Genomic DNA, 230,025 nt, shown 5'->3' on the forward strand with positions numbered 1-230,025 from the left:
CGAATCGGGACATTCCGGCCGTTACCAGCACGAACGCGCTGGCCAGCGCGTATCCGATCCAACTGTCCAATCGGATCAGCGCGATCATCAGCAGCACCATGCCGATCAGCTTGGTACGCGGATCCAACCGATGAATCACGGAATCGCGCCGAATAAATTGACCGATCAGCAGATTATCGGACATCGGCAGCTCTCCTCGATTTCCACGCCGCTTCCACGGCGCGCATAACGTCTTCTTCCCGGCAGCTCTTCGGTTCGATCTTCTGTCCGGACAGCTCTTCCGTGAGTCGAAGCAGTTGGATCGGTTCCGGAAGCGCCAGACCTGCCGATTCCAGAAGGTCGCTCCGGCGGAGGAACAGTTCGTCGGCGGAAAATTGCCCGATCAAACGTCCGGCGTGCATCAGCAGCACCTCGTCGGAATATTCCGCCACGTCCTCCATCCGATGCGAAATGAACAGAATGGAGCGCCGCCCGTCTCCTTCGCGCTGCCACGATTCGAGCAGCTTCATCAGCGACCGGCGACCGGCGGGGTCGAGCGCAGCGGTAGGTTCGTCCAGAATCAACAGCCGCGGTTCGGCGATCAGAACCGAGGCGATCGCCACTCGGCGCTTCTGCCCCCCGCTTAATCGCAGAGGCGACAGCGGCAGGAGTTCTTCGGACAATCCCACCACCGGCAGAATCCGTCGAATCGCCTCCGAGATCTCTTTGGCCGCAGCTCCGCGCATCCGCAGGGAAAACGACAATTCCCGTTCGACCGTCGTCTCGAAAATCTGGTGTTCGGGATATTGGAAAACGAAGCCGACGTCGGCGAGCGGCAGCAGCTCTCCTTTGCGATTGCGCGCAGCCGGCCGGCCGCCCACCCGATACTCCCCTTTGAATGTCGGAACAAGTCCTTTGAACAGCTTGGCGAGCGTCGATTTGCCTGCGCCGGTCTGTCCGATCAACGAAGTCCATTGCCCTTCTTTCAACGTGCAGCTGACGGAATGCAGCGCTTTGCGTCCCTTCCATGCAACTTCTGCGTCGTTTAACGTATACATCGGCGTCATGATGAGGTTGTCCATTGCGACCGCGCACGCTCCTTCCAATCGAAGACCGGGGTTCCCGTCCAGCCCAGCGCTTCATGCACGCGAACGGCAAACGGTTTTTCCAAGCCGTGCGCTTCCGGCAGGGAACTGCCGAACAAGGCCGCAGGCGTTCCGTCGAACGCGATCTGGCCTTGATCCAGCAGCAGTACCCGTTCGGCGGCCATCACTTCGTCCATATGATGAGTGATATGTACAATCGTCATCCCCTGCTTGTGCAGCGTCGTCATCAATTCCGTCATTCGGGCTCGTCCCTGCGGGTCCAACATCGAAGTCGCTTCGTCAAAAATGACCGCGCGGGGCCGCATGGCGAGCACGGCCGCGACAGCGGCCCGCTGCTTCTGGCCGCCGGACAGCTCGTGAGGAGCGGCGTCCGCATAGGCGGTCAAATCGACGTCAAGCAGCGCCTGCTTCACTCGCTCGCCGATCTGTTCGCGCGGAACCCAGATATTTTCAAGCCCGAAAATCATTTCGTCCGTTACCGTCTGCGTAATGAACTGGTCATCGGGGTTCTGAAAAATCAAACCGACCTGCCGCCGAATCGCGGGCAGATCGGCGTCGGCGGCGGGATTCAATCCGTTCACGCGAATGCTGCCCTCCCGAGGCTGCACAAGTCCGTTCATCAACCGGGCGAGCGTCGATTTTCCGCAGCCGTTGCGGCCGACGATACACACGAACTCGCCTTCGCTCACAGAAAAGTCGACGCCGCGCAGGATCGGCCGTTCCTTGCGATAATGAAAGCGAACGTTTTCGAATTCCAACATCTAGGCGCCCAGCACTTTCTCTTCTACCGGGCTGACCGCCCGCGCCTGCACGATGACGACGGCGGCCAATACCGCTTTGATCAGGTCGCCCGGCAGGAAGACCAGCGAACCGGTCAACCCTGCCCAGATCGGCGTGTTCGTGATCAGCGACATGACCGGAGCACCGATCAGGTTGACCAGGATCACGCCGAAAACGACGTTGACCGCGATCAGCTTCCACGTTTTGAGCGAAGGCCAGATTTTCTCCGCTCCCCAACCGATGCAGAAAGCGGCGATCGGCCAGCTGAAAATGTATCCGGCCGTCGGTCCCAGCAGCGGCGCGAGCCCGCCATAGCCGCCCGACAGGATCGGCAGCCCGAGCGCGACGAGAACGATGAACAGAATCAAGCTGATTGCGCCCGTCTTCTTGCCCAGAAATCCGCCCGCCAACATGACGCCGAGCGTCTGCAGCGTAATCGGCACGGGAATGAATCCGAGCGGAATCGGCGGAATCATGCCCAAGACCGCAATAAGCGCTGCAAACAGGGCTGCATATACCATTTCTTTTGTTTTCATTCGAATAACCTCCAGCATCATTCAAAATACGGCATATTGGGAAGAACTGCTTTTCCCTATGCTCGACCTCCCACAGTATAGCCTGCTCTCTGTTTATTGTAAACCATAAATAATTAAATTAGGTTAACAATAAAAGCGCATTAAGCGGCTTCTCTCCTGCTTATCGAAAGTCGAAAGGAAGCTCATGCTCCCCACGAAATAAATAAAGACCCTTCCATAGGCAAGGGTCTTGTACAGAGTATTGTTTTACCGCTTAACGCGGATTTAGAGTACGTCGGCCAACGTTATTCCAAAAAGTTTCTCATAAACAGCTGCACTCAGACAATCACCGGACTGTCGCGGTCTGCAGAAAGCTCCGGGTTTGCGGTTCGCGCGGGTTCGCGAAAAATTCCTGAGCCGGCGCTTTCTCGATAATCGTGCCGTCGTGCAGAAAGACTACCGTGTCGGCGACTTCCCGCGCGAAGTTCATTTCGTGGGTTACGACCACCATCGTCATGCCTTCTTCCGCCAGCTCCCGCATCGTTCGCAGCACTTCCTCGACCAGTTCGGGATCGAGCGCGGAAGTGGCTTCGTCGAAGAGCATGATGTCCGGCTTCATGGCCAGCGCGCGGGCGATCGCCACGCGCTGCTTCTGTCCGCCCGACAGCTTGCCCGGATAGACGTCGGCTTTTTCGTCAAGTCCGACTTTAAGCAGCAGCTCTTTGGCTTCGCGGATCGCCTGCTCTTTCGGTACTTTTTTGACCATGACCGGAGCTTCGATGACATTCTCCAGCACGGTCATATGCGGGAACAGATTGAAATGCTGGAACACCATGCCGACCTTCTCCCTGATCTTGTTGAGATCGTCGTTTTTCGGATCGACGGCTTTGCCTTCGATATAAATCTGTCCGCCGCTGCTTTCTTCCAGAAAATTCAGGCAGCGCAGCAGCGTGCTTTTACCGGAACCGCTGGCTCCGACCAGACAGACGACTTCGCTTTCTTCGACGGACAGGTCGATGCCTTTGAGTACCTTCAGCTCGCCGAACGATTTGGTTAACCCTTCGAGACGAATCATTTCTTTCATCGTTATTCCCCGCTTTCATCCAGTCTGGAAATGAAGATCGATCAACGCTCGCTGATCGCCATGCGGCGCTCTACCGCACGTACGGCAAGCGTCAGCAGGCCGACCAGAATGAGGTAATAGATCGCGACGATCATCAGATACGTCATTTCGTCGAAATTGTTCGAGCCCAGCGTGGTCGCGACGTTGAACAGTTCGTTCATCGAGATGAAAGCGGCGAGCGAAGAGTCTTTCAGCCCGATGATGAACTGGTTGCCGAGCGGCGGCAGCGCCCTGCGAAAAGCCTGCGGCAAAATGATGCGGCGCATGGCCAGCGAGCGCTTCATGCCGAGCGAAGTCGCGCCTTCCATCTGTCCTTTGTCGATCGATTGGATCGAGCCGCGGAAGATTTCCGCGATATAAGCGCCGTTGTGGAACGCCAGCGCCAACGAAGCCGCCCAGAAGTCCGGGATCAGGAAGAGCCCGCTGAGACCGAAGTACAGAATGAAGATCTGCACGATCAGCGGCGTTCCGCGGATCAGATAAATATAGGCGTCGGAGATCCACGCCAAGCCTTTGATTCTCGACAGCTTGAGCAGCGCGAAGAACAAGCCGATCACGATCCCGAGCAGGATCGAGACGACGGTCAACTCCAGCGTCAGCAGCATCGCGCGCGTCAATAAGCCGCTGCTGTCCGCAAACGTTCGGAAAAAGTCGGCAATTCCGTTCATGCAGGCACGTCCCTTCTGTCAGATATGACGATCACTTTGAAGCTGCGGCTTCCGGTTCGGTCGTGATGTCTTCCCCGAAATATTCTTCGCTGATTTTTTTCAACGTGCCGTCCGCCCGCAGTTTGTCGATCGCTTCATTGATTCGTTTCAACAGAACCGGATTGTCCGTCGGGACGACGACCGCCTGCTCGCTGCGTTCGATCAACTGCCGTTCTTCGACGGCGAAGCCTTCTTGGATCGTGGTGCGTCCGGTCACGAAATCGGTGATGACCGCGTCGTGGCGTCCGTCGGCCAGAGCTTGAAGCGCCGTTATGTCGCTGTCGTACGTCTTGACGTTGCCGGTATAGCGTTTGGCGATGTCGAGATAGCTCGTTCCTTTGGCGACGGCCACTTCCTTGCCCTTCAGATCGTCCGTGGTCTGAATCGGACTGTCGGGACGGGTGAAAATCTGAGGTCCCGAATAATAATACGGCGTGGAGAACAGAACATGCTTGGCCCGGAGATCGTTGATCGTCAAGCTGGCGACCGCCGCGTCGGCGCGTCCGTTCTTGACGCCTTCGACCAGACCGACCATCTTCATGCGCTTGGCTACCGGTTCGACTCCGAGTTCCTTCGCGATCGCGTTGCCGACCTCGATATCGAAGCCGGACATGGTGAGATCGTCGTTCAGGTAGCTGAACGGGCGAAATTCGCCGGAAGCGGTGAACACGAACTTGTCGTCGTTCAGCAGGCCCGTTCCGCCCCCGGACCGTTCGCTGCTGCCGCAGCCGGACAACGTCAGCGCCAGCAGCGCCGCCGCCAGAAGCAAAAGGCGTATTCTTCTTCCCTGAATGTGCATAGCCGCGTCTCCTTTCCTCGATGGGTCAAGTCTTACTTACCCAAACGCTCAAAAGGAACTCACCCGGCTTGTCAGCATTGCGGACCCGATCCTGCAGGTTCAAGGCGTCGCGTAACCGGGTAATTCGGATAGAGAAGCAATCGAATTCTTATCGAATAAAAATACGATTACCGACACCGGGGAGGCGGGAACGATGGCGAACGAAGGCAGACCTCAGGACACGGAATTCATGACGAGAGAAGAACGCGAAGAAGTCGGACGCCGTATCAATGAAGGATTCGCGAAGCATGAACGGACGGAGACCGCGGGAAGCGGCGAGATCGCGAGCGGCCCCATCGTCAAACGCTTGTCGGAAGAAGAGATTCGCCGCCGGGTGGGCGACGGGAATTTCGACGCCGCCAAAGACGACGGGCAGACTCCTTCGATCAATAGTTGACGAGATGAGGAAACAAAGATGCGCGAGGGCAGCGCATATCGATTTTTCCGACTGCTGCGTATCAAAAAAAAGCGGTTTTTCCGATAAGTCGGGAAAACCGCTTTTTTGATGGAAGCCGGGATTCGACGGCGCATGCTGACGATCTTCTTCTTTGTTCAACCGCCGATGTAAGACATATTGATCTTCTTGCGATTCTTCGCCGTCTGTTCCGTGCGTTCGTCCGAATAGCGATCGGCGCGACGTTCCCAGACGTCGACGATCGCGGAGCGGATCTCGTCGTCGCCCGCTCCGCCGCGCAGCAGTTCGCGCAGATCGAATCCGCTTGAAGCGAACAGGCAGGTATAGAAGATCCCGTTGGACGACAGGCGCGCCCTCGTGCAGGACGAGCAGAACGATTCGGAGACCGACGTGATAAACCCGACTTCCGTATCCGTTCCGCGGTAGCGATAACGGGAAGCGACTTCGCCGAAATAGTCGGGTTCGACGGCTTCCAATTCGTGCGCGGTTCGAAGCTGCTCGTAAATCTCTTTTTTGGTGACTACGCGTTTGAAGCTCCAGCCGTTATCGTTGCCCACGTCCATAAACTCGATAAAGCGCAGCGTGATGCCGCGTTCTTTGAAATAAGCCGCCATCGGCAGGATTTGCCCGTCGTTGGCTCCTTTTTGCACGACCATATTGACCTTGACTTCGAAGCCGACTTCGCGCGCCAGATCGATCTGCCGCAGAATCTGCGCCGAATCGATGCCCCGTCCGTTCAAACGGCCGAACAATTCGGGATCGAGCGCGTCGAGACTGACGTTCAGCCGCCGCAGCCCCGCCTCGTATAAGGGCTGCGCGTTGGCGCCGAGCAGCAGGCCGTTGGTCGTCAACCCGACGTCTTCTACGCCTTCGACTTTCAGTACGCGCGAGACGAGATCCGGCATGCCTCTGCGCAGAAGCGGTTCTCCTCCGGTCAGCCGAATCTTTTTGACGCCGATCGAAGCGAAAATGCCGGTCAGGCGTTCGATCTCTTCGAACGTCAGCAGCTCGTTTTTCGGCATGAAGGCATAGTCGTCGCCGAAGATCTCTTTAGGCATGCAGTAGGTGCAGCGGAAATTGCAGCGGTCGGTGACCGAGATGCGAAGATCGCGGATCGGCCGGCGAAGCCGGTCGGTCGGCGTCTGACGGCTGGTATTCATGGCTTCTCCTCCTCTCCTGCCGATTCCGCTTCAGTTCGCGTCCGGCGTATTGAAATTATCGAAAACGCGAAGGTCTTCGTCAATCCGCGAAGCATCCAGCCATACGGTGTTCAGCTTCGCCAGCAGTTTCATGACCGATAACCGATCGGCCGAGATCTCTTGTTCCAGAACGTCGGCCAATCCCGCTCGCCATACGCTAAGCAGCGGAACAAAAGCGTCTCCGGCGCGTACGGCTGCGACATCGGCTTCCGGACGAGTTTGCGCCAGTTCGGCCAGTCGCCGGATCGTGCGCGGTCCGACGCGCGGCATATCGCACGGCAGCACGAGATAACGTTCGGCGGGAATCCGGCGCATCACCGTGCAAATGCCGGCGAGCGGGCCTCGGCCCGAGACTTCGGGCAGATCGACCTGCACGTCGTACGCGCCGGGAAAACGTTCGGCCAAACTTGCGGCGGACGAGACCGTCACGAGGCGGCAGGCGGCGCTCAGCGCTTCGTAAGCCCGCTCGTGAAACAGTCGTCCTTCGTACCTTGCGAAAGCTTTCGGCGATCCGTAACGCCTCGATAAGCCGCCCGCCAGCAGGATGCCGACCGTCCGCTCGGACACGTCTTCGGGCTGCGCGTCGGCCTTCGTCATCCTCCGCTTACCGGAGGAATCAGCGCCGCGGTGTCGCCTGCTTGCAGTACGTCGCTCTCCGGCGCGTATTCCTCGTTGATCGCGACTCGGACGGCTTCCAAGGACAGGTGCGGATAGCGTTCGCCGACCCAAGCGATCAGCTCGGCGACCGTTTTGCCGTCGAGGTCGGCTTCCTCTTGCGCCGTGCCCGTCGCTTCGCGCAGGCCGGCAAAATACAGCAGCGTAATCATGGCTTCTCTCCTTGCGTGTCCGGTTTTTTGCGCTGATCGCCGATCCATTCCGTGCCGTCTTCCCAGATTTCTTTTTTCCACACGGGCACGCTCTCTTTGATTCGTTCGATCGCGTATTCGTTCGCTTCGTACGCGTCTTTGCGGTGCGGAGACGAGACCGCGATGACCACCGCGATCTCGCCGATCCGCAATTCTCCGATCCGATGCGCGATGGCCGTCCGCGTGCCCGGCCATTTCTGTTCGATCTCTTCGCCGATCCGCGCCAGCATCTTCTCGGCCATCGGCGCATAAGCTTCGTATGCCAGATATAACGTGCGAATGCCGCGCGTCCATTCGCGTACATGGCCGGTAAACAGCGTCACCGCTCCGGCTTCCGGACGCAGGACATAATCCGCGTAGCGCTGCGGATCGATCGGTTCGGTTACGATTTCATAAGGTTTCATCCGGTTCTCCTTTCAGCCAGCGGCCGAACCAATTTGCGATTCCGTCCGCGTCTTCTCTGTGCAGCAGGGTTAATGCGCCGAATCGGGAAACTTCCGCCCTTTGCGCTTGCAGATTTTTCAGTATCGATCTTAATTCTTCGTCTGGTACGATGATCAATCGAATGCCCGGCAGCCGAAGCAGTTCCGTCAGATCTTCTTCCGAGCGAAGCAGCACGATCTTGTCGTACGCCGCCTGCTTGAAGCCTTCGATCAACACGAGATCCGGCTCGGCGTAAGCTTCCGTCAATCGGATCAGCCGATCCAGTTCGCCTTCTTCGCGTCCGTCTTCTCGATCGACGTCGCTTCTGCCGCTCGGTTCTCGGCCTTGCAGCAGCAGAACGCCTCCGCCGACAACCAGCGAGCTGGCGGCTCCGGCCGCGAAGAACCGCGAAGCGTCGGTACCGCCCGGCGGCGGTTCGGGCGCGCCGCCGTGCCCGTGATGCTTGATCGCCGACGCCCGAAGCCCGCGTTCGGCTGCCAGATGCAGCAGGCGTTCGGTCAGCGTCGTTTTGCCGCTGTTCTTGAATCCGACCACCTGAAGCCGCTTCACGCTTCCCATACGGCGATGCCTTCTTCCATGCCGGGCAGCAGCACGTCCACTTCGTCGCCCGCCGCGAACCCGCGCGTTCCGCCGGGCAGCATGATCAAAGCATTGCCGCGGCCGATCGACGAGACCGCGTTCGACTTGTTGAATCCGGCCGGACGAACGGTCCGGCCGTCATAGACGGCGCGGATAAAGCGCGCGAACGGATTGGCTTTGCCGAAGTCTTCGCCGAGAACGGCGCGGGTGCGCATCGGGTAGATCTTCTCCGCGCCCATCATCGCCAGCAGCGCGGGCCGCGCGAACAGTTCGAAGCCGGTGTAACAGGCGGAAGGATTGCCGGAAAGGCCGAACAGGCAGCGGCCGTCCAGCACGGCGACGGTCGTCACGCTGCCGGGCCGCATGGCGACCTTATTGAACAGCACCTCGGCCCCCAGCCGTTCGTAGACGGCCGGCAGCAGATCGAAATCGCCGACCGACACGCCGCCGGTCGTAATCAGGCAGTCCGTCTCGCCGAGCGCCAGCCGGACGGTGTCCAGCATGTCGTCGAGGCGATCGGCCGCCGCCGCGTACATCCGGCAGGGTACGCCCATCCGCCGCAGTTGGGCGGCGATCATGGGCCCGTTGCTGTTGCGGATCTTGCCGGGTTCGAGCGCCGCGCCGGGTTCCAAAAGTTCGGTTCCGGTCGCCAGAATGCCGACGACTGGCAGCTTCGCGACTTCGACTTCCCGATCGCCGAACGTCGCCAGCAAAGCGATCGTTCCGGGGTGGATCAGGCTGCCCTCGGGCAGGATTTCTTCGCCTTCGCGCATGTCTTCGCCGCGAAACGAGACGTTTTCGCCGGGAGCGAACGGTTTGCGGATGGTAAACGCCGCCGAAGGCGAGAGCGGCTGCGATTCCGCCTGTTCGGCTCCGGCGGTTCGGCCCGTAAACGTCCGGTTGTCCGCCGCGCGCAAAGCAGCTTCCGGAATCGACGTTTCCTGCGTCTGCTCCAGCATGACGACGGCGTCCGCGCCTTCCGGCAGCTTCGCGCCGGTCATGATGCGGACCGCTTCGCCCGGTCCGAGCGTGCGGGCCGATACCGCGCCCGCGCCGATATGGTCGATCACGGCGAAAGCGACACGGTTCTCGCCCGAAGCCGCGGCGGAATCTTCGGCGCGGATCGCGAAGCCGTCGTAAGGCGAGCGGTCGAACGCCGGCACGTCGTGGGCCGCGATCAACGGCTTCGCCAGAATGCGGCCGTAAGCTTGTTCGAGCGGCACGGACTCGCTGCCGAGCCGCCGGACTTCCGCCTGCACGCGCGCGATCGCTTCGCTTACGGAAATCGGAGTTCTGATTTCGACCATTGAATTTCACTCCTTTGCGCATGCTATACTGGGTTCATCTTGAACCGATGAAGGGATGATGGTTTTGACCGAATTGACTCATTTTAACGAACAGGGCCGCGCGCGCATGGTCGACGTTTCGGAGAAAAACGAAACGGTGCGTACCGCCCGCGCTTCGACTTCCGTCCGCGTCAACGAGACGATCTATCGCCAGATCCGCGAAGGCGGCAACCGCAAAGGCGACGTGCTCGCCGTCGCTCAGGTGGCCGGCATCATGGCCGCCAAGAACACGTCACAGATCATTCCGATGTGCCACCCGCTGATGCTCAGCGGCGTCGATATCGAATTCGAGTGGCAGGTCGACGAAGCGGCTTCTTCGTACGAGGTCTTCTTGTCCGCCACCGTGCGCACGAAAGGGCCGACCGGCGTCGAAATGGAAGCTTTGACGGCAGCCAGCGCCGCGGCGCTCACGATCTACGATATGTGCAAAGCGGCCGGTAAAGACATGGTGATCGGGCCGACGATGCTGATGGAGAAGACGGGCGGGAAGTCGGGCGATTATTCGAGATAAGAGCGCTAAGCGCTCTTTTTTGTGTGGTTAAGGAGATAGCGGCCGGTTATTTTCGGCCGCTGAATCCGAATCAGGATTCTTTCGCCGGTTGCTCACTACGCTCGCTAGTCCCGATGCTTCGTCAATTCATGGATCATATGCCGGATCTCCGGAAGGATGATCCGGCGCATGGCCAAGGTTACGGCGCCGGTCGAGCCGGGCAAGGCGAAGACGACTTTTTCTTTGGCCGTTCCCGCGGAGGCGCGGCTGAGTACGGCTTTGGTGCCGATGTCCTCGGCGTAGCTCAGGTAACGGAACAATTCGCCGAATCCGTCGATTTCTTTTTCGAACAGCGGACGCACGGCCTCCAGCGTCACGTCGCGCTGCGCGATGCCGGTTCCTCCGGTCGTGACGATCGCGTCGACTTCGGCATGCAGGAGCCAACCGCAGACCAGCGAAGCGATCGCTTCAAGGTCGTCCGTGCAGATCGTATATTCGGCGATTTCGATTCCGGCTTCCGTCGCCAGTTCGATGATTTTTTGACCGCTGCGATCGGTTTCTTTGGTTCGGGTATCGCTGACGGTCAGCACCGCCAATCGGATCGGCGGTTTGCTTGTTTTCTTTTCCGGCGTAGCGAATTCTTCGCTGCTCATTTGCGCATCTCTCCCTCCGTTCTCTTTTTACGGTCCGCGATCGGTTATCCGAACACTTTCCGGTGCAGGTTGCGCCCTTCTTCCACGCTTCCCGCGCCATGGATCAGCAGCCGGCCGTTCATAAACAGAATGAACCTCGCGCCCAGCGCATGAAACTCGACGAAATGCGGAGTTCGGCGGAACGGGCCGTCCAGACGCCGCGCGATGCGTTCCGCGTCATCCAGCGTGACCGGGCGCTCCCGGTCCGGCAGCACTTGAACCGTATCGCGTCCGCACAGCGCCGCGTAAGCGGAACGATTCGTACGGGCAAGCGCGGGATAAGACGGAGCGGCGCCGCAAGAGGGGCAGTCCGCCTGCCGGATACGGGCAATGCCGGTATCCAAGCGCGAGCCGTTCCATAGATCGAAATGATGAATCTTGGTCAGCAGGGCTTCGCGATTGCCGCTCAGCCATTTCAGAGCTTCCGCGCTTTGCATCGCGGCGGTCATCTGCACGGCGGGAGCGATAATTCCTGCCGTATCGCAAGTATCGTTGGCGGCGGGCAGCGTCGGCAGCAGGCAGCGAAAACAGGCCGAACGATCCGGCACGAACGGAAATACGCTGCCGGAAGAACCGACGCAGGCTCCGTAAATCCAAGGAATTCCCGCTTCGAGCGCGGCGTCGTTGATCAGCAGCCGCGTCTCGAAATTATCGGTCGCGTCCATGATCAACGAACATTTCGATGCCAAGTTCCGAATCAAAGCAGCGTCCAGATCGTCGAAGTACGTATGCAGGACCAGATCGGAACGGATCTTCAGCAGGCGCAGACGGGCCGCTTCGACCTTAGGGAGCATCTGCTCCGCGTCGCTCTCGGCGAACAACTGCTGACGCTGAAGATTGGACCATTCGACGTAATCCCGATCGACCAGATGCAGTTCGCCTACTCCGGCGCGGGTCAACGTCTCGGCGATCGCCGATCCGAGCGCTCCGCAGCCGATAATCGCGACCGAAGCTTCCGTAAGCCGCTGCTGTCCGTCTCCGCCGATCGGCCCGAATAACACTTGGCGGGAGTAACGCTCCCGAGAAGAGAGTTGCGGCGACGTATCGATAGAGCATTCCTCCTTGACTTGAATGAGAAGCCGCCCGGTGTTCCCGGGCGGCCGCAGCTTCCCGCCGGAACGAAGATCCGGATCGGGCGATTTCTCGATTATGACGAGCGGAAACGCCGAGTGCAGCAGGCGGAATCCCTCTTATTTGCGCATTTTCTTGGCTTGTTCTCCGGTGACCGCTCGGCCGCCGACGGACGATCTCAGCATCTGGTCTTGGTAATGCAGCCAGAACACCAATACGAGGCTGGCGAGCGCGACCTGCGACAGCAGCATGAAGCCGATCGAATATTGTCCGGTGGCCGCATGAATGGCCGCGAGCATGATCGGCGGGAAGAATCCGCCCAAGCCGCCCATCATGGACACGATGCCGTTGGCGATGCCGGCCTGCTTCTGGAAATAGAACGGAACCAGCTTGAAGATGATGCCGTTGCCCAGTCCGGCGCTGAACGCGATAGCCAGACAGCCGATCGTGTAAGGGCCGAGCGACGGAGAGAAGGCCAGCAGAATCGCGGCGATCGTATAGATCCCGAACGTGCCGGCGAGCAGCAGCAGCGGTTTGAAGCGGTCGGCCAACCATCCGCCTACCGGACGGAAAAACGTGGCGATCGCGATAAAGCCCGCGGTTCGCATTCCGGCGTCCACTTTTTCCAGACCGAAATTCGTCACCAAGAAGTTCGGCAGATAGACGGTGAACGCGACGAACGAACCGAACGTGATGAAGTAGAACAGCGAGATCATCCACAGCTTCTCGTTCTTGTAGATGCCTTTGATTTGTTCGACGATCGGAGTCTTCACTTTGGCTTCGCGTCGGTCGCCGAGCAGGAAGTTCAGTACGATGAAGACGGCGAGCAGGATCAGATAACATTTGACGGTGTTCTGCCAACCGAACTGCGTCGCCAGTACCGGAGCCGAGAACGTGCTGACCGCCGTACCGATGTTGCCCATGCCGTACATGCCGTTGACGAATCCGTGGCGTTCCGACGGATAATACTTCGGCAGCGAGGTCACGCCGACCGAGAATACCGCTCCCCCGATGCCCAAGAACAATCCGCCGATAATGAGCGCGGTCATGGATTGGGCTACGCTGATATAATACACGGGAAACAGCAGAAGCACAAAACTGATCAGGAAGACGAGTCTTGCTCCGATGATATTGGCGTAGTACCCGAGCGGAATTCGCAGCACCGAACCCAAGACGACCGGAATCGCCGTGACGATCGCCAGACGGTCCGCGGGAATCGCGATATCTTCTTTGATGAAAGGCATCAGCGAGGAGATGATGACCCATACCATGAATCCGACCGTAAGATTCAGGGTTTGAAGCGGCAGCTGTAGTTTTTTGATCATAAGACACGCACCTTTTCGACAGTTATCTTGGTCAACCTCTTACTGTCCCCATTGTATCGACCGGCCGAAAGCCGGAATATAGGGGAGTCCCCTGTCCCCTACGGGGGAAACCCTGAATATCGGGGTTCCGTCTTCTTTTGCGGACCGAAACGGTTTCCGACGCCAAAAAAACCTGCTTTCGCATAAGGCGAAAGCAGGTTTTATCGCATACAGAACGAAGTTTGTTCAAACTTTTGTCATCGGTTATCCGAGACATCGCGTTTTTTAGACGATCATCGTGTTCATCCGCTCGTACAGTTTCAGCATTTGTTTCGGCAGAATGCGGGCTTCCGCCATCGGGAACAATACCGTTTCTTCTTTCACCTGATTGACGGTTAGCACTTCGAATGCTTCTCCGGCATCCCGAGCGGCCAGACGGATCTCTTCCAGCGTCAGCTCTTGGGGATTTCCCTCCGTTCGGTGCAGAAAGTGCCCGATATACCCTTCGATCTCTCGATGTTCTTCCTGAATCCCTACCAAGGGACCTTGATCGAAGCCGATATATCCGCCTAGCGTAGGGAAAAAGTGTTCTTCTTCTTTATCCGTATGCTTTTTCAGCGGGATCAGGAACTGCTCAAGCTTCTCACGCAGCGTCCCCGTCAGAACGCGGGCCACGCGCAGATCCGCTTCTTCTTCCAACCGGAGCGCGATCGGATGCCATTCGCCGGCCAGATAAGACAGATAACGATGCTCGTTTTCAAGAAGCCGCATCGCGGGTTTTTCGAACGTCAGTTCCATTCGGTTCGTCCTTTCTCCGTCCGGTCGCGGCTCAGAAGTCGAGCAGCTTTTTGCGCAGCGCGTATTCGACGAGCTCCGGACGGTTTTTCAAATTCAACTTCTCCATGATCTTCGCTTTGTGCGCTTCGACCGTTTTGACGGAAATAAACAGCTTTTCCGCGACTTCCTTGTTCCCGTAACCTTTGGCGATCAACGGCAGAATCTCCAATTCGCGCTTCGACAGCAGTTCGAACGGGTCTTCGGAACCGGCCGACGATTTATCGTTTTTGATAAACTCGCGGACCAGCGACGTCGCCATCTTGGGATGGATATACGTACCGCCGGCATGAATGGTACGAATCGCCAGCAGCAGCTCTTCGTCCGGCGCATTCTTGAGCACGTAACCCGAAGCCCCGCTTTTGAGGATATGGAACAGATACTCTTCGTCGTCGTGCATGGTCAAGATCAGAATCTTCGTATCCGGATAATCTTCTTTGATTTTGCCGGTGGCGATCAGTCCGCTTTCTCCCGGCGGCATGCTCAGGTCCATGATCAGAATGTCCGGATGAGTGCGCGCGACCGCCGCGTAAGCTTCGATGCCGTCGGCCGCCGTCGCGATGACCTCCATGTCCGGTTGAAAGTTCAGAATCATGGAAAACCCGCTGCGCACGATCGCATGATCGTCCGCGATCACGATTTTCATCGGATTTCCTCCTTTGTGCGGGCGTGTCCGATCGGGACCCGGACTTCGACCCGAGTCCCTTGGCCCGGCTGCGATTCCACTCGGAACGCTCCGCCGGCCAACTCGGCTCTTTCTTTCATTCCGTAGAGCCCGAGTCCCGTTCCGATCGGCGACGCCCCTTTCTCGAAACCTTCTCCGAAATCTTCGACATCAAGCCCCAACGTATCGTCGCGATCGAACAAGCGGACAAGAACGGTATCCACTTGAGCGTATTTGAGCGCGTTCAGCACGGCCTCTTGGCAGATCCGGTAGATCACGGTCTCGATCTCGCTGTGATAGCGGCGCCGAGCTAGGTCCGACTCGAATTCCACGACCAGACCGTAGCTTTGTTCGATGCGTTTGAAATGCGAACGGAAAGCCGCTTCGAGACCGAAATCGTCGAGCGCGGCCGGACGCAAATCCACGGACAGGTTGCGGATATCGTCCAACAGACGGGTCATCGACGCTTCGGTCTGCCGCACCTTTTTCAGCACGGTCTCGTCTTCGGTCATATATTTGAGCACGCGAAGATCGACAACGGCGCTCATCAATTCCTGGGCCACGCTGTCGTGCAGTTCCCGGGACAGCCGCTTGCGTTCGTTCTCCTGCGCTTCGATGACGTGACGCATCATCTTACTCTGATACAGCTTCTCCTGCACGCGGAGCTGCGGCGTCAGGTCGCGCAGCATGAACACGCGCGTTCCGTTGTCGGGATCGACCGTATGGAAAGAACCGGAGAACGGCACCACGCCTTTGTTTTTGGTCTCCAGATAGACTTGGAAAGAAGATTGTTCTTCGGATACCGGCATTTGAAAATAACAATCCAAGCAGGTAAGCTGATCCGTATCGCTGGTGTAGCCGCGGCAGGTACCGCACAGCGCTTTTTCTTCGCCTTGATACAGCTTCATCAGCACGTCGTCGGACACGATCTCTTCGGCGGCCGGATTCATGGCGAGCGCGCGCCCGCTATTGTCGAAGAAAAAGATCGCTTCTTTGCTGTTTTCGAACAGTTTCGTCATCAATGGACTCATCGGTCCGATCTCGGGATGCGCGCTCATAACGAGGCTACCTCCCTGCCGTCCAGTTCGCCTATGCCATGTGCGGCCGTTTGCTTGAGTTCTTCCATCAGTTCCGGCGTCATCTGTCCGTCCCGACGGAATCCCGCGAGCAGCACGCCGGCCACGCGGGCTTCGTTCCATAACGGCACGGCGCCCAGACTCTCGAGGTTCTCCGATCGGATGATCGGGTAGTTGAACAGGCTCGGCGCTCCTATATACTCCTGCACAGAAGGGATGTAAAGCGGTTTGCCGGTCTTGAACACGATGCCCGCGATGCCTTTGCCGGATCGGAGCACAATGCGGCGAAACCGGTCGTTCCGGTTGCCCGCGGCGTATTTCCAGCGGATGACGTACTGCTGCTCGGCGGATTCCATCATCGCCAACGCAAGGAAGTCGTATCCGAACGTTTCGCGGATCGCATCGAGTTCCTTCTGATAATCGGTAGGACTCATCATTATCATCAATCTCCAATCTCTCAGCTAAAGCGGAAAAGCGGGCCCGGCACGTTGTGCTAACCCGCTTCCTTCGATGTCCGGCCGCGCCGCCCGTGTGTCCGCCGCGCCGGTTAGTTGGATCTGTGTCTTCTGTACAGAATATAACTTCTGCCGATATAATTCAACGGCACGCTCCATACGTGAACAAGGCGCGTGAAAGGCCAGAAAGCGAAGATCGCGAAGCCTGTCAGCGCATGGATTTTGAACGACGCCGGAACGTTATGCATCAGCGAAGCGTCCGGGCTGAACATGAACAATCCGCGGAACCAGACGGAAATGGTCTCCCGATAATCGAACTCCGGCTGTACGGCGTTGGTGAACAAAGTCGCATACATGCCCATGAACACGATAAACAGCAGCAGCACGTTGACGATCAGATCGGAAGCCGAGCTGAGCCTACGGACGTTGCGGATCGTGAAGCGGCGCGCCGTCAGCAGCAGCATGCCGATCAGCGTCATCGCGCCGAAGATTCCGCCGATGTAGACCGCGCCGATATGGTAGATATGGTCGTTCACGCCCATCGCGTGCAGCCAACCTTTGGGAATCAGCAGACCCGAGACGTGTCCGAAAAATACCGGAATAACCCCCAGATGGAACAGCAAACTGCCGAACATCAACTGTTTTTTCTCGATGAATTCGCTCGATTTCGCCGTCCAATTGAACTGATCGTGGCGATAGCGGAAGATATGCCCGACGATAAAGATCATCATGCAGGCGTACGGGAAGATTACCCATAGAAACTGATCGAACATATTCATGGATTCACGGTCTCCTGTTCTACGCAGGCCCGGAGGGTACGGCGAAGTCCCCGCACCAGATGGCGGTAAGGACTCTCCAGCTTCTCGAGCGCCTGCAGCAAATGATACGTGCCGTCTTCGAAGATCGCGAAGATCAACCGGAAATTCTCCGGCGCTTTGCGTTCTTTCATCCATTCGGCGGCATAGAGGAATTCGCACATCAGCGGCAGATAATCGGGCAGTTCGCCTTCCGGCATCTCCAGACCGAACATCTCGTACAGGACCTTGAGTCTAAGCAGCATCTGACCGCGTTCTTTGGCATCCTCGAATTTGAAGTACGTCATATACAGCGCGCAGTCTTTCTGAAAATCGAACGTCTCCGTATACTGCTCGCGGATTTCGTCGAGACTCAGCTCGTGCATGCGCGCCCAATAAGCTTGCACGTCCGCGAGCCCCGGATGATCCGGCGCGAACGATTCTTCCAGAAAAGACGGATGAAAGTCCGTCTTCTCCGGATACATGAGCTGGTTGGCGAAAAATCCGAAGGAAGCTTTGTAATCGTAGAGTTTCGCGACATCAATCACGCCAGATCCCCCCGTAGAAATTCTCTTCGTACATCTCCTTGCCCGTCTTCTCGACCGCTTCCGAATTCGGATCGATCGACGAGACGGCCGGGCCGCAGCCGTCGCAGCCTCCGCCCGTCGTGCTCATGCCGCCCAGCATATCGCCGAAACCGGCCGCGCCCTGCGCGCGATAAGGGTTGGCGTACCCTTCGCGGTGCGAAGTCGGCACGACGAAGCGATCTTCGTATTTGGCGATCGCCAGCAGCCGGTACATGCTTTCGGTCTGTCTGGCTGTCAGACCTACACGCTCCAGACGGGCATTATCGAATTCCTGTCCGGTCGTCTTGGCTCGCATATACGAACGCATCATGGCCATCCGCTGCAGCGCGCCTTTCACGGCTTCCGTGTCTCCGGCCGTCAGCATGTTCGCCAGATATTGGATCGGCGTCCGCATCTCTTCGATCGCCGGGAAGATCATGTCCGGATTCTCGATCGAATCTTTGCCTTCGAAATAGTTCATGATCGGGCTGAGCGGCGGTACGTACCAGACCATCGGCAGCGTCCGGTATTCCGGATGCAGCGGGAACGCCAGTTGATGTTCGATCGCCAGTTTATATACCGGCGAGTTCTGAGCGGCTTCGATCCAGTCTTCGGAGATTCCGTCTTTGCGCGCCTGCTCGATGATCGTCGGATCGCTCGGATCGAGGAACAGATCGCACTGCGCTTTGTACAAGTCCTGCTCGTTCGGCGTGGATGCCGCTTCGAGCACGCGGTCCGCGTCGTACAGCAGCACGCCGAGATAGCGGATACGGCCGGTGCAGGTCTCCGAGCAGACGGTCGGCAATCCCGCTTCGATCCGCGGGAAGCAGAACGTGCACTTCTCCGCTTTGTTGGTCTGCCAGTTGAAATAGACTTTCTTGTACGGGCAGCCGGTCATGCAGTACCGCCAGCCGCGGCAAGCTTCCTGATCGACGAGCACGATGCCGTCTTCTTCGCGTTTGTACATCGCGCCCGACGGGCACGAAGCGACGCAGCTCGGATTCAGGCAGTGTTCGCACAGACGCGGCAGATAGATCATGAACGATTTCTCGAAATTGAACTTGATTTCTTCTTCGATCTTCTGGATATTCGGGTCGAGCGGTCCGGTGACGTGCGCGCCGGCCAGATCGTCTTCCCAGTTCGGGCCCCATTCGAGATCCATTTTTTCTCCGGTGACGACGGAGTGGGCGCGGGCGACCGGCGAATGTTTCTGGTCTTTGGCGTTCGTCAGGTCTTCGTAGTTATAGGTCCACGGTTCGTAATAGTCTTTCATCTCCGGCATGTCCGGGTTATAGAAGATTTTTCCGAGCGCAACTTTGGACAGTTTGGTGCCGGATTTCAGTTCCAGTTTGCCTTTGCGAAGCTGCCAGCCGCCTTTGTACAATTCTTGGTCTTCCCAGCGTTTCGGATATCCGATGCCCGGTTTGGTCTCGACGTTGTTGAACCACATGTATTCCGCGCCTTTGCGGTTGGTCCACGTGGTCTTGCAGGTCACGCTGCACGTATGGCAGCCGATACATTTGTCGAGGTTCATGACCATCGCGATTTGCGCTTTAATTTTCAAGCCAGTTAACCTCCTTCATCTTGCGGACGGCGACGTAGACGTCGCGCTGATTGCCGATCGGCCCGTAATAATTGAAGCCGTAGCTGAGCTGCGCGTAACCGCCGACCATCTGCGTCGGCTTCAGGTGAATCCGCGTCGGCGCGTTGTGGCTGCCGCCGCGCGTATCCGTGATCTCGGAACCCGGAACTTGGATATGTTTGTCCTGCGCGTGATACATGAACATCGTGCCGCGCGGCATCCGGTGGCTGACGACGGCGCGGGCCGTAACGACGCCGTTGCGGTTGTAGACTTCGAGCCAATCGTTATCGTTGATCCCATGCGCTGCCGCGTCTTCGTTGTTGATCCAGACCGTCGGGCCGCCGCGGAACAGGGTCAGCATGTGCTGGTTATCCTGATAGGTCGAGTGAATATTCCATTTGCCGTGCGGCGTCAGATAACGCAGCACGAGCGTATCGATCCCGCCTTTGACTTCGCGGTCGCGCGGTCCGAAGACCATCGGCGGCAGCGTCGGTTTGTAGACCGGAAGCGCCTCGCCGTACTGCAGGAACACCTGATGGTCCAGATAGAAATGCTGACGTCCGGTCAGCGTGCGGAACGGCACGAGGCGTTCGATGTTCGTCGTGAACGGCGAATACCGGCGTCCCTTCTTGTTCGAGCCGCTGAATACCGGCGTCGGGATGACTTCCCGAGGCTGCGCGGTGATGCTCTGGAACGTGATCCGCTCCGCGGCGCGGTCGGCGGAGATGTCTTTCAATTCGACACCGTGGTCGTGTTCCGCGGATTCGTAAGCTTTCTGCGAGACGCGGCCGTTGGTCGCCGACGACAGATGCAGGATCGCGTCGGCGGCATGGCGGGCCGTATCCAGCTTCGGCAGCCCGTCCTTGATCGTGCCGTCGTCATAGACGCCGTTCAGCATTTTGAGTTCTTCGTATTCGTCGGCTACGGAGAAGCTGACGCCGTGCGCGCCGGTCTTGCCGACGGCAAGGTTCGGGCCGAGCGTGACGTATTTGTCGTGAATCTTCGTGTAGTCGCGTTCCACGATGCTGAAGTTCGGCATCGTCTTGCCCGGAACGCCTTCGATCTCGCCTTTGGACCAATCCTTAATCAAGCCCATCGGCTGCGAGATCTCGCCCATCGAGTCGTGGCCGAGCGGCGCGGTCACGAGGTCTTTGTAGACGCCCGGCAGGTACGTCTTGGCCATCTCGGAGAAGACTTCCGACAAACGGCGGTAAATGTCCCAGTCCGAACGCGATTCCCAGAGCGGATTGACCGCCGGGTTGAACGGATGCACGAACGGGTGCATGTCCGTCGACGACAAGTCGGTCTTCTCGTACCAAGTCGCGGCCGGGAGCACGATATCCGCGAACAGCGGCGTCGTCGTCATACGGAAGTCGAGCGCGACCAGCAGGTCCAGCTTGCCTTCGACGTCTTCGCGCCAGACGATCTCTTCCGGCTTGTCTTCTTCGTTCGGCTTCGCCAGCAGCGCGTCGGACGCGCCGAGCAGATGCTTCATGAAATACTCTTGGCCTTTGGCGGAGCTTGAGATCAAGTTGGACCGCCAGACGAACAGCGAACGCGGGAAGTTCTCGGGCGCGCCCGGATCTTCGACGGCGAACTTCGTCTGCCCGCTGCGAACCTGATCCGCGGCGTGCTTGACGATCTCTTCGTTGGTGCGTTTGCCTTCGCGCGCCGCTTCTTCGGCGAACAGCAGGCTGTTCTTGTTGAACTGCGGATAAGAAGGCAGCCAACCGAGACGCGCGGCCAGCACGTTATAGTCGGCCGGATGGCTGTACGTCACGTCGCCTCCGGTCGGCGATTTCAGCGATTCGGTGCTGCTTTCTTCATAGCGCCATTGATCGGTCGCGAAGTAGAAGAACGACGTCGCGTTCTGCAAACGTGCCGGTCCCTGCCAGTCTTTGGCGAAAGCCAGCGTCGACCAGCCTTCGATCGGACGGCATTTCTCTTGGCCTACGTAATGCGCCCAGCCCCCGCCGTTGACGCCCTGCGAAGCGGTCAGCACGACTAGGTTCAGGATCGAGCGATAAATGGTATCGCTGTTGAACCAGTGGTTGATGCCCGCGCCCATGATGATCATCGAACGTCCGCCGGTGTCGAGCGAGTTCTGCGCGAATTCGCGCGCGATCTGCGTGACGACGGAAGCTTTGACGCTGGTTATCTTCTCCTGCCAAGCCGGGGTATAGAACGATTCCGCGTCGTCGTAACCCGAAGCGTTCAGCGGGCTGTCGATGCGCGCGATACCATATTGGCTCATCATCAAGTCGTAGACCGTCGCGGCGTAACGCTCCGTGCCGTCGGCCAGCGTGATCTTTTTGGCCGGAATGACGCGTTTGAACGTGCCGTTGCCGCCGTTGTCGAAGTACGGAAACGCGATCTCGACCCATTCGCCGCCGTGATTCTCGACCGACATGGCCGGTTCGACCTTCGCGCCGTCTTCGCGTTCGAGGATCAGATTCCATTTCTTGCCCTGCTCCCAGCGCTGTCCGAGCGTACCGTTCGGTACGAGCATCTCGCCGGCCGCTTCGTCATAGATCACCGGCTTCCAATCGGCATGTTCGCCGGCGGCTTCCGAAGTAATGAGGTCGCTCGAACGCAGGAAACGTCCGCCTTTCCAGACGTCTTCGTGGGGATCGAGCAGGATCAGGAACGGCATGTCGGTGTACTGTTTGGCGTAGTCGATAAACATCGGCTCTTGACGCTTCTGATAGAACTCGTCCAAAATGACGTGCGTCATCGCCTGCGCCAGCGCGGCGTCCGTACCCGGATGCGGCGCCAGCCAGTTGTCGGCGAACTTCACGTTCTCCGCCAAGTCCGGCGCGACGGAGACGACCTTGGTCCCTTTGTAGCGGACTTCGGTCATGAAGTGGGCGTCCGGCGTCCGCGTCAGCGGAACGTTCGAGCCCCACATCATCAGATAAGCGGCGTTGTACCAGTCGGACGATTCCGGCACGTCCGTCTGCTCGCCCCAGATCTGCGGCGAAGCCGGAGGAAGGTCGGCGTACCAATCGTAGAAACTGAGCATTTCGCCGCCGAGCAGCGAGATGAAGCGCGCGCCCGACGCGTAGCTGACCATCGACATGGCGGGAATCGGCGTAAAGCCCGCGATGCGGTCCGGTCCGTATTTGCGGATCGTATAGATCAGTTGGGCCGAGATCAATTGCAGCGCGTCTTCCCAATTGACGCGGATATGGCCGCCTTTGCCGCGCGCTTTTTTGTATTCCATGGATTTGACCGGGTGCTCGACGATGCTTGCCCAAGCTTCGACCGGATCGCGATGTTCGCGCAGCGCCGCTTCCCACAGCCGCCAGAGTTTGCCGCGCATATACGGATATTTCACGCGCAGCGGACTGTATTCGTACCAAGAGAACGTCGCGCCCCGCGGACAGCCGCGCGGTTCGAACTCCGGCATATCGGCTCCGCAGGAGGGATAGTCGATCTGCTGGTTCTCCCAAGTGATGATGCCGTTCTTGACGAACACTTTCCAACTGCACGATCCGGTGCAGTTGACGCCGTGCGTCGTACGCACGACTTTATCGTGGGACCACCGCTGGCGGTACACATTTTCCCATTCCCTGTTCTTCTCTTCGAGGATCGACCAGTTGTCCGAATAACTCTCGACCGGTTTGAAGAAGTTAAGGCTGAATTTCTTTTTCGTCGGATTCTTCATCGGATGATCCACACTCCTTTTCGGTTACTTTTCATTATGGGAGACCGAAGGGGGCGCTTCCCATTAGGGAATGTCCTATAGCGGGAGGGGAAAACCCTAAACGGGAAAAAGCCCTTCTCGAAAGAGAAGGGCTGAGCGTGTTGCGGCTTGGTCAAAAATCGCATTCGTCCTCGATTCCGGTTAATTCCGCCCATCTGGCCGACAGCAGCTTGGCATAGTCCAGCGTATTCAAGCCGTAATGCCCGAGCGCGTAACCGTCGTTCACTTCAATCAGCAGCGTCCTTCCTTGATCCGTCAAGCCGATATCGATCGAATAGCCTTTCGGCGCGCTCTCGAACCGCTCGACCATCTCTTCCAGAACCGAAGCATCGAAATGCTGCCGCCAATCGCCCCGGTACGGCCGTACGTCCAGAATCCGTCCGTATCTCACGAAGCATCGCCATTCCGAGACGAAATTCACGATCTCCGAACAGAACACCTCCGGATCTTCGCCGTACGTTCCGCAGCCTACCAGATCCTTCGTGCCGCGCACGACGACGCCGGTGAACTTCTTGTCTTCGACCGGCTTGACGAATATCCCCCAACTGTCCGGGGCGTTCGCGACGGCGCTCAACTTCGTTATCCATACCTTACGCTCGAGATAAGCGGACAGCTCTTCCGGGTAATCGATCTCCGGGGTAACGATGCCGTGCCGAGCCAATACTCTGCGGATACCGTTGACGTAGCCGACCACAAGGTCTTCCGGCTTATGTTCCGTCAGTTCTTTCGTATGCCGGAAATAGCGGATCTCGAACCCGAGCTGCTTGAACCCGTCGTAAGCCGCGTAAAAATTAGGGTTGGCGATCTCGTCGTCGATGCCCTTTTTTATGTAAACGATCATGCTTGATTCTCCTTCCTGCCTGAAAAAGCACGGCTTCGAGCGGTCCGCAACCGAATCAAGATTCGCGGTCGTAAGAGATACCCGTCCGCTCAAGCAATTCGAACGTCAAACGTTCGGTTACCGCATCGGCCAAATCCGGCACTCTGACGGACAACCAGCGATGCAGCGGCGCGTCAAGGAAACCTTTGAACGCGGCCGCGGCCTGCTCGACGCCTTGCAGCAGTTCGTCGTACGAATAAACGATCGGCGGCTCCGAAGGTTCTTGCATGTTCGGTTCGGCCGTACCTTCCTTTTTCGAAAATTGAACTTTAGCGTTATTCGGCCACACATAGGCTTGATCGCCTTCGTAAGTGACCGTCGGCCACGGATCATGCCCCATCCAAGGACTGCGTTTGTGGCGCACTTCGAGCACGATCTCGGGGATTTGTTCGATGCCGCCGCAGCAGCCGGGAACCGCGCGCCGAATGCCGTTTTCGTAAAAAACGAACCCGCCTCCGACTGCGATCCCGTTATCGGGGTCCAAATTCAATAAACCTTCGAACGCTTTGCGCGGCGTGGACCGGTCTTCGATCTCGTCGTTGTTCAGCAGCACGGTCGCAAAAAACTCGGCTTCGCGCTCGCCGGACTGCGGACCGAGAACGACAAAGTCCGTTTCCTCGATCCGGTGTTCGATCCATTCCGGGCGTTCCAGATACGATTCCGCAAGCACCACAGGATAGATATGACGCATATCGGTTTCTCCTTTCGGTTATGCGATCCGCTTCAACCGCGCGAACGTTCAAGCAGCAGCCCGAATACTTCGTCCGGGTCCTGCTGCGTGCGATAAGCGAATCTCAGATCGCCGTAAGCCGCGCCGGGAAACAGTTCGAACAGCCGCGTACCCGAATCGATCAAATATTTCGCTTCCTCCCACTGCTGCGCGACCACGGCAAGCGGCTTCTGCTCCTTATACAACACCCAAGTCGCTTTGCCGCCGTAGATCGACGCTAGATAATACATCTTCCGAATTCGGTCGATCAGTTCGGGCAGATCGGCCGTATCCGCTATTTCCAAGTTGGCCGCGTTGGGCGCGGTGCAATCGTCTCCCATGCATACGCTGTCGCGTTCGAGTCTGATGATCATGACGGTCAGCCTCCTACTTATTAGTCGATCAATACGCCGCTCAGCCAGAATGTGCCTTGAATGATGCCGTCGACCGCAGGCTCCGTTTCCAGTAATTCCGGATCGGCTACCACGTCGAGGATGCCGCCGAGCGTCCGAACCTGCATAAATACGAAATCTTGGCCGCCGAGCGGATTGGCGATGACCTGCGACATCAAGATTCGGCCTGTGAAGAACGCTTCCGAGATTCGGGCTTCGTCTTCGAAGATCGTGCCGGGAATAAAAGATTCGGCCGCCATATGAGGTTCCGAATCCTGTGCCCGATCGTAAGCTTCTTCGCTTGCGAACAATTCGATATCATGCGCGAAAGCGGTAATCTGGAACGAACGGATCATGCCTTTTTCCAGCCGACCTTTGACGATTCGATAATTGGGGGTATCGAAAATAAAAGGAAAATGCCCGTTTTCGTAGTCGTCTTCGCTAGGATCGGCCCAACCTTGGATGCGTCCGTCCAAAAGGTACTTCGGATCGTCGATCAGCTCGAGAATCCCGACCCTGAACGAACTTCTTCCTTTGAAATGAGGGTTCACGCCCACGATGTTCCGGTCGCGATCCGCCTGCATATAGAGCTGAATGCCGAACGCGTCGTTGAACAGAATGTAATACCCTTCCGGCACTTCGGACGGAATGCCGCTTTGAAGCGCCGTATCGAGAAGCTGCTGGTAGTCTTCCTGATCTTGAACGACAAAACCGATATCGCTGAAATGACTCGCCAAATGAAATTCCTCCAGTCGGGTCGGTATGATTCGGAGCGAGAAAACGCAAACGTGACTCGCCAAGCTTCGCTTTCCTAATAACCGCTTTTGCGATTCCGTAATCTCGCTCTATTCCGAATCTGTGCAATCGAAAAAGCCCTTACGCTACCGCGTCCGGGCTTCTTCGCGTTCCGTTTCCTCCATCCGCCGGAAAAATTCGATCTTGTCGTCGATCTTGTTCAAGGATTCTTGCAGCTCCTTCATCTGCTCCACGACCCGCTCGCGGTACGTCTCCATAAACTCGCGCCGCGCGGACGCGCTCGAACCGCTTCCGTCGCGAGGGACGTTGAAATGTTTGATTTCCTGAACCGACAAGCCGATCCGCCGAAAATACGTGATGACATGAAACCAGACCACGTCCGAAGCCGAATACATCCGGTATCCGTTCTCGTCCCGCTCGATGCCGTCGATCAATCCTTCCTGTTCGTAATAACGCAGCGCATGCACGCTGAGTCCCGTCTCTTCCGCCACTTGTTTGCTTGTAAATGTCGTCTTCATGCTCGCATCATAACACGAAAAATTCGGGCTTGCTATAGAGCGAACTCTATAGTTTAGACTGCAAACGTGAAGAAAAAACAAAATTAACGAATCGGAGGAATAACAATGAAAGTATTCGTAACGGGAGCAACAGGATTTATCGGAACGGCGGTCGTACGCGAACTGCTGGGCGCCGGACATGAAGTCGTCGGGTTGGCGCGCTCCGACAAAGGCGCGGAGGCTTTGGAAGCCGCGGGCGCGCAGGCGCGCCGAGGAACGATCGAAGACTTGGAAGGCCTGCGCGAAGCCGCGCGGGAAGCGGACGGTGTCGTTCATCTGGCTTATATCCACGATTTCTCGGACCGGGAAAGCGCGGAACGCGCCGACCGGCTCGCCACGGACGCGATCGGCGAAGCGCTTGAAGGCACGGACAAGCCGTTCGTGCTGACGTCCGGCGTTCTGGTGCTGGAGCAAGGGCGCCTGAATACCGAATCGGATCCGGCGGTCGGCACCGGCCGCTATGCCGAAGCGGCGGTGAGCGAACTTGCCGCGCGCGGCATTCGCTCGTCGGTTGTTCGTCTCTCGCCGACGGTGCACGGCGAAGACGATCACGGCTTCGTCCGCGCGCTGGTTCAGATCGCGCGCGACAAAGGCTTCTCCGCTTACGTCGGAGAAGGCGCCAACCATTGGCCGGCCGTCCACCGGCTGGACGCGGCCCGGTTGTTCCGCTTGGCGCTGGAATCCGCGCCTGCGGGTTCGCCGCTGCACGGCACCGCCGAAGAAGGCGTACGCTTCCGCGAGATCGCCGAAGCGATCGGCCGCGGCCTGAACCTGCCGGTCCGCTCGATCGCGCCGGAAGAAGCGGGCGCGCACTTCGGCTGGTTGAACTTCGCCGCTTCCGGCGACTGCCGCGCTTCCAGCGCCCGAACGCAGGCGCTGCTCGGATGGAAGCCGGAGCATCCGAACCTGTTGGCCGACCTTGAGGCCGGTTATTACTTCAACGACTAAGTTGTCGTTCCGCTTCCGCAAAAGACCGTACCCGACGATATCGTCCGTCAGGTACGGCCTTTTTTTAATTCCTTTTGAAAAGTTATTCCTTTTGTAGCGGTTCCAAAGGGGAACCGAATCGGTTGGCCAGTTCTGCCTGTACAGCGGCGGCTTGTTCGAAGCTTACTGCCGGAGAAATGATTTTTATCGGCTGCAAATCGTTGTCCCCGCTCTTTTCCAACCATTGGTTCGTGGACTGAATGCTTATATTTCCGAAATCTTTGTCGAACCATATGATGCCCGGCATTTTGAGCTCCAAAGGTTGATTCGACGAATGATAAACCCAATTGGCCATGTTGATCCCGTTCTTTTTTTGAACGACATTCAAATCGAGCAGCGTATTCTCCTCCGTCGCTTTTATATCCTCGATCGTGAATTCTCCGGAAAACTTCGACGGTTTGAAAACGGGGCGTTCAAGCGTACCTACAATATTGATCGTAGTGTCTCTGATCGAACCGTCCTCCATCAAAATAGCGGCTTTTTGAACGCGTACGATTTCTTTGGGAAACGTATAAAAGCTGATAAAAGCGACGATCAGAATCAACCCGATCATCATACCGACTGTTTTTGTTTTCACGGCTGCCTCCGGATAAATGTTCTCTTCCGTCATTTACCCGCTGCGGCCGCCCCCGTCTCCCGTTCCCGCTTTTCCGCTCGCCATTCGTCGAACTGCCGCTGCACTTCGGCCTTGACCTCGTCGATCCCGGCCTGCTTCAGCTCGGCGTTGAATTTCGGCAGCTCGGTATCCACGTCGAGGCTGCCGGTCATCAGGCCCGGATAATATTTCTCCCAGACCATCGAGATATTTTCCCGCTGGATCGGCATATTCGACAGATCCGGCGTAAAGCCGAGCAGCGACGACTTGACCGCCAGCGCGTTCGATTCGCGGAACTGCTCCCATTTGTCGGCCGGTTCTCCGGCCATCGTATCCAAGATGAACCAGTTGCCCTGCGTATACTGGACTCCGGCGTAAGCGGGCGATCCCGCGTCTTTGCCGCTGTTCGAGACGATCGGGACGACTTGGCCGTTCGCGTCCAGCTCGTAATGCACGCCCTCGATCCCGTAATTGAACAGATTGCGGACTTCCGGATCGGTGTTGAGCAGATTGAGAAACTTCATGCATTCGACCGGATGCCGGGTATCGGCGTTGACGGCCATCAAGCCTCCGCGCACGGATTCGGTCGTGACGATCATCGGCGTGACCGCGTGGGCGACGACCGGATAACCGCGATCTTTGCTCCAACTGCTTTCCGACAACGGACCGCCTCCGGCCGCTTTCCAGAAGACGCGTACGCCGCGTTTCAAGCCTTGATTTTCCCGCAGCGCCGCGTCTTCGTTGATATAGCCCGCTTTGTAATACCGCCGAAGCGTGTCCAGCACTTTGCGCGCTTCCGGCGTTTCGAAGATGTTGACGATAGGCGCATCCGGGTTCCGGGACAATGCCATCAGCGGCAGCCGTTTGTCGGCCGCGTATTCGTATCCGTCGATCGCGAAAAAATTGTGCGAATCTTTGTTTAACTCCATCGGCTGATAAAAAGGTTCCCGCGTTCGGATCATCTTCAGCAGCGGCTCCAACGATTCAAGCGTGTTGTACCGGGAGATGTCGATGTCGTATTTGCGCACGAGTTCTTCCGGGTACATCCACTGTTCGCGCGTCGCCAGCTCTTTGTTCGTCGGAATCCCGTAGATGCCGCCGTCGCTCATGCGCGCGCCTTCCCAGAAGATCGGATCGACCGCGTCGAACGTTTCTTTGCCGACGCCCGAGAGGTAATCGTCCAGACGCAGCCAAGCTCCGCGCTGAATATAGGTCGTATACTCCGGCGCGAACGCGATATCGAAAGGCGTTCCCGCCGACACCATCGTATTCAGCCGGTTCTCGTACTCCTGCCAACCGATCTTGATATACGTAATCGTGATTCCGGCTTTTTTGCTCAACACTTCGTTGATCTTGTCGTTGACCTTCTTAAGATCTCGATCCGGTTCTCCGATCGTGTAATAGACGAGGTTCACGTTCGGCTTGCCCGATCCGCCGCCGCTCGCGCTCCCTCCCAGACCTAAGCATCCGCTCAAGATCAGCATCAACCCCGCGGCGAATCCCCGAACGAGCAGACGCCGAAACCTTGCGGAACGCTGCGGTGTTTGCGCCATCCTGCCGCCCTCCCCTCCACCGCTCATTTTCGGAGATCCGATGGCGACTTGCCGTAGAATCCGTGAAAATGCGTATAGAAATAACCCAGATTCGAATAGCCGACCGACTGCGCGATGCTGGCGATCTTCTCGTCCGTGGACAAGATCCGCTCTCTGGCGCGCTGCATCCGGTAAGCCATCAAGTATTCCGAGAATTTCATCTTCGTTTCTTTGAGAAAAATCTGACCCAAATACGTCCCGTTCATCCGAAATTGTTCGGCGACCAGCTTAAGCGTGATATTCTGCGCGTAATCGGCTTTGACCCGAAGCAGAATATGGTTGGTGAGCTTGGACATGCTGTCGTAGCGTACGCCCAGAACCGGGTCGAGATTGGCGTCGCTTGTGCCTTCGAGCGTGCCGTGAAGGTCTTCGACGATGATCTTCTCGACGACTTCCTGAAGCTTGGCGCGATTGACCGGCTTGAGCAGGTAGTCTTTGACCCCGCAGCGAATCGCTTCCCGGGCGTATTCGAATTCGTTGTAGCCGCTCATGATGATATATTTGGTCGGCAGCCCGAACGTGTTCAGTTTGCCGATCGCTTCGTACCCCAGATCTTTGCCGATGCAGATATCGAAGATCGCGATGTCCGGGTAGATCTCCACCGCTTTCGAGATGGCGCCTTCCGCCGTTTCGCTCGTCTCGATACGGCCGAAGCCGTATTTGGCCCAATCTAGCGTCCGCTTCATCCCTTCGAGAATTTGCGGTTCGTCATCCACAATCAGCAGTTTGTACATGGGATGCAGCCTCCTTCGGAATCAGAATGGACACTTTGACGCCGGCTTCTTCGTTGTTTTCCAGATCCAACGCGAACCCCTCGCCGTAGAAAAAATGCAGCCGCGTGTTGACGTTATGCAGACCGATGCTTCGGACCGGCGTATCTTCCCTATGCGACAGTGAGTTCCGAATCCCTTGCAAAAGTTCTTCGTCGATCCGGCGGCCGTTGTCGACGATCTCCAGATGGAAACTATTCTCCGAAGCCCATCCGCTGACCACGAGCAGATTGAACGGACTGGCCGAATCGAAGCCGTGCACGAAAAAGTTCTCCGCGAGCGGCTGCATCCAGAATTTCACCGTAGGCAGCTCCAGCAGCTCTTCGTCCACGTTGAACTGATGATAGAAACGGTCCGGATATTTGAACTCCATGATCTTCAGATACTCCCGCAGCAGCGCCAGTTCTTGGCCTAACGTGATGATATTGTCGTGCTTGACCATGTCCCGGTACAGCGCGCCCAGCGTGGCGATCGCGTCCGACGTCTCCACGTCGCTGTTGACCAACGCCCTCGCGCGGATCGCTTCCAGCGTATTGTAGAGGAAATGCGGATTGATCTGATTTTGTAGCGCTTTCATTTCCGTCTCCTGCTGTTTGAGCTTGAGCAAATATTCCGTACGGATATATTTGTCGAGCTGCCGGGCCATGTCTTCGAGTTCTCTCGCGATCATGCCGTATTCGTTGCGGCGGTAAGGCGCGGGCGTATCGGGCGTAAAGTCCGCGCTCTTCACCCGGCCGATCGAATGGATGATATGGTGCAGAAAACGCGCGTCGTCCCGCAGATTGTAGACGATCAGCGTCAATACGCTCGCCATGGCGGTCAAGACGATCAGAAATACCGCGAGCAGCGTGCCCAGACGTTCGCGGATCAGCGAGCCGAGATCGATCCAGCTGACGAAGCGGTAATCGAGCTTGGACGAAGCATAAGTCGAGAAAAAGACGCCGTTCAACCCGCCCGCAGACAGATAGCCTTGTTTGCGTCCGTCCGTAAGCACCCGCGCGACCAATCGGCGTTCGCCCTCGTCCGCGGAGAAGGCCGGATACGTGACGCCGGACGAATCCACGAGCGCCGCATGACGGATGCCGCCGCCGCGGAAGATCCGATCGCTGCCGACCAGAAACCGGAATTCGCCCAATTGGCGGGAAATGCGGTTGGGATCGGACAATTTTTTGCGGTAAACGAACCCTCGCTCGATCGATTCGCGGAACGCGGTATCGTTGTTGGGTAAGCCGAATTTGAAACTGGCGTTGCCGCTTTCGTCGAAACGGATCAGATTGCCGGTCTTGTCGGTATGCAGGCTGACCTGCACGATATCGCCTTGCCCGCCGCTGTACAGGAACGATTCCATATCGTCGGGAAAAGAAGCGAGCGGCTGATCGAACCGGCTGCGCTCCAACCGGCTCGACAGATAACCTTCGGCGCTGCTGCCGAGAAAACTCTGCACGTCGGTCATCAGTCCGTTGTTCGAATAGATCCGCTGCATGTAAGCTTCGATCCGGTCGGCGTCGTACTGTAAGCGGCTCTCCACGCCAGCAAAAGCGTTCGCCGACGCGCTCCGGGCGTTATCGACCCATTGATACAGCAGAATGGCGCAGGTCAGCAGGCCGATCGCCATGCCGATCAAGACGACGAATACCGTATACGCCATGAACTTGCCGCGATAAATCTTGATCTGCAAAAAGGACAACTCGGAAGACCCCCTCTGCCGCATTTTCTATAGCATCTCACGTCGACGGGAAATTACAATAGAAAAACTCGAACGGAAATCAAGTCCCGTTCGAGTCCCGAACCTTCGGTGGCCGTGCCGTTTCCGAAGATCCGTCATTGTCGCTTGTACGTCGGAAGCTGGGCCGGCCGCAGCGCTTATTTGAAATAAGCCGCGATCTGCTCCTGCGCCGCCTGCATGATCGCGTCCAGACCGGCCGCTTTCATCTCGGATTCGATCTTCGGCACGACCACTTCCGGATCGGAAGCGCCCGTTACCAATTCGGAGCGGTATTTATCCCATACGGCTTTGGTGTTGGCGACTTCCGTCGTCAGATTGCTGATATCGAGCGCGAAGCCCAACGTGGACGAAGGCGTCGCTTGTTCGTTCAGCTTGCGGACTTGTTCCCATTGATCTTCGGGAGCGCCTTTGGTCACGGCCAAGTTGAAGAACGTACCTTGCGTGTAAGCGGCGAGCGGCCAAGTATCGCTGGTGCGTTCGATGACTTTCTCGCCGTCCACGCTCTTGTAGTCGACGCCCAGTTCGCCGAAAGCGAGCATGTTGCGCAGCTTGGCGTCCGTGTTGACCAGTTGAAGATATTTGAGCGCTTCCGCCTTGTACTTCGAGTTCGCGGAGATCGCGTTCAGCGAGCCTTGAATGGTGCTCGTCGTATACAGCGGACCGAAGACCTGCTGCATATCGTATTTGGCGACGCCTTCGTTGATCTGATAGTTCGCTTCGGCTCCCGGGAAAGCTTGAGCGCTGAAGAACGGTCGCGCTTTCTCGGCTTCGCCGCGCGTAGGCGCATCCGGGTTGATAATGCCGTCTTTGTACCATTGATGAAGCTGCTTCAGATCGGCCATCATGTCCGGTTGATTCAACGTGAAGACCACTTTGCGCGATTGATCGTCGATCTTGACTCCGATCGGCGACAAGCCCAGCGTCAGGTCGTCGTAGCCGTTGAACAATCCGTTGAAGCCGTCGCTTTGCGTCAGGCCGAGCGGATAGAAGCTTTTGCCTTCGCCCGCTTTCATGTCGCGGAACGGTTTGTCCAGATCCGCCAGCTTCTTGATCGAGTTCAGATCGATCTTGTACTTCTGGACGTATTCGTCGTTGAAGACCCAATATTGCGTGAGCGACGAGTCTTTGTAGGTCGGAACGGAATAGATCTTGCCGCCGATCTTCGCGCCGTCCCAGACGGTCTCGGGAATCAGTTTATACAGGTCCGGCGTTTCGTTCTGAACCATGTCGGTCAGATCCGCGAAAGCGCCCATCGACACCTGCTGATTGTATTTGCCGCTGTTGGTGAACATGATGTCGAACGGTTCACCGGTATTGACGATCGTGTTGATCTTCGTGTCCCAATCCGCCCAGCTCGCGACTTTGAGATCGATCTTGACGCCGATCTTCTCGGCCGTGTACTCGTTCATCGCGGCGACCGCTTTGTCGAAGTTGTCGGGAATCTGCCCGCCGATCGTCCACCAGACCAGCGTCGGCACGTCGCCGGAAGCTTTGGTATCTTTGCTTGCCCCGTCCGTGGAAGCGGATTTCGAACCGTCCGTTCCTTGCGACGCGTTGTCGCCTCCGCCTCCGCAGGCCGCCAGCGAAGACGTCAGCATGACCGCCGCGCAGAGCGCGGACCACTTTTTCCAAGACTTTTGCATAACCTTCGTACCCCCTCGTTCATGTGTATGGAACGTAATCTATTCGTCGATGACCGAAAGCGCCCTCAGGAACGCGCGCGTTCGGGATCATCCTTTGATGGAACCTACCGTCAGTCCCGCGATAAAATACCGCTGGAAGAACGGGTAGGCGAAAGCGACCGGCACGACGATCAGGATCGCGACCGCCATGCGCGCCGTTTCTTTGGGCATCGTCGCAACCAGCGAAGCGTAGCTGATGCCCATGGTCGAAGCGTTTCTCGCCAGCGCGTCGACGTTGCTCATCAGATTGTTCAGCAGCGCTTGCAGCGAATAGAGATCTTGATCGTTGATATAGAGCATCGATTGGAACCAGTCGTTCCAATAGCCGAAGCAGAGGAACAATCCGATCGTCGCGAGAACCGGCAGCGAGATCGGCATGATGATCGAGAAGAAGATCCGCAGTTGGCTCGCGCCGTCGATCTCGGCCGATTCCACGATGCCGTCGGGAATCGTCGTACGGAAAAACGTTTTGCAGATGATGACGTTAAACGACGAGACCGCCAGCGGAAGGATCAGCGCCCAGACCGTGTCTTTGAGTCCGAGCAGATTCGCGTTGATGTAATAGCTGGACACCAGACCGCCGTTGAAGACCATCGGGATGAACACGACCCAAGTCAGAAAATTTTTGAGCTTGTAATTCGGCTGCGCCAGCACGTAGCCCATCGAAGCGGTGAGCAGCACTCCGATCACGGTTCCCAGCACGGTCACGAGGACCGAGACGCCGAAAGCCCGCAGAATGACGGTGCCCTGCTTCAGGATGAAGCCGTAAGCTTCGACCGAGAACATCGTCGGAAGCAGATGATAACCCGTCTCCCGGATCGAGTCTTCGCTGGAGAACGAGATGGACAAGATCACCACGATCGGAACGATGCAGACGAGCGCGAGCAGGATGAAGATCAGATGGAACAAGAGGTTCATGCCGGTGCTGATCCGGTTGTACCGGTCGAGACCGCTGCTCGTTTCGCTTTTTGCCGCTGCCATAGATTTCCCTCCTCTAGTGTTGACAAGGTACTACATCATCGCGCTCTCCGGATCGATGCGGCGCACGATCCAGTTCGCGAACAGAATGGTGATGCAGCCCATGACGGACTGGACGAAAGCGGCCGCGGAAGCCATGCCGACGGTAGCGGTCTTGAGCTGTTTGTACACCAGCACGTCCAGCGTCGTCGTGACGTTGAACAGCGAGTTCGAATCTCTCGGAACTTGATAGAATAACCCGAAGTCCGTATAGAAGATCCGTCCGACCGCCAGAATGAACATCATCACGATGACCAGTTTCATCATCGGCAGCGTGATATATTTGGTCTGCTGCCAGATCGAAGCCCCGTCGATGACGGCCGCTTCGTAATACGTGCTGTCGATGCCCGTGATGGTGGCGAGATACACGACCATGCCGTAGCCGATGCCTTTCCACACGTTCATGAAGATCAGGAAATACGGCCAATACTTCGGTTCCATGTACCAGTTGACCGATTCGGCACCCATCTGGTTGAGCATTTGGTTGGCGATCCCTTTGTCGAAACTCAGGAACGCCCAGATTACCGCCGACACGACGACCCATGAGAGGAAATAAGGCAGGAACATCATCGTTTGATACACTTTGCCGGCTCTGCGGTTATGCAGGCGTCCGATCATCAGCGCCAGCGTGACCGGGATCAGAATCCCCAGCAGGATGAAGACCAGATTGTACCCCAGCGTATTGCGGATCGTGACCCAAGCGTCGTTGGACTTGAACAGAAACTCGAAGTTCTTCCATCCGGCCCACGGACTGTTGAAGACGTTGCTCAAGAACCCGCCGGAGATCTTGAAGTTCTTGAACGCGATAATGATCCCGAACATCGGCAGGAAACAAAACAGGATGTACCAGACCGTGGTCGGCAGCGCCAGCAGCGTCAATTCGGTATCCTGCTTGTGCCAACGCGCGCTTCGCCGTTTCGGCTCCTCCTTTTTCATGTTCGCCCCGTCCCCCTTTGTATGATGTTTATCAGGCTGAATCCATCGTATTAGAAAACGCTTACATTTGAATAGATCAGAAACGTTAGACTTCAGTGCAGAAACGTTAGATCTCATCGCTTATCTCGCTTGAATAATAGGATTTCGCTTGGCGAAACCGTTCATTTCGGATTGGATCGGATCAATCGGATCGACCTTCGATTTCTAACGGAACGAGATGACGCTTAGCGGGCATTCGGAACGGTTTCCAGATTCTAACGGAACCAGATGACGCTTAGAAGGAAAAAAGGCTGATTTTCAGCTTGAAAGCCTCGGTCTTCCTACGAGGAAGACCGAGGCTTCTGAATAAGCTTATACGATTCGCGGACGTACATGCGCGAAGCTGCCGTCGGCGCCGGTTCAAGACGGCTGACGCCTTCCGGTCAGCAGCAGCAGCACGAACGAGATCGCCACGATCGCGATCGTCCATGCCCACGCCGCCTGCAGATGCCCGGAATCGACCGCGACGTAGATCGCGGTCGGGACGGTCTGGGTTCGGCCGGGAATATTCCCGGCGATCATCAGCGTCGCTCCGAATTCGCCCAAGCTGCGGGCGAAGCCCAGCACGTAGGCGGTCTTGAGCGACGGCAGGATCAGCGGCAGCGTGATATGCCGGAAGACCTGCCATTCGTCGGCGCCGATCGAGCGCCCCGCGTCTTCGAGATCGCGGTCGACGGCTTCGAAGCCGACCACCGTCGTCCGGTAGATCAGCGGGAACGCGACGACCACGGCCGCGACGACGGCGGCCCACCAAGAGAAGATGATCGGCGAATGAAAGATCCGCTCGATCAGAACGCCCAGCCAGCTGCGGCGGCCGAGCAGCATCAACAGCAGGAAGCCGACGACCGTCGGCGGCAGCACGAGCGGAAGCATGAAGATCGTTTCCAACACGGTCTTGCCGCGGAACGAAGCGCGCCGCGACATCAGCCAAGCGACGGCCGTGCCGAGCACGATCGCGATCACGCTTGCCAGCAGCGCGACTTGGAGCGAGAGGCGGATCGGCGGCCAATACTCGCTCCAACCGATATCCGCCAACGGAATCATGGGGTCTTCGCGGCGGAGAAGCCGTATCCGGTCAGGACTTTCAGGGCTTCCGGCGTTTGCAGGTAATCATAGAAAGCTTGGGCCGCCTCCTGATGTTGGGTCGCTTTGACGATGCCGATCGGGTAGTTGATCGCCGAGTAGCTTCCCGGATCGACGTCGAACGCGACTTTGACTTGATCCGACGTCATCGCGTCGGTCTTGTACACGAAGCCGGCGTCCGCATTGCCGGTTTCGGTGTATTGCAGGACCTGACGGACGTCTTTGCCCTGCACGAGTTTGCTTTGCAAAGAATCCCACAGACCGCTGTCCGTCAACGCTTCCTGCGCGTATTTCCCGGCCGGCACGCTCTCCGGAATCCCGACGGCGATATGTTTCACCTGATCGCCGGTCAGATCTTCCATCCTGCCGACCGAAGCGGAAGAATCGTTCGGCACGACCACGACGAGCGTATTGTTGAGCCAATTCCTCTCGTGCTTCGCTTCGATCAGGCCGCCGTCCAGCAGCGCCTGCATGTTCTTGGTCGACGCCGACAAGAACAGATCGGCCGGCGCGCCCTGCTCGATCTGCTGCTGAAGCGCGCCCGATGCGCCGAAATTGAATGCCAACGTTACGCCCGGATGGTCCGCTTCGTACGTTTTCTTGATGTCCGTCAGCGCATCCGTCAGACTCGCGGCGGCGGAGATCGTCAGCGTGACCGGCGTTTCTTCGGCCGAATCCGAGTTCGTGCCGTTCGCGGCCGGGTTCGTTTCTGCCGCATTTCGAGCCGCCTGTTCGGCCGGTTTGGCTCCGCAGGCCGACAAGATCAGGATCAGCGCGAGCAGCGGCAAGAGCAGAAAATTCGTTTTTTTCATGATCGTACTCCTTTTCTCTGCAATCCGATTTATCTACCATACACAATCTTCTTTCATTAGTCCACGCTCAGAAGTCGCGAAGAACGATCGGAAAATTCCCTGCGAAAGAAACGAAAACCGCTCAATCCGAGACGATCGCGCCGGGACACGTCCTTTCCCGAATGACGATGAGATAATAAACGGATTACGCGCGTAATCGTGCTCGGCGATGGCAGACTCATAAGGCAAAGCTCCTTTTTTCACAATCGAACGTTCACAAATAGGCGAGCAGGACGAACAGATACAGCATCACGGCGAATCCGATCTCGGCCACGCCGGTGTGTTTGACTGTCAGTTTCAGCTTCGGCAGCGCGATCGCGCGCAGCAGCAGCACGGCGAACGCGGCGGATAGCGGAACGCTCAGCCAAGCGGCGAACGGGATCAGCAGGACATGGTACGCGATCGAAGCTCGATAATAGCGAGGGTTCTTCTTCTCCCGGATGACCGTCTTCACGTACAGCGCGGTTCCGATAAAGTAAAGCCCCATCAGCAGAAACAGCCGCGTCGTCTGCGTCCAGTCGGCTTCTCTGCCCGCTCCGACGTATACGACCGGATAGATAAACGAGCAAAACAGCAAAATGGCGACGATATCGTTCAGCAGCGCGCGTTCGTTTTTGGCTTTGGCATACCGTGCCGGAATCGCGAATACGATCAGCAGCAGAGCACCGTAGCCGATCAGCTTCGGTTCGGACAGGGCGACGATCGCCGCGAGCGGAACGAGCATCAGGCCGTACAGCAGCGCTGGTTTGAGATAACGCTCCTTTTTGCCCGTCTTGATCCATTGCAGCACGGGAAAACTGAACAGATACATCGTGAGCCAACAGAGAAACAAAGGAATATGGACGAGCGCGGGTCCTACGGCGGACATCCCCAGCAAAAAAGGCAGCAGCAGCATAGCCCATGCGCCGTGCTGATTCGGAATATAGCGATTCATGGCAACTTCTCCTTCCGGCTGGCGCTCGCGCGCCGCTTTCCCTTACGGGTTTATTCTATAGAAGCCGTGAAGCGGCGACCAATCAGGGACTTCCCTGTTTCGCTTCGGGAAATGCCTAACCGGACCGCCGCGGTGACGGCTTCATGCTATACTGAACGCGCTTGGATCCCCATCCGAAAATTATTATTTTACCGAGAAAGGCGGAATTGATCATGGGAGGACCTTCTCTGCGTCAACTGCACGCGCATCATGCCATACACGAAGGCGGGCTGAGCGGCGCGATCGATAAAACGGAAGAATTGGAAGCTTTGCTAGAAGCCGGGGATACGGAAGAAGCACTTAAAGCGGCGGATCAACTGGTCGGCTACTGGGTAACCCGCATCTTGAGCCATGCCGATGCCGAAGAAGAAGGATTCTACGAAGAGATGGCCGGGGACGATCCGGATCGCCGCCTGTCGATCGTCAAGCTGACCCGCGACCACGACATTCTGCGCATGGTCGTCGCCGATATCGTCTCGAGACTGGCCGACGAAGGCCTAACGCCCGAAGTCATGCGGCGTTTCCAAGCGCTGATCGTCGTCAACGAGTTCCACAGCCGCGAAGAAGAACGGCTGCTGTTCGAGGAGCCGAAGAAATGAACGGTTCGTTTCCTTCTTTCTCGCGGCCCGTTTCCGCCACTCCGGGACGCAACGATCCGTGCTTCTGCGGCAGCGGCTTGAAATACAAAAAGTGCTGCGCCCGCCTCGACGAACAATCCCGTTCGGACGCGCAGCGGCGGCGCTTGCTGGAATCCGTGCTGCGCCGTTTCTTCGACAATCACCCCCGCCCCGGCGAACAGAAAGAGCTGTCCGCTTGGAAGAACCGCATCGCTCCTCGCCTACAGCCGGCTTACGGCGAAGAGAAGACCGGCTCCGTCGCCGGGGATACGTTCTACTTCGGGCAGCAGGTCCGCATCTGGAACGATTTTCTGACCGAGCAGGCGCTCGATTCGCGCCATGCGGCGGTCGCCGACGCGCTGCGCGGCTGGCTCGATCCTCGTTTCGCCGTGCTGCGGATCTCTTCCGCCTCCGCTCCCTTGGGCGCGGCACGGCCCGCGCAGGACGTCGTTCAGGCGTCGGAACTCCTGAACGGCGAGCAGCTGCGGCTGAGCACGGGCGCAGACTTCCGCCCCCGGCCGGGAAGCGTCGTGCTGGGGTATTGGATTCCGGGAGCGAATCCCGAAGATCCGCTGACGGCGCTGAACAGCCTCGTGCTGATCGAAGAACCCGAAGACGAAGCCGTGCTGCGCTTGGAGCGCCGGTTCCGGGAAGCCGGCGAGGCCGACGCGGCGGCTTTCTACCGCAGAGACCCTGCGGCCGCTTACGAAATCTTCGCGGAATCGGCCGCGGGAGCCGACCGGGCTTCCGGCGAGGAACTGCCGCAAGCCGTCGGCGAAGCGCTGGAACGGCTGGAAGCTTATTTGATCGAACGCGATCTCAAGTGCGATCGCCTGATGGACCTCGCTTTCCGGTTTCTCAAGCGCAAACGCGAGAAGCCCGCTCCGCCCGAAGCGGCTGCCGCGGCCGTACGTTTCGGTCAGCTTCAAGGCTGGCTGCCTGACGACGCGGCCCAAGACATTCCGTATCCGTCGAGCGATGTAAGGCAGCCTCCTTCCGCCATGACGGACGAACTCGATAGCGACCGGATCGAGCAACTCGCGACAGAGATGCTCGATTACCAACGCCGGACTTCCGTCTATCGCGAAGAAGAACCGCCGGTCGGCATCCGGGTCGGCACCGATCCGCTGCCGGGCGAGATGCGGCAGTGGAAGCTCTATATGCATCTCAAAGATCTGGATATTCAAGGCGAAGCCGCGCTGCGCCGCCAAATGGATTATTTCTCGGGCGTCCCTTATACGCCGGCTTCTCCCGAAGAAGAAGCGCAGCTTCGGGCTTACGAAGCTTATCTGGCGATCGAAGACGATGTCCGCGCGGAAAAACTGGCGGAAGCCCGCCGGCTTCATCCGAACGGCGCGGATACGCTGCTGCTCGCCGCCGACGGCGAAGCAGATCCCGACGAACGCTACCGTCTGTTGGAAGAAGCCGAAACCGCGGCGCTTCGGCGGTTCGAAGCCGATATCGAACCGGTCTGGCTGCATCTGCCGAACCGCCCGTATCTGCGCGCCCTTATGCTGCGGGCCGCGCACGATTGGCAGACCGGACGGCATGCGGAAGCTTTCGAACGCTTTTATCGCCTGCTGCGGCTGAACCCGGCCGACCATCAAGGCGCGCGGTATCCGGCGATCTCCGCCCTGATCGCAAGCGGCGACCACGAAGCGGCAGGCAGTCTGCTCGCCCATTATGCGGAAGGCGCGGGAGACAATGCCTTTTACCGCTGGCTCGAGTGGGCCTCCTCGTATAAGCGGGACCGTCCGAGCGCCGAGACCGGAGACTTCTATCGCAAAGCGGTCGAAGCCAACCCTTACGCCGAGAAATATATCCGCAGCCGCCCCGAAGCCGAGGCTTATCCGCGTTCGGCGATCATTACGCCGCGTTCTCCGGAAGAAGCGCGATTGATCTGGACGCTGATCCGCCCGACGCTGTAAGAAGCTTGCGCTGCCGGATCGAACACCCGCCTTCGCGCGCCGAATCCGAGTTCCGACAACGGCCTCGCCGAATCCGGAACTCTTTTTTGCATGTATCGGAATTTTAGACGCGCAGGCCGGCACGCGGCAGGACGTTTCCGGTTACTCTTCCCGGCTGTGCTATAATGTTCAAGATACTACGCCGTGTACGCAAACTCGCTGAAGCGTACCTTTGCCTGCCTTTTTGCCCTCTGCCCGGATTCGCTCCGGAAGCATGACCGAATCCGCAGTCTTCGGAGTTTGCGTACGCGGCCTGACGATTTTGACGAAAAGCGGGGATTTTCATGAACATAAACGTCCATATCATCGCACCGTATCCTTCCATGGCGACGATCATCGAAGAATGCGTCCCTCTTTTCCCCGACCTGAATATCGGATATTCGGTCGGGGACCTCGAAAACGGGGTCGAACTGGCGATCGAAGCGGAACGCGGCGGTGCCGATATCCTGATCAGCCGGGGCGGCACGGCGCGTTCGATCAAACGAGCGGTAACCGTGCCGGTGATCGACGTGCAGCTGTCCGGCTACGATATGATCCGTTCGCTGACGCTTGCCGGAAGCCTCAAGGAAAAAACGGCGATCGTCGGCTTCGCCAACCTGACCTCGGGCGCGCAGGCCATCATCGATCTGCTCGATCTGCCGCTGAAAGCTTTTACCGTCACGGATTCTTCGGAAGTCCCGGCCTTGATTCTGGATCTCAAAAGCCGCGATTATAAGCAAATCGTAGGCGACGTGATTACGCTTAAAACGGCGAACGAATACGGATTAAAAGGTTTCTTGATCCAATCGGGCAGAGAATCGATCCGAAACGCGCTGGAAGACGCCCGGCTCGTGTACGGCTATCTGCATCGGAACGACAGACTGGTCCGCGTGCTCGAACGCTTCCTCCAATCGTCTTATCCGAATCTGGTCGTCGCGGACGAACGCAGCCGCGTCGTCTATGCCCGAACCGCCGATTTCGATCGCAATCCGCTGACGGAAGAGCATCTCGCGGCGCTCGGTTCCAAACTGAATCCGGACGGGACGCCGACGTCGGAGAAGCTGACGCTCGACGGCCGGACGCTGATCGCGGAAGGCCGCAGGCTTGACGTCGACGGAGAAATCTATGCGCTGTACGTGCTGCGGCAGGGCGTCGGCCAAGAAACGGCGCGGCATACGGGCCTCTTCCCGATCCGAGCCGAAGATCCGGGACCGGTCGCCGAAGCTTCGCCCGCGATCCGGCGTCTCTACGAGCAGCTTCGGGCGCTCTATCGCGGAGGCGATTCGTTCTGTCTGTACGGCCCGAAAGGAAGCGGCAAAAACTTCGTCGTCGATCATGTCCATCGGGAAGCGTCGCCGGAGGGCGTGCTGCTGGCGATCGACGCGGAGCGCGCCGATCTGCGCAAAGCAGCCGGCGAAATTCCGGCGGACGCGACTTCGGTCAAACTGCTGAACGCCTCCCGAACGAACGACGAACGGCAGTTGGCGAATCTGGTCCGTGATTTGGCCGATCGCGGCATCCGGCTGATCTTGATCGAAGACGGCTCGCCGCCTCCGTCGCTGCTCGGGATCGCCGACGCCGTCAGACTGCCGATGCCGACGCTCGACCAACGCCGGGAAGACGTTCTTCCGTTGGCGCGGATCTTTTTGGCCGACTGCCATCATCGGCTCGGCACCGACGCCGTAAAGATTCAAACCGCGGCCGAAGAACTGCTGCTCGAGCAGGATTACCCGGATCAGATCAACGGTTTGAAGCGCCGGATCAAAGAACTGGCGATCGCCGAAACCGGTTATGTCATCCGCGCGGAAACGGTACGGAAAACGACTCCCGAACCGCTTTCCGTCGACGACTGGCGGGTGCCCGGCGGCACGCTCAAAGAAATCGAACAGCGGATCATCGAATCGGTGCTTCGCGAAGAAAATCATAATCAATCCCGGACGGCCGAACGCCTCGGCATCAACCGGGCGACGCTGTGGCGCAAGCTCAAAGAGTAATTCTCGAGCTTGCTTTTTTTTGCAACAATACTGTTGCAAAATTAAACGATATTCAAATAATTAAATGATTTTCTTCTCAAAATGTTGCTTTTATAAACAATCAGCGTTATATTACGGAAAGTAAACGCTTTAAAACACATCGAGAGGAGAACGAAAAGCATGAAAATCAAAGCGACGCTGGATCGCATCCCCGGAGGCATGATGGTGGTTCCGCTGCTTCTGGCGGCAACGATCAACACCTTCTTTCCGAACCTACTCCGCATCGGCGGATTTACGGAAGCGCTTTTCGTCAATAGTGCAAGCGCTTTAATCGCCTTGTTTCTGTTGATCGCCGGCACGCAGATCAATCTGCGCACGGCCAAAGCTTCGGTCGCCAAAGGCCTCACGCTGCTGTCGGTCAAATGGCTGCTCGGCGCGGCCGTCGGTCTGCTCGCCTTCTGGCTGGCCGATTCCAACGGCTTGTTCTTGGGATTGGCGCCGATCGCGATCATCGGAGCGATGACCAACTCGAACGGCGGATTGTATATCGCCTTCGCCGGACAATACGGCAAAGAAGAAGACAAAGCGGCTTACCCGTTCCTCGCGCTCAGCGACGGTCCGTTCCTGACGATGGTCGCCCTCTCCATCTTCGGCGCGATGGGCTTCGCCAACGGATTGTTCTCGCCGATGTCGTTCGTCGCGGTGCTGCTGCCGCTGGCCGTCGGCATCCTGCTGGGCAATCTGGACAAAGAAATGGGCGACTTCCTGTATAAAGGCAGCGACAAGCTGGTTCCTTTCTTCGCGTTCGCGCTCGGTATGGGCATCAACTTCAACGCGATCATCAAAGGCGGACTCAGCGGTATCCTGCTCGGCGTCATCACCGTGTTCCTGACCGGCGGCGGCTTGTACCTGCTGTTCAAGTTCCTCGGCTGGAATCCGATCGTCGGCGCGGCCGAAGGATCGACGGCGGGCAACGCGGTCGGCACGCCGGCGGCGATCGCCGCTGCCAACGTCGCCTTCGCCCCGATCGCGGAACTGGCTACCGTCCAGATCGCGGCCAGCGTAGTCACGACTTCCGTTCTGCTGCCGATCTTCATCGGCTTCCTGTCGAAGCGGTTGGAGAAAGAAAAAGGCGGATTGGCGAAATACAATCTGTCCGCCCGGGAACGGCGGGAACTCGAAGCGCAATGGAAGGAGAACCCTCAATGAAACTTGCCATCATCGCCGACGACTTGACGGGCGCCAACGACAGCGGCGTACAATTATCCCGTAACGGATTAAAAACGACCGTGCTGTTCGATATGGACGCCGAAGCCGTCGGAACTTACGAAGCGGTGGCGTTCGATACCGACAGCCGGGCGGCGGAGCCGCGGCAGGCTTACGACCGGGTCAGAGCCGCCGCCGAATTTCTGCTGGACTCGGGTTTCCCCGATATTTTCAAAAAGGTCGATTCCACCATGCGGGGCAATGTCGGAAGCGAAATCGATGCCGTCTATGATGCTTTGAAGCCCGATTTCGTCATGTTCGTTCCCGGTTATCCCAAAAACAACCGCACCGTCCTGAACTCGACCCTGTATCTGGACGGCGTCCCGATCGGCGAAACGGAGATCGCCAAAGATCCCAAAACGCCGGTCACGCTGTCGAATCTGATCGAGCTGCTCGAACTTCAGACTTCCCGACGGATCGGCAAGCTGACGCTGGACGATCTGGCGCTGGGCCGGGAGCATCTGCTCGCCGAATTGGGGCGCTACGCGCAAGAAGGCGCCGCCTACATCGTCGTCGATTCGACCGAAGAACGGCATCTGGAGCAGATTCTCGCCGATCTCAAAGATGCGCCTTACCGCCTGACCTGGGCCGGCTCGGCCGGATTGGCCCATTATCTGCCCGCTTATTACGGACTGCCTTCCCGGACGCAGACCCCGCGGATCGACGGCCAACCCGGTGCGGTCCTGACCGTGGTCGGCAGCGTCAACCGCAATTCGAGAGCGCAGCTTCGGCGGCTGCTGGAACGCCCGGACGTGCATGCCGTCGCGTTCGATTCGTGGAAAGCCGTCGCCTCGCCCGCCGAAAAAGAAGCGGAAATCCGCCGCGTGTTCGACGAGGCGCTGGCCGGAGCGGAGCGCGGGCTCGACGTGGCCGTGTATTCGACCGGAACCCCCGAGCATATCGAACAGGCGTGGCGGGTCGGCGAAGCGGCCGGATTCGAACGGACCGAGATCAGTAACGAGATCGTGAAGGCGCTCGCCGACGTCTGCGCTCCCCTGCTCGAGCGGGGATTGTTCAAAGGCGTATCGATGAGCGGGGGCGATACGGCCAAACAGGTCTGCCTGCGGTGGGGAATCAAAGGATTCGAACTGCTGGACGAGCTGGAAATCGGGGTGCCGATCTCCACGTTCCTCGGCAAAAAAGGATTGTACGTGATTACCAAAGCCGGAGGATTCGGCACGGAACGCGTATTCGAGCATGCGATCGACAAATTGAGAGGAGTGCAAGCTTAATGAAACCGACAATCGGAATCACGATGGGAGATGCCGCAGGCATCGGTCCCGAAATCATCGCCAAAGCGCTGCGGGAGGAGGAAATCTACCGGACCTGCCGACCGATCGTGATCGGGGACGCCAAGATGATGCGCCGAGCGATGGCGATCACCGGCGCCGGACTTGAAGTGAACGCCGTCGGTTCGGTATCCGACGCTAAGTTCGAGCACGGAACGGTCGACGTATTCGACCTCGACCTGCTGCCGGAAGATCTGCCGTTCGGCGAAGTGTCCGCCGCGGCGGGCGACGCCGCTTATCAATTTCTGGCCAAAGCGATCGAACTGGCCAAAAGCGGCGAGATCCAATCGATCTGCACCGCTCCGCTGAACAAAGAAGCGCTGCATCTCGGCGGCCATCTGTATCCGGGACATACCGAAATTCTGGCCGCGCTGACGGATACCGAAGACTTCTCCATGATGCTGACCACGCCGAACCTGCGCGTCATTCACCTGACGACCCATATGGGCCTGATCGCGGCGATCGAAAGCATCACGCCCGAAAGAACCTATACCGTGGTCAAGCTGGCTCACGACACGCTAAGCAAAGCCGGTTTCGACAAACCTCGCATCGCCGTCTGCGGCATCAACCCGCATGCCGGGGAGAACGGCTTGTTCGGCAACGGCGAAGAAGAAGAAAAACTCGCGCCCGGCATCGCGCGGGCAGCGGCGGAAGGCATCGACGTAACCGGCCCGTATCCGGCCGATACCCTCTTCTTCCGCGCCGGACGCGGCGATTTCGATATCGTGGTCGCCTGCTACCACGATCAGGGCCACGCCCCGATCAAGGTCATGGGCATCGAAGACGGCGTCAATATCACCGTCGGCCTCAAAGGCGGCGTGATCCGGACCTCCGTCGACCACGGCACCGCGTTCGATATCGCCGGCAAAAACATCGCCGGCGAAGCGAGCATGCTGGCCGCGATCCGCTCCGCGATCGAACTGGCTCCGAAACGCTGATCTTCCGAGCCCGCCTGCTCATTCGTTGATTCGGCAATATAAACTGTCGAATCAATCTTTATATATCCTCGCTAAAAAGCCTCGAACATTTCTGTTCGAGGCTTTTCCTTTTCACCGCAGCAAAGGAATCCGCTCCCGATACCGCTCCACCAGTTCCAGATTCCGCCGGTCCGCCCCGTCGATATTGCCGCTCAGAAACACCGGCGGTTCGAATCCGCGCTCGGCCATGATCACGGCCGAGCGGGCGAAGATCGCGTTCAGCATCGCGGCGCCGATTACCGTGGACGTCGGCGTGAACGGCACCGGAATCTCCGGATGGCGCAGCACGGCATCGCCGACGGCCGAATAATTGTCGAGCACCAGATCCACGGCGTCGAACAGATGGCTCCCGCTCGAGTGGCGCGACGGTTGGCTGTTCGAATACTCCAGCGACGTGATGCCGATCGCGAACGCGCCTTTTTCCCGGGCGATCCGCGCCGCGTCTACCGGAACGGGATTGCGTCCCGACGTCGACAAGACGAACGCCACTTCTCCGGGCCGGATATCCTGATCTCGCATGAACGTCTCCGCCAGCCCGTTCTCGCGTTCGAGCTCGGACGAGCGCAGCGCGCCTTCGTGCAGCATCAGCGGCTCGTAGAAAATCGGCCGGATCGGAACGAGACCGCCCGCGCGGTAGAATACTTCTTCGGTCAGGATATGCGAGTGCCCGCAGCCGAACAGGTGAACGATGCCGCCCGCGATCAGACTTTCCGCCGTATGCGCCGCGGCCAGCTCCAGACCGGCGGCTTGTCTCGCTTCGATCCGATCGAGCCGCTTTCGGATCTGGTCGAAATACGCTCCGATCATGACGCGCCTCCTTCTTTCGCTAGACCTGCGCGGCTTTTGGCGGCCAGCACCATCTCCGTCATCGCGCGCAGCGCGGTTTCGATAACCTTCTCCCCTTTTTCGCGGGTCGCCAGCGTCGCGTCGCCGAGCACCGCCGTTTCGGTGAACGTCTCCCAAGGCGTCGGCGTGCAGTCCGCTTCGATCCCGATGGTCGGAACGTCGCTTACGGCCCTGTTCATGTCGACGTGCTCTTCGGCCAGATAGAGCATGTAAGACGTCTCCAGCTCGCAGGCGTGGAAATAGGACGAATGCGCCGAAGGCGTCTCCCGCACTTCCGCCGCCGCGCCCGAAGTGCCGGGATAGAAAAAGTAATAGACTTTCAACTCCGGATACCGCTCGTACAGCTCGCGGGCCGCTTCCTTCAGCGCGACGGCGTTGCCCAGATGGCCGTTCAGCATGACATAGATCCGGAAGCCCTGCCGATACAGACTTTCGCCGATATCGGTCAGCATGCGGATCAGCGCCGCGTTCGAAACGCCGATGCTGCCGGGAAAGTTCTGAAGGCTCCATACCTGTCCATAAGGCAGCGTCGGCAGCACGAAGCTGTCGGTCCGCTCCGCCAGACGCGCGGCCAGCCGTTCGGCCAACAGATTGTCGGTCCCGAGCGGCAGATGCGCGCCGTGCGCTTCGACCGCGCCGATCGGCAGGATCGCGCAGCGCGTCCGTTCGATCTTCGCCGAGACGTCGGCGGCATTTTCGTTCTGGAAAATCATGCGCACCCTCCTTCCTTACCGCTTGAAAGCGAAGCATCTGGCCGGATTGTCGACGAAAAATTTGCGGATCAGCGCTTCGCCGTCCAGACCGGCTCGCCCGGCTTCGTCGATGAAGCGCGGTACCCATTTGCCGACGATATGCTCGAGTCCCGGGCCGTAATCGTAATGTTTGTAATACGTTTTGCGCGCCGTATCGCCGCTGACCAAGATCTGATCGGCATAGCCTTTGCGCACCAGATCCAAGATCAGCGCGATCCGCGTGCTTTCCGGCGCGTATTTGATCTTGGCGATTCCGTCGAACGACAGGAAAGCTCCGGTCGAAGCGATCTGCTCGTAATAGTACGGATCGGGATTGCGGTCCATATGGCCGAGACTCAGAAATTCCAGATCGACCTTTTCGCTGCGCAGCAGCTCGATTTGTTCCAGCGCCATCGTGCCGACTTCCGTATGCGAATGGACCGGCGCTTTCGTTTCGTGATGGGCACGCGCCACGGCGCGCAGCGTTTTTTCTTCGAGCGGCGTGATCCGGTTGTAGCCGGTGCCGAATTTGACCTGTCCGGCGCGGAACGGCGTGCCTTCCAGCCCTTCTTCCACTTCGCGGATCACGAAATCGGCGAGTTCGTTAATGCTCGAAGCGTCGATCCATTCGGCGTAAGTCCGATAATCGCCGATCAGGGGACGCAGTTCTTCCTTGATCGAAGCGTCCCAGAGAAAGCTTTTGTTAAAACCGGCCGTGCCGACGATCTTGACGCCGCTGCGCTGCATGATTCCGTAGACGGCAGGCACGTCGCGTCCGTAATCGACCGCCGTCGCGTCGACGATGGTCTGTCCGCCGAGGTTTTTGAAATCCATGACGTCCAGCAGCGATTTCTCCGGATCGTCCAGCAGCAGATCGTCTTCTCCGCGTTCCGACCAGTAGGCCGGACGACAAACGATATGTTCGTGCGAATAAGTAAATCCCAATTCTTGAGGCGAAATGTCGGCATCCAGCGTACGGATAAAGCTCATATGCAATCGCTCCTTTCGAAAAAACGGATCAGAGACTCAGAACAGCAGCTGCGCCAGCAGGCGAATGATCGGACCCAAGATGAACATGTCGGAATCGGCGGCCCACATGGCGGTATCCGGAATCGTCGAGGACAACAAGAACCGCACCATCACGAACTGACCCCAAGCGACGACCGTCGCGGTGACGAAACCGCCGATCAGCGCGCCCCGCACGCCGCCCGTCGAATTGCCGAATACGCCTGCCGTGGCTCCGTGGAAGAAGAGCACGATCATGGTCGGCACGAAAATGTAGGAAACGGTATTGCCGAGCACCACGAGCCAGATCAGCGCTCCGGCGAAAGCGCCCACGAAACCCAGAATGACCGCGTTCGGCGCGTACGTGTAGACGACGGGGGAATCCAGCGCCGGGCGCGCGCCCGGAACCAACTTGGTCGCGATGCCGTTAAAGGCCGGAACCAATTCCCCGATGAACATGCGCACGCCGAGCAGCACGATCGCGATGCCTCCGGCAAAGGTGAAGGATTGGATGATCGAATAGATGATGAAGTTCTGCTCGCCGGACAGCGCGATCAGTTCCTGCGCCGAAGGCGTGTTCTTGAGCGACAGCACGATCGCGCCGATCAGGAACAGCACGCCCATGCAGAGCGCCGTAATAACGTTGGAATCGCGCAGAAATTCCAGCCCTTTCGGCACTTTGATCTTCTCCGAGTCGTTCTCTTTATTGCCCAGCCACCTGCCGAGCAATGCCGACAGCAGGGCGACGGACGCCGAGGTGTGCCCGAGCGCGATATTGTCGTTTCCCGTCACCTTGCGCATGAACGGCTGCACGAGCGCCGGCTGGAACGTCCAGTAGATCCCGAGAATGACGGAGAGGAACAGCGTCAATTTCCAGATCGGAACGTCTCCCGCGGTATGGACGACGATGCCGGCGAACACCGTCGCCGTCCAGAACATCATATGTCCCGTCAGATAGATGTACTTGAACGGCGTGAAGCGGGCCAGCAGCATATTGATCAGAAATCCGACCAGCATCGCCAGCGTCACCGCGCTGCCGAACCGTCCGTTGAAAGCGTCCTGCCCTATGTACTGCCCCAGCGTTTCGCTTTGAAGGCCGAACACTTCTTTCCACATCGGTTCGAACACGCCCAGCGCGCCGGTGATGACCGAAGCGCCCGCGCCGATGATCAGGAAGCCGATAATGGCTTTGAACGTTCCGCTGACGATCTGGCTGAGCGATTTTTTCTGGAGCAGCAGCCCCAGCAGCACGATAAAGCCGAGCAGAATGGCAGGCGTGCCGAATACGTTGTTCGCGATCCACGACAGTGCGTTCATCCGCGTCCCCCCTTATGTTTGTCCGTCCCTTAAGACGGAAGAGCGCCCTGCAGGCTGCTTTTGATCTCGTCCAGATCGAAATAATTGTTGACCACGACGATCTTCGCCGCATGTCCCGGCAGGCTCTGCGCCAGCTCGTTGCTGGTCACGATAAAGTCCGCCGCCGTTCCCGATGCCGTCGAAACGTCCGTATGCTCGACATCCGCCTGCACGTTCAGATCCTTCAGCACGCTTTCCACGTTCATGCGCAAAATCAAGCTCGTTCCTTGTCCCAATCCGCATACGCATAACACTTTCAACATGTCCGTTCCTCCTATCGTGTTTTAAAAGTTCAAATCGAAGCTTGGCGCGCCAGTTTTTCTACGTCTTCCGCCGTTTTCGCCGTCCGGAGCGCTTCGGCGCTTCCGGGATCGTTCAGCAGCATCGTCAGTCTTTTGAGCAGCGCGATATGCTCCGATCCGGACGAAGAAGCGAGCGCGAACACCAGATCGACGGGATCGTTATCGGCATGCCCGAATACGATCGGCCGCTTCAATCTCGCGAACGATACCGCCGCTTTCGTCTCCTCGCTTTCCGCTTTGGCATGGGGAAGCGCGATACCGGGCGCGATCACGATATAAGGCCCTTTTTCCCGGTAAGCCGCCACCATCGCCTCGACGTATTCGCCGCCGGCCGCCTGTCGGCCGACCAGCAGTTTTCCGGCCGCCCGGATCGCGTCTTCCGCGGAATCCGGTTCGATATCGAGCGCGACCAGACCTTTCTCCAAAAACAGCATCTTTTTTTCCTCCTCGGATCTTGTTGTCGCGTTACGGGGGTCCGGTCCGATCTCTTCGGCCTAATCGGCCGAGTACCGGCGGACCAGCCGCAGGATGTCGGACAATCCCCCTTCTCCGCCCATCAGGCGCCGGTTTTCTTTGTCCGACAGCAGGCGGGACAATTGCGTCAGCGCCTTCAAATGCGAAGCGCCGTCGGAGCTGACCATCACGAACAGCGTGTGCACCAGATGTCTCGCTTCGCTGCCGAAAGGCGTCCCGCGCCGCAGGCAGAGCAGCGATACGGCGTCGCGAAGCGCTCCGTCTTCGGGTTTGGCGTGCGCGATCGCGATGCCGGGCGCAGTCACGATATAGGGGCCGTACGCCTCCACGCTCGCGATCATGGCCTGAACGTAAGACGGTTCGATGCAGCCTTCCTCCAGCAGAGGAGACGCGGCGAGCCGGATCGCGCTTCTCCAATCCTCCGCTTCGCCGAACGCGATGCGCGATTCCCGCAGCAGTTCGTCGAGTCCCGGCTTGTATTCGCGCGGAGGTTTTGTTTTTACCGCGTTCAGATACCGCTGGATTTCTTCGGTCAACCGCGCTTTGTCGGAAATATCGGCATGCCGGCCGACCAGTTCGACGATCGCCTGCGCGGAAGGGCCGGAGGCCGGCTCGGTCTGTCCGTCCAGATGCGGCAGCACCCGGTTGAGCAGATGGACTTTGTCGCTTTCGCCCAGAATGGCCGGCACGACGAACACCGGAACCGAGCTTTCGGGCAGCGGAATCGTGGAGAAGATGAAGTCGGCCGCCGCTCCGAACTTTTCGTATTCCCGCAGCGACAGGATGCCGAGCACGTCGATATCCGGAACGAGCTGCGCTAGCTGCGCTTTGAGCAGCCGCGACGACGAGACGCCGTTGACGCATACGATCGCCGCGGTTCGCCTCGGCGCGCGGATCGCCGAGGCGTCGCTTATCTGACCGCCGAAATGGGCGGCCAGATAAGCCGTCTCGTGATCGTCCGGTTCCCGGCCCAACAATCTGCGAAGCGGAAGCGCGGACCGGCGCGTCAGTTCGAAGATTTCTCCATAATCCTTCATCACGGTGTCCGTCAGCGGATTTTTGGAGAACACGCCGTATTTATTGCGGTAGAACAGAGCTTTGATATGAAAAAACAACTGCCGTTCCAGTTCTTCCCGGCTGCGGAAACGCACGCATCCGATCCGTTCGAAATCGTCGATCATTTTCAGCGCCGCATCGCGGACCTGCCGATCCGCCGAACCGTTCGATTCCGCTTCGAACTTGTTGACTTTGCCGGTGAGCAGAAGAATGGTCAAATAAGCGATTTCGTCTTCGGAAAAAGGGATTTTCCATTCGGCTTCCAGCTTGCTCGCGATCTCGGCGGCCGCCCGATACTGCGGCGCCGCTTTGAGCGCTTGTTTCTCCTGTTTGTCGACCTTCACGGCGCATCCGCGTCCGATCCGGCCCATCTGCAGGATCAGGAGCGCCGACAATTGGCCGATCGTCTCGTCCGTCAGCTCCATGCCGATTTTTCGTTCGCCCGATCCGATAATCTCGGATACTTCCAGCAGACGTTCTTTGTTCAGTCCGGGAAGCAGCGTGCGCCGCCACTCCTTTTTCATCCGGTCTTCGAACCGGGACATGAATCCGCCGCGTCCCGCCGAAGGGAACACTTCCGTCAGGAACCGGAAAAGCGCGCCGCGCAGGTCCTGCTCTTCGCCGACCGCGCGATAGCCTTCTTTTCGATCGAAAGCGATCTCCGAACGATGCGCGGACAGCCGCATTCCCAGACGTCCGAGTTCGGCATGCGCCGTTCCCCGGCTGATCTTCATCGCGGCTTCCATATGATGCAGGTATACGGGATGTCTGCGTTCGAGCAGGTACAACCCGAGCCATGCGGTCCGTTCGTGCCTCGAAGGATAATAATGCACCGGTTCTCTGCCCGTCACGTTGGCCGGAAGCGCGCAGCGCGATTCTTCCGGCAGCAGATAACCCGTTTCCCGCACGTATTCGATCGACGGAAGCCTGCGCAGATTGAGCCAGCCGTTTATTTTTTGCATGTCGTAATGAACGGTCCGCTTGGAGATGCCGAACGTCTCCATCAATTCGCCGACGGGCACGTAATCGTTCGTCCGTTGAAGAAGAGCCAGAATCGAAGCGCTGCGTTCGTCCAACGCCTTCTCCCTCCTTTCGTGAATGGATACCGGGCTTGCCAACGATTATAAGCAACAACCCGCGGGGAAAACAGCACAAAGCTCGTCGGGCTTTTTTTGCAAAATTGTACGGTAACGCTTTTTTCGGAGTCTCCGAAATCAAGTGATTGTCTTTTCAGGCTTGTTGCTGTTATACTTATTACTGATATTGAGAATCATTATCTATTGAAGTTCGTATCGATAAGGGAGGCCACGAAGGATGGAGAACCATGAAGTGTACGACGTAACGATTATAGGCGGAGGTCCGGCCGGGCTGTTCTCCGCTTTCTATAGCGGGCTGCGCGAGATGAAGACCAAGATCATCGAGTTCCAGCCTTTCTTGGGCGGCAAAGTTCACGTCTATCCGGAAAAGATGATCTGGGACGTCGGCGGCTTGACTCCGATGCCGGGCGCGAAGCTGATCGAACAGATGGTGGCGCAAGGCCTGACTTTCCAACCGGAAGTCGTCCTGAGCGAGAAAGTGACTTCGATTACGCGCGCCGAAGGCGCCGATCATTTCGTTCTACATACGCTGTCCGGAGAACCGCATTATTCCAAGACGATCATTCTCGCCGTCGGCGGCGGCATCTTGAAGCCGACGAAGCTCGATATCGAAGGCGCGGAACGTTTCGAAGTGACGAACCTGCATTATACCGTCAAATCGATCGCCCGTTTCAAAGACAAGACCGTGCTGATCTCCGGGGGCGGCCATTCCGCCGTCGACTGGGCTAACGAACTCGCGCCTTTCGCGAAGAAAGTCTATCTGACTTACCGCAAAGAAGAACTCAAAGGCCATGAAGCCGACGTGACCCGCATGAGAGAAAACGGCGTCGAGCTGCTGCTCAGCGCTTCGATCAAAACGTTGGTGGCGAACGAAGACCACTCGGCGATCGGGACGGTCGTATTCGAGAAAAACGAGTCCAAAGAAGCGTTCGAGCTGGCCGTGGACGACGTGATCATCAGCCACGGTTACGAACGCGACACGGAACTGCTGAAACAAAGCGAGATCAAGATCGACATGAACGAATACCAGATTCTCGGTTCGTCGTCGAGCGAAACGTCCGTTCCGGGCATTTTCGCGGCCGGAGACATTCTGCACCACGACGGCAAGCTGCATCTGATCGCCGGCGCGTTCCAAGACGCGGCCAACGCCGTCAACAAAGCGAAGCAGTTCGTCAAACCCGACGCGAACGGATACGGCATGGTCTCCTCCCACAACGAATTGTTCAAAGAAAAAAATCGCGAGATCTTGAAAGAAATGTACAGCAATTGATCAAGGCGCAAACGCGCTTTTGATTTCCTTCGGATCTTCTTCACGCAAAAGACCTCGAAACGCGCGCGCGTTTCGAGGTCTTTTATTTTTGCCGTCGAATCGTTCTTCGGTCCCCGTTCGGACGGCATTCGAACAGAAACCGGAGCGGTTAACCCGCTCCTTTGGATTTTTTGGCGGTTTTGTCGACCGTTCCGGGCGGTTTGCGCGCCGCGCCGGATGTTCCTTCCGCGCCTCGTTCGGTCTGCATCGAAGGCTTGAACAGTTCCAAGCTGCCGCGGAGCGCTTCCATCAGATCGTCCGGCTGCGTCTGCGTCTCGGCTGCCTGCGGCATTTCCGGCTGTTCTCCGTCGATCTTGCGGGCGATCGCGTCCATGAGTCTCTTGTACGATTCGTCTTCGAACTGCGCCGGATCGAAATCGGCCGTGAGCTGTCCGATCAACAATTTGGCCGTTTCGACTTCCGCGCGAACGGATTCGGGAACGCCGCTCAAGCCGGGAACGTCTTCGGCAGGCACGATTTCCTCTTCGTAATGAAGCGTAGTCAGCAGCAGACGGCCATGCGAGGCATGGATCAGAGCAGGACGCGTTTTGGTTCGGATCGTCGAGACGGCAAGTCCCGCTTTGCCCGTTTCTTCAAGCGCCTGCGCGAGCAGCGAATAAGCTCTGGCCCCGCCTTCTTCCGGCGACAAATAATACGTTCGATGCAGATCGATCGGATCGACCTCTTCGAGCCTCACGAATTCCCGAATACGAAAATCGCGGTTCAGGTCGGCCGTCAAGGCTTCGAGTTCCTCTTTCTCGAAAGTGACATATCGCCCTTCCTCGTATTCGTAACCGCGGACGATCTCGTCCCAACCGACTTCTTCTTGGCAGCTGTCGCAGGTTCGAACGTAGCGAATCGGCTCCAGCGTATTCCGGTGCAGCAGCCTCAGCGGGATTTCGTGCTCGCGCGAAGCCCGGTACATCTTGACCGGCACGCTGATGAGGCCGAATCCGACGACTCCTTTCCAAACGGCGTTCATGGGATATTCCTCTCCTTCGTTTTGGGTTGAAGTTTAGAATTGAAGTTTATGTTCGGCTTGACGGTTATTTAACCGGGAAGGCGAATAAGAATCGAAATCGGCCGTTTTCTCCCGCTTTTCTGCGCTTCTCGGCTTCTAATTAACCGATGTTAGATTTTCTTTCTCGCCGCGATCTTGTACAATGGAAACCATAGCGTTTATTTTAATGAAGCAAGTATCGAAACGGAGGCCTATCATGTCGGATTTTCAAACCAACCTTAACAAATACGCCGAACTCGCGGTAAAAGTCGGTGTGAACGTGCAGCCCGGACAGATTCTGATGATCGATGCCGGCATCGAATCGCTGGAATACGTACGTCTCGTCGTCAAGCACGCTTATGCGGCGGGCGCGAAACTGGTCAAAGTCAATTGGGCCGACGAAGCGATCACGCGCATGCGTTACGATCTCGCGCCGGACGACTCGTTCGAGATCGCACCGAAGTGGACCGCTGCCGAACGCGAAGAACTGGCCGAGAACGGCGGAGCCATGCTGGCCGTCGTCTCCAATAACCCGGACCTGCTCAAAGGCGTCGATTCTTCCCGGATCTCCACGCTGCAAAAAGTATCCGGCAAAGCGCTCAGCAAATACCGCGAATACGCGCAGTCCAATAAACTGGCTTGGTCGATCGTGGCCGTGCCTTCGGCTGCTTGGGCAGCCAAAGTATTCCCGAATCTGCCGGAGAACGAACAAGTGCCGGCGATGTGGGAAGCGATCTTCAAAGCGGTTCGCGTCGATCTGGCCGATCCGGTCGCGGCTTGGCAGGAGCATATCGATACGCTGAACGCCAAAGCCGTATATTTGAACGAAAAGAAATACAAAGCCCTCCATTACACCGCACCGGGAACCGATCTGACGATCGAACTGCCGAAAACGCATCTGTGGGTAGCGGCGGACAGCGAAAGCGAACGCGGCGTGGCTTTCGTAGCCAACATGCCGACGGAAGAAGTGTTCACGGCGGCGTTCAAGACCGGCGTCAGCGGTACCGTGTCCAGCACGAAGCCTCTGAGCTACGGCGGCACGATCATCGATAACTTCACGCTGACGTTCGAGAACGGACGCATCGTGGACGTCAAAGCCGAACAAGGCGAAGACACGCTGAAAAATCTCGTCGAGATGGACGAAGGTTCGCATTACATCGGCGAAGTGGCGCTCGTGCCGCATAAATCCCCGATTTCCGAGTCCGGCATCTTGTACTACAATACGCTGTTCGACGAGAACGCTTCGAACCATCTCGCGATCGGCAGCGCGTACGCGTTCAATATCGAAGGCGGCACGACGATGTCCCGCGAAGAGTTGGCCGAAGCCGGCATCAACCAGAGCCTCGCGCACGTCGATTTCATGATCGGTTCCGGCGAGATGAACATCGACGGCATCTCCGAAGACGGAACGGCCGAGCCGGTCTTCCGCAACGGAAGCTGGGCTTTCTAAGTTCGAACCGAACGGGTTTTCCGATCGGCGGCAGCGGTTTGTACGGATAAACAAAAGGACCTCCCTTCTCTCGAAGGCGAGGTCCTTTTCGCGTCGCGGCTGCCGTTTTACCGTTTAGCATCCGTGCTGCCGCGGCTTGCCGTAGTCGCTTGCGCGGTCACAGCTCGATCACGGCTTCAAAATAACCTTGATGCAGTCTTCTTTCTTGTTGTCGAAAATGTCGTACGCGTGCTCCGCTTCGTCGAGCGGCAGGCGATGCGTGATAATATCCGTCGGGTCGAGTTTGCCGGTCTTGATCTGAGCGAACAGTTCCGGCATGTAGTGAATGACCGGAGCTTGCCCCGTCTTGACGGTGACGTTGCGTTCGAAGATATGGCCGAACGGGAAATTGTTGTAGCGCAGGCCGTATACGCCGGTCACTTGAATCGTGCCGAACTTGCGTACGACGTTGGAAGCCATATGGAACGCGCCGAGTCCGCCGCCTTGAAGCTTGAGCGTCGTCTCCACTTTCTCCATGAACGTCTTCTCCGAGTCCAAGCCGACGCAGTCGATGACCACGTCCGCGCCGCCGCTCGTGATCTCCAGCAGATGGTTGTCCAGATCGTCGTTCTCCATAAAGTTGAACGTCTCGACCTTGTTCGTGCGGCGGGCGTGTTCCAGACGGTATTCGACATGGTCGACCGCGATCACGCGTTTGGCGCCTTTCTGCCACGCGAATTTCTGGACCATGAGGCCCACCGGTCCGCAGCCGAGCACGATGACCGTGTCGCCCTGCTTGACGCCGGCATTGTCCACGCTCCAATAAGCGGTCGGTATGACGTCGGACAGGAACAATACCTGCTCGTCCGTCACTTCGGCGTCGGGCGGAATGATCAGCGGTCCGAAGTTGCCGTAAGGAACTCTCAGCAGCTCCGCTTGACCGCCCGCGAATCCGCCGTAAGTATGGGAATAACCGAGCATCGCGCCCGTATCTTTGACCGGATTGTCGTTGGCGTTATCGCATTGGCTTTCCATTTGATTTTTGCAGAAAAAACATTCGCCGCAGGAAACGTTGAACGGAATGATGACGCGGTCGCCTTTTTTGACGTGCGTCACGTCCGGTCCGATCTCCTCGACGATGCCCATCGGTTCGTGTCCGATGATATAATCGTCGTTCATGCCGGGAATTTCGCCGTTAAACAAATGCAGATCGGAACCGCAGATCGAAGTGGACGTCACGCGGATCAGAATATCGTCGCGCTTTTCGAGTTTCGGCGTCGCCACGTCTTTGACTTTTACCTTACGCTTTCCCTGATAAGTGAGTGCTTTCATGTTGTCGATCGCTCCTTTTTAGGTAAAAGATTCTCGAACGGTTAGCTTGTCTCACTGTGTCTCCCTCCCCTATTAACCTTACCGGGAGCCGATGCCAACTGTCTGTCGAACGATCTCTCCGTCGGGCGTCCGCTTTTCGCGCCCGATTGGTTCCTCTGCCGTTCGGGTATAAAAGGAAAGAAGCGACGACAACGAATGGAGGCCTGCATCATGAAACATTTGAGCGATTCCCAAATCGATACGCTGAAAAACCTGCTGCTGGAGCGCAAAAGCGAATTGGAGCAGCACTTCGATAACAGCGAAGATACGCCGGAAGGCTTCGAGACTTCCATTCGAGATTCCACGGGCGAATTGACGGCCGTCGATAATCACCCTGCCGATCTGGGCACGGAAGAATTCGAACGCGCCCGCGACATGGCGATCGACGCCGACCTGTCGGAACGTCTGGAAGAAGTCGAGGCCGCGCTTAAACGCATCGAAGACGGCACGTACGGCATCGACGCCAAGACCGGCAAAGAGATTCCGTTCGAGCGGTTAGAAGCGGTTCCTTATACGTCTTACAATGTCGATACGACGCCGGAAAACGACCCGATTACGGATTACCGTCCGGTCGAAGAAGACGTGATGACCGCTCCTCCTTCGGGAGCCGGCGAGAATCGCCAACAGCATGCCGGCAAGTTCGACGACGCGGACGCTTGGCAGGCGGTCGAGAGCTACGGCAACGCCGATTCTCCCGCCATGTCGACGCAGCGCGACGTCGAGAGTTACGACCAACTGTCCAGCGAGAATAACGCGGACGAAGGAACGGTCGAAGACATCGAGCGTTTCGCCGCCAACGATATGGCCGAAGGCCATCGCAGCGTCGAGATGACGCGCGCGGAACGCGAATACGTCGAAGCCGGCGAAGGCGAACCGATCGCGGAGATCGACGAATCCGTCGACGACGAAGCCGAGCTTGTCCGCGTTTTGGAACAAGACGGCACTGAGCAAGGCAAGCGCAGCAGCGACGAATAAACGCGGAACGCGGCCATAGGTTTTCCGTTATCGAGCCCGAATCGTTTTTTTACGATTCGGGTTCTTGTTTTGTTTTCCGGCTTCCGTATACTGATAAGAGGTAACTCGATTACCGATGAATAGGAAGTATGAACAAGAAAAACGCCACCTTCTTCCTTTTTTCGTGTAGAATATGGAGAATAACAGATTATTTTCTTATCGCGCGTAATACTTGAATAGACGCGTTCGGTTCGCTATTTCGCGCCAATACGAAACGAGGAAGGAGTACATATGGCTCAGCATCTTCAAATGCTTCTGACCCATGACTTCGACGAACTTGACGAAGGCATGCAGGAGTTAATCTATAACGAATATTACGATCTCTCCTACGGAGCGATCTTCTATATCGTACGCGACCATGCGGCCGCCGAAGACGTGATTCAAGAAGCCTTCCTGAAATTGATCGGAAAAAGGCCCGAATTCGAAAACGAATCCAAGTTCTTCGCTTGGCTGAAGGTCGTGACGCGCAACTGCGCCATCAACGATTTAAGAAAAAATAAAAGACACCGTAACCATGTGGAAGCCGATAGCGTTCTTAATCATATAGAGGCAACGCAGGATAAGAATTCTTCGCCGGAGAAAACGGTCGAGGTCCAGATGATGGAAGAAGCGATCCTGCGGCATCTCGAAGGAATGAAGCCGGAATACCGGGCCATCATTCTTTACCGCTGGAAATACGGAATGTCGTATAGGGAAATCGCGGATGCGCTCGATACGAGCGAAGACATCATCCGGCAGCGATTGTTCAGGGCACGGGAAAACATGCGTAAGGCACTGCGCAAAGAATGGGAGGGCAGCGATGAACGACGAAAAATTTGACGAGCTGTTCGACGAGGCGTTCGAGCGGGCGGTAAGCTCCGCGTCTCCGGTCGACCCGGAGTCCCGCCGGGCCGCTTGGGAACGAGTACAAAATCGTCGGAAGCAGCTTTCCGGCAGCACGGAAGTTCGGACCGGCGAGAATATTGCGGAACATGCAGAAACGACGTCTTCGAAAGCACCGGCTTCCTTGCCGCAACAAGCCGGGCAGCAGCAGTCTTTCCGGAGACGCTACAGACGATCCATTCGCATGACCGGTATCGCGGCAGGATTGATTCTGTTCGGCTCGGTCGCTTTCTCGGATCCCGTTCGGACCGGCGCTTTGAATCCTTTGTATCAGAAGCTGTATACGTGGAGCACGGGAGAAGCGGTCGTGGTAAGCGGCCAGCAGAAGCCGCAGTCTACGGAAGGCGCCTTGACGCCCCCGCCGCCGGAAGGCATCGAAAAACCTACCTTCGAGAGTACGGAAGAGGCTCTTCCGGAACCGGAACCCGGCCAAATTATCAGTTCCGTCCATTACGAAGAACAGCCTGTCAGCCTTGAAGAAATCAAACAGCGCCTGGCTTACCCTATGCCCGAATTCCCGCGCGTGCCCGCCGACTTGGAGAGGTACGAAACTACGTTGTCCGTTCCCGACGACGGATCGGCCCCCGTCAGTTTCACGTTACGATACAAGGGCGAAAACGATCGTACGCTATCCATCTTTGTCGATTACTTGAACGAAGACGCGAATCGAACTTACAGTTTCGGAATCGGTAAAGTCACGGAAATCGAACTGGATAACGGTCTGGAAGGACAATTCGTGGATCGCGAGGAAGGCAGCGAAGATCTTGTGCACGTGATTCGCGGCCAGATCGACATCTTGATCAGCGGCAATCTGACGCGCGACGAACTGCTGCAAATTGCCGGGCATATCGTAGACGGAGAACCTCGGTAATCCGTATGCAAAGAAGACTTCTCCGAAGAAAAGTCTTCTTTGCGCGGGTCCTGAAGAGTACTGCGGCGAAAAGCAAAGATTACTTGGATACGAGCACGCTGCCGCTGTAGCTGGAATTGCTTTCGCGGTCGCTTCCGCTCGCTACCCAATGGTCCGATTTGACTCGGTAGTAATAACCTTTCGTAACCGTCGTCGTATAATTCACACTAGCCGAGAAAGTCGATTCGCTCGTGGACGGAGCGCCGAAGTTTACCCAAGCGCTGCCGTTCCAATATTGCAGGTAAGACGTAACGCCTGCCCGTAACGTCGAATTCGAGGTTCTGGTGATCGCCGTTACGCGTACGGAATTCGGACCGGCAAGCGAAAGTTCGCTGGACGAGGCTGTCAAATATTTATTGGCGACCAAACTTTGCATCAGATTATTCGCAGGCGATGCGGGCGGGGGCGGAGTCAGTGCGCCGGGAGCATTGGGAAAGACCGTCGAATCGGAATCGGGAAGGGACGGCAGCGCGAACTCCGTAACCTCCGCCGAGCCCTGTTCGTCCGTCGTCTCCGTTGCAGAAGCAAATCCGATTGTCGGCGAAAGAACGGAAGCGAGGACGAGCGCGGCGGCCGGAATCGCGAAAACTTTTAAAAACGAACGTTTTTTGTTTGTGTCCATTTTTATTCCCCTTTATTATGTAATAGCATTTCATATGAATAAGACGAAAAAGGAACCCAAAGGGTTCCTTTTTTTTTGAATTTCTAATTATTTTTTTGCTTCAAATTTCGTCCGATTCCTGTTGTTGTCGAATTTTAGTGCCTTATCAACAAAAATAAAAGATAAATTTTAGTTTTTGATTCATATTTTAAGGAAAATTTAATAAAAAGTTAATCGAGATCACTTTTTCCTTCTATACCATTCATAAATCTGCCCGGCGTCCGAATGCTTCAATCTGGCTACCGAGATCGACGAGCCTCCGGAACCGCCCAACAGATGCGCTTTGACGTTCAACATCTCGCCTTTGCGCTGCCAACGGCTGCCGCCGACATGCAAAGCCACGATATGGCGTTTGAGCGTACAATGGGTCTGCTTGGCGAACGTCCGATTGACGATCATGAGCCGATCGTCTTCCAGCGTCGCGCCGCTCGTTCGGTAACTCCAATAATCGATCCCCAAGCTGGCCGGAATCAGAAGCAGCGCCCAACGGCCCATATACGGGAAGAAATAGATCAATACGGCGGCGATGACTACGGTGACGACAAGTCCGATCCATGTATACCCCCACCAAGCACGCTTGGGCGGGCGGAATTCCGCTCCGGCGAACCGGAACTGCGGAATGGTGCCGCTCAGCAGTTCTTCGATCTTCGCGCGCGCGATAAACGGATGCAGCGCGGGCGTCTCTTTCTCTTCCGCAGACGAAACGACGTTGAGTTCGACATGCGCGTAACCGAGCGCTTGGCGCAGCCAACCTTCGCGAATCGTCACGGCTTGAACCCTGCCCGGATGGAACAAGAACTGTTTGCGTTCCAGCAGGCCGTAACGGATCGACAACCTCTCTCCTTCCCGGTACAACGAGAAGCCGGCATACTTGACGATGAACAGCACCAACGACAACAGCCAAGCCGCGATCAGCGCGACGGCGGCGATGATCAAGATCGCCCGGAAGCCGGTCAGATAAGCTTGGGCGTTCGTGACCAAGCGGTTCATCCACTCGTCCGGCAGCAGGTCGTCCGCGAAGGAGAATATGCCGGCCACGAAGGCGACGGCCAGACCGAGGTTCATCTCGGTGAGCGCCGCCAGGAACAGGCGGCCCGGTCCGAGCCGGTAAAGCAGCTCCGGCTCGGGCGCGCGCGCCGCGCGGGACCGCCCTGCGGCGGCGGTCCCCGCTTCTTGCGGGAGAGCCCCGCCTTCGGCGCGGCGGGACTCTCCCGCCTGCGCGTCCGGCGGGGCGAAGCTGCCCGCCGCGCCGGACGCGCCCTGCTCCGGCCCCGCGAAGCCGGCCGGAGGCTCTTGGCCTTCGGCCCCTCCGGCCGGGCCGAAGAACGGCTCTGCCGCCGCCGGTTCCGCGGCGGCGCCGTGGTCCGCAGCGCGCTCGTTCAGCGCGCGCTGGAGCCGCTCCGCCTCGCGGCGCGGCAGCACGGGGAGCACGGCATCCCCGTCGCCCGAGCCGCCGGGCGTCTCGATCTTGAGCTGCACGACGCCCAGAATCCGCTGGATCAGCGGCTGCTCCTGACTGACGGAGTGAATGCGCGAGTAATAGATGATCTTCTCGCTGCGCTGAATCAGCCCTTTGCGGATCGTGATCCGATCGCCTTCTTCTTCGTAGGTGAACTTCTTCCAACCGAGAATTTCGACCAATCCGGTCAGGACGACCAATAACACGCCGACGCCCAGAATCCATAGAGCGAAGCCGGGCGCGCGGTTGCCGGCAATGAACTGCACCGCGAACAGCACCGCGACCGGCACCAGCGTCCGCAGCATGCGAAGCATCGCGAAGACGATATACAGCGGCGACATCCGTTTCGGGCCGCTCATTCTTCCGTCCTCCGCGCCAATTCTCCGATCATGCGTTTGAAGTTCTCCGCTTCGTCCGATTTCAATCCGGCGATCGAATGCGTCGTGGCCGCCGTCACGATCTTGATCTCGGCGAGACCGTATTTGCGCAGAATCGGTCCGCTCTCGAGCTTGACGTGCTGCACTTTGGTCATCGGGATCAAGGTCTCGCTGATAAAGAACAGCCCTTTGCGGATCTCCACTTCTTCTTCGAAGACGGCGAATCCGAAGCGGTTGTACCGAATGATCGGCACGCGGAACACCGCGAACGCGAACAGCAGCGCGCAGACGAACGTTACCGCCGCGCCGACCCACAGAGGCGGCCAATCCCATTCGAATACGACGCTGAGCACCGTTAACGCGGCCGCCGCCAGAAGCGGAATCGCGTAGAAGATCGCGCTGCCGACGCGCGAAGCCGCAATCCAGTCGGCGTGCAGACGCCTGAAACGATCCGGGCCGCGATGATCTTGCTCTTCATTCCATTCCATGTCTTCCCCTCCATGCTGTAAAGCGTAGCGGTATTTTTCGTCCAAGTCAATCGGACGAGGACGCCGGCTAGGCCTTGTATCTCGCCTAGCACTTTACGCACGCGAAGCGTATTCGGTTGCCGATTCGCCGGAAATCGTCGGCTGGACGCAAAAAGACCGCCGGAGCAGACTCCGGCGGTCGATCTCAGGATTGCAAGGCATCAATGGAACGGTCGCTACGACGGTCGGCCGCTTGACGGACTTTCCGGCGTTTCTTAAGCGCCGGCTTCGGCCCGTTTGGCCGACAAAGCGACGACCGTGTCGTCCTCTTCCTCCGGCATCTCCGGTTCGTCCTCTTCGTTACGAGGTTCCGGGAACTGTTCTTCTTCGGGGAGCGGCTTCAGAATGCGCACGCGGGAGATCCGCTTCTGTTCCGTCTCGTCGACGATGAACGTGCTGCCTTCGTAGTCGACCGACTGGCCTTTGCGCGGCGGCAGCGCGTCGATATGCGCGTACAGCCAACCTCCGATCGTATCGTAGTCGTCGTAATCCAACTCGAAACCGAATTGATCGTTAACGTCCTGAATCAGCATCATGCCGTCGATCGAATAACTGAATTCGCCGGCTTGTTCGAGTTCTGGCCGTTCTTCTTCGTCGAATTCGTCCTGAATTTCGCCGACGATCTCTTCCATGATGTCTTCGAGCGTCACCAGACCGGCCGTACCGCCGTATTCGTCGACCAACATCGCGATCTGCGTGCGGCTGCGCTGCATCAGCTTCATCAATTCGCTGATCCGGATCGATTCCGGAACCGCGATGATCGGACGGATCAGGCGATCGTAATCCGCATCCGGGTAACGCATCAAGTCTTTGATATGAACGAAGCCGATAATATGGTCTTTGTCCTGTTCGCAGACCGGGTAGCGCGTCCGCATGCCGTCATACGCGATCTCCAGATTTTCTTCGCGCGGCAGATTCTTGTACAGACAGATCATTTCCGTCCGCGGAATCATGACTTCGCGCGCCGTCGTGTCGGCAAATTCGAAGATGTTGTCGACAAGCGCCATCTCGGTATTGTCGATCAGCCCGTTTTTATTGCTTTCCTTCACCAGGATTCGGATTTCTTCTTCGGTATGCGCCGATTCGAGTTCGGTCGCCGGTTCGATCCGGAGCAAGCGGAGCAGCGCGTTCGCCATTCCGTTAAGCGCCCAGATGAACGGATACATGGTCTTGTAGAATAAGACCATCGGAGCGGCCGCCGTCAGCGCCACCGCTTCCGTCTTGCGGATCGCCATCGATTTCGGGGCGAGTTCCCCGATCACGATATGCAGCATGGTAATGATGACGAATCCGATCGCCACGGACGTGCCGTGAATCGCGGCCTCGTTGTTCCAGCCGAAGCCGTGGAACATCGGACGCAGGAACGACGCGACCGCGGGTTCCCCGATCCAGCCGAGTCCGAGCGAGGCCAGCGTAATGCCGAGCTGGCAGGCCGACAGATAAGCGTCGAGATTGTTTACCATGCTTCGGGCGAAGCCGGCGCGTTTGCTGCCGCTCTCCGCCATCGTCGCGAGCCGGCTCTCGCGGAGCCGAACCATCGCGAATTCCGCCGCCACGAAAAATCCGTTCAAACCGACAAGCAGCACAACCAATAAAATACTTAACCAACCGGGCAAGGGGTCACTGGTCAATAGAAATCCCGTTTTCCGAACCGCTTAACGCATTGCGGCATTACCCGAAAAACGGGTCCACCTCCTTCGTTTCGTTGAATGATTTTGACTAACCGTCGTTGTTCTCTTGCTTGTTTTCGGCGCCATCGCCCAAGCTAGCAACTTCCCAATTTCGTTCACTCCGTTTCTTTTTTAGCTATAATTACAATTATAAAGCTAAAAACGATCTTAGCAAAATAGGAACGGAAGGCCAAAAACGGCAAAAAACCGCCGTAAAGGCGGTTAAAAGCCCATATGATCAACCGATTCTTATCTAGAGCGTCGTCCATCGGCTTTTGCCGCGCTTTTCCGGCGAATACTCTTAATTTTTATGGCAAATCAGCGTGAACGTCTTGGGGATTCCCCGGTCGAAACTGTCGCCGGACAGATTGGGTTCTTCGCGCAAAACGGCTAAGGTCAATCCGCTTTGCGCCACTGCCGTCACGATCTCGCCGAGATTCCATTTGCGAAGCAGCACTCTCGGCGATTCGCCTTCGGCGTATTTGGCGAAAGACGCTTCCTGCTCTTCGAGCGACGTGTCGAAGTAATCGCCGTCCACTTTATGCTTGCGGATCTTGGCCGTCGTCCCCCGGGAAGAGATCAGTTTGGTCGAGACCGGATGGAAATCGCGCAGCACGAATCGTCCGCCCGGCGCGAGCAGCGTCTCGGCCAACCGCATAAACGGAGTCAGATCCGTAAAATAATGCAGGATGCCCATTTCCGCGAATACGACGTCGTAAGTTCCCGCCAGCTTGTCCGTATCCAACTTCAAGACGTCGGAAACCGTATAGTCGAGCGAAACTCCGGCGGCTTCGGCCAGCTCCAGCGCGTAACGCCGATTTCCCGGCGAGAAATCCACGACGGCGACCGAAGCCCCGAGCAGCGCTAATGCGACAGCTTTGCTTCCGTTGGAGCCCATCAGGTTCATGATGCGTTTGCCGTCAGGCTCGCCGATCGCTTCTCCCAACACCGATAACGATTTGCTCGGCTGCTTGGCGATTCGCGCCGCCGCTTCTTCGGGCGTTCCGAAACGCCGAACCCACGCGTCGTAAGTCTCCCGGTTCCAAGCTTCTTCGTTAAAAAGTTGAGTAGGTTCGCTTTCCGGTCTTTCTGCGGAATCGTTCCTCTTATCGTTTGGTTGTGCATCGTTCATGACGTATATCCTCTCCGGCGCATCGCTTCGTGCTGGTGCCGATGCGCCTTCCCTTTTCTAAATTCTGACCCATATCAGGTCGTTTTCGTTCGAAGGCGGAAGATCCGCTTTGAGCAGATCGCCGGCTTGCATGACGCTCAGATTCGGCAGATGCCGCAAGTCTTCGAGCGAATGCACGTCGAAATAACCGTCTTCTCCGTTCCAGAACGGAATGATTTGCTGCTGAACTTGCTGCCCGGTCCCGATCACCAGTTTGGTGACAAGGGAGAGATCCTGTTCCGTCAGCGCGAGACGCTCGAAATATTCGCGAACTTCCGGAATCGGACGATCGCCTTCTTCGGCAATCGAGATCCTGCGCATCGCGTATTCTTGAATAAACACGCCGATATCGAATTGCGGCCGAAGCACCTGCTGTTTATACATCAACTCTTCGATCACGGCAAGCTTGAAATTGAAGTCCGCAAAAGCTACTCCGCCTTCCCGGCAGGGCATGCCGTCGGCTTGGATTCGGGCGATCATCGCATTGGCTTCGCACAACGTATCGACGACTTTGACGGCGCGCGGAGTATGGCGCTTCTGCGCCGCGACCAGCTCCAGAACAAGCCTCCGATCCGTCGATCTCGCGAACTGAAGCAGCGGCTGCCGAAGCAGCGGATAGTAGACGAACACGTCGACGAATTCGTCGAACTGCGAGTCGGACCAGTTGGGCATCCGCTGCTCTAGAAGCTCCAGCACGGGAGCGATTCCGCGTTCGAGCACCGGCGAACCTTCTCCGAAGAACGAAGAAGCCAGATTGTAATAAGCTTTTCCTTTGGCGTCCTTCGTCAGATCCAAGCTTAGATAGAAATCGATCAGCCCCGCGACTTCGGCCAGATAATCGGGATGATAACCGAGCATGTAGACATGCACGGGCGTACAAGCCGGATAGAAGGTTCGAATCAATCGCGGAAGAAGCATCGAGGCTTCGACCCGAAGATCGTCGTCGTCCATATAGTGAGGATGATTGAAATAAACTTCGAACAGCGACGCGGCAGAGCACGACAGCCCGCGAAAAACCGGATCCTCCGGCGAGAGCAGCGCTCCTTTCGTATTCCATGCGGCAAGCAGTTTAAGCACTCGGGCATGGCGAGAACGAAGTTCTTCCCTCAATGCATAAGAGCTTTCGAGAGACGCTTTTCTCAGCGCGAATAATTCCGCCAGCTTGGCCGTTCGGCGTGCCGATCGCGGATCGACGAACTTTTCTTGTTCCAAGGCGTCAAGCATCACATCGTAAAACCATGCGCGTTCCTCGGCGGTTAACAGGACAAACATCGACCAGGCCTCGTTTATTCGTTCGTCCACGCGCTTTTGGATCTCTTGCACAAGCTCGAAATCGTCCACCCATTCGATCGAAGCCTCGATCAAAGCACGGCCCTCCGATTCGGGGGTAAATCCCTGAAGCCGGTTCAACAGCTTTTGCGAGAGTTCCGGCGGCTCCTCGTCGGGCTGAGCCCGAAGCAGGGTATGGAGCTTGGTCATGATATTTCCTCCCCGTACATAATGCGTTGACCGAGCGATCTAGGTCCACTACTATAAATTTTGTACCTATTATATTATCATTTTGTTCATGTGCTGTACCAGTCCAGCTTTTTGGAATCTATTCAAATTTTGACGATTCGCCTCGATTCGCGTTTCTCCCGATTCCCGCTCCGACCGATCGGTTGTATAATGAAAGCGGAACCATACGAGGTACCATTCGAAGGAGGATGACGATGGCAAACAACGGGCAGCCTGAGCTGCGCGATCCGGTTACGGTCGATGTGTCTCCGTACGCGCGCGCCCAGACTTTCGAAGGTTGGGGAACGTCGCTGGCATGGTGGGCCAACGTGTTGGGAGGTTGGAGCGAAGAACGGCAGCAGGAAATCGTGGACAAGCTGTATTCCGCGGAGCAAGGGTTAGGCATGACGATCGCGCGGTATAACATCGGCGGAACGAAAGACGCGAATGACCCTTATTTGGATTACGGCAAAGCGATTCTGTCTTATCAAAGCGAAGACGGCTCTTGGGACTGGTCTCGCGACGCCAATCAACGGGCTATTTTGCAGAAAATCCAAACGACCGCGGATTCTCCGATCTTCGAAGCGTTCTCCAACTGCCCGCCTTGGTGGATGACCTGTTCTTACGATCCTTCCTCGCCTGACGGCGCGGCCGGCTGCACTACGGGCGGACCGAACGGCGGCGATAATCTTCGAGACGGATCGGAAGGCGACTTTGCCCGTTATCTGGTCGATGTGCTGCGTCATTTCCGCGACGAATGGAATATCGTTTTCCGCACGTTGGCTCCTTTTAACGAACCGGTAGCGGGTTGGTGGAAATATCGAATCACCAAACAAGAAGGCGCTCAGATTCTGGCTCGTCAACAGGAGTTAGTGCTTCGCGAAGCTTTCGACGCGCTGCGAAATGCCGGCCTGCACGAGACGAGCCTCAGCGCATCCGACGAATCGTTCGTGGAGATGGCGCGCGCCACATGGGAAGCGTTCTCGGACGAAACCAAAGCGCGAATTCCTCAGGTCAACACGCATACTTACAACGATTTTTCTTATGACCCGACTGCTTTCAGGCAGGCCGTGCACGCCGACGGAAAAAAACTCTGGATGTCCGAAGTCGGATTCGAGAACGGCGAGCATCCCGTTCCGGACTCCCGCTCGATGAGCGGCGCTCTTAAGCTGGCTCGCGGCGTCGCCAAAGATTTAAAAACGATGCAGGCCGAAGCTTGGGTCTATTGGCAGGCGGTAGAAAGCGATGTCAGCACATGGGGATTGATCTTCGCTCCGTTCGAACATAACGAAAAAGAATCGTATCGGATGTATAAGCAGTATTACGCGCTCGCCAACTACAGCCGATTCATCCGACCGGGCAGCGCCGTGGTAGACGTTCAAGGCGAATGTTCGCTTGCCGCCGTATCCGCGGACGCCGACCGTCTCGTAATCGTGACCTACAACGAAAGCGAGACCGAACCCGCGATGCATCGTTACCGGCTGCGGGATCTGCCAGACCCGGCGTTTTGCGGAAAAGTTCGCGTTTACCGCACCTCGGCCGACGAGAATCTAGCGAAACTCGAGCCGATCGCGCTGCAAGACGGCACGTTTACGGCCGAAGTCCCTCCCGCTTCCGTCACCACTTACGTCATCGAAGGCTTACCTCGCTGAGCGATCGCCGTTTCCAATCGAAAAGCCCCTTCTCCTGTCGTCAGGTCGAAGGGGCTTTCATATGGAAGTATCCATCAGGAATCGAAACCTCGCTTTGTTTAGAGTCCGTTCATCGTCGACGAATTCTGTTACTGACCGGCGAAGAAGGCTTCGTTGCCGGAATAGAAATAACCGGTCGTATCGCTGAACACGACATAATCGATGCAATTGAGCGGAACGACGGTCCGTTGACCGTATTCGGCGCTGAGTACGATATGATCGCTGCCCGCCGCCTCGAGCCGGCCTTCGATCGAAGCCTGGGAGAATCCCGCGTTCATGCCCGGAATCATGTAGAAAATTCCGCTGCGGCCCAGATTGTTCTGCAGCGTGGAAATCACGTTCGGCTGTTCGTAGTTGGTCTGCGGAATGGAAGCTTCGATCATCGGCGCTCCCGATCTCGCCATCGAATTGCGGAATCCCGCACTGCTTCTGCCGGCCAGCCCGCTGCCGATCCGATAAGTCACGGGCGAATAAGAGTATTCCATATCAATCCCTCCTCGTATTTTGCGCGGAAGTCCGCGATGGATGAAGACGCGTTCACGTCCGGCCGTCCGTACAGGCAATTTGTGAGAAGGCAAAATTGCGATTAGGGCACAACGTATGCTTCATATCCTTTCTATTACCCTTGAAAAGGAAGATCAAACCTTATTTTTACATCGAATATGGCAAAATAACGAAAAAACCTGTTTCCATGTCAAAAAAGCGAACAGCAGAAGTACCGCCGTTCGCTTTATTCGACCTAAAATCGCGAAAAATAGAAGTTAACCTGCCACCGACCGAAACCTGCTTCGAATCTTGAATTTCGGAGATCCGGTTCGATTTCCGGCTTCATTCGGCATAAATCATCTTGCGCGTCATGCCGCCGTCCAGAACCAATTCCGTTCCCGTGAGGAACGTATTTTCCGGGTCGGTCAAATACAAGCAGGCGCGCGCTACATCTTCCGGTCTGCCGACTCTGCCCGCAGGATGCTGCCGGTGATCTTCTTCCCGAAGCTGCTCGTACTCGCCCGTGTCGATCCAGCCGGGACTGATGCAGTTGACCCGAATGCCGTCGCCGCCCAGAGAGATCGCCAGAGAATGGGTAAGCGCAAGCACGGCCCCTTTGGATGCGGCATAAGCTTCGAAGTTCGGCTCCGACATATGCGCGCGGGTCGAGCACAGATTCACGACGCAGCCGCTGCCGTTCTTGCGCATATGCAGAGCCGCTTCGCGCGTCGCCAGAAAAGTTCCGCGCACATTGGTATTCAGCACGTCGTCCCATTCTTTGACCGTCAATTCGTAAGGAGATTTCCAGATGCCGAACCCGGCATTATTGATCAGAATATCGATTCGTTCGTATGTCCCGATCGCTTCGCGCATCAGATGCGCGATATCCGCTTCTTTCGACACGTCGCAAGGCACGAAGATCGCTTCGCCTCCGGAATTCCGAATTTCAGCCGCCGCCGCCGCGCCTTCGGCTTCGAGTTTATCGGCAAGCACGACGCGTGCTCCCCGCTGCGCGTAGCTCTGAGCAATCGCCTTCCCGATGCCTTGCGCGGCGCCGGTGACGATCACGGTCATCGATTCAACATTCATGTCGCGCACTCCTTCCTTTCTGATATCATTGTATGATTAACCGAAGTTGCGGCCGTGCAAAACGTTCTCGATCTCCTGCCGGATCGCCGCACGGCAAAAAAGTCCTTCGCGGAGGTGAGAGGCGAAAGACTTCTGAACCGATCTTTATATTATTGTGAATTAATTCACTTGAAAAGCTGCACGGGATGATCGGGTTCCGAAAACGGGAGTCTTGCGTTACGCGTAATACAGATTCAGCAATTTGTTTGTTTCGGCAGCTTCTGTTTCTTCTTCCAACACGCCTTGTTCGGCCCAGCAAGCCAAGCATTGTTCTTCGCTTTCGCAGAGGTGAGCGTCTTGGCAGTTATAGCAAAGATTCAAGTAGTTGCGAGTCAGTTGGTTGGTTGCGGTTGTCATTTGGAATCACTCCTCGATTAGTTTAAAAGGTCGGGATGCTCGTTGTAGGTGGACGAAGCGCTCGTCTGTCGTTTTGTTTTGTTGCATTCTTTATATTTAAAAAATAACAGATTTTTTCGCTCGCGTATGTGATTTATTTCACATTAATGATAAAAAAGAAAAACGTCCTCCTTTTCGGGAACACGTCTTTTCGTCGTCTTTGCTTCTTGCTGCTACAATACATGCCAAGTCAATCCGCCGTCCAACGTTTGCATCAATAGAGATCGACGAAGCTCCGTTTTGCCGATCAAAATCCAGCCGACTCGGTCCGAGACGAAGTCGAGCTGGAAGATCTCCGGATACTTCTCCATGTTCTCGGCGAGTTTCTCGCTCTCCGGCAGCAGGTTCCAGTTCGCTCCGCCGTCTTTGGTGCGATAGATCTGGGAGCCGCGAGCCATCCACCCGTTCGAACGATCGTAAAAAACAGGCGAGACGGACGGATTAAGCGCGGTCTGCGCAGGCAGCTTGAACGCGACGCGGTTCCAAGCGATTCCGTTGTTCGCCGTGAAATAGCCGCTGTACTGCACCGTATCGCGCTGCTTGCATCCCACGGGTACCCAAGATCCTTTTTGCTCGGCATACGATTGCGGCTTGCCGTTTACGGCGGCATCGCAGGTCTCCATCTTCTCGTCGCTCGAAGTGAAGAACGCCTTCGATTTGGTCCAGTTTTTGCCTCCGTCCTTCGTTCGGTAGACCGAAGGACGGCCCAGTTCCGACATCGTCGCATAGCCGCTTCCGTCCGATTCGAAATGCATGCCCGAGACATAGCCGAGTTCCGGCAGCGGGGTCAACGATCCGCCCGGCTGCGCCCCGCTTACCGTACGCATCACCGTCAACCAGCTCTCGCCGCCGTCCAGCGTCCGGTATAACGTCTTGTCTTCTCTTCCGACCGTCGCCGAAGTCTTGCTGGTGAGCAGCCATCCTTTTTTCTTGTCGGTAAAATAGAACGAAACCGGAAGCTCGTCCACGCGCCCCAATGTCGCCAAAGCCCAATTCTCTCCGCCGTCCGTCGTGCGCAGCACCAACGTATCTTCCGTGCTTCCCGCGCTGCGTACGACCCAGCCGTGTTTCGGGTCGGTGAAGAATACGTCTTTGCCGTATTCGGGTACCGCCGAAAACGCGACCTGCTCGGACGGCGACAAAGGCGTCCAATTCTTCCCGTTGTTCTGCGTCAAATACATGCGCAGCGCGCTGCGCGTAAGTCCCCAAGCCATCCCCGTCTTATCGTCGAATAGATGCATCTCCGTCAACCGGGTCTGCACCACGTATTCTTCATGTTGATTTTGGGCGTTTCCGCTCGTTTCCGGCTCGACCAACGTGATCTCTTGACCTCCGACATCGTCGGCCGTCGCATTCTGAACCGTCGGTTCGGATGCCGTCTCGCCCTCCGAAGATTCCCCGTTGCATGCGCTTAATACGATCGACGCCAACAGCAATATAGCCAGCACGGGCAGCAGCGCCCTCCGCTCGATTCGCAATGCAGCCGCCCCCTCATGATTCCGGATAATTGGATATGGAGCACAAATCCTTCGTCATTATAGCATAAAAGGCCCGGAGCGCACCAAGTACGGATCTGGAAGCCGATCAGCGGCCGAGCCAGATGTAGATCGGCACGAACAGCAGCGAAGTGACGATGCCCGACAGACCCATCGCGAGCGCGCTGAAGCTTCCGGCCGTCTCGGACTCCTGCAAACTGCGAGCGGTGCCGAAACCGTGCGCGGCGCTGCCCATCGCCAGGCCCATCGCCACCGGATCTCGCAGCCCCGTTTTGTAGAGAAAAGCCGGACCGAACACGCCCCCGAGCACGCCGGTAATCACGCTGAACATGACCGACAGCTCCGGCGCGCCGCCGAGCGCTTTGGAGATCTCGATCCCGATCGGCGAGCTGACCGACTTCGGCAGCATGCTGAGCAGCACTTCGTGCGACCCGCGCGCGAGAAAGACCAACAATCCGGCGCTGACGATGCCCGTGACCGAACCGGCCAACACGGATACCGTGACCGTCGCGAGCCGTTCGCGAATCAACGCGCGATGCTTATAGATCGGAACGCCGAGCGCGACGGTCGCCGGACCGAGCAGCGTCGTGAGCATGCCGACCTCGCCTTGGAAGTCGCGGACCGGAAAGCCCAGAACGACAAGGACGACCAGAATGATCGCGCTGCTGCCCAGAATCGGGTGGAGCCAACGCAGACGCTTATGAATAGCTTTCGCCGAGACGTAGGCCGCGATCGTCAAAGTCAAACCGAAAAGAGGATCATGCAGAAAACTTTGCACGTTGTTCGTCCTCCTTTTGTTCGGGCGTCGTCTTCTTCGCGACCGTCCCGGTTATCCAGAGCACGGCGAACGTGCTTCCGACGACGCCGACGCCGATCGCCACGGCATCATGACCGATAAACGGAATCAGGGCAGCGGCCCCGATGACATAAGGAATAAAAAAGAGCAGCAGATGGCCCGTCAACAAATTGGCCGAATCTTCTACCCATTCCAGCTTCACGACTTTACCGAACAATGCGGCCACGAACAGCATCAGGCCGATGACATTGCCCGGAAGCGGCAAATGAAGCGTATCGTGCAGAAGCACTCCGGCCAGACTGAATCCCAGCAGAATCGCAAACCCCCGCATGACTGTCAACCTCTTTTCCGCCGGGAATTGCCCCGGATACTTGTTCAAACATTTTTCCATTATAACAAAAGCGTGCGGGATACGCGCAAAGACTTTTGACACAATTTCGTGACAGGTGGCTTTTTACCGTGTAAACTGGTTACAAAGTTGAGAGGCCCTTTTTTGCGCCTTCCAACCCTATAAGTCGAAGAAATGGAGTGAATTGGATATGACTACCACATCCTCGCGTTCCCGCCGCGTCGTCGTGATCGGCACGGGCGACGTAGGAGCCACGACCGCTTACACCCTGCTGCTCAGGCAGCGCATGACCGAACTCGTTCTGATCGACGTCAACAAAGAGTTGGCGCTCGGCCAAGCGCTCGACATGAACCACGGCCTGCCGTTCGTAGGCGGGGTCAAGGTATGGGCAGGCGATTACTCGGACTGCAAAGACGCGGCCGTCATCATCATCGCGGCAGGCGCGGCGCAGCGTCCGGGCGAGACCCGGATCGATCTGCTCAACCGCAACGCGGGCATTTTCGACCAGATCATCGGCAATATCGTGAAATACAACGATAACGGCATTATCCTCGTCGCGACGAATCCGGTCGATATTCTCTCGTACGTCTCGTACAAGAAAAGCGGCTGGCCGGCTCACCGCGTCATCGGTTCGGGCACGCTGCTCGACAGCGCGCGCTTCCGTTATCTGATCGGCCAACAGAAACATCTCGATCCGCGCAGCATTCACGCGCACATCATCGGCGAACACGGCGATTCCGAACTGCCGGTATGGAGCATGGCGAACGTCGCCGGCGCCGCGCTGAACCTGCCGGAAAACGTGCAGGACGAAATCTTCGACAATACGAAGAACGCGGCTTACGCGATCATCAACGCCAAAGGTTCGACGTATTACGCGATCGCGCTTGCGCTGGACCGGATCGTGACGGCGATCCTTCAGAACGAAAGTTCGGTGCTCAACGTCTCGACGCTGCTGGACAACTATCACGGCATCTCCGACGTCTATCTCGGTCTGCCTTGCGTCGTGGACAGCACCGGCGTGCGCGAACATCTGGAGATCCCGATGAACGACAAAGAGTTGGAACTGCTGAACGCTTCGGCGGAAAAGCTCAAATCGGAAATCGCGAAAGTGAATCTGTAATCGCGCTTGCGGTCTTCGGTTTCGCTCTGCGCGTGAATTCGAATCCGATTGCAGCCTAAAAAGCCCCTTAACTCTCTTCGCGGAGTTAAGGGGTTTTCGTCGTTTACGACGATCTTAGGCGCGGTCATACCCGCACGATTTCCGCGCGGACCAGTTTCCCCGAAGACGCGTCGCAAACGAACTCGCTTTCTTCGATCCACATCAACGCGGCTTGAGCGATGCCCTGCGCGTCCGTACCCGTGACCACGTAATACGGCATGACGCGAATCTGGCCGCGCAGCTTTGCCCAAGCTTCCGCGGGATTCAGAACCGGTTTGGCCATCGCTTCGGCGAAGCGCTCGGGACGCACGCGGCGGAAATGCAATTCGTCGGAAGCCGCCGCGAGACGTCCGCTGCGGCGTTCGACATAGAGATCGAGGCAGGCGCCGAGCACGGGAAGTCCGTGCACCAACCGGTAGACGCGAATCTGCACGAAGCCGCCGCCTCGGGCCCGGAAAGACGATCGCTCCTTGCCCGCAAGAAAAGCCCAGCGGTACGCTTTGGGCTTGGCGCTGCGAAGCAGGTAATCGAGCGAAGCCGCGCGCGCCCTTCTTAATTCTTCGCGATCCAGCGGCTCCGATCGCCGGGAATCGGCCGCCGGAATCCTGCCGTGCAAAGTCCGGATCGGGGCGGAAGCGCTTCGTTTGGCCGATGCGCCGCCCCGCAGGTCGATCCATTCCCACGGACCCAACTTCTCGCCGCTGGGCATCTGTTTTCCTGTCCGATCGAACAAGCGCGGCGGGCACAAATAGAACGGCAGAACGCCCGATACGTCCAGCGCGTACGTTCCGCGGACGCAAGAAGCGTCTTCCGGCGGCCGTATGGCCGCGGGCGGCCCGTATTCGTCCGGCGGAGCGTCGAACCGGCAGGCGTTCCAATCGGTACGCAGATCTTGAAGTCCTCCGGAAGCTTTCATCCGAATGAATAATCGAGGTCCCCGGTACAGGGGAATTCCGGCATGATGGCGCGCGTATTCCAACAGCATCTCGTCGTTATCCAGCTCCACCGCTCGAATCGGCAGCAGCTCCGCCGGATCGATATCCGGCCGTTCGCTCGCGATATGCTCCAGCGCGAGCGAAGCGTAATGCGCGCTTTCTTCATGCGACAAAGCGCGCACGCCGCCGGCAGGGCCGCTTCGGATACCCGACAGCGAATCCGGTTTTCCGCGTTTGTTCAAGGGGCTCTCCTCCCTTGTATCCCAGTTGGACTTGGCTTCTTGCCGTCGACGCGATCAGTAAGGCAGCCCGTCGTCATCGCGTTCTTCCCGCCGTTCCAGCAGCCGTTCGGCCACGGTGCGGAAATCTTCGGGTTGAAGCAGCTCGATCGGGGAATGGCCTTTGTCGAACACGAACGATTCGCCTTCCAGAATGACCGCGTAACGACCGTTCAAGCGCGTGATATGCACCCCGTAGCCGAAGTCGGCCAACAGTCCTTTGACCTGCGTGTTGCCGAGCTTGAACTTGACTTCGATGTCCGGTTGGAACTCCGTGATCCGCTCGGCCGCTTCCATCACCTGTTCCGGCTCCCACTTTTGCTGAAGATCGCGTTTGTCGCTCGCCGTCCACAGTTCCAAGTCATGCTCTTCGCGCTGACGTTCTTCGCTGGATTCGTCGGGCCATTTCTCTTCGACGTAGCTGTGCACGAACTCCATCACCCGCTCGGTCACGATCTCCGGGACCGACTGCTCGTAGACGACGAATTTCAGGAAATCTTCGAAGTAACGGGCATGGGAAGGCTGGTGAATCTTCAGTTCCCATTCTTCGGTCATGCCCGCTTCCGGCATATGCGGATACATGATCGACTTGATGCTTTTGGTGCTGATCGCCATCTCGACTTCGTCGATCAGATTGCGCTCGTCGGAGATGCGCGCGATCTTGTTCTCGAAGTCGCATTTCATGACGAAAATAAACGGATCGTCGGAATGGGTGGTCATTTTCGCCCGGGAGAGAATCAACGCTCCGCCGCGCACGGAACCGGTGTCCAGATAATTGCGGACCAGATCGTCGCAGGCGTTCTTGAAATCTTCTTTGCCGTCCGCCGTGCGCATGCGGTTGAACATATTGAAGTTCGGATTGCTGTCCAGCTCGTATCCCGGCTCCACAATAAAGGTTCCGATCTTGGTCGGCGCCTGCTCGGTCAGCGGGTTTTTCTCGACTTTGCGTTTGGCGATCCTGGAAAATTCCCCGTCCAGAAACTTTTTCACCGGACTATCTTCGTAATCGTAATCATCCATGGTCTGGTAATGCTTGTATCCTCTTGCGCCTTGCCCTTCGCGTCCTTCGACTTGAATGACGAAGAACGACAAATATTCGATATCGAAACGCATAATTCCTTAATCCCCTTCTGCTTCCGCCTTATGGAACGATCGTAGGCGGAGAAGCCTTGATAACGTCCGCGCGCCGTCTTCAAAGCGCGAACGTCTGTCTGCCTACGATAGCACGAGCACCGCGTTTGAACAATCCGCTAACGCAAAAAACCGCGGCTTTTCGCCGCACGCCGAAAAGCGGCTTGTCGCAATCGACAAAGCCGCGCCAATCGGTTTCTTGCTGCTGCCGTCTTCCCGTTCCCGAAACGCCGTCGCCCCGATTCCGAAGCGGTCTCCGCTTGCGGAACGTTTACTTGCCTTGACGCTGCTGCATGAACTCCAAGCCTTTTTGCAGCAGTTCCTGCATCGAGCCGAACTGCGTATTGGCATTGACTTTCTCGTCCAGCTCTTGCGGAGGCACGCTTTGAAGCGCGTTCGGATCGCTTCCGCCGATGCCGAATTTCTGAAGCATCTCCGCAGCGGACTTGAACGGCGTATACTTTTGCAGGAATTCCGAATTCAGCAGTTGGTCCAGAGGAAGCTTCTGGAGAATCTCGTTCAGCGGGAGCTTGCTGACCATCTCGCTTAAGCCGCCCAGATCTCCCTGCTTCAATTTGTTGAATGCGTCGCCCAATCCTCCGAGGTTAAATCCCATTCTAACCGCCTCCTTCTAAAATATGCGTCAAACGTTCTTACCCGGATCGCCCGGCAGCTTAACATCCAGCCGGCTCATCGCTTCTTCCTTCTGCCGGTCGGAAACGTGCGTATACACGGTCGTCGTCTGGATCGAAGAGTGGCCGAGCATTTCCTGCACCGTGCGCAGATCGGCTCCCCGCCGCAGCAGCATGGTGGCGAACGAATGGCGGAGTTTGTGGCTGGAGTACGGAATGCGTTGATGCGGTTCCAGATCCTGCTGGAACCGGTCGAACGTGTCGGCGGCGAGCTGCTGAATCGCGCGAATGGACATCCGTCTTCCTTTTTGCGAAACGAACAGCGCTTCCTCCCGATCCGTCCACGGAGACAGACGCTGCCCGATCGCTTCTTCCAGCATGTTCGCGACGGCTTCCGGCACGGGCAGCGTGCGCCATTTGCGTCCTTTGCCGAACACCTGAAGCGATCTGCGTTCCGCGTTGTAATGGGAGACGTTCAGCGCATGCACCTCGCCGACCCGAAGACCCATATAGGCCATCAGCAGGAAAATCGCCAAGTTGCGTTCCCGGTATTTGCCGTCGACCGCTTGAAGAAACTCCCCGATCTGCCGTTCGTCCATGTAGACGGGGGCCCGATTCTTCTCGGTCTTGGCTTTTTTGATCCCGACCGCCGGGTTATGTTCCAGCAGTTCGAGTTCGATCAGCGCTTTGTAGAAACAGTGTACGGCGGCATGCTTGCGGTTCCGCGTCGCGTCTCCTGCTCCCGCGCGTCTGGCGTTCGACAGGAACGACATGACGTGAATCTTCTTCGCGTCTTCCAACTGTCGTCCGCCGAGTCCGAGCAGGAACTGCTTCACGTCGCTCAAGTAATTTTTCTGCGTGTAATCCGTGTATCCCGCGTCCTGCATCCACATCAGAAACGCTTCCAGATATTCGGCGTAAACTTCGAATTCTTCGTCGTCCGGTATCCGGATCGTAGCCATGATCATCGCGCTCCGTTCTGTGCCGGCAGATTTCTCTCCCGAGTTTCTTCCTACATATTGTGGACTATGAGAGCGGTCGGACGCAAGATTCTTGAATGGAATAAGCAACATTCGAGAGTCGAGAAGCGTTGAATAATCGAAGAGGCCATAACGAAAAGCGAGGTGAAGCCTGTGGTAGCGGATCAGAACCCGTGGTCGTCCCTGATCTTATTTTTTATTTCTTTGCTCGGCATTTTCATGAAATGATACGAAGAATTCGGTTTATGGTTACATAACAAAAATTAAGTTAACTAAAATGATTTTAAATGTTGAAAGGAGCTTCATACCATGAAAAAAACGAAACGAACCTTCACTCTTCTACTCTCCGCGAGTTTGGCTTTGTCTCTGATGCCTGCCGCTTCGGCCGCGCCGCTTACGTCTTATTCCAACCCGTGGATTTCTTCCGCTTCCAACGATGTCGTAAAACCGTTAAAAAAGGCTTGGACGCTGCAAACGGATTCTTCCGACGCGATCGCGATGGGCAATCTGATCGTCTATTCGGCAAAAGGCAAACTGCGCGCCGTCAACGCCGCGACAGGACGCGAACAATGGAACGCCGCTTATACGAAAGCTTCCGAGCTGGCGGTCGGCGAGAACGCTCTGTATTTCGTCGACGCCAAAGGCCAATTGGTCGGCTTGAACGCCAAGACCGGCAAGAGCTTGTGGAAAACGAAAACGGGCATCGATCCGAAAAACGGGCAGGCTTCTTTGACGCTGGCAAACGGCATGCTGTATGCGGGCGGCTCGCACGTGCTGAAGGCTTACAGTCCGAGCAGCGGCAAGCAGGTTTGGAAACAGGAGACTCAAAGCGATTGGGCCGCTTGGGTGTCAGGCGTATACGACGGCGTGTTGGTCGTCTCCGCTACCGTCAGCGGAGCGCTGACTGCCGAGCACTATTACGGCTACGACCCGAAGACCGGCAAACCGCTATGGGAACTCGGCGGCAGCCACGGCATGGTGCTGGATCACCGCAAAGGCCATGTCTATATGCGCGACACCTGGCCGATGCCGGATACGACATATGCGGCCCGACTGGACAAAGTCAACGTCAAAACGGGCAAAATCGCGGCTTCTTATGATTATGTGACGGTATTGGACGGCATGTATCAACAGGCGGAAGAAGTGATCGTCGACGGCGACTCCGTCTATATCGCGATGGAAAAGTATCCGAAAGATTCAATCGACGGCTATTCTTCGGTGCTTTACCGGTATGCGATCGATCAAGATCCTGCGAAGCAGAAACCGAAGACTTACGAAGACCGGGGGATTTTCTTGGCCGGACCTTATATGGATCGCTTCTTCGTGCAGAACGGACTTGAACTTCAAGCGGTAAGGTTCGACGGCAAAATGACCCGAACTTACGATATGCCGGACAATCCGGTGTCCCGCCTCGATCTGATCGGAACGGGCGCTTACGTCGGACTCAGCGACGGGAAGTTCTATCTGGTCGATATTCCTTCCGGCAAAACGCTGGGCTCGATCGATGCCGGCGGCCGGGTCTACGGGCAAACGTTGTCGGCGGGCGGAATGATTATCGTGCAATCGGAAGGTCGAATGATCGCGGTCAAACGCCCGGCGACGCTTAAGCCGTAAACGACATGCAGAGGCTTCGGAGGATGCGAATACCCGAACTATGTTTCAGACAATTAAATTTTGCGGTATATATTCAGGGAGCCAAGCATCGCCAATCTGCCGAGGTGCGCCAAGCACCCGAAAGGAGTCTCGACCCATGACAGATTCTAAGAAACCCGTACTCGAGCCTGCAGCCCAGAAATTCGCCGACGACAACGCCAAGCCGCCTTTCCTGTCCGATCTCGGACCCGAAAAAGGCCGCGAGACGGTCGACGAAGTGCAGTCCGGCGAAATCGCCAAGCCCGACGTCGATCTGGAAGACAAAACGATCTCCGGCGGTCCGAAAGGCGAAGTATCGATCCGGATTCTTCGTCCGAAAGGCTCGACCGGTCCTCTGCCCGTTCTGCTCTATATCCACGGTGCCGGCTGGGTATTCGGCGACGCCCATACGCATGACCGCCTGATCCGCGAACTTACGGTCGGCGCGGAAGTCGCGGTCGTGTTCCCGAATTACAGCCGATCTCCGGAGAGCAAATATCCGGTCGCGATCGAAGAAATCTACGCGACGCTGGAATGGATCGCGGCGCAGGGAGAGCAAGGCGGTTTCGATCTGTCGAAACTCTACGTGGGCGGCGACAGCGTCGGCGGCAACATGACCGCGGCGATCACGCTGATGGCCAAAGAACGCGGCGGTCCGAAGATCGCCAAGCAGCTGCTGTTCTACCCGGTAACCGACGCTTCGTTCGATACGGATTCGTATAACCAATTCGCGGAAGGCTACTTCCTGATGAAGGAAGGCATGAAGTGGTTCTGGGATCAGTATACGACCGATCCGGAAGAACGCGCTCAGATCACGGCTTCGCCGCTGCGCGCGACGACCGAGCAGCTTCAAGGCCTGCCGGAAGCGCTGGTCATCACCGGCGAAGCGGACGTGCTGCGCGACGAAGGCGAAGCCTACGCGAACAAGCTGCGCGAAGCCGGCGTTCCGGTGACGGCGGCCCGTTTCCAAGGCATCATTCACGATTTCGTGATGCTGAACGCGCTGGCCGAGACCAACGCCAAGAAAGGCGCGCTGCTGCTGGCGAACGCTTGGCTGAAAGGTTGATTTTCAAAAGCAAGAGCCGCCCCTTTAAGGGAACGGCTCTTTTTTGCGATCCGTAGTCGTCTCGCTTTCGTCTTTTTGATTATTGCGTACCGACTTCGCTTTTGGACCAATCGAGCGGGATTTTTACGGTCGTCTCCGGCGCTTCCTCCTTGCTTCGATCCTCCATCGTAACCGAGATTTGTCGCAAGCTGTCCGGACTGATCGGCGCGAACTCCATTTCGAAAGTCCATTTGTCTGCCGAAGTCCGATAACCGAGCGTCGCCGACAGATAAACTTGTCCGCTCGCGTCCGTCAACGAAGGCGTGAGCATCTGAAGCTTCGGGTCATTGATTTCATAGCGCATGACGGTTCGATCTTTCAAAAAGTCGATGCCGGTAACGGTCATTTTGTCTTCGCCGTAACCTTGCAGCACGACAGGCGTTTTCCCTGTCCATTCCGCGTCGACCTGTTTACGGTTTTCGGGAATCATTTTCGTAACCCGGTTAGCTACAAGAGTTAAATATTTTGGCTGCGGGTTCGACGTTGTAAAAGGCTCATATTGTCTCGTAGGCTCCCACTTCGACATGAGCCAATTCTCTTTGTCGTCGTAAAGTTGGAAAACGAATTCTTCTTGAAGCGCTGGATCCGAACTTTCGACAGGGTTTACGGTCAACCACGTCGTGATCGGTCCGGCCACCACTTTCTCTACCTTGTATTTTCGGCCTTGCAGTTCGAATTCCGTATTGGGATAAAGCGTTCGAGTCACTGCTTCCGCCTTTTTCGTCGAGAGCGGAATGTCCGCTTTCCAACTTCCGTCTTTGGTCGCCAGACGCGTCAGGTTCAAGCGAACGGTAGTTTCCGACGGATGGTAGTCTTGCTGGAAATCGAAACGGATCACGCCGGCAAAGCGATGATCGTCCAGAAACGTCTTCGATCGCGACGGTTCGGTCATATCGTTTTCGCCCGCGCCGTCGACCGTCAAGGTGTAATTGAAAGAAGCATTGGCTTCGTTCAAGGCCGGATCCGACTTTTTGTTTTCGGCCACGTAATTGATTCGTGCCTCCGTCCCGTCATAAAAAACGTCCAGCAGCGTCAAAGTCACGCCTTGATCTTCGATCGTCAAATTCAGCGGCGTGCTTAGCTTCTGCTGTTCGATCTGTTCGTAACCTCGGGTCCATGCGACGCCGACCCCCTGCTGATAAGTGAGATCGGTCGTGGAGATGCCCGACAGATCCGGACCGGCCGTCTCCCGATTCAGATACCCGTTCGCCCCTGCCGCAACGCCGGCGGCAATCACGAGCGCGGCCGCCGCTTTGACCCATACGGCCGGACGCGCTCTTTTTTTCGGAATCGGCGTCGGTTTCATGCGGTTTTCTTGTTCCCACACGTTATCGAACGATACCGACGTCCGAAGCTCCGCGATCGCTTCCGGCGCTTCGCGTTCCAACCGATGTTCGAGAGCCGCGAGAGGAAGCTTCTCGCCGCCGGTTTTATGCAATTTCGTCATTTCGAACCCCTCCTTGCTTGAAGCTGACCGTATCCGCCTTCGTTTGCCGGGTTAAGCTCCGGAAATCTTCGCAGCTTTTCGAGCCCCGCAGCTAATCGGGATTTGCACGTCCCGAGCGGGATCGAAAGCGTCTCTGCCGCTTCTTTGAGCGGAAGTTCCGCGTAATAATGCAGCAGAATCACTTCCCGGTTCTTATGCGGAAGCTTGCACACGGCCTGCCAGAGTTCCTGCTGCCGTTCGCTGCGCAGCGTCATCGTTTCGGCCGTAGCATCTGCAGCGCGTTCGGGAACCTGCCCGAATAATGTCTGCCACTTTAGTTTGCGATAATGGCTGCGGGCCAAGTTCACGGCGATCCGAGCCAGCCAAGGGCGAATCGGTCCGTCCTGACGATATTGCTCGTATTTGCTGAACGCCCGTATAAACGTTTCCTGCGTCAGATCGTCCGCCAGCGTTTTGGACTTGGTCAAAGCCAGCAGGACGCCGAATACGGCGTTCGAATGATTCTTGAACAATTGCTCCGCCTCCTCCCGGGTCAATGCGTCGTTCATATCGGTACCCCTCCTTCTTTTCTGCCCGATATACGCTTTGAGCCGGGATCGAGTTCGGACTTTTTCGAAAAAAGAACATAAAATCTTTTTTAGTTTACCATAATAAAGTTACGTAAACTAATTCTCGGTTTGTCGCTCGTTTAATCGAATGTGACGAATCCCATCGCCTTTTTGGCCGCGTTCAGCGTGAGATTCGCTTCTTCCGCAGCCCGCCGCGCGCCGCGATTCAAGATCTCGTCCAGCTCGGCCGAATCGACGATTTCATGGAAACGCCGCTGAATCGGCGCGAGCTTCTCCACGATCACTTCCGCCAACTCTTTTTTGAACGCGCCGTAGCCCTGTCCTTCGAATCTTCGTTCGATCTCTTCCGTCGTCTGACCGCCGAATACCGAATAGATCTCGATCAGATTGCTGACGGCGGGCTTATTCTCCCAATCGTAACGGACCTGTCCTTCGGAATCGGTGACGGCGCGAGACAGCTTTTTGCGAATCACGTCCGGCTCGTCGAGCATCAGGATATAACTGCCTTTGTTCGGATTGCTTTTGCTCATCTTCTTCTGCGGATCGTCCAGACCCATTAAGCGGCAGCCGATCTCTTGAACGACCGCTTCCGGAACGGTAAAGGTCCGGCCGAATCGATTATTGAAACGCTGCGCCAGATCTCGCGTCAGTTCCAAATGCTGCGTCTGATCTTCGCCTACCGGAACATGCGTCGCTTGGTACAACAGAATATCCGACGCCATCAACGCGGGATACGTGAACAGCGCCGAACTGACGCCTTCTTTGCCGTCGGACTTTTCTTTGAACTGCGTCATGCGGCTCAGTTCGCCGAAGTAAGCCTGAGTCTCCATGATCCAACCCAATTCCGCGTGCGCCGGGACCTGGGATTGCAGGAAAATGACCGATTTTTCCGGATCGATTCCGGCTGCTACGTAATAAGCCGCGATCTCGCGCGAACGACGGTGCAGTTCTGCGGGGTCCTGCGCGACGGTGATCGCATGCAGATCCGGCACGAAAAAGAAACTTTCGTATTCGTGCTGATACTCGACGAATTGGCGCAGCGCTCCCGCATAGCCGCCGATATTCAATTCTCCGCTCGGTTTGATGCCGGACAAAATCCGTTTCTTGGCGCTTTCCGTACTCTTTTGTGTCATGTTTTTCTCTTCCTCTCTTTTTTTCAACCTTACGCATTTCTCTTCGCTCGCCGCCGAACGACGCAAAAAAAGACACTCCATCCCTAATAAGGGACGAAGTGTCTGCATACGCTCCGCGGTACCACCCGAAATTCGGCCGCAAGGCCGCTCTTGGACCCGTCAAAACGACTAACGGGGTTCCCGGGATAACGGAGGGATGCCGTCGACGCCTACTGATCGCCTACGCGACGTTCGGGCCGAAGCGAACGGACCCATTCGCGGAACCTTGTCATGCCGGACCTTGCACCGATCGCCGGCTCGCTGAGATGACGCTGATTTCCGCTACTCTTTCCGTTCTTGGCTTATGAGTATGGATGGTTGTTGTAGGCCAGTGTACGGCATTTATGATCAAAAATCAACCTTAGCATGCCCGAACTATTCGATGCGGCCCGAAACCTTTGCACAGAATCGCGTGTCTATAGAAATAAGGAAGAAAAACCGAAGCCTTTTTTAGGAGGAATTCCCTATGAATATCTCGAGTTCTCGGTCGGCTTCCGGATTTCGCAGATTCGTGGTTCCCGTAGTCGTTCTGCTGCTGATCGGCAGTACGCTAACGAGCGGCGCGGTAAACGTATCCGCTCAAGCCGCGCCCGCGGGTATCGCTCGACAAACCGCTCCGGCGACTTCGTCTTCTTCGAAGATCGCCGCGCCGACATGGAGCCGCACGGCCGAAGACATTCAAGCCGTTATCAAAGAAAATCGAATCTATTACCAATCAGGGTCGGGATTGACAGCCGCCGACGCTTCGACCGGCAAAACGTTGTGGACTTATCCGAAGGATTCGGTCGTTCCGGTTCTCTTGATCAACCGCTCGCTGTATACCGCCACCAAAAGCGGAAAGATCGTCAAATTAAATGCCGCCGACGGCAAGGCCATCTGGTCGATAAAGGCTCCGGCGCGCAAAATCCAATCTTCGTCCGAAGATTATGTGTTAAACGAGCTTCATGCGGTAGGTAACGTGATTTATATCTCCGACGACGCGGGGGTTGCGCAGATTGACGCTTCCTCCGGAAAAACGATTCGCAATTTCCCGAACCTGCGCGGTAAATTGATCGGCGTTTATCAGAATCGAATGATCGTCTCCACCTTCGTATCAGGCGCTTATATGCGCGGCATTCTCACGGCCTACGACGCCAAGACCGGGAAGATGATTCGCGAGTTCGACGGGGATTATTACGAGATTGTCGGCTATCGGGATCATTACGCGTATGCGCATCATATTCCGCTCGGAATCGATAACGGATACGGAGCGATTATCGACAAGATCGATCTGAAGACCGGCAGAACGGTTAAACGCTTCAACTATCTTCCGGTCGAATATCTGGATCGCTCTTCGTCGCAGAAGATCATCATGTTCGGCAATGATTTCTATATCGTGCAGTACGGAGAAAATTCCGATCGTATCCAACGTATCCCTCTGGACGCTCCTTCCGAAAGCAAACCGGAGTCGATCTATCAAGCGAGCGACATGATCAACGATTTTTCCATAACCGGCTCGACGATCGCGGTACTGTTGAATAACAATACGACGGTCGTATCGGATCGCAAAAAGGGAACGACCCTCGCATCCGCCAGAACGCCATCCGACCATTCGGTCTATGCCTTTTCCCGGTTAACGATCGAAAAAGGAAAAGTGTTTGTTCAGGCCAAAGAAAAAATTCATGCCGTTTCGATTTCGAAATGAATTTTTCAGCATGATAAACATAATAATAATTATGTAAATAAAAGATTTAAATAGTCTTTGATCGAAGCGGAATATCCTTTTTATGTATATTTTTTTGACAGGAAAGTGGGCGTCTCGACTAAAACTAATCGATTTCAGAGTAAACAGCGTATAATTTATATTATACGCTGTTTTTAAAGCGTGTTTTCGTTCCCTCATAAGACCGTTTTTAAAAGCAGAACCCCTTCTTCAAACACCTTTTTTAGCTGCTTTTTATCGGCTTTTGTCCATGCAGGAACGAAATACTCTCCGTCTCCCCTCAATGCAGGAGGGTTCGTACCATAGAAAACGCGATCATAAATCGGCGTTAGCCGGTCTTGATCTCCGTAAAAGATTTTCGCGCAGGTATGCGCGGCATCGCTTACGCAATTCCAAAAATTCAAAAATTCATGACAATCCAGTGCTCCGCCGTGATCGAGCTGATCGAATTGTCCGCGCAGCCGATCGATGGAAATCGTCGAAGATTCTTCCGTTACGATATTCAAACCTTGCTGTTTATCGTAAGCGACCAAGTCTTCCCGAGAGTCGAATAGCTTCAATCGATTCCCTTCGCTCAGAAACCCGTCACGTTCTTCCGTGTACCATACGCATCGATACAGATGATCGTCAATCTCGAATGTTACCGGATAATAAGATCTCAAGTTATCACTCCTTTCAAATTACCATAATTATAATTATGTAAACTCAAATCGAGCTTGAATCAAATCAGTTGGAAATTTCGAAGCACACTTATATAACCACCCTCGCGGATTTCGATTCAATTGCCCGAAAGGCCCAGAGCAATCGCTCTGGGCCTTTCTCGAAACCTTATTTATTTCGTTCGGAATTCATTTTACAGACTTCTGCCGATCAACCTCTCAAAAATCCCGGTTCCCGATAGCTCGGATTCGGATACGTGTAGAACCCCTCGCCCGTCGCTTTTCCGAGCTTGCCTTTATCGATGTATTCGGTCTTCAGCAGATCCGCCACGGCTTTATAATCCGCGTCGTCCGTCTGATCGGCTCTCGTCTTGGCGACATGATAAGCCGTATTGAGACCGACGATATCGAGCATGCCGAACGGTCCGACCGGAGCGCCCGTTCCGACCATCCATGTTTTGTCGATCGTTTCCACGTCCGCAATACCGGTGACCAGCAGCTTCTGCGCCGAACTGAGCAGCGGAACGAGCAGCGAGTTGACGATATAGCCGGGCTGCTCTTTTTGCAAAGGAAGAGCGACCATGCCGATCTGTTTGGCGAATTCGACCACGTCGTCGAACACCTGATCATCCGTCCGCTCGTGTCTCATGATTTCGCCGGTATTGTTCTTCCAAATTTCGTTCGCGAAATGCAGAGCCAAGAACTTCTCCGGACGGCCTGTCGCTTCGACGAATTGACTCGGCAGCAGCGTGGACGAATTGGTGGCGAATACGGTATGCGCGGGAGCGACCTGCGCCAGCTTGCGATAAAACTCGTTTTTGACCGGAACGGATTCCGGTACTGATTCGATGACCAGGTCGGCATTTTGCGCAGCCTCGGCCAGATCGCTTCGGAACGTCAGACGCCCCCAAGCCGCTTCCAACTCTTCCGCCGACGTGCCCAGATCTTCCGCATAACGCGGTTTAAGCTGTTCGATTCGGCTTTTCGCTTTTTCCAAAGCTTCGTCGTTGATATCGTATACCGTTACCGCGAACCCGTGGAGGGCAGTTTGAAAAGCGATTTGGCTGCCCAATACTCCGCTGCCGGCAATCAGAATATTCGTAAAGCTCATCCTCAAACATCCCTTTCAATTTCAAGTTAGTATATATATAAAAGTTTGCATATCACTCTTTTATCTTAACGCTTAATTTAATTTTAAGCAACTTAAATCGAGAATAATCGAAAAAACGCTTCGCTTCCGGAGCCTGTTAAGGTCGCAGAAACGAAGCGCTTTTCTTTTTTTATCGAAAATGATTTTTCCGAAAATCAGACTTTGAATTTGTCGATCTGACCGCGCAGTTCTTCGGCGATGACGGCCAAGCTTTCTCCGGAAGTGGCGATTTCTTCGATCATGCGCAGCTGTTCCGCCGTTCCGGCAGCCGCTTCTTCGGTGCCTGCGGCATTTTCTTCGGAGATTGCCGCCAGATTCTGGCTCAAGTCCATGATCTTGTTCTTGTTGGCGGTCATCGCGAGGGACGAATCGTTCAGCTTGTCGATAATCGATTTGATGATCTCGATCGCGCCCGCAATGGATTTAAAGTGATGTTCGGTCGTGTTGACGCTCTCCGATTGTTCTTCCACGACGACTTTCATCTTCTGCATCAGAACGACCGCATCCTGCGATTGGTCTTTCAGCTCGTTGATCACGCTTTTGATATCGTTGGTGAAGGTATTGGATTGTTCGGCCAGCTTGCGGATTTCGTCTGCCACGACTCCAAACCCGCGTCCGGCTTCTCCGGCTCTGGCCGCTTCGATCGCCGCGTTCAGCGCGAGCAGATTGGTTTGATCCGCGATATTCTGAATCATGCTGCTGGCGCTTTCGATTTTCTCGGCGCTGGCGCTGTTGTTCAGAATGATCTGCTGCACGGCGTGCGAGGCTTCGTTGTTCTCCTGATTTTTGTCGATCAAAGTCTTCAACACGGCGAATCCGGCTTCTTTTTCTTGATCGATCCGGAGGGTCGCGTTGTTCAATTCCTGACGGAAAATCGAGTCCTCTTCGATGCCTTGACCGACGTGTTCGATGCTCGTCACGACATGTTCCGTATCCTGGGCTTGGTCGGTCGCGCCTCTGGCAATCTCGTCGATCGCTTTCGTAATCTCTTCGGAGGCGATCAGAACCTGCTGGGAAGTGGCGGATAACTGTTCGGACGAAGCGGCGACTTGTTCGGAGACTTCGGCCGTTTTGGATACGAAATTAGCCACGTTTTCTCTCATTTCTTCCAGCGCGCGCACGATCTGGCCGGTCTCGTCTTTTTTGTTCTTGTAACGGTCTAAAGGCGATGCCTGCGCGGTCGTGAAGTCGAGCGCGGAGAAGTCTTTCATCTTGCGGGCTACGGCGATGATCGGTTTGGTGATGCTCGAAGCCAAGAGGCTGAAGAATCCGATGGTCAGCAGCAGGATGATCACGGCGGAGACGATCACGCCTTGGATCAGATCCCACGATTTGGAGCCGAGTTCCGCTTTGGTGATCGCGGATGCGACGACCCAGCCCGTATCTCCGGCTTTCTGAGGATTGATCTCGTAGACTTCTCCGTCGATCGTCACGCTGAACGGCTTCGGCGAAGCCGCCATGACTTTTTCCAAGCCCGGAATATTCACGTCTTGAATCATCTTGAAATTGTTTGCCGGATTTTTCCCGTCCGCGATGATCATGCCGGAGGAATGAATCAGCATCGCATAACCGGTATCGCCCAATTTCATGTTCTTCAGGATATCGCTGATCACGTTCTGTTGAACGTCCATCGCGATCGCGCCGATGACTTTGCCCGAGGAATCGGTGACGGTCTTCGCGCTGCTGATCAGCAGTTGGGAGTCGTATTCGTAAGGGTCGGTGCGGATGATGTCTCCCGGCGTTTTCATCGCTTTTTCGTACCAAGGTCTTTTGCTCGGATTGTAACCGGCGGTAATCTTGGATTCCGGCCATTGGACATAACCGCCGTCGGGCAGCCCCATATAGACGTACTGCGTACCCGGATGATTATCCGCATATTGTTGGAAGACTCGGAAAATGTCGCGTTCGCTTCCGCCGTTCTGAAGCGGCGTCATCGCGGTATCGACGGTGGTATTCTCGTAATTTTTCATATTCTTGGCGCTCATCACCTGCGGATTAACGGCAAGCGTCGATAAATTATTGTCGAGTTCTTTGTAATAGAGGTCGATCGTCTGCGCGATAATGTCCAATTGCTCGTTGGAATTGGAGTAATAATCCTCGTAGGATCTGGCGTTGAGCGTATAGGAGATGTAAGCGCTCAAGATTCCGAAAGCCAGAACGATGGCCAAACTGGACGATAATAACAGTCTCAAGCGGATTCCGGAAAGGTTAAACTTCATAGGATTTCCTCCTTGTAGAGTAGGTTTCGATGTCAAAGCCAAGGACTGTTCATCCTTATGCTACGGTTCTCTTCGCTTCAAGTTTACATAACATTTAATATGTTACCATTAATTTTTTCGGGATTTTTTAAAAATTCCGTCTCCTCAAGTCGCAGTCTTTTCCGGATTAACCGGCTTATCTTATTTATTCGGTCTGGCGAGTTCGGTAGTGAAGGCTTGGATCTCGGCTTGCGAACGAATACGCAAAAAAAGACGAAGTTCGATCCTTCGCCTTTTTTCTTACTGATTATTCATCGAATATTTTCTTGACCGCGTACGCTGCAAACGACGCATATTCTTTGATAAGCGCGGGCTGCGGTTGATCGCCCGGCACATTTCCGTCGATCGATTCGCTTAGGCTTGAGCCGTAGGCCGAATCACGATCTCGCCCACGTCGACCTCGTCGGGCTGATCGATCGCGAACGCGATCGCCTTCGCCACGGCTTCCGGCGGCATCGCGATCCGGTCCCGCAATTCTTCCAGCTCCGCTTTCGTCCCGTCATCCGATATCGTATCGGAAAAATTCGTGCGCGTCATGCCCGGAGAGATCACGGTGACCCGCAGCTTATCGCCGGCCTCCTGCCGCAGTCCTTCCGAAATGGCGCGAACGGCGAATTTGGTGCCCGCGTACACGGCCTGTTTAGGAACGACTTTGTGCCCGGAGGTCGAAGCGACGTTCACGAAATGCCCGAAGCCCTGCCGCCGAAAAATCGGAAGCGCTTCGGCGATGCCGTACAGAAAACCTTTGAGATTCACGTCGATCATCGCTTCCCATTCGTCTACGCGAAGTTCTTCGAGACGGGAGATCGGCATGACGCCGGCATTGCCGACATAGACGTCCAACTTGCCGTAACGCTGCATCGCCAGATCCACCAAAGCGGAGACTTCTTCGCGGCGGCTTACGTCCGTACTGACGGATACGGCTTCGCCGCCCGCTTCGGCAATTCGCGATACCAGATCTTCGAGCGCTTCCGGCCTTCTCGCGCCGAGCACCAGTTTGGCTCCTTGCGCCGCCAGCAGAAGCGCCGTCGCTTCGCCGATCCCGCTGCTGGCTCCCGTTACGATCACTACTTTGCGTTCGATGCTCATTCGAAGTTCCCTGCTTTCCGTTGGCTGTATTCGGCCGCGGTCTGTCGCGACCCGTTTCCAGCATAGCCCCGAATCGAACAGGAACGGTATCCGATTCGAAAACGATTCTTGCCTATTCCTCTTCGGAGCGATTATAGTAAGGGAGCCAAGTCAAGTCATTCTGAAAAGAAGGGGTTTCCATGCTTACGAATTCCGGCAATACGGAACAGCTTGCGGAACTTGCGTCGCTGATCGCGCTTCGGACTCCCTCAGACGGCGTATTTCCTTCAGGCGTGCCGTCGCTTTGTTTTCGCCGCGTATCCAGACCGATCAAGCCGGAGCCGTCTTTCGCTCATGCTTCGTTGTATCTCATCGTTCAAGGTTCCAAAACGATCACGTTAAAAGGAGAACAGGTTCGCTTCGGGCCGCTCCATTATCTGATCAATCCGATTCATCTGCCGGTAACCGCGGAGATCGACGAAGCGAGCGCGGAACGGCCTTATCTCAGCTTGCAGTTGGAATTTTCCGTCGAAGAGATCCGCGAAGCGCTCGGAGAATCGCCGCCGATCTCGGACGCCGATCCCCTTTCCGCGATGTTCGCGAATCCGACGACGCCCGAAATTCTGGATGCGGCGCTGCGCTTGGTTCGTTTATCGCAGCGGCCCGAAGATGTTCGCTTTCTGGCTCCGCTTGCGACCCGCGAAATCTTATATCATGCGCTTCGGAGCGAACAAGGGGCTTGGATCGCGCGCTTCGCGCTGCCGTCCAGCTTGCCTCATCGCATCGCGAGAATCGCGGACCGCATCAAACGCGAATACGACCGTTCGCTTCCCGTAAGCGAGTTGGCCGAAGAAGCTCATTTAAGTCCCGCTTCGCTGCACAAACATTTTAAAGCGCTGACCGGCATGAGTCCGATTCAGTACCAGAAAACGATCAGATTGCAGACCGCGCGCCAGCTGATGTTTTTCTCGGGATTGGCCGCCGCGGAAGCGGCTTTTCGGGTCGGCTACGAAAGTCCTTCGCAATTCAGCCGAGAGTATGCCCGAATGTTCGGGCTGCCGCCGAAAAAAGAAACGGAGCGCCGATTAGCGGAAAAGTCGCGTTAATGCGTCAAACCGTCTCGAAATCCTCTCGCGAAAAACGGAATCCGAAAAGCCGCAAGCTTCCGCCTGCGGCTTTTTGCGTATATTCGATCGATTCGAGGTTCCGATTCCTGCTTCGTTTAAGCCATCCCGGCATTGAATCCTTCGATCGCGGCCGATACTTCTCTCGGGTAAAGAGCCGTGAAATCGGGCGAAAAACGCTTCATCAGTTCGGACGAATCGTATCCCCAACCCGCCGCGATCATCTTGATGCCCGAACGCTGACCGGCTTGAATGTCGCGCAGTTCGTCGCCGATATAGAGCGCTTCGTTCGGCTTAAGCTTATTGTCCCGCAGGAACGAATGAATCGCGCGATGTTTGCCGAATAAGCTGAAACAAGAACGGACTTGGATGAATTGATGAATCTCGTGATGGCGGAGGAACGAACGGATATTGCTCTCCAAGTTGGACGAGATGATGCTTAACTGATAACCTTGTTCGTTCAAGTCCCGGATCAGATCGCCTACGCCGTCTTTGAGTTCGAGCGTCTTGATCTTGCGGCGATATTGCGAGAATAACTGAATGCCGAGAAAAGGCAGCCGATACAGCGGAATCCCCAACGTCTTCGAGCGTTCGCGTACGGACTGACCGGCAAACGGTTCTGTCTCGTCGTCGCTGATCGCCCGGTATCCGTGCTTGGCAGCCAAGCCGTTGTACAGCTCGACGATAAGCGGGCGGGAATTGACAATCGTTCCGTCGAAATCGAAGATCACGTGCCGAATCATAGTCCATACCTCCTTCAGAAATGGGGTCCTGCTTTTTAAGCGTTTTCATGATATATGATTATTATAACGGATTTCGTCGTCGAAAAATAAAGATTTCTTATCATTTTGCAAAATTTAAACGGAATTTAAACAAAAAACGAACGAATAGACGCTCCGAAAGCTCGGATGGCCTATTCGTTCGTTTGCGTCAACGCTCTTATTCAAGGCCACAATAAACCGTGTTCCCATTCTCCTTCGCCGCCGCGTCGATATTGGACGCGAGCGTGTTTGCGTCCCGGATCGGCCTGCCAGAACTCCGCTTCGTCGATCTCGAGCGCGTAGAGTCTCCAAGAAGGCGAAGCCAGATTCGGATCTTCTTTCAATTTCTCCCGGCATTCGGCCAATTCCGTCTCCAGTTCTTCTTCGCTGCCGAGCGGCCGACTCTGCTTGCCGGTAAGGGCGACCGCTCGGGCTTCGAGCGAACGTCTGCGGAAATCTTCGGCGCCTTCGTCCGCTCCCGTATCGGCGACCGTTCCGCGCAGCCGGATCTGCCGTCCGAGCGCCGGCCAATAGAGATTCATCGCCGCGCCCCGATGATGCCGAAGCTGAAGGCCTTTGCGGCTCTCCGTGCCGGAAGCGAAAAAGAACGTTTCGCCCTGAACGTCCTTAAGGATCAGCGTCCGGGAATCCGGTCGCCCTTCTTCGTCTACGGTGGAGAGCGTGACCGCATGCGGCTCCGTAATCTCTTCGCGCAGCGCTTCGGCGAACCAGTCGAGGAACAGCTCGCCCGGTTTCTCCGGAAGCTTCAACGTGTCGAAACTTCCGAACGGTCCTTCCAGCGATTTCAGCCCTTTGAACAGCGGGTTGCGGTTATCTTTCTTCGCTTCGCTCATCCGCTACACCAGATTGCTGAGCGTTTCGTAGTCTTCGTCGCTCAAGGTCAATCCGGCCGCGGCGACGTTTTCCTCCAGATGAGACAGCGTCGACGTGCCCGGAATCGGAAGCATGACCGGCGAACGGCGCAGCAGCCAAGCCAGCGCGACTTGAGCGGGTTTGGCGTTCAGTTTCTTGGCGATTTCGTCGAGCGGACCGCCTTCTTTGGCCAATTGGCCGGTCGCCAGCGGGAACCACGGAATAAACGCGATGCCGCCGGATTCCGCTTCTTCCAGCACGTCTTCCGCTTTGCGGTTGGAGAGGTTATAGAGATTCTGCACCGAGACGATATCCGTGATCTCGCGCGCTTCGCGAAGCTCCTCGACGCTGACTTCGCTCAGACCGATATGCCGGATCTTGCCTTCTTTGCGCAGCAGCTCCAGTTCGCCGAGCTGTTCGGCCAGCGGCACTTTCGGGTCGATCCGGTGCAGTTGGAACAGATCGATCCGTTCGACGCCCAAGAATCGGAGACTCATCTCCGCCTGCTGCCGCAGATATTCGGGTCGTCCGACCGGACGCCAATCGTTGGGACCCGAACGGGTCAAGCCCGCTTTGGTCGCGATCACGAGATCGTCCGAATACGGATGAAGCGCTTTGCGGATCAGCGGCTCGGCCACGACCGGACCGTAAGAATCCGCCGTATCGATAAAGTTCACGCCCAGTTCGACCGAACGCCGAAGAACGCGCACCGCTTCTTCGGGATCTTTCGGATCGCCCCAGACTCCGGGTCCGGTCAATTGCATCGTGCCGTAACCGAGCCGGTTGACCGTCATGTCGCCTCCGATCGTGAAAGTACCGGAATCGGCGGCCGTAACGTTGGTATTCGTCATCATGCATGCTCCTCTCGTAATGAAAGCTGTCCTTTTCTCATTACCCTCGGCAAGCTGACGACAATCGGACTTCGGATGAAAGGCCTACGGTTCGGTCCCGCATTCCTTTTGCCGGAGCGTCTTAACCCGAGATCAGACCGTACCTGACAAAGCTCGTATACAGTCCGTCTTCTTCGAGCGTGCCGGTCACGTGATCGGCGACCGCTTTCAGTTCTTCGCGGGCATTGCCCATCGCGATGCCGACCGCGCAGTAGCGGAGCATCTCCAGATCGTTGAGTCCGTCTCCGATCGCTACGGTGTCGCGGACGTCCCGGCCCAGATGAGCCAATACGTCGGCGATCGCGACCGCTTTATGCACGCCCGGTACGGTCAGCTCGCCGCTGTCTTTGCCGAAGATCGGCACCGTGCACTGCAGCACCTCGAATTTCCCGCCGAACTCTTCCCGAATGCGCTCGAACGGAACCCGGCTTTCCAGAAAACACACTTTGTTGACGTCGCTCTTGTACAAATCCGTCTCGTGATAAGTCAGCGTATCCAAGAACGGGTGCGGCGCGATCTCGAACTGCTGCTTGGCCCGCGGATCGTTATGGATATCTCCGTGGATCAAAAGGATCAAACGATCGCGCAGATTGCGGCTGGCATAGAGCCCGGCGTTGGACTCCAAGTAGAAGTCGATCCCGTTCGCTTCGAAAAAGTCGACCATATCCCGCACGTGTTCCGGCGACACCTGCTTATGGTACAGAACGTCGCTTCCCGATTCGACATAGCCTCCGCCCGCTCCGATCAGTCCGTCGAATCCGATCTCCCAGATAAAGTCGTAGATCTCCGGTTTGGACCTTCCGGTGCAAAGATAGAGCAGATGCCCGTTGCTTCGGGCTTCCCGGCAGGCGCGAACCGCCGATTCCGGCACCTTCCCGTCGTCGCCGACGAGCGTCCCGTCGATATCGATAAAAACGATCTTGGAAAAAGCATTCATGCGCATACAACCTTCCGGTGATGAAATCGGATCGTTCGATAGCTTGCTCGACTCCGTATTTCTACCGTACAGGCTGAAACGCGTTCCACGTCAAGCTTGATCGTTCACAGCAGCAAAGCCGTGCCGACCGCCAAAAAAGCGACGCCGAGCGCGATCGGGATACTCTGCCGCTTCAGCGTTTCCTTGCCGCTTAACAGTTCGAACCGCGCCGGATCTTCCGGGTCGTAATGAACCTGCACGTTCGCTCCGACCTCTTCGCCGCGCGCGGAAGTCCCGATACGCGACACTTCCTGTACTCGGCCTGTCGGCGTCTCGAACCGGACGACGGGATAATATTTGATGCCCGTGCTGCCTCGTTCTACCCCCATGTCCGATAATTCTTCGTAATCGACGATCGTGCCGTGCACCGTGTATTCGCTTTGCGAAAGTCTGCGCAGGCGCACGCGGGAGTAGATCCCGAACATGATAAAAGCCGCGCCGAGCGCCCAGAAGATCCATTCGCTTCCCGCTGTGTTCATTCGTTTCTCTCCTTCGACATTCGTTTTCGCTTATTTACCCGCCGTCACCGACCTTCCAACCACGAACCTTTTTTCCCGCAGCTTGATCCTCCTATCCGTAAAAGAACAAGAAAAGCCGGCCGAGAACGCCTCCTTAGGCGTTCTCGGCCGGTTTCGCGAAATTCAGGACTGCGGATTGCCTGCTTCGTTCCGCGCCCGTACACGGCCGGACAAGAGCGTTTGAAGATCGGCGTTCGGCAGCCGATCCGAGGGCAAGCGCTTCGAAGTTCAGTCGAATCGGCGCACAGCCGGCCAAGCTTGCTGCATCTTGGCGAGCTGCACGATCTGTCCGATATGATAAGCATCGTGCATCGCAAGCATCCGAAAATCCTCGCTCAGCGTATCGCCGCCTTTTTCCGACGGACGAAGAAGCGCCTCTTCGTCCGAGCTTTCCAGCAGAGCGCCGAGTTCCCGGTGCAGCCGATACAGCTCTGTTCGGGAAGCCTCCCATCCCGCTTCGGAAAGATCGTCGATCCCGAAGGTGGCCGTATTGTTTTCGACTTCGGGGTAATCGTCGGACTCTTTTTCTCCGCGCGCTTCCATCAACAGCCTTTTTTTGTAGAAAATCAGATGCCGCACCGTCTGGTGAATGGAATTCGCCGGTCCTTCCGACGGTTTCCATGCCGCCTGCTCCGCCGTAACGTCTTTGAGCGCGTGTTCGAGCGGGGGGAACCATTCTTCTTGATCCAGACAACTTTTCCAGAGTGCCGTCAGTATCCGATGCGAAAGATCTTGGTTTGCCATCGTCGCCGCCTCCTCGGGGTTCCAGTTCTCGGATGATTCTTCCTCTACGAACTGTTCACCCCGACGCGGCGTATTCAATCAAAAGGCGTTCGATCCGATCATAAGTATTCTCCGAGAATGACGTCCGTTTGATACGGCGTGACGCCTTCTTCCATGCCGAAAACGGTATCCGCTTCTTCTTCCCGGTAAGTCCGCGTGCCCCGTGCTTCGGCATGCAGGGCATAGAGTTCGGCAAGACTGGTCTTGCGCACATCGGAGAACGCGCGTCCGAGCAGTTCCAGTCCGGTCATGTTATGGTGCGCCGTGATCCAGAATCCGCGATTCTTCACGACGGCATCCATCCAGATCAATCGACGTTCCCGAAGATCGACGGCGAACGGTACGGCTTGCTGGGCATCGACCGTCAGATCGAAGCGGGATTCGACGGTACGCGGATCGTACGCTTCCCCGGAACGCCCGTCATAACGAATCATGAATCCGGCGAAACATTCCGGAAGCGCCGAGAACGGTTGGCCGGTGAAGCAGGCGATCTGCACCATCGCGTAACGCGCTTTGGTTTTTTGAAGTACCGCCGGGATATTCAAGTCTATGAATTCCGAAGCGCCTTTCGGCGCGTTCGTGATATCTCCGCTGTGCGCGCCGAAGTCTTCTCGCAAGTTATAGAAAGCCAACGTCTCGACATGGCCCCAGTTGTCGTCCAACAGCACGAGCGAAAGGTCGATATCCACGCGTCTGTCATGCGCCGCGCCGCTTCGCAAATTGGTCCACCAACAGAACAAGCGCAGAATGTCGCCTTCCGGAACGGCGACCCGGCTGCCGCGTGGCAGCGGCCGCAGCGCCGCGCTGGCCGAGCGGCCCGAGAACGGCACCGGAATATCCGCCAGGCGCGGGTCGATATAGACCCGGCCGAGCGGTTCCCGCTGCGCGAAGCGGGCGACCAGCTCCCGCTCGATGGAGCGGACAAGCCGCTCCGGCGCGGCCGGATCGAGCCGCGGCAGATTGTTATAGACGGCGACCACCTTGCCGATACTCCCCTTCGGGAAGAACACGCGATATTTCCGCGGCTCTGCGCGATGCTTGAAGTGGGCCAGCAGCTGAAGCAGCAGCGCAGCGGCCGGTTGATCCAAGGCGCGTTCGAACGCCGCCAAGATCTCTTCGGTTTGCTGCGGCTGCGTGCGCAGCAGGAAGTCCAGCCGGCGCGCCAGCTCGCCGGGGCGTTTCGCCAGCAGGGCGATCACCTCGGGATCGCGGAGGCGCAGCCCTTCTTCGGCCTTGCGCCGGAAGGTCGGGATCGACTTCTCGCGCCGCAGCCGCGAGAAAGCTTCGAAGCAGGCGGGATAACGGCCGCGCATCTCGCCCGGATGCAGGATCTCGCCGAGCCGTTTCCACAGCTCGCGGTAGAGCAGCATGTCTTCGAGCGAAGCTCCGCTTTTCTCCAGCAGACCCAAGAGCAGACGGCGTTCCGCGCGTTTGAACTTGCGGAAGCGGTAGAGCGGGACCGGCTTGCCCGTCTCCGGTTCGATCTCGTGCTGCATACCCTGCATGAGATTATAAGGATTGGCGGCCGGGCGGCTGAGTTTGGCCGTTTTCTTGGCCCATGACAAGCTGGTATCGAGACCGGACAATCCCGCCGCCAGACGAAGAACGTCCGTAGCGGTCGAGAAATAGGCAGACAGCCGGTAAACGTCGGCCAGTCCTTCTTCCAACAGGATCGAAGCGACGTAAGCCGCGTTTTCTTTGAACGGGATCGAATCGGGCAGCAGCCGATCGAGTTCGATGCCCGAACGGAGCGAGTCGGATACGTCCGCCTTGTCTTCGTCGGACAACGAACCGCCAGAGCCGATCAGATTGCGGATCATGCGCACGAATTCTTCTTCGGTTCCCGGTTCGATCGGTTTGGTTTTCTTGCGTACTTTCAATTCGGGTCTTGTTTCTTTCGGCGTCTCCGGCAGAATGCCGAGCGCGTAATGCAGTACCGCGCGCAGATACAGCTCCGCGTCACTGGCTTCCATCACCTGCTCGGGGAAGTTCGGATACATCGGCGCGTACTTCACGTGATCGCCGGCCATCCGTCGCAGCGTAGAGACGATCAGATCATGCAGTTCGGTCAGCGATTCCCGGTTCATCACCGAGGCCGCTTCCAACAGCTCGGGCGAGAACGAATAGCCGAGCCGTTCGATATTTTTGTGCAGCGCCGCCAACAGCCCGGGTTCGGACGCCGGCGTATCCGTCACCGGCAGAACCAGCTTCTGCGAGCGCCGCAGAAAGATTCGGTTAAGGGTTTGACGCGCCTGACGCGCATCGGTACGGATTCCGTTCATCATGACGCCTCCCTGCAAATCGAATATTCGCGAATAAGAAAAGCCGCAGGAGAGCCGGAATGCTGGGATCATTTTGGAGGATAGAAGGAAGCGTTCCGATAGCCTGCGGCTTTGCGATGACTTTAGCTTACCGGATCTCGCGAAGTTCCAACATGGCGAAAGTATGGCGAAACGCGGTTTAAGATCAAAAAAACAAGCCTCCTGAAGGAAGCTTGCGCGCAAAGCCGTAAATCACGAAGTCAACGTTTTGATTCGGTGTACCATTTTGCTGCGGCGGCCCAACATCAATTCGACCGGTTCTCCGGCGGCGAAGTGTTCCGGCTTCTGATCTGCGGAGATGACGCAGCTCTGGTGTTTGCCGTTATCGAGCTTGACCCAGACCTGATTCCGATGACGGCTCGCGACCGTGCCGCGCGCGGTGCGGAAATCTTTGCGGATCAAGTCCATGATCAGCATGAAGAGAACGACGGCCGCAGCGATTCCGGTAATGCCGAAGACGATCACCAGCACCTGATAACGGTCGTCTCCCCAGCGTCCGAATACTTGTCCCGCCGCTACGGCCATGAGCATTGCGGACAACAACAGCGAAGTTTTCATTTGCATCTGATACAGCTCCTTTTCCGGACTGCTCGTTACGCCTCACGCGAACATATCGCTCATATCCCGTTTGGCGAAGGAAAGCGGGACATCGCGGGTATCCAAGAAAGCAAAGAACAGCGTCGCGGCTTCTTCCGCATCGAACCGTTCATTCTCTGCTTGTTCCTGTTCGGTCCAGTCGGTCCGCGACGGTTCGTGCCCGATCGCGTAATGCCGGAATCCGTTTTCGTGCGGCACGCGAATCTCGACGATCAGCGATTCGTACGAACCCGCGCACTGGATATCGTTGTTTCTTATGTATTCGACAGCAAAACGGTTGAACAGAAAAAACCGCAGGAGAGCCGAAACGCTGAATTTAACCGGCCCGTCGGGCTTGCGCCCCCGGTTTCCGGTTCCCCAAGTAGAAGGAAGCATTTCGATAGCCTGCGGTTTGATCACTTCTTTGATTTTACACCATTTCCCAATCGGCTTCAAGCAGTTCGGAGTTCAGCATGGCCGCGGTCATCGATCCGGCCGCGACCGCCGCAGCCACTTGATATTTCTGCGACGCTCCGTCGCCCGCGCCGAAGACTCCCGCCGTATTGGAACGACCGAACTCGTCGACGATCATCGCGCCGGAATCCGCCGTATCGCATCCCAAGACGGTCGGCAGATCGGACCCGGGTTCCAGCTTGGGAGCGAAAAAGATTGCCGTGCGTTCGATTTCCGTGCCGTCTTCGAGCACGATCGAGCGCGTCTCTCCCTCTTCCGACTCGATTCGGCGAATCGCCGTTTCGAATACGGGAATGCTTCGACGCGCCAGTTGTTCTTTGTCGTCGTCCGTCAGTGCCTCTCCGTTCGTGAACAGCGCCAGATCGTTTGTCCAACCGGAAACGGTCCGCGTCAGATGCATGCCGAACGCGCTGCCCGCGATAATGGCGATTCGCCGATCTTGCATTTCCCAACCGTCGCAATACGGACAGACGTAAGCGCTCTTGCCGTACACTTCGTCCAATCCTTCGATCCCGAGCGGAAGATCTTTCATACCCGTAGCAAACAATAATTTGCGGGCTCTGTAGGATTCGCCGCTGTTCGTGCCGATCACGAATTCGCCGTCGCTCCCTTCTGCGCGAACCGCCTTTTCTTGAATAAAATGTACGGTCGGATACGCGGCAATCTGTTCGCGCGCCACCTTTCTCAGGTCGGACGGCGAGACGCCGTCCCGAGTCAAGAACCCGTGCGATTCGCGCGTGACCAGGTGCCGGGGCATCGCTTCGTCGATCACGAGCACGCTGCGCCGCGCCCGGCCGAGTACCAGAGCCGCGCTCATGCCTGCCGGCCCTCCTCCGATAATGATGACATCGACTGGCTTGGAATCGGACATCAGCTATTTCCCCTTTCTTTAATGACCATAATAGATATTTTATATCCTTGATTGATCCAAAAAAATTGCTTCTCTCGCCGATCTGCCCGTTTTCTCGGGTTTACGACCTTGCGAGAAGAAGCGAGATTGTTCCTATCAAGGACTTTACATATCTATAATATTCGTAATGATTCCGATTTGTCAACCGCTCTTTTTTTCGATGACCGGTTGTTTGGTCTGTATCCGGTGTTTCGGATCGGTTTCGACGGTTTTAGTGTTTGTTTTTCTGCTTTTTTGGTTTTATTATTGTGAATTTTTCATATGATGAATTTATTTTTAATCGCATAAAAAGTTAAACTTTCGCTGTCCAATCGGACCGCTTTGCCCTCGCGTTCGATTTCGAACGTTAGCGGTTTGGCGGCCGACGTTCGGATCTTCCATGCTTTTCCGTAAACGGACGTTAATATAGTTTTCGCTTCTTCCGTCGTCAGATTCAGTTCAAGCGTCGGCTCCAGAATCTCCCCGGCTCGAACAATCCGTTTCGTTCGTAGCAGCGTTCATGGTATTCCTGTTCCGAGCGCCGAATCCGTTTCAATCGCTCGGTTTCGGACGTCGTTTGATCTCCGCGCTGCATTGTCGATCCCCTTCCGTTTCTCCGGAACGTCTAAGCGATCCTATTTCAGATAAAAATCGTAACGTACCGTTTCGTGCGCCCGGGAGAACTTGCTGAATACGAACGCTTTGTCCGATCCGTCATAATGCGCGAATACGGATACCGGCCGCAGATGAGGCACTTTGCATTCTACCAGAGCTTTGAGATCTTCCGGGCGGTCCATATAGACTTGGAAATACGATTGCACGAGCTCGAAGCCCATCTTGTCATACCAATCCCGTACCCACCGATCGTCGCGCGTCCACGCTTCGAGATACTGCATGCCTGCGACTCTGGCTTTCTCCATTGCTTCGAATAACAGCTCGCGGCCGATTCCCTGCCTGCGGTAATCCGGATGGACGGCCAGATGCCAGATCATGGCGCCTCGCATGTCCGGGTTCGAACAGACTTCGGAAGGCTGCGTGTCCAGCTCCAGATCGATCAGTCCGACGACCGCTCCGTTCTCTACCGCTACCAGCTCGACCGAGGGGCGCGCGTAATGCTCTTTTTCTTTTAAAACATTGTCGTAATAAGCCGTATCCAGAAAAGCTAACACCCGGCATCTCAGCCAACCGGTCTCGTCTGCGGGTTCATAAGGTCTGATGATCATAAGAAACTCTCCTTTGCTATAAGGTCGCTTGCCTTAACTGTATCATAACAAGACAGGCTTTTGCCGCGTGATTTCGAGCAGGTTTCGCAAAAAAAGAGGCATCTTCCGCTGCGGGAGGATACCTCTTTTCTCGAACATCGCACTATGCTTCGACGCACGGTTCGCGATGTTTATTTGGCGGACAACAGACTCTCGGTAATAAATTTCAGCTCGCCTTCCAGCGACATCGGATCGTTGTACGTGTCCGAAGTCGCGTCCAATTGGAACACATGTCCCGCTTTGACGGCCGGAAGGTTCTTCCAGATGCTGTTGCCGTACACGATCTGCGGATCGGTATCGTCGCCCGACCAAGGGCTGGTGAAGATGATGTCGCCCGCGTATTCCGGCAGCAATTCCAGCGAGATCGAAGCAAAGCCCGTTCCGCTGTCGATCGCTTCCGCCTGAGCTTTGGCAGGAGCTTTCAGACCGAATTCGCCGTACAGGATCTCTCCGCCGCGTCCGTAGTTATGCCCGAAGACGTATACGCCTTTCGCGTAAGGATTGAGAATGGATACGGTGCGGTCGCCGACGGCCGCTTCCACCTGCGGTTTCAATTCGGCGATTTTCTTGTCCCACTGCGCGACCCAGTCTTTGGCCGCGTCTTCGCGGTTCGTCAGTTGGCCGAGCAGCAGCATCAGATCTTTGTAATTATGTTTGCCGTATTCGAGTTGGACCACGGGAGCGATCGTCGACAGTTGGTCGATGCCTTCTGTCCCTTTGTAGACGATGATCAAGTCCGGTTTGAGGCTCAAGATCGGCTCTGCCGTCGGCGTGTCGCCCAGATCGGTCGTCCCTTCGGCTTGCAGCTGTTCCTTGATGTATTTGTTGTTCATCGCTCCGGAGAGCGCGCCGACCACCGGCGCGTCGAGAGCGACGAAATAGCCGGTCGTGAAACTGGTCAAATCGACGATCCGTTTCGGATCTTTCGGGACCTGTACGTCGCCGGCGTCCGACTTGTAAGTGACCGTTTCGCCTTCCGCGGCGGTTGCGTTTTCGGCCGGCGTTTCCGACGTTTTGTCCGTTTCTTCGGACGCGTTTGCCGCTTTATCGCTCGAAGCTTGCGTCTCGGCAGCCGCCGCGCCGGTCTTCGCCGACTCGTTCGTCGCGGTCTGGCCGCAGGCGCTCAGCACGAGCATGACCGCCAATGCAAGCATCAGCAGGATTGAACCGGATTTCTTAAACAAGATGAACCCACCTTTTTTCTTTGATATTGAGAATCGTTATCCTTGATGGGGCTTCGTACGTCGTCGCTCGTAATCGTTTGGGCGACCATAACGCTGTCATATCAGTAAACCTCAAAATTGCATCAACGCTAGAAAACGCCGCTCGTCGGTGAATTTGTGATATTTGATGTGACACTTCTTAGCTCCAAATGAGATTGATTATCATTATTATAACAGGCAAGGGATTTACCGTCTACAAAAAAATAAGCCCGCCGATGTTTTCGACGGGGACCAGTGCTTCTGGATCTCTTTTATTGTACCAAGCAAACAAGCGTCTAGTCGAGTTTGGGCTTTTCTGGTATTGTTGAGGAAAATGGACTAGGGGGAAGAAGTTTGAATTGGGATTTGTTTCATTTGATCTATTTTCTGGCGATGAATTTTATGATTTTAAAACTACTCACAAAGGTTTTTCTAATGATTGGCTCTATAGCATCATTCATACTACCATTTCGAATCAGAGGATACTTGACTATATCGCTGCTCGCCGTAACTTACTACGTTATAACCAGCTTCACTGCGATCATAAACAAAAACGTTGGAGACGGATCTCTTTATTTCACTATAGTAGCGCTCGTTTTCCTGCTCATAGAAATCGGATCTGAAGCTCTCATTACTGGGGTTAAAGCGCAAAAAGAGAATGACTTCGATTTATATCGAATGTTTAAGGTTCGATCTTGGTTCGTCTTCCTGAGCGCGCTTTATTTCATTTATCTTCAATTTGACCTAGCACCTGCACAAAACAACGATATTGCGCTTTATTTTGTAGAATTCCTAACTATGATGAATTCAATTCCAATTTTCAGCTTGATTCTGGTTATATCAGCTCCTATTTATACGGCTTGGATGATAATCCGGGCTTTCAATGCCTTAAGGTTTTTCAGCGCAAGAAGAGCATAAGCAAAAACAAGCCCTGCCTTAACCGGCAGGGCTATTTGTTTATTCAATCGGCATGCCAGCAGCCGCGCGAAGGTGATTGGCTATAGCGTTATAGTGCTTGGCCTGATCTGGATCACCAGCGTCGCGTGCGGCGTACCATGCTGGCGAGAGCCAACGGAAAACGATCTCTTGCACGTTCGACTTATGCAGCTTAACGGCTGCCACCAGCGGCCGCAGTTGATTGTCTACGCCGCCTGCCGATCGTAGGTTCACGGCGAGCCGGTGGAAGTGGTCCGCCTCCGGCTGTTGCTTGGCTGCACGCGCCGCAGACCAAGCGGGCCGAACGTATTTATCTATCAACTCAGTCGCTACAGCGACCGGCAGCGTCGCAAAGTCCGATTCTGCTGGCTTCGGTGCCGGCGCTGGCGAAGGCACTACGCTGACAGCTATCTCAGCGACGACGTCCACGATCAGATCCTTGAGCGTTCGCCCGCCGATCTTGAGCGCATTGTCGCAGTCAATTTTGCGCGCGGGGTCCAATTGTTTGTGGCTTGGGATGAACAGGCGCGGAGCTTTGTTCCATTTCGTGCAGCAGAAGGCCAGATACCAGACAAACCTTTTATAGGCCGCCTCGAAATCGATCCCGCCGCCGTAGCAAAGCTCTACGCCGATCGCCGCGTCATTGGCGTTATAACCGAAACGTTCGTTGTCGGTCGTTACGTTATAGAGCACGTGCCATGCCTTTTCGCCGGGATCGGGTCCGGTACCGGTCGGGATGATCTCCAAAATCTGCTTGTCGTCGATGAAGGTATGTGCGGAAGCCGAACGTCCCGTCAATGTGTTGAAGTAGCGATAGTGATTCTCCGCGTCTGCGCCGGGATTGCCGGTATCGTGCGCGACAAAAAAAGCCGGCACTCCGATGGTTAACCGGAGGCCGGGCCTGGTGTTGGAGCGCTTGGCGATGTAGCAGCGCTCGATATTGTATTTGCTCAGGTTCAAGGTGTTTCCTCCATCTCGGCCATCTAGACCGTCTTGTTGTCTTCTGGGTCCGCTGCGGCTGTTTCCTCGGCTACCTTTTCCTGCTTGACGATATCCGGTTGTGCTTCCGGAATCAGTTGCGGATTCTCCTCCACCTTGCTTTTGCTCTGAAAGATGTGAACAGCATTGAGCAGAAAGTCTGGCATAGGCACGCCGATCTTACCCATATTTTCGATGACGGAGAGCAATTCGTTCGCGAGGTAAAAGAAGACGACGGCATCCCAGAACATGTGCAGCTCGCCCAATACGCCGTCGATCAAGTGAGCGATCGCAATTACAGCAAACAAAGCCACCTTGCGCGCAATCCCGATGTATCCGACCCGGCTCTTCAGCTCGCCTCTCGTCCACGCCGCCGCCCAACCGGTTGCAAAATCTACGATGACAAGCACAAGCAGTAGTACCAACATTGCGTTCAGCCCTCCAAAGAAGAAGCCCGCTACCGCTCCCATTCCCGCAGCGACCGCCTTCGGTATAATTTGTTCCCCCATATATCTATCTCCCGTCACATAAAATGAGCCCCCGGATCGCTCCGAGGGCATAAAAATAGCCGCAATCCGTGAGGATGCGGCTTACTCGGCGGCCAGAATCTCATCAACATAGATACGAATTTTCGGCGAGACGTCTTCCAACGCCAAGCGATCGGCAATAATCAGGATCGCCGCGTTTCCGGCGAGCTGCCGGAGAAGTTTTTCGGACATAAGTAGTTCACCTCCCTTCAATGCGAGCCAGACGCCGAAGCGGTAGACCGCCGTGTAGATACGCGCGCGCATCGCTACATGCCGCCGAGTATGATTTCGGCCAGACCGTTGATCAACTTTTTATTGTCAAGATCAGCCTTTTCGAGCTCTGCAATACGCTCTTGCGCTTTCGAAAGTTGCTCATTTGGCGTAAAGAAATCCTTCGGAACAAACGAGACAAAGTTCCCTGAATCGATGTTCTGAACCGATACCAAGCGAAGGCCTTTGTCAGCTTGTTCATTGATAAGCTCCACCAACTGCTCCGATGACCCATCGTACGGCAACGTTTCTACGATCATGTTTAACCCTTCCTCTCATCAAGTAGCCGTTATATACGTTCTTGTAGCGTTCGCGATACCGATTGAGAAATCTTTATAATACGCTGCATAGGACAGGTTCGAAATATTGGACCACATCTCAAGCGTGTCGCCTACTGCGCAATCTACAGTAAGATCATACGAGAATACGCTGTAAGAGGTGGAACTCGTAAATGATGTACTGCCCGATGGAAGCGTAGCCCCATTTTTTCGAAATTGTGCATATCCCAAAGCTGCGGAATTAGATACAGCATAGCTAATAGATAGCCGGTATCGGCCCGCAATTCGGACGACGCATGAATAGAGTTTAGCGTAAGCCGTTCCGGTGGCATTTCTTTGTTGGGCTTCAGCATAGACTTGGTTCGATCCCGGCGTAGGGGGATAGCCTACCCACGTCCCAGATACCCCGAATATTGTCTTTCCATTTACAATATTTGTTGGAAGTAAATTCGCGTCACCTTTGACTGTGATGCTGCCGTCATAGATCCCTGAACCTAAGACTTGATCCGTCGTGCCCGGCGTTACCGTCTGCGCTACCGTGGCCTGTACTGGCTTAGTGCCAGTCATCAACGCTCCGCCACTCCGCATCGTCTTCCCCGCGCGCAGATCGGCGGCCGTGGCCGTCGTGCCGATGCTCGGGTCAGGCACTGCTACCGTCACATCATTGTCGTAGATGCCGGACGGCAGCGTGCCGTTTGCCGTCACGGACGTCGTGGCGCGGACCGGTACGGTGCCGGTAACCAATCCACTGTCCGTGCCGACCTTTTTCCCCGCACGCACGTCACCCGCGCCTGCATCTCCGTACTCCCCCCTTCACCCTGTAAGATAAAAGCCGATCCCGAATACGCTAGCGAATAGATACCGCCTGCCTTGAGATTTGTCACGGCCACCGCGCCGGCTCCGGTCATCTTCCGGATCGGAAGCGCGCTGCCGCCGTTGTAAGATAATGTCGCCGCGCCGGTGCTATCCGCGTTGATCTCGACCGTAATCTTTCGAAACTTTCCCAGAACTGGCCCGTTTGCGATCGTCAGAGCGTAGGCGTTTCCCGTGTTGGTCGTCGTGCCGTAGAGCCGAGATGCGTCCGTATAGTCCTTAGCAGCTTGAAGTTTGGAAGCAGCATCTGTCTTAGATTCTGCTGCTGCCAACGCTGTTGCCTGCGCCGCACTCATTAATCCGGGCTGCTCGGTTGTCGCGGTTTGGATAGGATCAGCTCCGCCTGGCAAATGTGTTGCTGCATGCGCGCCGGGCGTCGATTGTCCGGTCGCGGTCAAGATGATCTTTTTGCGATCTTTGGTTACAGAGATGCCGGTCGCTCCTTCGATAGTTAGGCCATCTGTGGTCGTCTCAGCCGCGATTCCGTTAACGCTACCGAATGCCTTCTGATTCTTCTGCGCGCCGGATTCGATGTTGGTCAACTTCTCATGTTCAGTCTGCGTGAGATGAGCGACTGTGTCCTGCTTGTGGGCGTTCAAACCGCTCTGTACGTCGTCGACTTCCTTCTTGCGCGCGATGTCTGCGTCTGCCGCTGGCGCGGCTACCTGAGCGCGGCCGGAGGCGTCACGCTGCATCAGCACGCTGGCCGTAGCAGCGGATGCGCTCGCGTCGAGCTTCTTTTTATCGGCTGCCGACATAAAGCCGGCTGCATTCGCCGCTGCGGCCGGATGCTCATCTGCTCCACGCTGCTTGTGCGCCGTTAACGTGTCGGCTGCTTCCTTGATGGCATCAGCCTTGGCCTGATCGATCTTCTCCTGTGCGCCTTCCGGCGTTTCCTTCGCATGCATCTCTTCCTGAACCTTGTCAAAGCCGATGTTAATCTGGTCATACGTCTCGCTGATCCGCCGTGCTCCGTCCAGATTCGTGTACCGATTGGTCAAACGCTCCCACTCCCTTCAACAGCGTCTCTACATCCGCGCGGACGGCCAGCAGAAGTTCTATTTGCTGTTCCCTCGGTAACGTCGACAAGATCGCGCGGATCGTGCCGGACGTCTCGCGGACTACATCGTCTTCGATGTCGACCTCCATACGGAGGATCTTTTGTATTTTCATAAATAACCTCCTCAATCTTCATTCTTAAAGAGGAAAATCCTCTCTTTCGACGAATTTCAAAGTAGATGCTATCTACCAATTCTGAAAGAGAGGATTATATATGGATCCTAATGATATTAAAACCGGATTGGAAGCAGCCAAAGATCTTGGCGTTCCTATTGAAAAATTATCAGAGAACGCGTTGGGCAAACCCACAACTGAGCTTGGTGAAGGATTAGGTAATTTGTTTTGGTTGGTTTTTTCACCTATTCATACTGCTCGAGCTGTCTTAGAACCGCGTATTAAAGGATTCCAAAAACGTATTGAAGAAAGGCTCTCTCAAATTCCAGAAGAACAAAGAGTAGAACCTCCACTAAACATAGTTGGCCCCACATTAGAAGCTGCAAAGTTTCATATTGAAGATGAAGAAATCAGAAACATGTTCGCTGAGTTGATTGCATCCTCAATGAACGTGAAATCACAGGACAAGGTTCATCCATCTTTTGTAGAAGTAATTAAACAGCTTTCATCTTTCGATGTCAAAGTATTAAATATTCTACTAAAAAATAAACATTGGCCGATAGCTGAAATTGTGATATTTGAGGGAGCAGAAGAACTTACTTCTGCTGGAAGTTATCAAGTAATAATAGATAATATGATGCCCTTTCCTGAAATGGACTTTTCAAATTCTGATCATTATAGTGCTGCAATTCAGAACTTATGCCGACTTTCCATAATCAGTATAGACAGCGAAAAGTATTATATAGATTTGAAACGGTATAACCAACTTTATGAACATGTAGTATTAGAACAAGCTAAGGTTGCAGCTTCAATCGATTCAAAATTTGACAATTGCAAGATTGACTTAAAAAAGGGATCTTGGAGTTTTACATCTTTTGGAAACATGTTCGTTGATTGTTGTTTTAAGAATGATCCTGTAGAGTAAGATACTCTTAAATAACCAATCGGAACAAAAAGCTTCGTCATTGGCGAAGCTTTTTGTATTAATGAGTATCAATTTGTCTTAAACCAAACTCCGCCAGTTCCGTCATAATTCCGCTCGAAAGCAATTACTGGAGACTCATCGTTCTTTTTTACTTGGAAGACGATCCAACCTTCATGAGAAGATCCTTCATAAAGGCTGGTATCAATATCCGGTTCTGGCGATACACCCATTGACATGTCGTAAGCCGTTCCAGTGGTTGAAACCAGTGTAAAGCTAACCCGTGAAAAGTCCACCGCTGCATCTTCCTGAGCATTTCTACTTATACTAACCGTGGCTTTGGCAAGCAAATACTCATATCCAGCTTTGGGCTCACTATTAAATGGATTAGCTTCATGAAGCATATGCCAAGCCTGCGCTCCACGGACAACTTGAGTCACGCTCACGTTACCGCCGTAGTCATCAGAGAAGCTCTTGACTGTAAACGGAAGTGCTGAACCGAGCGCAGCCGGATTCGTGCGGCTGTTCTTACTTGTAGCGGTTCCAGTCGATCCGGTGTTTGGAGTGCTGCTCGGAGCAGGAGATCCACTGCTATTGATCATGATCGTTTCGGCTGAGTTATCGTAATTAACACTTGCGCCAAGCATTTCCGAAACAGCACGCAGTGGCACATAGGTCGTACCTTTTATGATCTGCACATCAGCCGAAGCAGTCTGTCCATTAACGATCAGTTTCAACTTTCCAGATGCATATGTCCCGGCAGAGAATGACGAAACTACCAGCGCTACCGCAGCTCCAGCGATCATAAACTTTTTCTTTTTCATCAGCAATCCCTCTTCTCTTATGTAATCATCCAAATTATCCCACGATTACATAGAGCGAGCAAGCAGGAATGAAAATCGTAACAATTATTTTTGTTGTAATGCTGCGATTTCAGCTTGGAGCTGTGCGATTTCGGCTTCGGCGGCGGCGATCCGCTCGTCGCACTCAGCCATTCTTTTGCGAACTTGATTTGCATTCGGCGAATCCGGATCTACGGCACCGCCAGGCTCTAGCATATCTGCCCAAGCTTGTTTGCCTCTTTTCGCTGATTCAATGTCACGATTCAAAGCATCAATCTTATTTTGTTTCGCCATAATTTGAATGTTCACTGGAGTTTCATCATTAGACACCGTCGTAGATGCGGTTGCTTTATCTTTATCCGACATCGTAATTGTCTTCCCTTCCACCTTTAGGCTTGTGCCGGTTGCCTCAGCGATTGCTCGCACAGGAGCATACGTTGCCCCATTGATCGCTACTGCTTCAGCGATTTTCTTGCCGTCCTTTTCGAGCGAGAATACGCTTTGAACCTTTTGCCCGATCAATCCCGGTTGAGCAGCAATAGCGGCTGTACCACCGAAGAGCAGCGCACCTACTACGAAGCCAGAAATAAATTTTTTCGTGCTTAAGTCCCCCTGTGAACATTTTCCTTAGAATACCATATTGCAGGTTATTTAGGTATGTTCACTTGAGAGATGAGACTTCCATTAGCGTCATAAAGTTTCAAATTCCTTGTTGTGTTGTCGAAGGCCATATTTACAGCTTTAGAGTCAAGAGTACTTTTTAAACCATTCACACTTGAAATGTGTAGCCCACTTACCTCATCTCCATCAGCAAAGTAGAACGCCCCTGTCATAAGCACACGATCGTAAAAAGAAAAGATCTGTAACTGATTTTGCGTTTGCAAAATCGCGCTATTCCCTCGTCCATAGAACCCGCCCAGCTTTTGCCCCGAACCGAATACCGTAAATCCAGATTCGTCGGATGGACCTTCATGCGAGATCGCGACCTTCCGCTCACCGAAGGAATCATAAGAGTAAATGCCGGTCTCTGTCACTTCCGTGCGAGCACCAGACGTCGCCGTCCGGATCAGCGTGCCCGTGATCTTCCCTCCTTCAATCTCGGAAGCCGTGATCTTCCCGGAAAACGATCCAGTGGCCGCCTTCAGCTCACCTGTGAAAGTGCCACTGGCGGCTTGTAGCGCGCTGGCAAATGTACCAGTGGCGCCTCAAGCTTTCCGGTGAACGTACCTGAAGCAGCTTGAAGCGCGCCCTTGAACGTACCGCCGGCGGCCTGCAAGTTGCCCGCGAAGGTTCCGCTCGCAGCCTTCAGTTGACCCGAAAACGTTCCTTTCGCAGCTTGAAGAGCACCCGCAAATGTCCCGGTGGCCGCATCTAGGTCACCACTGAAGACGAACTTCCTCTTCGGTAGGTCAAACCACAGCGCGTGGTCGCCGTCAGCGTAGAAGCTCAACTCATCGGCATTGAAAACCGCCTTGGCCAGTTCGTCGTCCCGATCAATGACGAGGCCCTGTGACCGCGTGAGCGAAGCGCCGTAGTAGCGCTTGCCCTCCTTGACGGCAGTCTTGTTCAGCACTTTGACTGCGCTGGACAACGTGCCATCAGTAGGGAATTCGCTCTGCTGCTCCGACGTTGCCGGCGCCTCGATCGTCATTCGGAGGCCGCCCTTGTAGTTCAGCACCTGATGGAGCATCATCGTGCGGTAATTGTGTTATTATCAATTTGGGTGATGTTATGGCTACTTTCGGAAGCAGACTTAAGCTCCTCCGATCCGAGAAAAGGTTGACTCAAAAAGACTTTGCAAAACTCATGAACATCAGCGAAAGCGCGGTTGGCATGTACGAGAGAGATGAGAGAGAACCCTCTTTCAAAATCCTGAATCAGATAGCCGATTACTTTGGAGTTTCTTACGACTATCTGCTAGGAAGTTCAATTGCTCGAACTCCCGAAGAAGGCATGGCATTCAGCGACGGCGGTCGCAACTGGACCGAAGAGGAAATGCAGATCGCGGAATCGATCATCGAGACACTGCGCAAACAGCAAGGCAAATAAGCATGCGGCCCTTGATGCCGGAGGGCCGTTTCTTTTACACTGAAACAGAACATATGTTCCCATTAGGGGGAAAAGATATGCTTCAGGGATACCAGCCAACAGCCGCGGACATTTGGCTTCGCGATCTGTATTCGGAGCACCATATTCATTTAGGGATGCACTTGAACTTCCATTTGATCGCGTCGATCTGGGGTATTCAAGTGATTTACAACGCCGTGCCAGCATTTTCGTTCTGGGCCTCAGGCCTGAGGATCATCTCGCTCGATAACCGGACGGCGCCGGAGCGGCAGCGTGCAGACTTTTATCACGAGCTTGGCCACATCGCCTTGCACGACGGCCGACAACACGGCCTCCATCCGCTCATGGTGCAATTACAAGAGTGGCAGGCTCGTCGCTTTCAGCTCGTCGCAGCGATGCCCTACGCGTTGCTTCCGCCGCTGGCGCGCACATGGATGGAATACGCCTTGTTACTGGCCGAGATTTTTGCGGTACCGCTCGACGTCGCTATTCGTCGGGTTGAGATGATCCGGTCGAGACAGATCTATGAAGGGAGGGATTATCGTGGCATTTAAGAAAGTATCTGCAAAGAATAAGCAGGGTTATAAGTGGGAGTGCGTGAAGGACGGCCCCATCGATCCAGCGACAGGCAAGCGGAATCAGATCCGGCGCCGCGCCGATACGAAGAAGGCTGCGGAAGATGCTGTAGACGAAGTAGTCCGGCGGCTTATGAACGGCATAGATGAAAAAGAAGCCAAGCGCATGACTTTTGAAGAAGGTGCGGCTTCATGGATGGACGTATATCGGCGGTCCGGAAAGAAGCCCAGTACCGTTGACCGTATGATGGCAGACATAAAATTCCTTTGCCGGTTCTATGGGAAAGCCCCGATCGCTCGAATCAGCCACAAAAACCATCAGGATATGCTGAACGAGTTGGACAATCAGGGGTACGCTCTAAAAACAATCATCACGGCACACACTACGGCCGGCATGATCTTTAAGCACGCCATCAAAAACAAGTGGCGACTGGACAATCCGACAAAAGATGCGGTGATCCCGCGAAAAATAATGACGGTTGAAGAGTTGGAAAATCGAAGTATTGAAGAAAAGTATTTGAAGGTTGAAGAACTTGAAGAGTTTCTGAGAGCTGCCATTGAGTTCGGTGAGGATGGCGATCCCGAGGCCTTCTACCTTCTGGCCTTTAGCGGGATGCGTCCAGGCGAGCTTCTAGCGCTTAAACGTCCAGACTTTAGATTCCTAGAGCGGCTATTACGGATCTCAAAGACGCTGTATATGCCGGCCGCAGAGAAAGAATATCAGCTCCTTCCGCCAAAGACCGCATCCAGCTTTCGCGAATTTACGATCGACCTTAAGGTGTGTCTTATGCTACAGTCTTACATAGAACGCAGGCAGGAGTTTTTCAAGCGGAATCCGCCTGTACACGATGGAGGATTTATTTTTTGTAGCGACAACGGATACCCAATATATCTTGCTCGGTTTACCAGAAGACTGAATCGCCTCTTAAAAAGGACTTCAATCAAGAAAAGAGTGACCCCCCATATCTTCCGTCATACCTTTATCTCGCTCTTGGCGGAAGCGAACGTGCCTCTCCAAACGATCATGAAACGCGTCGGACACGATGATGCGAAGACCACTCTAAAAATCTACACGCATGTGACATCCAAGATGCAAATCGACGCGGACCAGAAGATCAGCGAGATGTATTCTGACCTGCTGGATATCCCGTTTAATAACGATTTTGCAGAGAATGTGATAAAAAAGTGATATAAAAACAAAGAAAGCGACCAGAAACCTCATTAGATCAAGGTTTATCGGTCGCTTTTTCTTCATTAACTTTGATAATCGTTATCAAAAGATATCATGTTCATCGCGACTTGACAAGCAAATCCTTGTTGTTTATTCATCACCCGGTCAGAAATGATCTTAGGGCGCTTCTGTCAGCGGTTTACGGCTCGCCGATTTTCACGGACAACGCGTAATTCGCGTAATCTTCGTTTTTCCAGACGGCCAAGACGTTTAACGCGTAATATCCCGGTTCTTTGGTCAGCTTCAGCTTTGTTCCGTCGAACGCGGCAGCGATTCCCGCCCCCTGCGGATTCTCCATATCGATCAGCCTGGCTTCGACGCGAGCAGGTTCATCGCCGTCGAAAATCAGCTTGACTTCTCCTTCGGGCGAAAAATCATACACCGTTTCCTGCCGAATCAATTCCGGCGGTGCCGGAGAATCGGATTCGACGCCCTGCCAAGCATACGAACCGCCGACCATCGTCATCTGTTCCCCGTCCATATTCTCCGCTGTCAGCGCAGGCGGCTGACTTACCTTTCCGCAGCCGATCAAAGCCAATATCATCAAAAGCGCAAACAGGCATGCCGCCGAAAAAAGGGGGTTCTTGTTTTTCATCTCTATCGCTCCTCTCTTTTTTATCGGTCAAGATACCCGATAGACGCTTGAAGCGGACTCAAAGTTCGCCGTCTTTGATTCGAAGCAGCGCTCGCGACAAAAAGGACCGTCCGATTGTCTCGGAGGTCCTGATTGACGAGGCCTTAGTCCCCGCCCCGATCGACATCGTAAACGAGAAATCGCCGATGTCCGTCTATCTCGCTTCTTCGCGTTTCGACTGACCCGGTTCGCGCAGCGATTCGGGCTGCGTACCGGATTCGCGGGTCCGCCGGGTTCTTCTTTCCGCCAGCAGTTCCGCCGCGCCGTACGCTTTGTCGCGTTCGAAGATCAGTTCCAGTTCCAACAAACGGTCCGCCAAACGGACCGGAATGGCGTCTTTCAACTGCCGCCAAGAAAGGAATTGTTCCGGCAGCAGACGGCATTCCGTGTACTCCAATGCCGGTCTGAACGCGAACGACCGCAGATAGCGGCGCACGCGATCATGAATCTCTTCCGTTTCTCCTCCGGGCGGAAGCAGACAGGCGATCTCGCCGCCCGCGTACAATCCTTCCGAACCGGCATGCGGCCCCGTCGCCGAATAAAGATCGGGCAGCAGTTCGAACACTTCCGGCATCGGAGACAAAGCATGTTTGCCCGGCTGCGCGAACAAACGCACATGCGTGCCGTCGCTCAGATTGCCGCGATTCTTCAGTAGCCCTTTCAAGACCCTGCCGTGGAACGTCGCTTCGCAATCGAGCACTTCCCCGTTAGGTCCGACATAGATCCAGATCTGTTCCAATTGATACAGATGGCCGATCTCGTAATCCCACCAGATCGCGTACTCCAAAATGAATTCGGTACGCGGATCGACCTCCGCGAACGTTCTCGGGAACGAAGGCGATTCGTCTCCCGCTTCGAGCAGCGTGAATCCGACCAAATTCGGCAGGAACGGTTCCCGCAGGTCGAACATGAGGTAAGGGGCATACCGTTCGCACAAAGTGCGGTCTTCTCCGGCGCTCCTCGATGGTTCTTCCATCCTTTCCCAACCGTGCGCCGTCGGCTCGTCCATGTTCTCCACTCCTTAACATTAGGCTGCATCCGGCGAACAAATCTTCGTTCGAATGCGGATTCATTTTTCCCTTACGTCTATTTTGCGGGAAAAATGTTCGGTGAATGTTAAGGCGGGTGGACGGAAGCGTTAAGTTTGACCCGAGCAGCGGCCGGTTTCGCGCTCGTACGCTTCCAAGCCGTAATTCAGCGTCTCGTCGTCTCCCGTATCGAGACCGTACAGCGCTTCTTGCAGCGGCATCAGCCGCGCGTACAGACGCGCTCGCTTGTCCAATGCTTCGTCGCCCGCATACAAGGCGATACAGCGTTCATAGAAGGCCGTTCCGTACACGGCCGACAAGCTGCCCAGATCGCGCGCGGGATCGCCCGTACGGGCCGAACCGAACCCGATCGCGCCGCAGACCGACGCTTCGACGGCGTCCCACAGCAGGTGCGCGGGACCCAGCGCCCCGTGAATCAACGCCTGCCGGCCCGCTCTTTCCGATTCGCTCGCCAGCGCCTCCAGATCGCGCGCCGCAGCCTCGCGCGCGCCTGCGCTCAGTCTCGGGAACAGTTCTTCCCTCGCCCTCGCGGCCAGCTCCTCCGGCGCGAGCCTGTCGGCATGCGCGTCCTCCCGCCGCCCCTGCTCCGCCCGCGGCGGCTCCGCGGCATGCAGTTCGCGCAGGAAACGCGACACCGATTGCGCCGCCCGCTCCCAAGCTTCCGTTCCCGCTTGTTCTTCCAGCGTTTCCGGCCACAGCGGTTCGCCGTCGATCCGCGCGTATCCGAGAAACGCGTACCCCGGTTCGAGACGTTCCAGCGACTCGTACAGAGGCTCGGGGGTAGGCAGCGCGACCGCCCGTGCGATCGCGGGCAGCAGCGAACGCGCTTCGAATAACAGCGATCTTGCGCTCTCCGCGTCGCGAGCGAAGCGGAATACCGCCGAATGATTGACGGTAAAAACAAAATAATGCTGCGCCGACCGTTCGGTCTGCACGTCCGCGATGATCATTTGCGGATAAGCATCCTGAAGACGCTGCATAAACGGATTGCTCATTTGACGAACTTCCTCCTTATTTGCGCACGCTTGCGAACCGCTTCTTTTTCTCCTTTGATAACGTACCATAATTTTTTCGAAAATAATTCTTTACCGATCGTTCTCAATATGCTATATTTAGTCCGCGAAAGCGAACGGCCCGCTTTTACCATTGTAGAACGATGATTCTCCTAAAGGCCGAATTCATATTCAGGAGGAATTCGCATGAAAACGCTCGTGATCGTCGCCCACCCCGATTTGAACGCTTCGCGCATCAATCGGGCCTGGATCGAAGCTCTTCGAGATCGTCCCGATACGGACGTTCATTCGATCTACGATGCTTATCCCGACTGGAAGATCGACGTCCGCCGCGAACAACGACTGCTCGAACGGTACGACCGCATTATTTTCCAATACCCGCTGTACTGGTACAGCACCCCGCCGCTGCTCAAGAAATGGTTCGACGAAGTGCTGGAGCGAGGTTGGGCTTTCGGACCGGGCGGAGACAAGCTGACCGGCAAGCAGATCGGCATCTCCTTCTCGACGGTGGGAACGGCGGACACTTACTTGCGCGGCGGCAAGAACCTGTTTACGATCCGCGAAGTCGCGGCGCCGATGGAAGCGTTGGCCCGTTACGTCCATGCGGATTACCTGCCGCCGTTCGCCGTTCACGACGCCATGCATATGACGGACGAACGTCTGGAAGAGAGCAAGGCCGCTTATCTGGAACATCTGGCGCGAGCGATGCCGAGCGAGCCGGCCGCCGCCGGATAATCCGCCGCTTCGCGCGCCCTTTCTTTACCATTCGTTCTCGTAATGCTATGATGAGACCGGGAGGTTGGGAATATGGCCAGAAACAAAGAATTCGACGAAAAAGAAGTCTTGGAAAAAGCGATGGGGTTATTTCTCGCGCAAGGCTACGAAAAAACGTCCATGCAAGAGCTCGTCGAACATATGGGCATTCACCGACGCAGTCTTTACGACACGTTCGGTGACAAACACGCGCTGTTCATGCAAGCCCTGACGCTCTATCAACACCAGATGGACGATCGCCTCGCCAAAGCGGCGCTGAAGTCGTCTTCCGCTTTGGCGGGAATCGCTTTGATCTTCAACGCCATGATCGACAAAGATCCCGAAGAACCGAAAGGCTGCTTGTTCGTCAACACCGCCGTGGAACTCGGTCCGAGAGATACCGAAGCGGAACAAGCGGCGGGAAAAGGTTTCGGCTCTCTGGAAACGAGGCTGCGAGAGCTGATCATCAAAGGTCAACAGCAAGGCGAAATTCCCGACGGACTGGATGCTTCGATCGCCGCGGAGAATCTGCATAACTCGCTGCTCGGCATTCGCGTGCTGGCCCGAACTTCGGCTTCGCGCGACAAATTGCGAAGAATCAAGGAAGCTTCTCTCGCCGCGCTCCGCTGATATTCGACGGAAAAGGCCGGAAACGTTCCTTCGGTCTTCCTTTTCCGCACGCTTTTTAGAATGATCATTCTCATATCAAACAAAAGGAGTGTTCTCATATGTCCCATACCGCTCAATTAAAAGGCAAAGTCGCCCTGATCACCGGAGGGAGCAGCGGAATCGGCTTAACGACCGCACGCTTGTTCATCGAACAAGGCGCCAAAGTGGTCATTACCGGCCGCAATCTCGACAAACTGCAAGCCGTACAGCAGGAACTCGGCGAAAACGCGCTGGCGCTTCAAGCCGATTCGGTCGATGCCGAAGCGCTCGAACGGGCGGCATCCGCGGCGGTCGACAAGTTCGGCGGACTCGATATCGTCTTCGCCAACGCCGGCATTTCCGATTCCACGCCGGTCGGAAGCACGACGGCCGAACGTTTCGAGAACGTGCTGCGGATCAACGTGACCGGGCCTTTTCTGACCGTGCAGGCGGCGCTTCCTCATCTCAAAGCCGGCGCTTCCGTCATCCTCGTCGGCTCGGTCATCGCCAACTCCGGGCGTCCGGGCGCTTCGGCTTACGCCGCCAGCAAAGGCGCGGTCACCGCGATGGCGCGCTCGCTGGTCGGCGAACTGTCGCCGCGAGGCATCCGCGTCAATACGGTAATTCCCGGCCCGATCCGCACGCCGATCTGGGGTCAATCCACCGCCGAAGGACTGGATAAGCTCGATGCCGGATTCTCGATGAGCGTGCCGCTCCAACGGATGGGCGAACCGGAAGAGATCGCCGCGGCGGTGCTGTTCCTCGCTTCGGACGCCGCTTCTTACGTACAAGGCGCGGAGCTTGGCGTGGACGGCGGGGTCGAGTCGGCTCCGATGGGAGCGCCGGTGTATCTGCAAGGCCGGTAATTCGAACGTGCGCGCTTCCTCAGGCCGCGCAGAAGCGATCTATGGAGCGCGCAGCCGAAAAAGCCGATGAAGGAATATTCCTTCATCGGCTTTTTGCCGTCGCGTTATCGGACTTGATCTTCGTCGTCAAGATCTTCGTAACGGCTCGAGACCCAGCTCATTTCTTCGATGCCCAGGATCTTTTTGAAGCGCTCGACATGCTCGAAAACACTATCTTCTTCGGCAAACGTTTCCGGACGGAATAAGCGTTCCAGCTCCGCCGACTGCTCGGCAGAGATGCCGAATTCGGCAAAAGCGTTCAAATCGAAATCCGCAAACAGCTCTTCCAATCTCGCCTGTTTGCTTTTTTCGGCGTACAACTTCTCCAACATTTCCGCGCGGTATTGATCCGATTCTTCGTTCATGAACAGATCTTCGAACGGATCCGCATCCGGGTCCAGTCTCTCGACCAATTCGACCAAATCCATCGTTTCCTGCTCGTACAAGAACCCGAATCGGGATAATACTTTTCCAGACTTTACGATCGCGAACTCCCAGCCGTGGTCTTCCGCATTATCGAAACGCATCACCGGAACGTCCGATTTCGCGTCCAGCACTTCGTTCGGCTCTTCGAACCGATTTTCGGTGCGCGAGGTGAAAAATACGCTCCATTCGTCGTTTAGCGTCTTGACTTTCGTAGGCCGAAACGCCTCGACCGCTTCGAGATTCCGATTCAGAATCAGATTGCCGCTCGTGAATTCGCTCATCGTCGCTCGCTCCTGTTCTTTTGCGTCTTTTTCGTCCGATGGACCGATCATCGATCTTCAGAGTTTCTTCAGCGCATCGAACAACAAATCGTAATACGTTTCGGTATTGTCCGTGAAATCGCTCAAAGCGACGCTGCGCCGTTCGCGTACCGGATGCTGCTTTTCGTCGTACACGACGCCTTCGGCCGGTATCGCGTCCTGTTCGCCTTGCAGCAATTTGCGAAAATCTTCCGCTTTCACCCGGAACAGTCCGGATACTTCGCTCTGCTGCACCCGATATTCTTCCGGCGGAAGCTCGCACCGCTGCAGATGGACATGCGTGAACTCGCGGTCCATATAGTCGTCGGCGACCCGATATTCTTCCCGATGCAGCCCGCAGTAGATCAAATCTTCGTAACGCGCGGACAAACCCAGTTCTTCTTCCAATTCGCGCAGTCCGTCTTCCGGCGTTTCGCCCGCCAGCAGATGGCCCGCGCAGGAAGTATCGAGACAGTTCGGGAACGTCTCTTTGTCGGGATGCCTCAGTTGGAACAGCAGCTCCCATCCTTGCTCGGCCGACCCGGACACGATCCAGCAGTGAAACACCTGATGCCAGAGTCCGAGACGGTGGACGTCTTCGCGGGAAGCCGTGCCGATCCGTTCCCAATGTTCGTCAAAAATATCCAGTATTTCCGTAACGGCCATTCCGACCCTCACTCCTTTTTTGCGTTTGCCGGCAAAAGAAGCCGCTTTACGGCATGCAGCGCCCGCCGCTGCGCATCGTCAATCCGCCGCCTTGTTCGTCGGCCAGAAGTTCGAGCGTCATGGACTCCATGAAACTCGCCGCATGAGGTTCGTAGAACACGTCCAGACCGTTTACCGTACATCTGCGGTCGTTCATTTCTTCGGCTCCGAGCTTCACCAGAAACCCGGGACCGCAGCAGCTGCAGCTCCGGCCGCTGGAGAGCACGCGAAGAGCGCGAATCCCCGTTTTTTCCATTTCCCGTTCGATAAAAACTTTGGCTTCGTCGCTAATGATCATTCGTCCTTTTCCTCTCCCCCGCTGCCGTACAATCGTTCTTCTTCCGCCAGATCTTTCGGATTGATGACGGCCAGCAGCACATGGTCCCGCCAACGCCCGTCGATCTTCACGTTGCGCCGCGACAAGCCTTCCCGCTCGAATCCTGCTTTTTCCAATACGCGCAGCGAAGCCGCGTTATGAGGCATCACTCCCGCTTCGATCCGATGCAGCGCCAGAATCTCGAACGCGTGCCGCACCACGAAACGAACGGCCTCGGTCATGTAGCCGCGTCCGTTATAATCTTGATCGAGCGAATAGCCGATCCAAGCGCTTTGCAAGCTTCCCCGAGCCACGCCCATCAGATCGACGCCTCCGATCAGCAGGCCCGTTTCCCGATCGCGTACCAAGAACTGATAACGTTGATCCGCAGCCGCCGCCGTCATCGCTCGCCGAACGCGGGCGGCTTGCTCTTCCCGCGTATAGAACGTTTCTTCGCGCGTAGCCGCGTAACGACGGAAAAACGCTTTGTTTTTGATCTCGTGCGCCAGCAGATCGTCGATATCGTCTTCTTTCACCGATTCGATACGCAGACGCTCGGTTCCGTCCTCGTACAGCCGAGAAGGCATCGGCGCGGCCGAATCGATCGGAATCGCCTCTGCCGCTTTCTCGCTCTTTTCGTCTTCCCCGTTCCTCGATTCCTTATGAACGATCGTCTCTTCCACGTGCTCTTCCTCCGTTCGGTTCGGTTCCGGTTTCCGGCTGCGCGGCGGAATCGCCGAATGCTCCAGAAACCAGCGGTATAACGCGTCGTTGGCGTATACCTTTTTCCAGCAGTCGTGCCCCGCTTCCGGGTATATCGTCAACTCCACCTCGGCTCCGGCTTCGCGCATCGCTTCGGCGATCTTCTCCGATTCGGAGACGCGAATGACCCGATCTTCTTTGCCGTGAAAAATCCAAGCGGGCATATCCCGAAGCCTGCGCGCGTACGCGGGATCGCCGCCGCCGGATACGGGAGCGATCGCGGCGAACCGATACGAATGGTGCGAAGCCATCTGCCAGACGCCGTAAGCGCCCATGCTGAACCCGGTCAAGTAGACGCGCGAGGGATCGATGTTTCGGTTATCGGCCACTTCGTCCAGAATCGCCAGCACTTCGTCTTCGCGCGTGTTCCAGAACACGCCGAGCGGACATTGGGGCGCGACGACGACGAAAGGAAGGCCGGCTCCGCTTTCCATGCGCGCCGGCAGACCTTCTTTGCGAACCGCGTCCAGCATCGTGCCGCTCCCGCCGGCGCCGTGCAGATAGAGGATCAACGGCCATTTTTTATCGGATTCCGCTTGGTAGCCGGGAGGAAGATAGAGCAGGTAGTTCATGCGAATCCTTTTGAGAATCTGGGTGTCGATCCGAAGTTCCTCGCCTTTCACGCGTTCCCGCCTTTCTACAGACGCGCCGGAGTGGGTTCCGCGCTCCGTCCATGGTAATCATTACGCCATTCGGAGCTTCGTTAATCCGGCAAGACAGGAAATTCTTTCCGCGAAGCGGACGTTCAGCGAATAGAGCCCAGCACTTCGAGCAGCATCGCTTTGAAGCGGGGACGGTCGATCCCTTCGCAGACCCGCACGTTCGGCTTGCGGCCGAGACGTCCGTTGATATCGACGACGCTGTACCCTCTCGTCCACTCGCCTTTGGTCTCCACGTCGACGAAATAGTCGTGGCTTTCGGTCATCACGGATTCGTCCGCGGCGACGGCCATCAACAGCGTATCGGGATGCGTCGTTCCGCTGAGACGGTGTACCTTTTTGTTGAACTGCATCACGACTTTGTTGACCGCGATAAAAAATTCGGCTCCCGATGTTCCCAGCGCCGCGATCTCCGCATGATCGTCGTCGTCCATCAGCGAGAAATCGGTGCACATCTCCCAACCCACCATCGTGGTCGGAATGCCCGAATTCAGTACGAGGCTCGCCGCTTCCGGATCGGTATAGAAATTGTATTCCGCCGCCGGCGTGATATTGCCCAGCGCGTTGTTGGTACCGCCCATCACGTACAGATGCGCGATCAGCGGAACGATCGTCGGATCTTTCTGGATCGCCATCGCGATATTCGTCAGCGGAGCGATCGCGAGCAGCGTGATTTCGCCCGGGTGCTTATGCACGGTTTCGATCAGAAAATCGACCGCGTGGCCCGAAGCGGGACGCTGCTCGGCCGGCGGGAAGTTCGCGCCGCCCATGCCGTCGCTGCCGTGCACGTCTTCCACCGTCAGATGGGAAGGCGAATTCCACGGCGCGAGCAGCGGCCGTTCGCAGCCTTTGAAGACCGGAATCTTGCCGTCCGCTCCGCCTTTGCCCGCGACTTGGATCGTATACAGCGCGTTCTCCACTTCCTGATCGAACTGCACGTTGCCGCCCGTCATCATGATGCCCAATACGTCAAAATGATGCAGCGCGGTCAAGATCGCGATCGTATCGTCCCCCGCCGTATCCGTGTCGATGATGACTTTGCGGCGCTTGCCTGCTTCTTGTTCGTGATGGTTCATTTCTTTGACCCGCCTCTCTTTCGCTTGCGCGGCCTAGGCCGCGTTCCTCTATAAGTATAAAATCGAATATCCGCCCGTTCAATGCCTGCTTGGCGTTTCGCACCCGCAGTCTTCTCCCCTGACCCAGAGTTTGGACAGGTTCGGGAAGCCGAGCGAGCCCATGCGCAGCCCGTACAAGCTTCGGTTGAAATAAGCGCGGTGGCTCGTGTGCGAGCCGTAGAGCAGCCAATCGTTCCGTTCCAGCAAACGCTGCGCGCGGGCGAAAATGTCGAAACGTCCTTCCGCGTCCTTCGTCATGAAATCTTCGAACAGCCCGTGCAGTTCTTCCAGTTGACCGTCCGTCATCATCCGGTTCAGATAGTTGGCGTCGTTCAGGAAAAAGTTCAGCAGATCCAGTTCCCAATCGTCCTCGAGTACTTCCGAAGCGAGCGTCAGTTCTCCTTCTTCGGCCTGCGGATAACCCCGGGAAGGTTTCTGCGGACGAAGTTCGAGACGCAGCCCGACCGCTTCCGCGCGGCGGCGCAGCCAGTTGGCTTCGATCCATTCCTCCTTCTTGTCGGTGAACACGAGGCGCACCGGTTCGCCGCCGTAGCCGCAGGCGCGCAGAAGATCTTCGGCTTCGGCAAGCGTGCCCGAACGGATCGGCACCGAAGCGCTGAATTTGGGCAGGATTCCCGCCGCGGGTGCCAGACGATCTCCGCCCAGCTCCGTGACCAGCAGTTCGCGATCGTAGAGAATCCGCATGGCTTTGCGGAAATCCGCATGATGGTGAACGCCTTCGCGGCGGAAATTGAAAAGCAAATACCGGCAGCCCTGAGCGGGCGAATCGACCCGTCGGCTGCCTTCGAGTTCGTCGTCTTCCGACAGATGGTACGTATGGGGACCGCCCGTATCGGCGTTCGGCATAAACCATACGTCGACGCGATCCAGCAGCGGGCGATGGCCGAAATAGCCGTCGAACGCGCTCAGCGACAGCCGATGTTCGCTCAGCTCCGAGACCCGGAACGGGCCGCTCCCGATCGGCAGCTCGCTCTCGTCGGATTCCGGCGGCACGACCGCCAAGTAGAGGCTGCCCGCAAGGTGCAGGAAAAAAGGATTGGGCCGGGACAACCGGAACGTAACGGCGTAATCGCCGGCCGTTTCGGCTTCTTCGATTTCTCCGAGCAGACGCAGAGCGGGCGAATTTTTCCTTTTCAATCGCAGCAGCGAACCGCGAACCTCCGCCGAAGTCAGCAGTCTTCCGTTATGGAAACGCACGCCTTTGCGCAGATAGAACGTCCAACGGTCCTGCTGTTCGTTGCTCTCCCAACGATGCGCGAGTTTGGGCAGAAATTTGCCCGAAGCCGCTTCGTAAGACACCAACGTATCATAGATCTGCCCCAAAATATGCACTTCGAACGCCGTATAGACATTCGCCGTATCCAGCTTCTCGAGTTTCCGATAACGGATCATGCGCAGGACGTCGCAAGCGGTGCTCTCGGCCGGTTCGCTGTGCAGGCCCAGATGAACGTTGAACTGCGACCAGAGGCGCGCTTTGTGCAGTTCGTCCACGCCGGATTGCGCGATCAGATCGAGCGCGTCGCTGGTCCGTCCGTCTTCCAGCAGGCTGCGTATGCGAAGTTCCAACACTTCCTCGGCCGATTTGAGGAACCGAAGTTTCGATCCGTTGCCCCGTCCTCGGCCCGGCATCCATTGAATCCATTCGGATTCTTCCAACTTACGCAGCACGAACTTCACGTTGCGCGGCGTGCAGTAGAGCAGTTCCGCCAGCCGGGCGACCGTCACGCAGACCGTCTGTCCGCTCTCCGAACGTTCGTCGCGCAGCTGCTCGTAAATCCGCAAATATTGCATCATTCCGTTATCCATGCTTAAGCTCCTTTCTCGGCTTGTCCGTTCAAGCTCTCCGATACCTTGAAGATCCTTCATCTCCCGTTTATTGCATCACATAAAAGGGGAAAAAAGCAACCGAATTCTTGCCCTTTTTCTTCCCCTTTTATCGGCGTTACAATAACGGAAGCTGTTAACAAGGAGTGTAAGGCCATGATCCCAAAAGCGCTTAAAACGATTCACCCGCTCGCTTGGACGATTATCGTCGGCACGATGTTCGGCCGTCTCGTCACCTCGATGAGCATCCCGTTCCTCGCGATCTATCTCACCTCGACGCTGGGCGTATCGGCCACGTCGACCGGCTTTATCGTCGCCGCGAGTTCGCTCGCCGGCGTGTCGATCAGCTTCTACGGCGGCTACATCTCCGACCGGATCGGCCGCAAGAAGGTCATGCTCGTTTCGGTATTCTGCTGGGCGGCCGTTTTCTTCGGCTTCGCGGCGGCAAACGAAATCTGGGTATTCTTCGTCGTCAACGTGCTGAACGGGCTGTGCCGCTCGGTGTTCGAGCCGGCGTCCCGCGCCCTGCTCTCGGACGTGACGCCGCCGGAGCATAAGCTGCTCGTGTTCAATCTGCGGTACGCGGCCATCAATATCGGCGTCGTGTTCGGCCCGATCGTCGGTCTGAAGCTCGGTTCGGCGGAATCGCTGTTTCCTTTCGTCGTGGCCGGCGTCGTCTACGTGATCTACGGACTGGTCCTCGTGATGCAGTTCGCCGTTCACCGCGGCGCGCTGAACGTTCGATCCGACGCGCAGCCGCCGAAGATTCGCGAAGCGTTGGCCGTCACCGGCCGCGACCGCATCTTCCTCCCCGTACTGATCGGCACCACCTTCTGCGTGCTCGGCTACGGCCATTTCAGTTCCACGCTGGCGCAGTATCTGTCGATCGCTCCGGGCCTTAGCAACGGCAAAGAGCTGTTCTCGTACATGCTGGCGACGAACGCCGCGGTCGTCTTGATCGTCCAATATCCGATCGTCAAGACGGTCAGCCGTTTCCGCCCAGTAGTGCCGCTGATTCTCGGCAACGCTTTGGTCGCGCTCTCGCTGCTGATGTTCGGCATGGGCCACAGCTTGATCCTGCTGCTCGCCGGCGTATTCGTCTTCACGGTAGGCGAAGTGCTGATGTTCACCATGATGGACATGCTGATCGACCGGATCGCCAAGCCCGAATGGAAAGGGACTTACTTCGGGACGATCGGCTTCAACAACATCGGCAGCGTCGCCGCTCCGATCGTCGGCGGACTGCTGCTCGACCGCTTCGCCATGCAGAGCGGATTGGCCGTGTTCGCGCCGCTCGCCCTGCTGACGGCGCTCGGTCTGCCGTTCCTGCTGGCGGCGCACAAGCGTCTGACGGCCAGAGAAGCGGCGGAAGGACTTTCGAACGCTCCGCGGACGGAAAAGCCGGCTTGAGTCGAAAAAACGTCGATATTCGCAGGACAAACGCAAAAAAACTGTGCGGTGCCTTAAGGCATTCGCACAGTTTTTTATGTATTCTCGTGCTGCGGTACGACAGCTCAACCGAAGATCGTTGTCCATAGCTGCATGAGCAAATGCCACAGCACCAGCAGGAATCCGAACACCCATGACAACAGCAGCAGTCCGATCATGCCGACAGCGGTCGAGACTATCAAGACCCGTCGAAAAGCCGCGCTTTCCGGCTTTCGCATGTCTTCTTCCGGATACCACTCCTGCCAGCCATCGTTCGCCGCGCCGTCGATTTCTTTTTCCCGCGGTTTATCGGATCGTTCCATCGACTCCTCCTTGAAGTCGGGATCTTAACGGCAGCCCGGCGCGCTGTCCCAAGCCGTCGCGATCTCCGCTTTGCGTTCTTCGAGCAATTGTTCCTTATCGTCGCGATAGAACATGTTGTACGTATCGAACGGAATGATGCGGCCGTCCGGATGCGCGATATGTACGCAGGATTTCTTGACCGAACGCACGTCGAAATTGTAAGCGTCCAAGAACTGCATAATGATCACCCGAAAGACGTTATCGTACACGATTTCTTCCGGCACGGCGGCCAGCGGCAGGCAGCAGAGCAGGCTTTTGAGAGAAAGCGCGGAAGAAATCGGCGAATGGCCGGTAGACAGCAGCTCGAACAGCTTGCCTTTGATCACAGGGTCGTGTTCGAACACGATCGTGTTGCTGTCGCCTTCGAGCAGCGTCTCCTTGTCGATCATTCGGGTAAGCGGCAGCACTTCTCCGCCGAGCTTCAGCGCGTAGCCCATCGCCAGACAGTCGGGATGGCAAGGAACCGGCAGGATATCTTCCGGCGCGAATACGCCCGATTGATCGATAATCATCTGACGCACTTCGCTGACGGTCAAACGGTCGGTCGAAGGATCGTAGCCTTGCAGGCGGCCCGCCGCCTGAATCGGCTGAATCGTCACGCCGCGCACGGCCCGCTGCTGCAGTCCGTACTGAATGATCTTGCCCACCTCGTTATCGTTCAGCCCTTTTTTGAGCGTAACCACGAGCGTAGTCGAGAGGTTGAATTCGTTCAGATGCCGGATCGCGTCTTCGCGAATGCGCCGCACGTCGGCTCCCCGCAGTTCTTTGAGCACATGCGGCTCGAAGCTGTCGAACTGCAAATAAATCTCGAACCCCGGCATATAGGAAGCCAGACGTTCGACGAACGCCCGGTCCTGCGCGATGCGCACGCCGTTCGTATTGACCATGATATGTTTGATCGGACGGGTGCGGCACAAATCGAGAATCTCGAAAAACTGCGGATGCGTCGTCGGTTCGCCTCCGCTGATCTGCACGATATCGGCTTCCCCTTCGTTCTCGATGATCCGGTCGAGCATGAACTCGATCTGCTCCATCGACCGATGCGTCGTGCGATGCGGCGAAGATTCCGCGAAGCAGATCGGACACTGCATGTTGCAATGATCCGTGATCTCCAGCAGCGTCAGGCAGCTGTGCTGCTCGTGGTCCGGGCAGAGTCCGCAGTCGTACGGACAGCCGTATTTGATCGGCGTATTCCATTTGAGCGGCATCTCGGACGCTTTGACGAATTCGCGCGTCTTCTTGTAATAATCGACGTCCGTCGAAATCAAGACTTTCTCGGGCCCGTGGATCAAGCAGCGTTTCACCATGTACATCCGCCCGTTTTCTTCGATGATCTTGGCTTCCACTTTGCGGTAGCAGGTCGAACAGATGCTGTTGGTCAACTCGTGATAGAGATAAGGACGATTGGGCATGCGGAAAGTCCCTCCTTGTGGAATAAAAAGCTTCATGGCGCCAAGATGCGCCGGACGAGCGGTTCGGAAGCCTTCACCCCGCGGTCCGGATTTCCGAACGCGCGCGGCTGCCGCCGCGTCCTCTGCGGACCAAAAGCCAGCCGTAGTAGACAAGACCCGCGATGCAGGCCAATTGAATGTTGTTGAGCCCCAGATACGGATGAGGCGTAGGTTTGATAAATTCGACGGCCAGGCGGAACAGCAAATATCCCGCCATGAACCACTGGAACATGCGACCCGACAGATACGGTTCGTCGGCCGATATCGGCTGCCGGCTTCGTCGATACAAAGGGTACAGCAGCATCGCCAGCGCCAACAGGAATCCGATCTCGTACAACTGCGCCGGATGACGCATGATGCCGTCGCCGAAATCCACGCCGGTGATCCAAGTCGTGGCGGTCCCGTAAGTATGGTCGTCCAGACCGGTCAGGAAACAGCCGATACGTCCCAGCACCATCCCGACGATCAACGGGTACACGAAATCGTCTCCCGTCGACGAAGTCCATCCGGTCCACTTCTTCGCCAATTCCACGCCGATCAAGCCGCCGAGCAATCCGCCTACGATCGTCTTTCCTCCCCAGAGAAAATGGCCTTGACGCAGCTGCTCCCAAGTCGCCGCAGGATCTTCCAACCAATACAACAGCTTCGCGCCGATCGCCGCGCCCAGAATGGTGCCCGCCAAGATCTGCAGACTGGTCAGCTTCGGCATATCGCTGGAGCGGCGCGTCCACAGATAGACCCGGAATCCGATAAAATAAGACAATGCTTCGAATAAGACATGGGGATGAATCTTCCAAGGCCCTATCGGAACGTAGACGGGAAAATCCACGTGACTCCTCCTCTGCCGGTTAGTAATTCAGGAATAGCATGCCGCCGCAGATCGCGAGCAGCAGCAGGAAGATGCCGCCGATGATCGCCAAGATCGCAACGACGATCCGACAGCCCGTATTCATGCCGGATTGCCCTCCGCGCGGGTCCGGCGGCCGATCTGCGCGGCGTCCTTCGTTTGCCCGGTAAGCGGCTTCGTCAGGCTTGCAGTTCCCGTACTTGCACGCTCTAAGCTCCGGGTCGTAACATTCGTCGCACAGCATTCGCCCGCAGCGCAGGCACTGATGGCGCGCGTCTCGGTCGGGATGATAAGCACAGCTCGGTGGCCTCATTTCTTCACCTCCGTAAGGAATGGAAACGCATCGTTCGTAATAAAGCGGTTACTTTATCGTTTACCCGAAAACAGAATCCGATGAAAAGAAAAACCGCCGACCGGGCGGTTTCACCTTCGGGCCTGATTAAACAGATACCCTATAATTTCTCTGAATACCGACATTTTACCTGCTTGATCGAAAATAATCCAGTACCTTGTCAATACTAAAGGCAGGAATGCGCCTCCACGGCATCGTTATTTCGGCGAAACGTAAACCCGTGATCAGGAGCTGAAAGGGTACGCGCTTGCGTTCTTCCCGCAGCGTTCCGGCAGTACCGAAAACATGCCGAAAAGCCGCGTTGCACCCGAAGGCGCGCGCGGCTTTTCGATCCGTTCGAAATCGATTTTAAACGCCTACCATCGGCGTCGAAGGCTGCGACCGGCCGCCGGCTTCCGGTTTGGACGGCGTCCGCAGCACGCGCATCGCGTTCAAGACCGCGATCAGCGTGACGCCGACATCCGAGAATACCGCTTCCCACATGGTCGCGATCCCGAAAGCGCCCAGAATCAGAAAGACCGCTTTGACGCCGAGCGCGAACACGATATTTTGCCAGACGATCCGCCGCGTTCGTTTGGCGATGCCGATCGCCGTCACCAGTTTGGAAGGCTCGTCGGTCATGATCACCACGTCCGCCGCTTCGATCGCGGCGTCCGAACCCAAACCGCCCATCGCCACGCCGACGTCGGCGCGGGCCAATACAGGCGTGTCGTTGATCCCGTCGCCGACGAACAGGATTTTCTCTTTCGCGCTTTTTGCGCGGTCCAGCTTCTCGATCTGTTCGACTTTGTTTTCCGGCAGCAGTTCGGCATGCACTTCGTCGATGCCGAGCCGGCTGCCGACGGCTTCGCCGACGCTTCGGGCATCGCCGGTCAGCATGACGGTCTTGCGAATGCCCAGCCGTTTCAAACCGCGAATCGCTTCCGCCGAATCCGCTTTGATCTCGTCCGCGATGACCAGATAGCCGGCGTACGTCCCGTCTACGGCGACATGCACGACGGTTCCGGCCTGCGCGTTCCCGGCAAACGCGATATTCTCCGCGGCCATCAGCTTCGCGTTGCCCGCGAGTACCGTCCGGCCGTCGATCTTCGCCCGGATCCCGTGTCCGGATACTTCTTCGTAATCGTCCAATCTCCGCTCGCTCAACTCGCCGCCGAACGCTTCGCGGATCGAATCGGCGATCGGATGATTCGAATGAAGTTCCGCATAAGCGGTCAGTTCCAGCAGCTCGTCTTGCGCGAAAGCTTCGGCCGGCTCGATCTCGGTAACTTTGAAGCTGCCTTTGGTCAACGTTCCCGTCTTGTCGAACACGACGACCTGCACGGCGTTCAACGCTTCCAGATAGTTGCCGCCTTTGACCAACACGCCCTGCTTCGAAGCCGCACCGATCCCGCCGAAGAATCCGAGCGGAATCGAGACGACCAGCGCGCAGGGACACGAGATGACGAGGAAGATCAACGCTCGGTAGATCCAGTCCGAGAACTGCGCGCCCGGGACGAGAAGCGGCGGAACCACGGCCAGCAGCAGAGCCGCGAACACGACGAACGGCGTATATACCCGGGCGAACTTGTTGATGAACGTTTCGGTCGGCGCTTTGCGTCCGGCCGCGTTCTCGACAAGCTCCAGAATTTTCGCGACCGACGATTCGCCGAACGTGCGCGTCACTTCGACGGTCAGCACGCCGTTTTTGTTGATAAAGCCGCCCAGTACTTCGTCGCCGCCTTTGACGCCGCGAGGCACCGATTCGCCGGTGAGCGCCGACGTGTCGACCATCGAGGAACCTTCGACGACTTTGCCGTCGAGCGGTACCTTCTCGCCCGGACGCACCAGAATGAGCGACCCGACCGCGACGGATTCGGGGCTGACCCGTTTCGTTTCGCCATCCGTTTGCAAGTTGGCGTAATCGGGACGCACGTTCAGCAGCGAAGTGATCGAACGGCGCGAACGGTTGACGGCGAGGCTCTGGAAGAGTTCGCCGACTTGATAGAACAGCATGACCGCGACGCCTTCCGGGTATTGGCCCACGGCGAATGCCCCGATCGTGGCGACCGACATCAAGAAATATTCGTCGAAGACTTGTCCGCGCAGAATGTTTTTGACCGCTTGCAGCACGATATCGCCGCCGACCGTCAGGTACGCCAGCAAGAATAACGCCAACTCGCCTATGCCGCCGAGCGGCGCGAGCAGGGCGACCGCCGTCAATGCCGCTCCGATCGCCAGACGGGCGATGAGCGTCTTCTGACTTCCGCCGTGATCGTGCGAATGACCCGCATGATCGTGGCCGGAGTGATCGTGTCCCGCATGATCGTGACCCGCGTGGTCGTGTTCCGAATGATCATGCTGCGCGGATTCGCCGGCCGCGTGCGAATGGCCGCGAACGGCCGAAACGCTCGACGCCGTCGCCGCAGCAGGCTCAGCCGCGCGCCCCGAAGCGTCGACGGCCTGCCGGGTTCCTTTGACCATGATGCGCACGTGAGGTTCCAGTTTCTTGATGGTCCCCGCCGCTCCGGCTGCCGCCGCTTCCGCTTGATTCTCTTCGGTCTCGAAGGTCAGCGTTTTGTTGACGAAGTTCAGCGAACAAGCCGACACGCCCGGCATCTTCTGGACGCCGTTCTCGATCTTGAGCGCGCAGTTCGCGCAATCCAATCCTTCCAATACCCATTCCCGCTTCACGGTTCCCGTCGCGTTTCCCATGACGATCCCTCCCGATCCTTTTTCGCTTTCCGATCGACCTTCCGCTATTCAAAAGAATTACGAATAATATATGAGCATATGTTCATGTGTTAACTCGATTATAGTCCCCTCTTTCTGCCAAGTCAAAGGGTTCGCGCAAAATTCGCTATTCGTAATCTCAACGATTTTTGGTATAATGGAAGCATGACGCACATGGAAGGTGATGAAGCGTGAAGCAGGAAGCGCTACGCGAAGACATGACGGACGAATGCGGCCATGACGGTGCGGACAGCTCCGCGCCCCGCGATACTCTGGTTCGGATCAAGGAAGAATTTGTGGACGACTCCACCGCGATCGATATGGCAGAAATGTTCAAAGCTCTCGGCGACCCGACTCGGGTGAGGCTGATCTATGCCCTGCTGCAAAAAGAACTTTGCGTGCATGATCTCTGCATCGTGCTGGACATGACGCAATCGGCGGTCTCGCATCAACTGCGGTATCTTCGCAATACCCGGATCGTCAAACGGCGCAAAGTCGGCAAAACGGTGTTCTATTCGCTCGATGATCGACATGTGGAAGAAATCTTCGCCCAAACGCTTCAGCATCTGAAGCACGGCTGAAGGCCGGAAACGGGCATAACGCAGCATAAGGAAGCTCCCGCGAAGGAGCTTCCTTTTTTTTGCGGCCCGATTTTCGAAACGGAAACGTCAAGCCCGCGCGCAACCCTCTTCGCCTACTCCGCAGGCAAAGCCGGGCGGGTCGAGCTGAAGCGTGATATGTTCGATGCCGTAGTGCTCGCTTAGCAGATGCTGCGCCCGTTTCATGACTTCGGGACCGTCCGCCGGATCGTTCAAAACCAGATGGCCGCTGAGCAGCGGAAGATCGGACGAGAGCGACCAGATATGCAGATCATGTACTCCGCTCACGCCCGGAATCTTCGCCAGTTCTTCGCGGATCTCGTCGGCGTCGAACCCCGCAGGCGTGCCTTCCATCAGAATATGCACCGAATCCCGAGTCACCCGGTAAGCGCTGATCAGTACCAAGATCGCCACGACGACGCTGGCAATGGGGTCGGCCAGATTCCAACCGAACGCCATGATGAGCAGCGCGGCCGCGATCACTCCGACGGAACCGAGCAGATCGCCGATCACGTGCAGAAAAGCGCTGCGGATATTCAGGTTCTCCGAAGTATCCCCCTTCATCAGTATATAAGCCGTAACCACGTTAACCAACAGACCGATAACGGCAATGGTCAGCATGCCCGAACTCATGACGGCCGGCGGCTCCGAGAAACGCCGGAACGCTTCATAGAAGATGTAGAGCGAAATGCCGAGCAGCGCGATCCCGTTCAGGAAAGCGGCCAAGACTTCGAACCGCTTATATCCGTAAGTCTTCGTGCTGTTCGCGCGGCGTTCTCCCCAGATCATCGCCAGCAGGCTCAGTCCGAGCGCGACCGCGTCGCTGAGCATATGCCCGGCGTCCGACAGCAGCGCCAGACTGTTGGTGATCAGTCCTCCGGCGACTTCGACGATCATGTAGGCAGCGATCAGGAAAAAAGACCATTTCAGCGCTTTCTTGTTCGCTCCGTGCGCGTGCGAGTGTCCGCCGAGGCCGTGTTGATGCCCGCCGTGCGAATGACCGGCGCTTGCGTGCGAATGCGCGGCGCCGGGCGCGCGGCCGTGACGATGTCCGGCATGATCTTCCGGCCCGTGATCGTGTTTCGATTCCGAATCGTGATGATGACTCATTAGATTCTCCCTCTTTCGTAAACATATGAGCAACTGTTCATATGTTTATTCTAATCCTCTTTCCGAGGGATGGCAAGCGTTTTTCGCTCCTGCGGAAAAGTTCTCGGCCTTATTCGCGCGCGGGCTTCGAGAGCTTCTTGCCGTCTTTCAAAGATACGATCAGATTGAATACCGGCTTGCCGGCAGTTTCCGTATCGGGATCGACCGCGTAGTAACCGTGCCGGACGAATTGGAATCGTTCTCCCGGCTCCGCGGAAACGGCGGAAAGCTCCAAACGGGCGCGATCCCGAACGATCCGCGATTCGGGATCGACGAGCGATGCCCAATCGTTGCCGGATTCCGCCAGCTTGGCCTCCGGTCTCAGCAGCGCGCCGTAATGCCGGACTTCCGCTTCGACCGCATGCTTCGCCGACACCCAGTGCAGCGTCGCTTTGACTTTGCGCGCGTCGAATCCGCTTCCGCTTTTCGTCGCCGGATCGTACGTGCATCGCAGCTCCGCGATCTCCCCGGTTGCCGGATCTTTGACCGCTTCCGTGCAGGTCACGAAATACGCGCCTTTCAACCGCACTTCGACGCCCGGCGACAGACGGCGGAAACCTTTGACCGGCTCTTCCATAAAATCTTCCCGTTCGATGTACAGCTCGCGTCCGAACGGAACGCGGCGGCGTCCCATGCTTTCGTTTTCCGGGTTGTTTTCGATCTCCAGCCATTCCGTTTCGCTTTCCGGATAATTGTCGATAATCAGCTTGATCGGATCGAGCACGGCCATCAGATTGCGCGCGGCAGGCTTGAGATCCTGACGCACGGCATGGTCGAGCAGCGCGATATCGACCGTGCTCGAAGTGCGGATCATGCCGATATCTCCGATAAAACGGCGGATGCTCTCGGGCGTTACGCCGCGGCGGCGAAGTCCCATCAGCGTCGGCAGACGCGGATCGTCCCATCCGGAGACGTAACCGCCTTCCACCAGTTCGCGCAGGTAACGTTTGCTGGTCACGACTCCGGTAATATTCAAGCGGCCGAATTCTCTTTGTTTCGGCGCTTCCGGAATATCCAATTCGCGCATGACCCATTCGTAGAGCGGCCGATGGTCTTTGAATTCGATCGAACACAGCGAATGCGTGATGCCTTCGATCGCGTCTTGGATCGGATGCGCGAAATCGTACATCGGATAGATGCACCAAGCGCTGCCGGTTCGGTAATGCGGCGCATGGATGATTCGGTAGAGAGCCGGATCGCGCAGCGTCGGGTTCGGCGACGCCATATCGATCTTGGCGCGCAGCACTCTGGAACCCGCGGCGAATTCGCCGGCGCGCATACGCCGGAACAGATCCAGATTCAGCTCGGGCGAGCGTTCGCGATAAGGACTGTCGATGCCCGGTTCCGTCAGCGTGCCGCGATACGCGTTCATCTCGTCGGGACTCAGATCGCAGACGTAAGCTTTGCCTTTGCGGATCAGATATTCGGCCGACTCGTAGATGCGCTCGGCATAATCGGACCCGAAGAACACTTCCGGTTCCAAGCCCAGCCAGCGGATATCCGTTTCGATCGCCCGCACGTATTTCATGTCTTCTTTGAGCGGATTGGTATCGTCGAAACGCAGATTGAATCGGCCGCCGAATCGTTCGGCAAGTCCCGCGTTCGTCAATATGGCGAAGGCGCTCCCGATATGCAGATACCCGTTAGGCTCCGGCGGGAAACGGGTAGCGATCGGGCGGGAATACGCGGCTTGTTCCAGGTCTTCCCGAATGATGCGGGCGATGAAATGTTCGTCGCGGGACCGATCCGGCAGATCCGCCATACGAGGATCCGCGTGAAGTTCGAATGAATGCATGAATGCAGCCTCCTTCATTTCGTTTTATTTCTTACTTTCCGATTTCGGCGCCTTGAACGAATCGGCGCATAACAAAAAATCCCACCTCCAAGACTCATCGTCTCGGAGGCGGGATAAGATTCGCGGTGCCACTCCGGATTCGCCGTCGCCTCGCGGCGAAACGGCCTCGTCGGGTACGTCGCGAAGTTCGGGTTCCGGCAGCGGCCGGCCGTTCTTCGGCGGTTATACCCCAGCTCTGTAACAGGAGCGCCTGTCGTCCCATCCTGCTTCTCTGCGTTCTCCGTGCGGAGAAACCGGCGAAAAGATTCCGGGACGCTGCGGACCTGCGCCGAAAACGAGCCGGCGCAGGTCGGCGAGGTTTGGTTCGGGCCGTCTTCCGTCATCCCTTCTCAGCTTCCGGGACTCTCTGTAGACGCGGTTCGGCCTTACTCTTCTCGCCGTCGCATGTTATAATGCTTGAAATTGTTTCACATCTTAACACGCTTCTTCCGATTTGACAATGATCCGATTCAGGCTGCGCACGCTGCCGCAGAAATGCGCATCTTAGCTTCCCGCCATTGACAATCCGCCCGCCGACCCGGTATGATTTGCGGTAAGTCCGGAGAGCCGGGCGCCCCCGCGGAGGAGTCCGCAAGATTCGAACGAGCATGTTCGAGACGAACCGCACGATAAGCAGAGCCAGTACAGAGACTAGAGCAGAGACAAGTTGAGCGGAGCCGAGTCCCCTTTTTACGACATTTCCATCACTTTCTTTCTCTTTTCTCTCCGAACCTGTCCCTAACCGAAGGAGGAGAAAAAGTGAAATTCAAATCTACCCTATCCCCCCAGCAGGCGACTTACGCCACGCGGGGCAAACTTCAAGTAACCCGTACCTTGACCCCTCTCGATTCGTCGGAGGCGGTATCTTCCTTGCTTGCCCACATCGACGACAAAAGAGGCGCCTTGTTCACGAGCGGCTACGAATATCCCGGCCGTTATTCGAGATGGGACGTCGGATTCCTGAATCCGCCGATCGAGCTGCGTTCTTCGCGCGGCCGTTTCGAGATCCGCGCGCTTAATGATCGGGGCGATCTTCTGCTCGATTTCCTGTTGGAGCGCTTGTCTTCCGATCCGGTATTCCAATTGAATCACGAGTCCGGCAGCCGCCTGATCGAAGGCACCGTGCTTCGCCGCGAAGACGAAGAAGAGCTGCTGTCCGAAGAAGACCGCACTCGCCGTCCTTCCATCTTCACGCTGATCCGCAGCGTGAAGGAAGCGCTCGAAGCGCCGGAAGACTCGCAGCTCGGCCTCTACGGGGCGTTCGGCTACGATCTGGTCTTCCAATTCGAACCGATGCCGCTTAAGCACGAGCGGACGCTGGAGCGGCCCGATATCGTGCTGTATCTGCCCGACGAGATCGTGATGGTCGACCGCCAGCAGGATCAGGCGTATAAGCTGAGCTACGATTTCGCGCTGGGCAGCCGCTCGACGGCGGGACTCGACCGGCTGACGCCGTCTACCGCTTCTTCGAACGCGGGCGCGGATTCGGCCGAAATCCCGGACTACGTGCCGGGCCGCTACGCGAAGCTCGTCGATACGGCGATCGAAGAATTCAAGGTCGGCAATCTGTTCGAAGTCGTCCCGACGCAGACGTTATACGAACCTTGCCCGGACGCGCCTTCCGACGTATTCCGCCGTCTGAGCGCCATCAATCCGAGCCCTTACGGATTTATCGTCAATCTCGGCGGCGAGCATCTGGTCGGTTCTTCGCCGGAGATGTACGTGCGCGTCGAAGGCAAACGCATGGAGACCTGCCCGATCTCGGGCACGATCAAACGCGGCGCTTCGCCGATCGAAGACGCCGAGCAGATCCGCACGCTGCTCAACTCCCGCAAAGACGAGGCCGAACTGAATATGTGCACGGACGTGGACCGCAACGACAAATCGCGCGTCTGCGAGCCGGGCTCGGTCAACGTGATCGGCCATCGGCAGATCGAAACGTATTCGCATCTGTTCCACACGGTCGACCATGTGGAAGGCACGCTGCGCGACGGGTACGACGCGCTTGACGCGTTCATGACGCATATGTGGGCGGTTACCGTCACCGGCGCTCCCAAAAAAGCCGCGATCCGTTGGATCGAAGATCACGAAGATTCTCCGCGCGACTGGTACGGAGGCGCCGTCGGCTTCTACAGCTTCGACGGCGGGCTGAACACGGGACTTACGCTGCGCACGATCCGCATCCGCGAGAGCGTCGCCGAGATTCGCGTCGGAGCCACGCTGCTCTATGATTCGATTCCGGCCGACGAGGAAGAAGAAACGCTGACCAAAGGCGCGGCGCTGGTCAAAGCCGTACGCGGCACGAATGCGGCCGCTGCGGCGGCTGCGGCTGCCGAGTCGTTCTCCGCGATCGCCGACAAACCCGGCAGCGGCAAACGCCTGCTGTTCGTCGATCACGAAGATTCGTTCGTGCATACCCTCGCCGGTTATTTCAAAGAAACGGGCGCCCAGGTGCTGGTCCTGCGAACGCCTGCCGCGCTGCACGCTCTGCGCGGCGGCGAGGCTTTCGACGGCGTCGTGCTGTCGCCGGGCCCCGGACGCCCCGACGATTTCCGGATGCGCGAAGTTCTCGATCTCGCGATGGGACGCGGCGTGCCGCTGTTCGGCGTCTGCCTCGGCCTTCAAGGGATCGTCGAGTATTACGGCGGCCGATTGGGCGTGCTGAACGTGCCTCAGCACGGCAAGCCGGCTCTGGTCAGCGCGACCTCCGACTGCCCGCTGTTCGAGAGCATCGACGGACCGTTCAAAGTAGGGCGTTACCATTCGCTCTATGCCGAGCAGATGCCGGACTGCCTCGAAGTAACGGCCCGTTCCGAAGACGGCGTCGTCATGGGCATCCGCCACCGCGAACTGCCGGTCTACGCGGTTCAGTTCCATCCCGAGTCCCTGCTGACCGCAGGCGGCCGAATCGGGCATCGCATCATCGACAATTTCATGCGTACGGCAAACTTAAGCCAATCGGCCGCCAGATAAAAAAGAAAGACGTCCCGCCTCATCCTTTCGGAATGGGGCGGGACGTCTTTTTGATTATTCGCTATTCGAACGCGATTCCGCGCATCAGGTCGTTCAATGCGAGAGCGGCATTTCGCGATGACCGAAGCGTTTAAACTTTCGCCGGTTTTTTGTTTCCTTTGCCGCCGGACTTGTTAGCGTTGGAGCCTTTTTTGTTTGCCGAAGCAGGACCGGACGTTTTCGGGTCCGCCGTGTTTTTGGCCGAATTCTTGTTTTTCCCGCCGCTCGGAGTCGAATCGGCCAATTGAAGTATTTTCCCCGCAAGAGTGCCTTTGTTTCCGGAATCGTCGCTGCCCGGTTTGTCCGAACGCGAAGCTTCCATGGCCGCGATCGAGGCCGGATCGGTCGGATACATTTTGCGGAACAAGAGCGTTTGCAGCAGCAGGAACGAACCGCTCGCCATCCAGTACAGCGGCATGGCCGCCGGAGCGCTGAACGAGAAGAACAACATCATCAGCGGCGAGATATAGCTCATGATCGCCATCTGTTTGCGCTGCTCTTCGGTCATGTTGTACTGCGCGATCTTGGCTTGCGCCAGATAGAGGACCGCGACCAGAACCGCCATGATCCAATCCGGCTTGCCGAGTTGGAACCACCAGAACGAATGCGTCGACAATTCCGGCGTCAAGCGAATCGCGGTGTACAGACCCGACAGAATCGGAAGCTGAATCAAGATCGGCAGACACCCGATATTCAGCGGGTTGAAGCTGTGCTTCTGATAGAGCGCCATCATCTCCTGCTGCATCAGCTTCTGCTGTTCGGCGTCCTTCTTGTTGTCGTATTTCTTCTTCAGCGCGTCGAGTTCCGGCTGCATCGCGCTCATCTTGATCTTCATCTGCTGCTGCGAGCGCGCTTGACGCATCATCAGCGGGAACAACACGGCCCGGACGATCAACGTAATGCCGATGATGCCGATTCCGTAACTGCCGCCGAACCAACCGGCCAGATGTTGAATCAGGTACGAGATCGGGAAAACGATGTAATGATTGAAAAATCCCGGCGTCGAGCTGGTGATTTCCCCGCTTTGCGCGCCGCACCCGGATAATAAAGTCACAAGAGCGAGCAAAGCGATTATCGCGAGAAACTTACCTTTTTTGGAACCGAAAATGAATCCTTTGGACTGTTGATGCTGCATGCTGTTGTTCCTCCTCGTTGATGGAAATAGACGTCATCCATCGAGGAGGCGCAATCGCCGCCGTCGTCGTCGGGCGCTTCGCGCCGTCTGACCATCCGGCTTAACCGGGTCGGGGCATCGCAGCCGTGCGGCGCGGGAATCAGCGCGAAGTAATTCCGGTAATCGTAATTGCCGGTCCAGATCCACGTGATCCGCAATCCGCCGTACAAGAACAACAAATAGAAATAGCGCAGAACGAGCAGCAAGCTGATCGAAAGTAAATAAGGGAGCAAATCCTGAAGATCGAGCAAAGGATTCACCTCCTTTCGCCGTTCAAATTATTGAATCTTTAATTGTGAATAGTATAACATTCTGCGGAACAAAGGTAAACAACCGTGATTGAAAACGGTGTGATTATGGGGTGTTGATTGTGTTGCTTCTATTTTCCAGCGACCTGTATTTTCACAATAAAAATGCCCGCTGTCAGAATCTTTCCTGAGCGGGCTCTATGTTTTTTGCTCATAATTTTTCACTTAATTTTAATTGCAGATCCAACTCTTTAACGATTTCATCATAGACTTTCGATGTCGTGTTTTGCCAAATAATTGAATCTTGGCGCAAAAAGCTCAGTACTCGTCTGCTGCTTTGTTCGAAGGCGATCCGTATGCTGCTGTCCACCTTCAAATGCGTGGTGTCGCTCACAATTTTTTCGTACTGTTCGCAAATATCTTTTTGCTCGATTTTTTGCCCCGGATTCAAGGGAAGCCACTCGTAAGCCCCGTTTTCTACGATATCCAAAGATCCGGCAATATATAGCATTGAAGAATCTTTCAAAAAAGCTTTAATCAGAACTGAAATTGCAAGGAGTTTCTTCCTCAAAACTTCTGTTTCATCCATCGTGCTGTCTCCCCTAACATTCCAGTTTAACTCGGAACATCCAGTAATTTCACCTTTTCGCGGCATCTTATTTTATCATCGAATCATTTATCAATTCAATAGTGAACAATTGGAATAATTGATCGGGCTTTCACACTCCTGCTTCAATTGCTTCCTAATAAGGTAAAAAGTTGTATGATCATCCAACAAATCGAACCCGGAAAGCAGGAAGTTCCATGATGAGCTACCGAAAAAGACAACTGCTCGGCTTCGGCGCGATTTTGTTCGCTTTGATGATTCTGCTGATCGCGCTGGCCGCCATGCTGGACGGGGTCAGGCAGAATCTATCCGAGATCATGGACGAACGTTACGACAAGGTCAGCCGTTCGGCGGCTTTTCGCAACAACTTTTCGTATCTCGACAGCGAGGTCGGCTACCTGATCAACGAGACGGACTCTACCAAAGCCGCCGCCCATATCGCGCAGATCGATCGCCGTAGCCAAGACGCCTACTCCCACCTCTCTTATCTGCAAATGCATATCGGCAGCGATGCCAACGCCCGCCTGCTGGATTCGATTCAGCAAGGGATGGATCGTTACATGAACGTGCTGGACCGAATCAATACGGCGCTGGACGCCGGAGATTCCGACGCAGCCGCCGCTTTGTTCGTCGAAGAAGCTCAAGGCGTCCGCACCAACCTGCTCCGCAATCTCGGCGAATACACGATGCTTCAAGAAGAAAAGATGCAGCGGGCCAACCGTGAAGCGGATGCCCGATTCGTCGATATTTTGAATGTCAGCGCAGCCTCCGCTCTGTTGATCGTGCTGATCGGCGTCGCTTCGGCGATGTGGGTCATTCGGGGCACCGGCAAAAACCTGCGCAGGATTACCGACGTCATGGATCGTTTCGATCCGGGCGCGGTCGAGCGAATGTCTCGTTTGGAGATCGGAACGAACGACGAAATCGGCAATATCGCGCGCGGCTACAATCACATGCTGAACGCTTTGGAAGAACACAACGCGCGCGTACGGGAATTCAATCGACGCAACGAAGACGATAATTGGCTGCAAACCCGGCTGAACGAGTTGGTTCTTCTGTACCATCAGGTTCCCAGCCCGAGCGAATTGGCGCGCAGTTTCCTGTCTATCGTCGCTCCGGCCGTCCGCGCGTCTTCCGGCCTGTTCTATATTCGCGAGACGCAAGGCGGCGAGACGATGTTCGTCCGCCTCTCCGCTTACGCCGACGAAGGACCGACGGACACCGCGCAGAAATTTCGCCTCGGCGAAGGTCTGGTCGGTCAGGCTGCCGCCGATCGCCGGGAGATCCTGATCGACGTTCCTGACGATTACCCCGGCTTAATACGCTCGGGCGGGGGGAGTTACAAGCCCAAGCAGGTCTGGATCGTGCCGATCGAAACGGACGATCGCGTAGAAGCCGTCGTCGAGTTGTCGTCTCTCCAGCCGTTTTCTCCGCTGCATCGACGGCTGATCGAACAGATGCGTTCTACGCTGGGCATCGCGCTGCAAAGCGTGTCCGGCCGCGCCGAGGTAGAACGGCTGTTGTCGGAAGCGCAGACATTGACCGAAGAACTGCGTCTTCAACAAGAAGAACTCCAATCCGTCAACGTGCAGCTTAAGCAGCAGTACGGACAAGCCGAAGAAAGCCGGCGCGAACTGCTCGAAGCGCAGCGCGAACTGGAATCGACGGCCGAAGAACTCCGGCAGTCTTCTCAATATAAATCCGAATTCCTCGCGAATATGTCCCATGAGCTTCGCACGCCGCTGAACAGCATCCTGATCCTGTCCCAATTGATTGCCGAAAATCCCGACACCGGCGACAGCGAAAAAGAAAACTACGCGGAAATCATCCATCGTTCCGGACAAGATCTGCTGGAGATCGTCAACGACGTGCTGGATCTGTCCAAAGTCGAAGCCGGGATGCTGGACGTTACTCGGGAAACGGTTTCTCTGCGGGATTTCCCCGAGCTCGTTCATTACGGCTTCGAAGCGCTGGCCCGGCAAAAAAATCTCGAATTCGAAGTTTCCGTCGCCGAAGACGTGCCCGACTTTTTCTATACGGACGGCAAAAGATTTCAGCAGATCGTCAAGAATCTGTTGTCCAATGCCTTCAAATTCACTCCGGCGGGCAAAGTCACCTGCACGATCGAAAAAACGGACGTCCGAAATCTGCCGTGCTCCGCGACGGGCGCTCCAGCCGCCGAATCGGCGATCGCCGTTACGGTAAGCGATACGGGCATCGGAATCGCCGAAGACAAGCGCGAGATGATCTTCGAAGCCTTCCGCCAAGCGGACGGCAGCACGGAGCGCATGTACGGCGGTACCGGTCTGGGATTATCGATCTGCCGGGAACTCTCGAAACTGCTGGGCGGCTGCATGACGCTGGAGAGCACGGTGGGCCGAGGCAGCACGTTTACTTTGTTTCTGCCGGAGATGCCCGAACCGTCACCGGAATGAAAGCTTCCCGATCCGATCGCGCGAGTCGACGATCGGCAGCACGTCCAAGCCTCTTGATCGAATCGGGCATAAAAAAGACCTTCGAACCGTAACGGTTCGAAGGTCTTTACTTCTATTGGACGAGCGGAAGACCGCTTTACTGCCCGATCTTGCGTTCGCCGTCGTACGTCGCCAATACGCCGTACAGTTCCGGTCTGCGGTCGCGGAACACGCCCCATTCGATGCGGTCGATCTCCAGCTGATCCAGATCGAATTCGGCCGTCAGGACTTCTTCTTGATCGCGGCTCGCTTCGACGATCTTGTTGCCGCGAGGTCCCGCGATAAACGAAGAACCGTAGAAGTTGATCGACGAGTCTTCGTCGCTCTCCGGTCCGATCCGGTTCGACGCGATGACCGGAATCAGGTTGGATCCGGCATGACCGATCATGCAGGCCTGCCAGTGGTCTTTGGAATCGATCGAGCTGTCCTGCGGTTCCGAACCGATCGCGGTCGGGTACAGCAGGATCTCGGCGCCCATCAGCGCCATCGCGCGAGCGGCTTCCGGATACCATTGGTCCCAGCAGATGCCGACGCCGATCTTGCCGTAACGGGTATTCCAGACTTTGAAGCCGGTATCGCCCGGATTGAAGTAGAACTTCTCTTCGTAGCCCGGTCCGTCCGGAATATGGCTTTTGCGATACGTGCCGAGCACTTGGCCGTCCGCGTCGATCATCGCGAGCGCGTTGTAGCGCGCATAGTTTTTCTTTTCGTAAAAGCTGATCGGCAGCACGACTTGCAGTTCTTCGGCGATCTGCTTGAAATGGCGGATCGCTTTGTTGTTCTCCAACTCCGTCGCGTATTGATAATACTCCGCTTTTTCTTTCTGACAGAAATACGGCGTCTCGAACAGCTCTTGCAGCAGGATGACCTGCGCGCCTTCCGCGGCCGCTTTGCGCACGAGCGCTTCGGCTTTGCGAATATTATCGTCGATATCCCAAGTACAGCTCATCTGGGTTGCGGCTACTTTCACTTTTCTCATGGTAAAATATCCAGCTCCTCTCGATTGCGCATCTGCGGTATTCAAACTTCTATACGAATTACCCGTTCGCGGATCAACGACCCGCTGGGATCTGCTGCGTGGTACAATGCACGTTGCCGCCTTCGCGGATCACGGCCATGCCGTCGACGGTACGGATGCGGTAGTCGGGGAACGTTTCTTGCAGGACCTGCTCGGCCAGACGGTCCGTCTCCGCCGCCGCTCCACCGAATACCGGCAGAATGATGCCTCCGTTGACGAAATAGAAGTTCAAGTAGCTCAGCGTCAAACGGCTGCCTTCGTATTCGAGATACGGCGGCTGCTGGATCTTGACAATCTCCAATTTGCGTCCTCGGGCATCCGTCGCTTCTTCCAGAATCCGCAGGTTCTCCTGCGTGATGGCATAGTTCTCGTCGGCCGGGTCGTCGCAGACTTGAATGATCACTTTGCCCGGCGCCGCGAAGCAGGCCGCGTTGTCGACGTGACCGTCCGTCTCGTCGCCGGCGAGTCCGCGGTTCAGCCAGATGATCTTCTCGACGTTCGTGAAGTTCTTGACGTGTTCTTCGATCTCTTCGCGGCTCAGCGAAGGATTGCGGTTCTCGTTGAGCAGGCATTCTTCGGTCGTCAGCAGGGTGCCTTCGCCGTCGACATGGATCGAACCGCCTTCGAGTACCAGCTGCGCGTCGAAACGGCGCAGTCCGAGATGTTCCAGCACAGCAGGCGCGACCGCGTCGTCCAGATCCCAAGGAGAGTATTTGCCGCCCCAAGCGTTGAAGCCCCAATTGATGCCGGCGCGTTCGCCTTCTTCGTTCACGACGATCGTCGGACCGTTGTCGCGCAGCCAAGCATCGTTATGCGGGATCACGAGCAACTCGACCGAATGGCCGGCGAAGACCGGATGCAGACGCTCTACGTCTTCCGGATTCACGACGAGCGTGACCGGTTCGAATTCGGCGATCGCTTTGACCAGTTCGGCGTATCCGCCGCAAACTTCCTCGAAGTTGTTCGGGTAGACCATCGAAGCCTGAACCGGCCAAGACAGCATCGTTCGTTCGTGCGGCGCCCATTCGGCGGGCATTTTATAATGAAGATTTTTCGGATTCATGGTCAGTCGTCCCCTTGCTTGAAAAATAGAGTGCGGCATTCATAAAACTTCATGCGAAAGCGGCGAAAAAGCCCGGCAATCGTTCGCGAACACCATCATACAATAAGTTATACTACCCTTTCAACTCTTAATCAGAGGATTACGCTTTCCTGAAACGCACGCGCCTTAGATGCGGTTCCACCGGAGACTTCGTACATGCTTTAGGTACGAAATCTCAAGGAGCGTAACCTTACCTTTAGTGTTGACAAGGTACTAAGTTAATTCAAAGGTCGTTTGCGCGCGCCCGGGATCGACGGCGAACCGGCAGGACCAACAGCAGGTACGAGCTTAATGCGAGCAGCTCCGCGCAGCCGATCACGAGCCCCATCGGGAAAGCGGTCGTTCCGCTTCCGAGTCCGACCAGCGGACTGGCCGCCGCGCCGAGCAGCAGCGGCATCAAGCCGATCAAGGCCGACGCGCTCCCTGCCGTGCGAGGTTCTTGACTTTGCATCGCCAGCGAAGTGGTTGTCGCGGCAACCATTCCGACGCTCGCCACGATCAAGAACAACAGCGGAGCGATCGCCGGAAGTCCTCCGCCCGATCCGGTCACGACGGTCAGCGAGACGCCTGCTCCGAAAGCGATCAGCAGCCCGGTCACAAGAAGTCTGCTTTCGCCCGCGCGCTGCACCAGCCGCCCGGTGATCTGCGAGAACAGCACGATCCCGAGTCCGTTGACGGCGAAAAACAAACTGTAACCTTGCGGCGACACGCCGAACAGATCTTGAATAACGAACGGCGAACCCGCGATATACGCGAACATTCCGGCCATAACGAAAGCTTGGGACAGCGCGTATCCGACAAAAGCCCGATTGCCCAGCAGCTGTCCGAACGTGCGCAGCGTATCGCTTAACCCTCCCGACGAACGCCGTTCGCGCTCCAAAGTCTCGGGCAGACCCAGCATGACCGCGAGCAGCATCAGGCCGCCTATGGCGCACAGCACCGAGAATACGCCGCGCCAAGACACGACATTCAAGATCAAGCCGCCGAAGATCGGGGCAAGAATCGGCGCCAAGCCGTTCACCAGCATCAGCAGGGTGAAAAACTTGGTCAATTCGGTTCCGGCATACAGATCGCGAACGACGGCTCGCGAGATGACGATTCCGGCGGCCCCGGCCGCGCCTTGAATCAGTCTTAACGCGATCAGCAGCCAGATCGACGACGCGAACGCGCAGGCCAGAGAAGCAAGGGTGTACAAACAGAGCGCCACGATTAGCGGACCGCGACGTCCTCGAATATCGCTCAGCGGACCTGCGATCAATTGGCCGAGCGCCAAACCCAACAGGCAGGCGGTCAAACTGAGCTGCGCAAGAGAAGCGGTCGTTTCGAGATTCTGCGCGAGCGTAGGCAGCGCAGGCAGATACATGTCGATCGACAGCGGGCCGAACGCGGACAGCGAACCCAGAATCAGCACGAATTTCAGGCGTTCCCCGCGGCCGATCGGCGATCTGCCGGAGACGGATTGGGACATAGGGATTGCAGCTTCCTTTCTCGGACGAATAATCGAAATCCGGCGCGCGAACGCGCCGCAAGACACTAATCTTCGATTATCGGTCTTTCCCGCCCGAACGTCAATGGCGGCGCTCCCTTTTTTCGGTTCTTTGATTTTTTTGGTTTTCTATTGTGAATTTTTCATCATATAATTTATTTTCTGATTATCGATCCGGTTTTTTCTGCGCGGAGCGAACCTCTTCCACCAATCCTGCCCAAGCCGGAGCCGATCGCCCTGAAGGGTGCTTCCATTCTTGAAAAACGCGATCCAACGCTTCGATCTCCGCAAGCGATCCGTCGACCCACTGCGCGATCGGCATTCGATGATACAATCCGAGCAGTACGCGAAGCGTTTTTTGATAACGTCGGATCAGCTTCGCCTGCGCGGACGGCACAAGCGGGATCGAAGCGGCTTCCAGCCGATCGAATCCTTCTTCCATCGCTTCGATTACACGCCGAAGCAGTTTCTTGTCGCCGGCGAGCGCCCGAGCATTCCTGCCTCGGATCATGACGGCGGCGCTCAGCGGAACGATCGGAACGATATGGTTTTTCAGCCAAGCTTCGATATCGCCTTCTTCCGAGACCTTGTAGCGCGTTCCGGCAAAAGCTTCCCGAAGCAGCGGCATGAACGGAATCGTGCCTTCCGTCATTCCGGCGACCATCCGTCCGCCTCCGGTCAGAATCGAGACGATCCGCCCCTCTTCCTGACGGGTTCCCGCGCTGATCTGAAAAGCGAATGCCGTTTGCTGCTCGGGCCTGCCCAGCCGCCGAAACTCCGCCTGCGTTTGCCGGATATCCGGATTGTTGCCGACCATCACGAGATGTTCGCTGATATTGGCGGCCAACGCCGGCAGTATGGCCTCGATATCCGAATATTTCATCACGGTAAAGATCAGGTCGTAACGATCGCCCGGTTCCAGACTTCGAACCACGGCCGGCCGATCGACGGTCGTTCGCCGCTGCACGTAATGTCGGATGACCAGACCGTCCTGTTCAAGCTGCTCCGCTCGTCTGCCTCTCGCCAATATCGTCACTTCGTTTCCCGCTTGGATCAAGATGTGCGCTAACGCGCCGCCCAATACGCCTGCTCCGTATACCAGAATTTTCATCCTATCCGCTCCCTTTTTTCTTCTTGAAGTCTGCCTTTTATCAACGGGTGTTGATTCCTTGACAGTTGTTCAGTAACATAAAAATAGCAAGGAGATTTCGAAGCGGCAATCGCCGATATGCGCGCGGTTGTGGAGTTCTCGACATTTTCGACGAAATTGTTCAGCAAAGGAGAAGAAACCGATGGACCGACGCGTACGTAAAACGAGGGAGACCTTATTCGATACCTTGATTCAGCTGTTAAGGGAAAAAGAATTCGAGCGGATCACCATTCAGGAGATCGCGGATCGCGCGGACGTGAATCGCGGCACCGTCTATCTGCATTTCGAAGACAAATATGATCTGCTGAACCGATGCATCGACAGTTATCTCGTCCGGTTGAACGACAGCTGCCTGCCGATCGAACCTTCCGAGTCTCCGGAAGTCTCTCTGCTTCGGACGTTTCGCTATTTGGAAAACAGCGCGGATGTTTACAGCGTGCTGCTTCGCAGCGAAGGCGTGGCGGCTTTTCGCCTGCGGCTGTCCGAACTGCTGCGTCAAGGCGTGGAGGAACAGTTCGACCGGCTCGTCTCCGACGATCGCTTGAACAAAGAAATTTCGATTCAGTTCGTCACGACGGCGATCGTGGGACTGCTTGAATGGTGGGTCGCCCGTTCCATGCCTTATTCGGCGGAAGAGATGGTGCGGCAGCTGATGCTTCTGCTTGGGCCTTACGGGCTTGCGCAAGCCTCGCCGAACGCGGAAGCAGACTCCGCGGTCGCCGCGCGTCCGCTCTGATCGAAACCGCTCCGCCGCAAAAGAAGCGTACCGGCGGCTTGCTTTCGTTTTCCCGATTTCGGTATGCTTGAATTCAAGGTTCGCAGACAAGACTAAGACAAGAATGGAGAAGTGCAGAATGAACCAACCGAGATCCTGGTCAGGACGATTCCGAAGATTGTTCCTGAACAACAAATTTGTGCTATTTTTGTTCGTCGCGCTGCTTGTCGGCATCAACATTCTCGTCTTTTCCAAGATCACGTTCATCTTCCACCCGCTTCTGGTGCTGCTGAAGACGATCGTCCTGCCGATCATCCTGACCGGCGTGGTGTATTACCTGCTTAATCCGATCGTCGACTTCATGGAAAAGAAAAAGGTCAAGCGCGTGTATACCATTCTGGCGCTGTACATCCTGATTATCGGCATTCTGACGACGGTGATCACGCTGATCGTGCCGGTGATCCGCGAGCAGTTGCTCGGCTTTTTCGAGAATTTCCCGGCGTACAGCGAAACGATCCAGCGCGAATTCGAGAAATGGATCGGCAGCGACTTGGTCGCGCAGTTCCAATCGGCGACCAACCTGAACACGCAGGAAATCGTCAGCAAGATCTCCGAGCGGGCCACCACCATCCTCAACCATACGTGGTCGGGCATCGGCGGCGTGATCGGAGTCGTCAAAGAATTGGTATTGGCGATCGTCACCCTGCCGTTCATTCTGTTCTACCTGCTCAAAGACGGACACAAACTGCCGAAATACATTTTGAGCTTCATTCCGACGAAGCTGCGTCCGGGCACGTTGACCGTTCTGCAAGAAACGAACCACCAGATCAGCTCGTACATTCGCGGACAGATCATCGTCAGCATGTGCATCGGCGTGCTGCTCTATATCGGCTACCGGATCATCGGTCTGGAATATTCGCTCGTGCTCGCCATCGTGGCCGCATGTACGGCGATCGTACCGTATCTGGGACCCGCGATCGCGATTACGCCGGCGATCATCGTCGCTGCCGTCACTTCGCCGATCATGCTGCTCAAGATGGTCGTCGTCTGGACGGTGGTCCAGTTGGTCGAAGGCAAATTCATCTCGCCGCAGATCATGGGCAAATCGCTTAAGATCCATCCGATTACCATCATCTTCGTCATTCTGACGGCGGGCAATCTGTTCGGCGTCGCGGGCATTCTGCTTGCCGTGCCGGGTTACGCCGTGCTGAAAGTATTGGCCACGCATTTGTTCGATTGGTTCAAGATGCGTTCCCAGATGTACCTGTAACGATTGCGGATAGACCCGTACCGACGAACGATACGCAAAAAAAACCTCTGTTTCCGCGGATTGCGGCGACAGAGGTTTTTGCTATATCGCGACGAATCAGGTACGTCCCGTCCAATCGGCAGGCGCGATCTCGCGCCAACGGCGGCGGATCTCTTCGTAACGTTCTTGGTCGAGCGGTCCCGCTTCGAGCAGTTTGGCGTTCTGATGCCAACGATCCGGTTTCTGCGTGCCGACGATCGCCGTATGCACGCCCGGCGTCGACAACGTGAACCGCAGCGCCGTACCGATTGAATCGTCTTCGGACAAGAAGCCGTAAGCCAGATCGCGCAGCCGATTCCAATACGCGTAAGCGTATTCTTCCGGCTGCATCGTATCGAACAGCCATGCGGCATTGGCGATCGGCCGCTTGACCGTCACGCCCATTTCGCGTTTGATCGCTTCCGGCAGCGTCAGGTCGATCGCTTCCTGATCGGCGACATTGAGCGAAGTCTCGAGACTGTCGAACGCATCCGTGCGAATCGCGTAGAGCGCGTCCGTCGTATCGCCGCTGTAGCCGATAAAACGGGTCTTGCCTTCCTGTTTGGCACGCTGAAGGACCTCGATGACTTCGCCTCGGCGAAGCACCTCTTCCGAGCAGCTGTGCAGATGGATCATATCGACGTGATCGACTTTCAACCGTTGAAGACTGCGTTCGATCGTCGCCGTCAACGTACGCGGGTCCCAATCGGGTCCGTCGATCCCGGCGGCATGCCCGCATTTGGTGAACAGATAGAAATCGTCGCGCCGATGCGCGATCGACTTGCCGATCAGCTCTTCGCTGTCTCCGTAACATTCGGCCGTATCGATCACGTTCAAGCCTTCGTCGATCGCGCTGCCGAGCAGCTTGTCGACTTCCGCCTGCGAGACGCCGCTCCCGATCTCCGAACCTCCGAATCCGAGCACGCTGACTTCCATACCGGTCTTGCCATAGGTTCTTTTCTCCACTATAGATCCTCCTGTCGCAGCATTAAGTTCATGCATCCACTGACCCATTACCCGTTACGCGCGTCGAATCCATCAGAACAGGCGCTTTTTTTGTAAACGGATTCTTTTGTTTCGGCTCCGCTCCGTCAATTTTCGAAATATTGGCTCGGGTGGCCGTTGAACGGATGATGACGCTCCTTGTACGCGCCTACCGTATAAATGCCGATCGTCTGCCTCCAGAAACGCTGCGCCGGTTCGTTGTTTTTGAGCTGCGTCACTTTCCAACGTCCGCGGAAGCGTTCGAACAGCATGACCGCCGCTTTTCCGCCTACGCCGCGACGCCGAAACTTCTGAAGCACGAAAAATTCGACCATGTAATACGAAGGTTTGCGTCCGCCGTCGTCGGTCCGTTCGACCAGCGCCATACCGGCCGGCTCGCCGTCCGCGCGGATCAGAAACGGAAACTTTTGCTCGGGTTTGCTCCAAAATTCGTCCAAATCGGGGTAATCGGGAAAACGTCCGTTTTCGTCGGCGGCAATATCCAGGTAACGCGTAAAATCGTACAAGTAAAACTGAAGCAGATTCTCGATCACCGCCCGGCGCTGCACCGGTACAAGCTCTAATTCCACATTCGGCTCCATATTCTTCGGCTCCTTTTTCCGGCGCAACCTCGCTCCATATCGTGATGCCTATTCTCTTTATATGGTAATCCACCCAAGCCGCCTCGGCAACTTCCCTTTTCCGATTCGAATTCGGCCGCTTGCCTGCCTTGCCCGGCATTATGGTAAACTGGAACAAGAAAGCGTCGTGCCTCGGCTGCGGCGCATCAAGCAACCCAAAGGAGGATCGGCATGAGCATCCAAAAAACGATCGACCGCGCGCGTCTCGGCGAGAAACTTCCGGAGATGCCCGCTTACGTGCAGCAGTTCATCGATTACAAGCTGCCGGACCTTTCTCCGTCCACGCTGCTGGAGTATGTCCGGGATTACGAATCGTTCTTCAAGTGGCTGCTTGCCGAAGGTCTGTCCGACGGACCTGCGCTCAAAGACGTCACGCTGCAAGAACTGGAATCGCTGCGAATGGACAATATTACGGGCTATCGGCTCTATTTGACGACGCGCACGGAAGGGACCAACTCGCGCATCAGCGTTACCCGCAAGCTGTCCGCGCTCCGCTCTTTGTTCCATTATCTGAGCCAAATTGCCGAAGACGAACATTTCTACCCGCTGCTCAAGCGCAACGTCATGGCCAAAGTGGAGATCAAACGCACGAACAAACCCAAAGACACGGCCGCCAAGTTAAAAGGCAAAATTCTCGAAGAAGACGAGCTGACGGCGTTTATCGACTATATCCGCGAAGGATACGCTGCCGATATCGCAGGCAACAAACAGGCGCTCTACTCTCATGCCCGCAACAAGGAAAGAGACGCTTCGATCGCCAGTCTGATCCTGAATTCCGGCCTGCGCGTATCGGAAGTCGTGAATCTGAACCTCTCGGACCTCGACCTCGGCAACAAACTGCTGCATGTCATGCGCAAAGGCAATAACGACGAGACGTTCAAAACGCCCGTCTATTTCCGCGATCAGGCGCGTTTCGATCTGGAACGTTATCTGGCGCTGCGAGACAGCGGCTATGCCGCGCCCAAACGCGAGAAAGCTTTGTTCCTGACCGTTCCCAACGGGCAAAAAGAAGGCAAACGGATGACCAAGCGCGCGATTCAGGAAATGATCATCAAATACGCCAAACATTTCGGCAAACCGTATCTGACCGTTCATAAGCTGCGCCATTCGTTCGCTACCGATTATTATTTGCAAAACGACATCTATAAGACCAAAGAACAGCTCGGTCACGCGTCGACGGAAACGACCGAGATTTACGCCCATCTGACCGACAAGACCATGTCCGAAGCGATCGAACGACGAAACGGCGAAGAATGAACGTCCGGGTTCGCGTTTGCATGCCGTTCGCGCTTGAATGACGAAAAAAGGGAGAAACGGCCGTTTGCCGCTTCTCCCTTTTCTTGCACGATCGCCCGGTTCCGCTTCGCGCGGCCGGATCTGCCGCCGATCAGATCGACAAAGCCGCCGTAATGATCAACGCGCCCACGACATGCAGCGTACCCGCGAACAACCCGTGCGCCACGTTGCCGCGTTCCGTTCCTTCGTTGAGATTCAGACCGCCCCAACGGCGCAGCACGAATTCCACGGCGCTCTCCAGTACCAACAAGATCACGAACGATATAAAAGAAATGATCCACGCGTTGACGATGCTCGAAGAGCCTTCGAGCACATAGGTCAAGATGAAGCCTTGCGCGAATATTTTCATGACCAGTCGGATCGTAACGGCCAGATTGCCTTTTTTCAATTCCTGAAAATCTTTGTATTTCGTAAACAGCGAATCGATAAACATGAGCAGGGTCAGCAGTACCGCTCCGGAAAGCGTCCATACCGCGAGTCTTGCCAAATCCGAAAATTCCACTTTCCGTCCTCCTTATGCGCCGATTATGTAGGGGCCCGACCGCCTTTGCGCAGACGGCAGGCCGTAAAACCATGAAAAAGCGAAGGGAGCCGCCGCGTACACGCGTTCCCCTTCGCCCGGCTTCGTTCGCCGATTCGGCGCTTAAGCCTTAATCTTTTTTCTCGTACTGCTGCATGAGTGCGGCCAATTCGCTCTCGAGCGATTTGGCGGGTGCTACTCTTTCTTCTCGTACTGCTGCATGAGTGCGGCCAATTCGCTCTTGAGCGATTCGGCGGGTGTTACTCTTTCTTCTCGTACTGCTGCATGAGTGCGGCCAATTCGCTCTCGAGCGATTCGGCGGGTGTTACTCTTTCTTCTCGTACTGCTGCATGAGTGCGGCCAATTCGCTCTCAACCGCGCTGTTTTTGCCCAGTTCCGCGAATTCGTCGTCGAGCGATTTGCCTTTGGAAGACATCTCGTTGCTCGCTTCGGCTTGAGCTTCCATGTTGAGCATCTTCTCTTCCATGCGTTTGAGACCGGAAGTCGCGCTGTCGGAGTTGAAGCCGGACATCGTTTTGTTGATTTCCGTTTGCGCTTTGGCCGCGCTGTAGCGGGCAACCAGCGTATCGCGCTTGTTCTTCATCTCGGTGAGCTGCTTACGCATTTCTTCCAGTTTGCCGCGCAGGTTATCGGCAGCCGCTTTGTTCTGATCGAAGCTGTTTTTGTATTCGGTCATCTTCTGCTCGGCGGCGTTCTTCTCTTCGAGCGCGCGGCGGGCGAGATCGACGTTCTGGGCTTTCGCGGCCATATGCGCCTGCTCCGTGCGGCGGTTCACCAGCTCTTGCTGCTCTTCGTAGAGCTGTTTGAATTTTTTCTCGATCGCGATCTGCGCGGCGACGGCTTTCTCGGCGTCCGCCAGATCTTCCTGCATGTCGCGAATGTATTGATCGGTCAGCTTAACCGGATCTTCGGCCTTCTCGATCAGTGCATAAACGTTGGAAAGGGTCAGGTCTCGCAGTCTTTTGAAAACAGACATTCCGTTTGCCTCCTTGAGTGGATTATAAAATCTTGATGTCAACCATTACCCTATCTTTTACGGAAGTCGACAAGAAGGGTTTCATTCGGTCGGATAATTTATGAAAATTAATTCGCACTCGATGCGCGCAAAGCTTCTTCGAGCCGCTTCGACGCGATGGCGGAGACTTCGGCGATCTGTTCCGCCGTGATGCCGTCGTAATGGATGCCCATCACGACGGTCACGGTCCGGCGCAGAGACTCGGCGGCCCTGCGCGCGGCAGGTTCGCTCAACAGAGCCTCTTTATGGCCGGGCAGCGAGGTCGTTTCGACGACGATCGCGCCGTCTTCGAAGTAAGCCGTGGATACCGCGCCGATATGCGCTTCTCCGCCCCGCACGACGAACAACGTGTCCTTTCCGATCTCTTGGCGCTCTACCGTAAGGTCTTCGGGCGTAAACGGATAAGCCGGCCGTTCGAATCCGACAGGTTCGACCCGATTGTCGAAGATCGATTCGCGAGAAGTCATAAGCCGCGTCCTCCTTACAAAATGCCGCGAATTTCGTTCAAATCGGCAATGCCTTCTTCGATCATGAAGCGTTCGACGCCTTCGACCAAATCGGCTCCGGCCTGCCAATTGACGAAATTGTAAGTGCCGATCTGCACGGCTTCCGCTCCGGCCATGATGAATTCGATGAGGTCTTCCGCGCTGGAGACGCCTCCCATGCCGACGACCGGAATCGTTACCCGTTTGCAGACTTGATGCACCATTCTCAACGCGACCGGCTTCACGGCGGGACCGGACAATCCGGCATAGAGATTGTCGAACACGCTGCGGCGCTTGCGCGCATCGATCTTCATGCCGGACAGCGTGTTGATCAGCGAGACGGCTTCCGCGCCTTCTTCTTCGCACATCTGCGCCATATCGGCGATATCTTCCGCGTTCGGTGACAGCTTGACCATCAGCGGCAGCGTCGTGGCGGCACGTACTTCCCGTACCACTTCGCGCGCCACGCACGTCTTGATGCCGTAGGCCATGCCGCCGGCTTTGACGTTCGGGCAGGAGATGTTCAGCTCGATCATGTCGACCGCGCGGCGTCCCCGAGCTTGGCGGCGGTTCGAGTCTTCGTCGATCAGACGCGCGCCTTCTACGTAATCCTGTACCGTCCCCCCGCCCAGATTGACGATCCGCACCGTGTCCAGCGTTTCCCAGAACGCGCATTCTTCTTCCAGGAAAGCCGGAATTCCGGGATTCTCCAATCCGACGCTGTTGAGCATGCCCGAAGGCGTCTCGTAGACGCGAATGCCGGGATTGCCCGGACGGGGATGCAGCGTGACGCCTTTGCCCGAGATGCCTCCGAGTCTGGACAGATCGTACAGCTTGCCGTACTCTTTGCCGAAGCCGAACGTGCCCGAAGCCATCACTACCGGATTTTTGAACGTAACGCCGCCGATGCGGCAAGTTGTATTCAAATGGGTCTCGATCATGCCAGCACCACCTCTTCCGCGCGAAAAACGGGACCGTCGCTGCACGCTTTTTTGCGTCCGTTCTCGCAGCCTACGCTGCATACGAGGCAGGCTCCGATTCCGCAGGCCATCCGGTTCTCAAGCGACACGTAGACGGCCGCTTTTCCCGCAGACATCGCGCTTTTGATCTGCGCCGCGCGCAGCATCGGCTCCGGTCCGCAGACAAATACGGTATCGTAAGCGTCGAAATCGACCAGATCGAGCACTCTGCCGCCGCAATCGATCGTCACCGGATGCCCGATCGAACGGAATTCGTATTCTTCGTAAACTTCGACGCTGTATCCCAGATACAGATCGGCCTGTTCCAGATGTCTCGCGGCATAAAAAAGAGGCGCAACGCCGATGCCGCCTCCCACGAGCGCGGTGCGGCCTGCCGCCGCCGGGAATCCGTTGCCGAGCGGACCGAGCAGCGTCACGTCTTCGCCCGCCTGCATCCGCGACAGCAGCTCCGTTCCTTCGCCCGCCACTTTATATAGAAACTTCACGCCTTGTTCGTCCTGATCGTAAACGCTTAGAGGACGCGACAACAGCGGATAACTTTCCCAACCCCGCACCATAAAAAACTGACCCGCCTTCGCTTCGAAACGACCTGCCGCATGCATCACGTAAATCCCTTCGGCCACACGCCGATTAGAAATGATTGTCGCCATTCGATCCTCCCCATAGTCCTGACTTGCGCATATCTTGTCCATGATGCCTCGAGGCAAGATCATGCGCTATGACATGAGTCACGAAGAGCACGAATCATCCGGAATCGCGAAAGAAAAAGTCCGCCTGCCGCGCTGCTTGAGCGCGGAGGCGGGCCGAATTTCGAAGCCGGGCATCCTACCGGCTCGAATGCGTTCGCGGGATCAAGACGCGATCCGCGCGAACGGCGAAGTCTTCATGAAGTCTTTATTTCGAAGCGCGATAGCCTCGGCGATACGGCTCGATCACCGGCAAGCTTCCGTTCAATTCGCGGGAAGCGTGCACGGCCCAATACGGATCGCGCAGCATGGCGCGGCCGATCGCGACCAGCTCGGCGCGGCCTTCGGCCACGACGCGCTGCGCGTCTTCGTATTCGTCGAGCATGCCGACGGCGATTACCGGCACGCCCAACGCTTCGCGCACCTGCTCCGCGATGCCGACCTGATAGCCGGGACCGGCTCCCGGCCCGCCTCCGGAGCCTACCGGGCCTTCGCCGCCCGTCGAGACGTGGAAGATCTCCGCTCCGGCGTCGCGATAGCGGCGGAACACGTCCGCGATGCTGTCGACGTCGTAGCCTCCGTCCACGTATTCCGCCGCCGAGACGCGGATCAGCACCGGCATATCCGCCGGGACTTCGGCGCGTACGGCGCGGATGACTTCCTCGCCGAACAAGGCGAGATCCTGTCCGTACCGGTCTTCGCGTTTGTTGGTCAGCGGCGAATGGAACTGATGGATCAGATAACCGTGCGCGCCGTGGATCTCGACGGTATCGAAACCGGCCGCGATCGCCCGGCGCGCGGCTTCGCCGTACAAGCGAACCGTTTCTTCGACTTCTTCGGTCGTCAGCGCTCTCGGCGTCCGGTAATTCTCGTCGAACGCGATCGCCGACGGAGCGACCGGCGGCTGCGCGTCCTGCGCTTTGCGGCCGGCATGGCCGAGTTGAATCGCGGCTTTGGCTCCGTAGCGGTGAATGCCGTCCACGATCTTTTTCCAAGCCGGAATCATGTCGTCGCTCCAGATCCCCGTGTCGCGGTTGGTGATCCGGCCGTCGGGATGGATGCCCGACATCTCGACGATGATGAATCCGGTTCCGCCGACCGCGCGGCTGACGTAATGCACGTCATGCCATTCGTTCGGCACGCCGTCTTCCGCGTCCACCGAATATTGGCACATCGGCGGCATCACGATCCGGTTCGGCAGCTTCAACCCTTTATATTCGAAGGGAGTAAACAAATCGGTCATTTTTCTCATTCTCCTTCCGTTTCCCAACAATCTATCCTTTCGTAACCGCAAGCGTTTTTTATTATACACGGTTTTGCGCGTTCGCAAAATCGCAAAAGACCCGCGCAGCCGGCTCGGAGCCGATTGCGCGGGTCTTGAGATCGTTTAGTCCTGATCGCTGCGCGGTTCGCGTTCGTCGAACGGATAACCGAAAAACGTGAATCTGCGGCGCCCGCCCCACTCGCGTCCGTGTCCGTCGTGAGGCCCTTTCATGCCGTCTTGACGGAAACGGCCGCCGGGACCGAATCCGCGGCGCCCGCCCGGTCCGCCGGGGCCGAACGGAGGACGCGGGCCGCCCATGCGTTCCCAGAATTCCCGAGGATCGCGTCCGCGGAAGTCGTCGCCTTCCGTCTGTTTGCGAAGTTCGGCGATCAGACGGTTCAGGTATTCGCCGAACTGCGCCCGTTCTTCTTCCGTGAAGCCGTCGAACAGCTTGTCGCCTTCCTGCTGCCGTTCTTCGGCCTGCTGCGCGGCCTCGGCTCCGGCCGGAGTCAGCTTGACGTTCATGACGCGGCGATCGTTCTCCGACGGTTCGCGTTCGATAAAGCCGCTGCGTTCCAGCTTCACGAGCAGTTCGCCCAACGACTGATTCCGCATATTCAGCAGGAACGTCAATTCTTTCTGCGTGATCTCCGGTTTGAGTTTCAGCAGAGCCAGCACGCGTCCTTGTCCGCGATGCGGATCGCCCCAATGCTCCTGATTCCTGCGGATATGATGTTGGTATCTATGCATCAGCGCCATGACCTGAAACAGCTGTCTCGTCAGACCTTCGCCCGGCAGTTCGTCTTCTTGTTCTTCGCGATCGTAAGGTCGCTCTCCGCCCGAGAATTGTCGCTCTTGATCAGATCCTTGATCGGATGGTTGATTTTCTTCCCGGCCTGCTTGATCGACTCTCTCTTGTTCGCTGCCTTCGTACTCCGAATGTTCGTTCATCGTCAAAGCCTCCTTTTATTCAGGCGCCTTACTATCAGGTACCTTGTTTCCTATCATAAAGGTACCTGATCATTTTTGCAACTCCTTTTTTTAGGCATGCAAAAAACCTCGGACCGAAAGGTCCGAGGTTCGTTCGAAGCTTATAACACTTTGCCCAGAAAATCTTGGGTGCGCGCGTTTTTCGGCGCTCCGAATACTTGATCCGGCGTGCCTTCTTCCACGATCACGCCGCCGTCCATGAAGATGATGCGGTCGCCGACTTCGCGAGCGAAGCCCATTTCGTGGGTGACGATCACCATCGTCATGCCGTCTTCCGCCAGCTTTTTCATGACGTCGAGCACTTCGCCGACCATCTCCGGGTCCAGCGCCGAAGTCGGTTCGTCGAACAGCATCACGTGGGGCTGCATCGCCAAAGCACGCACGATCGCGATCCGCTGCTTCTGGCCGCCCGACAATTGGGCCGGATAGGCATTTTTCTTATCGGCCAGGCCGACCGATTGCAGCAGCGTTTCGGCGCGCTTGTCCGCTTCCGATCTGGAAACGTTCTGGAGCTTGATCGGCGCGAGCGTGATATTTTCCAGCACCGTCTTATGCGGGAACAGATTGAACTGTTGGAAGACCATGCCCATCTTCTCGCGGGTCTTGTCGATATTGTGTTTCTTGTCCGTGATCGGCTGGCCTTCGAACAGGATTTCCCCGCCCGTCACGTCTTCCAGCCGGTTCAAGCAGCGCAGGAACGTACTTTTGCCCGAGCCGCTCGGCCCGATGACGACCACGACTTCGCCCTGCTTGATTTCGGCATCGATCCCGCGCAGGACCTGATTTTTGCCGAACGATTTTTGCAGATTTTTAACGGTTATCACCGGCGCTCAACCTCCGTTCGAATACATTCAGCAGCTTGGACAGAATCAACGTCATGATCAGATAGATGCCGGCCGCGATCACCAGCGGATACAGACCGGAATAGGTCAGCGTACGCACGGCGTTGGCTTGGAACATCAGATCGGCGACCCCGATAAACGAAACGATCGACGATTCTTTGATAATGACGACGAATTCGTTGCCGATCGCCGGCAGGACGCTTTTGATCGCCTGCGGAATGATGATGGTGCGCATCGCCATGCCGCGCGGCATGCCGAGCGAACGCGCCGCTTCCATTTGTCCTTTGTCGACGCCCTGAATGCCCGCGCGGAAGATCTCCGCCAGATAAGCCGAGCTGTTGATCGACAAGGTGATGATACCGGATTGCAGCACCGTGAACTTGATATCGAACGCGGTCGCGATGCCGTAATGAATAATGAGGAGCTGTACCAGCATCGGCGTGCCGCGCAGCACTTCGGTGTACGCGACGGCGATCCATTTGAGGATCTTGACGCCCGACAATCTCAGCAGCGCGATCAGCAGTCCGATCAGGAAACCGAACAACACGCCCAGAGCGGACAGCAGCAGCGTGTACTTCACGCCGTCGGCGTAGAAGCCGCGGTATTTCCAGAAGAACGAGAAAATGTTGCTCGGCGCGGTCTCGCCGCTGTTCATCTCGTTCGCCTGCTGGATATAGCCGTCGACGGCTTTTTCGGCGTTCAGGCGAGTCAGCGTCTTATTGATCTCGGCGACCAATTCCGTATTGCCTTTGGCGACGGCGATCGCCATCGGCGTATCGCTGTCTTCCGGCACGGCGTCGGCGATGGCCAGACCTTTGCGGTTCTTGACCTGCGCTTCGGCTACCGGTCCTTCGAACACGGCCACGTTGACGCGTCCCGAAGTCAGTTGGCTGACGACGTCGGAGATGCTTTTGACCGACGTGACTTTGGCGTTCGGAATGCCGTTGGCGATCTCTTCTTGGATCGATCCGCTCTGCACGCCGATCGTTTCGCCGTCGAGAGCCGCCATCGTTTTGTATTTATCGGCGTCTTCGGCACGGGTGAGAATAACCTGTCTCGACGTATAATACAGATCCGAGAAATCGACGTTCTGGCGACGTTCGTCGGTCGGGGTCATCCCCGAGATGATCATGTCGATCCGTCCGCTTTGCAGCGCCGGGATCAAACTGTCGAACGCGATATCTTCGATCTTCAATTGCGCGCCCATATCGGCCGCGATTTGTTCGGCGATCATGACGTCGGAACCGACGATCTTGCTCTTGCCGTCTACCGTGATCCGGAATTCGTAAGGCGCGAAGTCCGCACTCAGTCCGACGGTGATCGTTTTCTGCCCGTCCGTGCCCGATGCACTCTCGGCGGATGCCTGTCCGTAACCCGGATGGATCGCCAGCAGCAGCATGAGCAGGGCCAGCATCGTGAATGCGATTTTTTTCAGTCTAAACAATGCCCTCTCTCCACTTCTCCAATAAAATGACAAGTCATCATTATAAAACGATACTCATATTTATACAACACAATTGTCCGTTTGTCGCGTACTTTTTTCAAGTTCACAAAGTTGTTCCAATCGTCACAAACCCGCGCCCGCATTGAAAACGTTTCGCTTGCATGATAGACTTTGTCTCGAAATGACAAGAAGCAAGGAGCGTTCGCAACCATGAATAATAAACAACGCCTGATCGCGGAGATCGAGGCCAATGCCGCGGAATTGAAAGAAATCGCGATCTATATCGCGCAAAATCCGGAACTGGGCAACGAAGAATTCAAAGCTTCCGCCCGCCTCAAACGTTCGCTGGCCGAACACGGATTCGAAGTCGAAGCGCCCGTCCTCGGCATAGAGACAGCGTTTATCGGAACGTTCCGCTCGGACAAACCCGGCCCTACGATCGCTCTGCTGTGCGAATACGACGCGCTTCCCGAGATCGGTCACGCCTGCGGGCATCATCTGATCTGCACGATGAGCTTGGGCGCGGCGATCGGACTCCAAGAGACCGTCCGCGAGCTCGGCGGCACGCTGCGCGTCTACGGCACGCCGGCCGAAGAAACGCGCGGCGCCAAAGTCACGATGGCCGATGCCGGCTTGTTCGACGATTGCGACTTCGCGCTGATGGCCCATCCTTATTACGCGTTCCAGAAATCGGGCAGCGCGCTGGCGATGGACGCGGTTCAATACGAATTCTACGGCAAGGCGTCCCATGCGGCGGCCAGCCCCGAATCCGGAGTCAACGCGCTCGACGCCGTGCTGATGCTGTTTAACGGAATCAACGCGCTGCGGCAGCAGACGCGCATGGACGCGCGCCTTCACGGCATCGTTAACCACGGCGGAGTAGCGGCGAACATCATTCCCGACTATGCTTCCGCGCAGTTCTATATCCGCTCGGCGGATCGCCCTTACACGGACGAATTGGTCGGCAAAGTGCGCCGGATCGCCGAAGGCGCCGCGCTGCAGACCGGCTGCGAAGTCAAGATCTCGAATTACGAGTATTCGTACGACGAACTGATCACCAACGAAACGCTGTCCGAGACGTTCACCCGCAATTTGATCGAAGCCGGCATCGATCCTGCGGCGATTCAAGCGCCGGAAAACGGCGGTTCCGCCGACGTCGGGAACGTGTCGACCCGCTGCCCGGCGATCCATCCTTACGTGCAGGTCGTTTACGAACGCCATGAACTGCACAGCGTAGGGTTCCGCGATCTCGCCCAACAAGACGCCGCGTACGACGCGATGGTCTTCGGAGCGAAAATACTGGCGGGTACCGCTTACGATACGCTGACCGTGCCCGGACTCCTCGAACAGGTACGCGAGGAATTCATGCGAAACGCTTATCGTCTTCCCGCCGCCGCTTCTGCTCCGCGAACGTAAACGCAATCGATTCGTTCCAGCCCGTCCCCGCCTTCCGCGAGGACGGGTTTCTTGTCGAAGCAAGGGTTTCAGCAATCGCTTTTAAAGGGTAATAACGTCCATCTTTTTCGCGGCTGGGTAACTTTGCAAGATCTGGATCGGTCATGCCGATCTGTTGAAAAGGGGCGATTCGTCATGTTTCGGGAAGCCATGTATCACGTGCCGCGCGACAAGTGGGCCTACTCCTACGACCTTCACACCATCCATCTTCGTTTCCGCACGAAAAAAAACGACGTCGACCGGGTCACGGCATTGACCGGCGATAAATACGATTGGAGCCGCACTTATTTCGAGGTGGAATTGGAGAAAGCCGCCACCGACGAATATTTCGACTATTGGGAAGGTCCGGTACGTCCCAAATTCAAACGCGTGGCTTACGTGTTCCGTCTGACTTCGGGCAGCGAGACGCTGTTCAAAGCCGACAACGAATTCCATGACGGGTTTCCGACGCCTACCGGCGGATTCTACGAGTTCCCTTATATCCATGCCGTCGATTTGTTCGCGGCTCCGGATTGGGCCAAAAAGGCGATCTTCTATCAGATCATGCCCGACCGTTTCGCCAACGGCGATCCGTCGAACGATCCGCCGGGCGCGCTTCCTTGGGGCGGACAGCCGACTCTGACCGACTATTTCGGCGGCGATCTTCAAGGCGTGCTCGACCGTCTGGGTTATCTCTCGGATCTCGGGATCAACGCCATCTATTTCACGCCGATCTTCACCGCCAACTCTTACCATAAATACGATACGGTCGATTACAAAACGATCGATCCGCATCTGGGCGACGGCGTCCTGCTCAAACGGCTCGTCGAAGCCTGCCACGAAAAAGGCATTCGCGTCATTCTCGATGCGGTATTCAATCATTGCAGCGACCAGTTTCCTCCGTTCCGCGACGTCGTCGCGAAAGGGCCTTATTCGCTTTACGCGGATTGGTTCCATGTTAACGAATTTCCGCTCGCTATCCAAGACGGCATCCCTACCTACGACACCTTCGGCTTCTATGCCAATATGCCGAAATTCAATACCGCCAACGAAGAAGTCCGCAAATATCTGCTCGGCGTGGCGCAGTATTGGATCAAAGAAATCGGCGTCGACGGATGGAGATTGGACGTCGCGGACGAAGTCGATCACCATTTCTGGCGCGAATTCCGCAGCGTGGTCAAAAAAGCCAAGCCCGACGCGTATCTGGTCGGCGAAGTCTGGAGCGATTCGTTGTCTTGGCTGATGGGCGACCAATTCGATTCGGTGATGAATTACCCGTTCTCCGACAAAGTACTGGCGTTCTTCGGCGGCGGCATGGACGGCTATCAATTCTCCAGCCATATGAGCAGCCTGCTGATGCGCTACCCGCAGCAGACGAACGAAGTGGTATTCAACATGCTGTGCAGCCACGATACGCCCCGCCTGCTCACGAGGCTCGGCGGAGACAAACGCAAGCTGAAGCTTGCGATCGTGTTCCTGTTCACTTATATGGGCACGCCCTGCATTTTCTACGGCGACGAAGTCGGCCTGCAAGGCGGCGCCGATCCCGACTGCCGCAAATGCATGGAATGGGACGAAGAACGGCAGGATCGGGATCTGTACGATTTCTATCGTCTGATGATCTCGCTTCGCAAAAGCAATCCGGCGCTGCGCGGCGGCCGCTTCCGTTTCCTGATGGCGGAACCGGGCACGCCCTGTATTATCTACGAACGAATCGACGAGCTGATCCACTATACGATCTGGATGAACAACACGGATCGCCCGATTATTTTGTCCCATCCGATGGAGACCGACGACTGGCGGGACACGATGACCAAGCAGCAGATCCCCACTTCCGGAGGACTGCTTTCTATTCCGCTCGATGCCTACGGTTATCGAATCCTTTACCGGAATCTCCAAAAATGAAGCGCTTTCTTACAAGTATATTACAGCCGTTTTCGCCTGCCGCAATCCGGTTATTTCTCCTTAGGCATTCAAGCAAATAACCGCGAGGCGGAAGGAGGCGGACCGACATGTTCTTTGTGGTCTCGATGTCGGCCATCGTGCTGTCGGTACTGGCGACGTTAAGATGGATCGACCGGGGTTCGGTCAAAACCGGCTTGAAAACGGCGTTGTTTATGTTGGTGTATTATTTCAGTCCGTTCTGAGCGGTGGCTTCCTCGGAAGAATGGACTCGGGCGCTGCGGGGCGGAAAGGGGTTCCGATCGCGTGTTGAAATCCGATTTCTTGATTATAACGCTGGGCTGCGGTAGAAATCGGATTTCAAAGGCGAACGCTTCGCTTCTTCACTCCCTTTCCGCCCCTCCGCTGTGTCCATCGAGGGCAGGGCGCCCAAACTGAAATAAGTTCGGGTGGGTGAAGAGCGGAACAAGAAGGACGGCTGCTCCTGCGGGAGCGGCCGTCCTTTTGGCGCAAGGGTTGAGTGCGGCTTTGCCGGCACTGGGTAGAGCGCGAGCGCGGCTTCGCCGACGCTGGGTAGAGCGTGAGTGCGGCTTCGCCGGCACTGGGTAGAGCGTGAGCGCGGCTTCGCCGACGCTGAAGGTCAAAGGCTGAACACTTACCGATTCGGGCAGCGGGTTATTTTCGCCAAAAAGTCGTGCACTCCGCTTTATCGGCGATATTGAATTCGATGATTTCTTTCAATAGCTCGTAATCGACGGGTACTTTCCACGGAATCCGGAACAATTGATTGGTATGCGTATAACCGGCCTGCACGACCTTGCTGGCGAAACGTTCGATCACGGGCATCTCGGGGGCTACCGACATATGCGCTTTAGCCGTGCTGAACGCGATGATGAAGGTCTCGTGATCGGTGAACATCGGCTGATTCCAAGCGATTCGCATCCCCAGATTCGGGAATGTGTCGTGCACCCAATTCAAGATATTCTCCAGACGTTCTTTTTGCAGCGGATCGTCGATCTTCTCCAAATACTCGGCAAACGCTTCGGTCGGCTTGGTCGCCATACGTTTCGTCCTCCTCCGGAAATTCGAATTTTCGCGAACTTTTGTTCCCTTTCCATTTTGAAGGCTGAATCCTTTTTTGACAAGCTTTTTCGACGAGAAAAAGACCGGCAGCGCAAGGCTGCCGGTCTTTCTGTGCGGCTGCGCCGCTTTTAAGATCAAGCGCGAAGCTGCTCGTAGATTTGCAGATATTCTTTGGCCGAAGCGAGCCAACTGAAATCTTCGCTCATGCCGTTCTGCACGATCTTTTTCCAATGCGCGTCTTCGTTGTAGAAGGCCAGCGCCCGGCGAATCGTATGCAGCATATCGTGCGCGTTATACGAAGCGAAGCTGAAGCCGTTGCCTTCTCCGGTATATTCGTTGTACGCGTGAACGGTATCGTTCAGTCCCCCCGTCTCGCGCACGATCGGCACGCTGCCGTAACGCATGGCGAGCAGTTGGCTGATGCCGCACGGTTCGAACATCGAAGGCATCAGGAACATATCGCTGGCCGCATAGATATTGCGCGACAGCGCTTCGCTGAAGCGGATCTGCACCGACAATTGGTTCGAATGGCGGTAAGCCGCTTGACGGAACCATTCTTCGTACGAAGCTTCTCCGGTTCCGAGCACCACGACCTGAACGTCGTTGCCGTAGAGCAGCTCGTCCAGCACGCGAACCACGAGATCCAAGCCTTTGGGTTCCACGAGACGCGAGACGATGCCGATCATCGGCGTTTTGACGTTGACGGGCAGACCGAGTTCCGCTTGAAGCGCCGTTTTGTTTTCGCGTTTTTTGGCGATGCTGCTCTTATAACGCGTAGCCAGCGATTTATCCGTGTTCGGATTATAGCTCTTGGTGTCGATACCGTTGACGATGCCGGTCAGTTTGTCGCCGATCGAAGACAGCAGTCCGTCGAGTCCGTAGCCGTAGTAAGCCGTACGGATCTCGTGGGCATAAGTCGGGCTGACGGTGGTGACTTTGCCGGAATAGACGATGCCCGCTTTCATGAAGTTGACGTTGCCGTAATACTCGGCGCCGCCATCCGTGAAATGCCGATTGTCCAGACCGAGCAGCTCGCCGAACACGGCATACGGAAATACGCCTTGATAGAGCAGGTTATGGATCGTGTAGACCGTCTGGATATTATCGTAAAAAGGATCGTGCGCGTATTTGTCTTGAAGCAGCAGCGGAATCATCCCCGTATGCCAATCGTGGCAGTGGATAACGTCCGGTTTGAATCCGATCTCCGGCAGGATCTCGAGCACGGCTTTGTTGAAGAACGCGAAACGTTCGCCGTCGTCCCCGTAACCGTACACGCCGTCGCGACCGAAATAGAACTCGTTGTCGACGAAATAGACCGGAATGCCGTCGTCGTCGTATTCTTCGATCCCGCAGTACTGGCTGCGCCAGCCGAGCTGTACATGGGTTACGCCTTTATGGGTCATTTTTTCTTTGTAGGCATCCGGGATGCCTTTGTATTTCGGCATGACGACGCGGATATCCGCCCCTGCTTGCTTAAGCGCTCTGGGCAAAGCTCCGATCACATCGGCCAGACCGCCCGTTTTCATGAATGGCGCCGCTTCCGCGGCCGCGAACAGTAATTTCATTTCGCTTTCCCCTTTCGTACGGCTTTCGGAGCTTCGGCTTCCGGCTGCTGAGCAGCTTCGGCTTTGCCGACCGATTTGGCCGCCGCTTTCTTTTTGGCTTTGGGCAGTTCCTGCCCGATCGGTTCTGCTTGAATCTCGGCTTTCTTTTTCGCTTTAGGCGCGGATTTGGCCGTTTTGGCTTGTGCGGTCACGCCCAGCGTTTCGGCGGAACGGCCGCTTTTTTTCAAGATGATCATGCCGAGCGCCGGCAGTTTCAAGGACAAGTTGTAATCCCGTCCGTGCCATTGGCCTTTTTCGGCGCGAAGCGGACCTTCGTTGAGTCGTCCTTCGCCGCCGAAGCGCGAATCGTCGCTGTTGAACGCTTCCCGATAAGCCCCCGGCTTATCCACGCCGATCCGGTAATCTTCGTAAGCGATCGGCCGGAAGTTGATCAGGATCATCAGCGTATCGCCGGACTTTTTGCCTTTTCTCATGAACGAAATCACGCTCTGATCGGAATCGGACGCGCTGATCCACTCGTACCCGTCCCAATCGTGATCGATCTCCCAAAGCGCTTTTTCTTGCAGGTAGAAATGGTTGAGCGCCGCGGTATACGCCTGCATCTTCCGGTGCGCCTCGTAATCCAGCAGAAGCCAATCGAGCTGTTCCTCGTCTTTCCATTCGATGAACTGGCCGAACTCTCCTCCCATGAAGAGCAATTTTTTGCCCGGATGCGTGATCTGGTACCCGAGCAGCAGGCGAAGACCCGCAAACTTCTCTTCGTACGTTCCCGGCATCTTGTCGAGCAGCGACTTCTTCCCGTGAACGACTTCGTCATGCGACAGCGGCAGAACGAAATTCTCCGAATGGGCGTACATGAGCGGGAAAGTCAGCAGATTATGCAGACTCGGCCGTTCGTCGAACCAAGTTTCCACGTATTTGAGCGTATCGTTCATCCATCCCATATTCCATTTGTAGTTGAACCCGAGTCCGCCTTCATGGGCCGGAGCCGTGACCATGGGCCAAGCGCTCGACTCTTCCGCCGCCATGATCGCGTTCGGATGGTACCGGAACACGGTGCTGTTCAGTTTGCGCAAAAATTCGATGGCATCGACGTTCTCGACGCCGCCGTGACGGTTAGGCCGCCATTGATGGCGCTGTTTCTCGAAATCGAGGCGCAGCATGCTGGTAACCGCATCGATCCGCAGTCCGTCGAAATGGAACTCCTCCAACCAATAGAGAGCGCTGGAGATCAGGAACGATTGCACTTCCGGTTTGCCGAAATCGAACGAGAGCGTTCCCCAGCCCGGCTTCTCGGCCAACATCGGATCGGCATACTCGTAAAGCGGCGTTCCGTCGAATTGGCGAAGGCCGTGCGCGTCTTTGGCGAAATGTCCGGGCACCCAATCGAGCAGCACGCCAATGTCAGCTTGGTGGCAGCGATCGATCAAATACATGAGATCTTTCGCTTCGCCGTAGCGGCTGGTAGGGGCGAAATATCCCGTTGCTTGGTAGCCCCATGACAGATCGTAAGGGTATTCCGTCAAAGGCATAAATTCCAAATGCGTATAGCCCATTTCTTTGGCATAAGGGATCAGCAGGTCCGCCAATTCCCGATATGTATAAAAAGATCCGTCTTCTTTCTGTCTCCATGTCCCGATCTGAAGCTCGTAAATGTTGACCGGCTTCGCATAAGGCGCGCGGCGTTTTCTTCGCCAAGCCTGATCGCCCCATTCGTACCCTTCGATCGAGCCGACGCGCGAAGCGGTGTCCGGTCTGACTTCCGCGTACACGCCGTACGGATCGGCTTTGAGCAGCCGTTCGCCGCCCGAAGATTCGATCGCGTATTTATAGAGATCGCCGTAAGAGACGCCTTCGACGAAAGCGCTCCATACGCCGCCCGAATCCGGTATAAGCTCAAGCGGGTCGCGGGTTCCGTCCCAATGATTCCGATCCATCGCCACGCCGACCGAGACCGCTTGGGGCGCCCATACCGTAAATCTGACGCCTTCTCGCCCGTTCTCGGTTGCCAAGTGAGCGCCGAACATGCGATAGCTGTGAAAAAAAGTACCTTCGTGGAACAAATAAATGTCTTCCTTCGACAAAGACGTTGTCCCCATCTTCGGCTGTTTGGCCATTCCCTTCACTCTCCCTTTACGCGCTCTTGCTCGCTAATTCTCTTTATTTACACGCATCAATATGCTTATTACCCGCAAGCAAGGGACGTGAATAACGCCAGTCTAAAAATATTCACAAAAATTGCAACTCATTTCCTTTTTTCATGGTTTCAAAGCTTGCTTCTTCCGTTTAATCATATATCATGTTGAATTAAAACTGGGGGAGGAAAATTAACATGATTATGAAAGATTGCCTTGCTATGCTTCTTGCCGGTGGAGAGGGTCGCAGACTTTCGCCGCTCACGTCTACGCTTGCCAAGCCTGCCGTACCTTTCGGGGGACACTACCGGATCATCGATTTTCCTCTTAGCAACTGCCTGAACTCGGGCATCCATACCGTGGGCGTATTGACTCAATATGCCGCCGAGTCTCTCCACGGACATATCGGAGAAGGCAGCCCTTGGCTTAACCGATCCGAGAACGGAGAGATCGCTTTGCTCCCTCCCGGCGAACACGGCGAATACCGCGGAACGGCCGATGCCATTACCAAAAATATCGAGTTTATCGATCGCCACGCTCCGGAACATGTTTTGATTCTGTCCGGCGATCATATCTACCATATGGATTACGCCAAGATGTTGGAAGCCCACAAATCTGCGGGAGCCGACGTGACGCTTTCCGTCATGCAGGTTCCGCTGAACGAAGCCCACCGTTTCGGCATCGTTACGACCGACGCCGCTCTGCGGGTCACGGATTTCGTGGAAAAGCCGGCCAAACCGATGAGCAGCTTGGCTTCTATGGGCATTTATCTGTTCAAATGGTCTTATCTGCGCCGTTATCTGCTGAACGATCTGCATAATAGCGCGTCCGGCCATGACTTCGGCAAAGACCTGCTCCCGATGATGATCCGAGACGGCTCTCAGGTCAGCGCTTATCCGTTTGCCGGTTATTGGAGAGACGTCGGCACGGTTAAAAGCTTGTGGGATGCGCATATGGATCTGCTCGGCGACGAAAGCGAATTCCGCTTGAACAAATCGGAATGGCCGATGTACACCAACCGCCAAGCGAGCCGTCCCGCCTTGTTCCGCCGCGGCCTATCCGTGTCCCCGATCGCTTCGATGGTCCACGAGACTTGCTCGAACGAAGGTTCGGTCAAACATTCCGTCATCTTCCGAGGCGTGCAGATCGGCAAAGGTTCGTCGGTCACCGACAGCGTGATCATGCCGAATGCCCACATCGGCCGCAACGCGAAGATCGAATATGCCATCATCGGCGAAGACGCCGTATTGAAAGACGGCGCCGTCGTCAAAGGAACGCCGGACGAGATCGTCGTGGTCGGACCTCAAGAGACGGTCTACGCCAAACCGGCTATCTTCGCCCAACCTGCCAAGGCCCGTTCGGACGCTTACGACTCGTCAGCCTTGCAGCGCGTCGGCGGAATGTCTTCGTAAACCGCCGTGTCTCTCAAAAAAGCCGTTCCCGCGATCTTTCGGGAACGGCTTTTTCGTGCGGCTCGGCTTAAAGACCGTCCGACACTAGCTTCTGGTACAAATTCACGTAACGGCCGCCGACCTCGCGCTTCAAGTCGCGTTCGGCGACGAAACGAAATCCGCCGCGAACGTAATAGGCGTTCAGGCTCGGCAGATGCGCTACGCAATCGAGACGCAGGCCCAGCTTGCCTCTTCTCGCTGCTTCTTTCTCGGCGAAACGCAGCATGAACCCGCCGTAATCGAGTCCCCGATATTCGGGCCGGACCGTCAATCGATGCAAATAAAGATACCGGTCGTCGTCGGCGTCCGCCCAGTAGGCCGGGTCGCTCTCCTGCAAGGTGAACAATCCCGCAGGGCGATCTTCCGCCGTAAGCAGAAAGACGCGGCGCGTATCGAAATAGCTCAGCACCGTTTGGGCATTGAACATTTCCGGTTTCCACTGCTCGACGCCGTTATCCACCATCACCTGCGCGGCTTCGCGCATCAGATTCGCCAGCAGTTCGGCTTCTTCGCGCTTCGCTTCGCGGATCCGCAGCCCGGCTTCGCTTCCGTTCGCGCGGACGGCTTCGTCCGTCTTTTCGTTTCTGTCAGGCGGCATGTTCCGCACCCGCTTTCTTGATCTTGGATTCCGATCAGTTCTGTTCTTCAGGCGTTTTCGGTTCTTCGCCGCCCGCGCTCGCCGCAGTTTCGCCTTCAGGCAGAACGGACATTGCTCCGTCTTCCAGCAGAGGAAGCTTAACGCTTACGGTCGTACCCACTCCGAGTTCGCTCGTAATATCCAGTTCCCCTTCATGCAGTTCGACCAGCTGCTGGGTGATCGCGAGTCCCAGACCGGTTCCGCCGCCCTGCGTGTTGACTTGGAAGAATCGATCTTTGACCCGCTTCAAGTTTTCGGCATCGATCCCGATCCCGCTATCTTGCACGGCCGTGCGCACCCAACCGTCTTCATGAACTAGATGCAGCACGATCACCGAATTTTCGTGCGAAAACTTGATGGCGTTATCCACGATGTTCAAGAAGACCTGCTTGAGCCGGTTGGCATCGCCGTACACCGGGAACGCCTCGCCTTCGGAATCGATTCGCAGCTTCACCTGTTTGAGCTCCGCTTTCGCCCAGACGTTCAGGACGATCTCTTTGAGCAGATCTTTCAGTTCGATCCGCCCCATGGTCAGCTTCATCTCGTTCTGTTGGAGCTTCGAGAAATCGAGCAGCTCTTCGACCAGCCCGATCAACCGTTCCGTTTCTTTGGCGATGATTCCCATGCCGATTCGCGTCTCGTCCGGGTCGTAGCCGCCGGAGTCCAACGTTTCGCTCCACCCTTTGATCGAAGTCAGCGGCGTTCTCAATTCATGCGAGATGGACGAAATAAAGTCGTCTTTGATCTGGTTGCTCCGGACGATCTCTTCCGCCATATAATTGAGCGTCGAACCCATCTCGCCCAATTCGTAGCGATAATCGCCTTCGACCCTGACGTCGAACCGGCCTTTCGCCATCTGAGCCGACACGGCGATAATATTGTTGATCGGACGCACGATCGAATTGGCGAGTCCGATACTGACGATCAGCACGATGATCAGAATTCCCGCGATGATCGACATCGAGACGAGCGTAATCTCGGTCAGGCGTTGATTGACCTTTTCGATCGAAGTGACGAAACGAGCCAGATAGACTTGCCCTCCGCCCTGCTGCAGCGTCGTCGTGACCGCCATGACCGGTTCTCCGGTGGTCGCTTGGCGCCCGATCCATTTGGCCGTGCCGCCGGAAGCCAGCGCCTGCGGAATATCGCTGGTCTGCACCGGTTTGTCCGAAGCGAAGCCCGAAGAACTGATCCGCACGTCGCCTTTGCCGTCGAGAATCTGAAGTTCGGCTTCCGGCAGCTTCAGCAGGCCGAGCAGTTGGCTCAGATATTCCATCTCGCTGTAATCGGCCGCATTGGTCGAGATCAGCGCGCTTCGCACCGTCGCGTCGATATGGCTGGATATCGTATTATAGATTGTATCGTAATAGTAGGCCCGGATCGCGAACAGAAAGACCACTTCTACCAGCATCAGCGCCAAGAAGATGACGATAAAATAGTGCAGGACGATCTGTCTGCCGATCCCTTTCTTAATCATTGCCCCTGGCCCTTCCATTTATAGCCGTGCCCCCATACCGTCTGCAAATATTCCGGTTCCGACGGATTGTCTTCGATCTTCTGGCGCAGTCTTCGAATATTGACGTCCACGATTTTCGGATCGCCCATGTATTCTTTGCCCCAGACATGGTCGAGCAGCACGTCGCGGCTGAGCGGCGTATTTTCTTTTTCCAAGAAAAATTGAATCAGCGAAAACTCCGTCGGCGTCAGCTCGATCGCCTGCCCGTTTTTCTTGAATTGTTTCGAAATCAGGTCCAGTTTGAACGGTCCCGAATCGAAAGTGACTTTGGCGGCCGTCTCGCGGTGCACGTTCACCCGCCGCAGCAGCGACTGGATGCGCGCGATCAATTCGGTCGGGCTGAACGGTTTGCTGACGTGATCGTCGGCTCCGACGGACAGCGCATAGACTTTATCCTGCTCTTGAACTTTGGCCGTCAGGAAAATGATGCCCATCCGTTCGTTCGTTTCCCGGATTCTGCGGCACACTTCGAACCCGTCGATGCCCGGCACCATAACGTCGAGCAGCGCGATGTCGATGCCCGGTTCCGTCTGCAGAATATGCAGCGCTTCGACGCCGTCTCCCGCTTCCAACACCTCGAAACCGTTGCGTCTGAGGTTGATGACGATAAAACTGCGAATGGACTCTTCGTCCTCCAATATCAATACTTTGCTCATGAGACTCCCCTTTCCGGACTATCAAACCGTCTGTTCATGAATGCTGCGATCAATTCGTCGGAATCCCGGTCTTGCTCGCGGCCAGATCTCCCTCGGGATTCACCCGGTACGCAATAACTTGGCTGCTCGCGCTGTACAGCTTGATCCAGCCTTTGCTTTCCGGTTCGTTCTGCCACTGGGCCGGCGTGAAGAAGCGAACTTCTTCGATCCATTCCCGATTGTCGATCCGCACGAACTGAAGATATTTGTCGACGATGGATACGGTATTCAGCGTGACCTTGCCGAGCAGTTCCTCCGGGAACGGCGGCAGCACGAAACGTCCGCCCGCGTCGCGATATTGTTCCTGAATCGGCGTTAAGCCTTTCTTTCCGTCCCACTGGCTGTAGACGGTAAGCATCGGAATGTCTTCGCTGTTCTGGAAATAACTCCAGCCGTCCGGGGTCTTCAAGGTACCGATCTCGATGATGCCGTCTCCGTTGACGTCTTCGCTTTTAAGCATGCCGTCTTTGAAAGCGGTCGTCTCGTCGATGACCGATTCGAGCACGCCGTTTTTCATCGTTATGATTTGCGTATACGTACTGGAACCGATCATGATGTCGAGCACCAGACCGTTCTGATCCGCCGAGATTTTGCCCGATGTCACGTGATAATACCCGGTTACCGTTTTATTGGGCAGATCGAGCGAAGCTATTTCTTGGAAATTCTTGTCTTGGTATTGATAGACGCGAATATCCGTGCCGATGTTCGGCTTCAAGTTAATGATCGCCAACTCTTCGCGTCCGGCGCCGTTCAAGTCTACCAGAGCAAAATCGGCATACGCCAATTTATTGCCCAGAATCTCCAGAGCTTGGCCGGTATAGGAATAGACCATCAGCAAGTTGCCGGCGCCGTTCGCGGCGTCTTCCCCGTCCACGCCGAACCCGGCCAGAATATCGACGTACCCGTCTCCGGAGATGTCCACGAATTCGAGTTTGTCCAGAACTTGGCCTTCGCCTTCGAAGTCCAGCATCTTGACCCACGTTCCTTCTTGTTCCTGCAAGATCATCAAGTGAAGATTCTCCGTGCTGTCCGCCGGCTTGTAAAATACGATGGCTTCCCTTACTCCGTCTCCGTCGAGATCCGAGTAATGGATCGCGCTCGTATCTTCGGAGTCGCGCGTTCGCACCTCCGTAGCCCCGACCGGAAGCTGTCTGTCGATCACGCTTTTGAGCGCTTCTTTGTCGGCCGGAAGACGCGGCGGCCGAATCAGCGACGTCGGGTCCGGCAGGGACAGCGTATCGCTGCATCCCGACAGAAGCAGCATTCCCGCCGCGCAGGCGGCGCTCAACCACATTTTTCTCATTCCAACGCTCACTCTCTTCCACCTAGGCCTGCCCGTTCGTCGGCGGCTGTTCATGCTCCGCTTACGACGAGGCGGCTCGGCGCGTTATAACCGAATTTTCTCGGCCGTCGTCAAACGGCGTCCCCGGACATCCAAAATGATCTTTCCGTCCTGCATGCCCCAGATCCGATGCGCATGCCGTTCGGCAAGCTCGATCGGGAGCACCGCGACGACCGTCGTCTCCTGTTTCTCGCACAGTTCTTTGAGCATACCCAGTACGTTGTCGGCCGTGTGCGGGTCCAGCCCGATCACCGGTTCGTCCGCGAGCAGCACGTTCGCGCCGTGCGCCAACGCGCGCGCCGTCGCGATCCGCTGCTTCTCGCCGCCGCTCAAGCTGCCCGCTTTCATCTTCGCTTTATCCAACAGGCCGAACGATTCGATCGTATCCATCGCGCCCATATAATCGTCCGTCCGCACCATGCCCGTCAACCTGCGCCACGCCGGCGTCTGGCCGACTTGGCCGATCAACACGTTCTTGAGCGCGGTGCGATTGGGATCCAGATCCGGGTTCTGCTGCAAATAAGCCCATTCTTTGCGGATTCGGCGTTTGCCGGACCATCCGGCTTTGAATACGTCCAAGTCGTCCACGACGAAGCTGCCGCCGTCCCAGTTCTCGCGCAGCGCCAGACAGCGCAGCAGCATGCTTTTGCCGCTGCCGCTCGGACCGACGATCGCCACGAATTCGCCGCGAACCAGATCGAAGTCTATGCCTTTAAGTACCGGTACTTTGTCGCTGCCTACGGTCTTTCTCAAGCCTCTAACCTTGATCATTCGCCATCCGACTCCCCTGACTTGGTAAACTTCACTTCTCTAGTGTACCCTGAAACGATTGCGGATTGCCACGTCAGGCCGTGTTTTTCTCGAAGTTTTTGCCTGCTTGTCCCCGGAAAAAGAACCCCAGCAGGCCGAACAGCGCATAAGCGCCGCCCATCAGCCAGAACAACAGGAACGGCGAACCGTGCTGCATGCCGTACCCGCCGATTCCCGGCCCGGCCATGCTCCCGATGCTGAAATGAAACGAAGCGACCACGTTCGCCGACGGTATCAATCCTTTCGGCAGCAGATCGGCGGCGTAGGCCATCCCCAGCGAGTAGAACGAGCCGACCAACCCGCCCGCCGAAGCGAACAGCAGGATATTGCTCCAGAGATGCGTGCCGGCCAGCGGGACGAGCGCAAACAGCAGACCGCCGCAGATGCCGGCCGTGATCAAGATCGGACGGCGGCCGAACTTGTCGCTGAGCATGCCGAGCGGCAGCTGCAAGATCAAGCCGCCGATCCCGACGCAGAGCAGCAGCAGCGCGATGTCTTCTTTGGCCAATCCGATGCGCAGTCCGTAGACCGGGAAATTCCCGTTCAGCGAAGCTTCCATGTATCCGTACAAGAAAGCGGGAACCAGAGCGAACCACGCATACCGGTAAATTTTCGGAAAACGCGAAAACCCGGCGGAATGATGCGCTTCCCGTTCCGGCCGGTATTCCGGAAGGAAACGCATGACGAGCAGCAGCACCAGCAGGAACAAGAATGCCAGCGCGACGAACGGAATGTAATGCCCGTAATCGACCAACCCGATGCCGAGCGGTCCGACGCTGAAGCCGATGCCGTAAGACATGCCGTACAAAGACAGATTGCGCCCCCGGTTTTCGGCGGGCGTGACCAGCAGCACCCACAATTGGGCCACGTAATTCAATGCGCTGTCGCCGGCTCCGACGATCAAGCGCAGCACGAACCAGACGCCGATTCCCGGAATCAGCGGGAACAGAGGCAGCGCGATCATGACCATCAACAGGCCGCCGATCAGCAGCTTTTTGAAGCCGACTACGCCGACGAGGCGTTCGGCCGCCAGCGTCATGGCAAAAGATCCGATGTACAGCGCCGCCGAGTTCAAACCGTTGACCGAAGCGGAAATCCCCTGCTGTTCGAGCAAGATGGAGAGCAAAGGAAGCAGCAGCCCTTGACTCAGCCCCGCCATGACGACGACGCCGAGCAGAATGTAGTACGAATATTTGGAATGTGAAGACAACGGCATTTCCTTCCTTTCGATGCGAATCAAGAGTTGACAAAGCAGTAGCAGACAAGGTAGTAGTGGACAAGTTCATGCGTTAACCTACATAATAGGTTCAAACGGCAGACGATGTTCGGCATAGGAGGTTATGGTTTGAATAATTACGAAGTCAAGATCGACGTATCCGAGATTTACGAACTTCTCGGCAGCTTTATGGTACATATCACGAAAAAGTGGCTCCCGAACCTCGATATCGGCGCGCAGTGGTCCGCCGATGCCGAAGCCGGGATGCCGCCCGATATGCAGCAGCGCTTCCTCGAAGCTGCCGAGTGGCCGTTCCTCGACTTTGACGCCCTGTACGCGCTGGTGATCGAACGCGAAGCGGACGAAGACATTCCCGCTTTCCTCGACCGTCTGCTGACCGAACCGGCGGAACGTCTGTTGGAGCGGATCTCCCCTCAGCTTCCGCTGTTGACGCAGGGCGACATGAGCCGAATCCAGAGGGATTACACGCCGCTGCTTAAATCGTGGTATACTTATTACTTTAAAAATATTCGCGAAGCTCTTTTGCCCTTGATCGAAGAAGATGCCGCGGAAAAGCTCGAACTGCTGCAAAAAATGGACGCGAGCGCTCTGGTCGAATACGCGTCGGGCGGTCTTGTCGTCGAAACGCCGCTCGATCTGAAAACGGTGATCCTGTTCCCGACCGTGCACAACCGGCCGATGAACACGTACTGTTTCTATCAGAACGTGCTGTTGATTCAATATCCGGTCGATGTGCCTGAGCCGGACGAAGACGAACCGCCTACCGTTCTGCTGCGCATGACCCGCGCGCTTGCCATGCCCGACCGGCTCAAGCTTCTGCGTTATGTCGCCGACCAACCTCGTTCCCTGCTTGAGATGGAACGCGATCTGGGGCAGCCTGCGGAGGCGCTGAAGCATCATATGGTGCTGCTGCGAACCGCCGGACTGCTGCGCACCTATATCGGAGAACAATCCAACGAAAAATTCAGCATACGTCCCGACGGGGCATCGGAATTGCAAATGTTTCTGGAATCGTATCTGCGCTTGTAATCGAATTCTCTGAAGCGCCTCGCGCCGAAGCCCCGCCGGGATCTCAGAAGGAGTGACATCCCATGACGGGCCCATACAAACAACATCTGATTTTCGATCTCGACGATACGCTCGTCTACTGCAACAAATATTTCGACCTGATACTGGACGAATTCTTCGCTCTCATGACCGACTGGTTCGCCGATTACGGGCTGAACGTCGAACAAGTCCGCGAGAAGCAGCTCGAGCTGGATATCGCCGGCGTTCATGTCGTCGGTTTCGCCAGCCATCATTTTCCCGAATCGCTGATCGCGACGTATCGCTATTTCGCCCAAGTCTACGGACGGATCGGCAGCGCTTCGGAAGAAGCCAAACTGATGAAGCTCGGACTCAGCGTATACGATCAGGAGGTCGAAGCGTATCCCGGCATGGTCGAGACGCTCGAACGGCTGCGCGGCGAAGGCCACGGCTTGTATCTCTACACCGGCGGCGAAGACAAGATCCAGCAGCGCAAGATCGATCAGATGAAGCTCGGCACCTACTTCGGCGGCGATATCTTTATCCGTCAGCACAAGAACGTGCAGGCGCTGGAAGGCATACTGCAAGCCAAGTCCCTGCCTCGCTCCGCCACTTGGATGATCGGCAATTCGCTGCGGACGGATATCGCGCCCGCGCTGACGGCCGATCTCAACGCGATTTATTTGAAGCAGGAACGCGAATGGGCGTATAACCTCGTCGATCTGGATCATTCGTCCAAAGGCACGCTGCATACGGTATCGAAGCTGCCCGAAGTTCCGGAGCTGATCGACCGTCACGTACGCGCTTCTTTCCAAAAACGGACCCTTTAAACAGGGCCCGTTTTTTTCTTGTCCGCCGGTCGGTCCGGTCGCTGCTGCGTCCGGTTGTCCGAACGATCGGGGAACAAGAAATCCAGCTTTTTGCGCTCGCCGTTCCAAGACAGCGCCGCGTCGAACGTTTTATCGCCTTTCGCGAATCCTTTGAGCACCAGCGTCTGTCCTTTGTCGAGCAGCCGCTTGACCTGCGTTTCGGAGATCGATTTGCCCAGAATCTTTTTGGAAATCGTGAACAGGCAGGACGGATAACCGGTACAGCCGTACAGCTTTTTCTTATCGACGACCGGTTTGCCGCAGATCGGACAGGCTCCGAGTTCCGGAGATCCGCCGCCTTCCTTCGCTCCGGGAGCTCCGTTCCCTTTGCCTCCGCCGGAACGATTGTAAGCGGGACGTTCTTCGCCGCTCGGCAGTTCGACCGTAAACGACCAGCCTTTCTCCGCGGCGATCGCATCGGATACGATCTTCTGCGCCAGACGCTGAGCCTGCTCCATGAACGCTTTCGGCGATTCCTGGCCTTGACCGATCTCGCCCAGACGCTGCTCCCATTTGGCCGTCATTTCCGCCGAAGCCAGAACGCTTTCGCCGAGCGCTTCGATCAGCACCGTGCCTTTGTTGGTCGCGTACACCATATTTTTGCGGACGTCGATATACTGGCGGTCTTTCAATCCGCCGATGATGCCCGCCCGCGTCGCTTCCGTCCCTAACCCCTCCGTGCGCTGAAGCACTTTTTCGAGTTCGGCGTTGTCGAGATGTTTGCCGGCCGTTTTCATCAGCGTGATCAATTGGCCTTCGGTGTAGCGTTTCGGCGGCTGCGTTTTGCCTTCTTTGACCTGAATATCCGCAACGGTTCCGGCATCGCCTTCTTTGACGGGCGGCAGCACGGACAGATCTTCGTCGTCTTCTTCTTTGTCGCTTTTGTCTTCCTCTTTGCCCGGCTTGGCTTTTTTCTTGGGCGTATTGTCGTACAGCACTTTGCGCCAGCCTTCCTGCACGATCACTTTGCCTTTGGTCATAAAAGGATCGCGGCCGTCCACCAACGTAACGAGGTTCGTATAATCGATGATCGCTTTCTCTTCGTGAGCGGCGATCAGGCGTTTGGCGATCAAGAGATATAAATTCAGATGCATGCCTTGAAGTTTGCCGGGCGTCGGCACTTGCTCGGTCGGGATGATCGCGTAGTGGTCTCCGACTTTGGCGGCGTTCACGTACCGTTTATTGCCGATCAGCGTCGGTTTCGGCGCGGGCAGGAACGGTTTGAGTTCGTTGAATCCGGCGAGTTTTTGCAAAATATCGGGAAACTGCTTGGCTTCTTCGTCCGTCACGTACGACGAATCGGAACGCGGGTACGAAATATAGCCGTCCAGATACAACTGCTGCAAACCGCTCAGCGTGTCCTGCGGCGAATATTTGAAGATCTGGTTGGCGGACGCTTGCAGCGACGACAAGGAAAACAACTGAGGCGGCTGGAACTCTTTGCGCTCCGTTTCGATCGAATCCACGACCGCGTTTTTGCCTTCGCAGCGGGCGCGAATCTCTTCCGCTTCTTCCGGCGTCTTCAGCCGCGTTTCTTCGCCTTTGAACCAAGTGCCTTCGTACTCCGCGCCGTTGATCTCGAATTTCGCTTTGACTTCCCAGAACGGTTCCGGTTTGAAATTGGCGATTTCTTTCTCCCGGGCGACGATCAGCGCAAGCGTCGGACTCTGCACCCGTCCCGTGGAGAAAACGCCCTGTACGCCGCGGCGTTGGAACAGCAGCGAATACACGCGCGAGCCGTTCATGCCGACCAGCCAGTCCGCGCAGGAGCGGCTGACCGCTTCGTAATACAGATTGCGCGTTTCGCCTTCGTCTTTGAGATTAGCGAATCCCTGCTCGACCGCCCGGGGCGTCAGCGACGAGATCCACAGCCGCTTCATCGGTTTCTTGATCCCGCTGAGCTGAATAATGATCCGTACGATATATTCCCCTTCCCGCCCGGCGTCGCTCGCGATGATGATCCCGTCCACTTCGGGGCGCTTCAGCAGGTCTTTCAGCAGATTGAACTGTTTGGCTTTCGACGGGGTGATGCGATGTTTGAATTTGCCCGGCAGAATCGGCAGGCTGTCGAGACTCCAACGCTTGTAGGCCGGATCGTACTCCTCCGGCGGCACAAGCTCGCAAATATGCCCGACCGCCCAACTGACATAAGCGCCGTCCGGAAACGCGGGGCAGCGGGCGATCTCGATATATCCTTGTGTTTTTTTGTGTGGAAACGGTGCGGCCAGCTTCGCTCCCTGGTCGGGTTTCTCCGCAATGATAAGCTGCAAGTTGATCTCCTCCTGTGGGTTCAAGCAAGCAAAAGGCCGAGAGGACCCCTCCCGGCCCGCTTGGCCACGTGTCTTCGAACCTATATCCGAATATTTATTTTAGCATGCAGGAACGGTTTGTGCCAGCAGCAGACAGAAAATACGAAGTGCATACACGTGTGATGTGAATGTTATTTTATATGACTCAATTCTTGCCATTCGTTAAAAAAATCTTTATTTATCGTTTTTGGTGTTATATAATATCACCAATAGTTACTTGTTAAGCATAAAAAAAGGCCGTGCCCGAGGCACGACCTTTCCGATCCGTTCGCGAACGGATCGAATCTATTGCTAATCATCGAGATTAAGCGAGAACGCTGGCTCCCATCAAGAACTTATCGACTTCGCGCGCGGCTTCGCGACCTTCGTTGATCGCCCAGACCACCAAGCTCTGACCGCGACGCATGTCTCCGGCCGCGAATACTTTGTCCACGTTCGTTTTGTAGTCGCCGTATTTGGCTTTGACGTTCGTCCAACGGTCCGTCGCAAGTCCGAGCTGCTGCGCCAAGGTTTGTTCCGGTCCGTCGAAACCGATCGCGATCAGCGCCATCTGCGCCGGGAATACGCGTTCCGTGCCTTCGATCGGAGCATAAATCTTACGACCGGTCTCCGGGTCTACGGTACGTTGGATTTGAATGGTATGCAGCTCTTTCAAGTTGCCTTCTTCGTCGCCGACGAATTTGGTCGTCATGATCGAGAATTCGCGCGGATCGTCGCCGAAGATCGCTTTGGCTTCTTCCTGCGCATAATCCAGCGTATAGACATTCGGGAATTGCGGCCACGGATTGGACGCCATATCGCGTTCAAGCGGGGCTTTTTGGTGCGTGCCGAACTGCGTGATGCTGCTGCAGCCGTGACGCAGGGAAGTCGCCACGCAGTCGGAACCGGTATCCCCGCCGCCGATCACGATCACGTCTTTGCCGGCTGCCGAGATATAATTGCCGTCTTCGAGACCGGAATCCAGATAGCTTTTGATCGTGCCGTTCAAGAAATCCATCGCGTAAGTGACGCCTTTGAGATTGCTGCCTTCAATGTTGAATTCTCGCGGCTTCGTTGCACCGCCGCAAAGCACGACAGCGTCATAGTCGTCCATCAACTGCTGTGCCGGGATATCTTTGCCGATCTCCGTCGAAGTGACGAACGTGATGCCTTCCGCGGCCAACAGATCGACCCGGCGCTGCACGACGCTTTTTTCGAGTTTCATCGACGGAATGCCGTAAGTCAGCAGACCTCCGACACGGTCGGAACGCTCGTACACCGTCACATAATGGCCGGCCTTGTTCAGCTGAGCCGCGCAAGCCAGACCTGCCGGACCGGAGCCGATAACCGCTACTTTATGACCCGTACGGTGCTTCGGAGGCTCGGGCTGCACCCAACCTTCCGCGAAGCCTTTCTCGATAATCGCTTCTTCGATCGTCTTGATCGTCACCGGCTGCCCGATCAGGCCTACCGTACAAGAACCTTCGCACGGCGCCGGACAGATTCTGCCGGTAAATTCGGGGAAGTTGTTGGTCTTATGCAGACGGTCCAACGCTTCTCTCCACTGCCCGCGGTAGACGAGGTTATTCCACTCCGGAATCAGGTTATGCACCGGACAACCGGAAGTGCCTCCGCTCATGTTGACGCCCACATGACAATATGGCGTGCCGCAGTCCATACATCTGGCTCCCTGCGTACGCAGTTCTTCTTCCGACATATGTTTATGGAACTCTTCCCAATCTTTGACGCGCTCAAGCGGACTACGGTCCGCAGGAATCTGCCGTTTGTATTCCATAAATCCAGTAGGTGTAGACATCGAACGTTTCCCCCATCCCGCATAGTCCCTTGTCAACACTATTCGATCAAGAGTTGAAAGGGCCATAGTTTCTCGATATTGGCCTGCTGCTCTGCTCTCTAAGCAATCTGCTGGCAAGCGATATATTTCAACTATAATACCATCTTTCATTCTGAATTTGAAATAGATTATACGGAAATTAATTTGTATTTTCTGAAGAACGTTCGTAAATTTCAAAAACGTACACATACTTATTCTTTTCGTCGCGCGGACCTTCCGTCGACTGCGTCAGCTTCCAACCGTTCCAATCGACCTTCGGGAAAAAGGCGTCGCCTTCGAATTCGCCGTGCACGCGGGTGACGCGCAGACGGTCGGCCAGCGGAAGGAACAGCTCATAAATCTGCGAACCTCCGATGATCATGACCTCTTCGCCTTCGGAAGCCGCCAGTGCTTCTTCGGCCGTATGGACGACGTGCGCGCCTTCCGCGGTCCAAGAAACGTCGCGCGTCAGTACGATATTCTGCCGGTCTTTCAGAGGCTTCCCGCCGAACGACTCCCATGTCCTGCGTCCCATCACGACCGGCTTGCCGAGCGTTTGCTGTTTGAAATAAGCCATATCGGCCGGAATGCGCCAAGGAAGCGCATTATCCCGGCCGATCAGACCGTTCGCGTCCTGTGCCCATATCATCGTAATCATCGGCATCCTTCTCCTTTATACGGCGATCGGCGCTTTGATGCCCGGCTGCGGATGGTAGTCGACGAATTCGAAGTCTTCGTAGCGGTAATCGAAGATCGAGTCGGGCTTGCGCAAAATGCGCAGCTGAGGCAGCTTGCCGGGTTCGCGTCCCAATTGTTCTTTGACTTGTTCGATATGGTTGGAATAGATATGCACGTCGCCTCCGGACCACACGAACTCGCCTACTTCCAATCCGCACTGCTGCGCGATCATATGGGTGAGCAGCGCATAACTGGCGATATTGAAAGGAAGGCCGAGGAACGTATCGACCGAACGCATGGTCAACATGCACGACAATTTGCCGTCCGCCACGTAGAACTGGAACAGCAAATGGCACGGAGGCAGCTTCATATTGTCGATCTCCGCCACGTTCCAAGCGCTCACGATATGCCGGCGGGAATCGGGGTTATTGCGGATCGATTCGATCACCTGGGCGATCTGGTCGAATTTGCGGCCGTCCGGACCTTCCCAAGCGCGCCACTGCGAACCGTAGACCGGTCCCAATTCTCCGTTTTCGTCCGCCCATTCGTTCCAGATGCGCACGCCGTTCTCCTGCAAATAATGAACGTTGGTGTCGCCTTTGAGGAACCAGAGCAGTTCGTGCACGATCGATTTCAGATGCAGCTTTTTGGTCGTGAGCAGAGGAAAGCCTTCGTTCAGATCAAAATGAAGCTGCCGGCCGAATACCGATACCGTTCCGGTTCCTGTCCGATCTCCTTTTTCCGTTCCGTTATCCAAAATGTCTTGCAGCAAGTCCAAATATTTACGCAAAAAAGTCACCTCTCTATGGGAACGTTCGAACGTTTCCCGCTCCTATTTTCGATCCTTTACCCAATCCACAATCAAGCTCGTTCCTCTAGTTTATCATGCCCGGCTCTGTAATGAACAGGCTTGACAGAAGTCGAAAAATCGATATGCACGCAAAAAAAACGGATGCCAGAAGGCATCCGTCGGCTCGGAAAACGGCCCGGTTCGCGCGCAGCGAAACCGGCATTCCGAATTCCTTATCGTTCGATTAACGCTTTTTAGGAGCCAGAGCGTGGATCGGGTTGCCCAGAACCAGCTCGGCCGCTTCCATCACGATCTCGCCCAGCGTCGGGTGAGCGTGAATCGTCAGCGCCAGATCTTCCAGAGTCGCGCCCATTTCCACGGCCAGACCCATTTCGGCGATCATGTTGGTCGCTTCAAGACCGACGATTTGGCTGCCCAGTACGGTACCGGTGCCTTCTTCGGCTACGATCTTGACGAAACCTTCCGGATGGTTCAGCGATACGGCACGGCCGTTGCCGCCGTAGCTGAATTTGCCGGCTGCGACTTTGAAGCCTTTTTCTTTGGCTTCTTTTTCGGTCAGGCCTACGCTTGCGCATTCCGGATCCGTGAAGACCACGGCAGGCATGCACTTGTAGTCGACGACGGACGGATGTCCGGCAATCGCTTCGGCAGCGACTTTACCTTCGTACGACGCTTTGTGAGCCAGCGCCAGACCCGGTACGATATCGCCGATCGCGAAGATGTGCGGGATGTTGGTACGGCCTTGTTCATCGACTTTGATCAGACCGCGCTCGGTCAGTTCGATGCCGATCAGGTCCAGACCCAGTTCGCCGTCGGTGTTCGGACGACGTCCGACCGTTACGAGCAAGTAATCGGCCGTGATTTCTTTGTCTTCGCCGTTGACGGAGAATTTAACCGTAACGTCTTTGTCCGTTTGCGTAGCGCTCTCGGCTTTGGCGTTCGCGAAGATTTCGATGCCGTCTTTTTTCATCGTTTTGGACACGAGGTTGGTCATGTCTTTGTCGAATCCAGGCAGAACGGTATCCAGACCTTCGATGATCGTCACTTTCGTGCCGAATTTCGCGTACATTTGACCCAGCTCGGCACCGATGTAGCCGCCGCCGATCACGACGAGGCTTTTCGGAATCTCAGGCAGGTTCAGCGCTTCCGTGGAAGACAGAATGCGTCCGCCGAACGGGAACGGCTTCAACTCGATCGGGCGGGAACCCGTCGCGATGATGCAGTTCTTGAAACGGTAGCGAGGCGATTCGTGGTCGTTGAACACGCGCGCTTCATGTTCGTTGATGAACATGCATTCGCCGTTGAATACTTCCACGTTGTTGCCTTTGAGCAGGCCGGTTACGCCGCTCGTCATTTTTTTGACGACGCCGTTTTTGAATTCTTGAGTCTTGGCGAAGTCGACTTTAACGTCGCTCGCCGAGATGCCGAAAGCCTCGCCGTGTTTGGCGTTCTCGTAGCTGTGAGCTGCCGAGATCAGGGCTTTGGACGGGATGCAACCGCGGTTCAGGCAGACGCCGCCGAGTTCGGCTTTGTCTACGATCAGAACTTTTTGTCCCAGCTGCGCGGCGCGGATGGCGGCTACATAGCCGCCGGGTCCCGCACCGATTACCAATGTGTCAATATCCAGGGAAGCGTCTCCTACTACCATTGTTTATACCTCCATTACCATCAGCTCGGGATTAGCGAGCAGGGATTTAAGATAGTTCATGCAATTTTGTGCAGTAGCGCCGTCGATCAGACGGTGGTCGAAGCTCAGAGACAGAGCCATCATCGGAGCAGCTACGATTTCGCCGTTTCTTACGATGGCTTTTTCGCTGATGCGGCCCGTTCCGAGGATTGCCACTTCCGGATAGTTAATGATCGGAGTGAAGAACATACCGCCTGCGGAACCGATGTTCGTGATGGAGATCGTGCTGCCTCTCATCTCGTTCGGCGCAAGCTTGCCGTCGCGGCCGCGTTTTGCCAGATCGCTGATCGATTCCGCGATCTTGAACACGCTCTTGCGGTCGGCGTCTTTGATTACCGGTACGATCAGACCGTTTTCCGTGTCCGTCGCGATACCGATATCATAGTGTTTCTTGTAGACGATCTCGTTCGCTTCTTCGTCGATCGAAGCGTTCAGAGCCGGGAATTCGCGTACGGCGGCAACCAGGGCTTTGACGATGAACGGCAGGTAAGTAACCTTGATGCCTTTCTTCTCGGCCAGAGGTTTCATGCGAGTACGGAAAGCAACCAGTTCGGTTACGTCGACTTCGTCCATGATGGTAACGTGCGGAGCCGTATAAGCCGATTTGACCATCGCGTTCGAGATGGCTTTGCGGATGCCCTTGAACGGTACGCGCTCTTCGTCGGCAGCTGCAGCCGATGCGGCAGGAGCCGATGCGGCTTTCGCAGGAGCTTCCGATTTGGCGGCAGCCGGAGCCGTCGTTGCGGCTGCGGCAGGAGCCGATGCCGCGGCAGCCGGAGCTTGCCCGCCGTTTTTCTTGAAGTTCTCTACGTCTTCGCGAGTGATCTTGCCGTTTTTGCCGGAACCTTGAATTTGTCCGATTTCCACGCCTTCTTCGCGAGCGAATTTGCGTACGCTCGGCGTTGCCAGAACTTCGCGGTTCGGTGCTGCGGCAGTCGAAGCAGCTGCAGGAGCCGATACCGGAGCGTTGGCTTCGGCCGCAGGAGCGGACTCTTCGATCGTTTCCGAGCCTTCCGGCAGTTCGCCTTCGACTTCGATGATCGCTACGATGTCGCCTACATGGTGAGTCTCTCCGTCGGCAACGCGAACTTCGACGACCGTGCCGTTAACCGGGCAAGGCACTTCGACGACCGCTTTGTCGTTTTGGACTTCCATGATGATATCGTCGTCGGTGACTTTGTCTCCGACTTTGATGTGCATCTTGACGATTTCGCCTTCGTGCAGGCCTTCGCCCAGTTCAGGGAACTTGTAAGCGAATTTGTTGCTGCCCGATGCGGAACCTTGCGATGCCGAAGGATCTGCCGTCGCAGGAGAAGAAGCAGCGCTTGTGTCCGCTCCGCCGACTGCGGCGCTCGATTCTTGAGCCGCGTCCGCTTCCGGAGCGCTCTCCGAACCTTCCGGCAGTTCGCCTTCCGCTTCGATGATCGCCACGATGTCGCCGACATGGCGAGTCTCGCCGTCCGCGGCGCGGACTTCGAGTACCGTACCGTTGACCGGGCAAGGCACTTCGACGACGGCTTTGTCGTTTTGCACTTCCATGATGATATCGTCGTCGGTGACTTTGTCTCCGACTTTGATGTGCATCTTGACGATTTCGCCTTCATGCAGGCCTTCGCCAAGCTCTGGGAATTTATATTCAAACTTTGCCACGTTGCACTACCTCCTTCTGGATATTACGAATTAAAATTCAAGAACCTTTTTCACGCTCGTGATGATGCGCTCAGGCGTCGGCAGCCATGCGTCCTCGATTTGCGCGAACGCGTAAACCGTATCCGGAGGAGTCACGCGCAGAACAGGAGCTTCCAGGTGAAGAATGGCTTTTTCGTTGATTTGCGCAATCACTTCGGCGGCTACGCCGGAAGTTTTTTGAGCTTCTTGAACCACGATCGCGCGGTTCGTTTTCTTGATCGAAGTCACGATCGTATCGATATCGAGCGGGTTGAGCGTGCGCAGGTCGATGACTTCGGCTTTGATGCCTTCTTTTTCGAGTTGATCGGCTGCTTTTACGGAAGTGTGCACGCACATGCCGTAAGTCAGGATCGTCACGTCGGAACCTTCGCGCACGACGTTCGCTTTGCCCAACTCGACCGTGTATTCGCCTTCCGGCACTTCGGCGCGGAATGCATGGTACAGGTTCAAGTGTTCCATGAAGAAGACCGGATCGTTATCGCGGATCGCGGAGATCAGCAGGCCTTTGGCGTCGTAAGGGTTCGAAGGAACGACCACTTTGATGCCCGGGCTTTGAACCAGCAGACCTTCAAGCGCGTCGGTATGCAGTTCCGCCGCTTTTACGCCGCCGCCGAAAGGCGTACGGAATACGATCGGGGAATTGTAACGGCCGCCCGAACGGTAACGCATGCGCGCCGCTTGAACGATCATTTGGTCGAGTGCTTCGAAGATGAAGCCGACGAATTGGATCTCGGCGATCGGACGGAAACCTTGCACGCCCAGACCGACCGCCATGCCGCCGATTGCCGACTCGGCCAGCGGCGTATCGAATACGCGCTCTTCGCCGAACTCTTTTTGCAGGCCTTCCGTTACGCGGAATACGCCGCCCACGTTACCTACGTCTTCGCCGAAGATAAGCACGTTCGGATCGCGTTTCAGTTCCACGCGCATTGCGTCGCGGATTGCTTCTTTCATATTCATTTGTGCCATTGCTACATTTCCTCCTTAACGTTACGTTCAATGGATAATGCCGAATCTATATGTGTTTCCTGTTCGTTTATGCGCAAGTAAAGATGTCCGGAAGAACGCCGTGCCGCAGCGCGGCGTCCCGCCGAAACCCTCGTTCTTATTGGAAGTCCGCTTTTTGCTCTTCCAGATGTTTAGGCGTAACTTCGAACATCGAATCGATCAGGCCGGAAACCGTCATTTTCTCGGTTTTTTCGGCTTTTTTGATTTGTTCGGCTACGGTTTCTTTGGCTTCCGCTCTTACGCGTTCCGTGTCTTCGGCAGTCCAAAGGCCTTTTTTCTCCAGATATTTCGCAAGGCGAGTGATCGGATCTTTCTCGCTCCATTGTCCTTCTTCTTCTTTCGTACGGTACTTGGAAGTATCGTCGGACAGGGAGTGCGGTTTGAAGCGGTAAGTCACGGCTTCGATCAAAGTCGCGCCTTCGCCGTTGCGTCCGCGCTCGGCAGCGTCTTGAACCGCTTTGATGACGGCGAATACGTCCATGCCGTCGATCTTAACGCCTTTGATGCCTGCCGCAACCGCTTTGTGAGCGATGGACAGCGCAGCGGTTTGCTTCGCGAACGGAGTCGTGATCGCGTAACCGTTGTTTTGCACGAAGAAGATTACAGGCAGTTTGTATACGCCCGCGTAGTTCAGGCCTTCGTAGAAGTCGCCTTCCGACGAACCGCCGTCACCCGTATAAGTGATCGCGACTTGTTTTTGTTTTTTCAGTTTGAAGCCCATTGCGATCCCCATCGCGTGCAGGATCTGCGCGCCGATGATGATTTGCGGCATCAGAACGTTTACGCCTTCCGGAATCTGTCCGCCGTGTTGATGACCGCGGGAATACAGGAATGCTTGGTACAAAGGAAGACCGTGCCATACGAGCTGCGGAATATCGCGGTAGCCCGGGCAAACGAAGTCTTCTTTTTGCAGAGCGAACTCGCTGCCGACCATCGTCGCTTCTTGGCCGGATACCGGCGCGTAGAAACCGAGACGGCCTTGACGGCCCAAGTTGATCGCTCTTTCGTCCCAAGTACGGGTAAATACCATGCGACGCATAACTTCTTTCAGTTGATCGTCGGTCAGTTCCGGCATCAACGCTTCGTTAACAATTTCGCCATCTGGCGAAAGAACGGAAAGAGCCTCGACTTCTTCCGTGTATACTTCATAAGGAACCTTGCTCATTATTTTCACCTCAATAAAAAATTTGAATATCATGTCCCTCTGTTATATCATTATTATACACCTGTTTCATAAGTTCGTCAAAGGAATTGAGCATTTTTATTAAGAAATACCTTTGATTGTATATATAACAGGTTTATATTTATGGTATAACAACAAGAATAGATTCGAACATTTCGCGTCTTTTTCGTCCGCACAAGCTCAATCTTACCGTATTCGCGCCTTCCATGTAAAGCGTATGCAAAACAGAGTACTTTACCTGAAAAAGGAGAGAATTTTCGTGACAGATTCCCGCTACTTGAAACGCACGATTGTGAAAGAAGTCATTGAAAGCCGATTTCTGAAAGAAGAAAGATCCCTTAGAATTTATCTGCCTCCAGGTTATAACGAAGTGCTCAGCTATCCGGTCGTATACTGCCAAGACGGGGAAGAGTTTTTCAATTTCGGACGCATCGCGACGTATGCCAACCAACTGATTCTCGACGAAGGCGTCGAACCGTTCATCGTGGTCGGAATCGAAGTCGACGTCAAAAAAAGAACAGCCGAATACGCGCCGTTCGGAGATCGGCATGAAGCGTACGTGCGCTGCATTATGGAAGAAATCATCCCGTTCGTCGAACAGAAATACCGTGCCCGCTCCGACGACCGCGTACTGGCCGGCGATTCGCTGGGCGGTTCGATGTCGCTCCACCTCTCCCTTCTTTATCCGGGCGAATTCCCTCGAATCATCAGTCTGTCGGGGGCTTATTACGAAGAATCCCAGAAGATCATCGCCCGCGAATCGGATCTCGGCTGGCTCGACGTATTTATGATCGTAGGGCTGCAGGAAAACGAGTACCAGACCGATCACGGCATCTTCGATTTCGTCGATCTTAATCGCCGGACGCGCGATCTTCTGTCGGAACGCGGAGCGACCGTTCGTTACGCGGAGAAAGAAGGCAAGCATCTATGGGGATTCTGGCAAAAAGAGCTTCCGGACGCACTCAAGTATTTTTTAACCCGTTGACGGGGACGTAAAGCGCTTAATTTTGTCGAAAAATCGAATTGCAACTTAGCAACCTCTCCGATCGCCGCGGCTCATGCATTGTTTTGTGCTCCCGGCGTCCGGTATACTGAGTTCGAAACCGATGGAAAGGAGGCTGATCGCTTGAGCGACAAACGCGTGATCATTATTTCGGGAGGAGACTGGGCGGACGAGTATCTGGATCATATCCGGCCCGGCGACCTGCTGATCGGAGCCGATCGCGGCGCCCTGATGCTGATCGAGCACGGTCTTCGTCCGGACATCGCCGTGGGCGACTTCGATTCCGTGTCCGACCTCGACGCCGAACGAATTCGCGATTTGAGCGGACGGATCGATTCTTGCGATCCGGTCGACAAGAATTATACCGATACGGATCTCGCTTTCGAGTTGGCCTTGAACGAACGTCCTTCGGAGATCGTGCTCCTCGGGGCGACCGGCGGCCGCATGGACCATACGCTCGCCAACGTGCAGCTGCTGATTCGCGCTTTGCATCATCAAGTCGCTTGCAGCATTCGGGACCGCAACAACTATATTCAGCTCACGGGAAGCCGATTGGTCGTCGAAGATCTCGGGTTTACTTACGTATCTTTGATTCCGGCCACGATGGAAGTGAGCGGCGTGACCTTGGAAGGATTCGCTTATCCGCTCGAGAACGCCACGCTGCGCCAGGGCCAATCGCTGGCGGTCAGCAATCAGCTCGCGGCGCCGAGCGGCACGGTCTCGATCGAAAGCGGATTATTGTTCGTGATTCAGAGCCGCGACTGACTTCTCGGCGCGGAAAAGAAAAAGAGCACGGATTCCCGAGATTTCAAGCGTTCGGGAGCCCGTGCTCTTTTTTTCGCAAATAATCCGTAGACCTCAGCAGCTTCTTCGGTATATAGTCAAGCTATAGACGGTCTTTGCGTCTGCTCGTAAAGACCGTTCGGCTTTACCGGCACTTACTTTCTGTAAAAGAAAGGCGGATCTTATGGACATCGGAAGCAAACTTCGTTATTTGCGCAAAGCGCGCCATCTATCTTCGATCGAATTGGCTCAACGGGCCAACGTCTCTCAATCCTCCATCAGCGACATCGAATGCAATCGGCGTTCGCCGAGGCTGAATACGCTTACCAGCCTCAGCCGCGCGCTGGGACTTCCTCTTTCCGAACTTCTTCCCGTCGACGACCTGCTCGAACACCCGCTCAAAGACAACGAACGCGAACTGCTCGACTTGTTCGCAAGGCTCGACGATGCGCAGCAGCGGCATCTGATCGATTTGATTCGGAGCTTCGCGGTACAGCGAGAACCTTATAAGGCGGAACGAACCGTTCGTTCGTAAAAGGCCGGCATGCGGTCGAACGGTTTCCGACAAGCGTCTTCCGGCCGCTTGTTTACCGAATCGGGAAATACCCGGATCGGGCCGCGTCCTTCTCGCTGTCGAACGTCTCCTCGATCTTCGCGGGCAGATCTTCCGCGCGGCGAGAATAATAGCGAATCCCGCTCGCCGGATCGATCGATCCGTACACCGCTTTTTTCCGAACCAAACGCCCTCCTCCGAAGGAATAATTGTTATACGCTTGATCGCCGACCGGAATGCCTTGCAGAAACGCCACGATCCCGATGTCGTCGATCCCGTTATTCCACTCTTCCCGAGAAATTTGCGGCAACGTGAATCGGTAATCGATTCCGTAACGCGAAGCGTATGCGTTATGACGATTGATCGCGGAAGCGAGATCGTCTTGAATCGACTGAACGATCGCGCGCCTGCGAACGTTCTCGAACGTATCCGCATCTTGAAGCAGCGCGATATTCAGATTGCCCGCGATTTCTTTACGGAACCCTTGCACCCAAGAAGACGATTTGCGGTCGTACGCTTTGACGAAGCTGTCGAGCGTAAACTGCACCGCATTGCCCGAAGCATCCGAATACGCATAGGGCTTTTTGGGCGACCAGACCGCCCTCATTCGAGAGTGACCCGAAGAATCCACGAAGTCTTCGACCGAATAAATAAAGTAGCCGTCGTAATCGATGATCGCGATCGCCGGAACGTAGCCGGTCAATGCGCCTAGAGCCGCGGCATCGTCTTGCACGCCGAAGTTCAACGAGAGCGTCCGGTAGAAAGCATCCACGGCCCGCTCCTTATCGGCGCGAAAAAACTTGCTTGATCCGTAGCCCGGTTCATGGTCTTGATCGGAAGTATCGTTCAGCAGCGCGGCCGCGTCCTGCACGGCCGTTCGCATCGCCGCGTTGTATCGGTACGTCAGCTGCCGCGCTTCTTCCTGATCGTCCAGATGCATGGCGGCGATCCGAAAAAACGGAAAGAAGATCATCGCGAACACGAGCGCAAAACTAATAGTCTTCATTCACAACCATTCCTTCATAGTTTACCGTGATCGAGGCTTGACCGTCCGTATTGTCGTTCAGCAGAAAATCCCAAAGCTGCGCCGCAGGCGTACGGTTGACGTTGCGCAAAGAAATGCCGATATAATCGCCGACCTGCATCTTGTAGCGTCGAGAATCGTCGTCTGCGGCTTTGCCGTTATCCGGGAACAAGACCGAGAGAATCTGCGTATCGTAAAATCCGTCGTAGTACGTCGTAAAGCTTCCTTTAAAAGTATCCGGATCGGCGGAATCGCTGTAATCCGGGCCGTAACGTTTATGAAGATGCTGCAGCTTAACTTCGTACGGGTTGCCTGTCGCGGCAAGCTTGGCGTTAAAGTCTTGATAAACCTGCGGAGTCAGATACCCTTTGGTCCGTGCGCTGTCGATCAACCGAACAGCCGCCTCCTGCACCGTCGCGGCGGCCAATTTGTCTTGGCTTCTGGCCTGTTCGTACATCGGGTACATGAAGAGCAGCAGCACCGCGAGCAAAGCGGCGAAAATACCGGTGACGTATTTCATGCCTCAGCTCCTGAACGCGATCTTGATCAAATTGCCGCTCGGATCCCGAAGATAGTCGGCGCTGTACGCATGACCCATCGCGATTCCCGAGGGGTTCAGCTCCGTATAGTCGTTTCCGGCCGCATACGGAACGCCGTCGACCTCGATATTCGCGTCGCCGGCATCGCCGTTTCGGATCATGAACAAGATTTGCGCCCCGGAATACGTCTGCCGATCTTCGGCTTCCAGAGTAGTCTGAATCTTGCCGCCGCCGCTCGCGTTCAGGCCGTATACCAACCGCGATGCGTTTTCGATCGATTGAACCGTCTGCGCCGCGTACGTGCAAGCCCCGATAAACAAAAAGAAAATCGCGGCCAACATCATAAAACTTCTTGCGTTCTCCATCTCGTCCCTCCGTTCGAAAGCGGCCCTCCGCGCGGTTTGAGGGCCTGCTTCCGCCTGCTCTTTGGTTTGACTTTTTCGCTGTTTTTATTTTGCCTGCGTGAACACGATCCCGCGCACCATATTGTTGGCGTCGCGCACGATCGAAGATTTGAATTTGCCCGAAGGATTGATGAAATTGTTATCCGCTTCGTTCATCGCCGGCACCAGATTCGCGTTTTTGGTCTCGCCCGTAATGACGCCCGTCGTCTGATTGAATTGGCTGCCGTAATAAGTCGTGCCCCCTTTGCCGGTCTGCACGTATACGCCGAACTGATCTTCGCCGCTGTATTGGCGCACGGCGTTCATGACCTGGCTGCCGGAAAGGGTCGTATTCTCGTAAATATTGAAGCGGGTCTGCGAGAGCTGCGTCTGGATCGAAGAGAACTGCGTCTGTCCTTCTTTGGCCGCATCCTGCGAAGAGATGAAAATAATGACGACCGTCGTGATCAGCGCGAGCGTCAGAAAAATACCTGCGGCGAGTTTCAAACCCGAAGTTGCATTGCTTCCCATATGAATAGTCCTCTTTTCGTTTTAAATTTGTCCCAGTTGGGCGATCAAATCTTTCATCTGCATAAACGATACGTACAAGAACGGCACGATAATATAGGCGCCGAGCATGAACATGATCGGCGCGAATCCGATATCGCGTCCCCAATTGGCTTTGCTTTCGATCAAACGATCCATCGTTTCTTTTTTCTGTTCGCGATAATACTCCTGTTCCGCTTCCAGATCGTCGAACGCTTCGCGGATCGAGATCCGCTCCAACGCGTTTTCGAATCGTTCGATCAAGCGCACGAACGGCGGAAAAGGCGCTTCGCGTTTCAGTTCTTCGAGAGCTTTGGCCGATCCGCCGTCGAAGCCGAGCAGGCAGCGTTGAAGCGCCGGCTTAAATAAGATCGCGAATCTCTCGAGCCATTCCAGCATCGTCTCCACGTTCATGCGGTCGAACTGGCTTAAGATCGAGATCAGCATACGAAATTGATCGACTTCGCTTTGCATTTCCATTCCTCGCATTTTGCGCTGGAAAAGCATGATGCCGACAGGCAAGTGATAAGCGGCGGCTCCGGCAGCCACGGCGATCAGCAGCTCCCACCATTTCAAGTATTCGCCGTCCAGTTTGCGCAGCTTTTCCGTAATGCGCATGCCGGCTTCGTTCCGTTTGATGTCGTTCCATCCCGCTTCGGCCTTTTCCGCGACAAGTCCTTGCACTTGTTCTTCCCAACGACCGCTTCGGACATCGACTTCGTTCATGATTTTTCGGTCGAATTCCGTACGCAGACGCGCTTCTTGTTGGTCTTTGTCGTTCACCCTGCCGAGCATCAGCCCGCCTTGCTCATAAGTCGGCGCATTCTTGATCCGCTGGATCTGCCCCGTATGAACGGCGGCGAACATGCCCAACATCAGAAGTCCCGACAACAAGGCGACCGTCAAGCGGCGAACCGTCAACCACTCGACCGTAAGCGGAGAATTCGATTCCCCGATCAGTTTGGACAACCGGTAGCGCGATTTGGTGTACGGGCCGGGAACGAACGGAGCGACCGGATAGCGGACCCCCCGATATTCGTACAGCTTTTTCTCCCAGCGAAACCCGCTCGGCTTAGGCGCATATCGGGATTCCTCCGTCTCGGCCAGCTTGCGGATCAGCACGTAGGCCAGAACCGCGATCGCGTAAAGCAGCAGCTTGGCGGCGCTCCCCAGCCGACTTCCGTAGAATTCCGCCATGACCGGAAAATACTTCTCGGCCCAACGCTGAAGCGGAAACGAGAGCAGGATCGGGGCCAGCGCGATGATCGTCAAGCTGCTCAATTGGTAGCTCAACCGCTGCCGGCGCAGCAGGTCGAAATTGATATCCTGAATAAAACGGCTGACGGCATTCAGATACAGCGAGCCTTTGGCCGTCGCTTTGTCTCCGTATTCCGTAATCAGACGGGCGATGCCGGTAAAAATCTTCAGATAACGGTTAGGCGCGACTTCGTAATAAGCGGCAAGACTGCGATCCGGATCGCGCGCGGTGAGCACTTCATGAATCCGTTCCCCGTGCAGTTTCATATCGTGACCGGCAAGCTGCGCGGCTTCGTAGATCGCTTCGTCCGCCATTCGAGTCGCTTGAAATTGATGTCGGTTGTCTTCCAGAAAATCGCGGAAGTCTTTCAGCAATCGATTCTCTATGCGATGAACGAAGAAATCGATCATCATGCCGTTAAGCACAAGGCAGCCCATGATCCCGAGCAGCAGCGCCGGCAGGCTTCTTCCGATCAACGCAAGCGCCAGCAGCAGTCCGATCGCGATCAACAGAACCGCATAAGTGATTTTCATCGTTTCCCGTCTGAGCGTCAGTTCGTCGTACGGACCGATGACCGCCAGACGCTGACGGATTCGCCGGATCTGTCCGCCGAGGACCGGAATAGGCGCGAAACGAACGTAAGAGCGTTGATAGAACGGATTCAGCGAAGAACTCTCCCAAGCTCTGCCGCTTTGCCGACCCATCCAGCTTGCCGCAGGGTCGTTGCGGAGTTCGCCGGACTTCTTGCGCCGTCTCCATACGAACCATAACGCGAGAGGAACCAGATACAGCAGCAGCGCCAGCCCGATCAACAGCTTAAGATTCATGCGGGCTCACTCCCCCAATGCCGATCCAGAAACTCCAAGAATTCCGCCGCGTCCTCGCGCGACATGTTGACGGCCATACGTTCTACCGTTCCCGAGGTAGGCCGCCGGACCGGAACGTAAGCCCCGTCGCGAAATTCGATGATGTTCCGGGCTTCGAACGATCTTCCGGTCAATCGCCGATAATAATCGAGATTGGCGCGAGCCCATATTTTAAGAACCGAGGTCTCGTCCTGCTCGACGTCCAAACGGCGGACGAGTTCGGCAAAAGCTTCCTGATCCGCTTCAAGCGTCACGCATTCCGTCAGACGTTCGATATAACGGGTACCGTCCCGCTGCTTCTCCAAATGCACGTCGAACGCGATGACGCTGGCGACCTGCTCTTCCGCGATCCGTTCGTTCTGGAACGTGCCGGTCTTCAGCAGCGAGTTGCGCAGCGACCAGATCAGGTCTTTCAGCGTTTTGGCATGATGGCTGAATACCGTAAACTTGCTCGCGACCTGCGACATCTGCACCGCCCAGGCGGCTACCGGATCGGTCGCGACTTCGCCGAGGATATTGACGGTTCCGTCCGTTTTCTTCTGAAGATCCAACCCTTCTTGGCCGCCGATCTTCTCCGTCTCGCGAAAAGCCAACGTGTTACGCTCCGGATATAATCTGCGCAGATGGAGTTCGAACGCAAGCTCTTGGATCCGCAGATTGAACGTGCCGTAGATGGATTTGACCATCGCCATCAGCAGCGTCGTTTTGCCCGATCCTTGTTCGCCGGTTACGGCCGTGACCTGCGCGCCTTTCATCAGATAATCCAGCATCTTCATCGGCAGTTCCGCTCCGCTGATCCGGTCGGCGTTCAACAGACGTTCCAGACTCAAGTTCGGCAGATCGAATTTGCGAACGAAAAAAGCCCAGTTTTCCGCAAACGGAGGACGCACGACGACCACCCGCGAACCGTCCTGCATTTCGTTGACCATGTACGCTCTGGCTTCCGACAGCTGACCCGGACTGCCGAATCGGTAAATGTTCTGGCAGACCCTTTTCAATTCGAGTTCGCTGCCGAAACCGAGAAACGCCAGCCGAATCGATTTGCCGCGGTAGAAAATCCAGATGCTGTCGCAGCTTCGGTGACCCGAATCGGAGTCCTTATCGCGCATGGTTCGCATCAATTCGACTTCGTGATCCAATTCTCTCATTTCCGCCGGCAGGCCCGATACGCCTCCCGATACGCCGTCGATCGTTTGATCGCGCAGCTCGTCGATCGGACCGAACCCTTTGTACTGCTGGTAGACGCGCTGGACCACGATCTGCAGCTTGTCTTCGAAAGACAGGCGCGGCGCTTCGCGGCCGTAGATATCGCGAATCTCTTCCCCCGTGACGAGGTACGATTCGGTAGAGCCTTGCTCGATGACCGTTTTCAGCTCGGCAAGTCCGTAAGTCTCGATCAGGACGCTCAGCGCCTGCATCCCGTGTTCCCGTTTGTAGACATGCAGCAGAATATCGAATTTGTCGGTATCCGTCAGCAGCCTCTCCTGTCCGAACGGAAGAAGATGATCGATATTCGTTTCCGTCACGGCTCCGCCGCGCAGCAGCAGATCGGAAATAAACGATTTGACGTAAATCTTGTCCGCAAGACTGCCCGAATTGCACGATTTAAGCGCGCTTTTGAGTTCGGCCACGACGTTGCGGCGGCGTTCGAATTCTTCGCCCGTAAGGCCCAAATCCAGCAGATTGACATTGGTGAAATCGTTGATCGCCAACGTGACGTAAGTCTGCAAGCTCTCCATCGTAGGCAGTTCGGCTTCGCCGCCGCGAGCGCCGCCCGGCGCTTTGCGAAGCATGATCAACAGCCACGCCGAAAGACCGGCCAATATGACGACGATCAACAGCAGATTGATCCAATCCATAAGCTAGGAAACTCCCTTCGCCGCGTCTGCCTGTTTAAGCCTCGCGTTAATGTCGATTCCCTCGAGCAGAGTCTCGGCGGCGCGGCGGATCTCGGAAATGAAAGCGTAATGTTCGTGTCTGCGACTCAGCGAACGGCAGCGGGCGATAAACCCTTTGACATCCCCGTCGTTCACCGCATCGCGAAACGCCGAATCGTAAGGAACCGTCAATGCCGATTCCCGGCTTCCGTACTTGCGCAAAATGTTGGCGGCTTTATATTTGGATCGGGTATCGTAACCCGCGAACAAAAGCAGCTGTTTTTTGCCGCGCAGTTCTTCCGGCCGGCTTTCAAGGTCGAAATAGCGTTCCAGAACGCCCGCGTTCTGATTCAGGCAGACCACCACAAGATCCGCGGACGCCAACATTTGTTTTTCGATGCTTCCTTCCCCGTTTCCGGCATCCAACAGCACGCACTCGTAATCGCTTCGCGCATAGTCGTAAATGTTCCCGACCCGCTCGGCCGCTTCCTCCGCGTGCGGACGGCTGCCGTTTTCGAATCCGCGCAGCAGATCCAATCGGCCGGGCTCCAATGGCAGCGTATGATTGCGCACCGCTTCCCGTTCGAGTTTGCCGCTTCTCGCCAGCCGAAGCAGCGCGTCAAGCCCCGTTCCGGCGTTCACGGTCAACTCCCCGCCGGGCGCGGAACGAATCGAACGCGCGAATCCCCGTTCCAGCGCGGCATCCCGTCCTTGCGGTTGGGAGACTAGTGTCCGAATCCGATATTCGGCCCCGATCAATGCTGCGATCGCCGCCACAGAGGCTGTTGCTCCCGAACCGCGCCCTACGTTCCAAAAGGCGATTTGTCCCATTTTATTTGCTCCTCTCTGCTCTTTTCCACAGCTTGCGCGCTTCGCGTTCGTCGATTCCCAGCACGACGGCCGCAAGTTCTTGCACGACTTTTTTCAGATCGGGAGATATTCCTTTCATTCGCAGTCTTTCGGCGTATTGATTGGCGATTTTGACCGACAGATTGCGTTCGTCCGGGTAATAGACCATCCGCTTTTTCCATTCGATCGGAAAAGGTTCGAATTGTCCGTCGATATAGGCGTCTCCCGGTTCGTCCGCGCCTTCGATCATGATGCGGTGAAAAGCGTACCATTCGGCGACCGGACGTCCCGCGAAAAAGGCTTCCAACAGACGAAGGCTTCGTTGGAGCGACGTCTGTTCGCATCCCAGCAGTAGAAAGCGCAGATCCGTTTCGGGCAGCATCGCCAAGCGGCCTGCATGATCGGTATCGTACAGAACCACATCGTAATCTTCGTCCTCGGCTTTTGCCGCAAGCGCTTCGCCCGCGTCATGTCCCAAAGAGCGAAACGGCGTCCAGATTTCGAAGCCGTCGTATTCTCTCGGCTCTCCCGACACGTCCACGACCGGACAAGCGTATTCGTAATCGCTTCTGAGCGTAGCGTCGACGATCAAAGTCTTCTTCCCGCTCTCCGACAACGTTTTGGCCAGATAAAAGAGCAGGTCCGTCTTGTCTTTGTCTCCGACAAACAAGATTCGTTTCATCGATCTTCCTCCTCAATTCCCCGGCTGCGTATTCGCGTCCGATCCGTCCGTGAAAATCGGTTCTTCCTGCACGCCGGAATTCTGCGCAGCGGCTCCGGAACCGTCGACCGCGTCTTGCGCCGAATCGTTCGGAAGCAGCGAGTTTTCTTGCGTGCCCGGATTGATCGGGTTCAGGTTCGCTTTGTTGTTCAAGTATTTCTGAATGTCTTCCGGCGTAAGCAGATCCAATCCCGTTTCCAATTTCTCGCGCATCCGCCGCTCCAACTCGGTCTTGGCCCGTTCGACGATATTCGGATCGCTGTCGATCAGGTCGAGCACGCTCGCGTTGGCCGGATAAGTCACCGCTGCCGCGCGCTGGAGCCCCGGCTCGACGTAAGTTACCGAATAGATCGACGCATCGTTCAGATACGCGTCGACGATCGCGGACGACATCTTCAGGATCTCCTGCTCGTTCATGCGCAGCCAGACCGTTCCGGAAGACAGCTGCTCCGCTTTTTTCTTCGACAGCACGATAAAATCTTCGCCTGTCGGAAACTTCACGCGCACATCGACATACTCGCCGGTTTGCAGCCGGCTCGGCAGTTCGATCAAGCGAAACTCTTGATTCCGCAGATCGTCCGTCGTAGGCGCTCCTTCATACAGCATGGAGAAGCTTACCGGCGTATTCCGGGTCAAAGCCACTTTGGCGTAACGGCCTACGACGTCGCTCCGGGCAGGCAGGTCTTTCGGCGCGGCCGCCGCGTTCACCTGAACTTCCGTCAGATCGTCTTGTCCGATCTTTTCTCCCGCTTTTATATCGCGCGTAAGCGCATAAACCGGCACGCGTTCGGCATCCATAGCCGCGATACGCTGTTCGTATACGCTGCGCTCCGATTGGTATTTCTCTTCGATATGGCGCACGTACGGAATTCCCGCCGCCGCGCAGATCAGCAGAGCCGATGCGGCTCCTGCCGATGCGGCCATCCATTTTTGCCGCTGTCGAAATCTGATTCTTGCCATGCTTGGTCTCCCTTCGATTTGCGCTCGTCTTGATCAAAGTTCATGTTCGGCTCCAGCGTTTCCATAACGTTCGCCGTCCGCGCCCGCTGTAGAGCGCGCCGATCAGCGGCTCCAACTCTTCTCCAGCTTCTCCGCTGTAGGGATCGCTCAGTCCCGGCAGTCCGTATACCCGCTTATGGTTCAATCTGCGGCGCATCTCGCGCACCGCTTCTTCGGCGGCGAAAGGCAGGACATAGGTCCATTTGGGGCGTGCCCGCGCATGCTCCCGGCGAGCAAAATCGATCAATTCGCCGCTTCGCCATTCGCTCGCGGAACCGACGATCAGCGGAAAGTCCGCCCGCAGCAGCTCTTCGAAGTTGCGCGCTTCCGCGCAGACGCCCAGATCCAGCACCACATGCCGGTAACCGCGGCCGAACACTTCCGCCAGCGTCTCCCGATTCGCCGCCGGCCAATAATCGACCCCGCGAACGGCGAACGTCCGCCGTCCCCTCAGCGGCTCGCCTTCCCATTCGAGCGCGACGCGCTCGAACGCTCCGGCCGTTCGCTCCAGCTCGACGACCGCCGTGCGGCCGCTTCCTTCGCGCGCCAGCGCATGCGCCGCCGCAATCGCGAGATGCGTCGCGCCGCAGCCGCGGAACAAACCGAGCACCGCGACGGTCGATGTCCCGCCGCTGCCTCCCCCCGGCGCATTCCCTTCGGCTTCGGGGTCGGCCGGCGGCGAGATCAGCCGCTTCACTTCCGCGATGCCGCCGTATCTGTCCTCGCGGCTTCGGCTCAGCATCCGGCGGATAGCCGGCGCCGTCCACGGCGGCAGGTCGCGCCGCAGCGCGCGCTGCGCTTCCGGCGTCCACTCGCTGAAGCGGCCGCCGGTGCACAGATACAGCAGCACCGCGCCCAGCGCATACTGGTCGCTCGAAGGATCGCTTCGCCCCTCGTACTGTTCGGGCGCCGCGAAACCGATCGTGCCCAGCTTGACCGTGTCCGCGCTTCGCTCCGGACCCGCGCTGCGCGCGATGCCGAAGTCGATCAGCCGGATCTCTCCGTCCGTGCCGACCATCACGTTGCCCGGCTTCAAGTCGCGGAAGATAATCGGCGGATCCTGGGCGTGCAGATACTCCAATACCTCGCAGATTCGCAGCGCGAGCCCCGACAGAAATTCGGGATCGAGCTTCCATTGCGACTTCTTCGCGTATTCCTCCAGATTAGCCCCTTCGATATACTCCATGACCAGAAAGACTCTTCCTTCCGGATCGGGAGGAAAGAAATCGACGACCTGCGGCAGACCCGGATGACGCAAGCGGGTCAACATTCGCGCTTCGTTGCCGATTCGTTCGTAATCCGCCGTATCGGCCAACGTTTCTTTGATCGCCCAACGTTTGCCGGGAAGTTTGGCATCGGAAGCCAGATAGACCCGGCCCATTCCTCCGCTTCCCAACACGCGTTCCACTCGGTATCGCCCTCCGATAACGGCACTTGATTCCAGCTCCGGCGGATACGGCATACCTTTCACCCCTTTTCGCACAAAAAAAGAAAGCACCCCTCTCGAATAGGCCCGAAGACCGGATTCGTGAGGGATGCTTTCCCTTAATTGCCGTGCATATGATTTTGTGGTCATTATAACCTGATTGCTTGCTGGGTGTAAAGACCCGATTTTTAATACTTGATCATGTACAACGTAATTTCTTCGCGGTTATGGAACAATTGTTTAGCCCGTTGGACCTGCAAACGCGAATTTTCGAACGACGCGATGACCTCTTTGATCAAAGCCATCGGCTTTTTGTGCATCAGCTTGATCGTCACGATCGCCGTACCGCCCGGCGTCAGCGCATGCAGCAGATCGCCGACCAACTGGACCATCAGTTTGGGACTCCAGCTCATATCGCAAACGAGCAGATCGAACTCGTTGTCGCGGAACTTGACCTCGCTCGCATTCTTGCGGATATACGTCAAATTCGAGTGCTTCAACAACGACGGATGCAGCTTGGCCGGATCGACTGCCGTGACTTTGAGGCCGCGCTCCAGCAGCAGGGAAGTCCATCCGCCGGGAGCCGCTCCGATATCCACCGCGCTGCGGTAAGCCGACAGATCGAGCCCGAATTCGCGCTCCGCTTCCAACAGTTTGAATTTGGCCCGCGAGAGTTGGCCTTCTTCCCGGCGGAAGCGCACGGCGCCGCCGCTCCAATCGGACAAATTGTCTTCCGGACGCGAGACCCCCGCATAGACGGCATCGGCGGTCAGATAGATCGATACGATCCAGTCCGCATCGGCCGTTACGAATTCCGCTTCGGACGCGCGCAGCAGCTCTTCCGCCCATTCTTTGAGTTGAGGCACGCCGTCTCCTCCGGCGCCTTCGCTTTTGCGAACTTGCAAGGCCGCTCGCGCTCCCGCATGCAGCAGTCCCGTTTCCGACACGAAAGCAGCGGCTTCGCCGAGAAGTTCTCCCGCGTTTTCTCCCGTTCGTTCGAATTGAACCGGTTGAATATGGCGCAAGAAGATCGGACGGCTGTCCGCGATCTTGCGCACCGCTTCTTCCGAAGAAACGTTCAACTTGACGAGCAGCACTTCGCGATCGCTCAATATGCTGCTTTTAACCGATCCGAACAACCGACGCAGTTCTTCCTGCGCGTAAGCCGCAAAGTCTCGGTTCGCCGTGCAGATGAACAGGCTCTCCTCGTTTTTCGACTCGTCTCCCGATTCTTTCGTTTCTGCTTGTGCTTCTTCTTGCGTGTCTTCCCGCTCGTTTTCCCATTCGTTTTCGCTCAAAATCCTTTAACCTCCACGGACGGCTTGGATGCCGTTCCTTTTGTTTGCCGTTCTCTATCCGGCGGAATCTTCGATGAAATCAAGCAGCCGGGGCACGGATCGCATGGCGTAAACGGTACGCGGCTCCCGGTTCCCCGGCTCGAACACGCTCAGCGAAGGCGTGCTGCCGATTCGGTAACGTTCGATAAAAGCCGGCGCGAAGTTCAGATCAAGCGCGTAAATATCGATGTCGGACCGCATTTGTTCCACGACTTCCAACATTCGACGCGCCGCTTTGCAAGTCCCGCAAAACGGCGTATGCCCGAATACGATGATCTGCCGTTCGCCGGCTTCGATCCATCCGCCCAGTTCTTTTTCCGTCGTTTCTCTCATTCCGCCGATTCGCTCGCGACGCGTCTCAAGACTTCGTCGGGCATCTGTCCGCGGTGCAGCACCACGTCGTCCGGCTTGCCCGCATATAACGTCTGGTACATGCTTCTTCGTCCGTATTCGCTCGAAGTGTGCAGATAGATCTCGCGCGGAAACGTTCCGTTCGCCACGATTCGCGCCGCCACTTCGCTTCCGCTCAATTCGCCCGGACCCATCTCGTGATCCAGCGACAGAATGCCGACTTCGCATTCTTGCAGCATCAACAGGCATTCTTCGCCCGTGCGCGCGAGCGCGAAGCCGTCGGGGCACGGACGCCAATCGTCCATATACAGATGAATCTTAGGTTTGCTTTGCGTATTCGTCACGTCATCGCTCCTTCCCGTAACAGCCGTTCCGATCCGAACGATCAGGAAAATACCGGCGTTTGTTCATACTGGCATTGCGGACAGTAATAAGCCTTTTTCCCCGATACGTCCATCTTCTCGACCAGGGCGCCGCCGTCCGTGCAAGGTTGCCCTTCGCGTTCGTACACCCGGCACTGCGGCAGATAACCGCCCGTTACCGTATCGTCCGCGTGCAGCGGCACTTGGATGCAGCCGCCGGCGTCGATCGCCGCCGCAAGCACGCTTTCCAGCGCTTCGTATAGACGAGCGGCGCTTTCCCCGTTCAGATCCTGCACTTTGACCGAAGGCAGAAGGCCTGCGGCAAACGCGATCTCGTCCGCGTAACGCGGGCCGATTCCTCCGACCAACTTCTGTCCGGTCAACGTGCTGCGCAGCGCGCCGCGGCGCTTCTTGAGTTGGGTCACGAAATACTCCGGCGTAACCAGACGGGTAAACGGATCGGGGCCGAGCGACTTGAAGACGTCGTCCAAGCCGCGAACGGTCAGCAAGCGAAGAACGCTGCCCCGGCCGGCGATATACAGCGTACGATCGCCGAATCCGATCTCCGCCTGCGCGTCGAACGGCGGTTGTTCTTCGCCTTCTCCGCAGTACAAAGCTCCGTCTTTGGACAGCGCGATCAGCAGACGATGCCCGTTATCCAGATGGAAAATGAGAAAAGTGCCGCGGCGTTCCAAGAAAAGCAAACTTCTGCCTTCCAGAGCGGCAGCGAACTCTTCCGGCGTCACGTCGATGCTGCGCGCATTGTTCAAGCCGATCCGATCGATCGGCCGATCCAGAATCCATTGTCCCAGTTGTCTGCGATAGTGCTCGATTTCCGGCAGTTCCGGCATAAATATCGTCCCTTTCTTTTTTCATGTTAGATAGTGTGCGTTATTGACCCAACACCCATTCCCGAACATCCGCAAGATTGGATTTGATCAGATCCGGTTCGACGCCCGACAAACTCTTATGCCGTTCGAAGTTATGAGGAGTCGTGACGCCTTCTTCGGTCAGCAGCAGCAGCGAGCGGCAGCCCGAATCGTTTCCGGCCTTGATGTCCGTCATCATGTTATCGCCGATGACCGTGACCTGCGAAGCGCCGACCCCTAGCAAATCGAAAGCGAAATTCATCAGGATCGGCGACGGTTTTCCGATTATCGCAGGTTTGATGCCCGTCATCGCTTCCAGCGAAGCTCCCAACGTTCCCGCGCCGGGCATCAGCCCTCCTTCGGAAGGAAGCAGCAGATCGGGGTTGGTCAACACGAATTCCGCGCCCGAGAGAATCCAACGGCCGGCGCGGGCCAATTTCTCGTAAGAGAATTCGCGGTCGATGCCTTGAAGCACGTAATCCGGACATCCTGTTTCGTCGTCGAACAGACGCAGTCCGGCCGCGGCAGCCGCTCCGCGCAATCCCGCTTCGCCGAATACGGCGACGCTTCCTCCCGGCTTGCGTCCCGCGATATAAGCGGCAGCCGCCATCGAAGAGGTACATACCTGTTCGGCTTTGGCCGGGATTCCCATCTTGTTCAGCCTGAGCGACACCGCTTCGGGCGCGGCCGACGAATTGTTGGTCAAGAACAGGAACGGAATCCCTTTTTCGTTCAACGCGGAGATCAGCTCGTCCGCGCCGGGAACCATGCGCGTCCCGTGATACAGCGTTCCGTCCAAATCGATCAATAAAGCATTACGGCTCGGCATCTGACTTCATTCCTTTTCGGGTTCTTGCGCAGCTCGAATCGGGTACGTCTCGTGTTCGATCGCGAGCTGCGTGTTCGGAAACACGGCTCTTGCTTCCGCAAGCAGCGGCTCAAGCTGTTCGGCATCTTTGTAACGGGAGCTGAAATGCGTCAAGACGAGTTCGCCTACGCCCGCGTTTCGGGCCGCTTCCGCCGCTTGAACAGCCGTGCTGTGGTAGTATTTGTGCGCGAGATCGGCAAATTCGTCCGTAAACGTGGACTCGTGAACGAGCATGTCGGCTCCCAGAGCAAGAGGATGGATGCCCGAGGTCGGACGCGTATCGCCGAGAATCGTGACGATCCGGCCGCGCTTCGGCGCGCCGAGCACTTCGTTCGGGGTAATGGTGCGTCCGTTCACGGTAATGCTCTCTCCGCTTTTAAGCTTACCGTATTCCGGTCCCGGACGCACGCCCCATTCCCGCAAAAGTTCCATATTAAGACTTCCCGGACGATCTTTTTCCGTGACGCGATACCCGTAACTTTCGATCCGGTGCTCCAAAGCTCCCGCTTCGACCCGGATCTGGTGATCCTCGAAGACGACGCCGCCTTCGTGTTCGACGATATCAAGTCCGAAATCGATTCGGCTCTGCGTGGTGCCCAGAGTCACTTCGAGAAACTGCCGAATCCCCTTCGGACCGTATACCGTCAACGGAGAAGTTCCTTCCTGCGAAGCCCGACTCGACAGAAGCCCGGGCAGGCCGAAAACATGATCCCCGTGCATATGCGTGATAAAAATTTTCTCCAAGCGGCCCAATTTGAGCGGCGAACGCAGAATCTGATGCTGCGTGGCTTCTCCGCAATCGAACAGCCAAGAGCTGCGTCGTTCTTCCAACATGCGGAGCGCGATCGATGTGACATTGCGCTGTGTGGTCGGCAGTCCCGCATTGGTGCCGAGAAAATAAAGTTCCACGGCCGCACTCCCCTTTCTGCATCTTTAAATGTACTTCAATACCCGAATCCGAATAGCCGTAATCGCTCGAGGGTCTGATCGGATCAAGCACAAAAAAGTCCGCCCGCCGCAGCGGGCGGACGGAAAACCGTATCGCCGATTCCTCAGGAAACGCGGATTCCCGCCAGTTCGGGCAGGTCGCGCAGCGTGTCGATTTGGTAGACCGGCACGATGCCGGAATGCGGCGGGCGGCCTACGCGGTTGATCCATACGGACGGAATGCCCGTATCGAGCGCGCCGCGAATATCCGTGCTCTGCTTGTCGCCGACCATCAGCGCTTCTTCCGGCGCGACGCCCAGCAGATCAAGCGCATGACGGAAGATCGACGTATCCGGTTTGCCTTTGCCGAACGTGCCCGAGATCACGATATGATCGAAATAAGGCACGAGCTGCGGCACGCCGTCGAGCTTCTCCTGCTGAAGCGACGGGCATCCGTTCGTCAGCAGCAGCAGCTTGACGCGGCCTTTGAGCTCGTCAAGCACTTCGTAAGTCTCTTCGTAGACGTGCGGACGCTTGCGGCGCTCCGCGGCGAACATCGTCGACAATTCGAGCGCAAGCGCTTCGTCTTCGACGCCCAGATCCGCCAAACCTTGACGCCAAGCTTCTTTGCGGTAGACCGGCGCGATTTCTTGAAGTTTGCGGAATTCCGGCTGTTCGCCTTTGTCGAAGTTGGCCCAGAGTCCTTCGAACGGGCTGATGCCGATCATCTGGGTAAACGGGAACGTCTCGTATGTCGCATACAAATCGCGGGCGCGCTGCCGCACGGCCGCTTCAAGCGCCGCCGCGTCGATGCCCGTCCGGCTTGCCGCTTCCGCGGAGGCTGCTTCAAAAGCTTCTTTTACGCTGCGCTCGTCCCACAGCAGCGTATCGTCCAAATCGAAGATTACCGCTTTTACCGTCGTTTCTACCGTCATTCGTTCTCCCTCGCTCTTCCCTATAATCTGGATCCTCTGGTTCGTACGGACGGCGCCTTCTATACGCCGCTCCGTTCCAACGCTATTTCTTTTCGACCGGGATGTTATGCTGTTCGGCGAACTGCATCACGCGCGCGGCGATCTCTTCCGTCTTGTACATTTTCAGGAAACGGGAAAAGATCCAATTGGCTCCTTTGCCGCGGGTTTCCACCGTCACGTACCCTTTTTCGATACGGAATTTGGCGATATCGCCGGCCATGACCATACGGTCCCGTCCGAAGCGCATCGTGGTCAGACGATCTTTGCCCACGCGCAGGAACGGACGGCGCAGGAAAATGATGACGGCCAAGATCAGATACATCACGATGATGAACCAATACGAAGTGCCCGAGGCTTCTTTGACCCCGGAGTTTTGCGCCGCGACCGTAATAATGGTCAGGAAGACGGCGATGATCAGCAGAAAAGCGGGAAACATGTAGTTTCTGCCTTTGAACGTATCGTACTGCTGCACGCCGGCTCCGCCGGAAGTACCGATACGCTCTTGGCCCGTTTTCTGTCTCAGAACGTTGGCTTTCTGCTGATTTTTGCGGACCTGTCTCTCCCAAGAACGGGACATTCCTTTTCCCCCTTAACGATAGGTTGAAGCTGTATACAAGAAAAGCTTGCCGATCGCGGCACTCCCTGTCCGCGAACCGGCAAGCCGTTTCCGTTTCGGTGAAGCGCTTGCCGTTCGTGCCCGGCATTCGCAGGATCAATTCGCGCCCGAGCCGCTGCCCGGCTCGTCTTCGACCCAGCGGATCGAATCAAGCTCTTGACGGAAGTTGCGTCGAACGTTGCCAAGATAAATCTCGCGAAGTTTGGCGCGTTCCGCATGTTCCTCTTCGTTCAATCCTTCTTGTTTATGTTTACGGGCCAGTTCGTTGATCCGGCCTACCAGTTGATCGATATCCATTGCTACCTCCTTGTAACCGTACTTCTTTATACTTTCACATGAAAAAAAGAGCTTGTCAAGGTGAATACCTTGCAAACTCTTCGTTATATAGAGGCCGCGCCTGTACTCGGTTACTCCCCGTCACAGACCGGTTCGGGCGGCCGTCAAAAATTCGGAAGGATCAACTCGTCGCCGACATGAATTTCGCTGCCGCTCAATCCGTTCTTCTGACGGATTCCGGTGATGAAGATTCGGGTATCCGCTCCTTCGGGCTTATAGCTTTCCGCGATCGACCATAAGGTGTCCCCCGGCGAAACGATGACGCTCTGCGGATCCGCGATCGCTTTGTCGCTTTGAAGGGCATGCACCACTCCGGTTCCCGCGAACAATCCGATCAGCACGAACAGCAGCAATCTGACTCTGGCCGTTCCCGAACGGTTCAACCGATATTTCGGCAGTCCGAGTTTATGTAAAAAAGATGCGATCGAAAAAGACTGCTCGGCGTTCGCTTCTCGATTCGCGCCTGCCGTTTCGTAAATGCTCTTGTAAGTCGTATATTTTGGCATGTTCAACACTCTCCCAAACGTTTGTTCTGCCTTCTGCGAATAATATAGCACGAACATACGTTCATGGCAACAGGTTTTTGGAACGCGTGTTCGGGAAAATTTGTTCGCTTTTGGAACGAATGTTTGTACGAACGGCAGTTCTATGCTATAATTTGCGCGTATAGCATTCGTAATTACGCTTATCCTTTCCGGATGCTCATAAACGCTAAGACTATAACGATTAATGGATGGGGTTGATACGACATGTCGAAGATATCCATACGCCAACAGGCCATTCTGGAATTTATCCGCAATGAAGTAAAGTCCAAAGGATATCCGCCGTCCGTTCGCGAGATCGGCGAAGCCGTAGGGCTGGCTTCCAGTTCTACCGTTCACGGGCATCTGGACCGGTTGGAGAAGAAAGGTCTGATCCGTCGGGATCCGACGAAACCTCGCGCGATCGAGTTGCTCGGCTTGGAAGAGTCGGAGAGCAGCAATCTGTTCGCCGCAACGGTTCGCCGCGTTCCGGTCGTCGGCAAAGTAACCGCGGGCGTGCCGATTACGGCTACCGAGAACATCGAAGATTATTTCCCGCTTCCGCAGGCGATGGTCGGCGACGATCAAGTGTTCATGCTCTCCGTCGTCGGAGACAGCATGATCGAAGCGGGCATCAATAACGGGGATTACGTCGTCGTGCGCCAGCAGCAGACGGCCAACAACGGCGACATCGTCGTCGCGATGACCGACGAAGACGAAGCGACGGTGAAGACTTTCTACAAAGAGAAAGATCATATCCGTTTGCAGCCGGAGAATCCGACGTACGAGCCGCTTCGTCTGACGCATGTCACGATTCTCGGCAAAGTCGTCGGTTTGTTCCGCAACTTCCATTAAGAAACGAATATCGATCGTTTTCGACGCTCGTTTCCGATATCCGCGGACGTAAAAACTCCTCCGAAATTTTCGGAGGAGTTTTTTATGTAGTCGACTTTTGTCTTTTTTTGTTACACTCGAGTTCGGGGCATGTTCGCCTCTATTTCGTATCAAGAATAAGGAGAAAATTATGACCGATCTGATCAACATCGCTTTTATCGTGTGCGCGATTACCGCGATCCTGGGTTCCGCAGCCGTCTTCCTTCGCAAAAAAAAGCAAATTCGCCTCTTCTTCGGTTTATCTCTGCTCAGTCTGCTGATCGTCGTCGTTTTGATGGTTGCCTTGTCGGTATCGGGCGGGAGTTGATTCGAACGCCCTTCTGCTCTTGGCCCAACGATGATCGGTCGGCGGAAATCGGATCGATCTCGCCGTCCGCGGCCAGAACGAACCAAGGCAGCAGCGCGCTCGGTCCATAAGCTCTGCGAAGCAGCCCGATATGCCGCAGGGAGGATTTGTCATGCCAATGCAAATATCCGCCCTGCTCCAGATTGATCAGCGCAACGGTTACTTCCCGGAATGCGCCGCCGCTTCGGCGAATCAATTCCGTCATCGACAGTTTGCGAAACCGGCTCCAACGATGGCGGCGAAGCATTCCGAGCACTTTGTATTCCAAACGATTCATCTGCACAAACACACCCCCGTGAGGAACGTATGTTTGTATCATAACCGAACACGCGTTCTTTTGCTAGTTCTATCTTCTCGTTTCGGCCAAAAAAAGGACTTGAGTCGCAACCGACCCGGCATTCAGTTCGGAAGTTTCCCGTATACGTTCAAAGCGTCCCGAATATGGTTCGGTTTGGTGCGCGGATTTCCGGCCGCTCCGGCGCTCACCAACAGGTATTCTTTCCCGTTTTTGACCGCGATGGAAGCCAAGCATAAGCCGGCAGCCTGCGTATACCCCGTCTTTCCGCCCAAGATCCGGCCGCCTTTGAACTGAAGCGTGGGCGCGGTTTCGGACAGCGTGCTGCGGAACGTGATCCCTTTCGGATGGAGATTGGTCGCCCACGTCGAATACTTATGGGTGGTCGCGATTTTGCGGAAAGTCGGATTTTTGAGCGCGGCCGTCATCAGAATCGACATGTCTTTTACGGTCGTGTAATGATTCGCGTTCGGCAGCCCCGTGGAATTGACGAAGTTCGTATGCTTCATGCCGAGCTGTTTGGCTTTTTCGTTCATCTTTTTGGCAAACGCTTTCTCCGAGCCGGATACCGCGTAAGCCAATCCGATCGAAGCTTCCGCGCCCGAAGGCAGCAGCGAGCCGTGCAGCAGATCGATCGCTTTGACCTTCTCGCCCGCTTTGAATCCGGCCATCGAAGCGCCTTGACGCTTCAAATCGGGAAAAATGCTCGCGGGCAGCGTCGTTTTGGCTTGAAGATCCGGCAGATTTTCGATCGCTACCAGCGCCGTCATGATCTTGGTCATCGACGCGGGATAGATTTTCTGATTGATATTCTTCATCATCAGCGTGTCCCCGTCGTCAAGCGAGATCAAGATCGCGTTGGGGCTGTACAGACCGTTCGTAAACTTCGAGGTATACGCCGACAGCTCGATCGCCTGCTGCGGCACCGCCGCAACGGCCTGCGCCGACGCGCGTTCCGGGGCAGCGGCGGCCGAACTCAGGCAGACGGTTAGCGCCAATGCGGCCGCAGCCGCTCGGCTCGCGTTCGCCGCTCCTTTTTGCCATAGACGAGATATTCCGGGTTTCACTTCTCGCACGCCTCCTTGTTCTGTCGCTCGGTCAAGCCGCGCGCAGTTTTAAATCTCCCGCAGATAAACTTCGTGGATTCGATGGTCGCGCCCTTTTCTCAAAATCAGATCGGCGCGTTCGCGGGTCGGCAGGATGTTCTCGTTCAGATTCAGCAGGTTGATGCTTTCCCAGATCCGCGAAGCGCGTTCGACCGCCTCGGCTTTGCTGAGATCCGCATAACGGTGGAAATAAGACAAAGGCTCGCGGAAAGCCGTCTGCTGAAGCAGCAGGAATCGGTCGATGTACCAACCGCGAATATCGTCGGCATCGGCATCGATGTAAAGCGAGAAATCGAAGTAATCGCTGACGAATACCGGCTGCCGTTTGCTCACTTGCAGCACGTTGATTCCTTCGACGATCAGAATGTCCGGACTGTCGATCACCTCGAACTCGTCGGGCAGCACGTCGTACGTGATATGCGAGTACAGCGGAGCTTTCACATGGCGTTCGCCCGCGCGTACCCTGCCGAGAAAGTCGATGAGTTGTTTGGTATCGTAGCTCTCCGGAAAACCTTTTCGCGCCATCAGCCCTTTCTCTTCGAGCACCTGCGTCGGATACAAGAAACCGTCGGTCGTCACCAGATCGACTTTCGGATGATGTTCCCAGCGCGACAGCAGCGTTTTGAGCAGGCGGGCCACCGTGCTTTTCCCGACCGCTACGCTTCCGGCGATGCCGATGATAAACGGTTTGTTCGTCGGTTCGCAGCCCAAAAAAGCGCTCGTCACCTCGCGCAGGTACTGCGCCGCTCTCACTTTGAGATTGATCAGGCGCGTCAGCGGGATATAGATATCCTCCGCTTCGCGCAGCGAAATCTTGTCGTTGAGTCCTTTGATGCGTTCCAGTTCTTCTTCCGATAACAGCAGCGGAGTCCGGCTTCGCAATCCCGCCCACCTCTCTCGGTCGAACTCTTTATAATTTCCGTACATATTCATGGTAAGCCGATCCCTCACTCTGACATAGTACATCCAGTCTAACAAATTAAGCTAGTACCTTGTCAACACTAAAGGTGCTCGTTTTAAACATGTTAGTTTTCTGCTTTTTCGCTCTCGCTTCGCTTGCCTTGACTTCGGAAGAAACAAAGTTTACGCTAATAATGAACGTATCATTCATTTTTGGAGTTGAAGTCGATGCAGGCCAAAAAAGAACAGGTTCGGCGAGAGATCGAAGCGGCCGCGCTGCATGTTTTTTTCGAACAAGGTTACCCGCAGGCTCGGATCGGCGATATCGCCGCCCGCTGCGGCATCTCGACCGGCAACGTCTACACTTATTTCGGGAGCAAAAAGCAGCTCTTCGAAACGGTGATCCCGCCTTCGCTTGTCGAACATCTGAACGAACTGCTCGTTCAAGCGATCCGCCGATACAACGAACGCGGCGCAGACTCGAGGTATATGGAAAATCCGGAATCCGTGCCGGAAGAAAGTGCGGCGACACTGATGGAGTACCGGAAGCAAATCGTCATTCTGCTGGAGAAAAGCGAAGGCACGATCTATGCCGGACATAAAGAAAAATTGATCGATCTGATGGTCGACACCAAATGGCCTTATACCCAATCGAGTTACGAGCGTTACGCCGTCAATGAAGAAGAAAATCGCCTGCTGCTGCATATCGTTTGTACCAGCTTGGTCGATCTGTTTCTGGACCTCTTGAAAAGAGAACTGAGCGACGCTTCCAGACTCGCCTTATACAAGGCCCTCCATGTGTATCGGCTGCACGGCGTAAACGGCTTGAACGATTAAGCGGCCAAGAATCGGAGGACAACAAGATGAATATCGGATCGGCTTTGACGAATTGCACGGTCATCCACGGCAGCGCGGAAGTTCCGCCTGCACCGAATATGACGATCGGAATCGACGAAGAAGGCAGGATCGCGGCTCTGGGGCCGACGGAACAAACGGCGCTGCCCGCCGGTTGCCAGGTGACCGACTTGTCGGGAAAATACGTGATGCCCGGACTGATCAACGCGCATGTGCATCTGTTCTCGGACGGCAAACCGATAGGCTTGTCGCTCGGGGAAAGCGCGCTGAACGTCGGCATCAAAGTCTTGGGAACGCCTCTCGGCAAAAGAATCTTATTGAAGCGAATGAAAAAAAACGCCGAAACCGCGCTGATGTCCGGCGTGACGACGATGCGTTCGGTCGGCGAGTTTTTCTATCAGGACGTCAAATTGCGAGATCTGGCGGCGAAAGGACGAGCGATCGCGCCCCGGCTGCTCGTGTCGGGATATTTTCTTAGCGTAACCGGCGGGCACGGTGCTCCTTATCTGGCGCTCGAAGGCGATTCGCCGTGGGAAGGTCGACGCAACGTGCGCCGCAATGTGCGGGCGGGGGTAGACTGGATCAAGATCTGCACTACCGGCGGCGTTACCGATGCGCGGGCGCTCGGCGAAGCGGGCAGGCTTCAGATGACGGAAGAAGAAGTCGCGGCGATCTGCGAAGAAGCGCATAAGATCGGCCTGATGGTCGCCGCCCATGCGGAGAGTCCCGAAGGCGTATCGGTCGCGCTGCGCGGCGGCGTCGACACGATCGAACACGGCGCGGAAATGGACGAAGAAACGATCGCGCTGTTCAAGCATAATCCGAAATCTTTGCGCGGTTATTCCTCTTTGATCCCTACTCTTCAAGCCGGTTATCCCGTCGCTCTTGCGGACCGCAGCCTGACGAACGTATCGGATACCGTATTCGGCAACGGACAAATGATTTACCGGCATATGCTGACCGCTTTCCGGCAGGCGATCGAACACGGTCTTTCGATCGGAATCGGCACGGATGCCGCCATGTCGTACGTGACGCATTACAATCTGTGGCGCGAGCTGGATCATATGATCCGTTTCGCGGGGATCGGCGAAGCCAAGGCGATCGATCTGGCGACGCGTTCCAACGCGGAGATTCTGGGCTTGGGACGAGAACTCGGCACGATCGAACTCGGCAAAAAAGCGGATCTGCTCGTGCTCGAGCAGAATCCTTTGGAACAGATCCGCGCGTTGGCGAATCCTTATCAAGTGCTGCTGAACGGCAAATCGGTCGATCTCCGTCCGGTTCGAAAGTTCGCCGAAGTCGACGAACTGCTGGATCGCCTGTAGTGTGTAAAAGTTCGGCGATATTCGTTTCGGCAATCGAGTTCCGCCGACGAGCATACAAAAAAACCTCGGCGCTCCAAGCGCCGAGGTTTCGCTTTATTTATTCCGATTTTTAATACAGCGTCATGTACTGATCGCGTTCCCACTGGTGAACTTGAGTGCGGTACATATCCCATTCGATTTCTTTCAGCTCGTAGAAGTGCGTCAGCGCATGCTCGCCGAGCGCTTGAACGACCACTTCGTCGCGGATCAGTTCGTTCAACGCTTCTTTGAGGTCGGCCGGCAGGCTCGGGATGCCTTCTTCGATCCGTTCTTCTTCGGACATCACGTAGATGTTGCGGTCGATCGGAGCCGGCAGAGTCAGTTGTCTGCGGATCCCGTCCAGACCGGACTTCAACATGACGGCCAATGCCAGATACGGGTTCGCTGCCGGGTCCGGGTTGCGGACTTCGACGCGCGTGCTGAGGCCGCGGGAAGCCGGGATACGGATCATCGGGCTGCGATTGCTGGCGGACCATGCCACGTAGCAAGGCGCTTCGTAACCCGGTACCAGACGTTTGTACGAATTCACGGTCGGATTGGTAACCGCCGCGAACGCGCGGGCGTGCTTCAGGATTCCCGCCATGTAATAGCGGGCCGTTTCGCTGAGGCCCAGCGCATCGCTTTCGTCGTAGAACGCGTTCTCTTTGCCGCGGAACAACGATTGGTGGCAGTGCATGCCCGAACCGTTCATCCCGAACAGCGGTTTCGGCATGAACGTCGCATGCAAGCCGTGCTGACGGGCGATCGTTTTGACGACCAGCTTGAACGTCTGGATCTGGTCGGCCGCTTTCAACGCGTTTTCGTATTTGAAGTCGATCTCGTGTTGTCCCGGCGCTACTTCGTGGTGGGACGCTTCGATCTCGAAGCCCATTTCTTCAAGCGTGATGACGATCTCGCGACGGCAGTTCTCGCCGAGATCGGTCGGAGCCAAGTCGAAATATCCGCCTTGGTCGTTCAGCTCGTCGGTCGGATTGCCTTTCTCGTCCGTGCGGAACAAGAAGAATTCCGGTTCCGGTCCGACGTTCATCGCGCTGAAGCCCATTTCTTCGGCTTCTTCGAGCGCGCGGCGCAGCACGGCGCGAGGGTCGCCCGCGAACGGCGTGCCGTCAGGCATATAGATGTCGCAGATCAGGCGCGCGACGCGATTTTCGGTTACCCACGGGAAGATGACCCAAGTATCGAGGTCCGGGTACAGATACATGTCGGATTCTTCGATCCGAACGTAACCTTCGATGGAAGAACCGTCGAACATCATTTTGTTGTCGAGCGCTTTCTCCAATTGGCTGAGCGGAATTTCGACGTTCTTGATCGCGCCGAGCAGATCGGTGAACTGAAGACGAATGAAACGAACGTTTTCTTCTTTGGCGATCCGTAAAATATCCTCTTTACTGTAACTCAAGATACCCTCTCCTCTTCATGTCTTTTCTTTGGTCAAGATCAATGATTCGCGCTCTTGAGAACGCGGAGAAGCCCAATACGCATTATTTTCTATTAAAGAATCGGGACAGCTCGCCTTGAATCAGCGAGACTTGGCCCGGCTTCTTACCGGAAACCAGCTGCTGCTTGAGCATGCGGTGAAGCTGCGAATCGGAGAGCTCCTTGCGTTTCTCTTCGGTCGCGGCGTTCAAGACCGTCGCTTCTTCGGACTCGCGAGTGACCGGGTTCATCACCTGCTTGATGCCGGCAATATTGACGCCTTTCTCGATCAGCGCCTTAATCTCGAGCAGACGCTCCACGTCGTTAAAAGAGAACAACCGCTGATTGCCCGACGTGCGCGCCGGAACGATCAGGCTGTGCTGTTCATAGTAGCGGATCTGCCGAGCGGACAAGTCGGTCAGTTTCATCACGATGCCTATCGGGAACAAGGCCATATTTCTGCGAATATCGTCGCCCATATATTCATCAACCTTCCAGATGTACTTTTCTTAATCTCTATCTTATTGTACATATCCTGATAGGAAGCGTCAATGATGTGTTAGGTAAACTCACAATAAATTACGATCAAAAAGTGTCTGAAGCGCGTTAAGCACTCCGTATTTGACGTGGGAGTAGGTCAGACCGCCCTGCAAATAGCCGATATACGGCTCCCGGATCGGCGCGTCCGCGGAAAGTTCCAAGCTGCCTCCCTGAATGAACGTACCTGCCGCCATAATGACGGGATGCTCGTATCCCGGCATGTCCCACGGCTCCGGAACGACGTGGCTGTCTACCGCCGCGGCGAGTTGAACGCCCTGCACGAAAGCGATCAGCTGCTCCGCCCGTTCGAACACGACGGCCTGAATCAGGTCCGTTCTCGGCGCGTTCCACGCCGGACTGCTGGCGAAACCCGCCTGCTCGAACATGGCCGCGGCGAAGATGCTTCCTTTTACCGCTTGTCCGACGATGGTCGGCGCCATGTAAAGCCCTTGGTAGATTCCTCGGGTGGTGCCCAGCATGGCGCCGACTTCCGCGCCGATGCCCGGCGCGGTCAAACGGTAAGCCGCCAGTTCGACCAAATCGCGCCGACCGCAGATGTAACCGCCCGTTTCCGCCAGACCGCCGCCCGGATTTTTGATCAGGGAACCGGCCATCAGGTCGACGCCGACTTCGGTAGGTTCGATCTTCTCGGTAAATTCGCCGTAACAATTATCCACGAAGACGACGGCGTTCGGGCACAGTTCTTTGACCTTCCGCGTCATCTCGCCGATCTCTTCGACGGTAAAAGGCGATCTCCACGCATACCCGCGCGAACGTTGAATGCCGATCACTCGCGTATCGGGCGTGATCTGGCGCTTCACTTCTTCCCAGTCCACGCCGCCGCTTTCCAGCAGCGCCGCTTCCCGGTATCCGATGCCGAAATCGGCGAGCGAACCGGTGCCGTCGCCAGCTTTGCCGATGACTTTATGAAGCGTGTCGTAAGGCGCGCCGGTAATGTAGAGCAGCTCGTCGCCTGGACGCAGCACGCCGAACAACGCCGTCGAGATCGTATGCGTGCCGGACGCGAAATGCGGACGCACCAATGCGGCTTCCGCTCCGAATACCCGGGCGTAAAGCTCGTCCAGTACTTCGCGGCCCCGGTCGTTATACGCGTACCCCGTCGACGGGTTGAAGTGATAATCGCTGACTTTGCATGCGCGGAACGCTTCGATCACTTTCCATTGATTATGTTCCACAATCTCGTCGACGATCTCGAAACGCGGGCGTACCAAGCGCTCCGCTTCTTCTTTCCATTGCACGATCGCAGTATCAAAAGTTTTCATTGCTTCGCATTCCGTCCTTCTTCTTTATGTTTCGGGTTGGTTTCCTCCGCGACGTTATCATGACTCGAAATGTCAGACCTTTATCTGACACTTCACAACATTAACGCGTCACACTTATGTGAGATTAGCGTCACAAAGTCTTTTCGCGGCTGTTCCGTCGCTCGACGCGGACGATCCGTTTCGTTATTGTTTGTAGTCTTCCAACAAATAGGCGTATTTTTCGGCTTCGCCTTTGTGCAGGCGAACCTCGTATACGACGTCTTCTTCTTCAAACTCTTGAGAAACCACGTCTCCCATGCGATACAGCTGCGAAGCCAGATCGCCTCTTGCGCCCGGAATGCGGTACTTCACGGTTCCGCCGGTCAGTTCTTCCTGCAGTCGCTCGAGCAGCCGGTCCAAATCCGATTGTTCGTAAGCGCTGATCAGCAGATTTTGTTCGTCCTGCGGCGGCAGCATTTCGAGCTGTTCAGGCGAACACAGGTCTTTTTTGTTGAAGATGCGAATTTCCGGCTTGCCGCCGGCTCCCAGTTCTTCCAGCAGCTTTTCTACCACTTTGATCTGGTCGTCGAGCATCGCGGAGGAAGCGTCTACAACATGCAGCACGAGATCCGCTTCGTTGACTTCTTCCAACGTCGCGCGGAACGCGGCGATCAGATGGTGAGGCAAATTTTGAATAAAACCGACGGTATCCGTCAGCACGATCTCTCGGCCGCCCGGCAGTTCGAGCGTTCTGGAAGTCGGATCGAGCGTCGCGAACAGCTGGTTCTGCACATAAACGTCGGCATGCGTCAGTTGGCGCAGCAGCGTCGACTTGCCGGCGTTCGTATACCCGACCAGCGCGACCTGCACGGTTCCGCTTTTTTTGCGGCGTTGACGCTGCAGCGTGCGATGCTTCTCGACTTCCGCGATCTGACGGCGCAGCTCGTCGATCCGTCCGCGAATATGCCGACGATCGGTTTCGAGTTTGCTTTCGCCGGGACCGCGGGAACCGATGCCGCCGCCGAGTCTCGACAAATTGCGTCCTTGTCCGGCCAGACGAGGCAGCAGATAGCTGAGCTGCGCCAGTTCGACCTGAATGATGCCTTCGCGCGTTTTGGCGCGCTGCGCGAAGATATCGAGGATCAATTGGGTCCGGTCGATGATCTTCAGATCCAATTCTTCTTCCAGATTGCGCACCTGCGCGCCGGACAATTCTTGGTCGAAGATCGCCGTATTCGCGCCCAATTCGTCGGCCACGACTTTGAGCTCCTGCACTTTGCCTTTGCCGATAAACCACTTGGTGTCTTTGGTCTCCCGGTTCTGCGTTAGCGTGGTGAGCACTTCGACTCCCGCCGTCTCCGCCAACGCGATCAATTCTTCGAGCGAATATTCGGTATTGATTCCCGAACGTTTGACTTCGTCGGTGACCAAGCTGACGAGGACCGCCCGCGGCCGTTCTTCGCCCGCCGTATCGTAAGTTGTCGTATTTCGCATAAATGTTCTCCTTCTATCCGTCTGGGGTTCTTCGTCCTTGCGAACCGCAGTCCGCCGGAACTCCCGAAAAACCCGGCATCCCATTATCCCCGATTATTTGCCGTCTGGCAATGAGGTCTTATCAAACAGCCATTTGGTAAAAGCCAACGTTTCGCGTCCGCGCGTCTGCCACAAATTCAGTTCTTTGGTCGGAGCCAGCACGAACTGCGGATCGTCGTACCCCAGAAATTCGGCGATATCCTCGGCTCTCGCGCCGTGGAAGCGATGGGTTACGATCGCCGCCGTCTTCATCCCCCGTTCTTCCATGATACGGCGGCTGAAGAGCAGGTTTTCGTAAGTGCTCGTCGCTTTATTTTCCAGCAAAATGTCGGATTCGGGTACGCCGAGCTGCTGCAAATATTCGGCCATTCCTTCCGCTTCCGTCAGCTTCATCTGCGGATTGTCCAGGCCTCCGCTGACGATCAACGCCGGGTAATCGCCTTTTTCGTAGCCTGCATAAGCGGCATCGAGCCGTTCTTTGAGCGCGGGACTCGGCTTGTTATCCCACAAACGGGCACCGAGCACAACCGCGACATCGCTTTTGCGATGAAGGTCGAGCGTCGTGCCTTGTCCGATCCGAATCTGGATATACAACGTCCAGCATGCGAACAGCAACAACAGGCTCAGCAGCAAAACAAACCCTTTTTTTCTCCAACGTCCGCCGCGCTTCGTTCTTCTGTCCGGGATGTTCACCGGTCCGGTTCGAAACGCGTTCGTCCGTTCTGTTTTTTTCACCTTGCCAAATCCCCTTCCTTTTCGGTCCCCGATGCTCGACGCATTCAGACTTTCAACGCCGATGCCGGGAACAAACGTCTCCGATGTTCGATCGACAGCCGGAAGTAAGGAAACGCGTGCGCGTCGATCATCCGCAGAAGACCGTGGGCCGTTCGGGTAGCCAGCGCGTAATCCGCTTCCGTGATCACGCCCCGCCGCAGCGCGTCGTCCAGCTCGTCTTCGTCGAGCAGAAAGACGGTCCCGTCTCCCAATACGACGATATCGAGATACAGATCGTCGAACCAAGGCACGCCTTGATCCGTCACGCCCTGCGATTTGCAGATATCAATATACCATTCGACCACTTCCCTTTTTTCGTTGAACATCGTGGTGACGATAAAATGGGCATCCTTGGGAAAATACTGAAGCCAAGAATAGCCTTTGTCGGCCACACAAAACGTGAGTCCCCCATACGTTTTCATCAGCGGTTCCTTCAATTTGAGCATGTTGTACAAGGTTACGTAGCCTGTGAAGCGGCGGCTGTCGATATACCGGCACAAGAATCTCCGGTCGGTTACGCGCCGCCAGTTGGCTCTGTCAGCAAATTTACGTTTCATAGGGAACCGACCCTTTCCATATTCCATTTGACTCAAGCTTATCACATTCTCAGTCCACTTCACAAAGGAACTGGCTTGCTCATGCTCTTTATTACCCGTTTTGCGCAAAAATACGTAAAAAAGCCTCGGAAAGCCGTATAAGGCTTTCCGAGGCTTGCTTGATTATTCCATTTAAGGCTGCGTTACGGTGCCGTCCGTCGCGCCTGTTCCGTCGGTTCCCGTCGAATTCGGGTCTGTCGGCTGGGCGTTCGGATCGGTCGTCGGCGGGTCCGTCGTTGCTCCCGCCGGATCGTCCTGCGGCGGATCGTTCGGAACGACGGTTCCCGGAACGGTCGTATCCCCGCCGTCCGTTCCGCCGTCGCCCGGCGGAGGCACGGGAGTACCGGAATCGCTGCCGTTCGGCCCGCCGTTTCCGTTTCCGTTGCCGTTTCCGTTGTTGCCTTGCGAGCCGCCGTCATTCCCGTTTCCGTTATTACCGTTCCCGTTGTTTCCGTTGTCGTTTCCGTTTCCGTTTTGTCCGCTGCCGTTATCAGGCGGAACCGTAGGCTCCCCGCCCGGATTCGAACCCGGATCTTCTTGGCCTTGATCCGGAGGCGGCGTGGTCTCTTCCGGAACGTTCTCTTCCGGGTTATCCGCGGCCGGAACGTTGAGCGTGACCGTGTTCGACGCCGGCGATTCGACGATCGGATCTTCGCCGGCCCGATAAGCGGTCACGAAATAGTTGTAGGTCAATCCCGGCAGAGCGCTCGGATCTTGAGCCGTCGCCGGCATCAGTCCGTCGCTCAGCATGGAAGGCTGGGTCTCCGACGATTCCTGACGGTACAGACGATAACGAACGTTATCGCCCGTTACAGGCTGCCAGGACAAAGCAACCATCTGATTGCCTACGTCGTAAGAAGCGACCAATCCTCCCGGAGCCGCCAACGGTTCGTTCGTTACCGTTTCTTCCGGTTGTTCGGGCGGAGGCGTCTCTTCGACCGGCGCATCCGGCGCTTTGAAGTCGCTGACCGGCATCCCGTCCATCGCTTCTTTCATGACGCGCGCGAACATGGACGCGGCAAGCTTACTGCTGTTCTTCAGCATATGCTGGCCGTCCGGCTTGTCGTAGCCCATCCATACGGCTCCGGTCCATTCCGGCGTATAGCCGACGAACCAGACGTCCCGGTTGCCGCTGTTGCCGCTGATTCCGCTCTGCGTCGTGCCGGTCTTGCCGGCCAGCGGACGGTCGATGTTCGCTTTGCGTCCCGTACCGTCCGTCACGACGCTCTCCATCATCTGGGTCATTTCGTAAGCGGTCTTGGCGTTCATGACCTGCTTCGGCTGGTTGATGTGGCTGTAGATCTCGACGTCGTTCGAATCGCGAATCGACTTGATCGCGTAAGCGTCCATAAACTTGCCGCCGTTCGCGAACGAGTTATACGCCTGCGCCATCTCCAGCGTATTCGTGCCGGTGCTGAGACCCCCGAGCGCGATGCTCAAGTTATGGTCGTTTTCCGTCAAAGGAATGCCCAGCGATGTCGCGAAATCGAAGCCTTTTTCCACGCCGATCTGATTCAGGATCCAAACGGCCGGAATATTGATCGACTCTTCGAGCGCTTCCTTCATCGACACGGTCTCACTGTAGCCGTGCAGGTTCTTCGGACTGTAGCTGCCGAAGCTCTGCTTCTCGTTGCTCAGCGGCGTATCGACGGTGAACTGGCCGGAATCGAGCGCCGGCGCGTAAGCGGCGATCGGTTTGAACGCCGAGCCCGGCTGCCTGCGGCTGTTGACCGCCCGGTTGAAGTCGCCTTTGTGATAATTGCGCGCGCCCAGAATGGCGACGATGCTGCCGTTCTGACTGTTCGTGATCGTCATGGAAGCTTGTACCGGCTGATCGTCCGGACTGTCCTCGAACAGCGAATCGTCTTTGAACGCTTCTTCGAGCGTCTGCTGAGCTTTGGCGTCCATGGTCGTATAGATCTTGTAGCCGCCGCGGTTCAGATCGTCTTCGGACATCGCCGTGGCGTCTTCCGCTTCTTGCAAAACGTAATCGATAAAGGCTTGGTAATGCGATTCTTTCGTTTCCGGCGGCTTATAAGTATAATCGATCTTCGCCGCCGCCGCGCGTTCCTCGTCGGTGATGTACCCCTGCTCGTACATGAGCTGGAGCACCACTCCGCGCCGCTCTTTGGACTTGTCGGGATTCGCGATCGGATTGTAGCGGGTCGGCGCCTTCGGCATCGCGGCCAACGTCGCCATTTCCCACAGCTTCAGATCGTTCAGGTTGCTTTTGCCGAAATAACGTTCGGAAGCGGCTTTGATGCCGTAATACTGACCGCCGAACGGAATCCGGTTGAGATACATGGCAAGAATTTCGTCTTTTTTGTAATTGCGTTCGAGCGCCAAAGCGATCGACACTTCGGTAGCTTTGCGGAAAAAGGTCTTGTCCGAAGACAAGAAGATGTTTTTCGCCAACTGTTGGGTGATCGTGCTGCCGCCTTCGACGGCGGAACGCGCGATAATGTCGCGAACCGCGGCCCGGCCGATCGACCGGAGATCGACGCCCGAATGCTCGAAGAAACGTTTGTCTTCGGTCGCGACGAAAGCGTCTTGAAGCAGCTTCGGAATCTTGTCCGCGTCGACGGATTCGCCGCGCTGGATCTTGACTTCGCCGATCTGCACGCCCGTCCGGTCGTAGATGACCGTCGGCGCTTTGATTTCTACCTTATCCTTGTTGGCCGCGAGAATCTTCTCCCCGTTGACCATGATGAACAGGTAGCCGGCCAGCGCGCAGAACACCGCGATCGCCGCCGTGAAAAACAGCGTCCAGAAAACGCGTTTCCCCGTGATTTTTTTCTTTTTCGGGGAGTTCTTTTTCGCCGGAGGCTTCTTGCCTCCGCCGTTCCCTCCGCTGCCGCTGCCTCCGGTCGTCCGGTTGGAGCGGCTCAGTTGTGGGTTAGGCATGATGGTTTTTGACACCCCTTTTGCTTTCTTCGCGGCCGGTCGGTCCGGCCGCGGACCACGCTAATGAAAAGAACAACCCGTTAAGGTTGCTCTCATTCGCAGCTATGGGTTTAGACGTTACTATACACGAAAAGTTTCACGACATGCCGTTACAGCTTTGTCATGGCTTCGTCACCATTGACGGCAAAAATCGGTTACTCTCCGGATGTGCCTTCCTGCTGAGCCAGGGATACGTTGCGCTGCGGCATGAACGTGGAAATGGCGTGCTTGTACACCATTTGTTGACGGCCGTCGCTGTCGATCACGATCGTGAAGTTATCGAACGCTTTGATCGTGCCGCGGATCTGAAATCCGTTGGTCAGATAGACCGTTGCCGGGATATTCTCCTTACGCAGTTGGTTCAGGAACGTGTCTTGAATATTAATGGATTTGTTCATAACCGGTACCCCCAATTGTCATTTTACAGTCGCTTTTTTTCAGAAATCGGAGCCGAACCTTCCCGTAATTATACCATGAATCTTCTCGTAATTTGCAGAAAAGTTTTCCGGTTCGGAAACGTCAACCCAGCGGATATCCTGCATGTGCCGGAACCAAGAAAGCTGGCGTTTGGCGAAATGCCGGGTATCCCGTTTCAATCGGTACACCGCTTCTTCGAGTGTCGCCGATCCGTCCAGGTACGGCCAGATTTCTTTGTAACCGAGACCCTGCATGGAAACCATGTCCGGCGTGTACCCTCGCGCGCGGAGTGCTTCCACTTCTTCGATCAGTCCCTGCTCCATCATCTGGTCGATCCGCTCTTCAATACGGTTATATAGCATTTGGCGGTCCATTGTCAAACCGATCAAACATAGGTCGTAAGGCGTGGTCTTTTTCTGACGCGCCAACTGCTGCGACAACGTCTCTCCGGTGAGATGATGAATCTCGAGCGCCCGGATCACGCGCCGCGTGTCGTTCGGATGAAGCCGCTGCGCCGAAGCCGGATCGATCTCGCCCAGACGCGCATGAAGCGCTTCTACGCCTTCTTTTTCCGCAAAAAGAGCCTGTTCCCGTCTGAAGTCTTCATCCGCTCCGCTCTCCGCGAATTCGTACCGGTAACATAGCGATTCGACGTAAAGTCCGGTACCGCCCACGATAAAAGGCAGGCGGCCGCGCGAAGCGATCTCCGGGATCAGCGCATCGCAGCGTTCCTGAAATTCGGACACGGAAAAAGGTTCGTCGGGCTCATGAATATCGATCAGATGATGCGGCACGCCCTGCATTTCGGGTTCGGTAATCTTGGCCGTCCCGATATCCATACCCCGATACACCTGCATGGAATCGCCCGAGATGATCTCGCACGAAAAAGCTTGGGCCAGTTCGATGCTCAGCCGGGTCTTGCCCACCGCGGTCGGACCGATCAATACGAGCAGTTTCGGCTTAGGGGCCGAGTCGGGCGGAACCACTTCGTTCTGCCCGAAATCGCCGCGAACGGCCGGTTCGTTATTCGAGTTCTTCTCGGCGGCGTCTTCCGACGCTGCAAAGCTTGCAAATTCTTCAGTCAACTTGGATCACTCCGTACGTAATTTTGGCATGGTTGCGGGCATCCGGGGTAAAACCGAGACGCTCCATCTCGCCGCTGCCTTTCTTTTCTTTGAGCACGACCGTTTTGCGGGCTACCCGGACCGCTTCGCGGATCGATTCTTCGCTCAAAGCGCGCGTGTCCGCATAAACGCGGAGCGGCGAGATCGCCGAAGAGTCGTACACGGGCTTGCGGAACATCGGATCGAAATACACGATGTCGAAACTGTTATCGGGCAGCGATCGCAAATAGTCCAGATGGTCGGCGTGAATCACTTCGACGCGGCGCATCGCTTCGCTGACGGCCGTCTTTTCCGTCTCGTAGCTGGCGAACCCTTCGCGCAGCAGGACCGATAGCTCGGGCGACGCTTCGAGCGAGCGGACCAGCCCGGTCGGCCCCACCTTGACGGCGAACACCAGCGAATCGGTGCCGAGTCCCGCCGTGCAGTCCAGCACGCGGTCGCCTTCCTGCGCGCGGGAGACGTCGATCATCGGATCGGGTTCGCCTCTGAGCAGCCGCTTGGCGCGAACGTAGCCCATGCTCGGATGGTATTCCAACACCGGCTGGTCTTCGCGGAACAGGCGGACCTTGCCCTGCGTCACGATCAGCACGGCATCGGCTCCGTACTGGACGAATAAGTTGGGAATCGAGAACCGCTTGCGCGGTACGAGGCGGATGCCCGCCTGCTCGGCGATCTTGCTCGCCCGCAGCAGTTCGGCCTCTTCCGGCGAATAGCCGGTGGTTACGATCATCATGACAGGTTGTTCTCCTTCTGGGCGAAAAAACGGCATGAACCGGTTTTTCGCGTGAAAAATAAAGCGGGATAAAGCGGCGATTCGATGAAGCAGGACCTTCCCCCAGTTGATTGGAACGCTCTCGGGTCATTTCCGAAACGAGTTGAAGCGTCTCGTTTCGAAAATCTGATTAGAGTCGCTTTTTGGATTGGGTCGCCGATTCGATGAAGCAGAGCCTTCCCCCAGTTGATTAGAACGCTCCCGAGTCATTTTCGAAACAAGTTGAACCGTCTTGTTTCGAAAATTTTGATTAGAGTCGCTTTTGGAATTGGGGCGCCGAATTGCT

At 56.3% G+C, this 230,025-nt stretch carries 222 protein-coding genes, 1 pseudogene and 1 other annotated feature (1 of these 224 only partly in view); of the genes and pseudogenes, 47 read left to right on the top strand and 176 right to left on the bottom strand.

Translation table 11 applies throughout. The annotated features are described in order from the left end of the window. The 7 genes from CDO73_RS03035 to CDO73_RS03065 all read right to left on the bottom strand — a co-directional run. A protein-coding gene (locus tag CDO73_RS03035) for an energy-coupling factor transporter transmembrane component T family protein (RefSeq protein WP_088487010.1) crosses the window boundary here: on the bottom strand, window positions 1-184 show its start. 611 nt of this gene lie to the left of the window's left edge; 184 of the gene's 795 nt are visible here — the first part of the coding sequence; the start codon lies at window positions 182-184; the stop codon falls past the left edge of the window. Further along, window positions 174-1,061: an energy-coupling factor ABC transporter ATP-binding protein gene (locus CDO73_RS03040; RefSeq protein WP_256972535.1), complete on the bottom strand. Its 888-nt coding sequence runs from the start codon at window positions 1,059-1,061 to the stop codon at window positions 174-176. The genes CDO73_RS03035 and CDO73_RS03040 overlap by 11 nt, the downstream gene beginning before the upstream one ends. Further along, entirely contained in the window at window positions 1,043-1,846 is an 804-nt protein-coding gene (locus CDO73_RS03045) for an ATP-binding cassette domain-containing protein (protein WP_088487011.1), read from the bottom strand. Before CDO73_RS03045 ends, CDO73_RS03040 begins: the two co-directional genes overlap by 19 nt. Then, complete coding sequence (locus CDO73_RS03050; protein WP_088487012.1) at window positions 1,847-2,401, bottom strand: biotin transporter BioY; 555 nt, start codon at window positions 2,399-2,401, stop codon at window positions 1,847-1,849. A gap of 325 nt (window positions 2,402-2,726) precedes the next feature. Further along, on the bottom strand, window positions 2,727-3,464 hold the full coding sequence (locus tag CDO73_RS03055) for an amino acid ABC transporter ATP-binding protein (RefSeq protein WP_306437502.1): 738 nt from the start codon (window positions 3,462-3,464) through the stop codon (window positions 2,727-2,729). Between the two features lie 41 nt (window positions 3,465-3,505). Further along, a complete protein-coding gene (locus CDO73_RS03060; protein WP_088487014.1) occupies window positions 3,506-4,171 on the bottom strand; it encodes an amino acid ABC transporter permease in 666 nt (221 codons plus the stop codon). Window positions 4,172-4,202: 31 nt separating this feature from the next. After that, complete coding sequence (locus CDO73_RS03065; protein ID WP_088487015.1) at window positions 4,203-5,009, bottom strand: transporter substrate-binding domain-containing protein; 807 nt, start codon at window positions 5,007-5,009, stop codon at window positions 4,203-4,205. A gap of 193 nt (window positions 5,010-5,202) precedes the next feature. On the opposite strand from CDO73_RS03065, the gene CDO73_RS03070 reads away from it, so the two are divergent. Beyond that, window positions 5,203-5,445: a hypothetical protein gene (locus tag CDO73_RS03070; protein WP_088487016.1), complete on the top strand. Its 243-nt coding sequence runs from the start codon at window positions 5,203-5,205 to the stop codon at window positions 5,443-5,445. Between the two features lie 155 nt (window positions 5,446-5,600). Here CDO73_RS03070 and moaA read toward each other — a convergent pair whose 3' ends face one another. The 6 genes from moaA to CDO73_RS03100 are packed head-to-tail and all read right to left on the bottom strand — an operon-like array spanning window position 5,601 to window position 9,858. Further along, a complete protein-coding gene (gene moaA, locus CDO73_RS03075) occupies window positions 5,601-6,623 on the bottom strand; it encodes a GTP 3',8-cyclase MoaA (protein WP_088487017.1) in 1,023 nt (340 codons plus the stop codon). 30 nt (window positions 6,624-6,653) lie between these two features. Then, the gene (locus tag CDO73_RS03080) at window positions 6,654-7,259 is read right to left on the bottom strand and encodes a molybdenum cofactor guanylyltransferase (protein WP_088487018.1); all 606 of its coding nucleotides are present in this window, start codon (window positions 7,257-7,259) and stop codon (window positions 6,654-6,656) included. Continuing rightward, window positions 7,256-7,489 (bottom strand): molybdopterin converting factor subunit 1, encoded by a 234-nt coding sequence (gene moaD / locus CDO73_RS03085; RefSeq protein ID WP_088487019.1) that lies wholly within the window; start codon window positions 7,487-7,489, stop codon window positions 7,256-7,258. Before moaD ends, CDO73_RS03080 begins: the two co-directional genes overlap by 4 nt. Then, the gene (locus tag CDO73_RS03090) at window positions 7,486-7,932 is read right to left on the bottom strand and encodes a molybdenum cofactor biosynthesis protein MoaE (protein ID WP_088487020.1); all 447 of its coding nucleotides are present in this window, start codon (window positions 7,930-7,932) and stop codon (window positions 7,486-7,488) included. Before CDO73_RS03090 ends, moaD begins: the two co-directional genes overlap by 4 nt. Further along, window positions 7,919-8,530: a molybdopterin-guanine dinucleotide biosynthesis protein B gene (gene mobB, locus CDO73_RS03095; protein WP_088487021.1), complete on the bottom strand. Its 612-nt coding sequence runs from the start codon at window positions 8,528-8,530 to the stop codon at window positions 7,919-7,921. Before mobB ends, CDO73_RS03090 begins: the two co-directional genes overlap by 14 nt. Beyond that, window positions 8,518-9,858 carry a molybdopterin molybdotransferase MoeA gene (locus CDO73_RS03100; RefSeq protein WP_088487022.1) on the bottom strand — a complete coding sequence of 447 codons (1,341 nt, stop codon included), beginning with the start codon at window positions 9,856-9,858 and terminating at the stop codon, window positions 8,518-8,520. The genes mobB and CDO73_RS03100 overlap by 13 nt, the downstream gene beginning before the upstream one ends. 64 nt (window positions 9,859-9,922) lie before the next feature. On the opposite strand from CDO73_RS03100, the gene moaC reads away from it, so the two are divergent. Beyond that, the gene (moaC, locus tag CDO73_RS03105) at window positions 9,923-10,408 is read left to right on the top strand and encodes a cyclic pyranopterin monophosphate synthase MoaC (protein WP_088487023.1); all 486 of its coding nucleotides are present in this window, start codon (window positions 9,923-9,925) and stop codon (window positions 10,406-10,408) included. Between the two features lie 104 nt (window positions 10,409-10,512). Here the strand turns inward: moaC and CDO73_RS03110 are convergent, their stop codons facing one another. The 16 genes from CDO73_RS03110 to CDO73_RS03185 all read right to left on the bottom strand — a co-directional run bounded on the left by CDO73_RS03110 (window position 10,513) and on the right by CDO73_RS03185 (window position 26,386). Continuing rightward, complete coding sequence (locus tag CDO73_RS03110; RefSeq protein ID WP_088487024.1) at window positions 10,513-11,040, bottom strand: MogA/MoaB family molybdenum cofactor biosynthesis protein; 528 nt, start codon at window positions 11,038-11,040, stop codon at window positions 10,513-10,515. A gap of 44 nt (window positions 11,041-11,084) precedes the next feature. Next, the gene (locus tag CDO73_RS03115; RefSeq protein ID WP_256972536.1) at window positions 11,085-12,080 is read right to left on the bottom strand and encodes a ThiF family adenylyltransferase; all 996 of its coding nucleotides are present in this window, start codon (window positions 12,078-12,080) and stop codon (window positions 11,085-11,087) included. A 189-nt stretch (window positions 12,081-12,269) separates the two neighbouring features. Further along, complete coding sequence (locus CDO73_RS03120) at window positions 12,270-13,475, bottom strand: nitrate/nitrite transporter (protein ID WP_088487026.1); 1,206 nt, start codon at window positions 13,473-13,475, stop codon at window positions 12,270-12,272. Window positions 13,476-13,739: 264 nt separating this feature from the next. Then, on the bottom strand, window positions 13,740-14,252 hold the full coding sequence (locus CDO73_RS03125) for a hemerythrin domain-containing protein (protein WP_088487027.1): 513 nt from the start codon (window positions 14,250-14,252) through the stop codon (window positions 13,740-13,742). Between the two features lie 31 nt (window positions 14,253-14,283). After that, window positions 14,284-14,934, bottom strand: a complete 651-nt coding sequence (locus CDO73_RS03130; RefSeq protein WP_088487028.1) for a response regulator — start codon at window positions 14,932-14,934, stop codon at window positions 14,284-14,286. Beyond that, entirely contained in the window at window positions 14,931-16,010 is a 1,080-nt protein-coding gene (locus CDO73_RS03135) for a sensor histidine kinase (RefSeq protein ID WP_256972537.1), read from the bottom strand. Before CDO73_RS03135 ends, CDO73_RS03130 begins: the two co-directional genes overlap by 4 nt. Then, a complete protein-coding gene (locus tag CDO73_RS03140) occupies window positions 16,007-16,465 on the bottom strand; it encodes a GAF domain-containing protein (protein ID WP_088487029.1) in 459 nt (152 codons plus the stop codon). Before CDO73_RS03140 ends, CDO73_RS03135 begins: the two co-directional genes overlap by 4 nt. A 110-nt stretch (window positions 16,466-16,575) precedes the next feature. After that, a complete protein-coding gene (narI, locus tag CDO73_RS03145) occupies window positions 16,576-17,262 on the bottom strand; it encodes a respiratory nitrate reductase subunit gamma (protein ID WP_088487030.1) in 687 nt (228 codons plus the stop codon). Further along, a complete protein-coding gene (narJ, locus tag CDO73_RS03150; RefSeq protein WP_088487031.1) occupies window positions 17,259-17,825 on the bottom strand; it encodes a nitrate reductase molybdenum cofactor assembly chaperone in 567 nt (188 codons plus the stop codon). The genes narI and narJ overlap by 4 nt, the downstream gene beginning before the upstream one ends. Further along, a complete protein-coding gene (gene narH / locus CDO73_RS03155) occupies window positions 17,818-19,407 on the bottom strand; it encodes a nitrate reductase subunit beta (protein WP_088487032.1) in 1,590 nt (529 codons plus the stop codon). The genes narJ and narH overlap by 8 nt, the downstream gene beginning before the upstream one ends. Next, window positions 19,397-23,092: a nitrate reductase subunit alpha gene (locus tag CDO73_RS03160; RefSeq protein WP_088487033.1), complete on the bottom strand. Its 3,696-nt coding sequence runs from the start codon at window positions 23,090-23,092 to the stop codon at window positions 19,397-19,399. The genes narH and CDO73_RS03160 overlap by 11 nt, the downstream gene beginning before the upstream one ends. Window positions 23,093-23,243: 151 nt before the next feature. Beyond that, entirely contained in the window at window positions 23,244-23,972 is a 729-nt protein-coding gene (locus CDO73_RS03165; RefSeq protein WP_088487034.1) for an ATP-grasp domain-containing protein, read from the bottom strand. Between the two features lie 55 nt (window positions 23,973-24,027). Then, window positions 24,028-24,702: a hypothetical protein gene (locus CDO73_RS03170; RefSeq protein WP_088487035.1), complete on the bottom strand. Its 675-nt coding sequence runs from the start codon at window positions 24,700-24,702 to the stop codon at window positions 24,028-24,030. Between the two features lie 32 nt (window positions 24,703-24,734). Continuing rightward, the gene (locus CDO73_RS03175; protein ID WP_088487036.1) at window positions 24,735-25,094 is read right to left on the bottom strand and encodes a hypothetical protein; all 360 of its coding nucleotides are present in this window, start codon (window positions 25,092-25,094) and stop codon (window positions 24,735-24,737) included. 20 nt (window positions 25,095-25,114) lie between these two features. After that, the gene (locus CDO73_RS03180) at window positions 25,115-25,849 is read right to left on the bottom strand and encodes a hypothetical protein (protein ID WP_088487037.1); all 735 of its coding nucleotides are present in this window, start codon (window positions 25,847-25,849) and stop codon (window positions 25,115-25,117) included. A 144-nt stretch (window positions 25,850-25,993) separates the two neighbouring features. Beyond that, window positions 25,994-26,386, bottom strand: coding sequence for a MerR family transcriptional regulator (locus CDO73_RS03185; protein WP_088487038.1), 393 nt, complete (start codon window positions 26,384-26,386; stop codon window positions 25,994-25,996). A gap of 105 nt (window positions 26,387-26,491) precedes the next feature. On the opposite strand from CDO73_RS03185, the gene CDO73_RS03190 reads away from it, so the two are divergent. Next, window positions 26,492-27,373: an SDR family oxidoreductase gene (locus CDO73_RS03190; protein ID WP_088487039.1), complete on the top strand. Its 882-nt coding sequence runs from the start codon at window positions 26,492-26,494 to the stop codon at window positions 27,371-27,373. A gap of 82 nt (window positions 27,374-27,455) precedes the next feature. Here the strand turns inward: CDO73_RS03190 and CDO73_RS03195 are convergent, their stop codons facing one another. From CDO73_RS03195 to CDO73_RS03240, 10 genes are all read right to left on the bottom strand, one after another. Beyond that, the gene (locus CDO73_RS03195; protein WP_143536057.1) at window positions 27,456-27,989 is read right to left on the bottom strand and encodes a hypothetical protein; all 534 of its coding nucleotides are present in this window, start codon (window positions 27,987-27,989) and stop codon (window positions 27,456-27,458) included. Window positions 27,990-28,018: 29 nt separating this feature from the next. After that, on the bottom strand, window positions 28,019-29,560 hold the full coding sequence (locus CDO73_RS03200) for an ABC transporter substrate-binding protein (RefSeq protein ID WP_256972538.1): 1,542 nt from the start codon (window positions 29,558-29,560) through the stop codon (window positions 28,019-28,021). A 23-nt stretch (window positions 29,561-29,583) separates the two neighbouring features. Next, window positions 29,584-30,333, bottom strand: a complete 750-nt coding sequence (locus CDO73_RS03205) for a response regulator transcription factor (protein WP_088487041.1) — start codon at window positions 30,331-30,333, stop codon at window positions 29,584-29,586. Continuing rightward, complete coding sequence (locus CDO73_RS03210) at window positions 30,308-32,056, bottom strand: sensor histidine kinase (protein ID WP_256972539.1); 1,749 nt, start codon at window positions 32,054-32,056, stop codon at window positions 30,308-30,310. The genes CDO73_RS03205 and CDO73_RS03210 overlap by 26 nt, the downstream gene beginning before the upstream one ends. A 176-nt stretch (window positions 32,057-32,232) precedes the next feature. Beyond that, complete coding sequence (locus CDO73_RS03215) at window positions 32,233-33,738, bottom strand: ABC transporter substrate-binding protein (RefSeq protein WP_088487043.1); 1,506 nt, start codon at window positions 33,736-33,738, stop codon at window positions 32,233-32,235. A gap of 87 nt (window positions 33,739-33,825) precedes the next feature. Then, a complete protein-coding gene (locus CDO73_RS03220) occupies window positions 33,826-34,695 on the bottom strand; it encodes a carbohydrate ABC transporter permease (RefSeq protein WP_373446963.1) in 870 nt (289 codons plus the stop codon). A 93-nt stretch (window positions 34,696-34,788) separates the two neighbouring features. Continuing rightward, window positions 34,789-35,730, bottom strand: coding sequence for an ABC transporter permease (locus CDO73_RS03225; RefSeq protein WP_088487045.1), 942 nt, complete (start codon window positions 35,728-35,730; stop codon window positions 34,789-34,791). A 399-nt stretch (window positions 35,731-36,129) separates the two neighbouring features. Beyond that, window positions 36,130-36,813, bottom strand: a complete 684-nt coding sequence (gene modB / locus CDO73_RS03230) for a molybdate ABC transporter permease subunit (RefSeq protein WP_088487046.1) — start codon at window positions 36,811-36,813, stop codon at window positions 36,130-36,132. Beyond that, a complete protein-coding gene (gene modA, locus CDO73_RS03235; protein ID WP_179218520.1) occupies window positions 36,810-37,664 on the bottom strand; it encodes a molybdate ABC transporter substrate-binding protein in 855 nt (284 codons plus the stop codon). The genes modB and modA overlap by 4 nt, the downstream gene beginning before the upstream one ends. Window positions 37,665-37,917: 253 nt before the next feature. Continuing rightward, the gene (locus CDO73_RS03240) at window positions 37,918-38,637 is read right to left on the bottom strand and encodes a YwiC-like family protein (RefSeq protein ID WP_088487048.1); all 720 of its coding nucleotides are present in this window, start codon (window positions 38,635-38,637) and stop codon (window positions 37,918-37,920) included. A 212-nt stretch (window positions 38,638-38,849) separates the two neighbouring features. On the opposite strand from CDO73_RS03240, the gene CDO73_RS03245 reads away from it, so the two are divergent. The 6 genes from CDO73_RS03245 (at window position 38,850) to pdxA (ending at window position 46,705) form a co-directional block, all read left to right on the top strand. Beyond that, complete coding sequence (locus CDO73_RS03245) at window positions 38,850-39,275, top strand: hemerythrin domain-containing protein (RefSeq protein WP_088487049.1); 426 nt, start codon at window positions 38,850-38,852, stop codon at window positions 39,273-39,275. After that, window positions 39,272-41,221, top strand: a complete 1,950-nt coding sequence (locus tag CDO73_RS26950) for an SEC-C metal-binding domain-containing protein (RefSeq protein WP_088487050.1) — start codon at window positions 39,272-39,274, stop codon at window positions 41,219-41,221. Before CDO73_RS03245 ends, CDO73_RS26950 begins: the two co-directional genes overlap by 4 nt. 323 nt (window positions 41,222-41,544) lie before the next feature. Continuing rightward, window positions 41,545-43,233 (top strand): sigma-54-dependent transcriptional regulator, encoded by a 1,689-nt coding sequence (locus CDO73_RS03255; RefSeq protein ID WP_088487051.1) that lies wholly within the window; start codon window positions 41,545-41,547, stop codon window positions 43,231-43,233. 159 nt (window positions 43,234-43,392) lie between these two features. Further along, window positions 43,393-44,421 (top strand): 2-keto-3-deoxygluconate permease, encoded by a 1,029-nt coding sequence (locus CDO73_RS03260; RefSeq protein WP_088487052.1) that lies wholly within the window; start codon window positions 43,393-43,395, stop codon window positions 44,419-44,421. Continuing rightward, window positions 44,418-45,710, top strand: coding sequence for a four-carbon acid sugar kinase family protein (locus tag CDO73_RS03265; RefSeq protein WP_088487053.1), 1,293 nt, complete (start codon window positions 44,418-44,420; stop codon window positions 45,708-45,710). The genes CDO73_RS03260 and CDO73_RS03265 overlap by 4 nt, the downstream gene beginning before the upstream one ends. Next, window positions 45,710-46,705, top strand: a complete 996-nt coding sequence (gene pdxA / locus CDO73_RS03270; RefSeq protein WP_088487054.1) for a 4-hydroxythreonine-4-phosphate dehydrogenase PdxA — start codon at window positions 45,710-45,712, stop codon at window positions 46,703-46,705. The genes CDO73_RS03265 and pdxA overlap by 1 nt, the downstream gene beginning before the upstream one ends. A 111-nt stretch (window positions 46,706-46,816) precedes the next feature. Here the strand turns inward: pdxA and CDO73_RS03275 are convergent, their stop codons facing one another. The 7 genes from CDO73_RS03275 to CDO73_RS03305 are packed head-to-tail and all read right to left on the bottom strand — an operon-like array spanning window position 46,817 to window position 53,590. Beyond that, entirely contained in the window at window positions 46,817-47,551 is a 735-nt protein-coding gene (locus tag CDO73_RS03275; protein ID WP_088487055.1) for an SIS domain-containing protein, read from the bottom strand. Then, window positions 47,548-48,303, bottom strand: coding sequence for a creatininase family protein (locus CDO73_RS03280; RefSeq protein WP_088487056.1), 756 nt, complete (start codon window positions 48,301-48,303; stop codon window positions 47,548-47,550). The genes CDO73_RS03275 and CDO73_RS03280 overlap by 4 nt, the downstream gene beginning before the upstream one ends. A 15-nt stretch (window positions 48,304-48,318) precedes the next feature. Then, window positions 48,319-49,311: a phosphotriesterase family protein gene (locus CDO73_RS03285; protein ID WP_088487057.1), complete on the bottom strand. Its 993-nt coding sequence runs from the start codon at window positions 49,309-49,311 to the stop codon at window positions 48,319-48,321. Between the two features lie 36 nt (window positions 49,312-49,347). Then, window positions 49,348-50,643, bottom strand: a complete 1,296-nt coding sequence (locus CDO73_RS03290; RefSeq protein ID WP_088487058.1) for a PTS ascorbate transporter subunit IIC — start codon at window positions 50,641-50,643, stop codon at window positions 49,348-49,350. A gap of 29 nt (window positions 50,644-50,672) precedes the next feature. Continuing rightward, window positions 50,673-50,942, bottom strand: a complete 270-nt coding sequence (locus CDO73_RS03295) for a PTS sugar transporter subunit IIB (RefSeq protein WP_088487235.1) — start codon at window positions 50,940-50,942, stop codon at window positions 50,673-50,675. A gap of 32 nt (window positions 50,943-50,974) precedes the next feature. Beyond that, on the bottom strand, window positions 50,975-51,418 hold the full coding sequence (locus tag CDO73_RS03300) for a PTS sugar transporter subunit IIA (RefSeq protein WP_088487059.1): 444 nt from the start codon (window positions 51,416-51,418) through the stop codon (window positions 50,975-50,977). Window positions 51,419-51,478: 60 nt separating this feature from the next. Next, on the bottom strand, window positions 51,479-53,590 hold the full coding sequence (locus CDO73_RS03305; protein ID WP_256972540.1) for a BglG family transcription antiterminator: 2,112 nt from the start codon (window positions 53,588-53,590) through the stop codon (window positions 51,479-51,481). Between the two features lie 238 nt (window positions 53,591-53,828). Between CDO73_RS03305 and CDO73_RS03310 the strand changes: the two genes are divergently transcribed. Then, the gene (locus tag CDO73_RS03310; protein WP_088487060.1) at window positions 53,829-54,881 is read left to right on the top strand and encodes an NAD(P)/FAD-dependent oxidoreductase; all 1,053 of its coding nucleotides are present in this window, start codon (window positions 53,829-53,831) and stop codon (window positions 54,879-54,881) included. 148 nt (window positions 54,882-55,029) lie between these two features. On the opposite strand, the gene ku is transcribed toward CDO73_RS03310, so the two are convergent. Continuing rightward, window positions 55,030-55,902, bottom strand: a complete 873-nt coding sequence (ku, locus tag CDO73_RS03315; protein WP_088487061.1) for a non-homologous end joining protein Ku — start codon at window positions 55,900-55,902, stop codon at window positions 55,030-55,032. A gap of 235 nt (window positions 55,903-56,137) precedes the next feature. Between ku and CDO73_RS03320 the strand changes: the two genes are divergently transcribed. Further along, on the top strand, window positions 56,138-57,370 hold the full coding sequence (locus CDO73_RS03320; RefSeq protein ID WP_088487062.1) for an aminopeptidase: 1,233 nt from the start codon (window positions 56,138-56,140) through the stop codon (window positions 57,368-57,370). Window positions 57,371-57,538: 168 nt separating this feature from the next. Here CDO73_RS03320 and CDO73_RS03325 read toward each other — a convergent pair whose 3' ends face one another. Continuing rightward, window positions 57,539-58,681: a zinc-dependent alcohol dehydrogenase gene (locus tag CDO73_RS03325; RefSeq protein WP_088487063.1), complete on the bottom strand. Its 1,143-nt coding sequence runs from the start codon at window positions 58,679-58,681 to the stop codon at window positions 57,539-57,541. 210 nt (window positions 58,682-58,891) lie between these two features. Here CDO73_RS03325 and CDO73_RS03330 point away from each other — a divergent pair, with 210 nt between their 5' ends. The 3 genes from CDO73_RS03330 (at window position 58,892) to CDO73_RS03340 (ending at window position 61,487) form a co-directional block, all read left to right on the top strand. Continuing rightward, window positions 58,892-59,695: a TraR/DksA C4-type zinc finger protein gene (locus CDO73_RS03330; RefSeq protein ID WP_088487064.1), complete on the top strand. Its 804-nt coding sequence runs from the start codon at window positions 58,892-58,894 to the stop codon at window positions 59,693-59,695. Window positions 59,696-59,965: 270 nt separating this feature from the next. Further along, window positions 59,966-60,553, top strand: a complete 588-nt coding sequence (locus tag CDO73_RS03335; RefSeq protein WP_088487065.1) for an RNA polymerase sigma factor — start codon at window positions 59,966-59,968, stop codon at window positions 60,551-60,553. Then, complete coding sequence (locus tag CDO73_RS03340) at window positions 60,534-61,487, top strand: DUF4367 domain-containing protein (RefSeq protein ID WP_088487066.1); 954 nt, start codon at window positions 60,534-60,536, stop codon at window positions 61,485-61,487. Before CDO73_RS03335 ends, CDO73_RS03340 begins: the two co-directional genes overlap by 20 nt. Before the next feature lie 79 nt (window positions 61,488-61,566). Here the strand turns inward: CDO73_RS03340 and CDO73_RS03345 are convergent, their stop codons facing one another. The 6 genes from CDO73_RS03345 to CDO73_RS03370 all read right to left on the bottom strand — a co-directional run bounded on the left by CDO73_RS03345 (window position 61,567) and on the right by CDO73_RS03370 (window position 68,870). Next, the gene (locus CDO73_RS03345) at window positions 61,567-62,148 is read right to left on the bottom strand and encodes a hypothetical protein (RefSeq protein ID WP_088487067.1); all 582 of its coding nucleotides are present in this window, start codon (window positions 62,146-62,148) and stop codon (window positions 61,567-61,569) included. A 219-nt stretch (window positions 62,149-62,367) separates the two neighbouring features. Further along, window positions 62,368-64,005, bottom strand: a complete 1,638-nt coding sequence (locus CDO73_RS03350) for a PH domain-containing protein (protein WP_088487068.1) — start codon at window positions 64,003-64,005, stop codon at window positions 62,368-62,370. Next, window positions 64,002-64,511: a PH domain-containing protein gene (locus tag CDO73_RS03355; RefSeq protein ID WP_088487069.1), complete on the bottom strand. Its 510-nt coding sequence runs from the start codon at window positions 64,509-64,511 to the stop codon at window positions 64,002-64,004. The genes CDO73_RS03350 and CDO73_RS03355 overlap by 4 nt, the downstream gene beginning before the upstream one ends. 254 nt (window positions 64,512-64,765) lie before the next feature. Then, entirely contained in the window at window positions 64,766-66,181 is a 1,416-nt protein-coding gene (locus CDO73_RS03360) for a hemolysin family protein (RefSeq protein WP_179218522.1), read from the bottom strand. A 340-nt stretch (window positions 66,182-66,521) separates the two neighbouring features. After that, entirely contained in the window at window positions 66,522-67,352 is an 831-nt protein-coding gene (locus CDO73_RS03365) for a class I SAM-dependent methyltransferase (protein WP_088487071.1), read from the bottom strand. Window positions 67,353-67,409: 57 nt separating this feature from the next. Further along, entirely contained in the window at window positions 67,410-68,870 is a 1,461-nt protein-coding gene (locus CDO73_RS03370) for a DUF6892 domain-containing protein (RefSeq protein ID WP_088487072.1), read from the bottom strand. Window positions 68,871-69,103: 233 nt separating this feature from the next. Here CDO73_RS03370 and CDO73_RS03375 point away from each other — a divergent pair, with 233 nt between their 5' ends. Then, a complete protein-coding gene (locus tag CDO73_RS03375) occupies window positions 69,104-70,540 on the top strand; it encodes a glycoside hydrolase (RefSeq protein ID WP_179218524.1) in 1,437 nt (478 codons plus the stop codon). 128 nt (window positions 70,541-70,668) lie between these two features. Here CDO73_RS03375 and CDO73_RS03380 read toward each other — a convergent pair whose 3' ends face one another. From CDO73_RS03380 to CDO73_RS03405, 6 genes are all read right to left on the bottom strand, one after another. Then, window positions 70,669-71,064 carry a spore coat protein GerQ gene (locus CDO73_RS03380; protein WP_088487074.1) on the bottom strand — a complete coding sequence of 132 codons (396 nt, stop codon included), beginning with the start codon at window positions 71,062-71,064 and terminating at the stop codon, window positions 70,669-70,671. Between the two features lie 343 nt (window positions 71,065-71,407). Beyond that, complete coding sequence (locus CDO73_RS03385) at window positions 71,408-72,154, bottom strand: SDR family NAD(P)-dependent oxidoreductase (RefSeq protein ID WP_088487075.1); 747 nt, start codon at window positions 72,152-72,154, stop codon at window positions 71,408-71,410. A 216-nt stretch (window positions 72,155-72,370) separates the two neighbouring features. Beyond that, window positions 72,371-72,550 (bottom strand): hypothetical protein, encoded by a 180-nt coding sequence (locus tag CDO73_RS03390; RefSeq protein WP_088487076.1) that lies wholly within the window; start codon window positions 72,548-72,550, stop codon window positions 72,371-72,373. Between the two features lie 212 nt (window positions 72,551-72,762). After that, on the bottom strand, window positions 72,763-74,067 hold the full coding sequence (locus tag CDO73_RS03395) for a WD40/YVTN/BNR-like repeat-containing protein (RefSeq protein ID WP_088487077.1): 1,305 nt from the start codon (window positions 74,065-74,067) through the stop codon (window positions 72,763-72,765). Window positions 74,068-74,173: 106 nt separating this feature from the next. After that, on the bottom strand, window positions 74,174-74,863 hold the full coding sequence (locus tag CDO73_RS03400; RefSeq protein WP_088487078.1) for an LrgB family protein: 690 nt from the start codon (window positions 74,861-74,863) through the stop codon (window positions 74,174-74,176). Beyond that, window positions 74,844-75,212 (bottom strand): CidA/LrgA family protein, encoded by a 369-nt coding sequence (locus tag CDO73_RS03405; RefSeq protein WP_088487079.1) that lies wholly within the window; start codon window positions 75,210-75,212, stop codon window positions 74,844-74,846. The genes CDO73_RS03400 and CDO73_RS03405 overlap by 20 nt, the downstream gene beginning before the upstream one ends. Window positions 75,213-75,420: 208 nt before the next feature. On the opposite strand from CDO73_RS03405, the gene CDO73_RS03410 reads away from it, so the two are divergent. Beyond that, entirely contained in the window at window positions 75,421-76,350 is a 930-nt protein-coding gene (locus tag CDO73_RS03410) for an L-lactate dehydrogenase (protein ID WP_088487080.1), read from the top strand. Window positions 76,351-76,474: 124 nt separating this feature from the next. Here the strand turns inward: CDO73_RS03410 and CDO73_RS03415 are convergent, their stop codons facing one another. From CDO73_RS03415 to CDO73_RS03430, 4 genes are all read right to left on the bottom strand, one after another. Next, the gene (locus tag CDO73_RS03415) at window positions 76,475-77,566 is read right to left on the bottom strand and encodes a hypothetical protein (protein WP_088487081.1); all 1,092 of its coding nucleotides are present in this window, start codon (window positions 77,564-77,566) and stop codon (window positions 76,475-76,477) included. Window positions 77,567-77,620: 54 nt separating this feature from the next. Then, a complete protein-coding gene (locus tag CDO73_RS03420; protein ID WP_088487082.1) occupies window positions 77,621-78,715 on the bottom strand; it encodes a DUF3900 domain-containing protein in 1,095 nt (364 codons plus the stop codon). Between the two features lie 289 nt (window positions 78,716-79,004). Further along, window positions 79,005-79,349: a hypothetical protein gene (locus tag CDO73_RS03425; RefSeq protein WP_088487083.1), complete on the bottom strand. Its 345-nt coding sequence runs from the start codon at window positions 79,347-79,349 to the stop codon at window positions 79,005-79,007. Between the two features lie 27 nt (window positions 79,350-79,376). Beyond that, the gene (locus tag CDO73_RS03430; protein WP_088487084.1) at window positions 79,377-80,327 is read right to left on the bottom strand and encodes a tyrosine-type recombinase/integrase; all 951 of its coding nucleotides are present in this window, start codon (window positions 80,325-80,327) and stop codon (window positions 79,377-79,379) included. Between the two features lie 327 nt (window positions 80,328-80,654). Between CDO73_RS03430 and CDO73_RS03435 the strand changes: the two genes are divergently transcribed. Beyond that, window positions 80,655-81,959 carry a PQQ-binding-like beta-propeller repeat protein gene (locus CDO73_RS03435; protein ID WP_088487085.1) on the top strand — a complete coding sequence of 435 codons (1,305 nt, stop codon included), beginning with the start codon at window positions 80,655-80,657 and terminating at the stop codon, window positions 81,957-81,959. 136 nt (window positions 81,960-82,095) lie between these two features. Then, entirely contained in the window at window positions 82,096-83,043 is a 948-nt protein-coding gene (locus CDO73_RS03440; RefSeq protein WP_088487086.1) for an alpha/beta hydrolase, read from the top strand. Window positions 83,044-83,122: 79 nt separating this feature from the next. Here CDO73_RS03440 and CDO73_RS03445 read toward each other — a convergent pair whose 3' ends face one another. The 3 genes from CDO73_RS03445 to trpS all read right to left on the bottom strand — a co-directional run bounded on the left by CDO73_RS03445 (window position 83,123) and on the right by trpS (window position 86,231). After that, on the bottom strand, window positions 83,123-84,529 hold the full coding sequence (locus tag CDO73_RS03445) for a DUF4179 domain-containing protein (RefSeq protein ID WP_088487087.1): 1,407 nt from the start codon (window positions 84,527-84,529) through the stop codon (window positions 83,123-83,125). Next, window positions 84,526-85,077 carry an RNA polymerase sigma factor gene (locus CDO73_RS03450; RefSeq protein ID WP_088487088.1) on the bottom strand — a complete coding sequence of 184 codons (552 nt, stop codon included), beginning with the start codon at window positions 85,075-85,077 and terminating at the stop codon, window positions 84,526-84,528. Before CDO73_RS03450 ends, CDO73_RS03445 begins: the two co-directional genes overlap by 4 nt. 140 nt (window positions 85,078-85,217) lie before the next feature. Further along, window positions 85,218-86,231, bottom strand: coding sequence for a tryptophan--tRNA ligase (gene trpS, locus CDO73_RS03455; protein ID WP_088487236.1), 1,014 nt, complete (start codon window positions 86,229-86,231; stop codon window positions 85,218-85,220). 86 nt (window positions 86,232-86,317) lie between these two features. Next, window positions 86,318-86,578 (bottom strand) — a binding site (T-box leader). Window positions 86,579-86,736: 158 nt separating this feature from the next. Between trpS and CDO73_RS03460 the strand changes: the two genes are divergently transcribed. After that, window positions 86,737-87,954, top strand: a complete 1,218-nt coding sequence (locus CDO73_RS03460) for an outer membrane protein assembly factor BamB family protein (RefSeq protein ID WP_088487089.1) — start codon at window positions 86,737-86,739, stop codon at window positions 87,952-87,954. Between the two features lie 194 nt (window positions 87,955-88,148). Here the strand turns inward: CDO73_RS03460 and CDO73_RS03465 are convergent, their stop codons facing one another. The 4 genes from CDO73_RS03465 to CDO73_RS03480 form a co-directional block, all read right to left on the bottom strand. Beyond that, entirely contained in the window at window positions 88,149-88,634 is a 486-nt protein-coding gene (locus tag CDO73_RS03465) for a hypothetical protein (RefSeq protein WP_088487090.1), read from the bottom strand. 208 nt (window positions 88,635-88,842) lie between these two features. Beyond that, on the bottom strand, window positions 88,843-89,742 hold the full coding sequence (locus CDO73_RS03470; RefSeq protein ID WP_088487091.1) for a 3-hydroxyacyl-CoA dehydrogenase: 900 nt from the start codon (window positions 89,740-89,742) through the stop codon (window positions 88,843-88,845). A 194-nt stretch (window positions 89,743-89,936) separates the two neighbouring features. Further along, window positions 89,937-92,000 carry a methyl-accepting chemotaxis protein gene (locus tag CDO73_RS03475; protein ID WP_088487092.1) on the bottom strand — a complete coding sequence of 688 codons (2,064 nt, stop codon included), beginning with the start codon at window positions 91,998-92,000 and terminating at the stop codon, window positions 89,937-89,939. Between the two features lie 393 nt (window positions 92,001-92,393). After that, entirely contained in the window at window positions 92,394-93,128 is a 735-nt protein-coding gene (locus tag CDO73_RS03480; protein ID WP_088487093.1) for an SDR family oxidoreductase, read from the bottom strand. A 179-nt stretch (window positions 93,129-93,307) separates the two neighbouring features. Between CDO73_RS03480 and CDO73_RS03485 the strand changes: the two genes are divergently transcribed. Next, on the top strand, window positions 93,308-94,213 hold the full coding sequence (locus tag CDO73_RS03485; RefSeq protein WP_088487094.1) for an AraC family transcriptional regulator: 906 nt from the start codon (window positions 93,308-93,310) through the stop codon (window positions 94,211-94,213). Between the two features lie 116 nt (window positions 94,214-94,329). Here CDO73_RS03485 and CDO73_RS03490 read toward each other — a convergent pair whose 3' ends face one another. From CDO73_RS03490 to CDO73_RS03545, 12 genes are all read right to left on the bottom strand, one after another. Beyond that, a complete protein-coding gene (locus CDO73_RS03490) occupies window positions 94,330-94,974 on the bottom strand; it encodes an HAD-IA family hydrolase (RefSeq protein ID WP_088487095.1) in 645 nt (214 codons plus the stop codon). Window positions 94,975-95,174: 200 nt separating this feature from the next. Beyond that, the gene (locus CDO73_RS03495; protein ID WP_088487096.1) at window positions 95,175-95,846 is read right to left on the bottom strand and encodes a pyridoxine/pyridoxamine 5'-phosphate oxidase; all 672 of its coding nucleotides are present in this window, start codon (window positions 95,844-95,846) and stop codon (window positions 95,175-95,177) included. 3 nt (window positions 95,847-95,849) lie between these two features. Further along, a complete protein-coding gene (locus tag CDO73_RS03500) occupies window positions 95,850-96,716 on the bottom strand; it encodes an aldo/keto reductase (RefSeq protein WP_088487097.1) in 867 nt (288 codons plus the stop codon). A gap of 121 nt (window positions 96,717-96,837) precedes the next feature. Next, window positions 96,838-97,692: a Cof-type HAD-IIB family hydrolase gene (locus CDO73_RS03505; protein ID WP_088487237.1), complete on the bottom strand. Its 855-nt coding sequence runs from the start codon at window positions 97,690-97,692 to the stop codon at window positions 96,838-96,840. A 104-nt stretch (window positions 97,693-97,796) separates the two neighbouring features. Next, a complete protein-coding gene (locus CDO73_RS03510; RefSeq protein ID WP_088487098.1) occupies window positions 97,797-98,210 on the bottom strand; it encodes a DUF3592 domain-containing protein in 414 nt (137 codons plus the stop codon). Window positions 98,211-98,477: 267 nt separating this feature from the next. Continuing rightward, window positions 98,478-98,993 carry a DinB family protein gene (locus CDO73_RS03515; RefSeq protein WP_088487099.1) on the bottom strand — a complete coding sequence of 172 codons (516 nt, stop codon included), beginning with the start codon at window positions 98,991-98,993 and terminating at the stop codon, window positions 98,478-98,480. 98 nt (window positions 98,994-99,091) lie between these two features. Then, window positions 99,092-101,314: a TerD family protein gene (locus CDO73_RS03520; protein WP_088487100.1), complete on the bottom strand. Its 2,223-nt coding sequence runs from the start codon at window positions 101,312-101,314 to the stop codon at window positions 99,092-99,094. Window positions 101,315-101,545: 231 nt separating this feature from the next. Further along, window positions 101,546-101,917, bottom strand: coding sequence for a hypothetical protein (locus CDO73_RS03525; protein ID WP_088487101.1), 372 nt, complete (start codon window positions 101,915-101,917; stop codon window positions 101,546-101,548). Between the two features lie 36 nt (window positions 101,918-101,953). Next, window positions 101,954-102,325 carry a hypothetical protein gene (locus tag CDO73_RS03530; RefSeq protein WP_143536058.1) on the bottom strand — a complete coding sequence of 124 codons (372 nt, stop codon included), beginning with the start codon at window positions 102,323-102,325 and terminating at the stop codon, window positions 101,954-101,956. A gap of 34 nt (window positions 102,326-102,359) precedes the next feature. Continuing rightward, a complete protein-coding gene (locus CDO73_RS03535; RefSeq protein WP_088487103.1) occupies window positions 102,360-103,274 on the bottom strand; it encodes an NAD(P)/FAD-dependent oxidoreductase in 915 nt (304 codons plus the stop codon). A gap of 653 nt (window positions 103,275-103,927) precedes the next feature. Next, a complete protein-coding gene (locus CDO73_RS03540) occupies window positions 103,928-104,515 on the bottom strand; it encodes a GNAT family N-acetyltransferase (protein WP_088487104.1) in 588 nt (195 codons plus the stop codon). A 170-nt stretch (window positions 104,516-104,685) separates the two neighbouring features. Beyond that, window positions 104,686-105,738, bottom strand: a complete 1,053-nt coding sequence (locus tag CDO73_RS03545) for an ABC transporter substrate-binding protein (protein WP_088487105.1) — start codon at window positions 105,736-105,738, stop codon at window positions 104,686-104,688. A gap of 372 nt (window positions 105,739-106,110) precedes the next feature. On the opposite strand from CDO73_RS03545, the gene CDO73_RS03550 reads away from it, so the two are divergent. Beyond that, entirely contained in the window at window positions 106,111-106,674 is a 564-nt protein-coding gene (locus tag CDO73_RS03550) for a hypothetical protein (RefSeq protein WP_088487106.1), read from the top strand. A gap of 39 nt (window positions 106,675-106,713) precedes the next feature. On the opposite strand, the gene CDO73_RS03555 is transcribed toward CDO73_RS03550, so the two are convergent. From CDO73_RS03555 to CDO73_RS26670, 6 genes are all read right to left on the bottom strand, one after another. Beyond that, window positions 106,714-107,652 (bottom strand): peptidoglycan recognition protein family protein, encoded by a 939-nt coding sequence (locus tag CDO73_RS03555; RefSeq protein ID WP_088487107.1) that lies wholly within the window; start codon window positions 107,650-107,652, stop codon window positions 106,714-106,716. Between the two features lie 23 nt (window positions 107,653-107,675). After that, entirely contained in the window at window positions 107,676-108,179 is a 504-nt protein-coding gene (locus CDO73_RS03560; RefSeq protein ID WP_088487108.1) for a phage holin family protein, read from the bottom strand. An 81-nt stretch (window positions 108,180-108,260) separates the two neighbouring features. After that, complete coding sequence (locus CDO73_RS26390; protein WP_143536059.1) at window positions 108,261-108,461, bottom strand: hypothetical protein; 201 nt, start codon at window positions 108,459-108,461, stop codon at window positions 108,261-108,263. A gap of 2 nt (window positions 108,462-108,463) precedes the next feature. Beyond that, on the bottom strand, window positions 108,464-108,727 hold the full coding sequence (locus tag CDO73_RS03565; protein WP_088487109.1) for a hypothetical protein: 264 nt from the start codon (window positions 108,725-108,727) through the stop codon (window positions 108,464-108,466). Between the two features lie 719 nt (window positions 108,728-109,446). Further along, the gene (locus CDO73_RS03570; RefSeq protein ID WP_143536061.1) at window positions 109,447-110,619 is read right to left on the bottom strand and encodes a hypothetical protein; all 1,173 of its coding nucleotides are present in this window, start codon (window positions 110,617-110,619) and stop codon (window positions 109,447-109,449) included. Beyond that, complete coding sequence (locus tag CDO73_RS26670) at window positions 110,564-110,791, bottom strand: hypothetical protein (RefSeq protein ID WP_088487111.1); 228 nt, start codon at window positions 110,789-110,791, stop codon at window positions 110,564-110,566. The genes CDO73_RS03570 and CDO73_RS26670 overlap by 56 nt, the downstream gene beginning before the upstream one ends. Before the next feature lie 100 nt (window positions 110,792-110,891). Between CDO73_RS26670 and CDO73_RS03580 the strand changes: the two genes are divergently transcribed. Further along, complete coding sequence (locus CDO73_RS03580) at window positions 110,892-111,716, top strand: DUF4393 domain-containing protein (protein ID WP_088487112.1); 825 nt, start codon at window positions 110,892-110,894, stop codon at window positions 111,714-111,716. A 68-nt stretch (window positions 111,717-111,784) separates the two neighbouring features. Here CDO73_RS03580 and CDO73_RS03585 read toward each other — a convergent pair whose 3' ends face one another. From CDO73_RS03585 to CDO73_RS03600, 4 genes are all read right to left on the bottom strand, one after another. Beyond that, window positions 111,785-112,537, bottom strand: coding sequence for a DUF4352 domain-containing protein (locus tag CDO73_RS03585; RefSeq protein WP_088487113.1), 753 nt, complete (start codon window positions 112,535-112,537; stop codon window positions 111,785-111,787). 84 nt (window positions 112,538-112,621) lie between these two features. Continuing rightward, window positions 112,622-113,077: a stalk domain-containing protein gene (locus tag CDO73_RS03590; RefSeq protein ID WP_088487114.1), complete on the bottom strand. Its 456-nt coding sequence runs from the start codon at window positions 113,075-113,077 to the stop codon at window positions 112,622-112,624. Window positions 113,078-113,202: 125 nt separating this feature from the next. Further along, a complete protein-coding gene (locus CDO73_RS03595) occupies window positions 113,203-113,589 on the bottom strand; it encodes a hypothetical protein (RefSeq protein ID WP_088487115.1) in 387 nt (128 codons plus the stop codon). 107 nt (window positions 113,590-113,696) lie between these two features. Next, entirely contained in the window at window positions 113,697-114,206 is a 510-nt protein-coding gene (locus CDO73_RS03600) for a hypothetical protein (RefSeq protein WP_143536062.1), read from the bottom strand. A gap of 80 nt (window positions 114,207-114,286) precedes the next feature. Between CDO73_RS03600 and CDO73_RS03605 the strand changes: the two genes are divergently transcribed. The 3 genes from CDO73_RS03605 to CDO73_RS03615 all read left to right on the top strand — a co-directional run bounded on the left by CDO73_RS03605 (window position 114,287) and on the right by CDO73_RS03615 (window position 116,386). Beyond that, complete coding sequence (locus CDO73_RS03605; protein WP_256972541.1) at window positions 114,287-114,604, top strand: helix-turn-helix domain-containing protein; 318 nt, start codon at window positions 114,287-114,289, stop codon at window positions 114,602-114,604. 77 nt (window positions 114,605-114,681) lie between these two features. Next, on the top strand, window positions 114,682-115,176 hold the full coding sequence (locus CDO73_RS03610; RefSeq protein ID WP_179218533.1) for an ImmA/IrrE family metallo-endopeptidase: 495 nt from the start codon (window positions 114,682-114,684) through the stop codon (window positions 115,174-115,176). Beyond that, entirely contained in the window at window positions 115,166-116,386 is a 1,221-nt protein-coding gene (locus tag CDO73_RS03615) for a tyrosine-type recombinase/integrase (RefSeq protein WP_256972542.1), read from the top strand. The genes CDO73_RS03610 and CDO73_RS03615 overlap by 11 nt, the downstream gene beginning before the upstream one ends. Window positions 116,387-116,567: 181 nt before the next feature. On the opposite strand, the gene CDO73_RS03620 is transcribed toward CDO73_RS03615, so the two are convergent. The 3 genes from CDO73_RS03620 to CDO73_RS03630 form a co-directional block, all read right to left on the bottom strand. Further along, a complete protein-coding gene (locus CDO73_RS03620; RefSeq protein ID WP_088487119.1) occupies window positions 116,568-117,023 on the bottom strand; it encodes a hypothetical protein in 456 nt (151 codons plus the stop codon). 193 nt (window positions 117,024-117,216) lie between these two features. Next, the gene (locus tag CDO73_RS03625) at window positions 117,217-118,071 is read right to left on the bottom strand and encodes a hypothetical protein (protein ID WP_088487120.1); all 855 of its coding nucleotides are present in this window, start codon (window positions 118,069-118,071) and stop codon (window positions 117,217-117,219) included. A gap of 129 nt (window positions 118,072-118,200) precedes the next feature. Continuing rightward, window positions 118,201-119,106: a phosphotransferase family protein gene (locus CDO73_RS03630; protein ID WP_179218535.1), complete on the bottom strand. Its 906-nt coding sequence runs from the start codon at window positions 119,104-119,106 to the stop codon at window positions 118,201-118,203. Between the two features lie 204 nt (window positions 119,107-119,310). Here CDO73_RS03630 and CDO73_RS03635 point away from each other — a divergent pair, with 204 nt between their 5' ends. The 3 genes from CDO73_RS03635 to CDO73_RS03645 all read left to right on the top strand — a co-directional run bounded on the left by CDO73_RS03635 (window position 119,311) and on the right by CDO73_RS03645 (window position 121,391). After that, window positions 119,311-119,859 (top strand): NAD(P)H-dependent oxidoreductase, encoded by a 549-nt coding sequence (locus tag CDO73_RS03635; RefSeq protein WP_088487122.1) that lies wholly within the window; start codon window positions 119,311-119,313, stop codon window positions 119,857-119,859. A gap of 72 nt (window positions 119,860-119,931) precedes the next feature. After that, the gene (locus CDO73_RS03640) at window positions 119,932-120,507 is read left to right on the top strand and encodes a TetR/AcrR family transcriptional regulator (RefSeq protein ID WP_088487123.1); all 576 of its coding nucleotides are present in this window, start codon (window positions 119,932-119,934) and stop codon (window positions 120,505-120,507) included. A gap of 98 nt (window positions 120,508-120,605) precedes the next feature. After that, the gene (locus CDO73_RS03645; RefSeq protein WP_088487124.1) at window positions 120,606-121,391 is read left to right on the top strand and encodes an SDR family NAD(P)-dependent oxidoreductase; all 786 of its coding nucleotides are present in this window, start codon (window positions 120,606-120,608) and stop codon (window positions 121,389-121,391) included. A 104-nt stretch (window positions 121,392-121,495) separates the two neighbouring features. Here the strand turns inward: CDO73_RS03645 and CDO73_RS03650 are convergent, their stop codons facing one another. From CDO73_RS03650 to CDO73_RS03675, 6 genes are all read right to left on the bottom strand, one after another. After that, entirely contained in the window at window positions 121,496-122,137 is a 642-nt protein-coding gene (locus tag CDO73_RS03650) for a hypothetical protein (protein WP_143536063.1), read from the bottom strand. A 57-nt stretch (window positions 122,138-122,194) separates the two neighbouring features. Further along, window positions 122,195-122,821: an NUDIX hydrolase gene (locus tag CDO73_RS03655; protein WP_088487126.1), complete on the bottom strand. Its 627-nt coding sequence runs from the start codon at window positions 122,819-122,821 to the stop codon at window positions 122,195-122,197. Between the two features lie 46 nt (window positions 122,822-122,867). Next, the gene (locus CDO73_RS03660; RefSeq protein ID WP_088487127.1) at window positions 122,868-123,158 is read right to left on the bottom strand and encodes a hypothetical protein; all 291 of its coding nucleotides are present in this window, start codon (window positions 123,156-123,158) and stop codon (window positions 122,868-122,870) included. Beyond that, entirely contained in the window at window positions 123,155-124,561 is a 1,407-nt protein-coding gene (locus CDO73_RS03665) for a GNAT family N-acetyltransferase (RefSeq protein WP_088487128.1), read from the bottom strand. Before CDO73_RS03665 ends, CDO73_RS03660 begins: the two co-directional genes overlap by 4 nt. Window positions 124,562-124,683: 122 nt before the next feature. After that, window positions 124,684-125,673 carry a nucleoside hydrolase gene (locus CDO73_RS03670; RefSeq protein ID WP_088487129.1) on the bottom strand — a complete coding sequence of 330 codons (990 nt, stop codon included), beginning with the start codon at window positions 125,671-125,673 and terminating at the stop codon, window positions 124,684-124,686. Between the two features lie 78 nt (window positions 125,674-125,751). Beyond that, window positions 125,752-127,539 (bottom strand): ABC transporter substrate-binding protein, encoded by a 1,788-nt coding sequence (locus tag CDO73_RS03675; protein ID WP_179218537.1) that lies wholly within the window; start codon window positions 127,537-127,539, stop codon window positions 125,752-125,754. 174 nt (window positions 127,540-127,713) lie between these two features. Here CDO73_RS03675 and CDO73_RS03680 point away from each other — a divergent pair, with 174 nt between their 5' ends. After that, window positions 127,714-128,967 (top strand): MDR family MFS transporter, encoded by a 1,254-nt coding sequence (locus CDO73_RS03680; protein ID WP_088487131.1) that lies wholly within the window; start codon window positions 127,714-127,716, stop codon window positions 128,965-128,967. Window positions 128,968-129,071: 104 nt separating this feature from the next. Here the strand turns inward: CDO73_RS03680 and CDO73_RS03685 are convergent, their stop codons facing one another. The 5 genes from CDO73_RS03685 to CDO73_RS03705 all read right to left on the bottom strand — a co-directional run bounded on the left by CDO73_RS03685 (window position 129,072) and on the right by CDO73_RS03705 (window position 134,692). Continuing rightward, window positions 129,072-129,308: a hypothetical protein gene (locus CDO73_RS03685; RefSeq protein ID WP_088487132.1), complete on the bottom strand. Its 237-nt coding sequence runs from the start codon at window positions 129,306-129,308 to the stop codon at window positions 129,072-129,074. A 24-nt stretch (window positions 129,309-129,332) separates the two neighbouring features. After that, the gene (locus CDO73_RS03690) at window positions 129,333-130,760 is read right to left on the bottom strand and encodes a radical SAM protein (RefSeq protein ID WP_088487133.1); all 1,428 of its coding nucleotides are present in this window, start codon (window positions 130,758-130,760) and stop codon (window positions 129,333-129,335) included. A 73-nt stretch (window positions 130,761-130,833) separates the two neighbouring features. After that, on the bottom strand, window positions 130,834-131,628 hold the full coding sequence (locus CDO73_RS03695; RefSeq protein ID WP_088487134.1) for a prolipoprotein diacylglyceryl transferase: 795 nt from the start codon (window positions 131,626-131,628) through the stop codon (window positions 130,834-130,836). Window positions 131,629-131,647: 19 nt separating this feature from the next. Next, a complete protein-coding gene (locus CDO73_RS03700; RefSeq protein WP_088487135.1) occupies window positions 131,648-131,959 on the bottom strand; it encodes a hypothetical protein in 312 nt (103 codons plus the stop codon). A 387-nt stretch (window positions 131,960-132,346) separates the two neighbouring features. After that, entirely contained in the window at window positions 132,347-134,692 is a 2,346-nt protein-coding gene (locus CDO73_RS03705) for a heavy metal translocating P-type ATPase (protein ID WP_088487136.1), read from the bottom strand. Between the two features lie 209 nt (window positions 134,693-134,901). Here CDO73_RS03705 and CDO73_RS03710 point away from each other — a divergent pair, with 209 nt between their 5' ends. Continuing rightward, window positions 134,902-135,291, top strand: a complete 390-nt coding sequence (locus tag CDO73_RS03710; RefSeq protein ID WP_373446962.1) for an ArsR/SmtB family transcription factor — start codon at window positions 134,902-134,904, stop codon at window positions 135,289-135,291. Window positions 135,292-135,378: 87 nt separating this feature from the next. Here CDO73_RS03710 and CDO73_RS03715 read toward each other — a convergent pair whose 3' ends face one another. Together CDO73_RS03715 and CDO73_RS03720 are read right to left on the bottom strand one after the other, a co-directional pair. Continuing rightward, entirely contained in the window at window positions 135,379-136,419 is a 1,041-nt protein-coding gene (locus tag CDO73_RS03715) for a cation diffusion facilitator family transporter (RefSeq protein ID WP_088487137.1), read from the bottom strand. A gap of 109 nt (window positions 136,420-136,528) precedes the next feature. Continuing rightward, the gene (locus CDO73_RS03720) at window positions 136,529-138,220 is read right to left on the bottom strand and encodes a glutamine--tRNA ligase/YqeY domain fusion protein (RefSeq protein WP_088487240.1); all 1,692 of its coding nucleotides are present in this window, start codon (window positions 138,218-138,220) and stop codon (window positions 136,529-136,531) included. A gap of 831 nt (window positions 138,221-139,051) precedes the next feature. On the opposite strand from CDO73_RS03720, the gene CDO73_RS03725 reads away from it, so the two are divergent. Then, entirely contained in the window at window positions 139,052-141,265 is a 2,214-nt protein-coding gene (locus CDO73_RS03725; RefSeq protein ID WP_088487138.1) for an anthranilate synthase component I, read from the top strand. A 361-nt stretch (window positions 141,266-141,626) separates the two neighbouring features. On the opposite strand, the pseudogene yidC reads toward CDO73_RS03725, so the two are convergent. Both yidC and CDO73_RS03740 read right to left on the bottom strand, forming a co-directional pair. Next, a pseudogene (gene yidC, locus CDO73_RS03730) lies at window positions 141,627-142,439 on the bottom strand (membrane protein insertase YidC); the annotation flags it as partial. A 498-nt stretch (window positions 142,440-142,937) separates the two neighbouring features. Next, window positions 142,938-143,315: a hypothetical protein gene (locus CDO73_RS03740; RefSeq protein ID WP_088487140.1), complete on the bottom strand. Its 378-nt coding sequence runs from the start codon at window positions 143,313-143,315 to the stop codon at window positions 142,938-142,940. 218 nt (window positions 143,316-143,533) lie between these two features. On the opposite strand from CDO73_RS03740, the gene CDO73_RS03745 reads away from it, so the two are divergent. Next, window positions 143,534-145,768 carry an ATP-binding protein gene (locus tag CDO73_RS03745; RefSeq protein ID WP_179218541.1) on the top strand — a complete coding sequence of 745 codons (2,235 nt, stop codon included), beginning with the start codon at window positions 143,534-143,536 and terminating at the stop codon, window positions 145,766-145,768. A gap of 136 nt (window positions 145,769-145,904) precedes the next feature. On the opposite strand, the gene aguB is transcribed toward CDO73_RS03745, so the two are convergent. The 4 genes from aguB to CDO73_RS03765 form a co-directional block, all read right to left on the bottom strand. Continuing rightward, entirely contained in the window at window positions 145,905-146,786 is an 882-nt protein-coding gene (gene aguB, locus CDO73_RS03750; protein WP_088487142.1) for an N-carbamoylputrescine amidase, read from the bottom strand. A gap of 73 nt (window positions 146,787-146,859) precedes the next feature. After that, entirely contained in the window at window positions 146,860-147,888 is a 1,029-nt protein-coding gene (locus CDO73_RS03755; RefSeq protein ID WP_088487143.1) for an agmatine deiminase family protein, read from the bottom strand. A 262-nt stretch (window positions 147,889-148,150) separates the two neighbouring features. After that, window positions 148,151-149,395: a multidrug effflux MFS transporter gene (locus CDO73_RS03760; RefSeq protein ID WP_088487144.1), complete on the bottom strand. Its 1,245-nt coding sequence runs from the start codon at window positions 149,393-149,395 to the stop codon at window positions 148,151-148,153. A 184-nt stretch (window positions 149,396-149,579) separates the two neighbouring features. After that, entirely contained in the window at window positions 149,580-150,524 is a 945-nt protein-coding gene (locus tag CDO73_RS03765; RefSeq protein WP_088487145.1) for a ketopantoate reductase family protein, read from the bottom strand. A gap of 181 nt (window positions 150,525-150,705) precedes the next feature. On the opposite strand from CDO73_RS03765, the gene CDO73_RS03770 reads away from it, so the two are divergent. Next, window positions 150,706-151,299, top strand: coding sequence for a TetR/AcrR family transcriptional regulator (locus CDO73_RS03770; protein WP_088487146.1), 594 nt, complete (start codon window positions 150,706-150,708; stop codon window positions 151,297-151,299). A gap of 118 nt (window positions 151,300-151,417) precedes the next feature. Further along, on the top strand, window positions 151,418-152,548 hold the full coding sequence (locus CDO73_RS03775; protein ID WP_088487147.1) for an AI-2E family transporter: 1,131 nt from the start codon (window positions 151,418-151,420) through the stop codon (window positions 152,546-152,548). Window positions 152,549-152,644: 96 nt separating this feature from the next. Here the strand turns inward: CDO73_RS03775 and CDO73_RS03780 are convergent, their stop codons facing one another. After that, complete coding sequence (locus tag CDO73_RS03780; RefSeq protein ID WP_088487148.1) at window positions 152,645-153,532, bottom strand: aldo/keto reductase; 888 nt, start codon at window positions 153,530-153,532, stop codon at window positions 152,645-152,647. A 125-nt stretch (window positions 153,533-153,657) separates the two neighbouring features. Further along, a complete protein-coding gene (locus CDO73_RS03785) occupies window positions 153,658-154,152 on the bottom strand; it encodes a GNAT family N-acetyltransferase (protein WP_088487149.1) in 495 nt (164 codons plus the stop codon). 210 nt (window positions 154,153-154,362) lie between these two features. On the opposite strand from CDO73_RS03785, the gene xerS reads away from it, so the two are divergent. Continuing rightward, on the top strand, window positions 154,363-155,448 hold the full coding sequence (gene xerS / locus CDO73_RS03790) for a tyrosine recombinase XerS (protein WP_088487150.1): 1,086 nt from the start codon (window positions 154,363-154,365) through the stop codon (window positions 155,446-155,448). A gap of 130 nt (window positions 155,449-155,578) precedes the next feature. Here xerS and CDO73_RS03795 read toward each other — a convergent pair whose 3' ends face one another. From CDO73_RS03795 to CDO73_RS03835, 9 genes are all read right to left on the bottom strand, one after another. Then, complete coding sequence (locus CDO73_RS03795) at window positions 155,579-155,989, bottom strand: DUF350 domain-containing protein (protein ID WP_088487151.1); 411 nt, start codon at window positions 155,987-155,989, stop codon at window positions 155,579-155,581. 343 nt (window positions 155,990-156,332) lie between these two features. After that, window positions 156,333-157,004, bottom strand: a complete 672-nt coding sequence (locus CDO73_RS03800) for a PspA/IM30 family protein (protein WP_087797326.1) — start codon at window positions 157,002-157,004, stop codon at window positions 156,333-156,335. A gap of 107 nt (window positions 157,005-157,111) precedes the next feature. Further along, on the bottom strand, window positions 157,112-157,510 hold the full coding sequence (gene lpdD, locus CDO73_RS03805; RefSeq protein WP_256972543.1) for a prenylated flavin chaperone LpdD: 399 nt from the start codon (window positions 157,508-157,510) through the stop codon (window positions 157,112-157,114). A 14-nt stretch (window positions 157,511-157,524) separates the two neighbouring features. Next, window positions 157,525-158,469 (bottom strand): dihydroorotate dehydrogenase, encoded by a 945-nt coding sequence (locus CDO73_RS03810; RefSeq protein WP_088487152.1) that lies wholly within the window; start codon window positions 158,467-158,469, stop codon window positions 157,525-157,527. Beyond that, window positions 158,466-159,158 carry a dihydroorotate dehydrogenase electron transfer subunit gene (locus CDO73_RS03815; RefSeq protein WP_088487153.1) on the bottom strand — a complete coding sequence of 231 codons (693 nt, stop codon included), beginning with the start codon at window positions 159,156-159,158 and terminating at the stop codon, window positions 158,466-158,468. Before CDO73_RS03815 ends, CDO73_RS03810 begins: the two co-directional genes overlap by 4 nt. Before the next feature lie 244 nt (window positions 159,159-159,402). After that, window positions 159,403-160,437, bottom strand: coding sequence for an NADH:flavin oxidoreductase/NADH oxidase (locus CDO73_RS03820; RefSeq protein ID WP_088487154.1), 1,035 nt, complete (start codon window positions 160,435-160,437; stop codon window positions 159,403-159,405). 144 nt (window positions 160,438-160,581) lie between these two features. Continuing rightward, window positions 160,582-161,409 carry a MarR family winged helix-turn-helix transcriptional regulator gene (locus tag CDO73_RS03825; RefSeq protein ID WP_256972544.1) on the bottom strand — a complete coding sequence of 276 codons (828 nt, stop codon included), beginning with the start codon at window positions 161,407-161,409 and terminating at the stop codon, window positions 160,582-160,584. Window positions 161,410-161,549: 140 nt separating this feature from the next. Further along, window positions 161,550-162,272, bottom strand: coding sequence for an amino acid ABC transporter ATP-binding protein (locus CDO73_RS03830; RefSeq protein ID WP_088487155.1), 723 nt, complete (start codon window positions 162,270-162,272; stop codon window positions 161,550-161,552). Continuing rightward, window positions 162,259-163,734, bottom strand: a complete 1,476-nt coding sequence (locus CDO73_RS03835; RefSeq protein WP_088487156.1) for an ABC transporter substrate-binding protein/permease — start codon at window positions 163,732-163,734, stop codon at window positions 162,259-162,261. Before CDO73_RS03835 ends, CDO73_RS03830 begins: the two co-directional genes overlap by 14 nt. A 210-nt stretch (window positions 163,735-163,944) precedes the next feature. Between CDO73_RS03835 and CDO73_RS03840 the strand changes: the two genes are divergently transcribed. The 3 genes from CDO73_RS03840 to CDO73_RS27105 all read left to right on the top strand — a co-directional run bounded on the left by CDO73_RS03840 (window position 163,945) and on the right by CDO73_RS27105 (window position 167,315). Then, entirely contained in the window at window positions 163,945-165,150 is a 1,206-nt protein-coding gene (locus CDO73_RS03840; RefSeq protein WP_088487157.1) for a M20 family metallopeptidase, read from the top strand. Window positions 165,151-165,324: 174 nt separating this feature from the next. Further along, window positions 165,325-167,073 (top strand): alpha-glycosidase, encoded by a 1,749-nt coding sequence (locus CDO73_RS03845; RefSeq protein ID WP_088487158.1) that lies wholly within the window; start codon window positions 165,325-165,327, stop codon window positions 167,071-167,073. A 107-nt stretch (window positions 167,074-167,180) separates the two neighbouring features. Beyond that, complete coding sequence (locus CDO73_RS27105) at window positions 167,181-167,315, top strand: hypothetical protein (RefSeq protein WP_256972545.1); 135 nt, start codon at window positions 167,181-167,183, stop codon at window positions 167,313-167,315. 430 nt (window positions 167,316-167,745) lie between these two features. Here the strand turns inward: CDO73_RS27105 and CDO73_RS03850 are convergent, their stop codons facing one another. From CDO73_RS03850 to glgB, 3 genes are all read right to left on the bottom strand, one after another. Further along, window positions 167,746-168,132 (bottom strand): iron chaperone, encoded by a 387-nt coding sequence (locus CDO73_RS03850; protein WP_088487159.1) that lies wholly within the window; start codon window positions 168,130-168,132, stop codon window positions 167,746-167,748. Window positions 168,133-168,287: 155 nt separating this feature from the next. Next, window positions 168,288-169,718 carry a glycogen synthase GlgA gene (gene glgA / locus CDO73_RS03855; protein WP_088487160.1) on the bottom strand — a complete coding sequence of 477 codons (1,431 nt, stop codon included), beginning with the start codon at window positions 169,716-169,718 and terminating at the stop codon, window positions 168,288-168,290. Beyond that, the gene (gene glgB, locus CDO73_RS03860; RefSeq protein ID WP_256972546.1) at window positions 169,715-171,835 is read right to left on the bottom strand and encodes a 1,4-alpha-glucan branching protein GlgB; all 2,121 of its coding nucleotides are present in this window, start codon (window positions 171,833-171,835) and stop codon (window positions 169,715-169,717) included. Before glgB ends, glgA begins: the two co-directional genes overlap by 4 nt. 215 nt (window positions 171,836-172,050) lie before the next feature. Between glgB and CDO73_RS03865 the strand changes: the two genes are divergently transcribed. Next, window positions 172,051-173,265: a glucose-1-phosphate adenylyltransferase gene (locus CDO73_RS03865; RefSeq protein WP_088487161.1), complete on the top strand. Its 1,215-nt coding sequence runs from the start codon at window positions 172,051-172,053 to the stop codon at window positions 173,263-173,265. 67 nt (window positions 173,266-173,332) lie between these two features. Here the strand turns inward: CDO73_RS03865 and CDO73_RS03870 are convergent, their stop codons facing one another. The 6 genes from CDO73_RS03870 to CDO73_RS03895 all read right to left on the bottom strand — a co-directional run bounded on the left by CDO73_RS03870 (window position 173,333) and on the right by CDO73_RS03895 (window position 179,514). Further along, window positions 173,333-173,902, bottom strand: coding sequence for a GNAT family N-acetyltransferase (locus CDO73_RS03870; protein ID WP_088487162.1), 570 nt, complete (start codon window positions 173,900-173,902; stop codon window positions 173,333-173,335). A gap of 34 nt (window positions 173,903-173,936) precedes the next feature. Beyond that, entirely contained in the window at window positions 173,937-175,418 is a 1,482-nt protein-coding gene (locus CDO73_RS03875) for a sensor histidine kinase (protein ID WP_088487163.1), read from the bottom strand. Then, on the bottom strand, window positions 175,415-176,113 hold the full coding sequence (locus CDO73_RS03880; protein ID WP_087797311.1) for a response regulator transcription factor: 699 nt from the start codon (window positions 176,111-176,113) through the stop codon (window positions 175,415-175,417). Before CDO73_RS03880 ends, CDO73_RS03875 begins: the two co-directional genes overlap by 4 nt. Window positions 176,114-176,162: 49 nt before the next feature. Further along, window positions 176,163-177,455, bottom strand: a complete 1,293-nt coding sequence (locus CDO73_RS03885; protein ID WP_143536064.1) for a hypothetical protein — start codon at window positions 177,453-177,455, stop codon at window positions 176,163-176,165. Between the two features lie 84 nt (window positions 177,456-177,539). After that, window positions 177,540-178,265 carry a phosphonate ABC transporter ATP-binding protein gene (locus CDO73_RS03890; RefSeq protein WP_088487165.1) on the bottom strand — a complete coding sequence of 242 codons (726 nt, stop codon included), beginning with the start codon at window positions 178,263-178,265 and terminating at the stop codon, window positions 177,540-177,542. 73 nt (window positions 178,266-178,338) lie between these two features. Continuing rightward, window positions 178,339-179,514: an MFS transporter gene (locus CDO73_RS03895; RefSeq protein WP_088487243.1), complete on the bottom strand. Its 1,176-nt coding sequence runs from the start codon at window positions 179,512-179,514 to the stop codon at window positions 178,339-178,341. A gap of 135 nt (window positions 179,515-179,649) precedes the next feature. Between CDO73_RS03895 and CDO73_RS03900 the strand changes: the two genes are divergently transcribed. Together CDO73_RS03900 and CDO73_RS03905 are read left to right on the top strand one after the other, a co-directional pair. Continuing rightward, complete coding sequence (locus CDO73_RS03900) at window positions 179,650-180,570, top strand: ArsR/SmtB family transcription factor (protein ID WP_256972547.1); 921 nt, start codon at window positions 179,650-179,652, stop codon at window positions 180,568-180,570. Window positions 180,571-180,632: 62 nt separating this feature from the next. Further along, window positions 180,633-181,397 carry an HAD family hydrolase gene (locus CDO73_RS03905; RefSeq protein ID WP_088487167.1) on the top strand — a complete coding sequence of 255 codons (765 nt, stop codon included), beginning with the start codon at window positions 180,633-180,635 and terminating at the stop codon, window positions 181,395-181,397. Here the strand turns inward: CDO73_RS03905 and CDO73_RS03910 are convergent. The 8 genes from CDO73_RS03910 to pdhA form a co-directional block, all read right to left on the bottom strand. Then, the gene (locus tag CDO73_RS03910; protein WP_088487168.1) at window positions 181,394-183,706 is read right to left on the bottom strand and encodes a DNA topoisomerase III; all 2,313 of its coding nucleotides are present in this window, start codon (window positions 183,704-183,706) and stop codon (window positions 181,394-181,396) included. The two genes, CDO73_RS03905 and CDO73_RS03910, sit on opposite strands and share 4 nt — an antisense overlap. 343 nt (window positions 183,707-184,049) lie before the next feature. Further along, on the bottom strand, window positions 184,050-185,540 hold the full coding sequence (locus tag CDO73_RS03915; RefSeq protein ID WP_088487169.1) for a glutamate synthase subunit beta: 1,491 nt from the start codon (window positions 185,538-185,540) through the stop codon (window positions 184,050-184,052). A gap of 178 nt (window positions 185,541-185,718) precedes the next feature. Further along, window positions 185,719-186,222 (bottom strand): dihydrofolate reductase, encoded by a 504-nt coding sequence (locus tag CDO73_RS03920; protein ID WP_088487170.1) that lies wholly within the window; start codon window positions 186,220-186,222, stop codon window positions 185,719-185,721. 9 nt (window positions 186,223-186,231) lie between these two features. Next, window positions 186,232-187,026: a thymidylate synthase gene (locus CDO73_RS03925; RefSeq protein ID WP_088487171.1), complete on the bottom strand. Its 795-nt coding sequence runs from the start codon at window positions 187,024-187,026 to the stop codon at window positions 186,232-186,234. A 244-nt stretch (window positions 187,027-187,270) separates the two neighbouring features. Then, the gene (lpdA, locus tag CDO73_RS03930) at window positions 187,271-188,695 is read right to left on the bottom strand and encodes a dihydrolipoyl dehydrogenase (RefSeq protein ID WP_088487172.1); all 1,425 of its coding nucleotides are present in this window, start codon (window positions 188,693-188,695) and stop codon (window positions 187,271-187,273) included. 3 nt (window positions 188,696-188,698) lie between these two features. Next, complete coding sequence (locus tag CDO73_RS03935) at window positions 188,699-190,384, bottom strand: 2-oxo acid dehydrogenase subunit E2 (protein WP_088487173.1); 1,686 nt, start codon at window positions 190,382-190,384, stop codon at window positions 188,699-188,701. A 30-nt stretch (window positions 190,385-190,414) separates the two neighbouring features. Beyond that, on the bottom strand, window positions 190,415-191,392 hold the full coding sequence (locus tag CDO73_RS03940) for an alpha-ketoacid dehydrogenase subunit beta (protein WP_088487174.1): 978 nt from the start codon (window positions 191,390-191,392) through the stop codon (window positions 190,415-190,417). A 136-nt stretch (window positions 191,393-191,528) separates the two neighbouring features. After that, window positions 191,529-192,596, bottom strand: a complete 1,068-nt coding sequence (pdhA, locus tag CDO73_RS03945; protein WP_088487175.1) for a pyruvate dehydrogenase (acetyl-transferring) E1 component subunit alpha — start codon at window positions 192,594-192,596, stop codon at window positions 191,529-191,531. A 277-nt stretch (window positions 192,597-192,873) separates the two neighbouring features. Here pdhA and CDO73_RS03950 point away from each other — a divergent pair, with 277 nt between their 5' ends. The 3 genes from CDO73_RS03950 (at window position 192,874) to CDO73_RS03960 (ending at window position 194,935) form a co-directional block, all read left to right on the top strand. Further along, a complete protein-coding gene (locus tag CDO73_RS03950; RefSeq protein ID WP_088487176.1) occupies window positions 192,874-193,599 on the top strand; it encodes an alpha/beta hydrolase in 726 nt (241 codons plus the stop codon). Between the two features lie 141 nt (window positions 193,600-193,740). Next, the gene (locus tag CDO73_RS03955; RefSeq protein WP_088487177.1) at window positions 193,741-194,382 is read left to right on the top strand and encodes a thiamine diphosphokinase; all 642 of its coding nucleotides are present in this window, start codon (window positions 193,741-193,743) and stop codon (window positions 194,380-194,382) included. A 202-nt stretch (window positions 194,383-194,584) separates the two neighbouring features. Then, window positions 194,585-194,935, top strand: coding sequence for a helix-turn-helix domain-containing protein (locus CDO73_RS03960; RefSeq protein ID WP_088487178.1), 351 nt, complete (start codon window positions 194,585-194,587; stop codon window positions 194,933-194,935). A gap of 52 nt (window positions 194,936-194,987) precedes the next feature. On the opposite strand, the gene CDO73_RS03965 is transcribed toward CDO73_RS03960, so the two are convergent. The 20 genes from CDO73_RS03965 to CDO73_RS04060 all read right to left on the bottom strand — a co-directional run bounded on the left by CDO73_RS03965 (window position 194,988) and on the right by CDO73_RS04060 (window position 212,587). Continuing rightward, entirely contained in the window at window positions 194,988-195,959 is a 972-nt protein-coding gene (locus tag CDO73_RS03965; protein WP_088487179.1) for a hypothetical protein, read from the bottom strand. Beyond that, the gene (locus CDO73_RS03970) at window positions 195,946-196,497 is read right to left on the bottom strand and encodes a hypothetical protein (protein ID WP_088487180.1); all 552 of its coding nucleotides are present in this window, start codon (window positions 196,495-196,497) and stop codon (window positions 195,946-195,948) included. Before CDO73_RS03970 ends, CDO73_RS03965 begins: the two co-directional genes overlap by 14 nt. A 3-nt stretch (window positions 196,498-196,500) precedes the next feature. Then, window positions 196,501-196,881 (bottom strand): hypothetical protein, encoded by a 381-nt coding sequence (locus CDO73_RS03975; RefSeq protein ID WP_088487181.1) that lies wholly within the window; start codon window positions 196,879-196,881, stop codon window positions 196,501-196,503. A gap of 84 nt (window positions 196,882-196,965) precedes the next feature. Beyond that, window positions 196,966-197,430: an ABC transporter permease gene (locus CDO73_RS03980; protein ID WP_088487182.1), complete on the bottom strand. Its 465-nt coding sequence runs from the start codon at window positions 197,428-197,430 to the stop codon at window positions 196,966-196,968. A 21-nt stretch (window positions 197,431-197,451) separates the two neighbouring features. Beyond that, on the bottom strand, window positions 197,452-199,530 hold the full coding sequence (locus CDO73_RS03985) for a hypothetical protein (protein WP_088487183.1): 2,079 nt from the start codon (window positions 199,528-199,530) through the stop codon (window positions 197,452-197,454). Next, window positions 199,527-201,428: an ATPase, T2SS/T4P/T4SS family gene (locus CDO73_RS03990; RefSeq protein WP_088487184.1), complete on the bottom strand. Its 1,902-nt coding sequence runs from the start codon at window positions 201,426-201,428 to the stop codon at window positions 199,527-199,529. Before CDO73_RS03990 ends, CDO73_RS03985 begins: the two co-directional genes overlap by 4 nt. A 3-nt stretch (window positions 201,429-201,431) precedes the next feature. After that, complete coding sequence (locus CDO73_RS03995; protein WP_088487185.1) at window positions 201,432-202,277, bottom strand: hypothetical protein; 846 nt, start codon at window positions 202,275-202,277, stop codon at window positions 201,432-201,434. A 1-nt stretch (window position 202,278) separates the two neighbouring features. Further along, on the bottom strand, window positions 202,279-202,977 hold the full coding sequence (locus CDO73_RS04000) for a hypothetical protein (protein WP_088487186.1): 699 nt from the start codon (window positions 202,975-202,977) through the stop codon (window positions 202,279-202,281). Window positions 202,978-202,989: 12 nt separating this feature from the next. Next, window positions 202,990-203,976, bottom strand: a complete 987-nt coding sequence (locus CDO73_RS04005; protein ID WP_088487187.1) for an SAF domain-containing protein — start codon at window positions 203,974-203,976, stop codon at window positions 202,990-202,992. Between the two features lie 40 nt (window positions 203,977-204,016). Next, complete coding sequence (locus tag CDO73_RS04010; protein WP_179218544.1) at window positions 204,017-205,423, bottom strand: serine/threonine protein kinase; 1,407 nt, start codon at window positions 205,421-205,423, stop codon at window positions 204,017-204,019. 206 nt (window positions 205,424-205,629) lie between these two features. After that, window positions 205,630-206,640 carry an SAM-dependent methyltransferase gene (locus CDO73_RS04015; protein WP_256972557.1) on the bottom strand — a complete coding sequence of 337 codons (1,011 nt, stop codon included), beginning with the start codon at window positions 206,638-206,640 and terminating at the stop codon, window positions 205,630-205,632. Window positions 206,641-206,793: 153 nt separating this feature from the next. Then, window positions 206,794-207,111, bottom strand: coding sequence for a thioredoxin family protein (locus tag CDO73_RS04020; protein WP_088487190.1), 318 nt, complete (start codon window positions 207,109-207,111; stop codon window positions 206,794-206,796). Next, entirely contained in the window at window positions 207,108-207,473 is a 366-nt protein-coding gene (locus tag CDO73_RS04025; protein ID WP_256972548.1) for a cyclic-phosphate processing receiver domain-containing protein, read from the bottom strand. Before CDO73_RS04025 ends, CDO73_RS04020 begins: the two co-directional genes overlap by 4 nt. A 41-nt stretch (window positions 207,474-207,514) precedes the next feature. Beyond that, window positions 207,515-208,342: an Fpg/Nei family DNA glycosylase gene (locus tag CDO73_RS04030; RefSeq protein WP_088487191.1), complete on the bottom strand. Its 828-nt coding sequence runs from the start codon at window positions 208,340-208,342 to the stop codon at window positions 207,515-207,517. 40 nt (window positions 208,343-208,382) lie between these two features. Then, on the bottom strand, window positions 208,383-209,189 hold the full coding sequence (locus tag CDO73_RS04035) for an HAD-IIA family hydrolase (RefSeq protein ID WP_088487192.1): 807 nt from the start codon (window positions 209,187-209,189) through the stop codon (window positions 208,383-208,385). Between the two features lie 6 nt (window positions 209,190-209,195). Then, window positions 209,196-210,137: a ribonuclease Z gene (rnz, locus tag CDO73_RS04040; protein WP_088487193.1), complete on the bottom strand. Its 942-nt coding sequence runs from the start codon at window positions 210,135-210,137 to the stop codon at window positions 209,196-209,198. A gap of 143 nt (window positions 210,138-210,280) precedes the next feature. Then, window positions 210,281-211,090, bottom strand: a complete 810-nt coding sequence (locus tag CDO73_RS04045; RefSeq protein ID WP_088487194.1) for an HAD family hydrolase — start codon at window positions 211,088-211,090, stop codon at window positions 210,281-210,283. Window positions 211,091-211,172: 82 nt separating this feature from the next. Next, window positions 211,173-211,706, bottom strand: a complete 534-nt coding sequence (locus CDO73_RS04050) for a methyltransferase (protein ID WP_088487195.1) — start codon at window positions 211,704-211,706, stop codon at window positions 211,173-211,175. A 135-nt stretch (window positions 211,707-211,841) separates the two neighbouring features. Continuing rightward, the gene (locus CDO73_RS04055; RefSeq protein ID WP_088487196.1) at window positions 211,842-212,042 is read right to left on the bottom strand and encodes a DUF896 domain-containing protein; all 201 of its coding nucleotides are present in this window, start codon (window positions 212,040-212,042) and stop codon (window positions 211,842-211,844) included. A 143-nt stretch (window positions 212,043-212,185) separates the two neighbouring features. Further along, entirely contained in the window at window positions 212,186-212,587 is a 402-nt protein-coding gene (locus CDO73_RS04060; protein WP_179218546.1) for a LysM peptidoglycan-binding domain-containing protein, read from the bottom strand. A gap of 243 nt (window positions 212,588-212,830) precedes the next feature. Between CDO73_RS04060 and lexA the strand changes: the two genes are divergently transcribed. Beyond that, window positions 212,831-213,457 (top strand): transcriptional repressor LexA, encoded by a 627-nt coding sequence (gene lexA / locus CDO73_RS04065; protein ID WP_088487198.1) that lies wholly within the window; start codon window positions 212,831-212,833, stop codon window positions 213,455-213,457. Window positions 213,458-213,744: 287 nt separating this feature from the next. Here the strand turns inward: lexA and CDO73_RS26400 are convergent, their stop codons facing one another. The 3 genes from CDO73_RS26400 to coaA all read right to left on the bottom strand — a co-directional run bounded on the left by CDO73_RS26400 (window position 213,745) and on the right by coaA (window position 216,176). Further along, the gene (locus tag CDO73_RS26400; protein ID WP_143536065.1) at window positions 213,745-214,125 is read right to left on the bottom strand and encodes a hypothetical protein; all 381 of its coding nucleotides are present in this window, start codon (window positions 214,123-214,125) and stop codon (window positions 213,745-213,747) included. A gap of 116 nt (window positions 214,126-214,241) precedes the next feature. Continuing rightward, window positions 214,242-215,204 (bottom strand): D-alanyl-D-alanine carboxypeptidase family protein, encoded by a 963-nt coding sequence (locus CDO73_RS04070; RefSeq protein ID WP_256972549.1) that lies wholly within the window; start codon window positions 215,202-215,204, stop codon window positions 214,242-214,244. A 48-nt stretch (window positions 215,205-215,252) separates the two neighbouring features. Further along, entirely contained in the window at window positions 215,253-216,176 is a 924-nt protein-coding gene (coaA, locus tag CDO73_RS04075) for a type I pantothenate kinase (RefSeq protein WP_088487199.1), read from the bottom strand. A gap of 195 nt (window positions 216,177-216,371) precedes the next feature. On the opposite strand from coaA, the gene CDO73_RS04080 reads away from it, so the two are divergent. After that, window positions 216,372-216,980 carry a TetR/AcrR family transcriptional regulator gene (locus CDO73_RS04080; RefSeq protein WP_088487200.1) on the top strand — a complete coding sequence of 203 codons (609 nt, stop codon included), beginning with the start codon at window positions 216,372-216,374 and terminating at the stop codon, window positions 216,978-216,980. 26 nt (window positions 216,981-217,006) lie between these two features. After that, entirely contained in the window at window positions 217,007-218,323 is a 1,317-nt protein-coding gene (locus CDO73_RS04085; RefSeq protein WP_088487201.1) for an amidohydrolase family protein, read from the top strand. Window positions 218,324-218,432: 109 nt separating this feature from the next. Here CDO73_RS04085 and glnA read toward each other — a convergent pair whose 3' ends face one another. From glnA to CDO73_RS04135, 10 genes are all read right to left on the bottom strand, one after another. Beyond that, a complete protein-coding gene (gene glnA, locus CDO73_RS04090; protein WP_088487202.1) occupies window positions 218,433-219,761 on the bottom strand; it encodes a type I glutamate--ammonia ligase in 1,329 nt (442 codons plus the stop codon). Window positions 219,762-219,843: 82 nt separating this feature from the next. Next, window positions 219,844-220,257, bottom strand: coding sequence for a MerR family transcriptional regulator (locus CDO73_RS04095; RefSeq protein ID WP_087797271.1), 414 nt, complete (start codon window positions 220,255-220,257; stop codon window positions 219,844-219,846). Between the two features lie 90 nt (window positions 220,258-220,347). Continuing rightward, window positions 220,348-221,601, bottom strand: coding sequence for a methionine gamma-lyase family protein (locus CDO73_RS04100; RefSeq protein WP_088487203.1), 1,254 nt, complete (start codon window positions 221,599-221,601; stop codon window positions 220,348-220,350). Between the two features lie 183 nt (window positions 221,602-221,784). Beyond that, on the bottom strand, window positions 221,785-223,074 hold the full coding sequence (hflX, locus tag CDO73_RS04105) for a GTPase HflX (RefSeq protein ID WP_088487204.1): 1,290 nt from the start codon (window positions 223,072-223,074) through the stop codon (window positions 221,785-221,787). Between the two features lie 93 nt (window positions 223,075-223,167). Next, window positions 223,168-223,848, bottom strand: coding sequence for a YdcF family protein (locus CDO73_RS04110; RefSeq protein ID WP_179218548.1), 681 nt, complete (start codon window positions 223,846-223,848; stop codon window positions 223,168-223,170). A gap of 44 nt (window positions 223,849-223,892) precedes the next feature. Then, complete coding sequence (locus tag CDO73_RS04115) at window positions 223,893-224,444, bottom strand: ribonuclease FAU-1 family protein (protein WP_018977625.1); 552 nt, start codon at window positions 224,442-224,444, stop codon at window positions 223,893-223,895. A 171-nt stretch (window positions 224,445-224,615) separates the two neighbouring features. Then, complete coding sequence (locus tag CDO73_RS04120) at window positions 224,616-227,387, bottom strand: PBP1A family penicillin-binding protein (protein ID WP_088487206.1); 2,772 nt, start codon at window positions 227,385-227,387, stop codon at window positions 224,616-224,618. A 194-nt stretch (window positions 227,388-227,581) separates the two neighbouring features. Continuing rightward, on the bottom strand, window positions 227,582-227,824 hold the full coding sequence (gene hfq, locus CDO73_RS04125; protein ID WP_088487207.1) for an RNA chaperone Hfq: 243 nt from the start codon (window positions 227,822-227,824) through the stop codon (window positions 227,582-227,584). 39 nt (window positions 227,825-227,863) lie between these two features. Continuing rightward, window positions 227,864-228,829 (bottom strand): tRNA (adenosine(37)-N6)-dimethylallyltransferase MiaA, encoded by a 966-nt coding sequence (gene miaA, locus CDO73_RS04130; protein ID WP_088487246.1) that lies wholly within the window; start codon window positions 228,827-228,829, stop codon window positions 227,864-227,866. A gap of 91 nt (window positions 228,830-228,920) precedes the next feature. After that, window positions 228,921-229,700 (bottom strand): class I SAM-dependent methyltransferase, encoded by a 780-nt coding sequence (locus CDO73_RS04135; RefSeq protein ID WP_306437504.1) that lies wholly within the window; start codon window positions 229,698-229,700, stop codon window positions 228,921-228,923. Window positions 229,701-230,025 lie beyond the last annotated feature (325 nt).

It is taken from the genome of Saccharibacillus sp. O23 (assembly GCF_002205895.1).
Classification (GTDB): Bacteria; Bacillota; Bacilli; order Paenibacillales; family Paenibacillaceae; genus Saccharibacillus.

Bases quoted from the DNA above. Each gene is read 5' to 3' on its own strand.
- CDO73_RS03175 (WP_088487036.1), bottom strand. From the start codon at position 25,094: ATGATCATCAGACTCGAACGCGACAGCGTATGCATGGGAGACGATTGC.
- CDO73_RS04030 (WP_088487191.1), bottom strand. From the start codon at position 208,342: ATGCCGGAACTGCCGGAAATCGAGCACTATCGCAGACAACTGGGACAA.
- CDO73_RS03995 (WP_088487185.1), bottom strand. From the start codon at position 202,277: ATGGGACAAATCGCCTTTTGGAACGTAGGGCGCGGTTCGGGAGCAACA.
- CDO73_RS03285 (WP_088487057.1), bottom strand. From the start codon at position 49,311: ATGAGCTTTATCCGTACGCTGGATGCCGACATTTCGCCTCAAGAATTG.
- CDO73_RS03120 (WP_088487026.1), bottom strand. From the start codon at position 13,475: ATGATCAAAAAACTACAGCTGCCGCTTCAAACCCTGAATCTTACGGTC.
- CDO73_RS03245 (WP_088487049.1), top strand. From the start codon at position 38,850: ATGGGAGGACCTTCTCTGCGTCAACTGCACGCGCATCATGCCATACAC.
- CDO73_RS03200 (WP_256972538.1), bottom strand. From the start codon at position 29,560: ATGGCGCAAACACCGCAGCGTTCCGCAAGGTTTCGGCGTCTGCTCGTT.
- CDO73_RS27105 (WP_256972545.1), top strand. From the start codon at position 167,181: ATGTTCTTTGTGGTCTCGATGTCGGCCATCGTGCTGTCGGTACTGGCG.
- CDO73_RS03350 (WP_088487068.1), bottom strand. From the start codon at position 64,005: ATGAGCGGCCCGAAACGGATGTCGCCGCTGTATATCGTCTTCGCGATG.
- CDO73_RS03825 (WP_256972544.1), bottom strand. From the start codon at position 161,409: ATGAACGAACATTCGGAGTACGAAGGCAGCGAACAAGAGAGAGTCGAT.
- CDO73_RS03225 (WP_088487045.1), bottom strand. From the start codon at position 35,730: ATGAAAAAGGAGGAGCCGAAACGGCGAAGCGCGCGTTGGCACAAGCAG.
- CDO73_RS03425 (WP_088487083.1), bottom strand. From the start codon at position 79,349: ATGGGATTTAACCTCGGAGGATTGGGCGACGCATTCAACAAATTGAAG.
- CDO73_RS26390 (WP_143536059.1), bottom strand. From the start codon at position 108,461: ATGCGCGCGCGTATCTACACGGCGGTCTACCGCTTCGGCGTCTGGCTC.
- CDO73_RS03390 (WP_088487076.1), bottom strand. From the start codon at position 72,550: ATGACAACCGCAACCAACCAACTGACTCGCAACTACTTGAATCTTTGC.
- CDO73_RS03265 (WP_088487053.1), top strand. From the start codon at position 44,418: ATGAAACTTGCCATCATCGCCGACGACTTGACGGGCGCCAACGACAGC.
- CDO73_RS03755 (WP_088487143.1), bottom strand. From the start codon at position 147,888: ATGAATCCGAAAAATCTTCATTATAAAATGCCCGCCGAATGGGCGCCG.
- CDO73_RS03865 (WP_088487161.1), top strand. From the start codon at position 172,051: ATGATTATGAAAGATTGCCTTGCTATGCTTCTTGCCGGTGGAGAGGGT.
- CDO73_RS03370 (WP_088487072.1), bottom strand. From the start codon at position 68,870: ATGACCAAGCTCCATACCCTGCTTCGGGCTCAGCCCGACGAGGAGCCG.
- CDO73_RS03525 (WP_088487101.1), bottom strand. From the start codon at position 101,917: ATGCAAATGAAAACTTCGCTGTTGTTGTCCGCAATGCTCATGGCCGTA.
- CDO73_RS04100 (WP_088487203.1), bottom strand. From the start codon at position 221,601: ATGAAAACTTTTGATACTGCGATCGTGCAATGGAAAGAAGAAGCGGAG.
- CDO73_RS03680 (WP_088487131.1), top strand. From the start codon at position 127,714: ATGATCCCAAAAGCGCTTAAAACGATTCACCCGCTCGCTTGGACGATT.
- CDO73_RS04045 (WP_088487194.1), bottom strand. From the start codon at position 211,090: ATGACGGTAGAAACGACGGTAAAAGCGGTAATCTTCGATTTGGACGAT.
- CDO73_RS03530 (WP_143536058.1), bottom strand. From the start codon at position 102,325: ATGCTTCCTTCTACTTGGGGAACCGGAAACCGGGGGCGCAAGCCCGAC.
- CDO73_RS03620 (WP_088487119.1), bottom strand. From the start codon at position 117,023: ATGAAAAACAAGAACCCCCTTTTTTCGGCGGCATGCCTGTTTGCGCTT.
- CDO73_RS03040 (WP_256972535.1), bottom strand. From the start codon at position 1,061: ATGGACAACCTCATCATGACGCCGATGTATACGTTAAACGACGCAGAA.
- narI (WP_088487030.1), bottom strand. From the start codon at position 17,262: ATGAATATGTTCGATCAGTTTCTATGGGTAATCTTCCCGTACGCCTGC.
- coaA (WP_088487199.1), bottom strand. From the start codon at position 216,176: ATGAATATGTACGGAAATTATAAAGAGTTCGACCGAGAGAGGTGGGCG.
- CDO73_RS03630 (WP_179218535.1), bottom strand. From the start codon at position 119,106: ATGAGCAATCCGTTTATGCAGCGTCTTCAGGATGCTTATCCGCAAATG.
- CDO73_RS03310 (WP_088487060.1), top strand. From the start codon at position 53,829: ATGGAGAACCATGAAGTGTACGACGTAACGATTATAGGCGGAGGTCCG.
- CDO73_RS03240 (WP_088487048.1), bottom strand. From the start codon at position 38,637: ATGAATCGCTATATTCCGAATCAGCACGGCGCATGGGCTATGCTGCTG.
- CDO73_RS03445 (WP_088487087.1), bottom strand. From the start codon at position 84,529: ATGACGAAATTGCATAAAACCGGCGGCGAGAAGCTTCCTCTCGCGGCT.
- CDO73_RS03565 (WP_088487109.1), bottom strand. From the start codon at position 108,727: ATGATCGTAGAAACGTTGCCGTACGATGGGTCATCGGAGCAGTTGGTG.
- modB (WP_088487046.1), bottom strand. From the start codon at position 36,813: ATGATTCCGTTGGCGGATATCGGTTGGAGCGAGTATTGGCCGCCGATC.
- CDO73_RS04115 (WP_018977625.1), bottom strand. From the start codon at position 224,444: ATGAAACGTAAATTTGCTGACAGAGCCAACTGGCGGCGCGTAACCGAC.
- CDO73_RS03300 (WP_088487059.1), bottom strand. From the start codon at position 51,418: ATGCTGTTTTTGGAGAAAGGTCTGGTCGCGCTCGATATCGAACCGGAT.
- CDO73_RS03745 (WP_179218541.1), top strand. From the start codon at position 143,534: ATGAGCTACCGAAAAAGACAACTGCTCGGCTTCGGCGCGATTTTGTTC.
- CDO73_RS03540 (WP_088487104.1), bottom strand. From the start codon at position 104,515: ATGATCATCAGACCTTATGAACCCGCAGACGAGACCGGTTGGCTGAGA.
- trpS (WP_088487236.1), bottom strand. From the start codon at position 86,231: ATGACACAAAAGAGTACGGAAAGCGCCAAGAAACGGATTTTGTCCGGC.
- CDO73_RS03410 (WP_088487080.1), top strand. From the start codon at position 75,421: ATGACTACCACATCCTCGCGTTCCCGCCGCGTCGTCGTGATCGGCACG.
- lexA (WP_088487198.1), top strand. From the start codon at position 212,831: ATGTCGAAGATATCCATACGCCAACAGGCCATTCTGGAATTTATCCGC.
- CDO73_RS04050 (WP_088487195.1), bottom strand. From the start codon at position 211,706: ATGTCCCGTTCTTGGGAGAGACAGGTCCGCAAAAATCAGCAGAAAGCC.
- CDO73_RS03325 (WP_088487063.1), bottom strand. From the start codon at position 58,681: ATGAAAGCACTCACTTATCAGGGAAAGCGTAAGGTAAAAGTCAAAGAC.
- CDO73_RS03610 (WP_179218533.1), top strand. From the start codon at position 114,682: ATGCTTCAGGGATACCAGCCAACAGCCGCGGACATTTGGCTTCGCGAT.
- CDO73_RS03475 (WP_088487092.1), bottom strand. From the start codon at position 92,000: ATGAAGTTTAACCTTTCCGGAATCCGCTTGAGACTGTTATTATCGTCC.
- CDO73_RS03165 (WP_088487034.1), bottom strand. From the start codon at position 23,972: ATGATCGTTTACATAAAAAAGGGCATCGACGACGAGATCGCCAACCCT.
- CDO73_RS03110 (WP_088487024.1), bottom strand. From the start codon at position 11,040: ATGAGCAGCGAAGAATTCGCTACGCCGGAAAAGAAAACAAGCAAACCG.
- pdhA (WP_088487175.1), bottom strand. From the start codon at position 192,596: ATGAGCAAGGTTCCTTATGAAGTATACACGGAAGAAGTCGAGGCTCTT.
- CDO73_RS03070 (WP_088487016.1), top strand. From the start codon at position 5,203: ATGGCGAACGAAGGCAGACCTCAGGACACGGAATTCATGACGAGAGAA.
- CDO73_RS03205 (WP_088487041.1), bottom strand. From the start codon at position 30,333: ATGTACAAACTGCTGATTGTGGATGACGAACCGCAAATTCTCGAAGGG.
- CDO73_RS03125 (WP_088487027.1), bottom strand. From the start codon at position 14,252: ATGGAACTGACGTTCGAAAAACCCGCGATGCGGCTTCTTGAAAACGAG.
- CDO73_RS03055 (WP_306437502.1), bottom strand. From the start codon at position 3,464: ATGAAAGAAATGATTCGTCTCGAAGGGTTAACCAAATCGTTCGGCGAG.
- CDO73_RS04135 (WP_306437504.1), bottom strand. From the start codon at position 229,700: ATGATGATCGTAACCACCGGCTATTCGCCGGAAGAGGCCGAACTGCTG.
- CDO73_RS03700 (WP_088487135.1), bottom strand. From the start codon at position 131,959: ATGAGGCCACCGAGCTGTGCTTATCATCCCGACCGAGACGCGCGCCAT.
- CDO73_RS03920 (WP_088487170.1), bottom strand. From the start codon at position 186,222: ATGCCGATGATTACGATGATATGGGCACAGGACGCGAACGGTCTGATC.
- CDO73_RS03660 (WP_088487127.1), bottom strand. From the start codon at position 123,158: ATGATCATTAGCGACGAAGCCAAAGTTTTTATCGAACGGGAAATGGAA.
- CDO73_RS03220 (WP_373446963.1), bottom strand. From the start codon at position 34,695: ATGAACCTCTTGTTCCATCTGATCTTCATCCTGCTCGCGCTCGTCTGC.
- CDO73_RS03470 (WP_088487091.1), bottom strand. From the start codon at position 89,742: ATGAGCTTTACGAATATTCTGATTGCCGGCAGCGGAGTATTGGGCAGC.
- CDO73_RS26670 (WP_088487111.1), bottom strand. From the start codon at position 110,791: ATGAAAATACAAAAGATCCTCCGTATGGAGGTCGACATCGAAGACGAT.
- CDO73_RS03875 (WP_088487163.1), bottom strand. From the start codon at position 175,418: ATGATTAAGAAAGGGATCGGCAGACAGATCGTCCTGCACTATTTTATC.
- CDO73_RS03335 (WP_088487065.1), top strand. From the start codon at position 59,966: ATGGCTCAGCATCTTCAAATGCTTCTGACCCATGACTTCGACGAACTT.
- CDO73_RS04095 (WP_087797271.1), bottom strand. From the start codon at position 220,257: ATGGGCGACGATATTCGCAGAAATATGGCCTTGTTCCCGATAGGCATC.
- CDO73_RS03685 (WP_088487132.1), bottom strand. From the start codon at position 129,308: ATGGAACGATCCGATAAACCGCGGGAAAAAGAAATCGACGGCGCGGCG.
- CDO73_RS04035 (WP_088487192.1), bottom strand. From the start codon at position 209,189: ATGCCGAGCCGTAATGCTTTATTGATCGATTTGGACGGAACGCTGTAT.
- CDO73_RS03480 (WP_088487093.1), bottom strand. From the start codon at position 93,128: ATGAGCATCGAACGCAAAGTAGTGATCGTAACGGGAGCCAGCAGCGGG.
- CDO73_RS03170 (WP_088487035.1), bottom strand. From the start codon at position 24,702: ATGCGTCATATCTATCCTGTGGTGCTTGCGGAATCGTATCTGGAACGC.
- CDO73_RS03605 (WP_256972541.1), top strand. From the start codon at position 114,287: ATGGCTACTTTCGGAAGCAGACTTAAGCTCCTCCGATCCGAGAAAAGG.
- CDO73_RS03840 (WP_088487157.1), top strand. From the start codon at position 163,945: ATGAATAATAAACAACGCCTGATCGCGGAGATCGAGGCCAATGCCGCG.
- CDO73_RS03985 (WP_088487183.1), bottom strand. From the start codon at position 199,530: ATGAATCTTAAGCTGTTGATCGGGCTGGCGCTGCTGCTGTATCTGGTT.
- CDO73_RS04085 (WP_088487201.1), top strand. From the start codon at position 217,007: ATGAATATCGGATCGGCTTTGACGAATTGCACGGTCATCCACGGCAGC.
- CDO73_RS03430 (WP_088487084.1), bottom strand. From the start codon at position 80,327: ATGGCTACGATCCGGATACCGGACGACGAAGAATTCGAAGTTTACGCC.
- CDO73_RS03140 (WP_088487029.1), bottom strand. From the start codon at position 16,465: ATGATGAGTCCTACCGATTATCAGAAGGAACTCGATGCGATCCGCGAA.
- CDO73_RS03485 (WP_088487094.1), top strand. From the start codon at position 93,308: ATGCTTACGAATTCCGGCAATACGGAACAGCTTGCGGAACTTGCGTCG.
- CDO73_RS03090 (WP_088487020.1), bottom strand. From the start codon at position 7,932: ATGAAACCTTATGAAATCGTAACCGAACCGATCGATCCGCAGCGCTAC.
- CDO73_RS04055 (WP_088487196.1), bottom strand. From the start codon at position 212,042: ATGGATATCGATCAACTGGTAGGCCGGATCAACGAACTGGCCCGTAAA.
- CDO73_RS03135 (WP_256972537.1), bottom strand. From the start codon at position 16,010: ATGAGCGCGCATCCCGAGATCGGACCGATGAGTCCATTGATGACGAAA.
- CDO73_RS03385 (WP_088487075.1), bottom strand. From the start codon at position 72,154: ATGAATGTTGAATCGATGACCGTGATCGTCACCGGCGCCGCGCAAGGC.
- CDO73_RS03515 (WP_088487099.1), bottom strand. From the start codon at position 98,993: ATGGCAAACCAAGATCTTTCGCATCGGATACTGACGGCACTCTGGAAA.
- CDO73_RS03345 (WP_088487067.1), bottom strand. From the start codon at position 62,148: ATGGACACAAACAAAAAACGTTCGTTTTTAAAAGTTTTCGCGATTCCG.
- CDO73_RS03505 (WP_088487237.1), bottom strand. From the start codon at position 97,692: ATGAATGCTTTTTCCAAGATCGTTTTTATCGATATCGACGGGACGCTC.
- CDO73_RS03215 (WP_088487043.1), bottom strand. From the start codon at position 33,738: ATGCAAAAGTCTTGGAAAAAGTGGTCCGCGCTCTGCGCGGCGGTCATG.
- lpdD (WP_256972543.1), bottom strand. From the start codon at position 157,510: ATGACTTCTCGCGAATCGATCTTCGACAATCGGGTCGAACCTGTCGGA.
- CDO73_RS03280 (WP_088487056.1), bottom strand. From the start codon at position 48,303: ATGATTTTCCAGAACGAAAATGCCGCCGACGTCTCGGCGAAGATCGAA.
- CDO73_RS03260 (WP_088487052.1), top strand. From the start codon at position 43,393: ATGAAAATCAAAGCGACGCTGGATCGCATCCCCGGAGGCATGATGGTG.
- CDO73_RS03965 (WP_088487179.1), bottom strand. From the start codon at position 195,959: ATGAAGACTATTAGTTTTGCGCTCGTGTTCGCGATGATCTTCTTTCCG.
- CDO73_RS03460 (WP_088487089.1), top strand. From the start codon at position 86,737: ATGAATATCTCGAGTTCTCGGTCGGCTTCCGGATTTCGCAGATTCGTG.
- CDO73_RS03850 (WP_088487159.1), bottom strand. From the start codon at position 168,132: ATGGCGACCAAGCCGACCGAAGCGTTTGCCGAGTATTTGGAGAAGATC.
- CDO73_RS03435 (WP_088487085.1), top strand. From the start codon at position 80,655: ATGAAAAAAACGAAACGAACCTTCACTCTTCTACTCTCCGCGAGTTTG.
- CDO73_RS03915 (WP_088487169.1), bottom strand. From the start codon at position 185,540: ATGTCTACACCTACTGGATTTATGGAATACAAACGGCAGATTCCTGCG.
- pdxA (WP_088487054.1), top strand. From the start codon at position 45,710: ATGAAACCGACAATCGGAATCACGATGGGAGATGCCGCAGGCATCGGT.
- modA (WP_179218520.1), bottom strand. From the start codon at position 37,664: ATGAAAAAAACGAATTTTCTGCTCTTGCCGCTGCTCGCGCTGATCCTG.
- CDO73_RS03290 (WP_088487058.1), bottom strand. From the start codon at position 50,643: ATGAACGCACTGTCGTGGATCGCGAACAACGTATTCGGCACGCCTGCC.
- CDO73_RS03365 (WP_088487071.1), bottom strand. From the start codon at position 67,352: ATGAACGATGCACAACCAAACGATAAGAGGAACGATTCCGCAGAAAGA.
- CDO73_RS03560 (WP_088487108.1), bottom strand. From the start codon at position 108,179: ATGGGGGAACAAATTATACCGAAGGCGGTCGCTGCGGGAATGGGAGCG.
- CDO73_RS03800 (WP_087797326.1), bottom strand. From the start codon at position 157,004: ATGTCTGTTTTCAAAAGACTGCGAGACCTGACCCTTTCCAACGTTTAT.
- CDO73_RS03975 (WP_088487181.1), bottom strand. From the start codon at position 196,881: ATGGAGAACGCAAGAAGTTTTATGATGTTGGCCGCGATTTTCTTTTTG.
- CDO73_RS03770 (WP_088487146.1), top strand. From the start codon at position 150,706: ATGGACCGACGCGTACGTAAAACGAGGGAGACCTTATTCGATACCTTG.
- CDO73_RS03160 (WP_088487033.1), bottom strand. From the start codon at position 23,092: ATGAAGAATCCGACGAAAAAGAAATTCAGCCTTAACTTCTTCAAACCG.
- CDO73_RS03720 (WP_088487240.1), bottom strand. From the start codon at position 138,220: ATGGCGGATCTGCCGGATCGGTCCCGCGACGAACATTTCATCGCCCGC.
- CDO73_RS03050 (WP_088487012.1), bottom strand. From the start codon at position 2,401: ATGAAAACAAAAGAAATGGTATATGCAGCCCTGTTTGCAGCGCTTATT.
- CDO73_RS03500 (WP_088487097.1), bottom strand. From the start codon at position 96,716: ATGACGAATACCAACGTTACGGCCGCCGATTCCGGTACTTTCACGATC.
- moaA (WP_088487017.1), bottom strand. From the start codon at position 6,623: ATGAATACCAGCCGTCAGACGCCGACCGACCGGCTTCGCCGGCCGATC.
- CDO73_RS03380 (WP_088487074.1), bottom strand. From the start codon at position 71,064: ATGGAATACTCTTATTCGCCCGTGACTTATCGGATCGGCAGCGGGCTG.
- CDO73_RS03080 (WP_088487018.1), bottom strand. From the start codon at position 7,259: ATGACGAAGGCCGACGCGCAGCCCGAAGACGTGTCCGAGCGGACGGTC.
- CDO73_RS03585 (WP_088487113.1), bottom strand. From the start codon at position 112,537: ATGAAAAAGAAAAAGTTTATGATCGCTGGAGCTGCGGTAGCGCTGGTA.
- CDO73_RS03990 (WP_088487184.1), bottom strand. From the start codon at position 201,428: ATGGATTGGATCAATCTGCTGTTGATCGTCGTCATATTGGCCGGTCTT.
- CDO73_RS03960 (WP_088487178.1), top strand. From the start codon at position 194,585: ATGGACATCGGAAGCAAACTTCGTTATTTGCGCAAAGCGCGCCATCTA.
- CDO73_RS03765 (WP_088487145.1), bottom strand. From the start codon at position 150,524: ATGAAAATTCTGGTATACGGAGCAGGCGTATTGGGCGGCGCGTTAGCG.
- CDO73_RS03810 (WP_088487152.1), bottom strand. From the start codon at position 158,469: ATGATCGAGACCCATTTGAATACAACTTGCCGCATCGGCGGCGTTACG.
- ku (WP_088487061.1), bottom strand. From the start codon at position 55,902: ATGAACGCCGTTTGGAAAGGAGTCGTCGGATTCGGCCTCATCAGCGTG.
- CDO73_RS03815 (WP_088487153.1), bottom strand. From the start codon at position 159,158: ATGGCGACAATCATTTCTAATCGGCGTGTGGCCGAAGGGATTTACGTG.
- CDO73_RS03450 (WP_088487088.1), bottom strand. From the start codon at position 85,077: ATGAACGACGCATTGACCCGGGAGGAGGCGGAGCAATTGTTCAAGAAT.
- CDO73_RS04120 (WP_088487206.1), bottom strand. From the start codon at position 227,387: ATGCCTAACCCACAACTGAGCCGCTCCAACCGGACGACCGGAGGCAGC.
- CDO73_RS03655 (WP_088487126.1), bottom strand. From the start codon at position 122,821: ATGGCCGTTACGGAAATACTGGATATTTTTGACGAACATTGGGAACGG.
- aguB (WP_088487142.1), bottom strand. From the start codon at position 146,786: ATGAGAAAAGTGAAAGTAGCCGCAACCCAGATGAGCTGTACTTGGGAT.
- CDO73_RS03940 (WP_088487174.1), bottom strand. From the start codon at position 191,392: ATGGCACAAATGAATATGAAAGAAGCAATCCGCGACGCAATGCGCGTG.
- CDO73_RS03420 (WP_088487082.1), bottom strand. From the start codon at position 78,715: ATGCGTTTCGATATCGAATATTTGTCGTTCTTCGTCATTCAAGTCGAA.
- CDO73_RS04060 (WP_179218546.1), bottom strand. From the start codon at position 212,587: ATGCCAAAATATACGACTTACAAGAGCATTTACGAAACGGCAGGCGCG.
- CDO73_RS03905 (WP_088487167.1), top strand. From the start codon at position 180,633: ATGACGGGCCCATACAAACAACATCTGATTTTCGATCTCGACGATACG.
- CDO73_RS04020 (WP_088487190.1), bottom strand. From the start codon at position 207,111: ATGAGAGAAACGACGGAAAAAGAACTGGGCGGATGGATCGAAGCCGGC.
- moaD (WP_088487019.1), bottom strand. From the start codon at position 7,489: ATGATTACGCTGCTGTATTTTGCCGGCCTGCGCGAAGCGACGGGCACG.
- CDO73_RS03675 (WP_179218537.1), bottom strand. From the start codon at position 127,539: ATGGATAACGGAATGATGCAATATTTGCGGATTTACGAGCAGCTGCGC.
- CDO73_RS03650 (WP_143536063.1), bottom strand. From the start codon at position 122,137: ATGAGCGAATTCACGAGCGGCAATCTGATTCTGAATCGGAATCTCGAA.
- CDO73_RS03440 (WP_088487086.1), top strand. From the start codon at position 82,096: ATGACAGATTCTAAGAAACCCGTACTCGAGCCTGCAGCCCAGAAATTC.
- CDO73_RS03785 (WP_088487149.1), bottom strand. From the start codon at position 154,152: ATGGAGCCGAATGTGGAATTAGAGCTTGTACCGGTGCAGCGCCGGGCG.
- lpdA (WP_088487172.1), bottom strand. From the start codon at position 188,695: ATGGTAGTAGGAGACGCTTCCCTGGATATTGACACATTGGTAATCGGT.
- CDO73_RS03820 (WP_088487154.1), bottom strand. From the start codon at position 160,437: ATGACCGATTTGTTTACTCCCTTCGAATATAAAGGGTTGAAGCTGCCG.
- xerS (WP_088487150.1), top strand. From the start codon at position 154,363: ATGAGCATCCAAAAAACGATCGACCGCGCGCGTCTCGGCGAGAAACTT.
- CDO73_RS03885 (WP_143536064.1), bottom strand. From the start codon at position 177,455: ATGAGAAAAATGTGGTTGAGCGCCGCCTGCGCGGCGGGAATGCTGCTT.
- CDO73_RS03635 (WP_088487122.1), top strand. From the start codon at position 119,311: ATGAAAACGCTCGTGATCGTCGCCCACCCCGATTTGAACGCTTCGCGC.
- CDO73_RS03970 (WP_088487180.1), bottom strand. From the start codon at position 196,497: ATGAAATACGTCACCGGTATTTTCGCCGCTTTGCTCGCGGTGCTGCTG.
- CDO73_RS03510 (WP_088487098.1), bottom strand. From the start codon at position 98,210: ATGAACACAGCGGGAAGCGAATGGATCTTCTGGGCGCTCGGCGCGGCT.
- CDO73_RS03060 (WP_088487014.1), bottom strand. From the start codon at position 4,171: ATGAACGGAATTGCCGACTTTTTCCGAACGTTTGCGGACAGCAGCGGC.
- CDO73_RS03580 (WP_088487112.1), top strand. From the start codon at position 110,892: ATGGATCCTAATGATATTAAAACCGGATTGGAAGCAGCCAAAGATCTT.
- CDO73_RS03520 (WP_088487100.1), bottom strand. From the start codon at position 101,314: ATGAACGGAATCCGTACCGATGCGCGTCAGGCGCGTCAAACCCTTAAC.
- CDO73_RS03775 (WP_088487147.1), top strand. From the start codon at position 151,418: ATGAACCAACCGAGATCCTGGTCAGGACGATTCCGAAGATTGTTCCTG.
- hfq (WP_088487207.1), bottom strand. From the start codon at position 227,824: ATGAACAAATCCATTAATATTCAAGACACGTTCCTGAACCAACTGCGT.
- CDO73_RS03705 (WP_088487136.1), bottom strand. From the start codon at position 134,692: ATGGGAAACGCGACGGGAACCGTGAAGCGGGAATGGGTATTGGAAGGA.
- mobB (WP_088487021.1), bottom strand. From the start codon at position 8,530: ATGGGAAGCGTGAAGCGGCTTCAGGTGGTCGGATTCAAGAACAGCGGC.
- CDO73_RS03535 (WP_088487103.1), bottom strand. From the start codon at position 103,274: ATGTCCGATTCCAAGCCAGTCGATGTCATCATTATCGGAGGAGGGCCG.
- CDO73_RS04080 (WP_088487200.1), top strand. From the start codon at position 216,372: ATGCAGGCCAAAAAAGAACAGGTTCGGCGAGAGATCGAAGCGGCCGCG.
- CDO73_RS03690 (WP_088487133.1), bottom strand. From the start codon at position 130,760: ATGCCCAATCGTCCTTATCTCTATCACGAGTTGACCAACAGCATCTGT.
- CDO73_RS03355 (WP_088487069.1), bottom strand. From the start codon at position 64,511: ATGGAATGGAATGAAGAGCAAGATCATCGCGGCCCGGATCGTTTCAGG.
- CDO73_RS03495 (WP_088487096.1), bottom strand. From the start codon at position 95,846: ATGAGCGAAGCGAAGAAAGATAACCGCAACCCGCTGTTCAAAGGGCTG.
- CDO73_RS03870 (WP_088487162.1), bottom strand. From the start codon at position 173,902: ATGCCGCCTGACAGAAACGAAAAGACGGACGAAGCCGTCCGCGCGAAC.
- CDO73_RS03980 (WP_088487182.1), bottom strand. From the start codon at position 197,430: ATGGGAAGCAATGCAACTTCGGGTTTGAAACTCGCCGCAGGTATTTTT.
- CDO73_RS03340 (WP_088487066.1), top strand. From the start codon at position 60,534: ATGAACGACGAAAAATTTGACGAGCTGTTCGACGAGGCGTTCGAGCGG.
- CDO73_RS03600 (WP_143536062.1), bottom strand. From the start codon at position 114,206: ATGACGATCGAGGCGCCGGCAACGTCGGAGCAGCAGAGCGAATTCCCT.
- CDO73_RS03320 (WP_088487062.1), top strand. From the start codon at position 56,138: ATGTCGGATTTTCAAACCAACCTTAACAAATACGCCGAACTCGCGGTA.
- CDO73_RS03255 (WP_088487051.1), top strand. From the start codon at position 41,545: ATGAACATAAACGTCCATATCATCGCACCGTATCCTTCCATGGCGACG.
- CDO73_RS04005 (WP_088487187.1), bottom strand. From the start codon at position 203,976: ATGGCAAGAATCAGATTTCGACAGCGGCAAAAATGGATGGCCGCATCG.
- CDO73_RS03890 (WP_088487165.1), bottom strand. From the start codon at position 178,265: ATGATCAAGGTTAGAGGCTTGAGAAAGACCGTAGGCAGCGACAAAGTA.
- CDO73_RS03760 (WP_088487144.1), bottom strand. From the start codon at position 149,395: ATGTCCCAATCCGTCTCCGGCAGATCGCCGATCGGCCGCGGGGAACGC.
- CDO73_RS03100 (WP_088487022.1), bottom strand. From the start codon at position 9,858: ATGGTCGAAATCAGAACTCCGATTTCCGTAAGCGAAGCGATCGCGCGC.
- CDO73_RS03405 (WP_088487079.1), bottom strand. From the start codon at position 75,212: ATGCGGGGGTTTGCGATTCTGCTGGGATTCAGTCTGGCCGGAGTGCTT.
- CDO73_RS03185 (WP_088487038.1), bottom strand. From the start codon at position 26,386: ATGAAGACGACATTTACAAGCAAACAAGTGGCGGAAGAGACGGGACTC.
- CDO73_RS03330 (WP_088487064.1), top strand. From the start codon at position 58,892: ATGAAACATTTGAGCGATTCCCAAATCGATACGCTGAAAAACCTGCTG.
- CDO73_RS03715 (WP_088487137.1), bottom strand. From the start codon at position 136,419: ATGAGTCATCATCACGATTCGGAATCGAAACACGATCACGGGCCGGAA.
- glgA (WP_088487160.1), bottom strand. From the start codon at position 169,718: ATGAAATTACTGTTCGCGGCCGCGGAAGCGGCGCCATTCATGAAAACG.
- CDO73_RS03880 (WP_087797311.1), bottom strand. From the start codon at position 176,113: ATGAGCAAAGTATTGATATTGGAGGACGAAGAGTCCATTCGCAGTTTT.
- CDO73_RS26950 (WP_088487050.1), top strand. From the start codon at position 39,272: ATGAACGGTTCGTTTCCTTCTTTCTCGCGGCCCGTTTCCGCCACTCCG.
- CDO73_RS03645 (WP_088487124.1), top strand. From the start codon at position 120,606: ATGTCCCATACCGCTCAATTAAAAGGCAAAGTCGCCCTGATCACCGGA.
- CDO73_RS03670 (WP_088487129.1), bottom strand. From the start codon at position 125,673: ATGAACCATCACGAACAAGAAGCAGGCAAGCGCCGCAAAGTCATCATC.
- glgB (WP_256972546.1), bottom strand. From the start codon at position 171,835: ATGGCCAAACAGCCGAAGATGGGGACAACGTCTTTGTCGAAGGAAGAC.
- CDO73_RS03640 (WP_088487123.1), top strand. From the start codon at position 119,932: ATGGCCAGAAACAAAGAATTCGACGAAAAAGAAGTCTTGGAAAAAGCG.
- hflX (WP_088487204.1), bottom strand. From the start codon at position 223,074: ATGCGAAATACGACAACTTACGATACGGCGGGCGAAGAACGGCCGCGG.
- CDO73_RS03065 (WP_088487015.1), bottom strand. From the start codon at position 5,009: ATGCACATTCAGGGAAGAAGAATACGCCTTTTGCTTCTGGCGGCGGCG.
- CDO73_RS03845 (WP_088487158.1), top strand. From the start codon at position 165,325: ATGTTTCGGGAAGCCATGTATCACGTGCCGCGCGACAAGTGGGCCTAC.
- CDO73_RS03490 (WP_088487095.1), bottom strand. From the start codon at position 94,974: ATGATTCGGCACGTGATCTTCGATTTCGACGGAACGATTGTCAATTCC.
- CDO73_RS03045 (WP_088487011.1), bottom strand. From the start codon at position 1,846: ATGTTGGAATTCGAAAACGTTCGCTTTCATTATCGCAAGGAACGGCCG.
- CDO73_RS03625 (WP_088487120.1), bottom strand. From the start codon at position 118,071: ATGGACGAGCCGACGGCGCACGGTTGGGAAAGGATGGAAGAACCATCG.
- CDO73_RS03190 (WP_088487039.1), top strand. From the start codon at position 26,492: ATGAAAGTATTCGTAACGGGAGCAACAGGATTTATCGGAACGGCGGTC.
- CDO73_RS03375 (WP_179218524.1), top strand. From the start codon at position 69,104: ATGGCAAACAACGGGCAGCCTGAGCTGCGCGATCCGGTTACGGTCGAT.
- CDO73_RS03130 (WP_088487028.1), bottom strand. From the start codon at position 14,934: ATGAAAATCGTGATCGCGGACGATCATGCGATCGTGCGCAGCGGGTTT.
- CDO73_RS04000 (WP_088487186.1), bottom strand. From the start codon at position 202,977: ATGAAACGAATCTTGTTTGTCGGAGACAAAGACAAGACGGACCTGCTC.
- CDO73_RS03275 (WP_088487055.1), bottom strand. From the start codon at position 47,551: ATGATCGGAGCGTATTTCGACCAGATCCGAAAGCGGCTCGATCGGATC.
- CDO73_RS03740 (WP_088487140.1), bottom strand. From the start codon at position 143,315: ATGGATGAAACAGAAGTTTTGAGGAAGAAACTCCTTGCAATTTCAGTT.